General features: G+C 67.2%; 202 protein-coding genes, 5 tRNA genes and 4 pseudogenes (2 of these 211 only partly in view). 136 read left to right on the plus strand and 75 right to left on the minus strand.

Translation table 11 applies throughout. The features are described 5' to 3' along the window. On the minus strand, positions 1 to 1437 hold the 5' portion of the coding sequence (locus tag ACZ5IQ_RS07725) for a penicillin-binding transpeptidase domain-containing protein (RefSeq protein ID WP_406775979.1). It extends 345 nt beyond the left edge of the window; only the first 1437 of its 1782 coding nucleotides appear in the window; its start codon is at positions 1435 to 1437; its stop codon lies beyond the left edge, outside the window. 126 nt (positions 1438 to 1563) lie between these two features. Here ACZ5IQ_RS07725 and ACZ5IQ_RS07730 point away from each other — a divergent pair, with 126 nt between their 5' ends. The 3 genes from ACZ5IQ_RS07730 (at position 1564) to ACZ5IQ_RS07740 (ending at position 3644) form a co-directional block, all read left to right on the plus strand. Then, positions 1564 to 2301, plus strand: a complete 738-nt coding sequence (locus ACZ5IQ_RS07730; protein ID WP_346415384.1) for an SDR family NAD(P)-dependent oxidoreductase — start codon at positions 1564 to 1566, stop codon at positions 2299 to 2301. A 168-nt stretch (positions 2302 to 2469) separates the two neighbouring features. Beyond that, positions 2470 to 2700, plus strand: coding sequence for an ATP-binding cassette domain-containing protein (locus ACZ5IQ_RS07735; protein ID WP_406775977.1), 231 nt, complete (start codon positions 2470 to 2472; stop codon positions 2698 to 2700). A gap of 61 nt (positions 2701 to 2761) precedes the next feature. Continuing rightward, a protein-coding gene (locus ACZ5IQ_RS07740) for an IS5 family transposase (protein WP_464481443.1) occupies positions 2762 to 3644 on the plus strand; the annotation gives its coding sequence in 2 pieces (ribosomal slippage) (positions 2762 to 3093 and positions 3092 to 3644; 885 coding nt in all). A 170-nt stretch (positions 3645 to 3814) separates the two neighbouring features. On the opposite strand, the gene ACZ5IQ_RS07745 is transcribed toward ACZ5IQ_RS07740, so the two are convergent. After that, positions 3815 to 5221 (minus strand): IS1380 family transposase, encoded by a 1407-nt coding sequence (locus ACZ5IQ_RS07745; RefSeq protein ID WP_016341434.1) that lies wholly within the window; start codon positions 5219 to 5221, stop codon positions 3815 to 3817. On the opposite strand from ACZ5IQ_RS07745, the gene ACZ5IQ_RS07750 reads away from it, so the two are divergent. Together ACZ5IQ_RS07750 and ACZ5IQ_RS07755 are read left to right on the plus strand one after the other, a co-directional pair. After that, complete coding sequence (locus ACZ5IQ_RS07750) at positions 5171 to 7060, plus strand: solute carrier family 23 protein (RefSeq protein WP_464481444.1); 1890 nt, start codon at positions 5171 to 5173, stop codon at positions 7058 to 7060. The two genes, ACZ5IQ_RS07745 and ACZ5IQ_RS07750, sit on opposite strands and share 51 nt — an antisense overlap. Before the next feature lie 210 nt (positions 7061 to 7270). Then, positions 7271 to 7403: pseudogene (locus ACZ5IQ_RS07755) on the plus strand (IS256 family transposase); the annotation flags it as partial. A 98-nt stretch (positions 7404 to 7501) separates the two neighbouring features. Here ACZ5IQ_RS07755 and ACZ5IQ_RS07760 read toward each other — a convergent pair. Then, on the minus strand, positions 7502 to 8017 hold the full coding sequence (locus ACZ5IQ_RS07760; RefSeq protein WP_406775975.1) for a hypothetical protein: 516 nt from the start codon (positions 8015 to 8017) through the stop codon (positions 7502 to 7504). A gap of 638 nt (positions 8018 to 8655) precedes the next feature. Between ACZ5IQ_RS07760 and ACZ5IQ_RS07765 the strand changes: the two genes are divergently transcribed. The 3 genes from ACZ5IQ_RS07765 to ACZ5IQ_RS07775 all read left to right on the plus strand — a co-directional run bounded on the left by ACZ5IQ_RS07765 (position 8656) and on the right by ACZ5IQ_RS07775 (position 10989). Further along, positions 8656 to 9135 (plus strand): MspA family porin, encoded by a 480-nt coding sequence (locus tag ACZ5IQ_RS07765; protein ID WP_371824528.1) that lies wholly within the window; start codon positions 8656 to 8658, stop codon positions 9133 to 9135. A 428-nt stretch (positions 9136 to 9563) separates the two neighbouring features. After that, positions 9564 to 10247 carry an MspA family porin gene (locus tag ACZ5IQ_RS07770; protein WP_061004163.1) on the plus strand — a complete coding sequence of 228 codons (684 nt, stop codon included), beginning with the start codon at positions 9564 to 9566 and terminating at the stop codon, positions 10245 to 10247. Positions 10248 to 10293: 46 nt separating this feature from the next. Further along, positions 10294 to 10989: a hypothetical protein gene (locus ACZ5IQ_RS07775; protein ID WP_084377652.1), complete on the plus strand. Its 696-nt coding sequence runs from the start codon at positions 10294 to 10296 to the stop codon at positions 10987 to 10989. Between the two features lie 229 nt (positions 10990 to 11218). Here ACZ5IQ_RS07775 and ACZ5IQ_RS07780 read toward each other — a convergent pair whose 3' ends face one another. Continuing rightward, on the minus strand, positions 11219 to 12625 hold the full coding sequence (locus ACZ5IQ_RS07780; RefSeq protein ID WP_464481089.1) for an IS1380 family transposase: 1407 nt from the start codon (positions 12623 to 12625) through the stop codon (positions 11219 to 11221). Positions 12626 to 13092: 467 nt separating this feature from the next. After that, positions 13093 to 13434: a hypothetical protein gene (locus ACZ5IQ_RS07785; protein ID WP_244872621.1), complete on the minus strand. Its 342-nt coding sequence runs from the start codon at positions 13432 to 13434 to the stop codon at positions 13093 to 13095. A gap of 325 nt (positions 13435 to 13759) precedes the next feature. On the opposite strand from ACZ5IQ_RS07785, the gene ACZ5IQ_RS07790 reads away from it, so the two are divergent. The 10 genes from ACZ5IQ_RS07790 to ACZ5IQ_RS07835 all read left to right on the plus strand — a co-directional run bounded on the left by ACZ5IQ_RS07790 (position 13760) and on the right by ACZ5IQ_RS07835 (position 23356). Beyond that, on the plus strand, positions 13760 to 15364 hold the full coding sequence (locus tag ACZ5IQ_RS07790) for an FMN-binding glutamate synthase family protein (protein WP_464481445.1): 1605 nt from the start codon (positions 13760 to 13762) through the stop codon (positions 15362 to 15364). Positions 15365 to 15487: 123 nt separating this feature from the next. After that, positions 15488 to 15760 (plus strand): DUF4235 domain-containing protein, encoded by a 273-nt coding sequence (locus ACZ5IQ_RS07795; protein ID WP_318985614.1) that lies wholly within the window; start codon positions 15488 to 15490, stop codon positions 15758 to 15760. Positions 15761 to 15875: 115 nt separating this feature from the next. After that, entirely contained in the window at positions 15876 to 17957 is a 2082-nt protein-coding gene (locus ACZ5IQ_RS07800; protein WP_464481090.1) for a catalase, read from the plus strand. 160 nt (positions 17958 to 18117) lie between these two features. Further along, a complete protein-coding gene (locus tag ACZ5IQ_RS07805) occupies positions 18118 to 18687 on the plus strand; it encodes a CsbD family protein (RefSeq protein WP_346415377.1) in 570 nt (189 codons plus the stop codon). Positions 18688 to 18713: 26 nt separating this feature from the next. Beyond that, the gene (locus ACZ5IQ_RS07810) at positions 18714 to 19382 is read left to right on the plus strand and encodes an IF2 family translation initiation factor (RefSeq protein WP_346415376.1); all 669 of its coding nucleotides are present in this window, start codon (positions 18714 to 18716) and stop codon (positions 19380 to 19382) included. Positions 19383 to 19494: 112 nt separating this feature from the next. Beyond that, entirely contained in the window at positions 19495 to 19713 is a 219-nt protein-coding gene (locus ACZ5IQ_RS07815) for a hypothetical protein (RefSeq protein WP_346415375.1), read from the plus strand. Positions 19714 to 19781: 68 nt separating this feature from the next. Beyond that, positions 19782 to 20285 carry an SRPBCC family protein gene (locus tag ACZ5IQ_RS07820; protein WP_346415374.1) on the plus strand — a complete coding sequence of 168 codons (504 nt, stop codon included), beginning with the start codon at positions 19782 to 19784 and terminating at the stop codon, positions 20283 to 20285. Positions 20286 to 20295: 10 nt separating this feature from the next. Next, positions 20296 to 20916 carry a hypothetical protein gene (locus ACZ5IQ_RS07825; RefSeq protein WP_346415373.1) on the plus strand — a complete coding sequence of 207 codons (621 nt, stop codon included), beginning with the start codon at positions 20296 to 20298 and terminating at the stop codon, positions 20914 to 20916. A 63-nt stretch (positions 20917 to 20979) separates the two neighbouring features. Beyond that, complete coding sequence (locus tag ACZ5IQ_RS07830) at positions 20980 to 22215, plus strand: CaiB/BaiF CoA transferase family protein (protein WP_346415372.1); 1236 nt, start codon at positions 20980 to 20982, stop codon at positions 22213 to 22215. Then, entirely contained in the window at positions 22208 to 23356 is a 1149-nt protein-coding gene (locus ACZ5IQ_RS07835; protein ID WP_346415371.1) for a thiolase family protein, read from the plus strand. Before ACZ5IQ_RS07830 ends, ACZ5IQ_RS07835 begins: the two co-directional genes overlap by 8 nt. On the opposite strand, the gene dmpG is transcribed toward ACZ5IQ_RS07835, so the two are convergent. From dmpG to ACZ5IQ_RS07850, 3 genes are read right to left on the minus strand one after another with little or no spacing between them, the layout of a single operon-like run. Beyond that, entirely contained in the window at positions 23353 to 24360 is a 1008-nt protein-coding gene (gene dmpG, locus ACZ5IQ_RS07840; protein WP_346415370.1) for a 4-hydroxy-2-oxovalerate aldolase, read from the minus strand. The two genes, ACZ5IQ_RS07835 and dmpG, sit on opposite strands and share 4 nt — an antisense overlap. Beyond that, positions 24357 to 24812: a hypothetical protein gene (locus ACZ5IQ_RS07845; RefSeq protein ID WP_346415369.1), complete on the minus strand. Its 456-nt coding sequence runs from the start codon at positions 24810 to 24812 to the stop codon at positions 24357 to 24359. Before ACZ5IQ_RS07845 ends, dmpG begins: the two co-directional genes overlap by 4 nt. Next, a complete protein-coding gene (locus tag ACZ5IQ_RS07850; RefSeq protein WP_346415368.1) occupies positions 24809 to 25435 on the minus strand; it encodes a TetR/AcrR family transcriptional regulator in 627 nt (208 codons plus the stop codon). Before ACZ5IQ_RS07850 ends, ACZ5IQ_RS07845 begins: the two co-directional genes overlap by 4 nt. A gap of 79 nt (positions 25436 to 25514) precedes the next feature. Here ACZ5IQ_RS07850 and ACZ5IQ_RS07855 point away from each other — a divergent pair, with 79 nt between their 5' ends. From ACZ5IQ_RS07855 to ACZ5IQ_RS07870, 4 genes are all read left to right on the plus strand, one after another. Continuing rightward, complete coding sequence (locus ACZ5IQ_RS07855; RefSeq protein ID WP_346415367.1) at positions 25515 to 27029, plus strand: bifunctional 3-(3-hydroxy-phenyl)propionate/3-hydroxycinnamic acid hydroxylase; 1515 nt, start codon at positions 25515 to 25517, stop codon at positions 27027 to 27029. After that, complete coding sequence (locus ACZ5IQ_RS07860) at positions 27026 to 27895, plus strand: alpha/beta fold hydrolase (RefSeq protein WP_346415366.1); 870 nt, start codon at positions 27026 to 27028, stop codon at positions 27893 to 27895. Before ACZ5IQ_RS07855 ends, ACZ5IQ_RS07860 begins: the two co-directional genes overlap by 4 nt. Continuing rightward, positions 27892 to 28875: a VOC family protein gene (locus ACZ5IQ_RS07865; protein ID WP_346415365.1), complete on the plus strand. Its 984-nt coding sequence runs from the start codon at positions 27892 to 27894 to the stop codon at positions 28873 to 28875. Before ACZ5IQ_RS07860 ends, ACZ5IQ_RS07865 begins: the two co-directional genes overlap by 4 nt. 73 nt (positions 28876 to 28948) lie before the next feature. Next, positions 28949 to 29977, plus strand: a complete 1029-nt coding sequence (locus ACZ5IQ_RS07870) for an amidohydrolase family protein (RefSeq protein ID WP_346415364.1) — start codon at positions 28949 to 28951, stop codon at positions 29975 to 29977. Between the two features lie 220 nt (positions 29978 to 30197). On the opposite strand, the gene ACZ5IQ_RS07875 is transcribed toward ACZ5IQ_RS07870, so the two are convergent. Next, complete coding sequence (locus ACZ5IQ_RS07875) at positions 30198 to 31499, minus strand: acyl-CoA dehydrogenase family protein (RefSeq protein WP_346415363.1); 1302 nt, start codon at positions 31497 to 31499, stop codon at positions 30198 to 30200. An 86-nt stretch (positions 31500 to 31585) separates the two neighbouring features. Further along, positions 31586 to 32203, minus strand: coding sequence for a hypothetical protein (locus tag ACZ5IQ_RS07880; RefSeq protein WP_464481091.1), 618 nt, complete (start codon positions 32201 to 32203; stop codon positions 31586 to 31588). 194 nt (positions 32204 to 32397) lie between these two features. Between ACZ5IQ_RS07880 and ACZ5IQ_RS07885 the strand changes: the two genes are divergently transcribed. Then, entirely contained in the window at positions 32398 to 35250 is a 2853-nt protein-coding gene (locus ACZ5IQ_RS07885; RefSeq protein WP_464481092.1) for an MMPL/RND family transporter, read from the plus strand. On the opposite strand, the gene ACZ5IQ_RS07890 is transcribed toward ACZ5IQ_RS07885, so the two are convergent. Then, entirely contained in the window at positions 35226 to 35837 is a 612-nt protein-coding gene (locus tag ACZ5IQ_RS07890; RefSeq protein ID WP_464481093.1) for a TetR/AcrR family transcriptional regulator, read from the minus strand. The genes ACZ5IQ_RS07885 and ACZ5IQ_RS07890 overlap by 25 nt on opposite strands. Positions 35838 to 35930: 93 nt before the next feature. Between ACZ5IQ_RS07890 and ACZ5IQ_RS07895 the strand changes: the two genes are divergently transcribed. The 6 genes from ACZ5IQ_RS07895 to ACZ5IQ_RS07920 are packed head-to-tail and all read left to right on the plus strand — an operon-like array spanning position 35931 to position 40729. After that, the gene (locus ACZ5IQ_RS07895; RefSeq protein ID WP_464481446.1) at positions 35931 to 36455 is read left to right on the plus strand and encodes a DUF4242 domain-containing protein; all 525 of its coding nucleotides are present in this window, start codon (positions 35931 to 35933) and stop codon (positions 36453 to 36455) included. Then, complete coding sequence (locus tag ACZ5IQ_RS07900; protein WP_464481094.1) at positions 36452 to 37474, plus strand: acyl-CoA dehydrogenase family protein; 1023 nt, start codon at positions 36452 to 36454, stop codon at positions 37472 to 37474. Before ACZ5IQ_RS07895 ends, ACZ5IQ_RS07900 begins: the two co-directional genes overlap by 4 nt. After that, a complete protein-coding gene (locus tag ACZ5IQ_RS07905) occupies positions 37450 to 38169 on the plus strand; it encodes an ABC transporter ATP-binding protein (RefSeq protein ID WP_406801932.1) in 720 nt (239 codons plus the stop codon). The genes ACZ5IQ_RS07900 and ACZ5IQ_RS07905 overlap by 25 nt, the downstream gene beginning before the upstream one ends. Continuing rightward, entirely contained in the window at positions 38166 to 39320 is a 1155-nt protein-coding gene (locus ACZ5IQ_RS07910) for an ABC transporter substrate-binding protein (RefSeq protein WP_406801933.1), read from the plus strand. Before ACZ5IQ_RS07905 ends, ACZ5IQ_RS07910 begins: the two co-directional genes overlap by 4 nt. Next, positions 39317 to 40117, plus strand: a complete 801-nt coding sequence (locus tag ACZ5IQ_RS07915) for an ABC transporter permease (protein WP_406801934.1) — start codon at positions 39317 to 39319, stop codon at positions 40115 to 40117. Before ACZ5IQ_RS07910 ends, ACZ5IQ_RS07915 begins: the two co-directional genes overlap by 4 nt. Before the next feature lie 18 nt (positions 40118 to 40135). Then, positions 40136 to 40729, plus strand: coding sequence for an IspD/TarI family cytidylyltransferase (locus ACZ5IQ_RS07920; protein ID WP_406801935.1), 594 nt, complete (start codon positions 40136 to 40138; stop codon positions 40727 to 40729). On the opposite strand, the gene ACZ5IQ_RS07925 is transcribed toward ACZ5IQ_RS07920, so the two are convergent. Next, positions 40716 to 41417, minus strand: a complete 702-nt coding sequence (locus tag ACZ5IQ_RS07925; RefSeq protein WP_406801936.1) for an IspD/TarI family cytidylyltransferase — start codon at positions 41415 to 41417, stop codon at positions 40716 to 40718. The genes ACZ5IQ_RS07920 and ACZ5IQ_RS07925 overlap by 14 nt on opposite strands. A 157-nt stretch (positions 41418 to 41574) precedes the next feature. On the opposite strand from ACZ5IQ_RS07925, the gene ACZ5IQ_RS07930 reads away from it, so the two are divergent. The 4 genes from ACZ5IQ_RS07930 to acpS all read left to right on the plus strand — a co-directional run bounded on the left by ACZ5IQ_RS07930 (position 41575) and on the right by acpS (position 53836). Then, a complete protein-coding gene (locus tag ACZ5IQ_RS07930) occupies positions 41575 to 42777 on the plus strand; it encodes a low temperature requirement protein A (protein WP_464481447.1) in 1203 nt (400 codons plus the stop codon). Positions 42778 to 42916: 139 nt separating this feature from the next. After that, positions 42917 to 43642, plus strand: coding sequence for a DUF1906 domain-containing protein (locus ACZ5IQ_RS07935; RefSeq protein ID WP_406801937.1), 726 nt, complete (start codon positions 42917 to 42919; stop codon positions 43640 to 43642). A 536-nt stretch (positions 43643 to 44178) separates the two neighbouring features. Further along, positions 44179 to 53400 (plus strand): fatty acid synthase subunit beta domain-containing protein, encoded by a 9222-nt coding sequence (locus tag ACZ5IQ_RS07940; protein WP_464481095.1) that lies wholly within the window; start codon positions 44179 to 44181, stop codon positions 53398 to 53400. A 43-nt stretch (positions 53401 to 53443) separates the two neighbouring features. Then, a complete protein-coding gene (gene acpS, locus ACZ5IQ_RS07945; protein WP_020102278.1) occupies positions 53444 to 53836 on the plus strand; it encodes a holo-ACP synthase AcpS in 393 nt (130 codons plus the stop codon). A gap of 89 nt (positions 53837 to 53925) precedes the next feature. On the opposite strand, the gene ACZ5IQ_RS07950 is transcribed toward acpS, so the two are convergent. Then, on the minus strand, positions 53926 to 54564 hold the full coding sequence (locus ACZ5IQ_RS07950; protein ID WP_212812387.1) for a LysE family translocator: 639 nt from the start codon (positions 54562 to 54564) through the stop codon (positions 53926 to 53928). A 48-nt stretch (positions 54565 to 54612) separates the two neighbouring features. Between ACZ5IQ_RS07950 and ACZ5IQ_RS07955 the strand changes: the two genes are divergently transcribed. Next, a complete protein-coding gene (locus ACZ5IQ_RS07955) occupies positions 54613 to 55941 on the plus strand; it encodes a M20/M25/M40 family metallo-hydrolase (RefSeq protein WP_464481096.1) in 1329 nt (442 codons plus the stop codon). Between the two features lie 72 nt (positions 55942 to 56013). Here ACZ5IQ_RS07955 and ACZ5IQ_RS07960 read toward each other — a convergent pair whose 3' ends face one another. The 6 genes from ACZ5IQ_RS07960 to bcp form a co-directional block, all read right to left on the minus strand. Further along, positions 56014 to 57282, minus strand: a complete 1269-nt coding sequence (locus ACZ5IQ_RS07960; RefSeq protein ID WP_464481097.1) for an amidohydrolase family protein — start codon at positions 57280 to 57282, stop codon at positions 56014 to 56016. A gap of 15 nt (positions 57283 to 57297) precedes the next feature. Further along, the gene (locus ACZ5IQ_RS07965) at positions 57298 to 58074 is read right to left on the minus strand and encodes a class II aldolase/adducin family protein (protein WP_464481098.1); all 777 of its coding nucleotides are present in this window, start codon (positions 58072 to 58074) and stop codon (positions 57298 to 57300) included. After that, positions 58061 to 59680 carry a class I adenylate-forming enzyme family protein gene (locus ACZ5IQ_RS07970; protein WP_464481099.1) on the minus strand — a complete coding sequence of 540 codons (1620 nt, stop codon included), beginning with the start codon at positions 59678 to 59680 and terminating at the stop codon, positions 58061 to 58063. Before ACZ5IQ_RS07970 ends, ACZ5IQ_RS07965 begins: the two co-directional genes overlap by 14 nt. A gap of 41 nt (positions 59681 to 59721) precedes the next feature. Beyond that, entirely contained in the window at positions 59722 to 60492 is a 771-nt protein-coding gene (locus tag ACZ5IQ_RS07975; protein ID WP_318985582.1) for a FadR/GntR family transcriptional regulator, read from the minus strand. Positions 60493 to 60593: 101 nt separating this feature from the next. Further along, positions 60594 to 60833, minus strand: coding sequence for a hypothetical protein (locus tag ACZ5IQ_RS07980; RefSeq protein WP_406804275.1), 240 nt, complete (start codon positions 60831 to 60833; stop codon positions 60594 to 60596). Between the two features lie 159 nt (positions 60834 to 60992). Beyond that, on the minus strand, positions 60993 to 61466 hold the full coding sequence (gene bcp, locus ACZ5IQ_RS07985; RefSeq protein ID WP_029119327.1) for a thioredoxin-dependent thiol peroxidase: 474 nt from the start codon (positions 61464 to 61466) through the stop codon (positions 60993 to 60995). A gap of 91 nt (positions 61467 to 61557) precedes the next feature. Here bcp and ACZ5IQ_RS07990 point away from each other — a divergent pair, with 91 nt between their 5' ends. Beyond that, the gene (locus ACZ5IQ_RS07990; RefSeq protein ID WP_020102269.1) at positions 61558 to 61782 is read left to right on the plus strand and encodes a DUF3618 domain-containing protein; all 225 of its coding nucleotides are present in this window, start codon (positions 61558 to 61560) and stop codon (positions 61780 to 61782) included. A 10-nt stretch (positions 61783 to 61792) separates the two neighbouring features. On the opposite strand, the gene ACZ5IQ_RS07995 is transcribed toward ACZ5IQ_RS07990, so the two are convergent. Further along, positions 61793 to 61957, minus strand: coding sequence for a hypothetical protein (locus ACZ5IQ_RS07995; protein ID WP_318985580.1), 165 nt, complete (start codon positions 61955 to 61957; stop codon positions 61793 to 61795). A gap of 409 nt (positions 61958 to 62366) precedes the next feature. Between ACZ5IQ_RS07995 and ACZ5IQ_RS08000 the strand changes: the two genes are divergently transcribed. Both ACZ5IQ_RS08000 and ACZ5IQ_RS08005 read left to right on the plus strand, forming a co-directional pair. After that, positions 62367 to 62439 (plus strand) — tRNA-Lys (locus ACZ5IQ_RS08000). Positions 62440 to 62655: 216 nt separating this feature from the next. Then, positions 62656 to 63009: a nuclear transport factor 2 family protein gene (locus ACZ5IQ_RS08005; protein ID WP_406804276.1), complete on the plus strand. Its 354-nt coding sequence runs from the start codon at positions 62656 to 62658 to the stop codon at positions 63007 to 63009. Between the two features lie 2 nt (positions 63010 to 63011). On the opposite strand, the gene ACZ5IQ_RS08010 is transcribed toward ACZ5IQ_RS08005, so the two are convergent. From ACZ5IQ_RS08010 to orn, 3 genes are all read right to left on the minus strand, one after another. Then, the gene (locus ACZ5IQ_RS08010; protein ID WP_406804277.1) at positions 63012 to 63605 is read right to left on the minus strand and encodes a GNAT family N-acetyltransferase; all 594 of its coding nucleotides are present in this window, start codon (positions 63603 to 63605) and stop codon (positions 63012 to 63014) included. Positions 63606 to 63686: 81 nt separating this feature from the next. After that, positions 63687 to 63759 (minus strand) — tRNA-His (locus ACZ5IQ_RS08015). A 50-nt stretch (positions 63760 to 63809) separates the two neighbouring features. Further along, positions 63810 to 64439, minus strand: coding sequence for an oligoribonuclease (gene orn / locus ACZ5IQ_RS08020; RefSeq protein ID WP_020102265.1), 630 nt, complete (start codon positions 64437 to 64439; stop codon positions 63810 to 63812). Positions 64440 to 64519: 80 nt separating this feature from the next. Here orn and ACZ5IQ_RS08025 point away from each other — a divergent pair, with 80 nt between their 5' ends. After that, the gene (locus tag ACZ5IQ_RS08025) at positions 64520 to 66103 is read left to right on the plus strand and encodes a helicase HerA-like domain-containing protein (RefSeq protein WP_406804278.1); all 1584 of its coding nucleotides are present in this window, start codon (positions 64520 to 64522) and stop codon (positions 66101 to 66103) included. Positions 66104 to 66187: 84 nt separating this feature from the next. Here the strand turns inward: ACZ5IQ_RS08025 and cmrA are convergent, their stop codons facing one another. Then, a complete protein-coding gene (gene cmrA, locus ACZ5IQ_RS08030; RefSeq protein ID WP_406804279.1) occupies positions 66188 to 66994 on the minus strand; it encodes a mycolate reductase in 807 nt (268 codons plus the stop codon). A gap of 33 nt (positions 66995 to 67027) precedes the next feature. Here cmrA and ACZ5IQ_RS08035 point away from each other — a divergent pair, with 33 nt between their 5' ends. Then, entirely contained in the window at positions 67028 to 68353 is a 1326-nt protein-coding gene (locus ACZ5IQ_RS08035) for an MFS transporter (protein ID WP_406804280.1), read from the plus strand. On the opposite strand, the gene ACZ5IQ_RS08040 is transcribed toward ACZ5IQ_RS08035, so the two are convergent. Both ACZ5IQ_RS08040 and ACZ5IQ_RS08045 read right to left on the minus strand, forming a co-directional pair. Beyond that, the gene (locus tag ACZ5IQ_RS08040; protein ID WP_212812374.1) at positions 68350 to 69012 is read right to left on the minus strand and encodes an MmpS family transport accessory protein; all 663 of its coding nucleotides are present in this window, start codon (positions 69010 to 69012) and stop codon (positions 68350 to 68352) included. The genes ACZ5IQ_RS08035 and ACZ5IQ_RS08040 overlap by 4 nt on opposite strands. A 67-nt stretch (positions 69013 to 69079) precedes the next feature. Continuing rightward, entirely contained in the window at positions 69080 to 69694 is a 615-nt protein-coding gene (locus ACZ5IQ_RS08045; RefSeq protein ID WP_464481100.1) for an SACE_7040 family transcriptional regulator, read from the minus strand. A gap of 92 nt (positions 69695 to 69786) precedes the next feature. Here ACZ5IQ_RS08045 and ACZ5IQ_RS08050 point away from each other — a divergent pair, with 92 nt between their 5' ends. From ACZ5IQ_RS08050 to ACZ5IQ_RS08070, 5 genes are read left to right on the plus strand one after another with little or no spacing between them, the layout of a single operon-like run. Next, the gene (locus tag ACZ5IQ_RS08050) at positions 69787 to 71349 is read left to right on the plus strand and encodes a carboxyl transferase domain-containing protein (protein ID WP_464481101.1); all 1563 of its coding nucleotides are present in this window, start codon (positions 69787 to 69789) and stop codon (positions 71347 to 71349) included. A gap of 1 nt (position 71350) precedes the next feature. Next, on the plus strand, positions 71351 to 73333 hold the full coding sequence (locus tag ACZ5IQ_RS08055) for an acetyl/propionyl/methylcrotonyl-CoA carboxylase subunit alpha (RefSeq protein WP_464481102.1): 1983 nt from the start codon (positions 71351 to 71353) through the stop codon (positions 73331 to 73333). Next, a complete protein-coding gene (locus ACZ5IQ_RS08060) occupies positions 73330 to 74493 on the plus strand; it encodes an acyl-CoA dehydrogenase family protein (protein ID WP_073696761.1) in 1164 nt (387 codons plus the stop codon). The genes ACZ5IQ_RS08055 and ACZ5IQ_RS08060 overlap by 4 nt, the downstream gene beginning before the upstream one ends. Continuing rightward, positions 74490 to 74981: a MaoC family dehydratase gene (locus ACZ5IQ_RS08065; RefSeq protein ID WP_073696760.1), complete on the plus strand. Its 492-nt coding sequence runs from the start codon at positions 74490 to 74492 to the stop codon at positions 74979 to 74981. Before ACZ5IQ_RS08060 ends, ACZ5IQ_RS08065 begins: the two co-directional genes overlap by 4 nt. Next, positions 74978 to 75784 (plus strand): HpcH/HpaI aldolase/citrate lyase family protein, encoded by an 807-nt coding sequence (locus ACZ5IQ_RS08070; protein WP_073696759.1) that lies wholly within the window; start codon positions 74978 to 74980, stop codon positions 75782 to 75784. The genes ACZ5IQ_RS08065 and ACZ5IQ_RS08070 overlap by 4 nt, the downstream gene beginning before the upstream one ends. Positions 75785 to 75787: 3 nt before the next feature. Here ACZ5IQ_RS08070 and ACZ5IQ_RS08075 read toward each other — a convergent pair whose 3' ends face one another. Beyond that, entirely contained in the window at positions 75788 to 76465 is a 678-nt protein-coding gene (locus tag ACZ5IQ_RS08075; RefSeq protein ID WP_212812369.1) for a LuxR C-terminal-related transcriptional regulator, read from the minus strand. Next, positions 76440 to 78686 carry a sensor histidine kinase gene (locus tag ACZ5IQ_RS08080; RefSeq protein WP_464481103.1) on the minus strand — a complete coding sequence of 749 codons (2247 nt, stop codon included), beginning with the start codon at positions 78684 to 78686 and terminating at the stop codon, positions 76440 to 76442. The genes ACZ5IQ_RS08075 and ACZ5IQ_RS08080 overlap by 26 nt, the downstream gene beginning before the upstream one ends. Before the next feature lie 486 nt (positions 78687 to 79172). Between ACZ5IQ_RS08080 and pdhA the strand changes: the two genes are divergently transcribed. The 3 genes from pdhA to ACZ5IQ_RS08095 are packed head-to-tail and all read left to right on the plus strand — an operon-like array spanning position 79173 to position 82541. Beyond that, positions 79173 to 80270: a pyruvate dehydrogenase (acetyl-transferring) E1 component subunit alpha gene (gene pdhA / locus ACZ5IQ_RS08085; protein ID WP_346414309.1), complete on the plus strand. Its 1098-nt coding sequence runs from the start codon at positions 79173 to 79175 to the stop codon at positions 80268 to 80270. Position 80271: 1 nt separating this feature from the next. Next, entirely contained in the window at positions 80272 to 81327 is a 1056-nt protein-coding gene (locus ACZ5IQ_RS08090) for an alpha-ketoacid dehydrogenase subunit beta (RefSeq protein ID WP_406784730.1), read from the plus strand. Next, positions 81324 to 82541: a dihydrolipoamide acetyltransferase family protein gene (locus ACZ5IQ_RS08095; RefSeq protein WP_406784731.1), complete on the plus strand. Its 1218-nt coding sequence runs from the start codon at positions 81324 to 81326 to the stop codon at positions 82539 to 82541. Before ACZ5IQ_RS08090 ends, ACZ5IQ_RS08095 begins: the two co-directional genes overlap by 4 nt. A 6-nt stretch (positions 82542 to 82547) precedes the next feature. Here the strand turns inward: ACZ5IQ_RS08095 and ACZ5IQ_RS08100 are convergent, their stop codons facing one another. Then, entirely contained in the window at positions 82548 to 83300 is a 753-nt protein-coding gene (locus tag ACZ5IQ_RS08100; protein WP_212812363.1) for an enoyl-CoA hydratase, read from the minus strand. A gap of 119 nt (positions 83301 to 83419) precedes the next feature. Here ACZ5IQ_RS08100 and ACZ5IQ_RS08105 point away from each other — a divergent pair, with 119 nt between their 5' ends. Together ACZ5IQ_RS08105 and ACZ5IQ_RS08110 are read left to right on the plus strand one after the other, a co-directional pair. Beyond that, complete coding sequence (locus ACZ5IQ_RS08105) at positions 83420 to 84085, plus strand: MspA family porin (protein WP_212812362.1); 666 nt, start codon at positions 83420 to 83422, stop codon at positions 84083 to 84085. A 75-nt stretch (positions 84086 to 84160) separates the two neighbouring features. Then, positions 84161 to 85063 carry a hypothetical protein gene (locus tag ACZ5IQ_RS08110; protein ID WP_212812361.1) on the plus strand — a complete coding sequence of 301 codons (903 nt, stop codon included), beginning with the start codon at positions 84161 to 84163 and terminating at the stop codon, positions 85061 to 85063. A gap of 40 nt (positions 85064 to 85103) precedes the next feature. Here ACZ5IQ_RS08110 and ACZ5IQ_RS08115 read toward each other — a convergent pair whose 3' ends face one another. Together ACZ5IQ_RS08115 and ACZ5IQ_RS08120 are read right to left on the minus strand one after the other, a co-directional pair. Beyond that, a complete protein-coding gene (locus ACZ5IQ_RS08115) occupies positions 85104 to 86294 on the minus strand; it encodes an IS481 family transposase (protein WP_212813116.1) in 1191 nt (396 codons plus the stop codon). Positions 86295 to 86407: 113 nt separating this feature from the next. Then, positions 86408 to 86480 (minus strand) — tRNA-Arg (locus ACZ5IQ_RS08120). Positions 86481 to 86646: 166 nt separating this feature from the next. Between ACZ5IQ_RS08120 and ACZ5IQ_RS08125 the strand changes: the two genes are divergently transcribed. From ACZ5IQ_RS08125 to ACZ5IQ_RS08160, 8 genes are all read left to right on the plus strand, one after another. Continuing rightward, positions 86647 to 88128, plus strand: coding sequence for a wax ester/triacylglycerol synthase family O-acyltransferase (locus ACZ5IQ_RS08125; RefSeq protein WP_212812360.1), 1482 nt, complete (start codon positions 86647 to 86649; stop codon positions 88126 to 88128). After that, a complete protein-coding gene (locus ACZ5IQ_RS08130; protein ID WP_212812359.1) occupies positions 88125 to 89702 on the plus strand; it encodes an HAD-IB family hydrolase/lysophospholipid acyltransferase family protein in 1578 nt (525 codons plus the stop codon). Before ACZ5IQ_RS08125 ends, ACZ5IQ_RS08130 begins: the two co-directional genes overlap by 4 nt. Beyond that, on the plus strand, positions 89699 to 92065 hold the full coding sequence (locus ACZ5IQ_RS08135) for a glycerol-3-phosphate 1-O-acyltransferase (protein ID WP_212812358.1): 2367 nt from the start codon (positions 89699 to 89701) through the stop codon (positions 92063 to 92065). Before ACZ5IQ_RS08130 ends, ACZ5IQ_RS08135 begins: the two co-directional genes overlap by 4 nt. Before the next feature lie 148 nt (positions 92066 to 92213). Further along, positions 92214 to 92663 carry a single-stranded DNA-binding protein gene (gene ssb / locus ACZ5IQ_RS08140; protein WP_212812357.1) on the plus strand — a complete coding sequence of 150 codons (450 nt, stop codon included), beginning with the start codon at positions 92214 to 92216 and terminating at the stop codon, positions 92661 to 92663. Between the two features lie 181 nt (positions 92664 to 92844). Beyond that, positions 92845 to 94518 carry an energy-dependent translational throttle protein EttA gene (gene ettA, locus ACZ5IQ_RS08145; protein ID WP_212812356.1) on the plus strand — a complete coding sequence of 558 codons (1674 nt, stop codon included), beginning with the start codon at positions 92845 to 92847 and terminating at the stop codon, positions 94516 to 94518. A 55-nt stretch (positions 94519 to 94573) separates the two neighbouring features. Continuing rightward, positions 94574 to 99433 (plus strand): NAD-glutamate dehydrogenase, encoded by a 4860-nt coding sequence (locus ACZ5IQ_RS08150; RefSeq protein ID WP_464481104.1) that lies wholly within the window; start codon positions 94574 to 94576, stop codon positions 99431 to 99433. A gap of 7 nt (positions 99434 to 99440) precedes the next feature. Then, positions 99441 to 99854, plus strand: coding sequence for an acyl-CoA thioesterase (locus tag ACZ5IQ_RS08155; RefSeq protein WP_020102240.1), 414 nt, complete (start codon positions 99441 to 99443; stop codon positions 99852 to 99854). A gap of 13 nt (positions 99855 to 99867) precedes the next feature. Beyond that, positions 99868 to 100503: a DUF8010 domain-containing protein gene (locus ACZ5IQ_RS08160; protein WP_464481105.1), complete on the plus strand. Its 636-nt coding sequence runs from the start codon at positions 99868 to 99870 to the stop codon at positions 100501 to 100503. 27 nt (positions 100504 to 100530) lie between these two features. Here the strand turns inward: ACZ5IQ_RS08160 and ACZ5IQ_RS08165 are convergent, their stop codons facing one another. Together ACZ5IQ_RS08165 and ACZ5IQ_RS08170 are read right to left on the minus strand one after the other, a co-directional pair. After that, on the minus strand, positions 100531 to 101022 hold the full coding sequence (locus ACZ5IQ_RS08165) for a pyridoxamine 5'-phosphate oxidase family protein (protein WP_346414340.1): 492 nt from the start codon (positions 101020 to 101022) through the stop codon (positions 100531 to 100533). A gap of 63 nt (positions 101023 to 101085) precedes the next feature. Beyond that, on the minus strand, positions 101086 to 101487 hold the full coding sequence (locus tag ACZ5IQ_RS08170; protein WP_346414341.1) for a nuclear transport factor 2 family protein: 402 nt from the start codon (positions 101485 to 101487) through the stop codon (positions 101086 to 101088). A gap of 87 nt (positions 101488 to 101574) precedes the next feature. Here ACZ5IQ_RS08170 and ACZ5IQ_RS08175 point away from each other — a divergent pair, with 87 nt between their 5' ends. After that, positions 101575 to 102165 carry a TetR/AcrR family transcriptional regulator gene (locus tag ACZ5IQ_RS08175; protein WP_346414342.1) on the plus strand — a complete coding sequence of 197 codons (591 nt, stop codon included), beginning with the start codon at positions 101575 to 101577 and terminating at the stop codon, positions 102163 to 102165. Between the two features lie 50 nt (positions 102166 to 102215). Here the strand turns inward: ACZ5IQ_RS08175 and ACZ5IQ_RS08180 are convergent, their stop codons facing one another. The 8 genes from ACZ5IQ_RS08180 to ACZ5IQ_RS08215 form a co-directional block, all read right to left on the minus strand. Beyond that, positions 102216 to 102881: a cyclase family protein gene (locus ACZ5IQ_RS08180; protein WP_212812350.1), complete on the minus strand. Its 666-nt coding sequence runs from the start codon at positions 102879 to 102881 to the stop codon at positions 102216 to 102218. Positions 102882 to 102914: 33 nt separating this feature from the next. Continuing rightward, positions 102915 to 103838 (minus strand): SDR family NAD(P)-dependent oxidoreductase, encoded by a 924-nt coding sequence (locus ACZ5IQ_RS08185; protein ID WP_212812349.1) that lies wholly within the window; start codon positions 103836 to 103838, stop codon positions 102915 to 102917. Then, entirely contained in the window at positions 103835 to 105412 is a 1578-nt protein-coding gene (locus tag ACZ5IQ_RS08190) for a flavin-containing monooxygenase (protein WP_212812348.1), read from the minus strand. Before ACZ5IQ_RS08190 ends, ACZ5IQ_RS08185 begins: the two co-directional genes overlap by 4 nt. 11 nt (positions 105413 to 105423) lie before the next feature. Beyond that, positions 105424 to 106305, minus strand: coding sequence for a metal-dependent hydrolase (locus tag ACZ5IQ_RS08195; protein WP_212812347.1), 882 nt, complete (start codon positions 106303 to 106305; stop codon positions 105424 to 105426). Positions 106306 to 106329: 24 nt separating this feature from the next. After that, a complete protein-coding gene (locus tag ACZ5IQ_RS08200; protein ID WP_212812346.1) occupies positions 106330 to 107211 on the minus strand; it encodes a metal-dependent hydrolase in 882 nt (293 codons plus the stop codon). A gap of 146 nt (positions 107212 to 107357) precedes the next feature. Then, positions 107358 to 108065, minus strand: a complete 708-nt coding sequence (locus tag ACZ5IQ_RS08205) for a TetR/AcrR family transcriptional regulator (RefSeq protein WP_212812345.1) — start codon at positions 108063 to 108065, stop codon at positions 107358 to 107360. Positions 108066 to 108068: 3 nt separating this feature from the next. Next, positions 108069 to 109637: a glycoside hydrolase family 13 protein gene (locus ACZ5IQ_RS08210; RefSeq protein ID WP_212812344.1), complete on the minus strand. Its 1569-nt coding sequence runs from the start codon at positions 109635 to 109637 to the stop codon at positions 108069 to 108071. Further along, positions 109637 to 110041, minus strand: coding sequence for a globin (locus tag ACZ5IQ_RS08215; protein WP_212814902.1), 405 nt, complete (start codon positions 110039 to 110041; stop codon positions 109637 to 109639). Before ACZ5IQ_RS08215 ends, ACZ5IQ_RS08210 begins: the two co-directional genes overlap by 1 nt. A gap of 132 nt (positions 110042 to 110173) precedes the next feature. On the opposite strand from ACZ5IQ_RS08215, the gene ACZ5IQ_RS08220 reads away from it, so the two are divergent. The 3 genes from ACZ5IQ_RS08220 to ACZ5IQ_RS08230 all read left to right on the plus strand — a co-directional run bounded on the left by ACZ5IQ_RS08220 (position 110174) and on the right by ACZ5IQ_RS08230 (position 111572). Beyond that, on the plus strand, positions 110174 to 110815 hold the full coding sequence (locus ACZ5IQ_RS08220) for an HNH endonuclease (RefSeq protein ID WP_212812343.1): 642 nt from the start codon (positions 110174 to 110176) through the stop codon (positions 110813 to 110815). 63 nt (positions 110816 to 110878) lie between these two features. Beyond that, positions 110879 to 111109, plus strand: a complete 231-nt coding sequence (gene ctaJ / locus ACZ5IQ_RS08225) for an aa3-type cytochrome oxidase subunit CtaJ (RefSeq protein WP_029105398.1) — start codon at positions 110879 to 110881, stop codon at positions 111107 to 111109. Beyond that, positions 111096 to 111572, plus strand: a complete 477-nt coding sequence (locus ACZ5IQ_RS08230; protein WP_020102225.1) for a DUF5130 domain-containing protein — start codon at positions 111096 to 111098, stop codon at positions 111570 to 111572. Before ctaJ ends, ACZ5IQ_RS08230 begins: the two co-directional genes overlap by 14 nt. A gap of 138 nt (positions 111573 to 111710) precedes the next feature. On the opposite strand, the gene ACZ5IQ_RS08235 is transcribed toward ACZ5IQ_RS08230, so the two are convergent. Further along, the gene (locus ACZ5IQ_RS08235; protein WP_464481106.1) at positions 111711 to 112949 is read right to left on the minus strand and encodes an alkane 1-monooxygenase; all 1239 of its coding nucleotides are present in this window, start codon (positions 112947 to 112949) and stop codon (positions 111711 to 111713) included. A gap of 459 nt (positions 112950 to 113408) precedes the next feature. On the opposite strand from ACZ5IQ_RS08235, the gene ACZ5IQ_RS08240 reads away from it, so the two are divergent. After that, positions 113409 to 115031, plus strand: a complete 1623-nt coding sequence (locus ACZ5IQ_RS08240) for a GMC oxidoreductase (RefSeq protein WP_464481107.1) — start codon at positions 113409 to 113411, stop codon at positions 115029 to 115031. 31 nt (positions 115032 to 115062) lie between these two features. On the opposite strand, the gene pepN is transcribed toward ACZ5IQ_RS08240, so the two are convergent. Continuing rightward, positions 115063 to 117663, minus strand: a complete 2601-nt coding sequence (pepN, locus tag ACZ5IQ_RS08245; protein WP_464481108.1) for an aminopeptidase N — start codon at positions 117661 to 117663, stop codon at positions 115063 to 115065. A gap of 102 nt (positions 117664 to 117765) precedes the next feature. Between pepN and ACZ5IQ_RS08250 the strand changes: the two are divergent. From ACZ5IQ_RS08250 to ACZ5IQ_RS08265, 4 genes and pseudogenes are all read left to right on the plus strand, one after another. Then, a pseudogene (locus ACZ5IQ_RS08250) lies at positions 117766 to 118408 on the plus strand (mycothiol-dependent nitroreductase Rv2466c family protein). Positions 118409 to 118601: 193 nt separating this feature from the next. Further along, positions 118602 to 120797, plus strand: a complete 2196-nt coding sequence (locus ACZ5IQ_RS08255; protein WP_212812338.1) for an LpqN/LpqT family lipoprotein — start codon at positions 118602 to 118604, stop codon at positions 120795 to 120797. Between the two features lie 71 nt (positions 120798 to 120868). Continuing rightward, positions 120869 to 121348, plus strand: coding sequence for a ribose-5-phosphate isomerase (locus tag ACZ5IQ_RS08260; RefSeq protein ID WP_036420840.1), 480 nt, complete (start codon positions 120869 to 120871; stop codon positions 121346 to 121348). Between the two features lie 17 nt (positions 121349 to 121365). Next, positions 121366 to 122160 (plus strand): Fpg/Nei family DNA glycosylase, encoded by a 795-nt coding sequence (locus tag ACZ5IQ_RS08265; RefSeq protein WP_212812337.1) that lies wholly within the window; start codon positions 121366 to 121368, stop codon positions 122158 to 122160. 3 nt (positions 122161 to 122163) lie between these two features. Here the strand turns inward: ACZ5IQ_RS08265 and ACZ5IQ_RS08270 are convergent, their stop codons facing one another. Further along, positions 122164 to 123018, minus strand: a complete 855-nt coding sequence (locus tag ACZ5IQ_RS08270) for a DUF1542 domain-containing protein (RefSeq protein WP_212812336.1) — start codon at positions 123016 to 123018, stop codon at positions 122164 to 122166. Positions 123019 to 123090: 72 nt separating this feature from the next. On the opposite strand from ACZ5IQ_RS08270, the gene ACZ5IQ_RS08275 reads away from it, so the two are divergent. The 5 genes from ACZ5IQ_RS08275 (at position 123091) to ACZ5IQ_RS08295 (ending at position 127317) form a co-directional block, all read left to right on the plus strand. Continuing rightward, positions 123091 to 123939, plus strand: a complete 849-nt coding sequence (locus tag ACZ5IQ_RS08275) for a phosphoribosyltransferase family protein (RefSeq protein ID WP_212812335.1) — start codon at positions 123091 to 123093, stop codon at positions 123937 to 123939. A gap of 11 nt (positions 123940 to 123950) precedes the next feature. Further along, complete coding sequence (locus ACZ5IQ_RS08280) at positions 123951 to 125489, plus strand: nicotinate phosphoribosyltransferase (RefSeq protein WP_212812334.1); 1539 nt, start codon at positions 123951 to 123953, stop codon at positions 125487 to 125489. Then, positions 125482 to 126120 carry an NUDIX hydrolase gene (locus ACZ5IQ_RS08285; RefSeq protein WP_464481109.1) on the plus strand — a complete coding sequence of 213 codons (639 nt, stop codon included), beginning with the start codon at positions 125482 to 125484 and terminating at the stop codon, positions 126118 to 126120. Before ACZ5IQ_RS08280 ends, ACZ5IQ_RS08285 begins: the two co-directional genes overlap by 8 nt. A gap of 177 nt (positions 126121 to 126297) precedes the next feature. Then, entirely contained in the window at positions 126298 to 126852 is a 555-nt protein-coding gene (locus ACZ5IQ_RS08290) for a hypothetical protein (protein WP_464481110.1), read from the plus strand. 57 nt (positions 126853 to 126909) lie between these two features. Further along, the gene (locus ACZ5IQ_RS08295) at positions 126910 to 127317 is read left to right on the plus strand and encodes a DUF2628 domain-containing protein (protein ID WP_244872616.1); all 408 of its coding nucleotides are present in this window, start codon (positions 126910 to 126912) and stop codon (positions 127315 to 127317) included. Here the strand turns inward: ACZ5IQ_RS08295 and ACZ5IQ_RS08300 are convergent. The 6 genes from ACZ5IQ_RS08300 to ACZ5IQ_RS08325 all read right to left on the minus strand — a co-directional run bounded on the left by ACZ5IQ_RS08300 (position 127314) and on the right by ACZ5IQ_RS08325 (position 135046). Further along, positions 127314 to 128525, minus strand: coding sequence for an alkane 1-monooxygenase (locus ACZ5IQ_RS08300; RefSeq protein WP_464481111.1), 1212 nt, complete (start codon positions 128523 to 128525; stop codon positions 127314 to 127316). The two genes, ACZ5IQ_RS08295 and ACZ5IQ_RS08300, sit on opposite strands and share 4 nt — an antisense overlap. 393 nt (positions 128526 to 128918) lie before the next feature. Beyond that, positions 128919 to 129794: a cellulase family glycosylhydrolase gene (locus ACZ5IQ_RS08305; protein ID WP_464481112.1), complete on the minus strand. Its 876-nt coding sequence runs from the start codon at positions 129792 to 129794 to the stop codon at positions 128919 to 128921. Between the two features lie 853 nt (positions 129795 to 130647). Beyond that, positions 130648 to 131883, minus strand: a complete 1236-nt coding sequence (locus ACZ5IQ_RS08310; protein ID WP_213020305.1) for an IS256 family transposase — start codon at positions 131881 to 131883, stop codon at positions 130648 to 130650. Positions 131884 to 132273: 390 nt separating this feature from the next. Next, positions 132274 to 133248: a DUF4333 domain-containing protein gene (locus ACZ5IQ_RS08315; protein WP_464481113.1), complete on the minus strand. Its 975-nt coding sequence runs from the start codon at positions 133246 to 133248 to the stop codon at positions 132274 to 132276. Between the two features lie 353 nt (positions 133249 to 133601). Continuing rightward, the gene (locus ACZ5IQ_RS08320) at positions 133602 to 133895 is read right to left on the minus strand and encodes a hypothetical protein (protein WP_464481114.1); all 294 of its coding nucleotides are present in this window, start codon (positions 133893 to 133895) and stop codon (positions 133602 to 133604) included. 5 nt (positions 133896 to 133900) lie between these two features. Continuing rightward, positions 133901 to 135046 carry a hypothetical protein gene (locus ACZ5IQ_RS08325; protein WP_464481115.1) on the minus strand — a complete coding sequence of 382 codons (1146 nt, stop codon included), beginning with the start codon at positions 135044 to 135046 and terminating at the stop codon, positions 133901 to 133903. A 198-nt stretch (positions 135047 to 135244) separates the two neighbouring features. Here ACZ5IQ_RS08325 and ACZ5IQ_RS08330 point away from each other — a divergent pair, with 198 nt between their 5' ends. The 11 genes from ACZ5IQ_RS08330 (at position 135245) to ACZ5IQ_RS08380 (ending at position 144156) form a co-directional block, all read left to right on the plus strand. Continuing rightward, positions 135245 to 135526, plus strand: coding sequence for a hypothetical protein (locus tag ACZ5IQ_RS08330; RefSeq protein ID WP_464481116.1), 282 nt, complete (start codon positions 135245 to 135247; stop codon positions 135524 to 135526). A 10-nt stretch (positions 135527 to 135536) separates the two neighbouring features. Continuing rightward, a complete protein-coding gene (locus tag ACZ5IQ_RS08335; protein WP_464481117.1) occupies positions 135537 to 136262 on the plus strand; it encodes a hypothetical protein in 726 nt (241 codons plus the stop codon). A gap of 233 nt (positions 136263 to 136495) precedes the next feature. Beyond that, complete coding sequence (locus ACZ5IQ_RS08340; protein ID WP_464481118.1) at positions 136496 to 136738, plus strand: hypothetical protein; 243 nt, start codon at positions 136496 to 136498, stop codon at positions 136736 to 136738. Positions 136739 to 136820: 82 nt separating this feature from the next. After that, complete coding sequence (locus ACZ5IQ_RS08345) at positions 136821 to 137966, plus strand: hypothetical protein (protein WP_464481119.1); 1146 nt, start codon at positions 136821 to 136823, stop codon at positions 137964 to 137966. After that, positions 137884 to 139109 (plus strand): IS3 family transposase gene (locus ACZ5IQ_RS08350; protein ID WP_464481431.1). Its coding sequence is split into 2 segments (ribosomal slippage): positions 137884 to 138112 and positions 138112 to 139109, totalling 1227 coding nucleotides; the frame shifts between segments, so codons are not numbered across the junction. Before ACZ5IQ_RS08345 ends, ACZ5IQ_RS08350 begins: the two co-directional genes overlap by 83 nt. Positions 139110 to 139446: 337 nt before the next feature. After that, on the plus strand, positions 139447 to 140649 hold the full coding sequence (locus ACZ5IQ_RS08355) for an AAA family ATPase (RefSeq protein ID WP_464481120.1): 1203 nt from the start codon (positions 139447 to 139449) through the stop codon (positions 140647 to 140649). A 97-nt stretch (positions 140650 to 140746) separates the two neighbouring features. Continuing rightward, complete coding sequence (locus ACZ5IQ_RS08360) at positions 140747 to 141454, plus strand: hypothetical protein (RefSeq protein WP_464481121.1); 708 nt, start codon at positions 140747 to 140749, stop codon at positions 141452 to 141454. A gap of 129 nt (positions 141455 to 141583) precedes the next feature. Next, complete coding sequence (locus ACZ5IQ_RS08365) at positions 141584 to 142252, plus strand: recombinase family protein (protein WP_464481122.1); 669 nt, start codon at positions 141584 to 141586, stop codon at positions 142250 to 142252. Next, entirely contained in the window at positions 142252 to 142506 is a 255-nt protein-coding gene (locus tag ACZ5IQ_RS08370) for a hypothetical protein (protein WP_464481123.1), read from the plus strand. The genes ACZ5IQ_RS08365 and ACZ5IQ_RS08370 overlap by 1 nt, the downstream gene beginning before the upstream one ends. After that, on the plus strand, positions 142503 to 142862 hold the full coding sequence (locus tag ACZ5IQ_RS08375; RefSeq protein WP_464481124.1) for a hypothetical protein: 360 nt from the start codon (positions 142503 to 142505) through the stop codon (positions 142860 to 142862). The genes ACZ5IQ_RS08370 and ACZ5IQ_RS08375 overlap by 4 nt, the downstream gene beginning before the upstream one ends. Next, entirely contained in the window at positions 142750 to 144156 is a 1407-nt protein-coding gene (locus ACZ5IQ_RS08380; RefSeq protein WP_464481125.1) for a tyrosine-type recombinase/integrase, read from the plus strand. Before ACZ5IQ_RS08375 ends, ACZ5IQ_RS08380 begins: the two co-directional genes overlap by 113 nt. Here the strand turns inward: ACZ5IQ_RS08380 and ACZ5IQ_RS08385 are convergent. The 3 genes from ACZ5IQ_RS08385 to ACZ5IQ_RS08395 form a co-directional block, all read right to left on the minus strand. Continuing rightward, positions 144153 to 144326 carry a hypothetical protein gene (locus ACZ5IQ_RS08385; RefSeq protein WP_464481126.1) on the minus strand — a complete coding sequence of 58 codons (174 nt, stop codon included), beginning with the start codon at positions 144324 to 144326 and terminating at the stop codon, positions 144153 to 144155. The genes ACZ5IQ_RS08380 and ACZ5IQ_RS08385 overlap by 4 nt on opposite strands. A 246-nt stretch (positions 144327 to 144572) precedes the next feature. Next, the gene (locus ACZ5IQ_RS08390) at positions 144573 to 145679 is read right to left on the minus strand and encodes a hypothetical protein (protein ID WP_464481127.1); all 1107 of its coding nucleotides are present in this window, start codon (positions 145677 to 145679) and stop codon (positions 144573 to 144575) included. A gap of 142 nt (positions 145680 to 145821) precedes the next feature. After that, a tRNA-Gly gene (locus ACZ5IQ_RS08395) sits at positions 145822 to 145895 on the minus strand. Positions 145896 to 146017: 122 nt separating this feature from the next. On the opposite strand from ACZ5IQ_RS08395, the gene ACZ5IQ_RS08400 reads away from it, so the two are divergent. The 4 genes from ACZ5IQ_RS08400 to ACZ5IQ_RS08415 all read left to right on the plus strand — a co-directional run bounded on the left by ACZ5IQ_RS08400 (position 146018) and on the right by ACZ5IQ_RS08415 (position 149059). Continuing rightward, a tRNA-Pro gene (locus tag ACZ5IQ_RS08400) sits at positions 146018 to 146094 on the plus strand. Between the two features lie 39 nt (positions 146095 to 146133). Then, positions 146134 to 147633: a trigger factor gene (gene tig, locus ACZ5IQ_RS08405; protein ID WP_212812330.1), complete on the plus strand. Its 1500-nt coding sequence runs from the start codon at positions 146134 to 146136 to the stop codon at positions 147631 to 147633. Positions 147634 to 147818: 185 nt separating this feature from the next. Then, a complete protein-coding gene (locus ACZ5IQ_RS08410; protein WP_212814900.1) occupies positions 147819 to 148412 on the plus strand; it encodes an ATP-dependent Clp protease proteolytic subunit in 594 nt (197 codons plus the stop codon). 11 nt (positions 148413 to 148423) lie between these two features. Then, positions 148424 to 149059, plus strand: a complete 636-nt coding sequence (locus ACZ5IQ_RS08415) for an ATP-dependent Clp protease proteolytic subunit (protein ID WP_318985673.1) — start codon at positions 148424 to 148426, stop codon at positions 149057 to 149059. A gap of 57 nt (positions 149060 to 149116) precedes the next feature. On the opposite strand, the gene ACZ5IQ_RS08420 is transcribed toward ACZ5IQ_RS08415, so the two are convergent. Beyond that, entirely contained in the window at positions 149117 to 150280 is a 1164-nt protein-coding gene (locus tag ACZ5IQ_RS08420; RefSeq protein WP_406801257.1) for a prolipoprotein diacylglyceryl transferase, read from the minus strand. A gap of 392 nt (positions 150281 to 150672) precedes the next feature. Here ACZ5IQ_RS08420 and ACZ5IQ_RS08425 point away from each other — a divergent pair, with 392 nt between their 5' ends. The 5 genes from ACZ5IQ_RS08425 to clpX all read left to right on the plus strand — a co-directional run bounded on the left by ACZ5IQ_RS08425 (position 150673) and on the right by clpX (position 155839). Beyond that, the gene (locus ACZ5IQ_RS08425; RefSeq protein WP_346414367.1) at positions 150673 to 151887 is read left to right on the plus strand and encodes a hypothetical protein; all 1215 of its coding nucleotides are present in this window, start codon (positions 150673 to 150675) and stop codon (positions 151885 to 151887) included. Next, entirely contained in the window at positions 151884 to 152378 is a 495-nt protein-coding gene (locus ACZ5IQ_RS08430; RefSeq protein ID WP_406784478.1) for a hypothetical protein, read from the plus strand. Before ACZ5IQ_RS08425 ends, ACZ5IQ_RS08430 begins: the two co-directional genes overlap by 4 nt. Positions 152379 to 152397: 19 nt before the next feature. Next, on the plus strand, positions 152398 to 153519 hold the full coding sequence (locus ACZ5IQ_RS08435) for a BTAD domain-containing putative transcriptional regulator (protein ID WP_406801258.1): 1122 nt from the start codon (positions 152398 to 152400) through the stop codon (positions 153517 to 153519). Positions 153520 to 153563: 44 nt separating this feature from the next. Next, positions 153564 to 154217, plus strand: coding sequence for an RsiV family protein (locus ACZ5IQ_RS08440; RefSeq protein WP_406801259.1), 654 nt, complete (start codon positions 153564 to 153566; stop codon positions 154215 to 154217). A 341-nt stretch (positions 154218 to 154558) separates the two neighbouring features. Further along, positions 154559 to 155839: an ATP-dependent Clp protease ATP-binding subunit ClpX gene (clpX, locus tag ACZ5IQ_RS08445; RefSeq protein ID WP_020102203.1), complete on the plus strand. Its 1281-nt coding sequence runs from the start codon at positions 154559 to 154561 to the stop codon at positions 155837 to 155839. Between the two features lie 52 nt (positions 155840 to 155891). On the opposite strand, the gene fdhD is transcribed toward clpX, so the two are convergent. Together fdhD and ACZ5IQ_RS08455 are read right to left on the minus strand one after the other, a co-directional pair. After that, a complete protein-coding gene (fdhD, locus tag ACZ5IQ_RS08450) occupies positions 155892 to 156716 on the minus strand; it encodes a formate dehydrogenase accessory sulfurtransferase FdhD (protein WP_406801260.1) in 825 nt (274 codons plus the stop codon). Continuing rightward, the gene (locus ACZ5IQ_RS08455) at positions 156704 to 159007 is read right to left on the minus strand and encodes an FdhF/YdeP family oxidoreductase (protein WP_406801261.1); all 2304 of its coding nucleotides are present in this window, start codon (positions 159005 to 159007) and stop codon (positions 156704 to 156706) included. The genes fdhD and ACZ5IQ_RS08455 overlap by 13 nt, the downstream gene beginning before the upstream one ends. A gap of 330 nt (positions 159008 to 159337) precedes the next feature. Between ACZ5IQ_RS08455 and ACZ5IQ_RS08460 the strand changes: the two genes are divergently transcribed. The 24 genes and pseudogenes from ACZ5IQ_RS08460 to ACZ5IQ_RS08575 all read left to right on the plus strand — a co-directional run bounded on the left by ACZ5IQ_RS08460 (position 159338) and on the right by ACZ5IQ_RS08575 (position 187393). Then, positions 159338 to 160717: an MBL fold metallo-hydrolase gene (locus ACZ5IQ_RS08460; RefSeq protein ID WP_406801262.1), complete on the plus strand. Its 1380-nt coding sequence runs from the start codon at positions 159338 to 159340 to the stop codon at positions 160715 to 160717. A 20-nt stretch (positions 160718 to 160737) separates the two neighbouring features. Continuing rightward, positions 160738 to 161940 carry an NAD(P)/FAD-dependent oxidoreductase gene (locus ACZ5IQ_RS08465; RefSeq protein WP_212812323.1) on the plus strand — a complete coding sequence of 401 codons (1203 nt, stop codon included), beginning with the start codon at positions 160738 to 160740 and terminating at the stop codon, positions 161938 to 161940. Positions 161941 to 161974: 34 nt separating this feature from the next. Further along, on the plus strand, positions 161975 to 162337 hold the full coding sequence (gene trxA / locus ACZ5IQ_RS08470; protein ID WP_212812322.1) for a thioredoxin: 363 nt from the start codon (positions 161975 to 161977) through the stop codon (positions 162335 to 162337). Between the two features lie 67 nt (positions 162338 to 162404). Then, complete coding sequence (locus ACZ5IQ_RS08475) at positions 162405 to 163184, plus strand: sulfite exporter TauE/SafE family protein (RefSeq protein WP_464481128.1); 780 nt, start codon at positions 162405 to 162407, stop codon at positions 163182 to 163184. Positions 163185 to 163279: 95 nt separating this feature from the next. Next, the gene (locus tag ACZ5IQ_RS08480) at positions 163280 to 163432 is read left to right on the plus strand and encodes a hypothetical protein (protein ID WP_020102196.1); all 153 of its coding nucleotides are present in this window, start codon (positions 163280 to 163282) and stop codon (positions 163430 to 163432) included. Positions 163433 to 163783: 351 nt separating this feature from the next. After that, positions 163784 to 165739, plus strand: coding sequence for a 2-oxoacid:acceptor oxidoreductase subunit alpha (locus ACZ5IQ_RS08485; RefSeq protein WP_464481129.1), 1956 nt, complete (start codon positions 163784 to 163786; stop codon positions 165737 to 165739). Further along, positions 165736 to 166818 (plus strand): 2-oxoacid:ferredoxin oxidoreductase subunit beta, encoded by a 1083-nt coding sequence (locus ACZ5IQ_RS08490; protein WP_212812319.1) that lies wholly within the window; start codon positions 165736 to 165738, stop codon positions 166816 to 166818. The genes ACZ5IQ_RS08485 and ACZ5IQ_RS08490 overlap by 4 nt, the downstream gene beginning before the upstream one ends. Positions 166819 to 166825: 7 nt before the next feature. After that, the gene (gene mobA / locus ACZ5IQ_RS08495; protein ID WP_464481130.1) at positions 166826 to 167404 is read left to right on the plus strand and encodes a molybdenum cofactor guanylyltransferase; all 579 of its coding nucleotides are present in this window, start codon (positions 166826 to 166828) and stop codon (positions 167402 to 167404) included. 966 nt (positions 167405 to 168370) lie between these two features. Further along, positions 168371 to 168592: pseudogene (locus ACZ5IQ_RS08500) on the plus strand (transglycosylase family protein); the annotation flags it as partial. A gap of 143 nt (positions 168593 to 168735) precedes the next feature. Continuing rightward, positions 168736 to 169545: an alpha/beta fold hydrolase gene (locus tag ACZ5IQ_RS08505; RefSeq protein ID WP_406775705.1), complete on the plus strand. Its 810-nt coding sequence runs from the start codon at positions 168736 to 168738 to the stop codon at positions 169543 to 169545. A gap of 43 nt (positions 169546 to 169588) precedes the next feature. Then, positions 169589 to 171568: a S9 family peptidase gene (locus tag ACZ5IQ_RS08510; RefSeq protein WP_464481131.1), complete on the plus strand. Its 1980-nt coding sequence runs from the start codon at positions 169589 to 169591 to the stop codon at positions 171566 to 171568. Positions 171569 to 171577: 9 nt separating this feature from the next. Continuing rightward, positions 171578 to 172837, plus strand: a complete 1260-nt coding sequence (locus ACZ5IQ_RS08515) for a saccharopine dehydrogenase family protein (protein ID WP_406775707.1) — start codon at positions 171578 to 171580, stop codon at positions 172835 to 172837. Positions 172838 to 172935: 98 nt separating this feature from the next. Next, positions 172936 to 173568 carry a DUF937 domain-containing protein gene (locus ACZ5IQ_RS08520; RefSeq protein ID WP_406775708.1) on the plus strand — a complete coding sequence of 211 codons (633 nt, stop codon included), beginning with the start codon at positions 172936 to 172938 and terminating at the stop codon, positions 173566 to 173568. Positions 173569 to 173620: 52 nt separating this feature from the next. Continuing rightward, positions 173621 to 176290, plus strand: a complete 2670-nt coding sequence (locus ACZ5IQ_RS08525; RefSeq protein WP_464481132.1) for a valine--tRNA ligase — start codon at positions 173621 to 173623, stop codon at positions 176288 to 176290. Then, positions 176287 to 177723, plus strand: a complete 1437-nt coding sequence (folC, locus tag ACZ5IQ_RS08530; RefSeq protein WP_406775709.1) for a bifunctional tetrahydrofolate synthase/dihydrofolate synthase — start codon at positions 176287 to 176289, stop codon at positions 177721 to 177723. Before ACZ5IQ_RS08525 ends, folC begins: the two co-directional genes overlap by 4 nt. Beyond that, entirely contained in the window at positions 177720 to 178094 is a 375-nt protein-coding gene (locus ACZ5IQ_RS08535; RefSeq protein WP_212812310.1) for a DUF4233 domain-containing protein, read from the plus strand. The genes folC and ACZ5IQ_RS08535 overlap by 4 nt, the downstream gene beginning before the upstream one ends. A gap of 49 nt (positions 178095 to 178143) precedes the next feature. Next, positions 178144 to 178554 (plus strand): nucleoside-diphosphate kinase, encoded by a 411-nt coding sequence (gene ndk, locus ACZ5IQ_RS08540; RefSeq protein ID WP_406775710.1) that lies wholly within the window; start codon positions 178144 to 178146, stop codon positions 178552 to 178554. A 315-nt stretch (positions 178555 to 178869) separates the two neighbouring features. Next, positions 178870 to 181875 carry a ribonuclease E gene (gene rne / locus ACZ5IQ_RS08545; protein WP_406775711.1) on the plus strand — a complete coding sequence of 1002 codons (3006 nt, stop codon included), beginning with the start codon at positions 178870 to 178872 and terminating at the stop codon, positions 181873 to 181875. Positions 181876 to 182067: 192 nt separating this feature from the next. Further along, on the plus strand, positions 182068 to 182391 hold the full coding sequence (gene rplU, locus ACZ5IQ_RS08550; protein WP_020102181.1) for a 50S ribosomal protein L21: 324 nt from the start codon (positions 182068 to 182070) through the stop codon (positions 182389 to 182391). A gap of 18 nt (positions 182392 to 182409) precedes the next feature. Beyond that, positions 182410 to 182667, plus strand: a complete 258-nt coding sequence (gene rpmA, locus ACZ5IQ_RS08555; RefSeq protein ID WP_020102180.1) for a 50S ribosomal protein L27 — start codon at positions 182410 to 182412, stop codon at positions 182665 to 182667. A gap of 80 nt (positions 182668 to 182747) precedes the next feature. Next, the gene (obgE, locus tag ACZ5IQ_RS08560) at positions 182748 to 184208 is read left to right on the plus strand and encodes a GTPase ObgE (RefSeq protein ID WP_406775712.1); all 1461 of its coding nucleotides are present in this window, start codon (positions 182748 to 182750) and stop codon (positions 184206 to 184208) included. Next, positions 184205 to 185326 carry a glutamate 5-kinase gene (gene proB / locus ACZ5IQ_RS08565; protein ID WP_212812306.1) on the plus strand — a complete coding sequence of 374 codons (1122 nt, stop codon included), beginning with the start codon at positions 184205 to 184207 and terminating at the stop codon, positions 185324 to 185326. The genes obgE and proB overlap by 4 nt, the downstream gene beginning before the upstream one ends. A gap of 131 nt (positions 185327 to 185457) precedes the next feature. After that, the gene (locus ACZ5IQ_RS08570) at positions 185458 to 186081 is read left to right on the plus strand and encodes a PIG-L deacetylase family protein (RefSeq protein WP_020102177.1); all 624 of its coding nucleotides are present in this window, start codon (positions 185458 to 185460) and stop codon (positions 186079 to 186081) included. A gap of 4 nt (positions 186082 to 186085) precedes the next feature. Beyond that, a complete protein-coding gene (locus tag ACZ5IQ_RS08575) occupies positions 186086 to 187393 on the plus strand; it encodes a protoporphyrinogen/coproporphyrinogen oxidase (protein ID WP_406775713.1) in 1308 nt (435 codons plus the stop codon). On the opposite strand, the gene ACZ5IQ_RS08580 is transcribed toward ACZ5IQ_RS08575, so the two are convergent. After that, the gene (locus ACZ5IQ_RS08580; protein ID WP_406775714.1) at positions 187369 to 188208 is read right to left on the minus strand and encodes an NAD-dependent protein deacetylase; all 840 of its coding nucleotides are present in this window, start codon (positions 188206 to 188208) and stop codon (positions 187369 to 187371) included. The two genes, ACZ5IQ_RS08575 and ACZ5IQ_RS08580, sit on opposite strands and share 25 nt — an antisense overlap. A 58-nt stretch (positions 188209 to 188266) precedes the next feature. Here ACZ5IQ_RS08580 and ACZ5IQ_RS08585 point away from each other — a divergent pair, with 58 nt between their 5' ends. Then, the gene (locus ACZ5IQ_RS08585) at positions 188267 to 190309 is read left to right on the plus strand and encodes an NAD(+) synthase (RefSeq protein WP_464481133.1); all 2043 of its coding nucleotides are present in this window, start codon (positions 188267 to 188269) and stop codon (positions 190307 to 190309) included. Between the two features lie 306 nt (positions 190310 to 190615). Here ACZ5IQ_RS08585 and ACZ5IQ_RS08590 read toward each other — a convergent pair whose 3' ends face one another. The 4 genes from ACZ5IQ_RS08590 to ACZ5IQ_RS08605 all read right to left on the minus strand — a co-directional run bounded on the left by ACZ5IQ_RS08590 (position 190616) and on the right by ACZ5IQ_RS08605 (position 195785). Next, complete coding sequence (locus ACZ5IQ_RS08590; protein ID WP_406801266.1) at positions 190616 to 192223, minus strand: HNH endonuclease signature motif containing protein; 1608 nt, start codon at positions 192221 to 192223, stop codon at positions 190616 to 190618. 92 nt (positions 192224 to 192315) lie between these two features. Then, the gene (locus ACZ5IQ_RS08595) at positions 192316 to 193494 is read right to left on the minus strand and encodes a DUF2306 domain-containing protein (protein ID WP_213020308.1); all 1179 of its coding nucleotides are present in this window, start codon (positions 193492 to 193494) and stop codon (positions 192316 to 192318) included. Between the two features lie 113 nt (positions 193495 to 193607). After that, complete coding sequence (locus ACZ5IQ_RS08600; protein WP_212812299.1) at positions 193608 to 194858, minus strand: cytochrome P450; 1251 nt, start codon at positions 194856 to 194858, stop codon at positions 193608 to 193610. A gap of 60 nt (positions 194859 to 194918) precedes the next feature. Then, a complete protein-coding gene (locus ACZ5IQ_RS08605) occupies positions 194919 to 195785 on the minus strand; it encodes a ribokinase (RefSeq protein WP_212812298.1) in 867 nt (288 codons plus the stop codon). A gap of 56 nt (positions 195786 to 195841) precedes the next feature. Between ACZ5IQ_RS08605 and ACZ5IQ_RS08610 the strand changes: the two genes are divergently transcribed. From ACZ5IQ_RS08610 to ACZ5IQ_RS08650, 9 genes are all read left to right on the plus strand, one after another. After that, the gene (locus tag ACZ5IQ_RS08610; RefSeq protein ID WP_212812297.1) at positions 195842 to 197089 is read left to right on the plus strand and encodes a glutamate-5-semialdehyde dehydrogenase; all 1248 of its coding nucleotides are present in this window, start codon (positions 195842 to 195844) and stop codon (positions 197087 to 197089) included. Between the two features lie 12 nt (positions 197090 to 197101). Further along, positions 197102 to 197992: an AAA family ATPase gene (locus ACZ5IQ_RS08615; protein WP_346414381.1), complete on the plus strand. Its 891-nt coding sequence runs from the start codon at positions 197102 to 197104 to the stop codon at positions 197990 to 197992. Positions 197993 to 198002: 10 nt separating this feature from the next. Further along, entirely contained in the window at positions 198003 to 199448 is a 1446-nt protein-coding gene (locus tag ACZ5IQ_RS08620) for a vWA domain-containing protein (protein ID WP_318985520.1), read from the plus strand. Between the two features lie 70 nt (positions 199449 to 199518). Beyond that, positions 199519 to 200133 carry a nicotinate-nucleotide adenylyltransferase gene (gene nadD, locus ACZ5IQ_RS08625; protein ID WP_346414476.1) on the plus strand — a complete coding sequence of 205 codons (615 nt, stop codon included), beginning with the start codon at positions 199519 to 199521 and terminating at the stop codon, positions 200131 to 200133. Next, entirely contained in the window at positions 200130 to 200552 is a 423-nt protein-coding gene (rsfS, locus tag ACZ5IQ_RS08630) for a ribosome silencing factor (protein WP_064979345.1), read from the plus strand. Before nadD ends, rsfS begins: the two co-directional genes overlap by 4 nt. Further along, complete coding sequence (gene gpgP, locus ACZ5IQ_RS08635) at positions 200549 to 201217, plus strand: glucosyl-3-phosphoglycerate phosphatase (protein WP_346414382.1); 669 nt, start codon at positions 200549 to 200551, stop codon at positions 201215 to 201217. Before rsfS ends, gpgP begins: the two co-directional genes overlap by 4 nt. Further along, entirely contained in the window at positions 201207 to 201959 is a 753-nt protein-coding gene (gene octT / locus ACZ5IQ_RS08640; protein WP_346414383.1) for a diglucosylglycerate octanoyltransferase, read from the plus strand. Before gpgP ends, octT begins: the two co-directional genes overlap by 11 nt. 2 nt (positions 201960 to 201961) lie before the next feature. Beyond that, positions 201962 to 202798, plus strand: coding sequence for a DegV family protein (locus ACZ5IQ_RS08645; protein ID WP_212812291.1), 837 nt, complete (start codon positions 201962 to 201964; stop codon positions 202796 to 202798). A gap of 175 nt (positions 202799 to 202973) precedes the next feature. After that, positions 202974 to 203180, plus strand: coding sequence for a hypothetical protein (locus ACZ5IQ_RS08650; RefSeq protein WP_318985516.1), 207 nt, complete (start codon positions 202974 to 202976; stop codon positions 203178 to 203180). Positions 203181 to 203191: 11 nt separating this feature from the next. Here ACZ5IQ_RS08650 and ACZ5IQ_RS08655 read toward each other — a convergent pair whose 3' ends face one another. From ACZ5IQ_RS08655 to ACZ5IQ_RS08670, 4 genes are all read right to left on the minus strand, one after another. Then, positions 203192 to 204241: an NAD(P)H-dependent amine dehydrogenase family protein gene (locus ACZ5IQ_RS08655; RefSeq protein WP_064979341.1), complete on the minus strand. Its 1050-nt coding sequence runs from the start codon at positions 204239 to 204241 to the stop codon at positions 203192 to 203194. Between the two features lie 102 nt (positions 204242 to 204343). Then, positions 204344 to 204898, minus strand: coding sequence for a DUF4865 family protein (locus tag ACZ5IQ_RS08660; RefSeq protein WP_346414384.1), 555 nt, complete (start codon positions 204896 to 204898; stop codon positions 204344 to 204346). A gap of 130 nt (positions 204899 to 205028) precedes the next feature. Beyond that, positions 205029 to 205601, minus strand: a complete 573-nt coding sequence (locus ACZ5IQ_RS08665) for a TetR/AcrR family transcriptional regulator (RefSeq protein WP_346414385.1) — start codon at positions 205599 to 205601, stop codon at positions 205029 to 205031. A gap of 162 nt (positions 205602 to 205763) precedes the next feature. Beyond that, the gene (locus ACZ5IQ_RS08670) at positions 205764 to 207080 is read right to left on the minus strand and encodes a hypothetical protein (RefSeq protein WP_464481134.1); all 1317 of its coding nucleotides are present in this window, start codon (positions 207078 to 207080) and stop codon (positions 205764 to 205766) included. Between the two features lie 197 nt (positions 207081 to 207277). Between ACZ5IQ_RS08670 and ACZ5IQ_RS08675 the strand changes: the two genes are divergently transcribed. The 4 genes from ACZ5IQ_RS08675 (at position 207278) to holA (ending at position 211954) form a co-directional block, all read left to right on the plus strand. Beyond that, a complete protein-coding gene (locus ACZ5IQ_RS08675; RefSeq protein WP_212812285.1) occupies positions 207278 to 208096 on the plus strand; it encodes a ComEA family DNA-binding protein in 819 nt (272 codons plus the stop codon). After that, positions 208093 to 209562 carry a ComEC/Rec2 family competence protein gene (locus tag ACZ5IQ_RS08680; protein ID WP_212812284.1) on the plus strand — a complete coding sequence of 490 codons (1470 nt, stop codon included), beginning with the start codon at positions 208093 to 208095 and terminating at the stop codon, positions 209560 to 209562. The genes ACZ5IQ_RS08675 and ACZ5IQ_RS08680 overlap by 4 nt, the downstream gene beginning before the upstream one ends. A gap of 30 nt (positions 209563 to 209592) precedes the next feature. After that, positions 209593 to 210948, plus strand: coding sequence for a type I glutamate--ammonia ligase (locus ACZ5IQ_RS08685; protein WP_212812283.1), 1356 nt, complete (start codon positions 209593 to 209595; stop codon positions 210946 to 210948). Between the two features lie 64 nt (positions 210949 to 211012). Continuing rightward, on the plus strand, positions 211013 to 211954 hold the full coding sequence (holA, locus tag ACZ5IQ_RS08690; protein ID WP_464481448.1) for a DNA polymerase III subunit delta: 942 nt from the start codon (positions 211013 to 211015) through the stop codon (positions 211952 to 211954). 78 nt (positions 211955 to 212032) lie between these two features. Here the strand turns inward: holA and rpsT are convergent, their stop codons facing one another. After that, positions 212033 to 212293, minus strand: a complete 261-nt coding sequence (rpsT, locus tag ACZ5IQ_RS08695; RefSeq protein WP_064860034.1) for a 30S ribosomal protein S20 — start codon at positions 212291 to 212293, stop codon at positions 212033 to 212035. Between the two features lie 227 nt (positions 212294 to 212520). Here rpsT and ACZ5IQ_RS08700 point away from each other — a divergent pair. The 5 genes and pseudogenes from ACZ5IQ_RS08700 (at position 212521) to ACZ5IQ_RS08720 (ending at position 217259) form a co-directional block, all read left to right on the plus strand. After that, a pseudogene (locus ACZ5IQ_RS08700) lies at positions 212521 to 214177 on the plus strand (circularly permuted type 2 ATP-grasp protein). Next, complete coding sequence (locus tag ACZ5IQ_RS08705) at positions 214177 to 215205, plus strand: alpha-E domain-containing protein (RefSeq protein WP_464481135.1); 1029 nt, start codon at positions 214177 to 214179, stop codon at positions 215203 to 215205. The pseudogene ACZ5IQ_RS08700 and the gene ACZ5IQ_RS08705 overlap by 1 nt, the downstream one beginning before the upstream one ends. Beyond that, positions 215151 to 215990: a transglutaminase family protein gene (locus ACZ5IQ_RS08710; RefSeq protein ID WP_061009367.1), complete on the plus strand. Its 840-nt coding sequence runs from the start codon at positions 215151 to 215153 to the stop codon at positions 215988 to 215990. Before ACZ5IQ_RS08705 ends, ACZ5IQ_RS08710 begins: the two co-directional genes overlap by 55 nt. 67 nt (positions 215991 to 216057) lie before the next feature. Further along, positions 216058 to 216489, plus strand: a complete 432-nt coding sequence (locus ACZ5IQ_RS08715) for a CBS domain-containing protein (protein ID WP_064860038.1) — start codon at positions 216058 to 216060, stop codon at positions 216487 to 216489. 161 nt (positions 216490 to 216650) lie between these two features. Beyond that, on the plus strand, positions 216651 to 217259 hold the full coding sequence (locus ACZ5IQ_RS08720) for a GNAT family N-acetyltransferase (protein WP_212812279.1): 609 nt from the start codon (positions 216651 to 216653) through the stop codon (positions 217257 to 217259). Positions 217260 to 217357: 98 nt separating this feature from the next. On the opposite strand, the gene ACZ5IQ_RS08725 is transcribed toward ACZ5IQ_RS08720, so the two are convergent. Beyond that, a complete protein-coding gene (locus tag ACZ5IQ_RS08725; RefSeq protein WP_212812278.1) occupies positions 217358 to 217972 on the minus strand; it encodes a type II toxin-antitoxin system PemK/MazF family toxin in 615 nt (204 codons plus the stop codon). 94 nt (positions 217973 to 218066) lie between these two features. On the opposite strand from ACZ5IQ_RS08725, the gene lepA reads away from it, so the two are divergent. Continuing rightward, positions 218067 to 219914 (plus strand): translation elongation factor 4, encoded by a 1848-nt coding sequence (gene lepA, locus ACZ5IQ_RS08730; protein WP_464481449.1) that lies wholly within the window; start codon positions 218067 to 218069, stop codon positions 219912 to 219914. Positions 219915 to 219970: 56 nt separating this feature from the next. Here lepA and mddA read toward each other — a convergent pair whose 3' ends face one another. The 3 genes from mddA to ACZ5IQ_RS08745 all read right to left on the minus strand — a co-directional run bounded on the left by mddA (position 219971) and on the right by ACZ5IQ_RS08745 (position 223736). Continuing rightward, on the minus strand, positions 219971 to 220735 hold the full coding sequence (gene mddA, locus ACZ5IQ_RS08735) for a methanethiol S-methyltransferase (protein ID WP_464481136.1): 765 nt from the start codon (positions 220733 to 220735) through the stop codon (positions 219971 to 219973). Positions 220736 to 221002: 267 nt separating this feature from the next. After that, a complete protein-coding gene (locus ACZ5IQ_RS08740) occupies positions 221003 to 222826 on the minus strand; it encodes a family 2A encapsulin nanocompartment cargo protein cysteine desulfurase (RefSeq protein ID WP_464481137.1) in 1824 nt (607 codons plus the stop codon). Next, a complete protein-coding gene (locus tag ACZ5IQ_RS08745) occupies positions 222813 to 223736 on the minus strand; it encodes a family 2A encapsulin nanocompartment shell protein (RefSeq protein WP_064860926.1) in 924 nt (307 codons plus the stop codon). The genes ACZ5IQ_RS08740 and ACZ5IQ_RS08745 overlap by 14 nt, the downstream gene beginning before the upstream one ends. Before the next feature lie 316 nt (positions 223737 to 224052). Between ACZ5IQ_RS08745 and ACZ5IQ_RS08750 the strand changes: the two genes are divergently transcribed. Then, on the plus strand, positions 224053 to 225294 hold the full coding sequence (locus ACZ5IQ_RS08750; protein WP_464481138.1) for a thioester domain-containing protein: 1242 nt from the start codon (positions 224053 to 224055) through the stop codon (positions 225292 to 225294). Positions 225295 to 225476: 182 nt separating this feature from the next. Here ACZ5IQ_RS08750 and ACZ5IQ_RS08755 read toward each other — a convergent pair. The 5 genes from ACZ5IQ_RS08755 to ACZ5IQ_RS08775 form a co-directional block, all read right to left on the minus strand. After that, a protein-coding gene (locus ACZ5IQ_RS08755) for an IS3 family transposase (protein WP_109557065.1) occupies positions 225477 to 226705 on the minus strand; the annotation gives its coding sequence in 2 pieces (ribosomal slippage) (positions 225477 to 226393 and positions 226393 to 226705; 1230 coding nt in all). 41 nt (positions 226706 to 226746) lie between these two features. After that, positions 226747 to 226971, minus strand: coding sequence for a hypothetical protein (locus ACZ5IQ_RS08760; RefSeq protein ID WP_464481139.1), 225 nt, complete (start codon positions 226969 to 226971; stop codon positions 226747 to 226749). Positions 226972 to 227104: 133 nt separating this feature from the next. Then, positions 227105 to 228196, minus strand: coding sequence for an IS630 family transposase (locus ACZ5IQ_RS08765; protein ID WP_036429724.1), 1092 nt, complete (start codon positions 228194 to 228196; stop codon positions 227105 to 227107). Between the two features lie 23 nt (positions 228197 to 228219). Beyond that, positions 228220 to 229035 carry a helix-turn-helix domain-containing protein gene (locus ACZ5IQ_RS08770; protein ID WP_234789629.1) on the minus strand — a complete coding sequence of 272 codons (816 nt, stop codon included), beginning with the start codon at positions 229033 to 229035 and terminating at the stop codon, positions 228220 to 228222. A gap of 142 nt (positions 229036 to 229177) precedes the next feature. Continuing rightward, positions 229178 to 230686 carry the 3' portion of a glycoside hydrolase family 15 protein gene (locus ACZ5IQ_RS08775; protein ID WP_110767782.1) on the minus strand. The gene runs 528 nt beyond the window's last position, so 1509 of the gene's 2037 nt are visible here — the last part of the coding sequence; its start codon lies beyond the right edge, outside the window; the stop codon is at positions 229178 to 229180.

A 230686-nucleotide genomic window follows, 5' to 3' on the forward strand; every position in this document is an offset into this window, starting at 1 on the left:
GGCGACCGCCAATCCAAACGGGCTGACGGTGACGGTGCCCTGGCCGATGCCGTTCTCGACGCGCTGCGCCGGGGTGTCGGCGTTGGGCACCTTGCCCGTCACGGTCGTGATGCCGGGGATGACGAAGTCGACGCCGATGCCGAGGTTCTTGGCGGTGTTGGGCAGCGCGTCGGCGGGCAGCTTGTCGGCGAGCGCGCCCATGGTGGTGTTGCAGGAATGCGCGAAGGCCTGCTCGAGCGGGACGGTGCCGAGGTCGAACTTGTCCTCGTTGGGGATGGTGCGGTTCTCGATCGTCACCGTGCCGGGGCAGGGCTCGGGGGAGTCGGCCTTGGCGAGCCCCTTCTCGAGGGCGGCCGCGGTGGTGACGGTCTTGAACGTCGACCCTGGCGGGTAGAGGCCGGTGAAGGCGATGGGTCCCTGCGCGTTGGCCGCGTCGTTCTGGGCTGCCGCGAGGATGGCGCCGGTGCTGGGGGCGATGGCGACGAGCACGGTCGGGTGGGGATCGGTGGCCACCGCGTGCTGCGCGAGGAGCTGCAGGCGCGGGTCCAGGGTGGTGCGGACGGGTTTGGTGTCCGCCGGGGCGTTGTTCGCGAGCTCGTCGGTAGGCTGCCCTTGCTCGTCGACCAGATCCACGGACCAGCCGGCGGTCGCGTCGATGGCCTTCTGCCAGACCTCGGGCAGTCCGCTGATGGCCGGCGAGTGCAGGTTCGGGTCGACGGTCAGCAGTGCGCCCTGCTTGGTGACGGTGACGCCGGGAATCTGGGTGAGCTCGTCGGCGACCTGGGCGAGGTCCGTCTCCCGGAGCTTGACGACGGTGACACGGTCGTCCTGATTTCCGTTGAACTCATTGGTGATCGAGTCGCCGGTGATCGTCTCGTCGAACCGGGCAACCACCGGGGCCAGTGCCGCGGCGGAGTCGAGGTGGTCGCGGCTGAGGGTGATGACGCCGACGGTCTGCCAGTTCAGCAGGGGTTGGCCGTTGCGGTCGACGACAGGCGTCAGCAGCGCTTTGTCTTCGCTGAACTGGAACGTCCCGCCCTGCCGGAGCTTGGCATGCAAAAGCGCCGGGGCCCAGCGGATTTTCCAGTCGTCGCCGACCTTGGTGGCGATTGCTGTTGTGTCGTAACTGAATTCGCGTCCGGGTCCGAACGACCAGGTGTAGGCGAGCTTGGCGGTCGACTTGTTGTCGCCGTCGCCGGGCGTGGCCTTGACGTCGAGCGTGGCGTTTTTGCCCATGCCGTCGAACATGGACTTGATGGCCGGCTCCGACGCGCCGGCATCGGTGGTGTCTTTGGCGGCGGCGCCGGAGTCCTTGCGGTGCAACGCATCAGCAAACGCGTTGAAGGCATCCTCGGGTTCCGGGCCGCCGAAGATCGAGCATCCCGTGGAGCCGAGGAGCAGCGTGCAGGTCAGCAGCAGCGCAGTACGTTTCGTCATGACCCTTCGAGCCAACCATGAGTGGCTATGAATTCCGGCGTTGAAACGCTGGGGCGGGCCGGTATCGCGTAGTGTCCGAGCCGTTCGGTATTCCGCTACGTAGCGGAGCGTATTGAAAGGTCTGGCATGAGTGGTGTGGTGGTGACCGGTGGTGCATCCGGTATCGGCCTGGCGTCGGCCAAGGCGTTGATCGCCGACGGTCGCGCGGTGTCGCTGTTCGACATCTCGCCGCAAGTGGTCGCCGTCGCGGAGTCACTCGGGGCGCACGGCGTCGTCGTCGACGTGAGTGACACCGACTCGATGGCCGCCGCCGTCGAGCAGGCCGCCGTAGCCGTGGACGGCATCGACGGGCTGGTGCATGCCGCGGGCCGGGTGCTGCCAGAGCCGGTCGGGATGTTCACTGTTGAATCGTGGGATGCCGTCGTCGATGTGAACCTGCGTGCGCAAGCGCTGCTGTCCCAACTGCTGCTGCCACATTTCGAGAACGCGCTGGCTGCCGGAGCCGCTCCGGCGATCGTGGGGATCTCGAGTATCGAAGGGCTGGTTGGCAATCCGTTCATCCCGGCGTACTGCGCGTCGAAGGCCGGGCTGCTCGGGCTGACCCGGTCGATGGCAGGTCAGTTGGGGCCGTTGGGAATTCGCGTCAACGCGGTGTGCCCGGGCTTCATCGAAACCCCGATGCTCGCCGACGCGTTGGCTGTTCCTGAGGTGAAGAACGCGTTCCTGTCGGCGGCGCCGCTGGGCCGGCTGGGGCAGCCCGAGGAGATCGGCGCGGCCGTCGCGTTCCTCTTGTCGCCGAAGGCGTCGTTCATCACCGGGACGCAGATCGTCGTCGACGGGGGAGTGACGTCGCGGCACGCTTAGGGGCTTGCGATGAAAAGTGAACCGGTGCAGTCGAATTGGCGTCGTGTTACCGATCTTCCCAAACATGATCGGGGCGAAGGACTTTCAGGTCGGCTGGAAGTCCAACAATGAACGTCGACGCGCTCAGCGCCGCGAAAAACCTTTTGCGATGGCTCATAGGGTTGGTGTGTGGCTCATCTCGATCTGTCAAGGATCAGCTACGGCCTACCTGGCCGTCCGCTTCTCAACAATGTCTCGTTGTGGGTCGGCGAAGGGGAACGTGTCGCACTGATCGGCGCCAACGGTGCGGGCAAGTCGGCACTACTGAAAATCGCGCTTGGGGAGGTCGAGCCCGAGGAGGGCTCGATCGCCCGATCCAGGGGCGTCGGGGTGATGCGGCAGTTCATCGAAGGTGACTAGGGCGTGTCTGACAAAAATTTCAGGCGTGGTACCTGAGACTCGTAGGGTGTCGCGGTTCCAGTTGCTTTCCGATGCCCAGTGGTCGTTGATCGAAGATTTGCTTCCGGTCCGGACGGGTAAGCGGGGCAGGCCTTTTCAGGATGCTCGGTCGATGGTTGAGGGCATCATCTACCGATACCGATGTGGCATTGCCTGGCGTGACGTGCCGGAGGTGTTCGGTCCGTGGCAGAGCATCTGGACGTGGCATCGTCGGATGAGCGCTGACGGTACGTGGGATGTGGTGTTGGCCCGGTTGCTGGCAGCCGCTGATGAGGCCGGGATGATCGATTGGGCGGTGGCAGTTGATTCCACGATCGCCCGAGCACACCAGCACGCCACGAACCTCACCCGTGACACAGGGGGCTGGGTCGAATTACACGAATCTGGCGATCGAGCCGCCTGACCACGGCATTGGCCGCTCCCGCGGCGGGTTGACCAGCAAGATCCACCATCTCGTCGACGGCCGAGGACGGCCCTTGGTGGTGCTCGTGGGCGCAGGCCAATCCCACGACGGCCCGGTGTTCGAGCATTTGCTCGCCCACCTGAAAGTTGACCGCCCCGGCGGCGGACGGCCCCGCACCCGCCCCGATCGCGTCCGCGCAGATAAGGCCTATTCGAGTCGCGCCACCCGCGCGCTGTTGCGGCGACGCGGCATCGGTGCAGTGATCCCGGAACCGTCCGATCAGATCGCCAACCGCAAACGCCGGGGCTCGGCCGGCGGTCGGCCACCGGCCTTCGATGCCGAGGATTACAAGGGCCGCAACGTGGTTGAACGCAACTTCAACGACGTCAAGCAATGGCGCGCACTGGCCACCCGCTACGACAAGCTGGCCATCGTCTACCGTGCCGCGGCAGTCCTACGAGCGGTCACACTCTGGCTGCCCCATTTATCGGACACGCCCTAGCCCGGATTTTGCGTGGTAATTGGTGTGGGTTCGGTGTGATGCCGAGTTGTGTTGTTGGGTAGTGGTTTTCGTGTGGTGGCGTAGAGGTGCTGTCCCGTGTCGCCGGGTGGGGCGGGCTTTCCTGGGGCCTGTGGGTCCTTCATCGTTGATGGGTCCGATGGGGTGGGGTGTTATCCGAAGGCGGTGCGGACGCGGTGCCAGGCGGCGGCGATCGCCGCCGCCCAGCGCCAGGTGGCATCGATGCGTAGCCGCAGTTGGCGGGCGCCGCGGGTGATACGGGCGGCCACGTGCAGGACCCGGTAGCGGAACGTGGTGATCTCGACGCGGGCCAGAGCGCGATCGCTGGCGAACCCGATGAGGCGGGTCCAGGTGACCAGGTCAGCGGCGGCCAGGACGATTTCGAGCCAGGCAGCATTGGCCCAGAAGGAGTGGCAGGGCAGGTTACGCAGCCCGGTGGCTTTGAGTTCGCGGATACGGTCCTCGACGCGGGCGTGCTGGCGGTGCCGTAGTTCCAGACCGGCGACCTGACCGGGTACGACACCCGGTGGTGTGTCGGTGATGAACGCGGTGACCCGCATGCCGTCGGCGTCGGTGAACCGCAACTGCGCGCCGGGGTGGGGGCGTTCTTTACGCAGGATCAGCCGGGTCCCTTCGGGCCAGGAGGCCAGGTTGACCAGGTCGGTGGCTTCAGCGACCCACGCGCCGTCGCGGATCCCGCCGTCGGTGTCGATCGCTGGATACCAGCAATCGCCGAGGTTGAGGGTGTCCACGGCGTCCTGGACGCGGGTATCGACGGGGTACCCGAAGGAGAACCCGGCCCCGGCGGCCCGGCACGCTGCGGCGAATTTGTGGGTGGATCCGGCGGTATCGCAGCGCACCAACACCTTCGGGGCCTCGGGGTTGTCGGGATCGTCGGGGTTGGGCCGCCACGCCGCTGGCAGCGATGCCAAAGCCTGGTGCAGGACGATGATGTGGTCGGAGGCGGTGTTGGAGCCGGCGTTACCGTTGCGCAGCAACCCGGCCAGGGCTTCGCCGCCGGCGATGTCGGGGCGGTCCAGAAACGCCAGCAGCGGGTGCAGCCCGAACGTTTTCTTCCAGGTCGGCGCAGCCCCGGCCTTGTTGTCGGAGTGATCGATCACCAGCGTGGCATCGATGTCGATATGCAGCCAGCCGCCGGTGGTGGGGGCGGCTCCGACAGCCCAGGCCGCTGCCCGCGCCGCGGCTCGGGCTGCGCGCACCCCGGGTAGATGCGCGGCATCGATCCGCTCATCGATCAGCCGCCACATGGTGGTCGTTGAGGCCTTGGCCCCCAGGACGTGCTCCCGGTCACCGCACAGCTGACCGACCGCGTCGATGCAGTCCGCGCCGTCGGCGACCGCGGCCGCCAGATCAGCGAACACCTCCCCAGGCGCATACACCCACGGGCCGCGGTAGGTGTCGGCCAACGCGGCCGTGACCTGCGCCGATAAGCCGGTCCGGTCGGCAAGCTCACGCAGCATGCCCATCCCGGCATGCGACACAACGCCATGGCCGTCGGCGGAAACTTTCACCGGCGATGCCGCCGCGATATTCTTCACCTGCGAAGTGCCTTCCCGTCAGGGTTTTTGAACCGTAGAGAAGTCCAATTATTCCTTGCAGGACAGGCACTTTCGCTTATCTACACACCCCCACAGTCAACATTCCACGAAAAATCCGGGCTAAGCGACATCGTTGTAGGGCTCATTGTCGTCGCGATCATGCTGAGCTGGAAACGAAGCCCGGCTCGGCTACAAATACTTCCCGGGCCGCTAGTCGCAATCGTCGCCGCGACGGCGATATCGTTCGTGCCGCCGCTGAACGCCGACAGAATCGAACTCAACGGTTCGATCCTCGACGCGATCGGCTTGCCGACTCTGCCGCACGGCACCTGGGTGCCGTTTGTACTGGCTGTGTTGACCATCGCGTTGATCGCCAGCGTGGAAAGCTTACTTTCGGCAGTTGCGGTCGACAAGATGCACAACGGCCCGAAAGCCGATCTGAACCGCGAGCTCATCGGTCAGGGCGCGGCCAATATGGTGTCGGGGATGCTCGGCGGGCTGCCGGTAACCGGCGTGATCGTCCGCAGCGCAACCAACGTGGCGGCCGGTGCACGCACGCAGGCTTCGTCGATTTTGCACGGCGTGTGGGTGCTGCTGTTTTCCGTGTTGCTGGCCGGTCTGGTGCAACAAATTCCGAAGGCCGCCCTGGCCGGGTTGCTGATCGTGATCGGTATCCAGTTGGTCAAGTTGGCACACATCCGGCTGGCCTGGCGTACCGGCGACCTGGCTGTTTATGCGATCACAGTCACCGGAGTTCTGTTCCTGAACCTGCTGGAAGGCGTCGCCATCGGCGTCGCCGTCACCCTCGTCGTGGTGTTGTGGCGGGTGGTGCGCGCCTCAGTACATGCCGAACCGATCGACGAGGAGCATCACGAATGGCGTCTCACACTCGAAGGAGCCCTCAGTTTCCTTTCCTTGCCGCGGCTATCGCGCGTGCTGGCCTCAATTCCGCGTGGCAGCCGGGTCACCGTGGAGATCACAGTCGACTTCCTTGATCACGCCGCATACGAGGCCATCGAGGAGTGGGCTCGTATGCGGCACCGCCTAGCTGGCGGCTCGGTTTGCATCGACGAAATCGGCGAGAGCGCGATGGCAGCGGCCACCGTAGGGCCGCCGATTCGCCGGTCGCACAGCGCGATAGCCCGCGGCCTATCGCCCTGGCGCTCTCACGGCCACCACCCAGGGGACACCGGTTCGATGCTCACCCCGGTGTTGGACGGCGTCGCGCGTTACCATCGCCGACACGCCCCGCTGCTTCGCGAACATTTCAACGAGCTGCGCGGCGGGCAGCGACCGCGCGCTCTGTTCCTGACCTGCGCAGACGCTCGCTTGGTGCCCAATGTCATCACCGCCAGCGGGCCCGGTGACCTTTTCACCGTGCGCAACCTCGGCAACCTCGTTCAGCCGAACGCCGCTGACATGTCGATGGAAGCCGCATTGGCGTACGGAATCATCGAGTTGAACGTCAACACCATGATCATCTGCGGCCACTCCAGATGCGGAGCGATGACGGCATTGCTCTCCGAGGCTGGCCATCGTGACGGCATTCCCCCCGCTGTCGCGGCATGGATCGAACAGGCGCTGCCAAGCCTCGACGCGTTCCGCGCCGGTCACCCCGTCGGCCGGGCGGCGGCCAGGCAGGGGTATGACGCCTGCGATCAGTTGGCAATGGTCAACGTCGCTTGGCAAATTCAGAACTTGAAAGTCCATCCCGTGGTGGGTCCCGCTCTGGAAGAGCAGCGATTGGATACATTGGGGCTCTTCTTCGATATCGCCTCGGGCCGGGTACTGCGTATTACAGAGAGCGACGTCGAAAACCTCGGCGCGCCGAACGACTGACTCTTCCAACAGGGTAAGTCCCTCGGGCCTCGACAGCGGGGTCTCCAATCGGTCTCACGAATCTGCGCCGGCCCGGATGATTGATCGCCGGGATGCGGTTGCGGGCCGGCGGGCCAACTCGGGCGAGGGTGCGGGGCGCATGGTCGCCGGAGCGATCGCGTGATTCGTCGAGGGACCGACCAAAGTCACTCGAGCAAAGGAATCGACGCGATGACCACTGGCCACAATATTGACAGGCCGGCTGTGCTGGCTGATCGACTCACCGCCTGCCGCCCCGATGTGCTGCGCGAGCTGCTGGCAACTTTCATCCACGCCCTGATGGGTCGAAGCCGACGCTCTATGCTTCTCGAAGAGGCAGCCTCGGCGAGGTGCTCTTCACCCCAAACATGAACGGACGCAGTCGTTCTTGTTCAAGCTCCTCTGACGACGACGGGGCTAACCTCAGGCGTGCGTTCCTGCGGCGGCACATGCCGTTTGGGCGTTGTAGGCGTCGTTGTTGAGCTCGGTGGCCACATTGTCAAGGGTGTCACCGCCGCGGCGGAGTCCCATGATCAACAGGAGCTTCGTCGCGTCCACTGACCATGCCCGCATCGGCGCGGCGATCTCGGGCTGCAGACCCGGTGTCGCCGCCGCGGTCATGGCCGCGGCCGCCGCTTCCCGCAGCGCGGTCCGAGCGGTCACGTTACTGTTCCTGACAGTCGGATCTCTGTAGTCGGGAAGGTCCGTACCTTCGGTGGCGTCGGCGAAACCCGAGTAATTGGTCGCGGCGAAATTCAGCGTTGTGGCGAACTGCTTGCAGGCCACCGCCGCCGCGGGATTGACGTTGTCCGAGGTCGGCGCGGGGACCGTTACCATACCCGGAGCCGGCGTGTCCGTCTGTTCTGCGTCGTTGGGGTCGGCGGATGCGGTTGGGACGACCGCTAGCCCGATGCCAAACGCGATGAGAGACGCGGCCAACCCGCGCTCGCAAACATGTGATGACCTCAACAATTCCTCCTGCCGTGTCGGCCTGATCGCGGGCGATGCCGCGCCACCGGACCAGCTGATCTTGCCCTCACCGCCATTGAGCGGCTCTCCGTGCGAGACCACAGCAGAGTCAGGCGAATACGAGGCCGCGGTGATCGACAGAGAGCTCTCATGATCAGGTTCAAGGCATGGTTGTATATATCGAATGGTCGAGTCTACAGCTCACCAAATGATGAACCGCCGCTCAACGCTGGGTGCCCGTGCGGCGTCCATTCGATGCTGTGGACAGCCAGAGGCGCTCTCGATGGGTATGTGGCATGAACTGTTTTCGGTCCGTTTACCGTTTGGACACTCGGCCACTCAATCATACGACGCGACAGTTCCCTTGAATTCGGACCACGAGAGGCGTCACCGCGACCATGCCGAATCGTTTTGCCACCTTGACCGCCGTCTGCATGCTGATCCCGGTTGGGGTTGCGCCACTCGCGTCGGCCGAACCGCCCCCGGATCCCGCGGTGGAGCCGGCGGGAAACGCCGCACCTCCACCCCCGCCGAACAACGGCGCCGTCCCGCCCGCGGCACCGGGGGTCTTGGATACCCCGGACGGTTGGCATTTGACGGTGTCCGCGGTGGCCGAGACCCAGCTGCCGGTGGCGCCGCTGACTACCTCGCTGGCGTCGCGCGAATACCTCGTGGGCGGCACGTTCGCCGGGGCGATCACGGGCTCGGGTAAAACAAAGCTGAACGGCGGAAAACTGGAGGCAGGCTATCAGATCGGCTGCGGCATTACGCAAAATGCTATCGAAACTCTTGTCGGGGCCGGTATTACCCCTTCGATCCGCATACCGTTTGCTGGCAACGATCCGTCCTTCGCTCCGAACCTCACATACCGGGGAAGAATAGACCTCCGTCCCGGCACCGTGTCCACGGTTGCGGTCGACGAGAAAGAGTTCGAGGGGAAAGAAACGCGGGTCACGATCACCGGTTTCCGCATTGGCGTCGACCAATGTGCCGGTCAGTCGTTCATCCGGTCGTACGCGACGTTGACCAGCTCGACCGAGAACACCGAGGACGTCATCACCTATCTCGGTGTCACCAAGGCCGTGTGATGCGGTTTCGCAAGCGCGGCTGTGCCGGCGTCGATTTGGTGCCGCCGCGAAAGCCGCTCATGCAGCGAGACCTCGTGGGTTCAGGGATCGAGGCGCCGGTTCGCCTCCCGCCGACACCGGCGTATCCGTCACCGTGGTCACGCCCTGAACTGTCCGCCGACGTGATCAATCGCGCAGTGACCGAAGCGGTCCCGCGGGTCACGGTGCGTCGCCGGCTGGCCGCGGCGCGATCAAGCCGCGCCAATGGTTCACGTGTGCCGTTATCCGGCGAATCCATTTCAGAAATGGCTTACCAGCTTGAGAGACGCGCACTCGATAGTTTCGGGTGGCAAGTGTTGTTCATCCGTTCACCGTTTAGATACCTGGTCCATCGATCATTCGGCGGAACAGTTGCTTTGGATTACGACGACGAGAGGCGCCCCCGCACAATGTTTTATCGTTTAGCCACTCTGGCCGCTGTTTGCATGCTGGTCTCGACCGGGACAGCTCCGCTCGCCGCGGCGGAGCCGGATCCCAACCCGCCGCCGGTACCCGTCGCAAACGCCGGTCCCCCGCCGGACACCGGCGCCGTCCCGTCGGAGCAGCCGGGAATCGTCACGACCCCGGACGGCTGGCAGTTGACGGTGGCTGCGCTGAACGAGACCCAGCTGCCGGTGGCGCCGCTGACTACCGCGCTGTCGTCGCGCGAATACCTCGTGGGCGCCACGTTTACCGGGTCGATCACGGGCTCGGGTGACACCACGTTGGACGGCGGAAAGCTGGAGGTCGGCTATCAGATCGGCTGCGGCATCGAACTGGACAGGGTCAGGCTGGCTGGCCAGATCGGCATTGGCACGTCGGGGTCGACGCTCGCGGGTCTCGTACCTACCGGCGCCTCGCTCCCGATCAGCGGTACGTTTGAAGTCCAGCCCAAGCCGGGCGAGGTGACCACCGTTTCGGTGACCAAGAAGAAGTTCAAGGCCCAGGATGCCCGGGTCACCGTCAAGGATGTTCACATCAAGATCGACGGCTGCGTCGGTCAGTCGTTCCTGCGGTCATTCGCGGTATTGACGAGTTCGACCGCGGACACCAACGACATCGTCGCTTACTACGGCGTCACCAAGACCGTCTGACATCAGAGGTGGAGCGTGGGTATCCGAGCCGAAGGAGACGCCAGCCATGAGTAGCCGAGATCGCGGGGCGGTCGCCAAGGACGTGATCGCGAGCATTGTGGTGGCCGGTGCGCTCGCCGTCGGTGCGGCGGTCGCCCACGCGGCGCCCGCCGCTGCGGACCCTCCCGCGCCGCCCGCTGATCCGGCGATTCCGGTCCCGCCGCCGCAAGGGCCGACGATACCGATCATCGGCGCGCCTTTAGGGCCTAGTGGGCTTTCGGGATTGGCGCAAATTGGGGCTCCTGCCGCCGGCCCTCTTGGCCTACCCGAGATGCCCGACCCGACCGTCGGCAACGACTTGATGCTGGGCCAGAACCCAATTCCCTCGCCACCGGGCGGCCCCCCAGGCACGCCGCCGAACCTCAACGCGTTCAACAACGCCTACCTGCTCCCGCAGAACGTCGATCCCGCAGCGCCCGGCCAGGGAACGATGTTCGGGGTGGCGCCGGGCGACGAGAATGCGGACATCTCCGGCTTGGACTACCTCAGGCGCCTGCGTGCGATGTATAGCGACGACCGTCTGAAAGGCGGGCTTCTCGGCCAGATGCCACTGGATCAGCTCGGTGAGCCGCTGCCTGGTACCGCGCCCCCGCCCGGTACTGCGATTCCGGCCGGGCTGGGACAGGTCTTGCCGGATCAACCGCCGATCGTTTCACCCGGGCCGCCGCCGGTAAGTCCACCGGGGCCGCCGCCGGCCGGTTAACCTCCGCCGGTCCGTGGTACGCGGACCGCGTCGACGGTCGCTTCGATCAGCCGGTCTAGCCCGGATTTTGCGTGGTAATTGGTGTGGGTTCGGTGTGATGCCGAGTTGTGTTGTTGGGTAGTGGTTTTCGTGTGGTGGCGTAGAGGTGCTGTCCCGTGTCGCCGGGTGGGGCGGGCTTTCCTGGGGCCTGTGGGTCCTTCATCGTTGATGGGTCCGATGGGGTGGGGTGTTATCCGAAGGCGGTGCGGACGCGGTGCCAGGCGGCGGCGATCGCCGCCGCCCAGCGCCAGGTGGCATCGATGCGTAGCCGCAGTTGGCGGGCGCCGCGGGTGATACGGGCGGCCACGTGCAGGACCCGGTAGCGGAACGTGGTGATCTCGACGCGGGCCAGAGCGCGATCGCTGGCGAACCCGATGAGGCGGGTCCAGGTGACCAGGTCAGCGGCGGCCAGGACGATTTCGAGCCAGGCAGCATTGGCCCAGAAGGAGTGGCAGGGCAGGTTACGCAGCCCGGTGGCTTTGAGTTCGCGGATACGGTCCTCGACGCGGGCGTGCTGGCGGTGCCGTAGTTCCAGACCGGCGACCTGACCGGGTACGACACCCGGTGGTGTGTCGGTGATGAACGCGGTGACCCGCATGCGGTCGGCGTCGGTGAACCGCAACTGCGCGCCGGGGTGGGGGCGTTCTTTACGCAGGATCAGCCGGGTCCCTTCGGGCCAGGAGGCCAGGTTGACCAGGTCGGTGGCTTCAGCGACCCACGCGCCGTCGCGGATCCCGCCGTCGGTGTCGATCGCTGGATACCAGCAATCGCCGAGGTTGAGGGTGTCCACGGCGTCCTGGACGCGGGTATCGACGGGGTACCCGAAGGAGAACCCGGCCCCGGCGGCCCGGCACGCTGCGGCGAATTTGTGGGTGGATCCGGCGGTATCGCAGCGCACCAACACCTTCGGGGCCTCGGGGTTGTCGGGATCGTCGGGGTTGGGCCGCCACGCCGCTGGCAGCGATGCCAAAGCCTGGTGCAGGACGATGATGTGGTCGGAGGCGGTGTTGGAGCCGGCGTTACCGTTGCGCAGCAACCCGGCCAGGGCTTCGCCGCCGGCGATGTCGGGGCGGTCCAGAAACGCCAGCAGCGGGTGCAGCCCGAACGTTTTCTTCCAGGTCGGCGCAGCCCCGGCCTTGTTGTCGGAGTGATCGATCACCAGCGTGGCATCGATGTCGATATGCAGCCAGCCGCCGGTGGTGGGGGCGGCTCCGACAGCCCAGGCCGCTGCCCGCGCCGCGGCTCGGGCTGCGCGCACCCCGGGTAGATGCGCGGCATCGATCCGCTCATCGATCAGCCGCCACATGGTGGTCGTTGAGGCCTTGGCCCCCAGGACGTGCTCCCGGTCACCGCACAGCTGACCGACCGCGTCGATGCAGTCCGCGCCGTCGGCGACCGCGGCCGCCAGATCAGCGAACACCTCCCCAGGCGCATACACCCACGGGCCGCGGTAGGTGTCGGCCAACGCGGCCGTGACCTGCGCCGATAAGCCGGTCCGGTCGGCAAGCTCACGCAGCATGCCCATCCCGGCATGCGACACAACGCCATGGCCGTCGGCGGAAACTTTCACCGGCGATGCCGCCGCGATATTCTTCACCTGCGAAGTGCCTTCCCGTCAGGGTTTTTGAACCGTAGAGAAGTCCAATTATTCCTTGCAGGACAGGCACTTTCGCTTATCTACACACCCCCACAGTCAACATTCCACGAAAAATCCGGGCTAGGTCCACGACCTGCTCCTGAGTGTCGCCCCACCGCAGGTGGTCGAAGCTGCTGGGAGAGTCGACCGTGCCGAGTGCAGCATGCGTGAGTCCGCTACCGAAGCGTCGCAGACGAGGTATGCGAACGCGCTGACGGCATGGGGAGCGGCCGGCGGCTACGAGATCGAAGTGTTCTGGGACGTCTGTACCGACGCCGCGCTCGGGACGAAGGGCGCGTCGTACGTTCCAGGCGGCGGAGTCTGTTGCGTTGAGCCGAATCGACACAATTGCTACCGGTTTTGTCGGCAGCAATCGACAGTTGCTGCAGCCGCCTACGAATTGCGGTTCGAATACCCGCCGGCATCATTCATCGATTGCACATGAGATCAACGTACGCAGTCTTGTACCGAACGAGATTGCCGACGTTCCCGGTAGGTCCTCGCTGTATCCAGGAGTGCTTGACGGCAGTGCCGTCGCGCACCGCGATGACCGTACATTGCTCGATGGGTGCGTTACCGACCTTGTTGAGTATCGGTCGAAGTCCCTGTGCTTCTAGCTCGCTGATCGTGGCCTGGGCCGATTTCTGCACCTCGGGCGCAGCCAGCGCCGGCGCCGCCGAGCCCAAGCTCAACACGATGGCTCCGCACGCAACCACGACGCCCTTGGTAATACCGCCGCCCAACAATTCAATTTCCTTTCCAGAATCCAAATACGTTTATCTGCGTATTCTCAAATTCAATTCTAGTCAGGTTCGAACGTGCGTCGAGGTATTCATATGCGACACATAATGATCGACATGCCAATTTCATGATCGATTCATAGCCATTTCAGACATTGCCAGCTCATGGCGTCCGGATGAGAGGGCCGCTGAGCGAAGCGACGCCCCTCGCGCGGTTGGGGTTGCCCGTCCCGAACGAAGGCACTCCGTGGGGCGCACAGCTATGTTTGTGCCGGCGATCTGGAGGCGCCGATGCCTGAACGGACCGATTCTGGGTATTCCGCCGACAGTGGACCGCCAGATGAAGAGGGTTGATGTGATTCGGTTCGGAATCGTCGCGGCGTTGGTCGCCGTTGCGGCAGGCCTTGCCGTTACTGCGCTTTTCGGTAGTTGGGTGTGGTGGATTGCGGCGGCGGCAGTAGGTGGGCTGGCCGCGGTAGGCGTCTTCGATGTGACGCAACGACGCCATTCTGTGCTGCGCAACTACCCGGTGATCGGACACATCCGATACCTGCTTGAAGCGGTGCGCCCGGAACTGCAGCAGTACTTCATCGAACGCAATTTTGACGGCCGACCGTTCGACCGCGACATCCGCTCACTCATCTATGAGCGGGCCAAAGGGACCGCGGCCGAGCTGTCGTACGGCACTGAACGGGATGTCGACGAGCCCGGGTACGAGTACCTGGTGCACTCGACCGCACCGGTGGAACCGCCGCCGCAGCCCTACCGGGTTCGTATCGGGGGCCCAGACTGCACCCGGCCCTATGACATGGCACTGCTGAACGTTTCATCGATGAGTTTCGGAGCGCTCTCGGCCAACGCGTTGAAAGCCCTGAATGCCGGGGCGCGACGGGGAGGCTTCGCACACGATACGGGCGAAGGCGGCCTGACGCCCTACCATCTCGGGGGCGCAGATGTGGTGTGGGAGATCGGGTCCGGCTATTTCGGCGCCCGCACCGCCGACGGACACTTCGACCCTGACCAGTTCGCCGACAAGGCCGCACACGACGCGGTCAAATGCGTGTCGCTCAAGCTGAGCCAGGGCGCCAAACCTGGGGTGGGCGGTGTGCTGCCCGCGTCGAAGGTGAGCAAGGAGATCGCCGAGTATCGCGGCGTGCCCGCGGGGGAGAAGTGCGTGAGTCCCGCTGCGCACTCGGCGTTTTCAACTCCACGCGAGCTTGTGCAGTTTGTGGGTCGGCTTCGCGAACTGTGCGGCGGCAAGCCGGTGGGATTCAAACTGTGCGTGGGATCGCGGGTGGACTTCTTGGCGATCTGCAAAGCGATGCGCGCCGAGGGGGTGACTCCCGATTTCATCATCGTCGACGGTGCGGAGGGCGGAACAGCCGCTGCGCCACTGGAATACGAGGACCACGTCGGGCTTCCGCTGACCGACGGATTGATGACGGTGCACAACGCACTGGTCGGTACCGGCCTGCGCGACGTCATACGCATCGGCGCCAGCGGCAAGGTTGCCGCGGGCAACGACATCATCAAACGACTCATTCAGGGCGCCGACTACACCAACGCTGCGCGCGCCATGATGATGGCCATCGGCTGTATCCAATCGCAGCGCTGCCACACCAATCACTGCCCGGTCGGGGTCGCCACACAGGACCCGCGACGGGCCCGAGCTCTGGACGTCGACGACAAGAGCGCGCGCGTGTATCGCTACCAGAAGGCCACTGTCGAGCAGGCAATGAAAATCATGGGATCGATGGGCATCGCCGATCCGGCGCTGCTATCACCGCATCTGCTGCGCAAGAAAGTCTCGGCCACCCAGCAGGTCTCGTACGCGGAACTCTACGAATGGTTGGCGCCCGGTGAACTCATCGAGCAGGCCCCGGAAAGTTGGGCCTTCGACTGGGCGGCCGCCGATGCCGATTCGTTCCGGCCCATCGTGCGATCTCGGCGAGTGTGCTGACGCCTCCACGCCTTTGGCGTTGGGCTGCCGCCGAGCCGTGTGGCGATTGACGTGGTCGTACTCGGGGTAACTCTCAGCCACGGCTCGGATCAGTCGGGGCCGTCAGACATGCCAAGGAGAACGATGAGCAAGTTATCGAAGTCGCTGTATCTGCCGCTGTCGGCTGCGTTCAGCGTGGTGGGCGGCCTGGTGGCAGGCAAGGTCTTCAGTGTGTTGTGGGAGCGGATCGACGATTCGGGCGAGGGGCCTCCAGACCCCAAGGATCTGAACCGCTCGGGCAGCCAGGCGTTGTTGGCCGCGGGTGTTCAGGGCCTGGTCTTCGGCCTTGTCAGAGCGGCCGTGGATCGAGCAGGGGCACGCAGCTACCGCGCTGTGGCGCACGAGAATCCGGTGTAAGGGCGACGCGCAACGAAGACGTTTGCATCGCAGCGGGTTTGGGTATGGGGTTCTGAGGCTCGGGGCAGTCCCGTGCGCTTGGTTGTAGCGTTTCTCGTTCCGTCAGGAGACACCCATGCCCCCTCGCCGCAAGCGTGACCAGTCCGCCCCCGCCGGTGTCGGCCCTGCGGGAACGCAGGGCGACGAACCGGCGCGCGCCCAGTCGGGGCAGTTCCTGACGACGAGTCAGGGACTGCGCCTGACCGACACCGACCATTCCTTGAAGGCAGGTCCCCGCGGCCCGTCGCTGTTGGAGGACTTCCATCTTCGCGAGAAGATCACCCACTTCGACCACGAGCGCATACCCGAGCGCGTGGTGCATGCCCGCGGCGCTGCGGCGCACGGGGTCTTCGAGTCGTACGGCACCGCTTCGTCGTTCACGAGAGCAGCGTTCCTGGGACGCAAGGGGACGACCACCGATGTCTTCGTGCGCTTCTCCACCGTTCTGGGATCGCGCGGTTCTGCCGACACGGTGCGTGATACCCGCGGCTTTGCGGTCAAGTTCTACACCGACGAAGGCACATTCGATCTGGTGGGCAACAACATCCCGGTCTTCTTCATCCAAGATGGCATCAAGTTTCCCGATGTCGTGCACGCGGCCAAACCGCACCCGGATTGCGAAATCCCCCAAGCGCAGTCGGCACACGACACGTTCTGGGACTTCGTCTCCCTGCACACCGAGGCCACCCACCACGTCTTCTGGAACATGAGCGATCGCGGCATTCCGCGCTCGTTCCGAACCATGGAAGGTTTTGGTGTACATACCTTCCGGCTGACGAACGCGGCCGGCAAGACCAGCCTGGCCAAGTTTCACTGGAAGCCGGCCGCCGGCGTGCATTCCCTGGTGTGGGAGGAAGCGCAGATCGCCGCCGGTGTGGACCCGGACTTCCACCGCCGCGATCTGGCCGACGGGATCGAAGCGGGCGCCTTCTTCGAATACGAACTGGGACTGCAGATTCTGCCCGATGACGGCACCGACACATTCGAGGGCATCGACCTGCTGGATCCGACCAAACTCGTGCCGGAAGAACTGGCGCCGGTCCAACTGGTCGGCAAGCTCACGCTCAACCGCAACCCCACGAACTACTTCGCTGAGACCGAACAGGTCGCTTTTCACGTCGGTAATCTGGTGCCCGGCATCGAGCCCACCAATGACCCACTGCTGCAGGCCCGCCTGTTCTCCTACGTCGACACCCAGCTCACGCGCCTGGGTGGCCCGAACTTCACCCAGCTGCCCATCAACCGGCCCCATTGCCCGGTCAACGACATGTTGCGCGACGGGATGCATCAGACGGCGATCCACACCGGCCTGGCGCCGTATCGCCCGAACAGCATCGACGGTGACGAGCCTCGCCCAGCGGAAGCGAAAGATGGTGCCTACGTCCACTTTCCGCGACGGATCGAGGGAGAAGCGGTCCGCGCACAGCCGGCCTCGTTCGACGACCACTTCAGCCAGGCGACCCTCTTCTATCGCAGTTTGAGTGCGGTGGAACAGTCACACCTCGCCGACGCCTTCATTTTCGAATTGGGCAAGGTCTACGAACAAGGCATCAAAGAACGCGAACTGCAGGTGCTCGCCAACGTCGATTCCGCGCTCTGCGAAAAGGTCGCGGCTGCGCTCGGGCTGCCGGCACCGAAAGGCCGGCCCGCCGAAGATGTTCCGTTGTCACCGGCGTTGGCGCAGGTGACAACGGAACCAGGACCGATCGTCGGCCGGAAGATCGGCGTTCTCGCCGATGCGGGTTCAGACCTCGCGGGCGTGGCCAAACTCGTGAAGGCCGCGACCGCCGCAGGCGCGGCCGCCTTGGTCATCGCCCCGACCGGTGGGGTGTTGAAGGCCGGCCGTCGCCAGGTGACCGTGGACCGAACTCTGGCCACGGTCCGTTCGATCGAAGTCGACGCCCTCGTCGTCGCCGCGGGGACAGAACCGCTGCGCGACGCCAGGCTGGTCGTTCTGTTGCAGGAAACCTTCCGGCACTTCAAAGTTCTCGCGGCGTGGAGTGATGGCGACGCGGTACTCAAAGCGGCGAAGCTCCCGCTGAAGGCTCCGGGCGTCGAGCTCGGCGAGGATGTCGACAAGGACTTCATCGCGCGCCTGACGGCGGCACTCGGGCTGCACCGGGCATGGGACCGGGACACGAGTAACGCTCTCCGGTGATGCCGTCGCCGCCGCTCGCCGGAATGCCCGGGTTGATTCAAATCACACGTGCCCGATCGCGAGCCTCGATCGATGGTCCGTGCCTGTTCAGCGCGCTGTTCGCGCGCCAGGGGCGACCCTGACTCGCCGGAACGGTGTTTGAAGAACGCGCAAAACGAGCATGGCACAGGTCATGGGCGAACATGAGAAAGCTGATGAGGCACGTAAAGGCCTGATCGATTCGATCAAAGGCAAAACAAAAGAGATCGCCGGCGCAGTGACCGGCAACGATTCATTGACCGCGGAAGGGCAACTGGAGCAGGCCCAGGCGCGGGCCCGCAAAGAGGCCAACGCCATCGAGGCCGTCGCGGACGCCGAGGCCGACTCCGCCACCGGTCTGTTGTCTTCGGCGCACCATCAGGCAGCCGGTGCCCGAGGCGTGGTGCGGTCCGGTACCGAGGCCGCAGAGCAGGCAGCACGGGAGCAGCAGGTGTCCCAGGTCCAGCAGACAGCGCAGACGGCGCGTCATCGCGCTGCCGAAGAGCAGGTTCGCGCGAGCGTCGAGGAGCAGCGCGAGGAACGGCAGGCGGAGATCCGGGAAACGGTCGACACCGCGGCAGCCGGCCGGGAGGCGGGTGACGCGCTCGCCGAACATCGCGCCGCGCAGAAAGAAGCGGACGAAGAGCAAGCCGAGGCCCGTCGCCTTCGCGAACGCGCCGAGACCCTCACCGACCGAACCAACCTGCCCTGAAAGACTTTGACAACCAAGGAGATATCGTGAGCATCACCGAATTGCCGTTACAGGTTTTGCGAATGCAATACCGCCTGGCCCGGTTTCCGCTGCAGTTCATCGAGGATCGATGGATCGCCCGCTTGGACGCCGAAGCACCCGCTCGGCTGATCTATGAGCGATCACTTGGCGGGCTCGATGCTGCCGTCGGCGGAGTGCTCGGCGATTCCACGTTGCGCAGGCGGGGTGCGGCCCTGGCCCGGCGAAGCGAGGTCCGTGCCGAAGCGGTGGTGCGGAGCATGGATGCTGCCCAACGGCGTAAAGAGGCGGGCGCTCAGCTGGAGGACTCGCTGGCAGAGGTCGCGGACGACCGCGACGAAGCCGTGGCCGCCAAGCAGGACGCGGTGTCCGATGCCCGGGAGCGCGCGCAGCAGCGTAAGCGGCAGGCGGCGGAAGCGGCCGACAAGCGCATTGCCGAGGCCGCCAAGGCTAGCCGGGCCGAGGCCGATCGGAAGAAGGAAGCCGTCGAAGCCGCTGAACGGCAACGGCTGCAACGGATCAACAAAGCCGAAGAGAAGGCGGCGGCTGCGGCCGAAGCCGCACTTGAGGATGCCCGCGACAAGCGCGCCGCCGCGGCAGCCAAGCGCGAGCAGGCTGAGCAGGTCGAGGTGCTTGCCGACGCCGAGAAGCAGAACCGGCGGGCGGGTCGGGTCTGACGCGGAATCCCGACACTGGTTCCGGGCGCCGGACATGGGCGACTACGCCGCTGTCCGGCGCCCGGTCGTGCACTCCTGTTTGTCAACGGGGTCCCACGGGTAAATCCGCCCCATGAGCCACGATCCATTTTCCGCACCCGACGACGCCCGGACCCCGAATGCCGTCGTCCCGTCGAACCCGTCTGCGGCGGGTGAATGGGGTGTCGCGCCCCAAGGATCGCCTCAACCCGACGACGAGACGGAGCACACCATCAAGGTCGGCGTGGTCGTCTGGCTTCTACTGGCAACGGCACTGATCGTCTTCCTCGCGTACTTCGCCGTCCGTTCGTAGGGCCATAACGACAGTGGCTTCGTCGGCGGCACAGCGAAACGGGTCTTCAGGCTCTGAAAGGAAATCGCATGGCTGACAACGTGCTTGACAGCGGCCTGGCCGTGCGGCGGCACAGCACCGCGACCCGCCAGGAGGTCTGGAACGTCATCGCCGACGGCTGGACGTACTCCCAGTGGGTGGTGGGCAACAGTCGGATGCGCGCCGTCGACGCCGACTGGCCCGCCGTCGGCAGCCGCATCCAGCACTCGATCGGGGTGTGGCCGTTCCTCGTCAACGACGTCACTGAAGTGGAGGACTGCCGCCCACTGGAGGAGCTGGTGTTGCTCGCCAGTGCCGGCGTCTTCGGCCGGGCGCGCATCTTCCTTCGGTTGTCCGATACGCCGACCGGCGGCTGCCTCATCGAGATGGCCGAGGTGCCGGTTGGACTACCGATGCGTTGGATACCGGACAAGGTGGCCCTGGCGGCGGTCATGCCGCGCAACCGGGAGTGCACGCTGCGGCTCGCCGCCATCGCCGAACGCCGAACCACAACGAGCGACGATGCGGTGCGATCGGTGGGCGAGTCCGTGTGAGAATCGGGCCATGGGGCGTAGCGGGGGAAAGAGCCCGATCGGCAGAGTGATCGGGACGCTGTTCGGGTTCGGGATGTTGGCGCTGGCGGTCGTGATCTTCCTTGGTGCCAAGGACGACCCGGCCGAACTGATCCGATCGGGCGACGTGGTGACGCCCACCGAGCGTGTCCACGTCGTGTATCTCGACCGATCGCAGTCGAACATTCGTTGCACGGCAACGACATCTCGCGGCCAGACCGAGCCGTTGGAGCCGTTCACCGGGGCGCACGACGAGAAGCGATTCGGTGGCAAGCGGATTTTCCTGATCCCCAGGGGCAAGTACTACCGGGCCGTCGGCGAGTTGCCGCTCGACCGCGGGCCGGTGACCGTGCGGTGTCCCGGAGCGAGCCGGATCTGGGTGAGCGCGCCGCCCAGCGGCTGGTCGTGGCCCATCGTCGTCTTCGTCGCGCTCGGGGTGGCGTGCCTCGTGGTGTTCATTGTCGTGATGCTGCGCCGCCGGGGCGGGCAGAGCGGCGGACCGTCGTATCCCGCGCCGCCGCAACAGGGTTATCCCGGCTACCCGCCGCAGGGGTACCCGGGCTACCCGCCGTCCGGCTATCCCGATCCGGGCTATCCGCCGAACCCGAGGTAGCCGCTGCAGCCTCTGAATGGGCCCGCAGGCCGACCGCCGGCGGCGACATGGTTATGTGAGGACGTGACCGAAGCGCAGTCGCTGCCGCTGGCCGGGATCACCGTCGTCGCGATGGAGCAGGCGGTGTCCGCGCCGATGTGCACGCGTGTGCTGGCCGACTTCGGCGCCCGGGTGATCAAAGTCGAGAATCCCCGAGGCGGTGACTTCGCCCGCGACTACGACGACGTGGTGCTCGGCCAGGCGGCGCATTTCGTCTGGGCCAACCGAGGCAAGCAGTCCATCACCCTGAACCTCAAGTCCGACAAGGGCATTGCGGTGCTGCACCAGTTACTGGACCGGGCGGACGCCTTCGTCTCCAATCTGGCGCCGGGAGCCACCGCGCGACTGGGATTGTCACCGGAGGAGCTCGGCAAGCGGCACCCGCAGGTGATTCCCGTCGAGATCGACGGCTACGGGCCGGGCGGCCCGCTGTCCCAGAAGCGCGCCTACGACCTGCTGGTGCAGGCGGAATCGGGGTCGTGCGCGGCCACCGGCTTTCCGGGGATGCCGGCCAAGCCGGGCCCGCCCGTCGCCGATATCTCCACCGGTCTGTACTCGGCGCTGTCCATCATGGCGCTGCTGTTGGGCCGGGCCCGCGGGGTGTCGGTCGGTGCGGCGCCGGCGGTCGCGGTCAGCCTGTTCGACACGATGACCGACATCATGGGCTACCCGCTGACGTATACCCAGCATTCCGGCGTGAACCAGCAGCCGCTCGGGATGGCATCACCGGCCGTCGCGCCGTACGGCGCCTTCGCCACCCGCGATGGCCAGACGGTGGTACTGGGCACGACCAACGACCGGGAATGGCAGCGCCTGGCCAGGGAGATCATCGACCGGCCCGACCTCGCCGAGGACCCCCGATTCGCGAGCAATTCGGACCGCTGCGCGCATCGCGACGAGCTGCATGCGGCGATCGGGTCCTGGTGCGCCGAGCGCGATCTCGCGGATATCCAGCGGATCGCGGACGCCGCCGGTATCGGCAATTCTCGGTACAACCTGCCGAGCGAAGTGATCGCGCATCCGCACCTCAAGTCGCGCGACCGGTGGCGTCAGGTCGGCACCCCGAACGGCCCGATCGAGGCGCTGTTGCCGCCGCCGGTGATCAGCGGCCTCGAACTGAACATGGGGGCAATCCCGGGACTGGGCGAGCACACAGATGTGATACTCGGCGAATTGGGTTACCGCGCTGAAGATATCGCCGGCCTGCGGGCCGCCGGTGCCATCGGCGAGGTCTACGGATCAGGGAGCGACCATGCGTGAAGTCGTCATTGTCGAGGCCGTGCGAACCGCCGTCGGCAAGCGCAACGGGGGACTGGCCGGCCAGCATGCCGCCGACCTGTCCGCCGTGGTCCTGAACGAACTGATGGAACGGTCCGGGGTCGCTCCCGAGTTGGTCGACGATGTGGTGTGGGGCTGCGTCTCGCAGGTCGGCGACCAGTCCAGCAATATCGCCCGCTGGTCGGTGCTCGCCGCCGGCTGGCCCGAGTCGATCCCGGGCACCACAGTCAACCGGGCCTGCGGATCATCGCAGCAGGCATTGGATTTCGCCGTGCAGGCCGTGATGTCGGGCCAGCAGGACATCGTGGTGGCCGGCGGCGTCGAGGTGATGAGCCGGGTGCCGCTCGGTGCGGCCCGTCAGACCGGGCAGCCGTACGGGCCGAAAGCGCTTGCCCGGTATGACGGTTTCGGATTCAATCAGGGCATCTCGGCCGAGATGATCGCGAGCAAGTGGGGCCTGTCGCGAGCTCGGCTGGACGAGTACTCGGCACGGTCGCACGAACTCGCCGCGGCCGCACAGGATTCGGGCGCGTTCGTCACCCAGATCGTGCCGGTGTTCACCGAGGACGGTGGGGTGGTGCACGAGGACGAGGGCATCCGCCGCGGGACGACGGTCGAGAAGCTGGGCGGCCTCAAGCCGGCGTTCCAGGAGGACGGCGTCATCCACGCCGGCAACTCCTCCCAGATTTCCGACGGCGCGGCAGCACTTTTGGTGATGACGCTCGAGAACGCGCTGCAGCTCGGCCTCACCCCGCTGGTGCGGTATGTCGGCGGCGCGGTCACCGGTGCCGACCCGGTGCTGATGCTGACGGGTCCGATCCCGGCCACCGAGAAGGTGCTGCGCAAGACCGGCGTGCGGATCGGCGACATCGGCGTCTTCGAGGTGAACGAGGCGTTCGCCCCGGTGCCGCTGGCCTGGCTCGCCGATACCGGCGCCGACGAGGCGGCGCTCAACCCACTGGGCGGCGCGATCGCGCTGGGCCATCCGCTCGGGGCGTCCGGCGCGGTGCTGATGACCCGGATGATCAATCACATGCGCGACAACGGAATTCGGTACGGACTGCAGACCATGTGCGAGGGTGGCGGCACCGCCAACGCGACGCTGGTGGAGCTGGTCGCCTAGGCGCTTTCGGCGCGCGTGAGGTCCAGCGCAATGTCGACCAGCATGTCCTCTTGCCCACCGACGAGTCCGCGTCGGCCCGCTTCCTCCAACAGTGTTCGGGCGTCGAGATCGAAACGTGCAGCAGTGATCTCGGCGTGCCTCAGGAAACTCGAGTACACGCCCGCGTAGCCGAGCGTCAGGGTTTCGCGATCGACGCGGACCGGCCGCTCCTGCAGCGGTCGCACCAGGTCGTCAGCGGCGTCCTGCAGCGCATGCAGATCGCACCCGTGCTGCCAGCCCAGCTTGGTGGCCGCGGCGATGAAGACTTCCAGCGGTGCGTTGCCGGCGCCGGCCCCCATCCCGGTCAACGACGCGTCGACGCGGTTGGCGCCGTGTTCTACAGCGGCGATCGAATTGGCCACTCCCAGTGACAGATTGTGGTGGGCGTGGATGCCGATCTCTGTTGCGACGTCGAGGGTGTGGCGCAGTGCGTCAACCCGGTCGGCGATGTCGCGCATGGTCATCGCGCCACCGGAGTCGACGACGTAGACGCAGGTGGCTCCGTAGCCTTCCATGAGTTTGGCTTGATCCGCGAGCGACTGCGGGTCGGTCATGTGGCTCATCATCAGAAAGCCGACGGGGTCCATTCCCAGCTCGCGTGCGGCGGCGAGATGGCGTGCGGAGAGCTCGGCCTCGGTGCAATGGGTACCGACACGGACGACGGTGACGCCGGCGCGGTACGCCTCGCGCAGCCGGCGCACGGTACCGATCCCGGGCAGGATCAACGTCGCGATGCGCGCGCGGGACACCGCGGCCGCGACGGCGGATATCCACTCCAGGTCGGTGTGCGCGCCGAAGCCGTACACACAACTGGATCCACCCAGCCCGTCGCCGTGCGCGACCTCGATGGAGGCGACACCCGCGGCGTCGAGGGCAGTCGCGATCGCTACTGCCTGCGCGATGGTGTATTGGTGACGGACGGCGTGCATGCCGTCGCGCAGGGTGACGTCGCTGACGTAGATCATGTTGGTGCTCCGGCATTCTCATTGGCGACCTCGACCAGCGCGGTCACCTTGGTGCCCGTGAAGCTGCCGATTTCCGGGATGTGGATCGGGCCGATGCTCTCGAATTGCACGGCCTGTTTGAGCCGGAAGCCGGCTACCTCAGCGCTGATCCGGGCCACCGCGCTGTGGATGTCCCGTTCGATGGCGCCGTGGTCGGCGCCGCCGTCGACCAGGCAGTAGACGGTGTTCCGCGCCGACGCGGCGGGGCTGAGCAGTGAAATGGCCTTCGCATGCCGGGCGCCCGCGATCTGGACTGCGGCACAGGTGGTTTCGATGAGATCGTCGACGCCGGCCCGGATATCGGGGCCGGCGGAGCCTGCCGGAATCGATGACACGACCTCGGCGTAGGCCACGTTTGCCGATCTTGCGACGGCAGCGACGATCGGCGCGGTAACCCCGGCGCTCGCGGTCATTGCGCGTTCTCCGCGAGCATCCGGATCGCCGTGTCGTAGATGGCGTTGGCATGCATCTCGAACAACTCGAGCAGGTCCACCGAGTCGCCGCCCAGTTCCCGGACGATGAACAGACCGTCGGCACCCGCGATGGAGTAGTTCACCAACAGCCGGACCTGAGCGTCGGTGAGGCCGGGAGCCAGCTCGCTGAGTGCTTCCGTGAGCGATGTGGCGGCGTGCATTCGTGCCTGAAGGAATTGTGCACGGGCGCGCGGTTCCACCGGCCGGCGCTCCAGTGCGAGCATCAGCCCGAGGCGCAGGAAGTCCGGATGGTCGAGCAGGCCTTTCGCGAGCTGCCTGGCGAGGCCGATGACGCGTTCGCGCGGCTCGCCGTCGGCGGGGAGTTCCCAGACGCGCAGCCAGGTCTCGAAGCTGCGGTCGATGACCGCCGCCAGCAGGTCGTCCTTGTCTTTGAAGTGCCAGTAGATGGAACTGGCGGGGAGTCCGCACTTCTTGCTGACGAGCCCGATGCTGGTGCCCTCGTAACCGCGTTCAGAGGCAATCTCGTTGGCGGCGTCCAGGATTCGCTCACGGGACTGCTCGCCGTCGGCCCGTTTGCGACGGGCCTTGGGTGCTTCGGTCATCTTCGCTCCCGACTCTTGACTCTGTAGCGATCACTACATTACCGTAGCGATCACTACAGAACAAGTCCCGGAGGCCCCAATGAGCAGTGAAGACACCTACGACGTCGCCGTCATCGGGTATGGCCCCACCGGCGCCACCGCCGCCAACCTGCTGGGGCAGCTCGGCTTGAAGGTCCTGGTGATCGAGCGTGACCCGGACATCTACAGCCGGGCGCGGGCGATCTCCACCGACGAAGAGGTGCTGCGGGTCTGGCAGTCGGTCGGGCTGGCGGAACGACTTCAGCGCGACATGCTGCCGGGCCGCCCCGTTGCCTTTGTCGACGCCGACGGCCGCCCGTTCATCGAAACAGTCATCTACGGCCGCGGGTGCGGCCATCCGTCGCAGCAGTTCCTGTACCAGCCGGCAGTCGACTCGGTCCTCCGCGAAGGCGTGGCGCGGTTCGCCAACGTCGAGGTCCTCCTGGAACACGAATGCCTGCGGGTGGCCAACCGGACCGACGATGTCGAACTGCTGCTGGCCGACCTGCGTACCGACACGTTCAAGCGGGTGACCGCCCGCTACGTCATCGCCTCGGACGGTGGCTCGTCGGCGACGCGCGGCGTGCTCGGCATCGGGTACAGCGGACGCACCTACGGCGAGCGCTGGGTCGTCATCGACACCAAGGTGATCAAGGAATGGGATGCCCACGACCGCTTGCGGTTTCACTGCAATCCCGCGCGGCCGACCGTCGACTGTCCGACCCCGCTGGGGCATCACCGGTGGGAGTACCCCGCCAGGGCGGGGGAGGACGAGAAGTACCTCACCAGCGACGAGGCCGTATGGAAGGTGCTGGGCGAGCAGGGCATCACGCCCGACAACGTCGAGATCCTGCGTGCGGTCGTCTACAGCCACCACGTGCGGGTAGCGGACCGTTGGCGCGTGGGCCGCGTGTTCCTGGCCGGCGACGCCGCGCACGCCATGCCGCCGTGGATCGGCCAGGGGATGTCCGCGGGCGTGCGCGACGCCGCCAACCTGTGCTGGAAGCTCGCTGCGGTCCTACGGGGCCAGGCACCCGATGCACTGCTGGATTCCTATGCCGCAGAACGCAAGCCGCACGTCACCGAGGTCACCCGACGCGCGGTTCTGGTCGGCCGCATCATCACCGAGCGGAGGCCCTGGCTGGCCGCCATCCGCAACCACGTCGTGCGGGCGCTGACCGGGATTCCCGGCGCCAACGCCGTGGGGCAGAAATTCTGGTGGATTCCCGACGCTCACTACGACGACGGCTTCTTCGTGGCCGGGCACCCGGCGGTGGGCCGGCAGATTCCGCAGCCGACCGTTGACGGTGTGCCGCTCGACGATCTGCTGAGCGGCCGCTGGACGCTGCTGCACACCGGGGCCGTGCCGGCCGGGGCGACCGCCTGGGCCGCGGCAGGGGCCGCGACTCTGCAGACAACCGAACCGAGCCTCGTGCGGTGGCTGGCCGACCACAAAGCCGAATCCGTCGTGCTGCGACCCGACGGATTCGTCTACGCCGCAACCTCATCCGGCGGGTGGCTCCCGGGGCCGCCGGCCGGACTGAACCTCACCACCCTGACAGGAGCGCCCGCATGACCACCACCCGCACCGAACACACCGTCACCGTCGGCAACCGGAAGATCTTTGTCGCCGAAGCCGGTTCCGGCCCCGCGGTGATGCTGCTGCACGGCGGCGGCCCCGGCGCCTCCGGCGTCAGCAACTACTCTCGCAACATCGACGCGCTCGCCGAGCGCTACCGCGTCCTCGTCCCTGACATGCCCGGCTACGGGCGCTCATCGAAGCGCATCGACAAGTCTGATCCCTTCGGCTCGCTGGCCGACGCGATGCGGGGGCTGCTCGACGAATTGAGCATCAGCACAGCACATCTGATCGGCAACTCCTACGGCGGCGCCGCGGCACTGCGCTTGGCGCTGGACACCCCGGGCCGCGTCGGCAAGCTGGTGCTGATGGGTCCCGGTGGCATCGGCACCACCCGCGGCCTGCCGACCGCCGGCTTGAACAGCCTGCTGGCGTATTACGGCGGCACCGGTCCCAGCCGCGAGAAGCTGGCCGAGTTCATCCGTAATTACCTGGTTTACGAAGGTGATTCGGTACCCGCCGAACTGATCGATCTGCGCTACGCCGCATCGATCGACCCGGAGGTGGTGGCCGACCCGCCGCTGAGCCGGCCGTCCGGACCGTTCGCCCTACGGACGCTGTGGCGCATGGACCTGACCCGCGACTCGCGGCTGGCATCGCTGCAGACACCGACGCTGATCCTGTGGGGCCGCGACGACAAGGTGAACAAGCCCTCGGGCGGACCGCTGCTGCAGAACATCATGCCCAACGCCGAACTGGTGATGACCAGCCGCACCGGGCACTGGATGCAGTGGGAGCGTGCGGACCTGTTCAATCAGATCGTCGACGAATTCCTCTCGGACAACACGGTGTTCCGGCCATGAGTGTGTTCGGTCATGTCTCGCTCGGCTACCTGGTGGTCGAGACGGAGCGGTTCGCCGACTGGCGGCGGTTCGGCCGCGACGCGATCGGCATGCATCTCGATGACCTCGACTCGGACGCCACCCGCTTCCGGCTCGACGAACAACAATGCCGGTTCCTGCTGCGACGCGGACCGGCCGAGGACGTCACCACATTGGGCTGGCAGGTCGACGATCACGAGACCTTCGACGAGATCCTTCGCCGCGTGCACCGCTGCGGTGTGCCGGTCACTGTCGGGAGCGACGAGGAAGCCGCGCTGCGTGGCGTCGAAAGGCTGGTGCGGATACCCGGACCCAACGGGCTGGCGCAGGAGCTGTACACGCGGGCGCACATCGGCGGCCACCTGTCCGTCGCCGGAAAAGGTTTCGTCACCGATGAATTCGGACTGGGCCACGTGGCCGTCACCAGCACCAGGCCGCATCAGGTGCGCGGCTACTACAACGCGCTGCTCGACGCGCGGCTCAGTGACTTCATCGACGAGACGATGAGCGGGGTGAAGGTGAAGATCCGGTTCCTCCGGGTCAACCGGCGTCACCACTCCGTGGCCATCGCGGCGGTGAATCGGCTGCCGGTCAACCCGATTCGGACCCGTGTGCAACACCTCAACATTCAGGTCGGCGAGCTCGACGATCTGACGGACAGCTACCAGCGCGTGCGGGCCCTGGGATTCGACATGGCCCTGGGCATCGGTCAGCACACCAACGACCGCGAGCTGTCGTTCTATGCCGTCACGCCATCGGGTTTCGAATGGGAGGTCGGTTGGAACCCGCTGATCGTCGACGAATCGACGTGGAAGCCGATGACGCACCAGGGCATCAGCATCTGGGGCCACGAGATGCAGGCCAGCGTCGACAAGCTCGGGCAGTTCTCGACCGCAGTCAGGTCATTGCTGCACCGCGAAGACACCGTCCCGGCGCTCGCCGGGGTGGGGATCCCCGACTAGTCCCGGGATTTGTGCACGATTTTCCGCGGTGAGCGCGGAATATCGTGCACGAATCGCCGGAGGAGGAAACATCATGAACCGTATTGATACCCACCACCACATGGTGCCGCCCGACTACCGAAAGGCGTTGGACCAGGCGGGCATCGCCGACGCCGGCGGCCGGGCGATGCCGGACTGGTCCCCGGAAGCGTCCTTGGACACGATGGCCAAGCTCGGTGTCGCGACCGCCATCCTGTCCGTGTCCGCACCGGGCACCACGATGCTGCCGGCCGCGGCGGACGCGGCCGCATTGGCCCGCGATGTGAACGACTACAGCGCCGAACTCGTTGCCGCCCAGCCGGATCGGTTCGGGTTCTTCGCCACCTTGCCGATGCCACACCTGGATGCCTCCGTCGCCGAAGCCGTGCGCGCACTCGACGAATTGCATGCCGACGGAGTGTTCCTGCTCGCCAACAGTGTGGGGACCTACGTCGGCGCGCAGGGCCAGGACGCGTTGTTCGCGGAGCTCGACAAGCGTTCGGCCGTCGTCTTCATCCACCCCGCCGAGCTGCCCGGCCCCACGATCGACGGCGTGCTGCCGTTCGCCGCCGACTTCCTGCTCGACACCAGTCGAGCGGCGTACCTGCTCGTGCGCAACGGCATTCGCCGCCGCTACCCGAACATCCGGTTCATCCTGAGCCATGCCGGCGGCTTTGTCCCGTATGCGTCCTACCGCTTGGCCATGGGCATCACGAGTGATGTCGGCGGCAGCCCGGCCGATCACCTCGACGACTTCGCGAGCTTCTACTTCGATACCGCGCTGTCGTCCACGGCGGCCGCGCTGCCGTCGCTGCTGGCGTTCGCCAAGCCTGGTCACGTGACGTTCGGATCGGACTTCCCGTTCGCGCCGGTCGAGGTCAGCCAGCTGTACGCGGCGGGCCTGGAGTCGTACGGGGGATTGGACGACGCCGGGCGGCGCGCGATCGGCCGCACCAACGCGCTGGCACTGTTCCCGCGGCTGGGCAGTGCCCCGGCGCCGGCGGCTCCGTCGTTGGTTGCGCAGGCACAGCACGCCGCGAGCCGCGTGGTGATGCGGGGCGTCACTCGGCTATTGGCGCGGTAGGTCGTCGCCTCGCGCCAGCGGACCTGGCTGTGCATGTACTTCGGGCTGGGGTCGTCATCATGTGCTGACATCGTCTACGCATGATGACAATGTCAGCCGAAGATGACGGCTCTGGATCGCAAGTGCTGCAGGAGAGCTCGACACGCCGAAGCGATGCGGTCAGGCAGCAGTCAGTGTGTCGGTGAACAGCTCGGCGAGCACGACCGCGGCGGCCGGCCGGCTAGAGATTTCCGACTTCCAGCTCCAGGTACTGCGCGTACTTCGCCTGTGCCGCTTCGCGTTTGCCCGGCAGCCATTCCGTCGGCCACAGCTCGTCGGTGCCGGTGTAGTCCCGCAGCACCTGCTTCGCGACGGTGACCTTGTGGACCTCGGTCGGTCCGTCGGCGAGCCCCATAACGGCGGCGCCGGCGACCATACCGAGGAACGGCACCTCGTTGGTGACCCCGAGCGCGCCGTGGATTTGCATTGCGCGCCAGGCGATGTCGTGCAGCACCGTCGGCATCACGACCTTGACGGCGGCGATGTCCTTGCGCACCTTCTTGTAGTCGTTGTACTTGTCGATCTTCCACGCCGTGTGCAGCACGAACAGCCGGAACTGTTGCAGCTGCGCCCACGAGTCGGCGATGTAGCCCTGCACGGCCTGCTTGTCGGCCAGCAGGCTGCCGGCGGTGTGCCGCGACAGCGCGCGCTCACACATCATGTCGAGGGCCTTTTGCGCCAGCCCGATGGTGCGCATCGCGTGGTGGATCCGTCCGCCACCCAGGCGGGTCTGCGCGATGACGAAGGCCTGGCCCTCGCCGCCGAGGACGGCCGAATTCGGTACGCGCACATTGTCGTAGTGGATCAGGGCGTGCGAGCCGTGGCCGTCGGATTCCCCGTAGATGGCCGAGTTGCGGATGATGTGGACGCCTGGCGTGTCGGTCGGCACGAGGAACATCGACATGCCCTGGTAGGGACTGACGTCGGGGTTGGTCACCACCATGACGATCAGGAACGTGGACGTCGAGGCGTTGGACGAGAAGAACTTGTACCCGTTGATGACCCAGTCGTCGCCGTCGCGGACCGCGGAGGTCGTGAACTGGGTGGGGTCGGCGCCGCCTTGCGGCTCCGTCATCGAGTAGCAGGAGAAGACCTCGCCGTTCAGCAACGGCCGTAGGTACTGCTCCTTCTGCTCCGGGGTGCCGTAGTGCGCGATGATCTCGGCGTTGCCGGTGTCGGGCGCCTGACAGCCGAAGATGATGGGCGCCCACTGCGACCGGCCCAGAATCTCGTTGAGCAGCGCCAGCTTCAGCTGCCCGTAGCCCTGCCCGCCGAGTTCAGGGCCAAGGTGTGTGGCCCACAAGCCTTTTCGGCGCACCTGCTCTTTGAGTGGGTCGACGACCCGGCGCCGGGTCTCGTCGAGCGCGGTGTACTGCAGGTGCGGCCAGATGAGGTCGAGCGGCTCGACTTCGTCGCACACGAAGGCGTCGGCCCAGTCGAGGAGTTCCTGGAACTCCGGATCGGTTTCGAAATCCCAAGCCATCCGGCCTCCTTCAGTTCAGCCACGCGGCAGAAACGCACCCGTCTCTGTTTAACGCACAGGGACGGGTTTGGGAACGGCCGCGAGGATTATGCGCTCGCCAACGAATAGGTGTTGGCGAGGTTGTCCTGTGTGACGTGCGCGGCCTCAGTCGTGGTGTCGATGCGCAGTGGGCTGGTCAGCGTCGACGTCCGGTAGTTCCAGTCGTCCGGCAGCTGCAGCCGCGCGCCGAGCCCCGGCAGGTCCGCCAGCGACAGTGCCGGGTCGACCGTCTGGCTCCACGACTGCATGACCCACCGCTGCCCCTGTGGGTCGAGTAGCTCGAAGACCGGCCGCCCGGCGCCGAACACGAACACCGTGCGGCGGCTGACCTTGTTCACGCTGTAGGGCGCCGGGTTCATCGACGACAATTCGACCGTCGCCTGCTGCCGCATGTCGATGCCGCCGAACGTCTTCACCTCTCCGACGTCCTCGCGGGTTTTCACGATCTCGCTCATCAGCCAGTAGCGCGGCCCGTTGAGCAAAGCGGCCGCCACGTCGTTCTCCGCGGCGAGGGCCTGCGGGTTGAGCGCGGACCAGGCGTCGGGTGGGCAGTCGTTCAGCGGGAAGGTGTTGAACACCGCAACCTGCGGCCCCGTCGGCGTCTGGGAGACCAGCAGAACTTCGCCGTAGCGCTTGCCGAAGGTGTCGGCCGGGGAATTTTCCACAGCGTCAACGCTACGGTCCGAAGCCGGCGAAAAGATGCCGATTCATCCCATTTCGCGGGAGGTAGAGGGCTTTTTGTGCGGTTGGTATGGCTAAAAGTTTGGTGGGCTAGGTATATTTCGCGCGACAGTGAATGTGTAACGCCGCCGAGCTCCATCTCCATGGACCTACCGGGCCTGATGGAAGGGTGCCCCGAGTGAGTGCCACCAACACCGAGCGATCCAAGATCGGTCACCTGATCTGGGTCCTCGCGGTGCCCATCGTGATCGGCTGGTTTGCCGTCAACGTCGCCACGAACACGCTGGTCCCGCCGCTGGAGAAGGTCGGTGAGGCGCACACCGTCGGGCTGAGCGCCAAGGACGGCCCGGCGATGGTCTCGATGAAGCAGATCGGTGCGAACTTCCAGGAGTTCGACTCCGACAGCAACGCGATGATCGTTCTCGAGAGCGACCAACCGCTCGGCGCCGAGGCACACCACTACTACGACGGTCTCGTCGCCAAGCTGACGGCCAACACCGCGCACGTCGAGCATGTCGCGGACTTCTGGAGTGACCCGCTCACGGCCGTGGGCTCACAGAGCGCCGACGGCAAGGCCGCGTACGTCCAGGTCTACCTCCGCGGCAACCAGGGGGAGACCAAGGCCAACGACTCGGTCGCCTCGGTCCGGCAGATCGTCGCCGACTCCAAGCCGCCGGCCGGCCTCCACGTATACGTCACGGGTGGCGCCCCGCTGGTGTCAGATCAGCACCACGCCGGCGACAAGAGCGTCACCAAGGTCACGATCATCACCCTGGTGGTGATCGCCGTGATGCTGCTGTTCGTCTACCGGTCGATCATGACGATGATCCTGACCCTGCTGATGGTGTTCCTCGAACTCGGCGCCGCCCGCGGCGTCGTCGCGTTTCTGGCCGACACCAACGTCATCGGGCTCTCGACGTTCGCGGTGAACCTGCTGACCCTGATGGTCATCGCGGCGGGCACCGACTACGCCATCTTCGCCATCGGGCGCTATCAGGAAGCGCGCGGCGACGGAGAAGACCGCGTGCTGGCCTACGACACGATGTTCCGCGGGACGGCGCACGTCGTGCTGGGATCGGGTTTGACGATCGCCGGCGCCATGCTCTGCCTGAGCTTCACCCGGCTGCCGTACTTCCAGACCATGGGCGTGCCGTGTGCGATCGGCACCCTCGTCGCGGTCATCGCGGCGCTGACGCTCGGGCCGGCCGTCATCAAGATCGGCAGCCGATTCGGGCGCTTCGAGCCCAAGCGCGCCATCCAGTCCCGCGGGTGGCGTCGCGTCGGCGTGCTGGTGGTGCGTTGGCCGGGACCGGTGCTCGTCGCCACACTCGCGCTCGCCCTCGTCGGACTGGTGACGCTGCCCGGCTACAAGACGAATTACGACGCCCGCCGCTATGTGCCGGCCGAGCTGACCGCCAACGTCGGATACGCCGCTGCCGAACGGCATTTCAGCGCATCGCGGATGAACCCCGAGCTGCTGATGGTGCAGAGCGACCACGACCTTCGGAACTCGGCCGACTTCCTGGTGATCAACAAGATCGCCCGGGCCATCGTGCACACCCCGGGTGTTGCGCGGGTGCAGACGATCACCCGGCCCGACGGAAAACCCATCAAGCACACGACGATTCCGTTCATCATGGGCATGCAGGCCGTCACGTCGAAGATGACGGAGAAGTACCAGCTGGACTCGATGGCCAACATGCTGCAGCAGGCCAACGACATGCAGGTCAGCATCGACACGATGACCAAGATGCAGTCCATCACCACGCAGATGGCCGCCACGACGCACGACATGTCGATGAAGACCGCCAACATGGCGCTCGACGTCGCCGACCTGCGGGACCACATCTCCGATTTCGATGACTTCCTGCGGCCCATCCGCAATTACCTCTACTGGGAACCGCACTGCTACGACATCCCGATGTGCTGGTCCACGCGGGCGTTGTTCGACACCCTCGACGGCATCGACGTCATGACCGACGACATCCAGACGCTGGTCCCGGATCTGATGAAAATGGACAAGCTGACGGCCGAGATGGTCACGGTGATGCCGCCTCAGATCGAGGTCATGAAGGACATGAAGCAGTACATGCTGTCCATGTACCAGACCCAGAAGGGTCAAGTGGATCAGCGTGCGGCGTCGTCGGACAACGCGGCGGCGATGGGCGAGGCGTTCGACAACTCGCTGAACGACGATTCCTTCTACCTGCCACCGGAAGCTTTCGACAACAAGGACTTCAAGCGCGGCATGAAGAACTTCATCTCGCCGGACGGCAAGTCGGTCCGCTTCATCATCCAGCACGAAGGCGACCCGGCGACGCCCGAGGGCATCGCCCACGTCGACCCGATCAAGCAGGCCGCCAAGGAAGCCATCAAGGGCACTCCGCTGGAGGGCTCCAAGATCTACATGACCGGCACCGCGGCGACGTACAAGGACATGCACGACGGCGCGCAGTACGACCTGATGATCGCCGGAATCGCCGCGGTGTCACTGATTTTCATCATCATGCTGCTCATCACCCGAAGCATGGTCGCGGCCGCCGTCATCGTCGGTACCGTGCTGCTGTCGCTGGGCGCGTCATTCGGTATGTCAGTTCTGTTGTGGCAGCACCTGCTCGGCCTCGAGCTGCACTGGATGGTGCTCCCGATGTCGGTAATCCTGCTGCTCGCCGTGGGTTCCGACTACAACCTGCTGCTGGTGTCGCGGTTCAAGGAAGAACTACCGGGCGGCCTGAAGACCGGCATCATCCGCTCGATGGCGGGCACCGGATCGGTGGTCACCTCAGCGGGTCTGGTGTTCGCGGCCACCATGGCGTCCTTCGCCTTCAGCGACCTGAAGGTCATGGCACAGGTCGGTACCACCATCGCGCTGGGTCTGCTGTTCGACACCCTGATCGTCCGGTCGTTCATGACACCGGCCATCGCGGCGCTGCTGGGCAAGTGGTTCTGGTGGCCCAAGCGCGTCCGCCACGAGGCCTCCGAGCGGCGACTGGCGGCCATCGGGATTCAGCCGGCGGCTGCAGGTAAGTAGCTCGTGATGAGCTCCGCGGCCATCTGACGGGCCAGCACGATGGGCGCCGCCGACCGCTCGAGTTTCGACGCGGTGAGGGCGCCGTCGTAGATCAGCTGGATGCGCTGGGCGACCGCCGCGGCGTCGGTCACCTCGGCGTCCCGTAGCAGCTCGATCAGCAGCCCGTGCATCCACAACCGGTGTGCCCGTACCGGTTCCAGGGTGTCGCCGGGGAATTCGGTGGCCGCGTTGGCGTAGAGACAGCCCCGGAACTGGCGCTTGCGTGCCGCGGCGGCCGCGAGGTCGAAGAACGCCAGCAGCTTTTCCACGGGGTCGGCGATGCCGGAAGTCTTCGATTCCCAGCGGTTGCGATCAGCCTGATCCAATCGGTTCAGGTACGCGATCACCAACGCGTCCTTCGACCCGTACGAGCTGTAGAGGCTGGCCTTGGCGACCCCCGCCTCACGCAGGATCGTGTCGATGCCGACGGCGCGAATTCCTTGTGCGGCAAAGAGATTAGACGCGGTGTCGAGCAGCCGCTGGGCCGGCCCGGCGGTGTCGGTGCGGGGCGCCGGCCGGTCCGGGCGGCGGGTGCGGGTCGCGCTCATGTCTGCACCATAGCGGAGAACAGTCGATAGACAGACCGGTCTGTTCATGCGAGCGTCGTGATGTCATCGACGCCCGACGAACAGGAACACACCGTGACGCTGTACCTCTACGAAATCGCAGGACTGCCCGGCCGGGCCGAGGTCGACCAGGCCATCAAGACGCTCGACGCCGAAGTGCACCGGGCCGGCGGCGAACTCATCGAGGCACAGGTCACCGCTCAGCACCGGCTGTTCGTGGTGGCGGAGCTCGCCGGCGGTCCGCTGCCGATCGCCGCGTCGTCGGTCGGTGCCACCGAACTGACCGGTCCGCACGAAGTGCGACTGGTCGGTGCGGAACTGGACCAGCTGAAAGCCGTCCGTCCGACGGCCGGGTACCTGGTCGAGTGGGACCTGCCCGCCGACCTGGACATGGAGAGCTACCTGAGCCGCAAGAAGGCCAACGCGCCGAAATACGCGGAGGTGCCCGAGGTCAGCTTCCTGCGCACCTACGTGCGCGTCGACATGGACAAGTGCCTGTGTTTCTACGACGCGCCGGACGAGGACGCGGTACGGCGGGCGCGCGTGGCGGTGCAGACACCGATTGATCGGTTGTACGGACTGGAAAGTGGTGGGCAATGACGACTCTGGTGTCCGACGACGTCGCGACCAGACTGGCGGAAGTCACGGCCGGGGTGGACGCCCGGGCCGGTGACCTGGACGCCGGGCGCACCGACGTCCGTGACGATCTGCGCGCCCTCGGCGCTGCCGGATTGTTCGGGCTGCCGGACCTGCCCGACACCGTGCGGGTGATCGAGCAGGTGTCGGCGGTGAGCCTCGCCGCGGGGTTCTCCGCCTGGGCACACCAGATGGCGATTCACTACCTCGCCGACCGGCCGGACCTGTCGGAGGCGTTGCTCACCGCACACCGCCCGGGTGTGACGGCCATGGCAGCCGGTCTCAAGCACGTCGCGGGCCTCGGACAGCTCCCGATCTTCGCCGGCGAGACGCGTCGTGGTCTGCGGCTCAACGGACCAATCCGCTGGGCGTCCAACGTCTTTGACGATGCGTTGATCGTCCTGCCGGCGCGGACCGTCACGGGCCGCCTGTACGTCGTGGCCGTCGACGTGCGCGCGGTCGGCGTGGTGGTCGACCCGGCGCCCACGCTGATGGCCCTGGGGAGTACCCGGTCGACGTCGCTGCGCCTGGAAGAGGTCGAGGTGAACGCGGACCGCATCATCAGCGCCGACCTCACCGCGTTCGTCCGCGGGATCAAGCCGACGTTCCTGCTGCTGCAGACCGCGTTCTGCGTCGGCGTCACCGGGGCGGCGCTGACCGCGGCCGGCCGGGCGACCGATGCACTGGCCGCCCAATTCGACGGCGACCTCGCCGACCTGGTGGCGCACGCCGAGGACAACCGCCGGCGGCTCTACGAATTCGCCTCGGCGCCAGGGGAAGCCAACCTGGCCGACGTGATCCGGCTACGACTGGACGCCGCCAAAGTCGCGGTGGGGGCGACCCGCCTGGAATCGGCGCTGGCCGGTGGCCAGGGCTATCGCGCGGGGACGGCCGCCAACCGCCGGTTCCGCGAAGCAGCCTTTCTGCCCGTGCAATCACCATCGGAAGGACAACTCAGGTGGGAACTGAAGCAGTTCGGATAACCGCGGGCACCAAGACATTTGGCGACAGCGTCGTCCTCGACGGCATCGATCTCGCCATCGAGTCAGGGGAGTTCGTCGCGGTGCTCGGGCGTAGCGGCAGCGGGAAATCGACCCTGCTGCGGGTGCTGGCCGGGCTGGAATCGCTGAGCTCGGGAACCGTCAGCTGGCCCGCCGGCGGCGAGCGTCCGCACATCGGAGTCGTTTTCCAGGACGCGCTGCTGTTGCCGTGGCTCACGGTGCAGGGCAACGTGTCCTACGCGCGGCGATTCGCACACCGGCGCAAGGGATTCGACGCGGACTATGCGGCAGAGCTGATGCGGCGTTTCGGCGTCGACGGGCTGGCCGAGCGCTATCCCGACCAGCTGTCCGGCGGTCAGGCCCAGCGGGTGGCCATCCTGCGCGCCGTGGCGACCCGGCCCCAGTTGCTCCTGCTGGACGAACCGTTCAGCGCGCTGGACCCCGCGACACGTGCCGACCTGCAGCAGTGGCTGACCACGCTCACCACCGAACTGGGTGTGACGGTGCTGCTGGTAACGCATGACGTCGAAGAAGCGCTGAGCCTGGCGCAGCGCGTCGTACTGCTGGCCGACGGCGGACGGATTCAGCGTCAATGGCACCTGGGGGAGGCGGACCAGTCGGGTCTGCGTGACGAAATCCTCAGTCATTACCGGGTTTCCGAACTGTGGGTGGCATGAGCCGGCTGCTGATCTCACGGCGGCACGCACTGATCGCCGCGGCAGCGGCGGCCGGTGGCGCCTTCGGCCTGGCCGACCTGGCGCACAGTGCCACGACCGATTCGGCCGCCGGCGGGCCGCTGCGCGTGGGCTATCTGCCGATCACGGACGCCGCACCGCTGTTGATGGCGCACTCCGCCGGTCTGTATCCGGCCGGTGTGGGCAAGCCCGTGCTGTTCCGGAGTTGGGCGGCGCTGGGCGAGGCATTCCTGAACCGTCAACTCGACGTCGTGCACCTGCTGATGCCCATGGCGGTGCAGCTGCGCTACGCGCTCGGTGGCGGTGTCCGGGTACTCGGATGGAACCACACCAACGGCTCGGCACTGACGGTCGCACCGCACATCCGGGAGCTGCCGGACCTTGCGGGTTCGCAGCTGGCGATCCCGTTCTGGTGGTCGATCCACAACATCGTGCTGCAGAAGCTGTTGCGGGCCAACGGATTGCAACCGGTGATCCGCCGCTCGGCGTCGCGGGCCGACCGCACCGTGGAACTCGTCGTGATGAGCCCATCGGACATGGTGCCGGCACTGGCCACCGGCACCATCGGCGGCTACGTGGTGGCCGACCCGTTCAACGCGATGGCCCAGACGAAGAAGATCGGGCGCATCCACACCTTCCTCGGCGACGTGTGGCGCGACCATGCCTGCTGCGCCCTGGTGACCCGAGACGACGTCATCGCCAGTCGACCGGCGGCCGTGCAACAGCTCACGGACGCGGTGGTGACGGCACAACTCGCGCTGTCGAACGATCGGAAGGCGGCCGCGGCGAAACTCGGCGGCGGGCGGTACCTGCCCCAGCCGGTACCGGCGATCACGCTCGCGATGACGTATCCCACCGCGCCCTACCCGCTGCGGCACCCGGAGTGGCAACCCCAGCGGCTCGGCTTTCAGCCGTTCCCGTTCCCGAGCTTCACCGATGAACTCGTTACGGCCATGCGCGACACCGTCATCGACGGCGACCGGCGATTCCTGGAGCGGCTGGACCCCGCCACCGTGCACAGCGACCTGGTCGACGACACCTTCGTCCGTAATGCCATTCAGGCCCATGGCGGTCCGGCCGCCTTCGGCCTCAGCGGCGATTACACCCGAACCGAGCAATTGGAGCTGTCATGACCACCACCACACCCGCCCGCTCGGCGATCGATCCGCCGGTGGCAGTGCGCCGTTGGGCCCCGCCGGTCGGCGCCGTCGTCGTCGCGATCGGCCTCTGGTGGCTGACGACCACCGTCGTGTCCGCCCCGCATTCCCTGCTGCGGCAGGCCGCACCACAGCGCGTCGCGCCCGCCGTCGTCGACCTGTTCTCCCGCGGCGTGCTGCTGCCCGATATCGGGATCAGCCTGTGGCGCTTGGTGATCGGCCTGGCGGTGGCGGTCGTCGTCGGCATTCCCGCCGGCCTGCTGCTCGGACTCAGCGGCACGGCCGAGCGCGCGGCGGCGCCGCTCGTCCAGTTCGTCCGGATGATCTCGCCACTGTCGTGGGCCCCGATCGCCGTGGCGGTGTTCGGCATCGGCAACGAGCCCGTGATCTTCCTGATCGCGGTGGCGGCCGTGTGGCCCGTGCTGATCAACACCGTGGCCGGCGTGCGCGCTGTCGACCCGGGCTTCCTGGACGTGGCGCGGTCGTTCCATGCCACGCGGTGGGAACTGGTCACTGCCGTGGTGCTGCCGGCGATCCGGGGACAGCTGCAGACCGGCGTGCGGGTGGCGCTGGGCATCGCCTGGGTGGTGCTGGTCCCGGCGGAAATGCTCGGCGTGCGTTCGGGTCTGGGCTACCAGGTGCTCAACGCCCGCGACCAGCTGGCCTACGACCAGGTCGTGGCAGTGATCGTGGTGATCGGTGCGCTGGGTTTCCTGCTGGATGTCGTCGCCCGGCGGCTGACTTCCCCGGAGCGGCCAGGAGTCGCGCGCTGACGGCGCTAAGGTGGCGCGGTGACTCTCTCGGCGATCGTGACCGTGCCCGCGGCCCTGGCGCCGGCCGACTTCACCGCGCCGATCGCCGGTGCACCGGCACTGGTGCGGGCCGTGTGTGCAGTGCGTGACGTGGCGCCGGTAACGGTGGTGGCCGCCGAAGGATTGGTCGCCGCAGCAACGGAATGCCTTGCGGCTCATGGCCTCGGTGAGGTGCCCGTGCGTACCGGACCCGTGCCTCTGGCCGAGGCGGATGCGATCCTGATGCACGATGTCCGTTACCCGCTCGCTCCCGCCGATCTCGCGGCACGCGTGGCGGCGGGGCTGACCGAACACGACGTCGTCCTGCCGGTCCTGCCGATGACCGACAGTGTGAAAAGCGTTGCCGCAGAGGGCATCGTGCTGGGCAACGTGGACCGTTCGGAGCTCGTCACCGCGCAGTACCCGCGGGCCTTCTCGGCGGCGGCGCTGGCTCTGGGCGCAGATCCCGATGACCTCGCGGCGCTGACGGCCGCCGGCCTGAAGGTCGGCACGGTCGACGGCGATCCCAACGGCTTCGTCGCCGACCTAACGCACGATCGGGAACTGCTTGATGCGATCGTCAGCGCCGGCTGAGCAGGCGCTCGGCGACCTGCACATCGTGTGCGAAGGTCACCTTGAAGTTCTGGGCCGATCCGGCGATCGCGTGGACCTCGAGGTCGGTGAAGCGCTCCACGCACGACGAGGTGTCGGTGCCCTCGAAACCGGCGGCGGCCGCGTCCTGATACGCCTGCCACAGCGGCGCGGCGCGGAAGGCCTGCGGCGTCTGCACCCGGACGAGCGACTGCTCGATGGCGCCGAGGCCGTCCCCGGTCAGGCGCAACACGTCACCGGCCGGCAACACCGGAATGGCCCCGCCCCGCTCCCGTGCCGTGGCGACGGCGGTGTCCATCAGCTCGGCACCGGCCAGCGGGCGGGCGGCGTCGTGGATCAGCACCACGTCGACGGCGCCGGCATCGATGTCCGCCGCGAGGTAGCTCAGCACGTTGTGTTCGGAGCCGTGCCGGGTGTCGCCGCCCTCGACGAATTCGACTGGGGTGTCGGGGAGTTCGTCGGCCATGAGCGCCGCCACCTGGTCGCGTTCACCCCGCCGGAACACCAGGATGGTGCGGGCGACCTCGGGGCTGGCAGCCACGGCGGCCACCGACCACGCCACCATGCTGCGGCCGGCCAACTGCAGGTAGGCCTTGTTGCCGTCGGCCCCGACGCGCGATCCGATGCCGGCGGCAAGGACGACGCCGACGGCGATCGGGGGAGCGGACACGTCTTCACGGTAGTGGGACGGGAACGGGGATCTGCGGCAGGCTTACCGTGATGCGGCCCGGACGGGGCCCGGATCGTTGAAGGGACACGGCATGGATGGGACGCACCAGGACGCTCCCGACCCACACAGCAAGGTGCGCGCGCATCGATTGACCCCGATGCGGGGCCGCGATCCGCGCGAAAGGCACCGCGTCGCCACTCCGCTGGAGCTGCTGTTCGACCTGACCTTCGTCGTCGCGTTCGGGGTCGCGGCGTCGGAACTGTCGCACATGCTGGCCGCGGGCCACGTCGGCGCCGGCATCACGGGCTTCGTCTTCTCCACCTTCGCGATCTGCCTTGCGTGGATCAACTTCACCTGGTTCGCCTCGGCGTACGACACCGACGACTGGGTGTTCCGCCTGATGACCATGATCGAGATGGTCGGCGTACTGGTCCTGGCACTCGGCCTGCCTGCGTTCTACGCCTCGATCGAGCACGGCCACCATGTCGACAACGCGGTGTTGGTGGCCGGTTACGTCGTGATGCGAATTGCGTTGGTGGGCCAGTGGTTACGGGCTGCGAAGCAGGACCCGTCGCGGCGTGCGGCGGCGATGACGTACGTCTGGATCGTGGCGGTGGTCCAGGTGGGCTGGGTCGGCACCGTGTTCCTGCCGACGAGTGTGCCGGTGACGCTGGGTTGCTGGGTGCTGCTGGCGCTCATCGAGCTGGGCGGTCCGATGATCGCCGAGACCAAGTGCGGCGGCACCCCGTGGCACGCGCACCACATCGCCGAGCGCTACGGACTGCTGGCGATCATCGCCCTCGGCGAGGGTGTCGTCGGGACGGTCGCCTCGCTGTCGGCTGTCGTCGGCGAGCACGGCTGGTCGTGGGACGCGGTGCTGCTGGCGATCGCGGGCACGGCGCTGACCTTCGGCATGTGGTGGGTGTACTTCATGGTGCCGTCGGCCGACGCCCTGCACGCGCACCGCGAGCGGGGCTTCTGGTTCGGTTACCTGCACATGCCGGTGTACGGCGCCATCGTCGCGACCGGTGCCGGCCTGCACACCGCCGCGTACTACATCCAGCACCACTCGGCGCTGGGATCGGTGGCCACGGTGCTCAGCGTGGTGATCCCGGTCGGCGTCTACATCGCGTTGGTCTACGTGCTGTACGCGCTGATGCTGCGCTCGGTGGACGCCCTGCACCTGCTGCTGGTGGTGCTGACCGCGGTGGTCCTGATCGTGACGGTGGTCCTCGCGGCCGTCGGGGTGCCGATGGCGCTCTGCCTCCTGGTGGCCAGCCTGGCGCCGGCGGTGAGCGTGGCCGGGTTCGAGATCATCGGGCACCGGCACGTGGCCGAGGCGGTCGCGCGCCAAACGTGAGCGCCAAACGTGAGCGCCGAGCGTGAAGACGATGGCGAGAAATCGCGAAACTTTGACGATCTTCTTCACATCGGGTGGGTCAGGATTGCACTGGTGTGGCTAACGGGCCGGAAGTGGTAGCTGTCATATCCTGAGACGCGTGGCAATTTCGCGTCGTGACCTGCTGAAATACGCTGCAGCTGCGCCGGCCGCTGTCGGCCTCGGCGCCGGATTGCAATCGGTACTTGGCGCGACCACCGCCTCGGCGGCCCCCTACGGAGTGTTGCTGGACTACGCGGCAGGGGTGATCAGCGCGTCCGATATCCGGTCGGCCGGGGCGCTGGGCGCCATCCGGTATGTGTCGGACCGCCGGCCGGGCGGGGCGTGGATGCTCGGCAAGCCCATCGAGCTGCCGGAGGCGCGCGATCTCTACAAGGGTGGCCTGAAGATCGTCTCCTGTTACCAGTACGGCAAGGAGTCGACGGCCGACTGGCTGGGTGGGCACGCCGCCGGCGTGCAGCATGCCCAGCGCGGGTTCGCATTGCACACCGCGGCGGGCGGCCCGGTCGGGGCGCCGATCTACGCGTCGATCGACGACGATCCGACTCCGGAGCAGTACAAAGCACAAGTTGCGCCCTACCTGCGCGGCTGGGAATCAGTGCTGGGGCACCAGCGGGTCGGCGTGTATGCCAACTCCAAGACCATCGAGTGGGCCGTGCAGGACGGCTTGGGGTCGTACTTCTGGCAGCACAACTGGGGCTCGCCCGGTGGGACCGCGCATCCGGCGGCCGCACTGCATCAGGTCGAGATCGACAAACGCCATGTCGGGGGAGTCGGCGTCGACATCAACCACATCCTCAAGCCGCGCTTCGGGCAGTGGGACTGACGGGCGCGCAGATTACCGCTCAGTAGTTAGCTGGCGGCCAGCTCTAAGAAAACGAGATGAAACCGCAGCAAATGGCGGCGCGGTAACTTACCGCCTGTATAGACACACAGACCGTCATTGTCGAGTGTTTTCTGGAACGGGTCTTTTCCTACTCATTAGTAAGGTCCAGCACCGTCACAAGCATGGTCACGATTTGATAACAATACCGCTTTGATCAGCGATGTTGTTACTACTCGACCGTAACCAGCCGCCAACAGGACGTTTGTCCTGTTGGGTACGGGCAGTCCCACGACGCGGTGTTACCCGCGTAGGTGGTTACCGATCCGTAGAACTCGTTGGTAACCATTTCCGGCAGAAAAACGCCGCGAATCTTATGACACTCTTAGTGCAGTCGGCCCGGCTCTCAGGCACCCGAAAAATCGGGCGCCAGACGTAGCACGGGCCTCACGTGATCCGACGTCGCATCGCGTTGCCCCAGGGCCGACTACCAAGACCAAGCACCTGACCGGTTCGCGCGGCAAAGACGAGAGGGACGCATGACGATCAACGAGCACCGCAATGTGACCAGTGGCAACACCGAGGCGGTGGCGGCGAGCGCCCATGCTCTCGTGGACCTGCTGAACGCCGGCGAGCCGTATGCCGTCGCGTTCGGTGGTCAGGGTGCCTCGTGGCTGGAGAACCTCGAAGAGCTCGTCAGCTCGGCCGGCATCGAATCCGAGCTCAGCGAGATCGTCGGCGAAGCGGCCCTGCTGCTGGAGCCCGTCGCGCGCGAGCTCGTCGTCGTGCGGCCCATCGGCTTCGAGCCCATGCAGTGGGTGCGCGCCCTCGCAGCCGACGAGCCGCTGCCGTCGGCCAAGCAGCTGACCACCGCCGCCATCTCCGGCCCCGGCATCCTGCTGGCCCAGATGGCCGCCATCCGCGCCGTGCAGCGTCAGGGCCTGGACCTCGCCGGCACCCCGCCGGTCGCCGTCGCCGGCCACTCGCAGGGCATCATCGCCGCCGAGGCACTCAAGGCCAACGGCACCCGCGACGCCGAGCTTCTCGCGCTGCTCCAGCTCATCGGTGCCGCCGGCTCGCTCGTGTCGCGCCGCCGCGGCATGGTTGGTCGCGGTGACAAGTCGCCGATGGTGTCGGTCACCAACGTCGACCCCGAGCGCATCGCCGAACTGCTCGAAGACTTCTCCAAGGACGTCCGCACCGTCCTGCCGCCGGTCCTGTCGATCCGCAACGGCCGTCGCAGCGTCGTCATCACCGGAACCCCGGAGCAGCTGGCCCGCTTCGAGCTGTACTGCAGCAAGATCACCGAGAAGGACGAGGCCGAGCGCAAGAACAAGCTGCGCGGCGGCGCCGTCTTCAGCCCGGTTTTCCAGGGCGTGCAGGTCGAGGTCGGCTTCCACACCCCGCGCCTGGCCGACGGCATCGAGGTCGTCGACCGCTGGGCCGCCAAGTGCGGTATCGACACCGAGCTGGCCCACGCGATGACCGAGGCCATCTTCGTCAAGCCCATCGACTGGGTCGCCGAAGTCGAGCGCATGCACGACGCCGGTGCCCGCTGGATCATCGACCTCGGCCCGAGCGACACCGTCACCCGCCTGACCTCGCCGATCATCCGCGGCCTCGGCATCGGCATCGTGCCCGCCGCGACCCGCGCCGGCCAGCGTTCGCTGTTCACCGTCGGCGCCGCCCCGGTCGTGCAGCCCGCGTGGTCGAGCTTCGCGCCGACCGCCGTCGAGCTGCCCAACGGTGACGTCAAGCTGTCGACCAAGTTCACCCGCCTGACCGGCCGTTCGCCGATCCTGCTGGCCGGTATGACCCCGACGACCGTCGACGCCAAGATCGTCGCCGCGGCCGCCAACGCCGGCCACTGGGCCGAGCTGGCCGGTGGCGGTCAGGTCACCGAAGAGATCTTCGAGAACCGCGTCGCCGAGCTGACCCAGCTCCTCGAGCCGGGCCGTGCCATCCAGTTCAACTCGCTGTTCCTGGACCCGTACCTGTGGAAGCTGCAGCTGGGCGGCAAGCGCATCGTGCAGAAGGCGCGCCAGTCGGGCGCCCCGATCGACGGCGTCATCGTCACCGCCGGCATCCCCGAGCTCGACGAGGCCGTCGCGCTGATCGATGAGCTGCACGAGATCGGCATCACCAACGTGGTGTTCAAGCCGGGCACCGTGGACCAGATCAAGTCGGTCATCAAGATCGCCGAAGAGGTCCCGGACAAGGAGATCATCGTCCACGTCGAGGGCGGCCGCGCCGGTGGCCACCACTCGTGGGAGGACCTCGACGACCTGCTCGTCAGCACCTACTCGGACCTGCGCAAGCAGGCCAACCTGACCATCTGCGTCGGTGGTGGCATCGGCACGCCCGAGCGCGCCGCCGAGTACCTGTCCGGCCGCTGGGCCGAGACCTACGGCTTCCCGCTGATGCCGGTCGACGGCATCCTGGTCGGCACCGCCGCCATGGCCACCCTCGAGGCCACCACCTCGCCTCAGGTCAAGCAGCTCCTGGTCGACACCAAGGGCACCGATCAGTGGGTCGGCGCCGGTAAGGCCCAGGGCGGCATGGCTTCCGGCCGCAGCCAGCTGGGTGCGGACATCCACGAGATCGACAACACCGCGTCGCGGTGCGGCCGCCTGCTCGACGAGGTCGCCGGTGACGCCGACGCCGTCGCCGAGCGCCGCGACGAGATCATCGCCGCCATGGCCAACACCGCCAAGCCGTACTTCGGTGACGTCGCGGACATGACCTACCAGCAGTGGCTGCAGCGCTACGTCGAGCTCGCGATCGGCGACGGCAGCAGCACCGCCGACACCAAGCGCGACCACTCGCCGTGGCTCGACATCACCTGGCGCGACCGCTTCGAGGAGATGCTGCAGCGCGCCGAGGCCCGCCTGAACCCGGCCGACGCCGGTCGCATCGAGACGCTGTTCCCGGCCACCGCGGAAGGTGAAGCGCTGCTGGAGGATCCGCAGCGCGCCATCGCCGAGCTGCTGGCCCGGTACCCCGAGGCCGAGACCCTGCGCCTGCACCCGGCGGACGTCCCGTTCTTCATCACGCTGTGCAAGACGCTGGGCAAGCCCGTCAACTTCGTGCCGGTCATCGACAAGGACGTGCGCCGCTGGTGGCGCAGCGACTCGCTGTGGCAGGCCCACGACGCCCGCTACGACGCCGACCAGGTCTGCATCATCCCCGGCACCGCAGCCGTCGCCGGCATCACGCGCGTCGACGAGCCCGTCGGTGAGCTGCTGGACCGCTTCGAGCAGGCCGCCATCGACGAGGTGCTGGCAGCCGGTGTCAAGCCCGTTCCGGTCGTGTCGCGTCGCCAGGCCCGTGCCGACGTCACCGGCCCGCTGGCCGTCGTCCTCGACTCGCCCGACGTGCTGTGGGCCGGCCGCACCGCCATCAACCCGGTGCACCGCATCGGCGCGCCCAGCGAGTGGCAGGTCAACGAAAACCGTTCGGCGACACACCCTTCCACCGGCTCCCGGCTGGAGCTCGACGGTGACGGCGTCGTCCTGAACGTGCCGCTGTCGGACATCTGGATCGCGATCCGCTTCACGCTGCCGGCCGCCACCGTCAACGGCGGCATGCCCGTCGTCACCACCGAGGACGCCTCGGCCGCCATGCGCGCCGTGCTCGCCATCGCCGCGGGTGCCGACGGCGTCGACGCGCTGCCGACCGTCACCGACAACGTCGCCACCGTCACCGCCGACTGGGACCCCGAAGAGGTCGCCGACCACACCGGCGTCACCGCCACCTTCGGCGCCCCGCTGGCGCCGGGCCTGACCCTGGTGCCCGACGCCCTCGTCGGCCGCTGCTGGCCGGCCGTGTTCTCGGTCATCGGCGCGGCCGTCACCGCCGACGGCATCCCGGTCGTCGAAGGTCTGCTGAGCCTGGTCCACCTGGACCACGCCGCGCACCTGCTGGCCCCGATGCCGGCTGAGAAGGCCGAATTGACCGTCACCGCAACGGCTTCCGCCGCGGTCGACACCGAGGTCGGCCGCGTGGTCCCGGTCTCGGTCAGCATCACCGACGCCGAGGGCACCGAGCTGGCGCGCCTCGAAGAGCGCTTCGCGATCCGTGGCCGCAGCGGTGCCGCCGAGCTGACCGACCCGGTCCGCGCCGGCGGTGCCATCACCGACAACGCCACCGAGACGCCGCGCCGCCGTCGCCGCGACGTCACCGTCACCGCGCCGGTCGACATGAGCGCCTTCGCCGTGGTGTCGGGTGACCACAACCCGATCCACACCGACCGCGCCGCCGCACTGCTGGCCGGCCTGAAATCGCCCATCGTGCACGGCATGTGGCTGTCCGCCGCCGCCCAGCACGTGGTCACCGCCACCGACGGCCGCGCCACCCCGCCGGCCCGCCTGGTCGGCTGGACCTCGCGCTTCCTGGGCATGGTGCTGCCGGGCGACGAGATCGAGTTCCGCGTCGACCGCGTCGGCATCGACCGCGGCGCCGAGATCATCGAGGTCACCGCGAAGGTCGGCGGCGAACTGGTGATGGCCGCGTCGGCTCAGCTGGCCGCGCCCAAGACCGTCTACGCCTTCCCGGGCCAGGGCATCCAGCACAAGGGCATGGGCATGGAGGTCCGCGCCCGCTCCAAGGCCGCCCGCAAGATCTGGGACTCCGCGGACAAGTTCACCCGCGAAACCCTGGGCTTCTCGGTGCTGCACGTGGTCCGGGACAACCCGACCAGCATCATCGCCAGCGGCGTGCACTACCACCACCCGGACGGCGTGCTGTTCCTGACGCAGTTCACCCAGGTGGCCATGGCCACCGTCGCGGCCGCCCAGGTGGCCGAGATGCGCGAGCAGGGTGCGTTCGTCGAGGGCGCCATCGCCTGCGGCCACTCCGTCGGTGAGTACACGGCGCTGGCGTGCGTGTCCGGCGTGTACGAGCTCGAGGCGCTGCTCGAGGTCGTGTTCCACCGCGGCAGCAAGATGCACGACATCGTCCCGCGTGACGCCAAGGGCCGCTCGGACTACCGCCTGGCCGCCATCCGGCCGTCGCAGATCGACCTCGACGACAACGACGTCACCGACTTCGTCGCGGGTATCGCCGAGGAGACCGGTGAGTTCCTGCAGATCGTGAACTTCAACCTGCGTGGTTCGCAGTACGCGATCGCCGGTACCGTCCGCGGCCTCGAGGCCCTGGAGGCCGAGATCGAGCGTCGTCGCGAAATCACCGGTGGCAAGCGCTCGTTCATCCTTGTCCCCGGTATCGACGTGCCGTTCCACTCCGAGGTGCTGCGGGTCGGCGTCGCCGACTTCCGCCGCGCGCTGGACCGCGTCATGCCGCACGGGCAGGACCCGGAGCTGCTGGTCGGCAAGTACATCCCGAACCTGGTGCCGCGGCCCTTCACGCTGGACAAGGACTTCATCCAGGAGATCCGCGACCTGGTCCCGGCCGAGCCTCTCGACGAGATCCTCGCCGACTACGACACCTGGCGTAACGAGAAGCCGTCCGAGCTGATGCGCAAGGTCGTCATGGAGCTCCTGGCCTGGCAGTTCGCCAGCCCGGTGCGCTGGATCGAGACGCAGGACCTGCTGTTCATCGAGGAAGCCGCCGGCGGCCTCGGGGTCGAGCGGTTCGTCGAGGTCGGTGTGAAGACCATGCCGACGGTTGCCGGCCTGGCCACCAACACGCTGAAGCTCCCGGAGTACTCGCACAACACCACCGAGATCCTCAACGTCGAGCGCGACGCCGCGGTGCTGTTCGCGACGGACACCGACCCGGAGCCCGAGGACGAGGCTCCTGCCGCTCCTGCTGCAGCTGCGGAGGCTCCCGCGGAAGCTGTTGCGGCAGCACCGGTTCCGGCCGCCGCTCCGGCGGCGCCCGCTGGTGGCCCCCGTCCGGACGACATCACCTACGACGCGGCCGACGCCACCATGGCGCTCATCGCGCTGTCGGCCAAGATGCGCATCGACCAGATCGAGCCGCTGGACTCAATCGAGTCCATCACCGACGGTGCGTCGTCGCGACGCAACCAGCTGCTCGTCGACCTCGGTTCGGAGCTGAACCTCGGCGCCATCGACGGTGCCGCGGAAGCCGACCTGGCCGGCCTGAAGGGGCAGGTCACCAAGCTGGCCCGGACCTACAAGCCGTTCGGTCCCGTCCTCTCCGACGCGATCAACGACCAGCTGCGTACGGTGCTCGGCCCCTCGGGCAAGCGTCCGGCGTACATCACCGAGCGCGTGAGCAAGGCGTGGGAGCTGGGCCCGGGCTGGGCCAAGCACGTCACCGCCGAGGTGGCGCTGGGCACCCGTGAGGGCAGCAGCGTGCGTGGCGGCGATATGGGCGGCCTGCACGCCGGTGCGCTGGCTGACGCGGGCGCCGTCGACAAGGTCATCGACGCGGCCGTCACCGCGGTCGGCGCTCGCAAGGGCATCGCCGTGTCGCTGCCGTCCGCCGGCGGTGCCGGTGGCGGTGTGGTCGACTCCGCCGCGCTCAACGAGTTCGCCGAGAAGGTCACCGGCCCCAACGGTGTGCTGGCCGGCGCCGCCCGGTTGATCCTGGGTGAGCTGGGTCTGCAGGCCCCGGTCTCGGTGCCGGACGCCACCGACTCCGAGCTGATCGACCTCGTGACCGCCGAATTGGGTTCGGACTGGCCGCGTTTGGTGGCTCCGTCGTTCGACGGCCGCAAGGCCGTGCTGTTCGACGACCGCTGGGCCAGCGCCCGTGAGGACCTGGCGCGCATCTGGCTGCTCGACGAGGACGACGTCAACGCCGACTGGGCCAAGCTCTCCGAGAGCTTCGAAGGCGCCGGACATGTCGTGGCCACGCAGGCCAGCTGGTGGCAGGGCAAGGCGCTCGCCTCCGGCCGCACCCTCCACGCCGCGCTGTACGGCCGCGCCGCCGCCGGTGCGGAGAACCCGGAGAAGGGCCGCTACGCCAACGAGGTCGCGGTCGTCACGGGTGCCTCCAAGGGCTCGATCGCGTCGGCCGTGGTGGGCCAGCTGCTCGCCGGTGGCGCGTCGGTCATCGCGACCACGTCCAAGCTGGACGACGACCGGTTGGCGTTCTACCGGACGCTGTACCGCGACAACGCCCGCTTCGGCGCCCAGCTGTGGGTCGTGCCCGCAAACATGGCCTCCTACAGCGACATTGACGCGCTGGTCGAGTGGGTCGGCAACGAGCAGGTCGAGAACCTGGGCCCCAAGGCCATCCACCTCAAGGACGCGCAGACCCCGACGCTGCTGTTCCCGTTCGCCGCACCGCGCGTCGCCGGGGACCTGTCCGAGGCCGGCGCCCGCGCCGAGATGGAGATGAAGGTCCTGCTGTGGGCCGTGCAGCGGCTCATCGGTGGGCTCTCGCACATCGGCTCCGAGCGTGACATCGCGTCGCGACTGCACGTCGTGCTGCCCGGTTCCCCGAACCGCGGCATGTTCGGTGGCGACGGCGCCTACGGCGAGTCGAAGGCCGCGCTCGACGCGGTCGTCGCCCGCTGGAAGGCGGAAACCTCGTGGTCGCAACGAGTTTCGCTGGCGCACGCGCTGATCGGCTGGACCAAGGGCACCGGCCTGATGGGTCACAACGACGCCATCGTGGGTGCCGTCGAGGAAGCCGGTGTCATCACGTACACCACCGACGAGATGGCCGCCATGCTGCTGAACCTGTGCAGCATCGACGCCAAGGTGTCGGCCGCCCGTGAGCCCATCCAGGTCGACCTGACCGGTGGCCTCGGCGACATCGAGCTCGACATGGCCGAGCTGGCCGCCAAGGCCCGCGAGGAGATGGTGGCCGAGGCTGCTGTCGACGAGGAAGACCTCGAAGGCACCATCTCGGCGCTGCCGTCGCCGCCGCGGGGCTACCAGGCCGCGCCGGCTCCGGAGTGGGCCGACCTGGACATCGACCCGGCCGACATGGTCGTGCTGGTATCCGGTGCCGAACTCGGCCCGTACGGCTCGTCGCGCACCCGCTTCGAGATGGAGGTTTCCGGCGAGCTGTCGGCCGCGGGCGTCCTCGAGCTGGCCTGGACCACCGGTCTGGTCAAGTGGGAAGACGACCCGAAGCCGGGCTGGTACGACACCAACACCGGTGAACTGGTCGACGAGTCTGAGCTGGTCGAGCGCTACCACGAGACGGTGCTCGAGCGCGTCGGCATCCGCGAGTGGGTGGACGACGGCGCGATCGACCCCGATCACGCTGCGCCGCTGCTGGTTTCGGTGTTCCTCGACAAGGACTTCTCCTTCGTCGTGTCCGCCGAGGCCGACGCCCGGGCGTTCCTCCAGTTCGATCCGGAGCACACCGTCATCGCGCCGGTGCCGGACAGCAGCGACTGGCAGGTCACCCGCAAGGCCGGTACCGAGATTCGCGTGCCGCGCAAGGTCAAGCTGTCGCGGACCGTCGGCGCCCAGGTGCCGACCGGCTTCGACCCGCAGGTCTACGGCGTCACGCCGGACATGGCCAGCTCGATCGACCGCCTGGCGCTGTGGAACCTGGTCACCACCGTGGACGCGTTCCTGTCGGCCGGCTTCTCGCCGGAAGAGCTGATGCGCTGGGTGCACCCGAGCCTCGTGGCCTCCACGCAGGGCACCGGCATGGGCGGCATGACCTCGATGCAGACCATGTACCACGGCAACCTGCTGGGCCGGAACAAGCCGAACGACATCCTGCAGGAAGTCCTGCCGAACGTCTTCGCCGGTCACGTCGTGCAGTCGTACATCGGTAGCTACGGCGCGATGATCCACCCGGTCGGCGCGTGCGCCACCGCGGCGGTGTCGGTCGAAGAAGGTGTCGACAAGATCCGTTTGGGCAAGGCCGAATTCGTGGTCGCCGGTGGCTACGACGACCTGACGCTGGAAGCCATCATCGGCTTCGGCGACATGTCGGCCACCGCCGAGACCGCGATGATGCGGGCCCGCGGCATCAGCGACTCGAAGTTCTCGCGCGCCAACGACCGTCGTCGTCTCGGCTTCGTCGAAGGCCAGGGCGGTGGCACCGTCCTGCTGGCCCGCGGTGACCTCGCGGTGAAGATGGGCCTGCCCATCCAGGCCGTCGTCGCCTACGTGTCGTCGTTCGCCGACGGTGTGCACACCTCGATCCCGGCCCCGGGCCTGGGTGCCCTCGGTGCCGGCCGCGGTGGACGTCAGTCGCAGCTGGTGCGCGACCTGGCCAAGCTGGGCGTCACCCCGGACGACATCGCGGTGATCTCCAAGCACGACACCTCGACGCTGGCCAACGACCCCAACGAGACCGAGCTGCACGAGCGGCTCGCCGCCTCGATGGGCCGGTCCCCGGGCAACCCGCTGTTCATCGTCAGCCAGAAGAGCCTGACCGGACACAGCAAGGGTGGCGCTGCGGCGTTCCAGATGCTGGGTCTGTGCCAGATTCTGCGCGACGGCGTCATCCCGCCGAACCGCAGCCTGGACTGCGTCGACGACGAGCTGTCCAACGCACAGCACTTCGTGTGGGTCCGCGAGACGCTGAAGTTCGGCGACCGCCTGCCGATCAAGGCCGGTCTGGTGACCAGCCTCGGCTTCGGTCACGTGTCGGGCCTCATCGCCCTGGTGCACCCGCAGGCGCTGGTGGCGGCTCTCGATCCGGCCGAGCGCGAGGACTACCTCCGCCGTGCCGGTGAGCGGGTCCTGGCCGGTCAGCACCGGTTGGCGTCGGCGATCGCCGGTGGGCGCCCGCTGTACGAGAAGCCGGCCGACCGTCGCTTCAACCACGATGCGCCGGAGAAGCGTCAGGAAGCCGACATGCTGCTCGACGCCGATGCGCGCCTGGGCGAGGACGGGTGGTACGCCCGCTCGTGAGGCCTTCTGAGGTATCGGGATTGGGTCCGCTAGGTTGTTGCCCATGAGCATCCTGGGTGTGGGCATCGACCTGGTCTCGATTCCGGATTTCGCCGAGCAGGTCGACCAGCCGGGCACCGTCTTCGCGGAGACGTTCACCCCAGGGGAGCGCCGTGACGCCGCCGACAAGAGTTCGTCGGCGGCACGGCACCTGGCGGCCCGCTGGGCGGCCAAGGAGGCCGTGATCAAGGCGTGGTCGGGCTCGCGGTTCTCGAAGCGCCCGGTGCTGCCCGAGGGCATCCACCGCGACATCGAGGTCGTCACCGACATGTGGGGCCGGCCCAAGGTGCGGCTGTCCGGCGAGATCGCCGAGCACCTCAAGGGCGTGGCCATCCACGTGTCGCTGACCCACGAAGGCGACACCGCGGCGGCGGTCGCGGTCCTCGAGCAGGACTAGTTTTTCTTCTGCTTGCGTGAATACCCCAAAATCAGCTGATTTTGGGGTATTCACATTTCCAGAGCCGGAGGCGACAGCCGGTTTGCCGTTCAGTCTTTGCGGCCGGTGACAGCAAGGCTGACACCCAGGCCGACCATGGCCAGCCCGCCGGCGCCCCCGATGGCGGCGAAGCGGCGCGGGGACTGCGCGAACCAGTCGCGGGCCAGGCCGGCGGCCAGCGCCCAGATGCTGTCGGAGATCACCGCGATGGACAGGAACACGACGCCCAACACGAGCATCTGGGCCGTCACACGTCCGGCCGCAGGATCCACCACCTGCGGCAGCGCCGCGACAAAGAACACGATGGTCTTGGGATTGGTCATCCCGACGACGAAACCGTCGGCCAGGACCCGGCTCGGCCGCTTGGCGGACGCACCGCCGGTGAGCACCTCGCCGAGGCCATGTCGATGCCGGATGGCTTGGACGCCAAGGTAGATCAGGTAGGCCGCGCCGACGAACTTGATGACGCTGAACGCGAGCGACGAGGCCAGGATGAGGGCACCGGCACCCAGGGCCACCGCAAGGATCTGGACGTAGGCGCCCATCGCGTTACCCGCCACGGTCAACAACGCCTGGCGACGGCCGACGGTCAGCGCCCGGCCGACGGTGAACAGAACACTCGGCCCGGGGATCACGATGACCAGCAGCGAGATCAACCCGAACGCCAGCAGATGTCCCATCGACGGCATGCGGTGACGATACGCCGGGCAGACGGCCGGCGCACTACGCTCGATGGCATGGCTGATCTTGTCGAACGTGTGCGGGACGTCCTGCCGTCGGTGCGTGCCGACCTGGAGGACCTGGTCCGTATCCAGTCCGTCTGGGCCGACCCGGCCCGGCACGCCGAGGTGCACCGCAGCGCCGCGCTGACCGCAAAGCTGTTGTCCGAGGCGGGCTTCGGTGAGGTGCACATCGTCCACGAGGGCGGGGCGCCGGCCGTCATCGCACGTCATCCGGCGCCAGAAGGAGCCCCGACCGTGCTGCTCTACGCGCACCACGACGTGCAGCCCGAGGGCGACGCCGCACAGTGGGACTCCGATCCTTTCGAACCCACCGAGCGCGACGGCCGGCTCTACGGCCGGGGCAGCGCCGACGACAAGGCCGGTATCGCCGTCCACCTGGCCGCCATGCGGGCCCACGGCGGCAACCCGCCCGTCGGCGTGACGGTTTTCGTTGAGGGCGAAGAGGAATCGGGCTCGCCGTCGCTCGGCGCCCTACTGGCCGCGCATCGCGACCTGCTGGCCGCCGACGTCATCGTCATCGCCGACTCGGACAACTGGAGCACCGAGATGCCGGCGCTGACGGTGTCATTGCGCGGCCTGGTCGACTGCGTCGTCGAGGTGGCGACGCTGGATCATGGGCTGCACTCGGGCATCTGGGGCGGCGTGGTGCCCGACGCGCTGAGTGCCCTCGTGCGGTTGTTGGCCACCTTGCACGACGACGACGGCAACGTCGCGGTCGAAGGTCTCTACGAGGGCACCGCCGCCGACGTCGACCGGGGCCCGGACTGGGTCGCGGCCGAGACCGGCATGCTCGACGGAGTGCAACAGATCGGTTCCGGCTCTGTGGTGCAACGACTTTGGGCCAAGCCGGCCATCACCGTCATCGGCATCGACACCACATCGATCGCCAAGGCGTCGAACACGCTGATACCGCGGGCGCGGGCCAAGGTCAGCATGCGCGTCGCTCCAGGTGGGGACGCGCTGGCGCATCTTGCCGCGCTGACCCGGCACCTGGAGAGCCACGCGCCGTGGGGCGCCAAGGTCACCGTCACGCCGGGTGATGTCGGCCAGCCGTATGCCATCGACGCCAGCGGCCCGGTGTACGACGCGGCGCGGTCGGCCTTCACGCAGGCGTGGGGTGTCGCGCCGGTGGATATGGGGATGGGCGGGTCGATCCCGTTCATCGCCGAGTTCGCCGAGACCTTCCCCGAGGCAACGATTCTGGTGACCGGCGTGGAAGATCCCGGCACGCAGGCGCACAGCATCAACGAGAGCCTGCACCTGGGCGTGCTGGAGAAGGCCGCGATCTCCGAGGCGCTGTTGTTGGGTGCGCTGGGGCGTTAGTGCATCGAGCGTGGGGGTTTACGTGGAAAATCCGTCAGATCTCCGCGTAAACCCCCACGCTCGGCATCGGCGCTAGAACGACTCGGGGTCTCTTTGTACCGACTCCGGCACCGGGTGCTGGTACAGCCGAGAGGCGTTCTCCCAGGTGATCTTTCGGATGACGTCTGCGGGCAGGTCGCCGATCTCCTCGTGGATGGTCGCCTGCGTGTGCGGCCAGGTCGAGTCACAATGCGGGTAGTCGGCTTCGAGCATGATGTTGTCGACGCCGATGCGGTCGCGCTGCACGAACGACGACTGGTCCTCCACCGCGCAGAACCAGAAGTTGCGGGTGAAAACCTCGGCGGGGGTGAGCTTTTCACCGAGCCGTTCCCAGGTGCCGTACATCGAGTGGTAGCTGAGCATGTGGTCGAGCCGGTCCAGCAGCCCGGCGACCCAGCCGATACCGCCCTCGGACAGGCAGATCTTGAGATCCGGGAACCGGCTGGGCAGACCGGAATACAGCCAGTCGACGGCCGCCGAGATGGCGTAGGCGAAGAACAGCACGCCCTGCACGTCCGGCGGCGCGTCCGGCGTGGTCGAGGGGGAGGAGCCCGACGACCCGATGTGCAGGTTGACGACCGTGCCGGTCTCGGCGCAGGCCGCCATCATGGGGTCCCAGTAGCCCGAGTGGATCGTCGGCAGGCCCAGCATCGCCGGGTTCTCGCTGAAAGTCATGGCGTGGAAGCCGCGTTCAGCGTTCTCGTAGATCATCTTGGCGCCGACTTCGGGGTCCAGCAGCCAGGGCAACTGACAGGGGATGATCCGGTCGGGGTACGAGCCGGCCCACACGTCGAAGTGCCAGTCGTTCCAGGCCCGCACCGAGGCCATCGCCAGGTCGCGATCGGTGGTGACCTGCTGCAGGCGCTGGCCGGCGAATCCCGGCAGGAACGACGGGAAGTTCAGCGAGGCGTACACCCCGTTGAGGTCCATGTCGCGCACGCGTTCGTGGATATCCCATGCGCCCCGGCGCATCTCGTCGAACCGGACCGGCTCGAAGCCGTACTCGGATACCGGACGGCCGACCACGGCGTTGAACCCGACGTTGGGTAGTTCCTGGCCGTCGTACACCCAGGTCTGGCCGCCGCCCGCGGTGTCGACGACCCGCGGAGCCCGGTCGGCGAACTTGCTCGGCAGTCGCCCGGTGAAGGTGTCGGGCGGCTCGACGATGTGGTCGTCGACCGAGATCACCGTGTAGCGGCGCGGAGCACGCGGCGGGTCGGGCAGCAGTGTGACGGTACGGTCCGCGCCCGTCTTGGCGACGGTGAAATCGAGGTTGGCGGCCAGATCGTCAATGGATTTCATGTGGTACCAACGCCTTTACTGGAGAACGGACGGATCGGATTTGATGGTCAGGCGGGCAGCGCCGGCCCAGTACACGTCAGCCGCGCGCTCGATCAGGGAGGACTTCATGCCGACCATGTCGGACCACTTCATCTCACTCGGCTTCAGGCCCGTCAGCAGGACGTCGTAGGCCAGCTTGCAGACCCGCTCGATCGAGGCCGCGCGGTACACCGCCTCGGCGAGGTTGCGGCCGGTGGCGATGACGCCGTGGTTGGCCAGGATGGTCGTGTTCGCCGAGCCGATCCGGGCCGCCAATTCGGCTGCGCGGGAAGGACTGTCGACCTCGCCGTCGTATTCGCCGACGAGGCAGAGGTCGTCCAGGAACAGCGATCCGGTCTGGTGGACCAGCTCCGGCAGCCGGCCCAATGCCGCCAGCACGCACACGTAGTAGGGGTGGTTGTGGATCACGACGCGCGCGTCGGGGCGGGCGCGGTGCAGCTCGGTGTGGATGTGGATCGCGGGGGTGACGTCCCAGCGGCCCCGCTGTACGCGCGCGTCCTCGTCGACGACGCAGATGTCGGAGGCGGTGACCTCCTGCCACCACAGGCCCCACGGGTTGACGTACATGTCGGTCCGACCGTCGGGCTGCCAGGTGATGTGCCCCGCCAGATTCTCGGCGAAGCCGATGGTCGCGAGGTGCCGGAACGCGATGGCCATGGCCTGTTCGTCGGTGAGGTCGGCGCCGATCGGTGGTGTCACCGACGGCGCCCAGACTTCGAGCCCGCCGCGGCGGGGCTTTTCAGCTGCGGTCATGACCGTCTCCCATCCGGGCGCGGATATCTTCGCGGAGTTGGCCTTTGGCGACCTTGCCGCCCGAGGATCGGGGGAGTTCGTCGACCACGATCAGCCGCTCGGGCAGCAGTTCCTTCGAAACGTCCTGGGCGAGCAGGTGCGTGCACAACTCGGCGAGCTCCAGTGTCGACGAGCCGATCAGTTCGACGTAGACACAGACCTTTTCGCCGAACACCGGATCAGGCATGGCGACCGCGGCGGCCAGACCGACCGCGGGGTGCGTCATCACGACGTCCTCGACCTGGGCCGCACTGATGTTCTTGCCGCCGCGCACGATGAAGTCGGACGTGCGGCCCGTCACCCGCAGGTAGCCGTCGGCGTCGATTTCGCAGATGTCTCCCATCCGCATCCAGCCGTCGGCGGTGAAGAGTTTGTCGTGGTCGGTGCCGCCCAGGTAGCCGAGACTGGTGGCCGGGCCGCGGCAGGCGGGCTGGCCCCGGCCGGTGTCGGTGACGTCGGTGTCCCCGTCGAAGAGGCGGACGGCCATATCGGCGACGATCCGGCCGCCGGTGCGTAGCCGGTGCTCGAGCGAGTCGTGCACCGTGGTGCCGCTGAGCAGGCCCGTCTCGTTGGAGCCGTAGAACTGCAGAATCGTTGCGCCGGTAAGCTTTTCGAACTCGTGTGCGGGCCGGTACGGCAGGGCCTCGCCGCCGGTGAACACCACCCGCAGCGAGCTCAGGTCGTACTCGCGGGCCACCGGGTCGGCCATGATCATGGTCAATTGGGTACTGACACAACACAACACGGTGACCTTGTGCTGTTCGATGGCCGCGCACGCCGCGGCGACGGTGAACCGGTCCAGCAGGACGTTGTTGGTGCCCAACAGAATCGGGGTGATGTGGGTGGTCCACAGCCCGAAGCCGAACGGGGTCGGGATGGCGGGGAGGAACACGTCGTCGGACGTCAGCAGGCCGTTGGCGACCGCTTGCTGATGGAAGTAATACCAACGGTTCTGGGTGTGCACGACGCATTTCGGTAGCCCAGTGGTGCCCGACGTCGAGTTGATGAGGAAGACGTCGTCGGCGCCCAGTTGGGCCTCGGGGCTCAGGTCCGTGGAGTCCGTACCGACGGACAGTTCATCGAGCGTCAGTAGCGGACATCCGATGGCGCCGGCCACGGTGTTCGCCTGCGCCTGCCGCGGGGGGTCGGTGACCAGCAGTCGGGGTTCGGCGCTCTGCAGGATGGCTGTCACTTCGCGGATTCCGGCGCGTGCTCCGACGCCGACGACCACCGCACCACAGCGCTCGATGGCGACGAACAGCACGTGGATCGCCGTCGTGTCGCCATGCCACACCGCGATCCGGTCCCCGGGGCGCACGCCCGCGCCGGCCAGCTGACCGGCCAAAGTGGTTGCCGCGGTATCAAATTCACGCCAGCTCAGCGACCGGTCCGGGTGATCAACATATGCGACGCGATCCGGGGTGCGAGCGGCGTTGGCGCGTACGGCATCCGAGATCGTGGAGTCGGTCCACCAGCCATTGGCATGGAAGCGCGCGACGTCCTCGGCGGTGAATGCCGGCGAACTCGTGACCGCCATGTCCATCGTGGTCGCCTCCGCAGGCCGCATCTTCAAATCATATGAAAATAAGCGCGCACATTGTCAAGGATTCACGAAGATCGCGTGCGGGTGCGCACCATCGCCGGGTCGACCACCCCCGCCGAACCGGGGTAATGCTGGGCATCGAGCAGATGCGTCGCGGCCAATTCCCTCGCACGTTCGGCGTCGCCGGCTTCGATGGCATCGATCAGCGTGCGGTGATCCTCCAGCGCGGCCCGGCGCTCGTCGACCGGAATGCCGGCATGGTCGGTGAACTGCCGTGACCAGTTCAGCTCGTGCGACGACCACAGCTTCTCCAGGGCACCGGCAAGGATGATCATGGTCTCGTTCCCGCAGTGCTGCACCAGCGCCTCGTGAAAGCGCCGGCTCGCGGAGGTCACTGCCACCAGATCCTCGACAGACTCGACCGACTCGGCGTGGATCTGCCGAAGGACCGGCACCACCGCGGTCTTGCGGTCGGAACGCTGCGCGCACAACGCCGCGCAGGCCGGCTCCACCTGCTGCAAGGCGGAGCCGACGTCGCCGAGGCTCACCTGGTTCGCGCCGAGAACCAAACCCATGGTGTAGGCCACGTTGCTCGCGCTGGGCCGGTGCACCACCGAGCCGCCGAGCTTGCCGCGTCGCACGCTGAGCAGGCCCTCGGCATCCAGGATTCGGATCGCCTCGCGCAGCGACGGCTTGCTGATCGGAAACTCGGTGAGCAGTTCATCCTCCGTGGGCAACACGCTGCCGTCGGGGAGGTCACCGCTGAGGATGCGCCGGCGCAACTCGTCGGCCACCTGCTCGGCGAGGCGGCGGAAACGGACGTCGGGCGCGGCCACGGGTCGAGTGTGCCAGAGCGGGACGCCGGGATGGTCGAAGCCGGCGCCCGGTCTATCCGGTGCGGCCGGGGTACGAAACGCCGTACCCCGGCGCCGAGGTTCTACTCGTCGTCGTCCTCGTCGTCTTCGTCGTCCTCGTCGAAGTCCAGATCGAGCGGGTCTTCACTGTGCGGGTCGACGGAGTACTGCTGCCAGTAGGACGGGCTGAAGTAGATGGTGTCCGAATGGTCGGCGTCTTCGCCGATCTGGACCCAGAGAATCTGGTCCTTCTCGCCATAGCTCAGCGCGTGCGGGTAGCGGATGCTGCTGTCGACGGTGCGGATGTGGATGTTGTGCGTCACGCCAAAAGTCTTGCACCTGAACGTATCTGCGGCTGATTGCAGAACGCCGGTGGAGACAACGATTGGCCGAATGGCCACACAGCTGTCACACGTGGTTGGGCGGGCCGCCATGCGGTGCCCGGCTCGGCTCGTTCAGCCGGGCACCGCATGGCGCGGCTGTCAGACCGACAGGTCCCGTCGCAACTTGGCCACGTGGCCCGTGGCCTTGACGTTGTACTGCGCGACCTCGATGTTGCCCTTCTCGTCCACGAGGAACGTCGAGCGGATGACGCCCTGCACGGTCTTGCCGTACATCGTCTTCTCGCCGAAGGCGCCGTAGGCGGTGAGCACCTTGCGATCGGGATCCGACAGCAGCGGGAACGTCAGACCCTCGTTGTCGCGGAACTTGGCGAGCTTCTCGGGCTTGTCGGGCGAGATGCCGATGACGTCGAGCCCCGCCTCGTTGAGTTCGGCCAGGCTGTCGCGGAAATCGCACGCCTGCTTGGTGCAACCCGGCGTCGAGGCCGCGGGGTAGAAGTACACGATGACCTTGCGGCCCTTGTAGTCCGACAGCTTCACGGTGTTGCCGTCGGCGTCGGGCAGGCTGAATGCGGGGGCTTTGTCGCCCACTTCGAGTCGCGGGGTCGGTGCCACCGGGAGGTCCCTTCTGTCGGCCAGGCGTTGCTGTTGCGGCAAGCTGCTCTAGGGTAGAGCGCCAAGGAGCAACGCGAGCTGGAGGGCTGAAGTGGCTGACCGGAATCCTGACGAGATCAAGCAGGAAATCGATCGTGCACGCGATCAGTTGGCGTTGACGGTGGACGCCCTCGCGGAGCGGGCGAACCCCCAGCGACTGGCCGACGACGCAAAGGCCAAGGCCATCGCGATCGCGTCCAAGCCCGCGGTCATCGCAACGTTCGCCGGACTCGGCGTCGTGGTGCTGGTGGTGGTTATCCGCAAGATTCGCGGATAACGCGACTTTTCTAGTTCCCGCGCCGCGGCGTCAGCCAGCCTGGCAGCCAGCTGCGCGGGGGATTCGCGACCCGGCCCAGCCGGGTGCAGTTATGGACGATGACCGGGGTGCCGTCGGCCGCTGCCGCCACGTCGGCGCTCGGCGCCGCGTAGGTCGCACCGGCGATGGGTGTCATCAGCTAACTCCCTTCAGTCATCGTCACTTACATTTCTACACCATCATACGTGGTTTCAGCTAACTTTGTTTTTCGGTGGTTCGTCACAAAATTGCAGGTCTATGTGATTTCTGGCGGAGTTTTGGCATCGGTCCGCTATTGACGATCGTGTGTGGATACAGGATCTTGACAGGTGTGCAGTGGCTACTGTTCGGCCGGGATTCGCTGTGGTGGTGCGGGTTTCGGCCGGGTCCGGTGGTGCGCAGGCGGGCGGCGAGTCCATCGCGTGTGATGTTGGACACCTCCAGGGCTGCGTGGAGGGTCCATCGGGCCGTCCGACCCGGTGCGGATACCCGCGATCGGGGCCCGGAAACCCCGCTGACCATACGATTTCACCCTGCGGCCATCGGGCTGTTAAGGTCTCTCTCGCGCGCCGTTAGCTCAGTTGGTAGAGCAGCTGACTCTTAATCAGCGGGTCCGGGGTTCGAAACCCTGACGGCGCACAGATACGAAAGCCCCCTCCTTCGGGAGGGGGCTTTCGTCGTTTTCGGGCCGGCTCTACGCCATCGCCGCAGCGTCAACGCCGGCCTGGTGGCGCCCGTGGTGGCGGTGTCGACGAAAACCCAAGCGGCACAACATCATTACCTGCAAAGTAATCGACTTGCCTCGACTCGGCCGCCAAGCTTTGAGCTGACCACCCCGACACGAAAGAGGTCAGCATGAACGACATCGTCACCGCCTACCTGAAGACGTGGAACGCCACCGATCCGATTGAACGGAAGGCGCTGCTCGACGACCACTGGGCATCCGAGGCGTCGTACACCGATCCGATGGCGGACGTCGCGGGTCACGACGCCATCTCCGAGGTGATCGGCGCGGTCCACACCCAATTCCCCGGTTTCGTCTTCTCGCTCGTCAGCGGCCCGGACAGCCACCACAATCAGGCCCGCTTCCAGTGGGGCCTGGGGCCTGCGGGGGAGCAGCCGCCGATCATCGGGTTCGACGTGCTCGCGACCGACGCCGACGGACGCATCCGGACGGTGCACGGCTTCCTGGACCAGGTGCCCGGCTGACCCTAGGAGTCGACGCGAAGGGCTTCGGTGCGAAGGAACGCGGCCAGCCGAGCGGTCGCCAGCGCCTGTTCGGCGTCGTACTGCTCGAACGTCGCGACGACATTGAACCCGAGGCGCTCGGCCAGCCGGAGCGAGGCGCGGTTGGCGGTCTGGGTGATGACCAGGACAGGTTGATCGTCCAGCTCGCCGGCCGCGTACTCCAGCAGTAGCCGCGTAGCTTCGCTCGCATAGCCCTGACCCCACGCGTGCGGCCGGAAGACGTAGCTCAGCTCGAGTTCGTCGCCATCGGGGTCCAGGTGGCCGGGAACGTCGTTGCGACGGCGGCTCAACGTCACCGTGCCCAGCATGTCGTCGGAATCCCTGGCGGTTGCGATGTAGCAGCCGGGGGCTGCCAATAGCGTTGCCGCGCCGACCCCTTCGAGCACGGCGCGCACTTCGCCGACAGGTCGCGGTCCGCCCAGATACCGGCGCACCCGCTCGTCGGTCTGCGTTTCGATCAGGCCCTCGGCGTCGTCGTCGCGTGCTTTGCGCAGGCGAACTCGAGGCCCTTCGAGGCAGGACGCATGCAACTCGATCGCATCACCCACGCCCACCACTGTGCCAGCCGAGCGCACAACCCCCGGAAAACAAACATCGCCTCACCCGCTACGTGCAGGTGAGGCGATGTTCTACCTCGGGGTGGCTGACGGGACTCGAACCCGCGACACCCAGGATCACAACCTGGTGCTCTACCAGCTGAACTACAGCCACCATTGCCGCTTCTCAGAAGCAGCGTCGTAGATACTAACCGCTTAGGCCCGCTAAGCCGAATCGGTCTCCACGGCGTCGTTCGTCGGCGGGCCCAGCTCGCCGGCGACGGCCGCGATTTCGCTGGTAGACGGGCCGGGAGCGGGTACGAACGCGGTGCCGCGGTAGTACTTCAACTCGCGGATGGATTCGTGGATGTCGGCGAGGGCGCGGTGCGCCAGCCCCTTGTCGGGCTGCCCGAAATAGATGCGCGGGTACCAGCGGCGGCACAGCTCCTTGATCGAGCTGACGTCGATCATCCGGTAGTGCAGGAAGTCGTCGAGACGCGGCATGTCGCGGGCGATGAAGCCACGGTCGGTGGCGATCGAATTACCGGCCAGGGGAGCGGTTTTCGCCTGCCCGATGTGGCCGCGGATGTAGTCCAGCACCATCTGCTCGGCCTCTTCGAGGGTGACCGTGGAGGTCCGCACCTCGTTGATCAGGCCCGAGCGGGTGTGCATCTTCATCACCACATCGGCCATGCCGTCGAGTGCGGCGTCGTCGGTGTGGATCACCACGTCGACGCCCTCGCCGAGCACGTTCAGGTCGCTGTCGGTGACCAATGCCGCGATCTCGATGAGTCGGTCGGACTTGAGATCCAGCCCCGTCATCTCGCAGTCGATCCATACCAGTTCGTCACGCACGGTGTTCCAGACTATTCCCAGGCGCTCAACGGGGTGTCCATACCCGGCCACCAGTGACCTGACGAAGTAGGGTCAGGCGCATGACGACTGACTCGAGTGCATCCCCCGCGCAGCAGATCGCCGCTGGTTACGCCGTCACCGGCCAAGCGCTGAACCTGGGCGCGGTCGTCGTCGACGGGACCGTCGACGCCGGTGCTCAGGTCAAGATTCCGCTGGCCACCATCAACCGGCACGGCCTCATCGCCGGCGCGACCGGTACCGGCAAGACCAAGACGCTGCAGGTCATCGCCGAGCAGTTGTCGACCGCCGGGGTCCCGGTCGTGATGGCCGACGTGAAGGGCGACCTGTCGGGGCTCGCGCAGCCGGGCGCCGCCAATGACAAGACCGCCCAGCGTGCGAAAGACACCGGCGACGACTGGACGCCCACGGCCTTCCCGGTCGAGTTCCTGTCGCTGGGGACGACGGGCACCGGCGTCCCGGTGCGTGCCACCGTCACCAGCTTCGGGCCCATTCTGCTGTCGAAGGTGTTGGGGCTCAACCAGACTCAGGAGTCGACACTCGGGCTGATCTTCCACTGGGCCGACCAGAAGGGTCTGCTCCTCGATGACCTGAAGGATCTGCGTGGTGTCATCCAGTTCCTGACCAGTGATGAGGGCAAAGAGGAACTCAAGGCGCTCGGTGCGGTGTCGCCGGCCACCGCGGGCGTGATCCTGCGTGCGCTGATCAACCTGGAGGCCGAGGGCGGCGACACGTTCTTCGGTTTGCCCGAGCTCAAGCCCGAGGACCTGATGCGTGTGGACCCACAGGGCCGCGGCATCATCACGCTGCTGGAGCTGGGCAGCCAGGCCGCGCGTCCGGTGTTGTTCTCGACGTTCCTGATGTGGGTGCTGGCCGACCTGTTCTCGACGCTGCCGGAGATCGGTGACGCGGACAAGCCGAAGCTGGTCTTCTTCTTCGACGAGGCGCATCTGCTGTTCGCCGACGCGTCCAAGGCATTCCTGGATCAGGTCGAGCAGACCGTCAAGCTGATCCGCTCCAAGGGCGTCGGCGTCTTCTTCTGCACCCAGCTGCCCACCGACATTCCCAACGACGTCCTCAGCCAGCTGGGTGCGCGCGTGCAGCACGCGATCCGGGCCTTCACCCCGGACGACCAGAAGGCCCTGACGAAGACGGTCCGGACCTACCCGAAGACAACCGTCTACGACCTGGAGTCGGCGCTGACGTCGCTCGGGATCGGTGAGGCCGTCGTCACGGTGCTGTCCGAGGTGGGTGCGCCGACCCCGGTGGCGTGGACCCGGCTGCGCGCGCCACGGTCGCTGATGGGCACCATCGGCCCCGACGCCATTGCTGCCGCCGCCAAGGCCAGCCCGCTGCAAGCGACCTACGGGGCGACGGTCGACCGCGACTCCGCGCACGAGCGGCTGTCCGCGCAGCCGGCGCCGGCAGACGCGCCGCCTGCGGCCCCGGACGCGGCGCCCGCTCCCGCCCCGGCCGAAGAGCCCGACCTCACCGCATCCGGCCGCGTCGAGGTGGAGGCCGAAGGATCCGGCATGGTGTCGGAGGTCCTGCAGAGCTCGGCGTTCAAGAGCTTCCTGCGCTCGGCGGCGACCGTGGCCGGCCGCGAGATCACCCGCAGCCTGTTCGGCACGTCCCGCCGCAGGTAAATCGGGGCGCGGCGAGAAGGACCAAACGGTCGTTGGCGGCCGCCAAAAGCAGCCATTTGGTCCCTCTCGGCGCGGCCGCCGGCTTTACGACCCGCCGAGCTTCTTGTAGACGGCGCCGACGATCGGCGCGACGATCGCGCGCGGGGCGTAGCCGCTGGCGGCCGACATGGCCTTCGAGGTCAGGCCCGGGACGACGCGCATCTTGTTCTTCTCGAGGCCGTCCAGCGAAATCCGGGCGGTGTACTCGGTGTCGATCCACAGGAAGTCGGGGATCAGTCGCTCGACCAGTGACTGCTCGGACGGGTCGGGCAGCTCGGTGCGCACGGGTCCGGGTGCCAGCAGCGTGACGTTGACGCCGTGCGGCTTGAGCTCACCGCGCAGCGACTCACTGAAGGTGTTGGCGAAAGCTTTGGACGCGGCGTAGGTCGCGTTGTTCGGAATCGGGGAGTTGCCGGCGGCCGAACCGGAGATCAGGATGCCGCCGCCCTTGCGCGCGATCATGCCGGGCAGGACGGCGAGCACCAGGTCGTGCACGCCCTGGACGTTGAGCTGCACCTGGGCCTTCTCGCCCGCCGCGGGCAGGTCGGCGACGGCGCCGAACGTCGCGGTGCCGGCGTTGGCGCACAGGATCGAGATGTTGCGCTCCGCGAGTTCCGCACAGAGCTTGTCGCGGTCGGCGGGGTCGGTCAGGTCGCAGGCCCGGACCTCGACGGTGACGCCGTACTTGTCGGTGATGCGCTGGGCGACCTCGGCCAGCACCTCGCCGCGGCGGGCCGTGATGATCAGGTGGTGGCCGCGGGCGGCGAGTTCGGTGGCCAGCGCTTCACCGATGTTCTGCGAGGCGCCGGTGACGACGGCGCGGGCGTCGGGACTGGGAGCGGGTACGGGCATGGGTGCAATCGTAGGGACCAATAGAGTGGCGGCATGAGCGAGGCTTGCCGAGCGAATCGACGGGCCTTGAGCAGCCACGTCCCGCCCGTCGACCGGGGCCGCGTCGCCGCCTGGGCGCTGTGGGACTCCGGTGCCACGGGCGTGAACGCGATCGTGACGACCTTCGGTTTCAACATCTATCTCATCTCGGAAGTCGGCAAAGGCCTGCCGGGCCCGACGACGCCCGAGAGCTGGCTGGGGCGCGCGGTGCTGGTGGCGGGCATCGCGGTGGCGCTGTTGGCCCCGGTGACGGGCGTGATGGTCGACGCCGCGTACCGGCGACGGCGGGCGCTCGCGGCGCTCACGGGCGCCGTGGTGGTGCTGACGGCATCGATGACGTTCATCAGGCCCGACCACCACTATCTGTGGATCGGCCTGGCGTTGTTGGCCTGCACCGCGGCGTGCATGGATCTGGCGACCGTCCCGTACAACGCGATGCTGCGCCAGTTGTCGACGCCGCTGACGTCGGGTCGCGTCTCCGGATTCGGCTTGGCGGCAGGGTTTTTCGGCAGCGTCGTGCTGCTGCTCCTGGTCTTCGTGGGGCTCAAGTCCGGTAGTGGCGACACCTTGGGCCTACTCGGTGTGCCGAACTCGGACGGCAAACCGGACCGGTATGCGGTCCTGGCGGCCGCGGCGTGGTTCGCCATCTTCGCGCTGCCGTTGCTGCTGACGGTGAAGTCGCCGCTGCACGACGGCACGCCGGGCGTCGGATTCTTCGGCGCCTACCGCAGGTTGTGGACGGAGGTCGTCGGCGAGTGGCGCCGCGACCGCAACGTCGTCTACTACCTGCTCTCCAGCGCCGTCTTCCGCGACGGCCTGACGGGCATCTCGATCTTCGGTCCGGTGGTCGGGGTCAGCGTCTACGGGCTGGCGCCGACGAGCGTGCCGCTGTTCGGGGCCGGTGCGTTCACCATCGCGGCTCTGGGTGCGGCGCTCGGCGGCATGCTCGACGACCGGATCGGTTCCAAGCGCGTCATCGTCGGCTCACTGACCGCGATGGTCGCCGTGGGCATCACACTGATGTTCCTGTCCCGCCCGCTGGCGTTCTGGATCTGCGGCCTGACGCTGTGCCTGTTCGTCGGCCCCACGCAGTCGGCGTCGCGGAACCTGATGCTGCGCATCTCGGCGGACGGCAAGGAGGGCGTGGCCTTCGGGCTCTACACCACCACGGGCCGGGCGGCGCACGTGCTGTCGCCGTGGTTGTTCTCGATGTTCATCGACATCTTCGCGACGACGCGGGCGGGCCTGGGCGGCCTGTGCACGGTCCTGGGGATCGGGCTGGTCGGGATGCTGCTGGTGAAGGTGCCGGCCCGGCGTTAGTGCCCGTGCGTGCGGCCGCGTTTGCCGGACTGCCGGCACACCGTGAGGCCGGCGCCTTCCCGCTGCTGAATCTGGGTGCCGTCGACCGAGATGGTGCAGGCGATGCCGCGTCCGGCGTTGACGATGCTGACGCTGGCCGACCGTGCGGCGGGCCGGTTCAGCTGGACTTCCTTGGTCCACGGCAGCGGCACGTTGAACTCCGTCTGGAGCACCCCGCCGGTGTCGACATACGTGATGCTCACGGCCCGGCCGTTGCCGATCACGGCGTACAGCACGGCTTCGGTGTCACCGCTCTCGTCGTCCGGGGGCGCGGCCGCGGCGGGCGGGCTGACGGCTTCGCTGGGCTCGCTGCTCTCGGGCGTCGTGGTGGTCGTCACGGTCGTCGACGACGTCATCGGGTCCTGCGTCGGGACCGGCAGCGGCGGCGGTGCGACCAGGGTCTGTTGTTCGGAGCTGTTGACGATGACCAGTGCGATCACGGTGCAGAGGGCCAGGATCAGCACCGCGCCGGCCAGCGGGAACAGCCACTTGTGGCGGCGGGCCTTCGGCGGTGCGGTGACACCGTAGGGATCGGTGAAGGCGTCGGTCTGGTACCCGGCCGTCGGCATGGCCGGGAGTTTCTTGGTGGCGTCCAGCCCGTCGTCGCGCGATCCGGTCATGCCCACCTCATGTTTGCAGGGTACCTGCGGCGGGTGAGGGGACGCGGTGACGTTGCGGCGGGTGCGTTCAGCGGTGCGGGGCCAGTGCCGCGACTGTCATGGCGCGCAGCACGGCGCGTGAGGATTCCTCCTGCTTGCGGGCGCCGCCCGCGGTGACGCTGTGCGGCGTCGAGTTGAGGAGCCCGAAGGCGGCGTGCGCCATGGTCCGGGCGTCGGATTCGCTGCGGGACGGATCGAGCCGGCGCAGCACGTCCACCCAGATTTCGACGTACTGGCGCTGTGAGCGGCGCACCTGCCGTTTGGCGGCGTCGGGGAGGTTGTTGAGATCGCGGTCCTGGATGCGGATCAGGTCGGATTCGTTGAGCGCGAAGTCGAGGTGGAACTCGATGAGTCCGTCGAGTGCTTCGGCGGGGTCGTCGGTGCCGGCGACCACGGCGCGTCCTCCGGCGTGCAGCCGCGCGCTGACACTGACCAGCAGCTCCACCAGGAGTGCCTCTTTGTTGGGGAAGTGCCGGTAGATCGCCGGCCCGCTGATGCCGGCCGCGGAGCCGATGTCCTCGAGGCGGACGGCCAGGTAGCCACGCTCGGCGATGAGCCGTTCGGCGGCGGCGACCAGTTGGCTGCGCCGGTCGGATTTGGCTCGGCTGCGCGGTGTTTCGGTGTCTGACTCCGATGCCGTCATCGACACCTCCAACCCGGTCTGGACAACTCAGTTAATGAAGACTAACATCGCGTTCGGTTATTCGCCATTAACTCAAGTGAAATGGAGCGACGATGGCGTCCAGCGTTTCCCAACGGGTATCGCATCGCGAGCAGCACCTGGAGTTGGTGGCTGATCTCAAGGACAAGCTGGCAACCGCCGCGCTCGGTGGATCGGAGCGCTCCAGGGAGCGCCACGTCAGCCGGGGCAAGCTCCTGCCGCGTGACCGGGTCGACGGACTCCTCGATCCGGGCAGCCCGTTCCTGGAGATCGCCCCGCTGGCCGCCAACGGCATGTATGACGACGAATGCCCGGGCGCCGGAATGATCGCCGGTATCGGCCGGGTGTCGGGACGCGAATGCCTGATCATCGCCAACGACGCGACCGTGAAAGGTGGTACGTACTACCCGATCACGGTCAAGAAGCACCTGCGGGCGCAGGAGATCGCCAGCCAGAACCAGCTGCCATGCATCTATCTGGTGGACTCCGGCGGCGCGTTCCTGCCCCGCCAGGACGAGGTGTTCCCCGACCGCGAGCACTTCGGCCGCATCTTCTTCAACCAGGCCAACATGTCGGCACGCGGCATCCCGCAGATCGCCGCGGTGCTCGGCTCCTGCACCGCCGGTGGCGCCTACGTCCCCGCCATGAGCGACGAGGCCGTCATCGTCCGGAACCAGGGCACCATCTTCCTGGGCGGCCCGCCGCTGGTGAAAGCCGCGACCGGAGAGGTGGTTTCGGCCGAGGACCTCGGCGGTGGCGACCTGCACTCCAAGATCTCCGGTGTCACCGACCACCTGGCGCACGACGACCGGGATGCGCTGCGCATCGTGCGCCGCATCGCATCGACGTTCGGGCCGCGCTCGCAGACACCGTGGGACGTCGCCCCGACGGTGGACGCGGTGTGCGACCAGACCGAGCTTTACGACGTCGTGCCGATCGACTCGAAGGTGCCGTACGACGTGCACGAGGTGATCACCCGCATCGTCGACGGCGGTGAATTCACCGAATTCAAGGCCGAATACGGCACCACGCTGGTGACCGGCTTCGCCCGTATCCATGGCCACCCCGTGGGCATCATTGCCAACAACGGCGTGCTGTTCGGTGAATCAGCCCAGAAGGGCGCGCATTTCATCGAGCTGTGCGACAAACGGTCGGTGCCGCTGCTGTTCCTGCAGAACATCTCCGGCTTCATGGTCGGCCGCGACTACGAGGCCGGCGGCATCGCCAAGCACGGCGCCAAGATGGTCACCGCCGTGGCGTGTGCCCGGGTGCCGAAGCTGACGGTGGTCATCGGCGGCTCGTACGGCGCCGGCAACTACTCGATGTGCGGCCGCGCGTATTCCCCGCGGTTCCTGTGGATGTGGCCCAACGCGCGCATTTCGGTGATGGGCGGCGAGCAGGCGGCCTCGGTGCTGGCCACCGTGCGCGGTGACCTGACGCCGGAGGAGGAAGAGGCCATCAAGGCGCCGATCCGCCAGCAGTACGAGGATCAGGGCAACCCGTACTACTCGACGGCCCGGCTCTGGGACGACGGCGTCATCGACCCGGCAGACACCAGAACCGTGGTGGGACTGGCCCTTTCAGTTGTCGCGCAGGCTCCGCTCGAGCCTGTGTCCTACGGCGTATTCAGGATGTGAGATGACCAAAACTTTCGATACGGTCCTGGTCGCCAACCGCGGCGAGATCGCGGTCCGCGTCATCCGGACGTTGCGGGCCATGGGGATCCGTTCGGTCGCGGTATTCAGCGACGCCGACGCCGGTGCCCGGCACGTGCTCGAGGCCGACGTCGCGGTGAACATCGGGCCGGCACCGGCCCGGCAGAGCTACCTCAGCATCGAGGCCATCGTGAACGCGGCGCGGCGCACCGGCGCACAGGCCGTGCACCCGGGCTACGGATTCCTCTCGGAGAACGCCGAATTCGCCGCCGCTCTACACGACGCGGGCATCGTCTTCATCGGGCCGCCGGCCAAGGCCATCGGCACCATGGGCGACAAGATCACCGCCAAGGCAGCGGTGTCGGCGTTCGGGGTGCCGGTGGTTCCGGGCATCTCGCGTCCGGGTCTCACCGACGAGGATCTCATCGCCGGCGCCCCCGAGGTGGGGTTCCCGGTTCTGGTGAAGCCGTCCGCCGGTGGCGGCGGCAAGGGCATGCGCGTCGTGCATGCGGCGGCCGAGTTGCCGGCCGCGCTGGCCTCGGCCCGTCGCGAGGCCGCCTCGGCATTCGGCGACGACACCCTGTTCCTCGAACGATTCGTGTTGAACCCCAGGCACATCGAGGTGCAGGTCGTCGCGGACAGCCACGGCAACGTCGTGCATCTGGGCGAGCGTGAGTGCAGTCTGCAGCGCCGGCACCAGAAGGTCATCGAAGAGGCGCCGTCACCCGTTCTGGATGAGGCGACGAGGGCCCGCATCGGTGCGGCCGCGTGCGACACCGCCCGCAGCGTCGACTACCGCGGCGCCGGCACCGTCGAGTTCATCGTCTCCGCCGACCGGCCCGACGAGTTCTTCTTCATGGAGATGAACACCCGCCTTCAGGTGGAACACCCGGTGACAGAACTGGTCACGGGCATCGACCTCGTCGAACTGCAGGTGCGGGTGGCGGCCGGAGAGGCCCTGCCGATGGCGCAGGACGACATCACGCTGACAGGCCACGCCATCGAGGCCCGCGTGTACGCCGAAGACCCGGCGCACGACTTCCTGCCCACGGGTGGCACCGTGTTGGCACTGGCCGAGCCCGCCGAAGCGCGGGTGGATTCCGGTATCCGGGCCGGTTCGGTGATCGGCAGCGACTACGACCCGATGCTGTCGAAAATCATTGCCTACGGGCCGGATCGGGAGTCGGCGCGGCGTGGCCTGGACCGGGTGCTGGCCGATACCGCCGTGCTGGGTGTCGGTACCAACATCGACTTCCTGCGCTTCCTGCTGGCCGACGAGGACGTCATCGCCGGGCGCCTCGACACCGGACTGCTGGACCGCCGCACGGGCGACTACGTCGCCGCGCAGGCCTGCGACGACGAGTTCATCGCCGCAGCCGCGTACCGCTGGCTACACAGCTGGGCCGACGCCGGCGAGCTGTGGGCCACCCCGACGGGCTGGCGGGTCGGCGAGCACGCACCGACCACCATCCGGCTGCGGGCCGGCGACCGGACCGACCACGTCCACCTCACCGGTACTCCCGCAGCCGCCACGGCACGCATCGAAGACGGCGAACCCCGCAGCGTCACAGCATCGTTGGACGGTGACCGGCTGATCGTCACCGTCGACGGCCTACGCACCGAATACCTGACCGCCGTCGAGGACCACCGGCTGTGGCTGGCCGGAGCCGGCCGCACGACCGTCATCGAGGACGTGCGTGAGGCGCCCGTCCGGGCCGACGACGAACACAGCGGCGACGCCGAGATCGTCAGTCCCATGCCCGGATCCGTCGTGGCCGTGGGCATAACGGACGGGTCGACGGTGAGTAGCGGTGACGTCGTCGTCACCGTCGAGGCCATGAAGATGGAACACGCGCTGTCGTCGCCGGTCGACGGCACCGTGGAATTACTTGTCGCCGTGGGCGATCAGGTCAAAGTGGGCCAGCCGCTGGCCCGGATTACCGCAGCAACCGAGGAGACCAAATGAGCGACTTCATTTCGACCGGCACCCTGCCGGACCACTATGCCGAACTGGCCAAGACGGTCCGGGAATTCGCGCAGACGGTCGTCGCGCCGGTGGCCGCGCAGCACGACAAGGACCACACCTTCCCGTACAAGGTCATCGACGGGATGGCCGAGATGGGCCTGTTCGGCCTGCCGTTCCCCGAGGAGTACGGCGGCATGGGCGGCGACTACTTCGCCCTCTGCCTGGCGCTGGAAGAACTCGGCAAGGTGGACCAGAGCGTCGCCATCACGCTGGAGGCCGGTGTCGGCCTGGGCGCGATGCCGGTGTACCGCTTCGGCACCGAGGCGCAGAAGCAGGAATGGCTGCCGCAGCTGGCCAGCGGAAAGGCCCTGGGCGCCTTCGGTTTGACCGAGGCCGGTGGCGGCAGTGACGCCGGTGCCACCAAGACCACCGCCAAGCTGGACGGCGACAGCTGGGTGATCAACGGCTCCAAGCAGTTCATCACCAACTCCGGCACCGACATCACGAAGCTGGTGACCGTCACGGCCGTGACCGGCGAACTGCCCGGTGGGCACAAGGAGATTTCGTCGATCCTGGTGCCGGTGCCGACGCCGGGCTTCACCGCCGAGCCCGCCTACGACAAGGTCGGCTGGAACGCCTCGGACACCCATCCGCTGAGCTTCGACGACGTGCGGGTGCCGGTCGAGAACCTGCTCGGCGAGCGCGGCCGCGGCTACGCCAACTTCCTGCGCATCCTCGACGAGGGCCGCATCGCGATCGCCGCGCTGTCCGTCGGTGTGGCGCAGGGCTGCGTCGACGAGTGCGTCAAGTACTCGAAGGAGCGGGAAGCGTTCGGCCGCAAGATCGGTGGCTACCAGGCCATCGCCTTCAAGATCGCCCGGATGGAGGCCCGCGCCCACGTGGCCCGCACCGCCTACTACGACGCCGCGGCGCTGATGCTGGCGGGCAAGCCGTTCAAGAAGGCAGCCTGCATCGCCAAGATGATCGCCAGCGAGGCCGCGATGGACAACGCCCGCGACGCCACCCAGGTGTTCGGTGGCTACGGCTTCATGAACGAGTACCCGGTCGCCCGGCACTACCGCGATTCGAAGATCCTCGAAATCGGTGAGGGCACAACTGAGGTTCAGCTCATGCTGATCGCGCGTGAGGCCGGGCTGTGACCGAGAAGCGGGTCATCGAGCAGCGCGGGCTCTGGTACGAGGAGTTCCAGCCGGGCGTCATCTACCAGCACCGGCCCGGCCGCACCATCACCGAGGCCGACAACGTCCTGTTCACCACGCTGACCATGAACACGCAGGCGCTGCACCTGGACGCCGCGTTCTCCGATGCGCTGCCGCCGTTCCATGCACGGCTGGTGAATTCGATGTTCACGCTGTCGACGCTCGTCGGCCTGTCGGTCGCCCAGCTGACCCAGGGCACGATCGTCGGCAACCTCGGTTTCTCCGACATCGCGTTCCCCAGGCCGCTCTTCCACGGTGACACGCTGTACGCCGAGTCCGAGGTGATCGAGAAGCGCGAGTCCAAGAGCCGGCCGGGGGAGGGCATCGTCACGTTCGCCCATACCGGTCGCAACCAGCACGGCGACATCGTCGCCACGGCGACACGCAAGACCATGGTCCGTAAGCGCCCCGCGGAGCAGCCGTCATGAGCTTGACCGCGCCGGGACCCGGCTGGCTGTTCTGCCCCGCGGACCGTCCTGAGCGGTTCCAAAAGGCCGCCGCCGCAGCAGATGTGGTGATCCTCGACCTGGAAGACGGCTGCGCCGCGAAGGACCGGCCGGCGGCTCGCCAGGCGCTCATCGACACCCCGCTGGACCCGGCGCGGACGGTGGTGCGTTTGAATCCGTCGGACACCGCCGATCACCCGCTCGATCTGGAGGCTTTGGCCAAGACGCCGTACACCACGGTGATGCTCGCCAAAACCGAGTCGGCCGAACAGGTTCGGGCGCTCGCGCCGCTCGACGTCGTGGTGCTGGTGGAGACGCCGCGCGGTGCGCTCGCCGTCACCGAGACCGCCCGCGTCGAGAACACCTACGCCGTCATGTGGGGCGCCGAGGACCTGTTCGCGGTGCTGGGCGGCACCGCGAACCGCCGGCCCGACGACAGCTACCGCGATGTGGCCAAGCACGTCCGGTCGCAATCGCTGTTGGCCGCCAAGGCTTTCGGCAAGCTCGCGCTGGACTCGGTGTACCTCGACATCAAGAACCTGGACGGCCTGCGGGCCGAGGTCGACGACGCCGTGGCCGTCGGTTTCGACGCCAAGGTGGCCATCCACCCGACACAGGTCGCGGTCATCCGGAACGGCTACGCGCCGACCGAGAAGGAGATCGCCTGGGCGCGTGCGGTACTCGATGCCGCGACCCGCGAGCGCGGCGTGTTCCAGTACGACGGTCTGATGGTCGACATGCCGGTGCTCCGCCGCGCCGAACGCATCGTCGCCCTGGCGCCGTAGGAGCTACAGGTCCTCGACGCTGAGGATGCCGTCTTGCACGGCACGGGCGACCAGTTGGGCCTTGGTGGCCGCCGGGCGCCCCGCGGCGGCGTACTTGGCGCGAACGCGTTGCAGGTGGGTCCGGACGGTGGTCGGCGCGAGGTGCAGGCGCTTGGCGACGATGTCCTTGCTCTCGGTCTGAAACCAGGCCTTGAGCACTTCACGTTCGCGCTTGGTGAGCCCGGGCCGGCCGGAGTCGGTGTCCGAGCAGATGGCCGCGGCCATGCGGGGACCGACGTACGGCTCGTGGGTGCTGGCCGCGCGGATGGCCTCGATGAGGTGGCCCTGGCCTTCGCTCTTGGCCAGATAGGTGACCACCCCGATGGCCAGGCAACGCAGGATCACCTCGGAGTTCTCGAGGTGCGAGTAGACGATCACCGCGTGTCCCGCGTCCACGATGGCGGCGACCGCATCGAAATCGGGCTGGCGACTGCGCAGTTCGAGATCCAGGATGACCGCGGCCAGCTGGTGGTCGGCCTTGGGGTAGACCGCCAGGAACGACTCGGCGTCGAGATGGTCGGATGCGACGCGGATGGGTGGGTCGGCCTGGGCGCACCATGCCGAGACGCCGGTGTGGATGACGTCGTGGTCATCGACAACGGCGATGGCCAGAGGCTCAGATGGGTTGGCCGGCGCGGACATGATCGGTCGGTCTTTCTGGGAGTGGGTGGCGCACGGTGATCCACACCGTGTCATCGAGGGTGGTCAGGTCGAATTCATCTTCGTCGTCGACACTGGATTTCGTCGGCAAATCGGCGTGCTCAGCCCGCTGACACATGACGCTGAGTTCGACTGCCGCCGTTTCGGCGGCGACGGTGATGCGGGCCGGCGAGGCGGCTGCGTGGAGAATTTGGTCGATGAGCCGGGCCAACCGCCGGGCAGTGGGGACATCCATGGCCGGCGGTGTGCCCTGGACGTCCACGGAAACGGCCAGGCCGCGATTCTGGGCGGCGTCGATGCGTGGGCGCAGTTCGCGAAGCAGTACGTGCTCGAAGCTCGAGGACTGGTCGAAAAGGGTACGCAGCCGCTGGTATTCGAGTTGTGCGCGGCGCCGTGTCTCGGCATCGACCGGTTCTCCGTCGGCAAGGGTCGACAGCAGCGGCTGGATGGTGGCGGCGAGGTCCGCGTAGCGGCGGTCGTATTCCTCCTGCACGGCGTCGGCGATGTGTGCTGCCGCAGTCAGGCGCATGTGACTTTCGGTCTCGGCGGAAGCGGCTGCGGCAGAACGCCGGATCATGTCGGCGACGACCAGAGCACACAGTTGGGCGACGAGGACACTCGCCGTGTCGTATCCGAGGTCGACGACGGTGTGGACCGACGGATTCCGAATGATCGCGTAGACGGCGGGGACGACCCAGCACCACACCAGGACACCAACGGCGTAGCGCAGCTGGACACTGAGCAGCAGCGGCAGCACACACCAGCCGATCGCGCCTTGTGCCCACTGCAGCCGGGGGTCGAGGTCTTTGATCGGCATCGAGATCGACTGCACCAGCGCAACAACGACGAGGATCATGATGCCGAAACGTGCCCGCGGATAGGCCCGGCCCATGACCCGGGGGATCGCGGACAGCGTCGCCGCCGTCGTCACGACGATGAGGGACCACTGCAGATACGGGTATGCCGCGAACTTCAGGGATGAGGGCACGGTCACCAGCAGGTTGGACAGGCCGTAGGCAACCAGTGCCAGTCCGTAGCCCATGTGTGCCCGCTCGATGAGCCGCTCCGGGTCCGGCGCTGGGTCGGCACTGGCCGGTATTGATGTGGGCCAACGCAATTCGACCGTGGTGCCCTGCCCGGGCTGCGTGATGATCTCCGCGACACCGCCGAGCTGCTGCATGCGGGCGATGATCGAGTCTGCGATGCCGTGCCCCCGCGTCGGCCGGGTCAGATCGAATCCATGCCCGTCGTCGGCGATCTGGATCCGGCCGAGATGCACGGTGATGGTGACCGCCGTGGCGCCGGAATGCCGGTCGATGTTGGTCAGAGCTTCGCGCGCGGCGGCCGCGATGGTCGCCGCCGTCGCGCCGTCCACCCACATCGCGGTCACCCCGGCATAACTCACGGGCGTCGTGGTGTGGGTAGCGTGATCACGCAGGGCGGCAACGAGATCGGCCGGCGGCGCGGGCGTGTGCGATGTCTCGGTGAACACGCGGAGGTCGCGCTGTGCCTGGGCGGCGACGCGCTCGGGTGACAAGGCGGTGCCGGTACCCACCATCAGCAGGGTCGAGGCGACGGTGTCATGGAGCAGCCGCATCTGCTCGCGGTCGTAGTCGCGCACGGCGGCGTTGACCTTCTGGCGGAGCTCGACAGCCAGCCGCTCGGCGCGGGCGACGTCGACCCTTTCGGCCACGTGCACCGTCAAGAAGCGGATCAGCGTCGATGCCACCCACAGCAAGGCGAAGTAGTAGACGTTGACCCATTGGTCGCTGTCGTGGACCCCGCCGACCGACGCCGCGCCGGCGGCGAGCGCGGCAACGACGCCTGCGGTCATCGCCGTGTTCAGCAGCGGTTCGAACACCGTGAAGCTCGCGATGGCCGTACCGGCGATCGCGATCGGCGCGCAGGTCGACGGGCACGCCCGGTCGTCGGCAGCCGCGACAGGCAGGACCAGGCAGGCGGCGAGCGTGACGGCGTAGTCGATCGCGAGAATGCGGGGCGTTGCGGAGCGGGTCAGCAACCGGTACAGCGACCAGGCGCCGGCCAGACCGGCGAACGCGACGCCGGCCAGGCTGATGCGCGGCGCCGAGACCAGCACCACGACGTACACCACCAATGCCCCGCCGTGCCGCATGAACAGGCTGACCCGCATCGCGTGCTGGAGGAAGTTGCGGCGTGCCGCGCCTGTGCCGGTGTCAAACATGATGGGACTGCCGTACGTGTGCGGTCAGGGTGCGGGCGCGGCTAAAGCTCGGGCGACGTTGGGGCCGGCGCGGTTCGGACGTCTCATCGGTTTCTCGCTTCCGGCACTGCCACGTTGATGATGCGATGGTTGTAGCACGCGGCAACGACAGACTTCGGGCCGATTCGCGTGTCACCAGCGCAAATAACAACGAATTCATACGTTCGGGCTACAAGTTGGCCGTATTGCCACCGGCCCGCACCGGCCCGACCGGCGACTGCGACACGTCTTCAGTCTGTTACCTGCGATAACCGCGGCCGGCCGGTCTTCGGGCGCATAATGGCGGTGATGCCCCAGCACTGCGGCGAGCAGAGCGGATCATCCGACTGGTGCCACACCCCGGCATCGGCCGGCGACCCTCACCACCTGAGGGGTTGCCCTGGTCGCCACCGCGCTGAGCTTCTCGCGGACTGACGGCCGAACATGCCGTCACCGAAAGGAGGCGGTATGGCTGACGTGACGGTCCCTGGCCTGGACAACCGGGTGGACCTCGAGCCCGTGCAACTCGTCGCGCCCGACGGCGCGCCCACCTCCGACGCGCGATATCGCCGCGACCTGCCGCCCGAGACGCTGGGCTGGCTGTACGAAGAGATGGTCGTCACCCGTGACCTCGACGTCGAATTCGTCAATCTGCAGCGCCAGGGTGAACTGGCGCTGTTCGCCTCGTGCCGCGGTCAGGAAGCCGCGCAGGTGGGTGCGGCAGCCTGTCTGCGCAAGACCGACTGGCTGTTCCCGCAGTACCGGGAACTCGGCGCCCTGCTGGTCCGCGGCATCACGCCGGCCCAGATCAGTGCGGTGTGGCGGGGCCGCTGGCACGGCGGCCTGGGCTTCACCGAAAAGCACTGCGCGCCACTGTCGATCGACATCGGCTCGCACGGCCTGCACGCGGTCGGCGCGGCGATGGCGGCGCAGCGGCTCGGTGAGGACTCGGTGACCGTGGCGTTCATCGGCGACGGCGGCACGTCCGAAGGCGACATGCACGAAGCGCTCAACTTCGCGGCCGTCACGTCGGCGCCGTGCGTGTTCTTCGTGCAGAACAATCAGTGGGCCATCTCGGTGCCGGTGCGCCGGCAGCAGGCGGGACCGTCGATCGCGCACCGCGCCATCGGCTACGGCATGCCCGGCATCCGGGTGGACGGCAACGACGTGCTGGCCTGCTACGCGGTGATGTCCGAGGCGGCGCAGCGCGCCCGCGCGGGTGACGGGCCGACGCTGATCGAGGCCGTCACGTACCGGATGGGGCCGCACACCACCTCCGATGATCCGACCCGCTACCGCGACCCCGACGAGCTGAAGCACTGGGAGGCACGCGATCCCATCACGCGCTACAGGACGTACCTGGAGCGCGTCGGGGTGTGGACGCCCCGGCTGCAGCAGCACGTCGAGAACCGCTCCCGGCGGCTACGCGCCGAACTGCGCGAGGCGGTGCTGACGGCACCGGACTTCGACGTCGCGGACATGTTCGACAGCGTCTACGCCGACATCACACCCGAACTGGCCCGGCAGCGCGACGCGTTGCTGGCCGAATTGGATTGGGAGGGTTGACATGACGCAGCTCATCGAGCGGCCGTCGTGGTCCGGTGACGCCGAGCCCGACGAGCCGGGGCGGCCGGCGGGGGAAATCGCCACGATCACCACATTGTCGATGGTGCAGGCCATCAACCGCGCGCTCCGTGACGCCATGGCCGCTGACGATCGCGTGCTGGTGTTCGGTGAGGACGTTGCACAGTTGGGTGGGGTGTTCCGCGTCACCGACGGGCTGCACGAAACCTTCGGCGAAACAAGGTGTTTCGACACGCCGCTGGCGGAGTCCGCCATCGTCGGCATCGCGATCGGCATGGCGATCCGGGGCCTGGTGCCGGTACCGGAGATCCAGTTCGACGGGTTCGCGGCCCCGGCGTTCGACCAGATCGTCAGCCACCTTGCGAAGTACCGGATGCGTACCCATGGCGATGTCGACATGCCGGTGACCATCCGCATCCCGTCGTTCGGCGGTATCGGTGCGGTGGAACACCATTCGGAGTCGACCGAGTCGTACTGGCTGCACACCGCCGGGCTGAAGGTCGTCATCCCGTCGACGCCGTCGGACGCCTACTGGCTGCTGCGCGAGGCCATCTCGTCCCGCGACCCGGTGATCTTCCTGGAGCCCAAACGCCGGTACTGGACCAAGGGTGAGCTGGACACCAGTCGGCCGGCGCCACCCATCGGGCAGGCCGCGGTGCGGCGCACCGGGCGCGACGTCACCGTCATCACCTACGGTTCGCTCGTCGACACCGCATTGGCCGCAGCGGATCTCGCCGACGGCCATGACCTGGAGGTCATCGACCTGCGGTCGCTGAACCCGCTCGACTTCGACACCATCGCGGCATCGATCCGCAAGACCGGACGCGCGGTGATCATGCACGAGGGGCCGCGCACCCTGGGGTTCGGCGCCGAACTGGCTGCCCGGATCTCCGAAGAACTCTTCTATGACCTGGAGGCACCCGTGTTGCGCGCCACCGGATTCGACACGCCGTATCCGCCGGCCCGGCTGGAGAAACTGTGGCTGCCCGGTGTCGACCGGCTGCTGGACTGCGTGCACAAGGCGATGAGCCAGCCATGACCGCGACACACGACTTCCTGGTCCCCGACCTGGGTGAGGGATTGGAAGACGCCACCATCACGTCGTGGGCCGTGGCGGTGGGGGACACCGTCGAACTCAATCAGGTGTTGTGCACCGTCGAGACCAACAAGGCGGCGGTGGAGATCCCCAGCCCGTACGCCGGCGTGGTGACCGAACTCGGTGGGGCCGAAGGGCAGACGCTCGCGGTGGGCGCCGTGCTGGTCCGCATCGCCACCGACGCGCCGGCGGCCGCAGAGCCCGCCGAGCCGAAAGCCGAGCAGCCGAAAACCGAAGTGCCGAAGGCCGAGGAGCCGAAAGCTACTTCGCCACAACGCAAACCCGTGCTCGTGGGCTACGGCGCGGACGCCGATCTCGATACCACCCGCCGCCGGCCCCGGGCCAAGCCGCGGGTGCGCAAGCTGGCGGCCGACCTGAACGTCGACCTGACCGGGGTGGCGCCGTCGGGCCCGAACGGCATCGTCACGCGCCAGGACGTGCTGGCCTCGGCGCACCAGACCGGCGACACCGACTTCGTTCCCGTCAGCGGCGTGCAGGCCGAGATGGCGCGCCGGATGGCGATGTCACGCAAGGAGATACCGGACGCGCACGCATCGGTTCAGGTCGACTGCACCGAGTTGCTGCGGGTTCGCGACACCCTGGCCGGTGCCGATGCCACCGTCACACCGTTCGTGCTGACGCTGCGGCTGCTGACCATCGCGCTGCGGCACCACCGCGAGTTCAACGCCACCTGGGTGCCGGCCGAACACGGCGCGAGCGTGCACCTTCACGAGTCGGTGCACCTCGGCATCGGTGTTGCGACATCGCGTGGGCTGCTGGTGCCGGTGGTCCGGGACGCCGAGCGACTCTCCACCCGCGACCTGGCCTGGGCGGTGGACGGACTGATCCGTTCCGCTCGCGACGGCACGCTGAAACCCGTTGAACTGCATGGCTCGACGTTCACCGTGTCGAACTTCGGCGCGCTGGGTCTGGACGAAGGCGTCCCCGTCATCAACTATCCGGAGGCGGCGATCCTCGGCATGGGGACACTCAAACCGCGGGCCGTCGTGCGCGACGGCGAGGTGGTGGCGCGACCGACCATGACGCTCACGTGCGCCTTCGACCATCGGATCGCCGACGGCGCCGGGGCGGCCGCCTTGCTCGGCGAATTGCGGGCGCTCATCGAGGCGCCCGAACTCGCGCTCCTCGACGCCTAGAGCTGATCAGCGCTGCTTGGCGGCAGCCAGGCGGGCGGCGAATTCCGGTGACTCGATCGACGCCGCCTGCGGGACGATCTCGATGTCGACCGCCTTCGCGTGCTGCTCGTGGTCCAGGACGCCGGGATGGTCCGTCGCGCGCATCGAGGCCTTGGTCGCCAGCACCACCTCACGCGGCGCCGCCGCCGGACCGGCGGCCAACGCCAACGCCGCGGCGACGGGATCGTCGGCGACCTCGAGCGCCAGGCCGTGCCGCAATGCGGCGTCGGCGTCGAACTTCATGCCGAACAACAGCGCCGCCCGCGCCGCCTGCGGACCGATGGCCCGCTGCAGCATCCAGGTCGCGCCGCCGCCCGGGTGAATCCCGAGCTTCTGGAACCGTGGGTCGAAGACCGCCCCGGGCCCGGCGATCCGGACATCGGCGGCGAGCGCGAGGTTGAGCCCGGCACCGACGGCCGGGCCGTTCACCGCGGCGATGGTCGGCAGCGTGCAGTCGGCCACCGCGAGGAAGCCGTCGTAGATGACCCGCAGGCCGTTGACCGTCGCGGCGCCGAGCGCGGTCAGGTCGGCGCCGGCGCAGAACGCCTTCCCGGCGCCGGTCACGACCACGGCGTGCACGCCATGGTCGGCCTCAGCGGCGTTGATCGCGGCCCGCAGGCCGGCGGACATCTCCGCGGTCACCGCATTGCGGCGGTCGGGATCGTTGACCGTGATGAGCGCGACGCGGTCGATGACCTGCGTCAGTACGAGATCGGACACCGCCTCAGCCTATGGCTTGTGTTTCGACTCACGTGAGTCAAAACCTTTACCCACGGCTGTATCTGCGAAACAACTGTGTGATTCCTTTGGCTATGCAGGTTGAGAGGCGTACGGAGTTCATGTTGAAGCGTTTTGCTGTGGTTGCTGCTGTGGGCATGGTGCTCCCGTTCGGGGCAGCGACCGCTGCGTACGCCGACCCTGCGCCTGTCGGTGACGAGGGCCCGCCGCCGGACACCGGTGTGGTGGCGTCGGAAGAACCGGCGACGGTCACGACGCCCGACGGCTGGGTGCTCACCGTCGTTGCCAAGAACGAGACCGAACTGCCCGTCGCACCGCTCACCACCGCGGTCAGCTCGCGTGAATACCTGGTGGGCGGCACATTCACCGGGACCGTGACCGGCAAGGGCAAGACCACCCTCAACGGTGGCACGCTGGAGGCCGGCTACCAGATCGGTTGCGGTATCGAGCTGGGCCAGGTGCGTCTGGTCGGGTCGATCGGTATCGCCACCTCCGGGTCGACGCTGGCCGGCCTGCTGCCCACCGGCGTGAGCGTCCCGATGTCGGGCACCGTGGAGATCCACCCGAAGCCGGGCACCGTGACCCAGGTGCCGGTCGACAAGAAGTCCTTCAAGTCGGCGCCGGTGCGCATCACGCTCAAGGACACCCACGTCAAGGTCGACGGTTGCGTCGGTCAGTCGTTCCTGCGGTCGTACGCGGTGCTGACCAGCTCCACCTCGGACACCGACGACATCGTCGCCTACTACGGCGTCACGAAGTCCGTCTGACCCGAGCCGCACGCCGTTCCGGCGCGCAGAGCACCCCCGACCGGGCACAATGCCCGGGTCCGTAGAAGGGGGAGCATGAGCGACGACGCCGAATCGCCGGCCATGCGGCAGCGCGTCGAAGACCGCTACCGGCAGCTGGCCGAGCTGCGTCAGCTGCGGCCCATCGTCGCCGTCGTGAACCGCTTCACCGAGATCGACGGCGGCACGCTGGGCACCGTGGTGTCGGTGCAGCTGTTCACCACGGTCATCCCGCTGGCGATCATCGGCTTCAGCTATCTCACCGGGTTCGCCGACAGCGCCAGCCCCGGCGTCGTGGTGAGTCGGCAGCTCGGTCTGGCGTCGCCGCTGACCGACCATGTCCGCGCCGCCTTCGGCCGCGCGTCGGGTCTGCGGTCCAACTGGACGTTCTTCGGTGTCGCGAGCTTCCTGGTGTGGGGCATCCCGATGTCGATGACCATTGCCGGCATCTTTGCCAAGGCCTGGCGCCGCGAACCGTTCGGCTGGGGCGGCAAGCTGTGGCGCGGCGTGACGTGGTTCGTCCTGTATCTGACGATGATCGGGGTCCGGGAGCGGATCGCGTTCGGTGCCGAGCACCACGGGTGGAGTCAGATTCTGCTCTTCGCGGTGTCGCTGATCCCGGTCTGGATCTTCTGGACGATCACGCCGGCGCTCCTGGTGCGCGATGGCGGCCGCGCCTGGCGTGCGCTGCTGCTCGCGGGCTTGGCGGGCGTCGTCATCGAGGGCACCATCCTCCCGCTGGCCGCCCGGATGATCTTCCCGCCGCTGCTGCGCGGGTGGGACGACTTCGGACCGATCGGTGTGGCGATGGCGCTGCTCACGTGGTGCGGCATCAGCGGCGCCGGCTGGGTCGTCACGGCGTGCGTCGGCGCGGTGCTGTGGGAGCGGACGGCGCCGTCGCGCACGGTCATCGAGGCCGAGACGGATGAGCGCCCCTGTCGGACTTCGGTTGATGGGTGACGGATCTGTTTCGGTTGATCCTTGACACTCGTGTTGGTGGTCAGGCCTGTTCGCGGGTGCGGCAGGCCTTCTTGTTTCGTACCGCCCCGGTGCTGTTGCGGGCTGCGGTTTTGACCAATTGCTCACCGACCCAGAACCTCAGCAGGTCCCCGTCGACATGAACGTCGCAGCGTTGCCCGGCCCAGTGCCTGCCGATACTGACCTGCTGCCACGACACGCACACCACCCCGTTGGTGGTGACCCGCCGCGAGACCCAATCTGAGCCCTGGCGCTGGTGCTCGCGCGCAGCCGTGGAGTTCGAGGGCGCCGCCGCCGGCGCTGATGCGGTGAACCGCTGAGCTGGGGTGTCCATCTTCAGGGACTGGTGCGGCCGGGCGGTGTTGTACTCGATCACCCACTCATCGAGCGCCTGCTGCGCCGCCTTCAAATTGGGGAAAGGTGCTGCGGTAGAAAGGAATTCCGCGCGCAGACTCCGGTGAAACCGCTCGATCTTGCCTGTAGTGGTCGGCGAGCGCGGCTGGGTCAACAAGTGCTCGATGCCGTGCTCGCGGCAGATCGCATCAAAGAGCACCTCCACCGGTGGATGGTTGAACCGGCCGGTGAACACCTTGCCGTTGTCGGTCAGGATCTGTTCTGGTGAGCCGTAGGTCGCCAACGCACCGCGCAGTCCATCGCACACCGCGCGGGTGCGCTCGCGAGTCATCAGCCGGGCGCACACGCACATCCGGGAGTGGTCGTCGATCCCGGTCAAGGCCTTGGCGCTGGTCCCGTCGGCCAGCGGGAACCCACCGACGACATCCATCTGCCACAACTCCATCGGCGCGCCCCGCTCCCAGCGTTTCCACTTGCGGGCCCGCCGGTCGCGCAACCGCGGATCGATCAACCCCGACCGCACCAACGCCCGGTACACCGCCGACTCCGAGGGCACCGGTGACACCTTGCGTTTGGTCAGCTCGAACACCAACCGCCGCGGCCCCCAATACGGACGTGAGCGCCGCAACTCCAGCACCGCCGCTTCAACCTCGGCTGACATCTGATGCGGACACGACACCGGCCGATGCGACCGATCAACCAACCCGTCCAAACCCTCGGCCTCATACCGGGCCAACCAGGCATGCACCGTCTGACGCGACACCCCCGCCTTCTCGGCCGCCTGCGTCACCGACAACCCATCACTGATCACTGCCAGCACCGTCTGATACCGCTGCTCAGCCACGCTCAACTCCCTCATTCAGGGAGTGTCAAGGATCAACCGAAGCAGGAGTAAAGCATCAGCCGAAACACTGTCAGGCATCACCCGACAGAGAAATGTCAGCCATCAACCGACGTAATACAACGGATGAGCGCCCCCGACAGGACTCGAACCTGCAACCTACGGAGTAGAAATCCGCTGCGCTATCCATTGCGCCACGGGGGCACGTAAACGATACGCAACCGCGCAGATGTGAAGGCAACGCACTCGCCATAGCCCGATGACGCCGCTGCACAGTGGCCATGGCAACAGCCGTATTGCCCGCGCTGTGTCCGGCGGCGGACTAGCGTTAGGGTCCAGCGCTGGGCAACGACGGAGGAGAGCGACAGCCATGAGCGACGTGCCGGACTTTGACACGGCCGGGTTGCCCGAAGAGTTGAGTGCGGTTGATCAGTTGATGCATCGCGGGGAGGCCAATCCGCGCACCCGGTCCGGCATCATGGGCGTGGAACTGCTGGACGTCACCCCGGATTGGGAGCGGTACCGCGCGGGGTTCGAGCAGGCGTCCCGCAAGGCCATCCGTCTGCGGCAGAAGGTCGTGATGCCGAGTCTGCCGACGGCGGCGGCGCGCTGGGTCGTCGACCCCGACTTCAATCTGGATTTCCACGTGCGGCGCGTGCGGGCCCCCGGCGCGGGAACGTTGCGTGAGGTCTTCGACTTCGCCGAGCTGGCGCTGCAGTCGCCGCTCGACATCTCGCGTCCGCTGTGGACGGCCACGTTGGTCGAAGGGCTGGCCGGCGGTGGCGCCGCGAACATCGTGCACATGAGCCACGCCGTCACCGACGGTGTGGGCAGCATGGAGATGTTCGCGAACCTCTACGACCTCGAGCGCGATCCCGCGCCGCGGCCGTCGGCGCCGTTGCCGATCCCCGAAGACCTGTCGCCGAACGACCTTGCGCGCCAGGGCATCAACGCGTTGCCGAAGGGCATCGCCAACAACGTGCTCGATGTGACGCGCGGTGCGGCCGGGCTGCTCGGGCGCATGATGCGCGACCCGGCCGACGCGGTCGGCGGGGTGGTCGACTACGTCCGGTCGAGCCGACGGGTGATGACGCCCGCGGCGCCACCGTCGCCGGTGCTGCGGCGGCGTGGTCTGGCGTCGCGCAGCGAGGCGATCGACATCAAGTTCGGCGATCTGCACAGGGCGTCCAAGGCCGCCGAGGGCTCCATCAACGATGCCTATCTCGCCGCGCTGTGCGGCGCGCTGCGCCGCTACCACGAGGCCAAGGGCATCCCGGTGGCGACGCTGCCGATGGCGGTGCCGGTGAACGTGCGCTCCGACTCGGACCCCGCGGGTGGCAACAGGTTTGCGGGGGTGAACATCGCCGCGCCCATCGGCGTCGTCGACCCGCGCAAGCGCATCCAGAAGGTGCGCGCCCAGATGACCCGCAAGCGCGAGGAGCGCGCCATCGAGGTGGTGGGTGTCGTCGCGCCGTTGCTGAACCTGGTGCCGGACCCGCTGCTCGAGTCCATGGCCGGCTCGGTGGTCAATTCGGATGTGCAGGCCAGCAACGTGCCCGGCCCGCCGATGGACACCTACATCGCCGGCGCAAAGGTGCTGCGGCACTACGGAATCGGGCCCCTGCCCGGTGTCGCGATGATGGCGGTACTCATCTCGCGCAGCGGCTGGGTCACCATCAGTACCCGCTACGACCGGGCGTCGATCAACGATCCCGAGCTGTGGGCCCGCTGCCTGCTCGACGGATTCAACGAGGTGCTGGCCCTGGGCGGGGACGGCCGGGCCATTCCGGCGTCGTTCGCGCTGTCGGACGAACAGGCCGAGCCGGCAGTGAACGGGGGTGCCGCACAATGAGTTCGGACGACGACTACGCGGGCGAGTTCCGCAACGCCCGGCTGCCGGGCTCGGTGGCAGAGATTCTGGCCAGCCCCGAGGGGCCGGAGGTCGGCGCGTTCTTCGACATGGACGGCACCCTGGTCGCCGGGTTCACCGGCGTGATCATGACGCAGGACCGGTTGCGCCGCCGCCAGATGGGCGTCGGTGAGTTCATCGGCATGGTGCAGGCCGCGGTGAACCATCAGCTGGGACGCGCCGAGTTCGAGGACCTGATCGGCCGGGGCGCACGGATGCTGAACGGCAATTCGCTCAGTGACCTCGACGAGCTGGGGGAGCGGCTGTTCATCCAGCACATCAAGAAGCGGATCTATCCCGAGATGCGCGAGCTCGTCCGCGCGCACCAGGCGCGCGGGCACACCGTCGTGCTGAGCTCGTCGGCGCTGACGGTCCAGGTGGAACCGGTGGCGAACTTCCTGGGCATCAAGAACGTGCTGTGCAACAAGTTCGAGACGAACGAGGACGGACTCATCACCGGTGAGGTGGTCCGGCCGGTGCTGTGGGGGCCCGGAAAGGCCAACGCCGCACAGCATTTCGCGGCGAACAACGGTGTCGACCTGGCGAAGAGCTACTTCTATGCCGACGGCGACGAAGACGTCGCCCTGATGTACCTGGTCGGCAATCCGCGGCCCACCAATCCGGCGGCGAAACTGGAATCGGTTGCGGCCAAGCGTGGTTGGCCGGTGCTGAAGTTCTCCAGTCGCAGTGGGAGCAGCCCCATCGCACAGCTGCGGACCTTCGCCGGTATCGCGTCGCTGGCGCCGGTCGCCGCCGGTGCGCTCGGGCTCGGGCTGTTGACCGGCAGTCGGCGCACGGGCGTCAACTTCTTCACGTCGGCGTGGAGCAAGGCGTTGATGGCGACCCTGGGCATCGACCTGAACGTGCTCGGCGCGGAGAACCTGCGGGCGCAACGGCCCGCGGTGTTCATCTTCAACCACCGCAACCAGGCGGACCCGATGATCGCCGGCGCACTGGTGAGCGACAACTTCACCTCGGTGGGCAAGAAAGAGCTGGAGAGTAACCCGATCATGGGCACCATCGGCAAGGTGATGGACGCCGCGTTCATCGACCGCGATGATCCCGCCTCGGCCATCGAGAGCCTGCACAAGATGGAAGAGCTTGCCCGCAAGGGCCTTTCGATCCTGATCGCACCGGAGGGCACGCGCCTCGACACCACCGAGGTCGGTGAGTTCAAGAAGGGCCCGTTCCGGATGGCCATGGCCGCGGGTATCCCCGTCGTGCCGATCGTGATCCGCAACGCGGAGGTGATCGCCGCGCGCGATTCGTCGACCTTCCACGCGGGCAAGGTCGATGTCGTCGTGTACCCGCCGATCTCGGTCGAGGACTGGACCCTGGACGACCTGTCGGAGCGCATCGCGGAGGTGCGTCAGCTCTATCTCGACACCCTCCGAAAATGGCCGCACGACAAGGTGCCCGACGCCGCGCTGTACCACCGGACCGCGGCGCCGGCCGAACCTGATGAGTCGCCCGACGACAGCGGTGATGCGCCGCGCAGCGCCAAGGGCCGACGGTGAAGCACACCGCGGACGACCTCGCCAGCTTCGACCCGACGGACGACGCGCTGGTGCTGACCGCGGTCGGCTCGGCTGCCGAATGGGACCTGCTCAACGACTGGCTGGCGCACCAGCGTAAGCAGCACCCGGATACCCGCCTCGAGGTGCTCCGGTTGCCGACCGAGGGGGAGCCCTCGCCCGGCACGCTGGCCCGCCTGGTGGAGCTGCTCGGCGCCGACGAAAGCCGGTCGGTGGTACCCGTCCGGGTGTTCTGGGTGCCCGCCGGGCTGCCGACGCGCTCCAAGATCGTGGGGTTGATCTCGGGCCGCGACCGGTACCGGCCACCGGAGCTGCTGCAGCGCCGCATCCTGCGCAAGGACCCGCTGCGGGCCCGGGTGGTGGCCGGTGAGCCCGCCACGGTTGCGCAGTTGCGGCAGCAGTGGAAAGACACCACGACCGCCGAAAACCCCAGGGAATTCGCCCGTTTCGTGCTGCGCCGGGCCCAGCTCGCCATCGAGCGGGTGGAGCTGCGGCTGCTGGGGCCCGAGTACAAGTCACCGCGGCTGGTCAAGCCCGAGGTGCTGGCGTCGGCGCGGTTCCGGGAGGGCCTGGAGAAAATCCCCGGCGCGACGGTCGAGAAGGCCGGCGAGATGCTCGACGAGCTCTCGACGGGCTGGAGCCGGTTCTCCGTCGACTTCATCCCGAAGATCGGGCGCGCCATCTTCAGTCGCGGTTTCGACCCCAACGTGGACTACGACCGCGAGCAGGTCGAGGCCATGCGGCACGCGCTGGAGCTGCACCCCGCCGTCCTGCTGTTCTCGCACCGGTCCTACCTCGACGGCGTGATCGTGCCGGTGGCGATGCAGGAGAACCGCCTGCCACCGGTGCACACGTTCGCCGGCATCAACCTGGCCTTCGGCCTGATGGGGCCGATCTTCCGGCACTCCGGCGTCATCTTCATCCGGCGCAACATCGCCGGCGACCCGCTCTACAAGTACGTGCTCAAGGAGTACGTCGGGTACATCGTGGAGAAGCGCTTCAACCTCAACTGGTCCATCGAGGGCACCCGCTCCCGGACCGGAAAGATGTTGCCGCCCAAGCTCGGTCTGCTCGCCTACGTCGCCGACGCGTACTTCGACGGCCGCAGCGAGGACATCCTGCTGCAGCCCGTCTCCATCAGCTTCGACCAGCTGCACGAGACGGCCGAGTACGCCGCGTACGCCCGCGGCGGCGAGAAGACCCCCGAAGGCCTGAGCTGGCTCTACCACTACATCAAGGCACAGGGCGACCGGAACTTCGGCAAGATCTACGTGCGGTTCCCCAAAGCGGTGTCGATGCGCGAACAGCTGGGGCCACCGGACGGTGAGATCGCCAACGACCCGGCAGCCAAACGCCTTGCGCTGCAGAAGATGGCGTTCGAGGTGGCCTGGCGCATCCTGCGGGCCACCCCGATCAACGCCACGGCGCTGGTGTCGGCGCTGCTGCTGACCACCCGCGGTCTGGCACTGACGCTGGATCAGCTGCACCACACCCTGCAGGACGCGCTGGACTACCTTGAGCGCAAACAGATTCCGATGACCAACTCGGTCCTGCGGCTGCGCACGCCGGAGGGAGTCCGGGCCGCGCTCGATGCGATGTCCGGCGGGCATCCGGTGACGGCGGTCGACAGTGGCCGGCAGCCCGTCTGGTACATCGCGCCGCAGGACGAACACGAGGCCGCGTTCTACCGCAACACGACCATCGACGCGTTCCTGGAGACCGCCATCGTCGAGTTGGCCATGGCACACGCGGCCAAGGCGGAATCCGATCCGGTGGAGGCCTTCTGGTCGCAGGTGATGCGGTTGCGCGACCTGCTCAAGTTCGAGTTCTACTTCGCCGACTCGGCATCCTTCCGCGAGCACATCGTGGAGGAGATGTCGTGGCAGGCCAATTGCGAGCAGCAGTTGGCCGAGGGCGGCGAAGCCATCTACGCGATGCTGCGGGCCAAGCGCCCGATCATCGCCGGCGCGATGCTGCGGCCGTTCCTGGAGGCCTACGAACTGGTTGCCGACGTCTTGCGGGGTACGCCGCCCGACATCAGTGAGAAGGACCTGACGAAGCGGGCCCTCGGCGTCGGCCGGCAGTACGTTGCACAGGGCCGGATTCGCAGCAACGAGTCGGTGTCGGCGCTGCTGTTCACGACGGCACGGCAGGTGGTCGCCGACCAGAAGCTGCTCGAGGCGGCGCCTGATCTGGAAGAGCGGCGCACGGCGTTCCTCGCCGAGCTGCGGGCGATCCTCGCGGACCTGGCGACCGTCGACTCGATCGGCTGGATCAAGTTCGACGTCCGGGAGCTGCAGCGGCGCAAGGCCAAGAAGGCCATCGACGTCATCGAGGCCGAGTAACCCCATCCCGGGTTATCCACAGTTCGCGATTCATCCACAACCGGCGCCGCTCTGGGAGCGGCGCCGGTTCTTTTGTCGGTGCCTGACGGGTCAATGGACGCACAGGCCGACGAGAACGCCGGCAACACCGAATTGGATGGAGAAGCACATGTTCGAGACACCGATCACCGTGGTCGGCAACGTCGTCACCGACGTGGTCGCGCGCCGGGCCGGGGAGAGCAACGTCGCCACGTTCCGGATGGCGAGCAATTCCCGGAAGAAGACCGAGGACGGCTGGGAGCCGGGCAACTCGCTGTACGTCACCGTCAACTGCTGGGGCCGGGTGGCCGACGGGGTGGCGGGCCGGCTGTTCAAGGGCGACCCGGTGGTGGTCGTCGGTCACATCTTCACCAACGAGTACCTGGACAAAGAGGGCAACCGGCGGTCGTCGATGGAGGTCAAGGCGACGTCTGTCGGTCCGGACATGGGCCGGTGCCAGGTCAAGATCGATCCCCGGCGGCCGAACCCGGTCGAGCAGGAGCCATCGCAGGCGGAGCCCGAGGCCGGCCCCGAGTCACCCGAACCCGAGAATTCCGGCGCGCTGGTGCTGTCGGCATAGGGGAAATGCCGGGGCGCCTCACGAGGCCCATCGCGGGGCGCCCCGACCGCGCCATCGGGCGATTTGGCGGCTTGCCTAGGATGGTCAGCGAGTTTTCGCAGGGCCGCGCCACTTCCAGTGAGCCGGGGCTCGCGCTACGAGAACGCTTCGACGAACAGCCAACGAAAGGCATGACGACGGCATGGCCGAATTCATCTACACGATGCGCAAGGTCCGCAAGGCGCACGGCGACAAGGTCATCCTCGACGACGTCACCCTGAACTTCCTGCCCGGCGCGAAGATCGGTGTCGTCGGCCCCAACGGCGCCGGTAAGTCCAGCGTCCTGAAGATCATGGCCGGCATCGACAAGCCCAACAACGGCGACGCCTTCCTGGCGCCGGGGGCCACCGTCGGCATCCTCATGCAGGAGCCCGAACTCGACGAGACCAAGACGGTGCGGGAGAACGTCGAGGCCGGTGTCGCGGTCAAGGCCAAGCTCAACCGGTACAACGAGGTCGCCGAGCTGATGGCCACCGACTACACCGACGAGCTCATGGAAGAGATGGGCAAGCTCCAGGAGGAGCTCGACGCCGCCGACGCGTGGGACATCGACTCGCAGCTGGAGCAGGCCATGGACGCGCTGCGCTGCCCGCCGCCGGACGAGCCCGTCACCCACCTGTCCGGTGGTGAGCGCCGCCGTGTCGCGCTGTGCAAGTTGCTGCTGAGCAAGCCCGACCTGCTGCTGCTCGACGAGCCCACCAACCACCTGGACGCCGAGAGCGTGCTGTGGCTGGAGCAGCACCTCGCCGACTACAAGGGCGCCATCCTCGCCGTCACCCACGACCGGTACTTCCTGGACAACGTCGCCGAGTGGATTCTCGAGCTCGACCGCGGCCGCGCCTACCCGTACGAGGGCAACTACTCGACGTACCTGGAGAAGAAGGCCGAGCGTCTCGAGGTTCAGGGCAAGAAGGACCAGAAGCTGCAGAAGCGCCTCAAGGACGAGCTGGCCTGGGTGCGTTCGGGCGCCAAGGCCCGGCAGGCAAAGAACAAGGCGCGCCTCGGACGCTACGAGGAGATGGTCGCCGAGGCCGAGAAGACGCGGAAGCTCGATTTCGAGGAAATCCAGATTCCGACGCCGCCGCGTCTGGGCAATGTCGTGGTGGAGGTCGACAACCTGAAGAAGGGTTTCGACGATCGCGTCCTGATCGAGAACCTGTCCTTCACCCTGCCGCGTAACGGCATCGTCGGCGTCATCGGCCCGAACGGTGTCGGCAAGTCGACGCTCTTCAAGACCATCGTCGGTCTGGAGCAGCCGGACGCCGGTACCGTGAAGGTCGGCGAGACGGTCAAGCTGTCGTACGTCGACCAGAGCCGCGCGGGCATCGACCCGAAGAAGACGGTGTGGGAGGTCGTCTCCGACAAGCTCGACTACATCGAGGTCGGCCAGAACGAGATTCCGTCGCGGGCCTACGTGTCGGCGTTCGGCTTCAAGGGACCCGATCAGCAGAAGCCGGCCGGTGTGCTCTCCGGTGGTGAGCGCAACCGCCTGAACCTGGCGCTGACCCTCAAAGAGGGCGGCAACCTGATCCTGCTCGACGAGCCGACCAACGACCTGGACGTGGAAACGCTGTCTTCGCTGGAGAACGCGCTCGAGCAGTTCCCCGGTTGCGCCGTGGTCATCAGCCACGACCGCTGGTTCCTCGACCGCACCTGCACCCACATCCTCGCGTGGGAAGGTGACGACGAGGACGAGGCCAAATGGTTCTGGTTCGAGGGCAACTTCGGTGCCTATGAAGAGAACAAAGTGGAACGACTTGGAATCGAAGCGGCGCGTCCGCACAGAGTGACCCACCGCAAGCTGACTCGCGACTAACGTCGCACGTACGTGCCGATTGGGGCACGACGGCGCGACGTCAGGAGCAAGTCGGATGACGGAAAATCGGGGCGGACTCAGCGGCACGACGCGGTCCGCCGGTGCGGACGGCAACGCTGGTCTCGCACGGGCATATCTGCTGACCTACCGCGGCCCCAGCGATGGTTCGCCGGCCGACGGTGGGGTCACCGCCCCGATCGACGTCGCGATGGCGACCCGCGTGTCGCCGGAGTTGCTGGCGGCGCACTATCGCCTCGGTCATCGCCGGTCGACGGGGGAGACGCTCGTCGCGATCTACTCCGCCGACGATCCCGGTCGCTTCGGCCCGGCGCTGCAGATCGTCACCGATCACAGCGCGCTGCTGATGGATTCGGTGATGGTGCTGCTGCATCGCATCGGTGTCGCCTACACCGCGATCATGAGTCCCGAGTTCCGGGTGCGGCGTGATGCGGCGGGCGAGGTCGTGGCGATGGGTCCGGCGGGTGACCCCAGCGCCCCGGCCGACGGCGTCGACGAGACCTGGATCCATGTGCAGCTGGCGACCATGGGTGACGGCAAGGCCGTCGCCGAGGCCGCCGCTGTGCTGCCGCACGCCCTGACCGACACGCGGGCCGTGGAACTCGATACGCCGGCGATGAACGCCGCGCTCGTCGGGTTGGCCAATGCGCTCGACGCCGACCACAACGGCCGGTTCCCCGGCTACGACCGGCGTGACGTGGCGGCCCTGCTGCGCTGGCTGGCCGACGGGCACTTCGTCCTGCTGGGCTACCAGCAGTGCACCGTAGAGGACGGGCAGGCCCAGGTGGACCCGGCGACCCGGCTCGGCGTGGCCAAGCTGCGTACCGACGTGCTGCCGCCGCTCGCGGGCGACGACGAACTGCTGGCGGTGGCCCAGGCCACCATGCCGAGCTACCTGCGCTACGGCGCCTACCCGTACATCGTGGTGGTCCGCGAGAGCGCGGGGCCGAACGGGCCGGCGCGTGAGCACCGCTTCATCGGTCAGTTCACCGTGACCGCGGGTAACGCCAATGTGCTTGAGATTCCCTTGATCTCACGTCGGGTCAACGAGGCATTGGCCTTGTCCCAGGGGGATCCGAGCCGGCCCGGGCAGCTGATGCTCGACATCATCCAGACCATTCCGCGCTCGGAGCTGTTCTCCCTGACCGCGCGCGACCTCGTCGCGATGGGCAAGTCCGTCATCGACCTGGGGTCGCGGCGGCGCGCGCTGCTGTTCCTGCGCGCCGACAAGCTGGCCCACTTCGTGTCGTGCCTGGTGTACCTGCCGCGCGACCGCTACACCACCGACGTCCGGCTGGCCATGCAGGACATCCTGGTGCGCGAACTCGGCGGCGAGAGCATCGAGTACACCGCCCGGGTCAGTGAATCGCCCTGGGCCGTCGTACATTTCACCGTCCGGCTGGGCGAGTCCGCCAGCCCCACGACCATCGACACGTCGGCCGCCAACGAAACCCGTATCCAGGGTCTGCTGACCGAGGCCGCCCGTACCTGGGGCGACCGCCTGATCGGTGCGGTCACGCCCGGCACCATCACCCGCGCCGAGGCCGAGCACTACGCGGTGGCGTTCCCCGAGGTCTACAAGCAGGCGTTCACGCCGGCCGGTGCCATCGAGGGCATCAGCATCATCGATCAGCTGCAGGACGACAGCGTCAAACTGGTGCTGGACTATCCCGAAGCCGGGCCCGACGACGACGGCACCGCCCAACTCACGTGGTATCTGGCCGGCCGATCGGCCTCGCTGAGCGAGCTGCTGCCGATGCTGCAGTCGATGGGCGTGGTGGTGCTGGAGGAGCAGCCGTTCAACGTCGTGCGCGCCGACGGCATGCCGGTGTGGATCTACCAGTTCAAGATTTCCCGGCACCACTCCACCGTCGACGCCCCGGAAGCCGAACGCGAAGTCATCGCCACCCGCTTCGCCGACGCGGTCACCGCCATCTGGCAGGGCAAGGTGGAGATCGACCGGTTCAACGAACTGGTGCTGAGCGCGGGACTGACCTGGCAGCAGGTGACGATCCTGCGGGCCTACGCGAAATACCTGCGGCAGGCGGGTTTTCCGTACAGCCAGTCCCACATCGAGACGGTGCTGCGTGACAACCCGGCCACCGCGAAGTCGCTCGTCGAGCTCTTCGAGGCGGTGTTCGACCCGACCGGGGCCGACGCGGCGGATCGCGCCCAAACGGCCGCGGCCGCCGTTGCCGCGGACATCGACGCCCTCGTGAGCCTCGACACCGACCGCGTGCTGCGGGCGTTCGCGGCGCTCGTGCAGGCCACCCTCCGCACCAACTACTACGTGACGGCGCCGGGCTCGGCGCGGCAGCGAAACGCGTTGTCGTTCAAGCTCAACCCGCAGCTCATCGACGAATTGCCGCTGCCCAGGCCCAAATACGAGATCTTCGTCTACTCACCGCGGGTCGAAGGCGTGCACCTGCGGTTCGGCAATGTGGCCCGCGGCGGCCTGCGCTGGTCGGACCGGCGGGAGGACTTCCGCACCGAAATCCTGGGCCTGGTCAAGGCACAGGCGGTGAAGAACGCCGTCATCGTGCCCGTCGGCGCCAAGGGCGGCTTCGTGCTGAAGTCACCGCCCGCTCCCACCGGTGACGCGGCTGCCGATCGCGATGCCCTGCGCAACGAAGGCGTCGCCTGCTACCGGCTGTTCATCGCCGGCCTGCTCGACGTCACCGACAACGTCGAGACGGCCACCGGCGCTGTCGTGCCGCCGCCGCAGGTGGTGCGCCGCGACGGCGACGACGCCTACCTGGTGGTCGCCGCCGACAAGGGCACCGCGACGTTCTCGGACATCGCCAACGATGTCGCCAAGTCATACGGCTTCTGGCTCGGCGACGCGTTCGCCTCCGGTGGTTCGGTGGGTTACGACCACAAGGCGATGGGCATCACCGCCAAGGGCGCGTGGGAGTCGGTCAAACGGCACTTCCGCGAGATCGGGCACGACACCCAGACCCAGGACTTCACGGTCGTCGGTGTCGGCGACATGAGCGGCGACGTGTTCGGCAATGGCATGTTGCTGTCCAAGCACATTCGCCTCGTGGCGGCCTTCGACCACCGGCACATCTTCCTGGACCCGAACCCCGATGCGGCCCGTTCGTGGATCGAACGTGACCGGATGTTCAAGCTGCCCCGGTCGAGTTGGGACGACTACGACAAATCGCTCATCAGCGAGGGCGGTGGCGTCTACAGCCGTGACCAGAAGTCGATCCCGATCAGCCCGCAGGTGCGCGCGGCGCTGGGTCTGGCCGCCGACGTCACCGAGCTGACCCCGCCGGCGCTGATGAAGTCGATCCTGCTGGCGCCGGTCGACCTGTTCTGGAACGGCGGTATCGGCACCTACATCAAGGCCGAGACCGAGTCGGACGCCGACGTCGGTGACCGCGCCAACGACGCCATCCGGGTCAACGGAAATCAGGTGCGTGCCAAGGTGGTCGGCGAGGGCGGCAACCTCGGTGTGACGCAGCGCGGCCGCATCGAGTTCGATCTGGCCGGCGGCCACATCAACACCGACGCCATGGACAACTCGGCGGGCGTGGACTGCTCCGACCACGAGGTCAACATCAAGATTCTGGTCGACGCACTGGTGACCTCGGGCAAGGTCGCGGCCGCCGAGCGCACCGACCTGCTGATGTCGATGACCGACGAGGTGGGCCGGCTTGTGCTGGCCGACAACATCTCTCAGAACGACCTGATGGGCACCAGCCGCGCCAACGCCGCCAGCCTGCTGCCGGTGCACGCCGCCCAGATTCGCAATCTGGCCGCCGAACGCGGCCTGAATCGCGAGCTGGAGGCGCTGCCGTCGGACAAGGAGATCCGCCGGCGGATGGAGACCGGGCTGGGGCTGACCTCGCCGGAGCTGGCCACCCTGATGGCGCACGTGAAGCTGGCGCTCAAAGAGGACGTGCTGAACAGTGATCTGCCCGACCAGGAAGTGTTCGCCGGACGACTGCCGGACTACTTCCCGGAGGAGCTGCGGGACCGGTTCGCCGCGGATATCCGGTCGCACCAGCTGCGCCGGGAGATCATCACCACGATGCTGTTGAACGACCTCGTCGACACCGCGGGCATCACCTACGCGTACCGCGTCGCCGAAGACGTCGGCGTGGGGCCGGTCGACGCGGTCCGCAGCTATGTCGCGGTGGACAAGATCTTCCGGGTCGGCGAGGTGTGGCGGAACATCCGGGCGGCCGGCCTGGCAGGTGTCCCGGTGGATGTCACCGACCGCATGACGCTGGACCTGCGTCGCCTCATCGACCGGGCCGGGCGCTGGCTGCTGAACTACCGGCCCCAGCCGCTGGCGGTGGGCGCCGAGGCCAACCGGTTCGCGGCGAAGGTGACCGAGCTCACCCCGCAGATGGCGCAGTGGCTGCGTGGCGACGACAAGGCCATCGCCGAGACCGATGCGGCGCAGTTCGTGGCCGCCGGTGTCTCGCCGGACCTGGCGTACATGGTGGCCACCGGTCTGTACCAGTACAGCCTGCTGGACGTCATCGACATCGCCGACATCGCCGAGCGTGAGCCCGCCGAGGTCGCGGACACGTACTTCGCGCTGACGGACAACCTGGGCATCGACAACCTGCTCACCGCGGTCTCCGAACTCAGTCGCAATGACCGCTGGCATTCGTTGGCGCGCTTGGCGATTCGGGACGACATCTACGGGTCCATCCGGTCGTTGTGCATCGACGTGATGGCGGTCGGCGAGGTCGACGAGACCGGCGAGCAGAAGATCCACGAGTGGGCGTCGACCAACAGTTCCCGGGTGATGCGGGCCCGGCGGACGCTGACCGAGATCCTGGGTGACGAGGTGCGTGACCTGGCGACCCTGTCGGTGGCCGCGCGGCAACTGCGGAGCATGACCACGAGAACGACGGGAACGGGCAATCAGGGATGATGGGCGGGTGACTGAACGCTTCACGACGCCGGTGCCGGTGCGCTGGTCGGACATCGACATGTATCAGCATGTCAACCACGCCACCATGGTGACCATCCTCGAGGAGGCGCGGGTGCCGTTCCTCACCGAGCCCTTCGCCGAGGACGTCGCCACCACCGGCCTGCTGATCGCCGAGGTCAACGTGAAGTACAAGGACCAACTGCGCCTTGTCGATTCACCACTGCAGGTGACCATCTGGACCAACCGGCTGCGTGCCTGCGACTTCACGCTGGGCTATGAGGTGCGGTCGGCGCAGGCCGATCCGGATTCCAAGCCGGCCGTGATCGGGGAGACCCAACTGGCCACCTTCAACATCGAGCGACAGATGCTGGTGCGCATCGCCCCGCATCAGCGGGAGTACCTGCAGCGTTTCGCGCGATGAGCAGGGTGCACCGATGAGCGAGCGGGGTATCTGGCTTGCCGACGCCGCCCAGGCGCAGAACCTGGCCACCTTCGTCGAGCGCGTGCTGCGTCTCGACGAGGCAGCCGTGGTGCGGTTGCGGGCGCGCGGCGAGGGCGTCGTCGTTGCCTGGGCGGCAACAGGTTTCGAGGTGCTGGCCGCGCGTGTGGTGAACGGGCGGGTGTCGCCGTCCGACCTCAGCGCCGGGGCCGACGCGTTGAGTCGCGAGCTGCCCGGCTCGGGCCGGATCGATCCGGGATTCGCGATGGACTCGGCGTGGCGTGGCGCGTTGCCGCCCGACGACGGCTTCAGCCACCTCGATGATGTGCCGGCGGCCGCGGTGCTCGAGCTGTTCCAGCGCGGCGTCGAATTGGCCAAGGAACACAGCGGGCCGCAAGGTCCGCCGCCGTCACTGCTGGACCAGGACGTCCTCACCGTCAGCGCCGGTGACACCGAGGTGGGCATCCCCATGCGGTGTGTATTCGCCTTGACCGCCATGGGTTTCGTACCCGATCCGCTGCCCGAGAACGAGGTGGTCCGGGTCCGGGTGCATCCGACGTGGCCGCGCATCGACGCGCGGTTCGGATCGGTGTACCGCCGCCGTGGTGGCCCGATCCTGCTGTCGCCCTAGGGCTGGGCTGGATCGGGCAAGCGCGAATCAGTGCTTGCGGACGACGTGCTCGGCTTTACCGGGCTTCCACACCGTGATGTCGAGGTGTCCGTCTGCCACTTCGACCGCGGACGCCCCGACCAGGTTGGCGCGATAGCAGTGCTCGAACTCCTGGCCGCGGATGTCGAAGCCGGTCTGTTCGTACAGTGCCTCGGCGAACCGCCGGTGCAGGGCCTTGTCCTGCACGTCCTCCACGACACCCCACAACTTCGCATCGCCATCACCGACGTGGGTGTCGACCGTCGCGGTGTGCAGGCAGAAGCGCGGATCACGGGCGAGGTCGTCGAACTTCGTGGTGTGCGGCATGCCCGAGATCCACAGTTCGTCTTCGAAGAACCGTGGCTCCATGGGGCTGATGCGCGGAAATCCGTCCGAGCGCAGCGTGCCCAGCATGCACAGGTTCCCGGTGGCGGTATGTCGGCGGACGAAGGTGGTTGCGATTCGCGGCGCGACGTCCGCGAACTCTTTCCAACTGGTCATGTTCGCGACGGTAGTCCGCGGCGCGCGGCCTGAAAACCCTCCAGAGGACTCAGTCCAGATCCGTCAGCTCGCAACGAGAGCGTCGTGCCAGCGTTGGGTATCGGTGATCTGGACCAGTCCGACGACCTTGCCGTCCCGGATGGTGATGTCGTGGACGAACGCCGCTGAATACTGCTTCCCGGTGGCGCGGCTGCTGCCTCGGTAATAACCGAACGCGATGATGCGTTCGTCGTCGATGACGACGAATTCGTCTGGCTGGGGCGTAATTTCGAAGTGGGTGGCCGCCTCGCCCCAGACCTTCGACAACATCGTCTCGGGGCTGTCGACGTCGCCGCCCAATCCGAACGGCATGCCCGCGCTGACCCGGCCGGTGAAGTCGGGGTGTAGCAACGCCGCGAGGCCGGCGGGGTCATGCGCGGCGAATGCCGCGTACAGGTTCGTCGCTATGTCGCTGGGTGTGCTCATGGTGATCTCCCTCGGGACGAAACCAGCGCGTCGGACTGGTTTTAGAGTGATTGCTCTAAAACCGTATTAGAGCATATCCTCTAATACATGGGAAGACCGCCGCGGCATTCTGCGGACGACTTCGTGGATGCCGCGATCCGGCTATTTGCCGAAGGCGGCGTGCGGGCGCTCACGATGAATGCGGTGGCCCGCGAAATCTCTGCCCCGAGTGGGTCGATCTACCACCGGTTTCCCGACCGGGCAGCACTGTTGGCTGCCGTCTGGTTTCGTACCACCGGCGACTTCCAGCGTGGCTATCTCGATGTCCTCGGGAATCCCGTCACGCCCGCCGGCGCCGTCGACGCCGCGGTCTGGATCGTCGACTGGTGTCGCACACACCTAGCGGAAGCTGTTGTGCTGCAGGCCGGGGTGCGTGCGTTCGATCCGGACGAGTGGGCGGAGGCAGCCCGAACGGATTTGGCGGTGCGGGACGAGAACAGCAAGCGCGACATCGACAAGGCAATTCGACTACTGGCCAAAACATCTGGCCGTCCTGTCGATCAGATCGCGTTCGCATTGCTCGATCTGCCGCTGGCCGCCGTCCGGCGCCATCTGCTCGCCGGCGAAGTACCGCCCAAGCGGACCGGCAAGCTGGTGCGGGACATGGTCGGGCTGCTGCTCGGCGTTGCCGGCGACTAGCCGGCCAGACTCGTCAGCGCGACGTCAAGGTTAGGCCGGCCGGTCCGCCGTCAGTCAGGGATGGTCGCGTATGCCCGGACCGGGAAGGTGCCGAACCCTTCGATCCGCGGTGGGACGGCGGTGAAGCGGGCGCCGCGGGCCGGTACCGACGCCAGGTTGGTCAGGTGCTCGACGACGTGAATCCCGTTGCCCAGCAGCGCGGTATGGATGGGCCGTCGGCCTTCGGCCCCCGGGCCGGCGTCGTCGATGTTGACGGAGTCGATACCGACGAGCGCGACCCCGCGGCTCACCAGGAGCTCGGTCGCGCCCTCGGAGAGAAACGGCGCGTCGACGGCGTAGGCCGGGGTGCCGAAATATCGATCCCACCCGGTGTCGATCAGCACCGCACAGCCGGCTTCGATGTCATCGGGCAGCTCGGCGGCGGCGACCGCGCGTGCCGTGACGTCCCGACGGTGCACGACGATCGTCGGCAGGTCCACCAAGGTGTTCAGGTCGAGGCCGGCCAGGTCGGCGCCGTTCTCGTAACGGTGAAACGGGGAGTCGAGGTAGGTGCCGGTGTTGCCGACCATCGTGATCGCGCCGATCGCGAATTCGGTGCCGGCGGCATAGACGTCGCGGGATGCCTCGCGGGTCAGGTGGTCGCTGATCGACGGTGCCGGCAGCCCCGGATAGGTCACCAGCCCCGCACGAATGGTGTGAGACAGATCGACGAGCATGGTGGGCCTTTCCCGCGCGGTTGACGACCAACCTTAGCGAGCCGGGACGGCCTCCTTCGCGGCGGTCGACGGCGTCACCCGGTCGAGCAACGGCCCGGCCAGCTTCCCGAGCAGATCGAACGAGAAGGGCTGTGTCATGCGGCGATTGACGCCCGGTGCGAGGCGGTGCATGACATACCCGAGCCAGGCCTCGGCCCGCACGGGCACCACCGCCAGGTCATAGCTGACGGCCCGCACCACGGCCCGCGCCACGAGGTCGGGGCTCATCGGTGAGAACGGCAGCTTTTCGGCGAACTCCTGCAGTTGCCTGGTGAGACGTTGGGCCTGTGCGACGAGCGCGGGGTCCACGCCGACGGTCACCGCGCGGTCGCCGATGTTCGTGTTGATGACGCCGGGGCAGATGGCGCTGACCCCGATGCCGTACGGCCTGAGCTCCAGGCGCAGGCACTCACTGAGCATCTTGACCCCCGCCTTGGACACCGAGTACGGCGCCATGACCGGTGTCGGCGTGAACGCCGCCGCCGATGCGATGTTGACGATGTGACCACCCCGGCGGCGCTCGGCCATCTGCGCGCCGAACACCCGGCAGCCGTGCACCACGCCCATCAGGTTGACGCTGAGCTGCTTGTCCCAGTCCGCCGCGGACAGTTCGAGGAACGGCCCGCCGACGACGATGCCGGCGTTGTTGACGACGACGTCGGGCACCCCGTGCTCGGTGCGAACGTCAGATGCGAAGGCCTCCCAGTCCTCCGGATCGGTGACGTCCAGCCGGGCTGCCGACGCGCGGCGGCCGGCGCCTTTGATCATGGCGGCGGTCGCTTGTGCCGAGTCGAGGTCGATGTCGGAGACGACCACGTGCGCACCGCCTTTGGCGAAGCGGATCGCGGTGGCGCGCCCGATGCCGTTGCCGGCACCGGTGACGACCACGAGCCGTGGGTCCAGGCTGTTGATCTTCATCCGGCGTCCTTCGCGGTGGCTGCTACTTGGTGGGCATCGGCGGTGCCGGTCCCGTACCGATACACGTCGAGGTCGTAATGGCGGTTCTGCCAGTACATCTCGCCGTGCGTCGTCGGCCGGAACGGGGAATCACCGTGATAGTCGATGTAATACGTGTTGGACCCTGCGCAGGTGGGCGTGAACAGGACATTGCGCGCCTGTCGGCGGAGGCAGTACCGGAAATAGGCGTCATGGACTTCGCGCCGGATCTCGACCTCCCGGGCGCCGCGACGCTTGGCTTCGGCGATCGCGCGACTCAGGTGTGCCGCGGTGGCCTCGATCATCCACAGGTACGACCCGAGCACGAAGCCGTAGGGCCCGGTGATCATGAACATGTTCGGGAAGCCGGGTACGGACACGCCCTGATAGGCCTGAAAACGATTGACCGCCCAGAACTCCGCGGCATCGAGCCCGTCGCGGCCGACGACGGGGAAGGGCGGCACCGAATCCCGTTCCCACAGTTTGAATCCGGTCGCGCAGATGAGGACGTCCACCTGGTGCTCGACACCGTCGGCCGTCACCACGCCGGTCTCGGTGATGCGCTCGATGGCGTCGGTCACCAGGCTGACGTCACTGCGGTTGAACGTCTTGAGGTAGTCGTTGGACATCGACGGGCGCTTGCAGCCCAGGCCGTAGCGGGGGATCAGTTTCTCCCGGGTCTCCGGATCGCTGACCTGGCTGCGCATCCACGCCCGCACGGGTGCTTCGGCGAGCTTGCGCGTGGCCTCGACCAGCCAACCCGGCCCGGTGAGCATTCCGCCCATCCCGATCTCGGTCGCGACGGTACCGACGGCGCGCAGCGCGGACCGCACCTGGCCGATCTCCAGCACTGCGCGGGAGATGCCGTGAATCGTGCTGTCGGGCTTGGGAAACACCCAGATCGGCGTGCGCTGGAAGACCGTGAGGTGCGCCACCTCGTCCACGATCGCCGGCACCAGTTGCAGCGACGTCGCGCCGGTGCCGATGACCGCGACCCGCTTACCGGCCAACTCGACGTCGTGATCCCACAGCGCGGTGTGCATGAGCACCCCGCCGAAATCCTGCAGACCGGGAATGCCCGGAAGTTTGGGCCGCTCGAGTCCGCCGACCGCCATCACCACGTGGCGGCCCGTGATTTCTGCGCCGCCGTCGAACGTCAACCGCCACATGCTGTTCTGCTCGTCGAACGCCGCTGCGGTCACGGTTGTGTTGAGGCGCAGCTTGTCGCGCAGGCCGTACTTGTCCACCATGTCGTCGGCGTAGTCCCGCAGCTCGTTGCCGGGCGCGAAGACGCGTGACCAGCCGCCGCGCTGCTCATACGAGAAGCTGTAGATGACGGATGGGATGTCCACTGCCACACCCGGATAGGTGTTGGCGTGCCAGGTGCCGCCGACGTGATCCCACTTGTCGACGATGACGAAGTCGTGTATTCCCTTGCGCTGGAGCGCGATCCCGGCGCCGATGCCGCCGAACCCGGCACCGACGATCACCACCTCATGATCGGGCTCGTGTCGCTCCGCCGTGGCCGACCGTGCGGCCTTCGTGCTTGTGGTCATGTCCGGCCCGGCTACCGGACGTAGCCGACGAGCTCGCCGTCGGCGCCGAACAAGTCGTGCTGCCACCGGGCGAGGAGCTCGTCGGTGGGCACGTCGTCGGGGTGGAAGCCGGGCCGCAGGTACTCGGCGATCTCTCCCAGGAAGCCGCGCAGCAGGGGTCCGCGGAAGACGTCGTAGGTCTGGCGCAGCACCGTGATCGGTCGCGGCCATGCCGTCGGGTCCAACAGGATCGACAACGCCACCGCGGCGGTGACCACGGGGATGGTCAGGAAGTACATGAACCACATGACCGCGATGCGCGTGCGCTCGGAACCGCCCACCGACCGGTAGACGTCGAAGGCGACGGACTTGTGCTCGAGTTCCTCCATGGCGTGCCAGTTCAACAGGCGCCAGACCTCGGGATCGCCTGGGATCGCCTGGATTTCGTCGTTCGACAGCACCCGCGCGCCCAGGACCGCGGTGTAGTGCTCGGCGGCGGCCGTCATCGCCAGATGCACCTTCGCCGGGATCAACTTCTCGATGCGCAGCACCACCTTCTGGCGCACGCTCGTCGGGGCGAACAGCAGGAACCGCACGAGGGGATAGCCCATCTCGGCGAGCTGGGTGTTCAACTTGCGGTGCTCCTGGCCGTGCACGGACTCCTGGCCGATGAACCCTGCGACGCGCTTCTTCAGTACCGGGTCGGTGATCTGGTCGGAGAAGCGGCGAACGGACCGGATGAACGACTCCTCGCCGGGCGGGAAGGAACCGGACAGCACCGCCACCAGGTGGCTGAACACGATGTCGCCCTCGACGAAATGCCGGTGCAGCGGTTCGGGTTCGCCGAACCGGAACCGCATCCGCCGCACCTTGGGAAAAGCGACCGCGTGCGCGGTGATCGGGTCAGCACTCATGATCGATTCCTTCCGTTGTGCCGGCTATCTGAGGTGGTCAACGAGGACGCCGTCGGTGCCGAAGAGGGTGTCGCGCCACTGCTGGGCCAGTTCGGTCGTGTCGACGTCGTCGGGGTGGAAGCCAGGGCGTAGGTAGACCGCGAGGTCGGGCAGCAGACCCTTGAATATCGGGCCGGTGAACAGCTCGTACGTCTCGCGCACCAGGCGGTCGGGCCGGCGCCGCGCGACCGGGTCGGACCCGACCGAGACGGCAAGAGAAACGAGCGTCACCGGGAGCAGCAGTGCGCACGCCGCCACCATGACCGCGATGCGGGTGCGCTCGGTGCCACCGACGGCGCGGTACACGTCGAAGGCCACCGACTTGTGCTCGAGTTCTTCCAGCGCATGCCAATTCAGCAGATGCCACACTTCCGGATCGGCCGGGATCGATTGCAACTCGTCACTCGACAACACCCGTTCGGCCAGCACCGCGGTGTAGTGCTCCGCGGCGGCCGTCAATGCCAGATGCACATGAGCGGGCAACCGGTCTTCGAGCCGAATCCGCCTGTCTTTGAAGGATTCTGAATCCCACCACGCGAGGGGGTAGCCCATCGCGATGAGCTTCTCGTTGAGGTGCCGATGTTCCTGTCCATGCATCGACTCCTGGCCGATGAAGCCGGCGACCCGTTTCTTGAGCTCGGGATCGGTGATGCGGTCGGCGAATCGGCGGACCGATCGGATGAAGCCTTCCTCGCCGGGCGGAAATGCGCCCGAGAGACCGGCGACGAAATGGCTGAACACCATGTCGCCGGCGACGAAGTACTTCCGGCTCGCTTCCTCGTTGAAGCGGAAGCGGATTCGCCGGGTCCGGGGATACACCGCCCCGGCGTTCCGCGCTGACCTGGGTTGCGCACTGCGTACGGCCATGCCGCCCGCCTTTCCTCGAACATTCAGTAACTAGTACCGCGAGTTCTAGTAGTTCGAAGTTACGACGGCGTGCGCCATTGCGCAAGGGTTTTGGATAATGACGTTTTCTGAGCGAGCGCGGCGGCCCGGGTGGGCCGGGGACCGGTTCAGTCGGTGGTGCCGAACAACGCCATCTGTTCGTCGGGTGCGATGACGACGCCGCGGGCAGCAGCCGCCGCCGACACCGCACCCCAGATCACGGGCGTCAGTTGCGCGATGAGTTCGTCTTTACCGATCGTCGGCTCGTTGAGCCAGCGCAGCACGCCGAGTGCCACGGCGCCGAGGATCGCGTCGGCCGTGTATTCGAGGTGGTCGCCGTCGCCGCCATGGGCGCGCACCATCGCCGCGAGCACCTCGGTCATCGCGCTCGACAGATTGCGGCCGTTCTCGAGCAGCTTGGTCCGGGAATGGTCGTCGCTGAAATGGGAGCCGACGACGAAGCGAAAGAGGTTGGGCCGCTCGGCCACCAGATCGACGTAGGCGGTCAGTGCGGAACTCACGAGCTCCAATGCCGTCGCCGTGACGTGGAAGCAGGGCATGACGCGCTGCACGATCAGTTCCTGCATGCGCTCGCCGACCGCGGCGAACAACGTCTCCTTGTCGGTGAAGAAGCGGTACAACTTCGGCCGCGGGACGCCGGCGGTTTTCACCACGTCGTCGATAGACAGGTCGGGACCGTACTCGTCGATGGCGCGCAAGGTGGCCTCGATCAGGTCGGCCTTCACCGTCGCGCGATGCGCCCGCCAGCGGTCGGCCCGCGCGTCACCGGTCGGTGCGGACATCCGCACCGCGACACGGGTGACGTCCACGGGCATGGGCTAATCGTAAGTCAGCCAGAGGGCCGTGTCGGGTGGGATTCGCCCGTCGGGCAATGGTCCACTCGCGAGCACCACCCGGCCGCCGGGCATGTCGACCGTTGTGCTGCCCGCGTTCAGCAGGCACACCAGGCCGTCCTCGCACTGGAATGCCAGCAGGTCGTCCGCGGTCGGCAGCCACCGCACCGACCGTCCCAAAACTGTTCGGCCCCGGCGCAATTCGATGGCACGCCGGAAGAGCGACAGTGTCGAATCCGGGTCCGCGGACTGCGCGGCGACCGTCAACGGCCCCCAGCCGTCGGGCATCGGGAGCCACGTCCGCGCGGTCGACGAGAACCCGTACGGGGCGCTGTCGCCGGACCAGGGCAGCGGCACCCGGCAGCCGTCGCGGCCCCGCTCGGTGTGGCCGGAACGCTCCCACACGGGGTCCTGCAGCACGTCGTCGGGCAGCTCGACGTTGGGCAGCCCGAGTTCTTCGCCGTTGTAGACGAACACCGCGCCCGGCAGTGCCAGCATCACCAGCGCCATCGCCCGGGCTCGCGAAAGCCCCTGTGCGCCATCGCCGTAACGGGTCACCTCGCGTTCGACGTCGTGGTTGGACAGCGTCCACGTGGGCGGTGAGTCGGCCAGTTCGGCGGCGGCCAGCGAATTCTCGATCGCCTCGCGGACGGCCGCTGCGGTGAAATCGGCTCGTACCAAACGGAAATTGAAGCCCAGATGCAGTTCGTCGGGCCGGAGGTACTTGGCGAAATCCTCGTTGTCGAACACCCAGACCTCGCCGACGGTGGCGGCGTCGGGATAGTCGTCGAGCACCGTCCGGATGCCGCGGTGAATGGCGTGCACGCCGTCGTTGTTGAACCGCGGATCGTCGACCCGGGTGGTGAGCATGACCCCTTCGGGATCGGCCATGTCCGGCAGGTCGGCCGGTTTCGCCATCCCGTGCGCCACGTCGATCCGGAATCCGGCGACGCCGCGGTCCAGCCAGAACCGCAGCGTCCGTTCCAGATCCGCAGGGACCGCCGGGTTGTCCCAGTTCAGGTCCGGCTGTGCGGCGTCGAACAGGTGCAGGTACCACTGGCCGGGGCTGCCGTCGGGTTCGGTGACCCGGGTCCAAGCGGGCCCGCCGAACACCGACCGCCAATTGTTCGGCGGCAGACCGCCGTCCGGCCCGCGCCCATCACGGAAGAGGTAGCGGTCGCGTTCGGGGCTGCCCGCGCCCGCGGCGAGCGCCGCCCGGAACCACGGGTGCGCCGAGCTGGTGTGGTTGGGGACCAGATCCATGGTGACCTTGATGCCCGCCGCACCGGCGGCGGCGAGCAGCCGGTCGAGCGCCGCCATTCCGCCGAACAGCGGATCGACGTCACGCGGGTCGGCGACGTCATACCCGTGATCGACCATGGGGGAGACCATCACGGGGTTGAGCCACAGCGCGTCGACGCCGAGTGCGCGCAGATGGTCCAGGTGCGCGGTGACGCCGTCGAGATCGCCGACGCCGTCACCGTCGCTGTCGGCGAACGAGCGCGGGTAGAGCTGATAGAAGACCGCGCGGGACCACCACCGCGGATCCGTCATCAGAACGCCGAGTTGACCATGTGCTGGGCGGCCATGTCGAAGTAGTCGAGCAGCGCCTGCCGGTGCGCGTCGTCGATGGTCTCCGGGCCGATCGAGGCGAGCGCGCTGTGCATGCACCGCAGCCAGGCGTCACGCTCGAGGAAGCCGATCCGGAACGGGGCGTGCCGCATCCGCAGCCGGGGATGGCCGCGTTCCTGGCCGTAGGTGCGGGGGCCGCCCCAGTACTGCTCGAGGAACATCCGCAGCCGGTGCTCGGCGCCGTCGAGGTCGTCCTCGGGATACAGCGGGCGCAGGATTTCGTCGTCGCGGACCAGTTGGTAGAACCGCGACACCAGGAGATGGAAGGTCTCCGCTCCACCGACTTCGTCGTAGAACGACCGCTGCGCCTCTGTCACGGTCGCCATTGTCCACGAGGACGTGATGACGCGTTCCATGCGGGACTCGTCACGCGAAGTTCATCGAATGGTCCAGCTAAGACGCCAGAATTCTCGTGCGTTGGCTGTCGATCCGTGGTGAACTGTCAGCACGGAGGACGTATGTCGCAACGGAGGAAGGTCCGCGGCCACAGACTTCACGGCGCCGCGGCGGGTTCGCCTGTGTCGAGCCCGGCACTGTCATCACCCCTGCACGCAGTCGAATCAAGTCCCACCGACGGCTCGCTCTGGGGCCGCCGCCGCGTCCTGCTGCTGAATTCGACCTACGAACCGCTGACCGCGCTGCCCATGCGGCGCGCCGTGATCATGGTGCTGTGCGGCAAAGCCGATGTGGTCCACGCCGATCCGTCCGGTCCCGTCATACACTCGGCGACCCGCGCGGTCGCCGTCCCGTCGGTCATCCGGCTGCGTAGCTATGTGCGGGTCCCATATCGGGCCCGCATTCCCATGACCCGGGCCGCTCTGATGCACCGGGACCGGTTCCGCTGCGCGTACTGCGGCGGCAAGGCCGACACCGTCGACCACGTCGTGCCGCGCAGCCGCGGCGGCGAGCACTCCTGGGAGAACTGCGTCGCGGCGTGTGGCCCGTGCAATCACCGCAAGGCCGACCGGCTACTGAGCGAACTCGGCTGGACCCTGCACGCGGTGCCGTTGCCACCCAAAGGGCAGCACTGGCGACTGCTCTCCGCGGTCAAGGAGCTCGATCCGGCCTGGGTGCGGTATCTCGGCGAAGGCGCCGCCTGACATCCGCACGCGGATTGCCCCTGTCCTCAGCGTGAGCGGTGGGCGTACTGATACGGTTTGCGCGTGAGCATTGCACTTACTCATTCGCTGCTCGGTGGGGTGCCGCTGGCGCTGCTGCTGGTGCTTGGCGCGCTGTTCTTGCTGCGCAAGAGTCCGCATCCGGACACCTACAAGATGACCGACAAGTGGACCCACGCGCCGATCCTGTGGGCGGCCGAGGAACCGGCGGATCACGGCCACGGTGGCCATGACTCGCACCTGACTGTGGGAGGTGGCGCAAGTGGCAAGTGGTAGCCAGACCGAGGTCGCAAACATCGATCCGGCCAACCTGCCGTACGGCTACGCCGTCACGTACAGCGGCCGCATCTCCGGCGTCACCGAGCCCGGTGAGCTGTCGGTGCACTACCCGTTCCCGGTCAAGGACCTGGTGTTCCTCGACGACGCCCTGAAGTACGGCTCGCGCGCCGCGGGCGCCCGCTTCGCCGTCTACATCGGCGACCTGGGTGCGGACACCGCCGCCACCGCGCGTGAGGTGCTGGCCACCGTGCCGACGCCGAACAACGCTGTGCTGCTGGCCGTCTCGCCGAACCAGAAGGCCATCGAGGTCGTCTACGGCGCCGAGGTCCGCGGTCGCGGTATCGAAGAGGCTGCCCCGCTGGGTGTGTCCGCGGCTGCGGCATCGTTCAAGCAGGGCAACCTGATGGACGGCCTGATCAGCGCGGTCCGCGTGCTGAGCGCCGGCGTTTCGCCCGCCTGATTTCATTCACCCTGCCGGGTGCGGACCACTGGTTCGCACCCGGCAGAGTGCTATCCAGGGGCGGCCGACCTGGCGCTGAGGGGTCGTTCACTCACGCGAATGTGCCGTGTCGGCAGGGGCGGCGTGGCGCGCAGCGGGTCAGTGCGCGGCGGGGTAGCGCTTGCGCAGGCGGGCCTCATAGCCCGGCTGCAACGCGGTGCGGCTGATGTCGCCGTCGTAGTGCGCCAGCACGCGGGGATCCATCACCCGGCGCCACAGCGGCGGGCAGATGGCCAGCAGCAGCATCGTGCCGTAACCGCCCGGCAGCTGCGGCGCCTCATCGGCATGGCACAGCGCCTGGTACCGGCGCATCGGGTTGGCGTGGTGGTCGGAGTGCCGCTGCAGGTGGAACAGGAAGACGTTGGCGATCACGGTGTTGCTGTTCCAGCTGTGCCCGGCGCGCACCCGCTCGTACCGGCCATTGGGCAGTTTCTGCCGCCGCAGGCCGTAGTGCTCCAGGTAGTTGACCGTCTCCAGCAGGAAGATGCCGATCACGGCCTGACCGAAAAGCCACGGCAGCACAATGGGTCCGAACCACACCGCCAGGATGGTGAACAGCACGACGCTCAGCAGCCAGGCGTTGAGGACCTCGTTGTGCAGCGACCACTTGGACTTGTGCACGCGGGCGAGTCGCTCGGATTCCAGCTTCCAGGCCGACCGCAGACTGCCGATGACCGAACGGCCGATGAAGGCATACAGGCTCTCGCCGAGCCGCGAGCTGGCCGGATCCTCCGGTGTCGCCACCCGCACGTGGTGGCCACGGTTGTGTTCGACGAAGAAGTGGCCGTAGCAGGTCTGGGCCAGGGCGATCTTGGAGAGCCGGCGCTCGGACATGCCGCGCTTGTGGCCGAGTTCGTGGGCGGCGTTGATCGCGATACCGCCGACCGTCCCGACCGCGGCCATGAGGCCCAGCTTGTCGGCCAGCGACATGCTCACCCAGCCGCCGCCGGCCCACAGCCAGCACGCGAAGATCAGCGACAGATACTGCGCCGGCAGGAAGAGGTGCGTGGCGATCCGGTAGAACGGGTCGTCCTCCAGGCTGCGCAGGTCGCCGGGAGCCTTCTCGGCCTCGGGGCCGACGATGTGGTCGAGCAGCGGGACCAGCCCGAACGTCAGCACCGACCCCGTCCACCAGAACGCGTCCATGCCGGTGAGCCAGACCAGCAGCCACGACAGGCCGACCATTCCGGGGGTGATGGGACCCAGCAGCCACACGTAGCGCTTGCCGTCGCGCCATTTCGACTTGGCAGCGGGGGCGGGCTGGGCGGCGGGAGTGTCGGGCGCCTCGGGCGCGTGGGGTTGCGACGCCTCCTGGCTCGCGCGCAATGCCGACAACACCCCGTATTCGTACCCGTATTCGGCCGTTTGCGCAAATACAAGTCGGTTGCCAGAGCCACTTCCTGTCCGTTTTCTCATCGTTATCCAGCAAATTGTTTGAGCCGTCAGCGCGCGGGGGTATTCGGGATGGTCGCCCGGCCTCGGTCCCGGCGGTTGGGCAGCTGTGGTCCGGTCGCCGCCGTCGCCACCAAACTTGCAGGTAGAGTGCCATACACCGATATGGGTGACGTACGACATACCGGGCGTCGGGCGGGGCGGACGACGCGCTGGCGGCCGGATCCCGCACGGCGGCGGAAACTCCGCGCCATCGTGTAATTTTTGAGATGAATCCGTTATTCGGAGGCCGGCAGGCGACTGGCTTCGGGTTAGCTGGCGGTCAGGCGGAAGGACGATCTTGGCAGTGATGCACGGCCGGCATCGACACATCCGGTGCTGGGGCGCGGCCGCGGCAGGTCACCGATGAGCCCCATCAGCCGGCGCCAGTTCCTCGGCGGTGCGGCGGTGGTGGGCGTCGCCGGGGCGGCGGGTATCGGGGCCCTCGTCGAACGATCACGCGACCGTACGGAGTCCCGCAAGTATTTTTCGGCCATCGTCATCGGCAGTGGCTACGGCGGGGGAGTCTCCGCGCTGCGCCTGGGACAGGCCGGTATCGAGACACTGGTCATCGAACAGGGCCGGCTCTGGGACAAGCCCGACGACGACGGCAAGCGGTTCTCCAAGATGCTGCCCGCCGACACCCGCGCCGGCTGGTTCACGAAGATTCCGCCGAGCCTGGTCACGTCCTTCGGCGGCTTCACCGTCGAGCAGGTGGCCGAGCACGCGCCGTCGCCCCAGCCGATCCAGGCCGGCATCTGTCAGAAGGTGACGCACGGTGCCCACGACGTCTTCCGGGGCCTGGCCGTCGGCGGCGGTTCGATGGTCAACGCGGGCATCGCCGCCATCCCGACGCCGCGCCAGATCGACAAGGCATTCCCCGACATCGGCGCCGACGAGTTCCTGCGCACCTATGTCGAACGCGCCAAGACGTCGCTGAAGATCAGTTACCGCGACATGGCCTGGTTCGAGCAGACCCCCTGCTTCCAGTACGCCCGCGCGGGCCGCAAGTACGCGGCGGCGGCCGGCTACAAGGTCGACTACAACGGCAGCTCGTACTCGTTCGACTACCTGGTCAAAGAGGCGGCCGGCCAGGTGCCGCAATCGTCGCTGGCGTTCGAGCAGCAGTTCGGCAACAACTACGGCCGGTTCGGCAGCGTCGATCAGACCTACCTTGCCGACGCGCTCAAGACCGGCCACGTCACGCTGCGCCCGCTGACCGAGGTCATCTCGATCCGTCAGGAGCGTTCGGGTGAGTTCGTGGTGTCCACCCGCGAGATCGACCGCTGGGGCAAAGAGCTGGCGAAGACCGAATTCGGTTGTGACCAGCTGTATCTGGCGGCCGGTGTGCTCGGTACCACCAAGCTTCTGCTGAAGGCGCGCGAGACCGGGGACCTGGCCCACCTCAATGATCAGATCGGCAAGGGCTACGGCAACAACGGTGACGTGATGGTCGGGCACAACCTGGCCAAGAGCGATCCGGCCGGCACCACCCAGTCCCTGATGGGCATGATCAACATCGACGGCCGCGACGACCCGGACAATCCGGTGTACGCCAGCATGTTCTCCATGCCGCTGCCGGTGGAGACCTACCTGCTCGGGTACTACGTCATGGTCGACACCGGGGACCGGGCCGACATCACCTACGACCGCCAGTCCGACACCGCGACGATCCAGTGGACCGACGCCTTCGCGGCGAACAACGAGGCCAGGGCCAAACAGGTCTTCGACAAGATCCTCAAGGCCAACAAGGTCGACTACCGCAACGATCTCTTCAGCGGAAAAATCTTCGCGCCCAACACCGTTCACCCACTGGGTGGATGCGTGCGGGGCAAGGCCACGGACGCGTTCGGCCGGGTGAACGGCCACCGCAACCTGTTCGTCAACGATGCGTCGCTGATGCCCGGGCACCTCGGCTGCAACCCGTACATGACCATCACCGCGCTCGCCGAGCGCAACATCGAAGGCATCCTGCAGGGCCGCACCTAGCTGGTGGCCAGGTGCGGCCCATGCAGTCGCGTCAGCTCACGTCGAAGGCGCGGGCGCGCAGCGAACGCTCCACTCCCGCACGGCCTTCCAGCACCAGGCGGCGCAGGGCCGGCGGAATCTCCGGATCGGACAGGTACCGGTCGGCGGCGTCGAGGCCGGCCTGGCTGATGTCCCACGACGGGTACAGGCCGATGACCACGGTCTGGGCCACCTCACTCGAACGCCGCTCCCACACCCCGGAGATCGCCGCGAAGTAGCGGTCCCGGAACGGGGCCAGCAGTTCGGTCTGGCCCGGCTGGACCAGACCGCCGACGATGGCGCGCGTGGTGATGTTCGCCAGGGTGTCGTCCTCGATGACCTGTTGCCACGCAGCCTCTTTCACCGCGGCCTGCCGGCGCGCGGCGGCGGCGGCAGCGGCACTGCGCCGGCCGGCGGCCGTCGGATCCTGCTCGGCCTCGGCGTCGATGAACGGCGTCTGCGTGCCGTCCGCGTCGATGACGCCGGCACGCGCCAGCGCCGTCACGATGCGCCAGCGCAGATCGGTGTCGATCACCAGCCCCGGCATGTTGACCGCGGCGGGCTCGTTGTCCAACAGCGTCGACAGCACGGCGATGTGGTTCGGCGCCAGCACCGACGTGCACAGCGCGTTGATGTACGCCAGCTGATGGTCCGATCCCGGCGACGAATCGCGCGCCAGGTCCAGCAGGGCGTCACCGAAAGCGGGCCAACCGATTTCGGCCGCCCACGCCGGATCGGCGTAGGAGGTCAGCGCCGTCTGTGCCTGCAGCACCAGCCGCTGGGCGACGCCCACCTCGGACTCGGCGTGCAGCCCGCTCATCACGAGGGCGACGAACTCGCGGGCCTTCATCTCGGCCTCGCGCGTCATCTCCCACGCCGCCGACCATGCCAGGGTCCGGGGGAGCGGGTCGTCGATGTCGGCGATCCGGCTCAGCACCGTCTGCAACGACGCGGGATCGAGCCGCATCGAGCAGTAGGTCAGGTCGTCGTCGTTGACCAGGACCAGCTTGCCGCGCGAAACCCCCACCAGGGCAGGAACATCCGTCACCGGGCCCTCGACGTCGAGCTCCTCGCGGTGCACCCGGACCAGCTTGCCGGAGCCGTCGTCGTCGTAGATGCCCACCGCGAGCCGGTGCACGCGCGTCTCGCCGGCACCGGGCGCCGCGCCGCTCTGGGTGATGGCGAACCGCGTGAACGCCCCGGCACCGTCGACGTCGAAATCGGCCCGCAGCGTGTTCAGACCCGTGGTCTTGAGCCACTGCTGGCCCCAGTCCGACAGGTCCCGGCCCGACGACTTCTCCAGGGCGCCGAGCAGATCGGCGAACGTGGCGTTGTCGTACGCATGGTCGCGGAAGTAGTCGCGCAGGCCCGACAGGAACGGCTCCAGCCCGACATAGGCCACCAGCTGCTTGAGCACGCTGGCGCCCTTGGCGTAGGTGATGCCGTCGAAGTTCACCTCGACCGCGGCCAGGTCGGGGATGTCCGCGGCCACCGGGTGGGTCGACGGCAGCTGGTCCTGTCGGTAGGCCCAGGACTTCTCCACATTTGCGAAGGTGGTCCAGGCCTGCTTGTACTCGGTGGCCTCGGCCTGGCACAGCACCGAGGCGAAGGTGGCGAAGGACTCGTTGAGCCACAGGTCATCCCACCACCGCATGGTGACCAGGTCGCCGAACCACATGTGGGCCATCTCGTGCAGCACGGTCTCGGCACGCCGCTCGTAGGAGTAGCGCGTGACCTTGGAGCGGAAGACGTAGTCCTCGAGGAACGTCACCGCGCCGGCGTTCTCCATGGCGCCCGCGTTGAACTCCGGCACGAACAGCTGGTCGTACTTGCCGAACGCGTACGGCGTCCCGAAGTTGTTGTGGTAGAAGGAGAATCCCTGCTTGGTCTCGGTGAACAGCCGCTCGGCGTCCATGAACTCGGCGAGCGAGGCGCGGCAGAAGATGCCCAGCGGAATGTCCCCGTGTTCGTCGCTGTAGACGTCGTCCCACCGGGCGTACGGGCCGGCGATGAGGGCCGCCAGGTACGTGCTCATCTTCGGGGTGGTGGCGAATCGATGGACCGTCCCCGTATCTGATGTCGCCGCCGGGGCGGCTCCGGCCGACGTGCCGGCCCCGTTGGAGATCACCTGCCAGTGCGCCGGCGCGGTCACCGACACGTCGAAGGTGGCCTTGAGGTCCGGCTGGTCGAAGCAGGCGAACATCCGCTTGGCGTCAGCGGTTTCGAACTGCGAGTAGAGGTAGACCTCACCGTCGACCGGGTCGACGAAGCGGTGCAGTCCCTCACCGGTGTTGGAGTAACGGCAGTCCGCGTCGACCACGACGACGTTCTGCTCGGCGAGCCCGGCCAACGGCACGCCCGTCGATTCGTCGTAGGCGGACACGTCGATGGGTTGCCCGTTGAGGGTCGCGCTGCGGATGGAGTCGGCCGCGATGTCGATGACGGTGTTGGCGCCGGGCAGGGCGCTGAACGTCACCGTGGTGACGGAGCGGAACGTGCGCTCGCTCGGTGCGCCGGCTCCGTCGGTGAGGTCGAGATCGATGCGGTAGTTGTCAACGGTCACCAGCGCGGCGCGCTCGGCGGCCTGGTCGCGGGTCAGGTTCGGAAGTGCCACGTCACCAACTTAGGGGACAACCGGTTGCCGTGACCGGGAACATAGGGACGCCGGGCATAGTTGTTGGCAACGGGATCTGTACCGACTCAGTAAGGACGAGCAATGGCCGACGCCGCCGCCACGAAAGACCCAGCCGTCAAGAAGGATGTCGCGGGGTTCTGGTTCGACCCGCTGTGCCCGTGGGCCTGGATCACCTCCCGTTGGATTCTCGAGGTCCAAAAGGTCCGCGACATCGACATCGAGTTCCACGTCATGAGCCTGGCGGTGCTGAACGAGGGCCGCGATCTGCCCGAGCAGTACCAGGAGATGATGAAGAAGGCCTGGGGCCCGGTGCGCGTCGCCATCGCGGCGGAGGAAGCCGTCGGCTCCGAGGTGCTGGCGCCCCTGTACACCGCGATGGGCACCCGGATTCACAACCAGGGCAACAAGGATTTCGACGTGGTCATCGCCGAGTCGCTCGAAGAACTCGGCCTGCCCGCCCGCCGAGCTCGCGGAGGCAGCCACCGGCGACAAGTACGACGAGGCGCTGCGCAAGAGCCACCACGCCGGCATGGACGCCGTCGGCCCCGATGTCGGCACCCCGACCATCCACGTCAATGGCGTCGCTTTCTTCGGTCCGGTGCTGTCGCGCATCCCGCGGGGCGAAGAGGCCGGCAAGCTGTGGGACGCGTCCGTGATTTTCGCCGCCTACCCGCACTTCTGGGAGCTCAAGCGCTCCCGCAACGAGGCGCCCGAATTCGACTGACCGCAATCACCCGCTAGTCACGCTCACCAGGGTCGGCCCGGGTAATCTCGTCGGCGTTCCGCAAGGAACGTCTGGCGCGGTTACCGTGGCCAGACACATCCGAAACATGAGCCACAACGATGCAACTGGTGGGGAGCGACGTGCCGACGGACAGTTTCGTCCTTCGACGTGCGGGTTTGAGTAGGATGCGCTGATGTCGCTGGAGACGGGCGCAACCTTCGCCGGGTACACCGTGCGCCGGTTGCTGGGCTCAGGGGGAATGGGCGATGTGTACCTCGTCCAGCACCCCCGGCTGCCCCGCCTCGACGCCATGAAGGTGCTCCGGGAAACCGCCTCCACCAACGACGAATTCCGCATCCGGTTCGAGCGCGAAGCGAACATCGCCGCGGGTCTGTGGCACCCGCACATCGTCGGCCTGCACGACCGCGGCGAGTTCGAGAGCCGGCTGTGGATCACCATGGACTATGTCGACGGCACCGATGCCGCCCAGCTGGTCAAGTACGAGTACCCGAACGGCCTGCCGCTGGAGCTCGTCGTCGACATCGTCAAGGCCATGAGCTCGGCCCTGGACTACGCGCACCAGCGCGGCCTGCTGCACCGCGACATCAAGCCGGCCAACATCCTGCTCAGCAACATCGACACCGACGAGCGGCGAATCCTGCTGAGCGACTTCGGCATCGCCCGCCAGATCGGTGAGGTGACGGGCCTGACGTCGGCCAACCTGGCGATCGGCACCGTCTCCTATTCGGCGCCCGAGCAGCTGATGGGCGGCGAGATCGACGGCCGCGCCGACCAGTACGCGCTGGCCGCGACGGCCTACCGGTTGCTCACCGGACAGACGCCGTACCAGGACACCAACCAGATCGCGGTGATCAGCCAGCACCTCAGCGCGCCACCGCCCAAGGCCAGTGACCTCAAGCCGTGGCTGGAGCCGCTGAACGAGGTGCTGATCAAGGCCATGGGCAAGTCGCCCGAGGACCGCTTCGACTCCTGCACCAAGTTCGCCCGGGCCTTCGAGCGGCAGGCCGAACTGGTCACCGAGTCACCCACGCTGAACCTGCGCACCGCGGAACTGAAGCTGCCGACCGTCACTCCCGTGGTGACCCCGGAGCCGGCCGCCGAGCCGCCGTCCGCGCCGGAGGTGACGCCGCCGCCGGTCGCCCCGCCGCCGGTGCCGCCGGTGGTGTCGGCCGAACCCGCGCCCGAGCCGGAACCGGCGCCCGCCCCCGAGCCGGAACCCGAACCGGTCGCGCCAGAGCCCGTCGCGCCGCCGCCGGCTCCGGAACCGCCCGTGCCGCCCGTGCCGCCGGTGTCGCCACCGTCGGTCGACCCGGTCTCGGAGCCGACGCCGCCGCCGGTGCCGCAGCGCGGCCCTGTCGGTCCGCCGCCCGACCCGAAACCGTTTCGGCCGGAACCTGATTCGTCGCCGTCGGCCCCGCCGTACCGGCAGCCGGTGCCTGGGCCACCGCCCATACCGCCGCAGCGGCCCGTCCGGCCGACGCACGAGACGGTGTCGCCGACGGTGGTCCTGCCGGTCATCCCCGCAGACCCGGCGGCGCACGCCGCACCCGGAGTCGGCCGTCCCACCGCACCGCCCCCGCCGTCGTACTCGCAACTCGCGGCCGACATCGGCAAGACGCCACCGGGCCGTGGCCAGTCCTCGGGTGGCAAGACCAAGATCTGGGTGATCGGTGGCGCCATCGCCGCCGTGATCGTGGTGCTGATCGGTGTCGTCCTGCTGAATTCCGGTGACGATTCGAGTGGGCCCTCGGACGCCTCGGGAACCAGCACCCAGAGCTCCGGGGCGAACACGCCATCGTCGTCGCACAAGCCCGCACCGCCGGTGCTCGTGGGTACGCCCGGCAACTACCAGACGATCGCGACCTACCTGAAGAGCAACAACATTCAGGAATCACTGGTGCACCGCAACGAACCCGGCGCACCGGTGGTGACCATGCCCATGCCGCCGGGCTGGGCTGACGCCGGACCGCAGACGCCGGCCTTCGCCTACCAGTCGATCGTCTACAACGGCCCGAGTGCCGGCAACTACCGGCCCAGCGCCACGGCGTTGATCTCGCGCCTCGGCCCGAACGCCGATGCGCAGAAGATCCTCGACTTCGCGCCGGGTGAACTGAACAACCTGCCGGGATTCACCCCGACCGACACCGGCACGCCCGGGACCGTCGACGGCCACAAGTCGTTCCAGATCGCCGGTTCCTGGAACTCCAACGGGGTGACCAAGCTCATCACCCAGAACACCGTCGTCATCCAGGACGGCACCGGGCTCTACGTCATGCAGATCAACATCGACGGCGTCGCCGATCAGGCCGAGATCATCAAGCAGATCACCGAGGCCATCGACCGCGACACCAAGATCGCCGCGGGCTGAGCCGGCGAGGGTGCCGGCCCCGCTGAGCCACTGATTCTGTCCCGGGCCGCTGTTCTGCCAGAATGTGCGCCATGCGCGTATATCTCGGAGCCGACCACGCCGGATACGAACTCAAGCAGGCCCTGCTCGACCATCTGACCGCGGCCGGCCACCAGGCCGTCGACTGCGGTGCCTTCGCCTACGACGCGGAGGACGACTACCCGGCATTCTGCATCGACGCCGCCAAGCGCACCGTCGAGGACCCGGGCAGCCTGGGCATCGTCATCGGCGGCTCGGGTAACGGCGAGCAGATCGCGGCCAACAAGGTGCCGGGCGTGCGCTGTGCGCTGGCGTGGAGTGTCGAGACCGCGCAGCTGGCCCGCGAGCACAACAACGCGCAGGTAATGGGCATCGGTGGCCGCATGCACAGCACCGAAGAGGCCTTCGCCATCGTCGACGCCTTCCTGGCCGCCGAGTGGTCGCAGGCCGAGCGGCACCAGCGCCGCATCGACATCCTGGCCGAGTACGAGAAGACGCACGTGGCTCCCGAGGTTCCGGGCGCTCCCGCCTGATTCCCGAGGCCTGACTCGTGCCGGAGGGGCATACCCTCCACCGGCTGGCCCGCCTGCACCAGCAGCGTTTCGGGCGGGCGCCGGTGGTCGTCAGCAGTCCGCAGGGCCGGTTCGCCGATGCCGCGGCCGCCGTCAGCGGCCGGGTGCTGCGTAAGGCGGACGCCTGGGGCAAGCATCTGTTCCACCACTACGACGGTGGTGCGGTGGTGCACATTCACCTCGGGCTGTACGGCACGTTCACCGAGCAGCCACTGCCGATGACGGCGCCTGTCGGGCAGGTGCGCATGCGCATGGTCGGGGCCGAATTCGGGACCGACCTGCGCGGCCCGACGGTGTGTGAGCTGATCGACGAGGGCGGCGTCGACGATGTCGTGGCCCGGCTCGGTGCCGATCCGCTGCGCCGCGACGCCGACCCGGGATTGGCCTGGGCGCGAATCAGCAAGTCCCGCAGGTCAATCGGATCGATGCTGATGGACCAGACGGTGATCGCCGGCGTCGGCAACGTCTACCGCAGCGAGGTGCTGTACCGGCACCGGATCGACCCGCACCGTCCGGGCACCCAGTTGACCGAGGCCGAATTCGCCGAGCTGTGGACCGATCTGGTCGCTCTCATGAAGGTCGGGGTGCGGCGCGGCAAGATCGTCGTCGTGCGCCCGGAAGACGATCACGGCGCGCCGTCGTACGCCGCCGACCGGCCGCGCACGTACGTCTACCGACGGGCGGGGGAGGCGTGCCGCGTGTGCGGCGCTACCGTCCGCACCGAGGTCATGGAGGGGCGAAACCTGTTCTGGTGCCCCAACTGTCAGGTGTGACGGCTAGTCGCCGCCACCGCCGCAGCCGCCACCGCAACCACCGCCGCAGCTGCTGCCGCCACCACCGCAGCTGCTACCCGAGTCGCTGCTCCCGGAGTCCCAGCTACCGCTGCCGGCATCCCAGCCGCCGTTGTTGTCGTTCCAGCTGACGTCCTGGCCCTGGCCGGAGTCCGCGAACTGGCTCTGATCGAGGCCCTGCTGGTAGCCCTGGTCGAATCCCGAGCCGTATCCGGACTCGAAACCCGATGCGCCGTAACTGACTCCGTGCATGCCGTCGAACAGGGCGTCGAACAACAGCACCGAACCCACACCCCACGCCCCGGCGACCAGCGCCGGCTTCCACCACGGCTCGGAGTACCAGCCCTCGGGCACCGGGCGCCCGGCGACCCGGCCGCCGGGGTAGTAATTCGGTGTGGCGGCCGTCGGGCCCGGTGAGGCCTGAATCTGCCTGCCGCCGAACTGGATTCGGCGGTCCTCGGTGACCGAACCCGCGCCGCGCTGGCCGGCCAGCTCCTGCAGCGGGGGACCGGGGTCGATGCCCATGGCGGTCCGGGCGGCCCGCACGTAGTACAGCCCTTCCATCGCGCTCTGTTTCGCAAAGGCCGCCTGCTGGGCGGTGGTGGCCTGCTCGATCTGCGACGCGGCGGCGTTGTAGCGCTCGGACGCGTCGGCCAGGGCCTGGCGTGAGGCGTCATCGGTGCCGGTCAGGTTGAACACCTGGCCGCCGAGCATCTCGATGACGCGCCGGGCGTCGGCTTTCGCGTTGGCCAGCGCGGCAGCCTTGTTGGCCTTGTTCTGCCTGCTGAACAGGAAGAACCCAATGGCCGCGATGACGATCAGGATGAGCACGAACTCCATGGAGGCAGCTTACCGATGACCACCGTCACATAGATATGGACATTTGCGTCCATATCTATTACGGTCGTCGTCATGAACCTGACATTCCACGTCTTCGACACCGAACGCGGTGCGCTGGCGACCGCACCCGGAATCGTCACCAGCTATCCCGGTGGCGACACCGCGGTCCGTGAACTGGAACCGCTCGGCCCGGGATTGCGCCCCGTCGCCTGGAACCGTTGCGGTGCAATCGATTACGCCGCGGTCGGGCAGTGGGCGGCCTTCCACCGCAACCGGTCGGCCGATGCTCCGGTGCTGGTGGCGCCGTACCTGCCGTCGGCCCGCGGTGATCACGACCCGACCGACGACGCCCGCGTCGCCGCCCGGCTCACCGCCGCGACGGGCGTCGCGCACATCGTGACGGTGGACCCGCACTCACCGGTCTGGGCCGACGAGGCCCGGCGCGGGGGAGCGGCCGTCACCGTCATCGAGGCCGTGGACCTGGTGGGCTGCGCCGCGCACCACCCGGGTTGGGCGGGCGTCGTCGCACCCGACAAGGGGGCCCGCGACCGCGCCGGCCGGGTGGCGTCCCGATTGGGTGTGCCGCTGTATGTCGCTGGGAAACAACGCAATCCGGCCAACGGCAAGTTGTCGGGGTTCGTCGCCCCCGAGGGTCTGCCGGACCGCGGCCGACTGCTGGTGATCGACGACATCTTTGACGGCGGCGGCACCTTCGCCGGGCTGGCCGATGCCATCCGGGCAAGCCGGCCCGAGCTGGCCCTGCATCTGTGGGTCAGTCACGGTTGCTTCACCGGCCGCTGGCGCGAGAACCTCGCCGGCTACGCCTCCGTCACCAGCACCGACTCCCGCGCCACGCCCGACGGTGTGCACGTCCAGCCGCTGGAACCGTTCATCGTCCGCGCACTGACCACCTTGACCTGAGGACTTTCCCAATGACCATCGAAGCAACCACCACGTACCGGCCGGAAACCATTGCGGCCCTGGACGTCCTGATGGACACCGACGCCTACAAGCTGGACCACCGGCGCCAGTACCCGGCCGGCACCGAGTACGTCTACTCCAACCTGACGGCCCGCGGAAGCCGCATCCCCGGCGTGAGCTGGACGGCGTTCTTCGGCCTGCAGGCGTACCTGCGCGACCTGAATCAGCGGTGGAACGCATTCTTCGCCGCCGACATCGACGAGGTGTGCCGAGCCTACGTGGAGCGGGTCACCCAGGTGTTGGGGCCCAACGACGTTGGCGCCGAACACATCCGGCAGCTGCACGCGTACGGCAGACTGCCGCTGCGGGTGCGCGCGCTGCCGGAGGGCACCATCGTCCCGGTCGGCGTCCCGTACCTGACCGTCGAGAACACCGCGCCCGAATTCTTCTGGCTGACCAACTACATCGAGACCGAGATGTCGGCCGCGCTGTGGCAGCCCATCACGTCGGCGACCACCGCGTGGCGCAACCGGACGCTGCTGGACGCCCGCGCGCGCGACACCGGCGCCGACCCGGCCGTCGTCGACTGGCAGGGGCACGACTTCTCCTTCCGGGGCATGGCCGGCAGCGCGGCCGCCGCCGCCTCGGGTGCCGCGCACCTGTTGGCGTTCACCGGCACCGACTGCCTGCCCGCACTGGGCTGGATCGACCGGAACTACCCGGGCTCGCCCGAGGGCACCGTGATCGGCGGCAGCGTGCCGGCCACCGAGCACAGCGTCATGTGCGCGGGCACCCGGGACGACGAGGTCGCCACGTTCGCACGGCTGCTGGACCTGTACCCGACCGGCATCGTGTCCATCGTCAGCGACACCTGGGACCTGTGGCACGTCTGCACCGGAATCCTGCCCGCGCTGAAAGACACGATCATCGCGCGCGACGGCAAGGTGGTGATCCGCCCGGACAGCGGTGACCCCGAACGCATCCTGTGCGGCGACCCACAGGCCCCGGTCGGCAGCCCTGCCAACAAGGGCGTGGTGAACCTGCTGTGGGAGGTGTTCGGCGGCACCGTCAATGCGGCCGGCTACCGGGAACTGGATCCGCACATCGGCGTCATCTACGGCGACTCGATCACCCACGACCGGGCCGACGCCATCACCGCCAACCTGGCGGCCCAGTGCTACGTGTCCACCACGCCGGTGCTCGGATTCGGTTCGTACACATACCAATACGTCACGCGCGACACGTTCTCCATCGCGATGAAGGCCACCTGGGTGCAGATCGACGGTCGCGGCCGGGACATCGCCAAGGCGCCGGTCACCGACCCGGGCAAGCGCAGCGCACGGGGCCGGTTGGCGGTCATCCGCGACGAGCGGGGGCGCCTGACGTTGGTGCAGGGCGCGGCCGGTGTCGTCGAGACGACGGCCGCCATGCGGACGGTGTTCGAGGACGGCGTCGTCGTCAACCCGGTGACCTTCGCGGAGGTGCGCGCTACCGTGCGACGTGAGTGGGCGGCGTACGCCGCCGGCGAGGAGGACGCCCGTCATGGCTGAGTCGCCGGCCACCTGGCTGAGCGTCGACGTTTTCGCGGTGAGCCCCGGCGACGAGCCGGGGCTCATCCTCGCGCGTCGGCAGCGTCAACCTCATCAGGGTGACTGGGCGCTACCCGGTGTGGTGCTCGATGCGGCCAACGGCGAGACGGTCGCGGCGGCGGCGCACCGCGCGCTGCGGGACCGGGCCGGCGCCGAGCCGATCGAGGGACCGCCGACGGTGGCCCTCGTCGTGTCCGACCCGCAGCGCGACGAGCGTGGCCACACCGTGTCACTGGTGAACGTGATGCGCGCGCAACCCGGCGACGACGACGTTCTCGTGGTGCGCAAGGGCAAACCCGTGCCACCGCTGCCCTTCGGACACAACGCGATGATCAGGGACACCGCGGCGACGGTGTCGCAGCGACTGTTGTCGGACCCCGCGACCGTCGCGGCGATGTTCGGCGCCGGCTGCACGGCCGGTGAGGTCTGCGAGCTGACCGAGCTGCTGTTCCACCTGTCCGGCGGCACGGGAGCCGAGCCGATTCCGTTGGCGGCGATGCGGCGCCGGCTGGAACGGGCGCCGCTGTTCACCCCGGACGGCAGCCGGCCCGCGCACACCCGGCCGGTGACGGTGTACCGGGTCGCCGGATAAACGTCGACTGCGTAAACGCTGGCAAATTGCTGGGGCATATGGGTGGGCGCGGTGCGCGGCGCGCACGTTACGTTCCTGTGAACACGCCACCGACCTGGGAAAATGGCTTCACTATGAGTCGCGACCTGCTGATTTACGGGATACGCTCCCGGCACCCTGCTGGGAGGAGATCGACTTATGGCAGACGCAGAGACCGAACCGGTGGCAAACGCTCACACCGCATCGGCACCGACGGGCTGGTTCACCACCGACACCGGCAAGGTGCTGATAATCGGGGGCGGTGCTGTCCTCATCTTGTTGATCCTGCTGGGGATCGGATCGCTCGCCGGATTCAAGATCCCGCCGCCCGCGCCTGAGCCCCCGGCCACCCCCACCAGCTCGACCACGTCGGCTCCCGCCGCCACGTCGTCGGCCTCGACGACCACTACACCGGCCCCGGCACCTGCCCCGGCCCCCACGCCGACGACGACCGCGCCCCCGAGCCCCGCGCCCGCGCCACCGACCCGTCCCTCGACGGCGACGACCCAGGCTCCGACGACCTACACGCCGCCCGCCCGGCAGTACACGCCGCCGGCCGGCGCACCGGCCCCGGCGCCTCCGCCCGCCGCGTCACCGTCGGCCACCGCGACCGCAACGGCGAGCTCGGAAGCTCCCGCCCCGGCCAATCCGCCGCAGTTCAACGTCATTCGTACGACCAACGGCGTGGCGCGGCCGATTCCGGGCAGCAGCTAGGCGTGCGGGGAGACCCGAGCGCACAAACAAAACTGCACGGCCGTTAATGTTGGTGAAGTGTCACAGCAACTTCCCAGCATTACGGTGTCCCCGTCGTGGCAGAAGCGGTTCGACTTCTTCAACGCCTACGGTCTGCCGAACTCGACGCCGGAGTCCAAGGCCGCCTACAAGGCCCTGACGTTCCTGGAGCGGGTGAAGCTCACCTCGAACATCCTGGCTTTCCTGTTCGGCCCCATCTACTTCTTCGTCAAGGGCATGTGGCGCAAGGGGCTGACGCTGCTCGGGATATTCGTGGCGGTGGAGGTGGTGCTCGTCGTCCTCAACGTGTCGGATTCCCTCGCCCGTGCCATCGGATTCGGTCTTGCCGCCATCGGTATGTCGACCGCGAACTACGCGTACTACCTGCACGTGGTGCGGGGGAGCCAGTCCTGGAACCTGTTCGAGGGGCACGGCCGGCAGCGCTAGCTGCCGTCGAGCGCCAACCGCTGCAGCTGCCGCGGGCTCAGCGCGGTGAGGCTTAGGTCTCCGTCGTAGAGGGCGAGGACGCGCGGATCCATCACGCGGCGCCACAACGGCGGGACGAGGCTGAGGACCAGCATCGCGGTGTAGTTGCTCGGCAGCTGCGGCGCATCTTCGGCGTGCCGAATCCCTTGGTAGCGATGCGACGGGTCGATGTGGTGGTCGGAGTGCCGCTGCAGATGCAGCAGGAACACGTTCATGATGACGGTGTTGCTGTTCCAGCTGTGCCACGGGCGCAGTCGCTCGTAGCGGCCCGACGGCAATTTTTGCCGGCGGAGCCCGTAGTGGGACAGGTAGTTCATGGCCTCCAGCAGGAAGATGCCGATGAGCGCCTGGCCGAACAGCCACGGCAGCACCACGGGCCGGAACCACAGTGCCAGCCCGGCGAACAGGATGACGCTCAACAACCATGCGTTGAGCACGTCGTTGTGCACGCTCCAACGTGAACGGCCTTGGCGGTCAAGGCGTTTCGTCTCGATTTGCCAGGCCGATCGGGTGCTGCCGACGGCCGACCGCACGACGAAGAAGTACACGTTCTCGCCGAAGCGGGCACTGGCCGGGTCCTCCGGCGTCGCGACGCGGACGTGGTGTCCGCGGTTGTGTTCGACGTAGAACTGGCCGTACCAACTCTGGGCGAGCGCCAGCTTGCTCAGCCACCGTTCGGCGCGGTCGCGCCGGTGGCCCAATTCGTGGGCCGCGTTGTTGGCGATGCCGCCGGAGAGGCCGACCGCCACCATCAGCCCCAGCTTGTCGCTGAACGTCAACGTGACCCACCCGCCGCCGGCCCATACCCAGCAGCCGAAAGCCAGGGCGAGGTACTGCGTGGGCAGGAACATGTGTGTGGCGAACCGGTAGAACTTGTCCTGCTGTAGCTCGGCCAGGATGCGGTCGGGCGCACGATCGCCCTTCTCCCGTCCCAGCAGATGATCGGCGGCGGGCCCCGCCACCATGATCACGAAGACCGCGGTCCACCAGAAGACGTGCAGCCGTGTGGTCCACACCAGGAGCCAGGACAGCGTCACCGCGCCGGGGGCGGACGGAACCAGCAGCCACAGGTACCTCTTCGGGTCCCGCCACGTGCTCTCAGCAACCTCTGCACCCACGTCGACGGGCCGCCTGTTCCGGCGGTACGAAGAGATGATCGACGCGGTCATCGGGCATTTATACCGCCACCGAGTTGGAGTCTCGACTTGGATGGCAAAAATATTTGCCAGTGTTTCCTGAATTTCTCCATGAATCGTCGTTGAGCTGCTGATTCTAGGTTAAATGCATACGGCATTCGACATTGCGGTAATTTGCATCGAATTGGCAGGAAACTCCCAGAATTAGTGGTGGTCAATATGGCGGTAAGTGGAATTTACCGACCGCCACGCCAGGGATGAACTTCGGTTGATGAGGCAAAGTTGCTATAGACGGAAACCGTCCGCGCTCGCGCTCGCTGGTGCTTCGGTTCGGAGGCTCCCCGTGTCATGCGACGCCACACCGGAACCGTTGGCACGGCGCAAGCGGCGGGTCTTCACTCGAAGGCCCACCGCTTGGCCTAGGCATTACACCAGGGCAGCGACTGTGTCGTAGTACGTCTGCTTGTGTATACCTGAGGAGTCCAGAATCCCGTAGCCACCACCGTCGCCCGCGGTGTCCTGGTAGCAGAAGAACCACGTCAACGGGAAGGACGGATCCTGGTTTGCCAGTTGCCATGTCAACCAGTCGGATGCGTCAGCCAGGCTTACTTTGTCGGGCGTGATGTATCCGACTTCGGTGAATGCCATCGGCCGAGTGTCACCCTTGGCGGCCTGCGCCGCCTTGAGTGCGTTGATCTGGGCAATGCCGAATGGTGTCGTACGCGGATCCACGAACGTGGCGTTCTGGTCGTCTTTGATGCTGTACGGGTGGTAGCCCAACAGGTCGTAGTCACCGTTTTCGCCGGCGGCGTACATGCCGTTCAGCCAGTCGACCGGTGACTTGTTCGACCCGAACGTCGGGTACGCCGCCATGCCGCCTGAGATCACCTGTGAGCCAACAGCTCTGATCTTCGGCGCGGCAGCCTTGAGGTAGGACAGGTAGGTGGCTGGACTGCCGATGCTGAACGCGATCAGGTTCGGTTCGTTCCACACTTCGTAGTAGGGAATGCTGCCGAAGATCTGAACGCACTTGCCCACGAAGTTGCCGAACGCGGAGGCGCTGTGGTTGAACGGGTAGTGGATGCCCAGGCACGGCATGGGGGTCAGGCCCCGGGCGACCAATGCGTTGTTCACCGCGGTGACGGGAGCGTAGTTGGTCGAGCCGAAAGCGTTGCTCAAATAGCCCCAGTCGACCGCGAATCGGACTGTCTTGAAGCCCATTTGGGCAATACCGTCCAGAGCTTTCGCCAGGTCGGCGGCCGACAGCTGGCACAGATTGCTCTGATTGATTCCGATGGTCAATTCAAATCCCCTTCATGCGTAGGCATCACTTTGAGAGTTGGGCGATCCCCTAGCGGCACTCATGTCGTTGGGCCCCCCTCTTTTACTATCAGCGGGGGCCGACAAGCTCTCTGGCGTGCGGGCTTCGGTTTGGGTCCCGGGCGGTGAAATATGTTGCGCGCAAGGAATTTATGGACTTTCCGGCGCCCCCTCGGAGGTCGACGTCGGCCGGACCCGCCGCAAGCGGTGCGGCCGCTTGCCGGATGAGGCTGCCGCACGACTCACGCTCAATCGGGACGCGCCGATCGGCCTCGACGCCTGCCCTCGGCAGGCGTGGACTCGGCGGTGTGGCGGGCGGATCGCATTGGCACCGAGGCCCGACAGGCTGTCGCGGATCGGCCACGCGGCGGGGACGACGATGAATGTCTACGCGTGCCTGGACCGAGAATCTGGCACCGACATCGCCGCCCTCAGTTCCGTGGCGGTGTCAGCTGCGCCAACTACCACGAAGCGATTGAGTCGTCGCACAGCGTGGGTCGGCAGCTCGCCGGGGCGGGCGGGAGCTCTGATGGGTCGGGCAGGTTGAACACCGTAGTCAAGTGTTGCCGCTGGAACTCCAACGCCGACCAGTCGGTTCGTCTTCTTGCTGTTCCTGCTCACCGTGACACTGGTCGATGACGATTGCCTTGACGCAAGACAGCCGGGTGCCTCGCAGCACGGCCGAACCAGCGGCACAGGGCCGGACCAGAGGGGTGTTCCGAATGGGTGGTAGACCTGCGATAACAGGCCTACCAGCCACTTCGATGGAGCGGGCGACGGTCAAGTCCACCCACGTGGTGTACGACGTCGTCGTGTGATTCTTCGATGTGATGGTTTAGGCGGTCAGGGCCGCGGTGGTGGCCTCCTGTTCTGCCGGGGTGTCGTTGACGGTGCGTGATTTGCTCAGGACGTCGAGGCCGAGGTAGCGGCGGGACTCGGCCCATTCGTCGTGTTGTTCGGCCAGCACGGCCCCGACGAGTCGGATGAGGGCGTCGCGGTTGGGGAAGATGCCGACGACGTCGGTGCGTCGTCGGATCTCCTTGTTGAGCCGTTCCTGGGGGTTGTTCGACCAGATCTGGCGCCAGATCTGTTTGGGGAACGCAGTGAACGCCAGCAGGTCCGGTCGGGCGGCCTCCAGGTGGTCGGCCACCTTGGGAAGTTTGTCGGCCAGGGCGTCGATGATCCGGTCATATTGGGCTGCAACCGATTCTGCGTCGGGTTGGTCGAATACCGAATGCAGCAGGGTGCGTACCCAAGGCCAGGATGCTTTCGGGGTGAGGGCCATCAGATTGGTCGTGTAATGCGTTCTGCAGCGCTGCCACGTGGCGCCGGGCAGGGTGGCGCCGATCGCGGCCACCAGGCCCGCGTGGGCGTCGGAGGTCACCAGCTTCACACCTGAGAGTCCGCGGGCGGTCAGCGACCGCCAGAAGGTCAGCCAGCCGGCGCCGTCCTCGGCGGTGGTGACGTCGATACCCAGGATCTCGCGGTAGCCCTCGGCATTGACTCCGACGGCGATCAGGGCGTGCACGTTGACCACGCGGCCACCCTCGCGGACCTTGAGTACCAGGGCGTCGGCGGCCACGAACGTGTAGGGGCCGGCATCCAGAGGGCGGGTGCGGAACGCCTCCACAGCGGTGTCGAGTTCCTTGGCCATCACGCTGACCTGAGACTTCGACAGCGCCGTGATGCCCAACGTTTCGACGAGCTTGTCCATCCGCCGTGTCGAGACCCCGAGCAGATAACAGGTCGCAACCACGGTCGTCAGGGCCCGCTCGGCGCGTTTGCGGCGTTCCAGTAGCCAGTCCGGGAAGTACGAACCCTGCCGTAGCTTGGGAATTGCGAGATCTAATGTTCCTGCACGGGTGTCGAATTCGCGGCGACGGTAGCCGTTGCGCTGGTTGGTCCGATCGGTGCTGCGTTCGCCGTATCCGGCGCCGCACAGGGCGTCGGCCTCGGCACCCATCAGGGTGTGGATGAACGTGGCGAGCAGCTCGCGCAGCACGTCGGGATGTGTGGTGGTGAGTCGTTCGGCCAGCACAGTCGGCAGGTCGATATTCTGGGCAACGGTCATCGCGTGGTTCCTTTGCTCGAGTGACTTTGACGGGTCCCTCGAAGAATCACGCGATGACCTTCAATCAGTCGGCTACGACACGCCGGTACCGCTAATCAGGTCCGACTCATACACCACTCTGCTGGACGCAACCCGGGCGACGGGAATCGAACCCGCGTAGCTAGTTTGGAAGCCTTTTTCGACCCGCGACCCGCTAGTCGAATCGACCGAGGTAGAAGCCCTGCCGCGCTGTTGCAAAGTTGCTATCTACCAGCGCTGATGCTTGCCTTCAGCCCGCCTTCAGTCCGCTATCGGGTCGGCGTAGTACCGGCATAGATTCGGCATCCTACGAGGGACGAATAAGGGCGGAACCGAGGTAATCGAACGGCCGTGCGGGCTTGACCGCGCCGCTTAGGGGCAGCTCTCGATGCCAGGCTGTCGATGCACCCGCAACGCGATCCCGACGATTGCGTCGGCCTCAGCGGGAGTGAAGCGCATGCCGATGAGACGCTCCTTCGCATCATTGACTGCGGCGTCGCTTGCTCCAGGTGCACCGCCGAATAACGAGCAGGTCCGGTCCCAGGCCTCAATAACCGACGAGTAGTCCAAGTACCCATAGCCTTGCTTGCGCAAGCCCCCGAGAATCGGCCGTTCGCTCGCTTCAGGTGTGTTCGATAGAAACTGATCAACCGTCTGTGTGGCGGCTGGAGTAGCACTCGGTCCCGCGATTGGGCGGCTTGGAGCTGCCGCGTTGTTCGGTTTTTCGTCGACCTTGAACCCGTAGTTCACATCTGAACCTTGAACGCTGTTGACCGTGACGGTGACACCGTACGTCTGCCCGCTGTCCTTGAGCTCGCAACGAAGGGTTGCCCAGGGTGTGCCCTTCAAGTCCTCCGGGCACGTCACGGAATCGGGTCGGGACCCAAACTGTCTGAACAGGTCATCGGTGATCTGGCGGGCCACCTGGGCCTTATCGACTGTTGGGACCGTCGGGCTCGGAGCCGTGCTGGTAGTTGGCATGATCTTCGAAGAATCGGGACCGCCGCAGTGACCTTCGGCGCGCCTCTTCGCAATGATCTGGTCCACGGGTTTTCCCAGTTCTGCGGCGAAGTCGTCCGATGGCTCCATGCGCCATTGGCCAACCTCATAGATGACGGGTAACTCAACCGCGAAGCCGAGTGGCTTGAACAGGACAAGGGCACGACTATCGCCGTCCATGCGTCCGCCAGTTGCCGTGGAGGGGATCTTATAAATCGCGGAAGCACACGTTTGAGTCAGTGAGACGTAGTCGGATTGGCTGATTCCGCTTTGTGTCCGACCGTCGAATAGCTGCCAGGCTCCCGCATAATCGCCCGCGGCTCGCCGGTCTACGAACTCCTGGGCCACCTTGGTAGCTGCTTCGAACGTCCGAGGTTGTCCTGCCACACTCATTGACTCCAACTTGTCGCAAGAGACCAGCAGCGTGGCTAGCAGCAAGGCGGTCGTGGCAAACAATATGCGAGGCATAGTCAAGGACTCTAACTGCGAGGTAGCTGTGAATCCCGGTGCTTCTGCAACTTCGCTTTTGGACTCAACCGGGGCAGGCGTCTGAAAGGAACCCGAGGGCGCGGGCGGGCGACAACCCGCCCCGGTTGAGGTCTAGGGGCCGCCGTCCGATACCCCTGCGCAGCCGCCGCCATGTTGCGGCGCGCTACGCGGGGTTCGGGTCGGTCGGCGGCTCGGCATCGGCGTAGGCGGCGCTAGCGGACCCGGTAGCCGGGGTGGCCCGGTGCGTCATAGTCGCGGGCACTTGGCCGGCCACGCCGTGGGGTGGTGCCCCGATACATCCCGCCGTCGCGAGGTAGCGCGCGTTCCTTGCCGGGAGGCACGAGCCCTGGCCCGAAACTGAACTCGGTGTCCTCGCGGCCCGTGCGTTCGCACGCCAACCCCATCGGATCAACGTCGCCAGGGCGCAGGAGCGGGTTGTACGACTGGCGCCGGTTGGGTGCCGCGAAACTCTGCGGTTCGTCGGCGAAGTCGCGTTCGGTGCTCATGGCGACTACTTCGTGAAGACGAACGTGGGTTCGGTGTAGGTCGCGCTGTTGACGATCTGGCAGACGACCGCCGCGCCCCGGTGGCGAACGCCGACGCCGATAGACCGCGCAAACTGGCTCTGTACCAACGGGTACGGGCCGCTGCCAGGAATCAAACGCAGGCCGCGGTAGTCCGGGTCGGCATGCTCGCGCAAGGCGACAGGGTTGTCGCTGCTGTTGACGCCGCCCGAGGCCGCCAAGGCAACGTAGTGGAGCGGGATGAAGTGCGACGTGATGACGAGTGCCCCGCCATACGAACCAAGCACAGGCAGCCCCGCGTAGTCCGGCGGAGGCGGGGTTCCCTGGACGCGTTCGGTGGTCAAAAACGCAGGCGCGCTTGAAGACACGATGAAGTCGTACTTCGGCGTGCTGCCACCAGCCGTTACACCCGCGCGCCAGGAAGTCATGCCCGAAGTCTCGACATCGTCGGGGTGCATGAACAAAATCAGCTGCGCCGCTTGAGTGGTCCCGTAGCCGTGATGCCGAGTATGCGCCAGCATTCCCTCGACGTGTGATGCGAGTAGCGCGGTCCCGTTCGTGGTGAGGTAGTGGGTGTGCGTACCGTCGAAGGTCTTCCCCATCTCAGTCGGCGGCACCATACCGTCGCCATTCCATAGGCCGTAGCAGGTCAGCCCCGACTCCATCGTGGTAGATTCGACCGGGGAGAAGAGGCGTTGCAGCACAAGGCTGTTGACTAGTAGATTGTCCGCCTCGTAGATGCGGCGCACGCGGTCCTGAACTTGCTCAGAGGTCGCATCTCGGAGGTACCGCCAGGTCGACCGGAGACCGAGGTCGTAGTCCTTGAGGTTGTAGCCCAGCTTGAGGTAGTTCGGTTCGGATGTGCCTGTGGGCACGCCGAATTCCGTTGCCTCTTCAAACAACTCGCCCCTGACGCTCTGAAGTACGGCGTCACCGGGCCGGGTGGTGTGGTAGCTCAGGAGGCCTGCGATAGCTGACCGCTGCTTGTTGTAGACGTCGGTCGCATCGATGAGTTCACCCCACATCTTGTTGAGGTCAACACCATCCGCTGTCTTGTTGACGAGAACGTCGCCGCGCGTTGAGTACCCGCCTCGGTTACCGTCGCCGCCGCGAATGAGCATCGTACTGGCCACCTGTTCGGCCCTCCTGAAAGTTCGTGAATCCCGATAGTCGAAGACTCTAGGCGCGAAAATGGCTGCGCGAGAGACGATTACCTCTATAGGTCCTATTTCTACCGCTTCCGGTTCTAATCGAGGCGCTTCCGGTCCGGTTCGACGCTACCGTCGTAGCCGAATCAAAAGTGAACCGTTGCAACGACTTCGGAGGTACCCGTGACAATCGACATCGACAACCCGGCCGAAAGGCTTGAGTTGTCTCCTATACCGAACATCAAGCAACCCGCTGGTGCGGCGCGATGGATCGCCGAGAATCTGGGTATCGAGGTCACTGAGCGGTATATCCACAAGAAGACTGTTCAGCGCAAAATTGCGTACTCGTTGATCGGCGGTCGCCGCCACTACAGCACCCTTGCGTTGTACGAATTCATCATGTCCTGCAACAAAACTGACGAGAAGTCGACCACCAAGCCCACCCCTGACCCGTGGGCAGTCTGAAAGGAAAGCCATGAACGCCAACAGTATTGACCCGAAACGCAATGCGGCTCTGCGCCGTAAGTACCAGATGGATGCCCCGCCGCAGGCCAACAATCCCGTCGTGGGACGGGTACTTGCGGCTGAACGCGTTCACGACAACCTGTTCGTCCGCGACGTGAGTGAGTACTGGGACGCCACTCGGTCACCGCAGATGTACGCGGTCGCCCAGGGCGCACTGCGAGAACTCCATGCGCGCATGGGTGAACCCCCAGAGTTCGATGACGAGGAAGGCCATGTGGTGTTCGGGCTGGTGCCCAAGAAACACAGCCCCGTAAGAGCGCACCACCAGGATGACCCTGACGACGCCTTCACGGCACTGAACCCCGACGACCCGGCGACGTTCGTACACTTTGTCGGCGACGACATCGTTCACGTGATTCGCGGGCCGAAGCCTGTTGGTGCGTTTGACAGGGCGACGATTGGGGCCGGCCAACCGAGACGGGGCGACAGCTACTTCACCGGCATGTTCCAGACGATGATGGAGATGCACGACGAGTTCTGGGACCGCCCGTGCAACGTGGGGCTGACCGCGCCATGCGATGGCCCGACCCGGCTCATGCCGTACAGGGCCGGGGTGGTGTTGTTGATCTTCGAGGTCTGCGGGGACTGCCTGCGGTACGCCGAAGCGTCGATGGCTGTCGGGCGCGACGTGAGCGAGATGGAAGCGCGCTTTCGTCGCGGCCTCCCGTTCGACTAGGCAGCGGATGCGGCTCTTATTTTTCTCAGTGACCGAACTTTTGACCATCAAATCACCCCGGAAAATTTCGGCGATTGCTTAGGGCGGCTCTCAGGGCCAAAGATGCTGTAGCGCTGCGGCATCCGCAAGAAATTGAGCCGGAGCTACGGCGAAGGTTCGGGGTAAGTTAGTCGCTAGCCGGAATGAAAGCTCCTCGGCGGGTGTGAAAAGCGTTATTGAACAAGGAGACAACTGTGCCCAGCATAATTGACGACCTCGACAAACCCAACCTGTCGATAAAGGAACTGTGGGAGTTCCTTTACTACGACGAGGACTTGCCCGTGACCTTGCGTCAGCTCGAACGTGCGGTCTGGGCTGGCGAGATCGAACCCACCAAGCTGTCGAACAACAACTACTTCAGCAAGCGCGATGGCATGAATTGGGTTGCGGCGCAGAAGGGCAAGCGTCGATCAACATTCAAAAGCGCTGCCCAATAGAGAAAATGCCCACGGTCGGTTTGGCGGGCGACCGTGGGCGATGTCCTATGCCAGGCGACAACTGACAAAACAAGGAACGACGATGACTATACTCGCCAAATCGGCTGCACACGAAGATATTTCGGATCACCAGCGGCTCTACACGATTCTCTGTGCGCTCGGTTTTGCTGCCCGGGAAAGGGTTTCAATCAACACGCGAGCGCCGGGTGGTCGATTCGCATCGGAGCTGTACGAAGCCAGAGAGCTAGTCCGTTGGGTGCCGCCGCAGGACCGCGACGTCTGGTTTGGCGTCAATCCTGTTGGGCGGCATGTGACGCGTGGCCGTGGGGCCGAAGCTGACATTGCCCGCGTGCGGACGCTGTTTGCTGACCTGGACATCAAGCCGGGCAAGCAATTCGACTCGATGGCGCAGTGCGAGGAGGCGGCGCGACGACTTGCCGTCCGTCTCGGCGCGGTACCTGTGGCGCTGATCCAGAGCGGCCATGGCCTGCAACCGTTGTGGCGGATTGCGTCTCCGCCCCGTGATAGCAACGTGATTGACCGGGACCGGTCGCGCGACGACTGGAAGTTGGCCTATGCGCGGTGGGGCTCGCTGGTCCAGGACGCCGCACGCGACGTGATGTGGTCGCCGGATGGTTCGCAGACCATGCGGACCGTCGACAACATCTACGAGCTGTCGCGGGTGTTGCGGTGCCCCGGCTCGGTGAACTGGAAGAACCCCGATGCCCCGGTGCCCGTGCGGACCGAGTTGTTGTCTTGCTGGGGACGGGTAGACGGCAATGGTTTGGTGGCGGTCTTGGATCGCGCGAACGTGGGCCCGCTGGCTGCTGTGCGGTCGGTCGGGGCTCGTGTGGCGACGAGCCTTGCTGAAGCTGACTCGTGGCTCATGGAGCAGGTTGGCGCTGACCTGGATGCTGCCGAACTCCGTGAGCTTCCGCGCAGCAAGACCTTGTGGCAGTACCTCAACCCCGCCGCACTGGTCGACGTGCTGGATGACCCCAACGGCGCGCACCAGGCGATGAACGCAAAAGTGCTGCACGCGGTGCTGAACCACCCCGGGTTTGATGCACACCTTCTTTCGAGGGAAGGTCGTTTGCATCATGCCAAGGAAGTACGACGACGAGTTCAAGGCCCGAGCGGTCCGGTTGGTCACCGACCATGCCGAGGAGTACGACACCCGCACGGCCTGCATCACCGCGGTCGCCAAGCGGTTGGGGGTGTCGTATGAATCACTGCGCCGCTGGGTCAACCAGACCGAGGTCGACACCGGCCAACGTGACGGGGTGCCCACCGACGTCGCCCGTGAGAATAGAGAGCTGAAGCGCAAGAACCGCGAGCTTGAGGAAACCATCGAAATCCTCAAGGCGGCAACAAGTTTCTTCGTGCGGGAGAGCGACCCGCGACACCGTTGATTTGTGCGTTCATCGCCGAGCATCGTGCTCGGTTCGGGGTCGCTCCGATCTGCCGCGTGCTCACTGAGCACGGCTGCCAGATCGCCCCGAGAACCTTCTACGCCTGGCTGACCCGCCCCCCATCCGCTCGGGCGCTGTGGGACACCGTCATCACCGAGGTGCTCGCCGGCTTCTACGAGCCAGACGAGCACGGCCGACGCAAACCGGAGTCACTGTACGGGGCTACCAAGATGTGGGCTCACCTGCACCGACAAGGCATTGTGGTGGCCCGCTGCACCGTGGAGCGCCTCATGCGGGCCAACGGCTGGCGCGGGGTTACCCGCCGCAAGAAGGTCCGCACCACGATCGCCGATCCCGCCGCGGCGCGGGCGGCCGATCTGGTCAAACGCCGGTTCCGGGTGCCCGCGCCCAACGTGCTGCTGGTCGCGGACTTCACCTACGTACGGCTGACCAACGGAACGTTCGTCTACACCGCATTCGCCATCGACGCCTACGCGGGCCGGATAGTGGGATGGACCTGCTCGGCCAGCAAGGAGGACCGGTTCGTGCGTCAGGCGATCCGCCACGCCGCCCAACTTCGTATCGACGAGGGTAATCCATTGTTGGGCAACACTATTCACCATAGCGATGCGGGCTCTCAATATACGTCTGTGCGGTTCGGCGAGACCCTGGCGCTGTCTGGACTGGTGGCCTCAATCGGGACAGTCGGCGATGCCTTCGATAACGCTCTGGCGGAGACGACCATAGGGCTCTACAAGACTGAAGCCGTCCGCGATGACTCGCCGTTTCGGCGCGGCCCTCTGAGCCGTCTGACCGACGTGGAGCTGCTCACCGCCGAGTGGGTGCACTGGTACAACGCCGACCGGCTCATGCACCGCCTCGGTCGCATCCCACCCCTGGAGTACGAAGCCGTCCACTACGCTACAAACGCGGCCAACTCAGAGGCTGCACACCAGTAACCGGTGTGCATCAAACCCGGGGCGATTCAGTGCTGTCTGCCCAGGAGGGCAAGGCGGGCTTGGTCCTGGCGCTGAACAACATCGGCGCGGCCTATTTGGCGCTGATGGAGGCCCGCGAGCGCGGCGACCGGCTCGGTGAGGCGCGGCCCGGAGCGGTTGCCGAGGACGACGTAAGGCGAGCGGTCGTCGGAGCCGTCGCACGCGCCCGAGCGCGTGGCAAGCCGGTCGTACCGAACGTTGACGCGTGGGGGCCGGGTAGCTCCGCGAGCGAGCCGGTATGTGATGGCCGGCGAGCTTGGCCGAGACGACCGCGCCAACCGCGAAAGGCGCGAATCGCATGAACGACGAATGGAACCCCAGGGAGGACAAGGAGTACGGCGGGTACCTGCGGGGTGAGCGTCTAGCCCAGGCGGCGCAGGCCGACGCGAGGCGGCTGGAGGCTGCCCAGGCGTGGACGCCGCCGCCATACCCGGCGACCGCTTACGACCAGCTGGCCGAGGAACCACCGGAAGTCGACTGGATCATCCGCGACCTGTGGACGGGCAACGCTCAGGTCAACGCGCAGAAGAAGTCTGGCAAGACCACCTTGTTGCTCAACGCAACGGCGGCGCTGCTGACGGGTGATCCGTTCCTTGGACGATTTGAAGTCAACGTCGAATCAGACTGTCGCGTTGGGTTTTTGAATATGGAGCTGACCCGCGGGCAGTTCAATCGGTGGCTGTCGGACATGGAGCTGGCCGATGACGCGCTCAAACGCCTCAGCGTCTACCACGCCCGCGACCACGGGCGGCTGGATCTGGCGAACGGGGCCGTCGCCGACTGGGTTGTTCGATGGCTGCGCGATACGGGCGTGAGCGTGCTCTTGATGGACCCGCTGGGGTCGTTCTACGACCAACCGAGCGGAGGCGACCCGAACGCTGCCTACCTGCGGTGGTGGGCGTGCTTCGAGCGCGTCGTGTTGGAGGCCGAACTTCGCGGAGTGTTGATTGCCCACCACTCGGGCTACTCCGAGGACGGCGGCAACCGAGCGCGTGGGGCGAGCGCCATGATGGACAAGCCCGACGTGAACATGAGCTACCGGTATGAGTCCGGTGACGGCAGCTACACCGACGCACCTATCGACAACAAGCGATACCTCCGTGCTCATGGTCGTGATGTTGATGTGGCCGAGTTCGAGATTGACTGGGACCTGCGCACGCGACGGCTCGTGGTTACGGGCGGTGGTGGTCGTGCTGAGAACGCCGCAGAACGCTACGCGCTTAAGGCATATGACGTCATGGCTGTCTATGACCGACAGCAGCGTGAGAAGGGCATCGAAGGCGACGCGGAGCTGAACGCCGACGAACTGATCACCAAGGCCGGAATCAACCAGACCGGAAAGTCCAGCGGGGTTTTCCGGCAGGGGCGCGATCTTGCGGTGCAGCGAGATTGGTTGAAGGAAAGGAAGTCTGGTAACAGCAAGAAGTATTCGCTTGGTGAGGTAGTCCCGGCGCATCGGCGAAAGATCAAGGTAGACAACGAGTTAGTTAACCCTTCTTAACCCTTGTTATTCGGGTGGGGTTAGTTATTAACCCTCCTCTATAGAGGGTTAAGAACTAATAAGCGCCGACCAGGCCGTATGTAGGTAACCCGGCGGGGTGTCACTGGAACCGCCGAATGCAAACAACTTGGAACAAAAGGAGATTGAAGTGAGCGAAGACCTATCGAACGATGCAGCTATCGAACGGTTTGATCGCGGTGATCCGTCTCGCCGCTGCCTCGCCCATCGCAAGAACGGCGATCAGTGTCGGAACTGGGCCATCCGCGGCCACCACGTGTGTCGGTACCACGGCGGCGCTGCACCGCAAACAAAAGCTGCCGCAAGGGAATACCTTGAGCTCCAAGCACTCCATAACGTCCGCAACAACTTGCAGGACTTGGCTGACAACGCTGAAAGCGAGCAGGTTCGGCTATCGGCGACCAACAGCGCCCTCGACCGCGCGGGCGTGAGCGCAAAGACTGCCGTCGCAGTCGAAGTCGACAACGCGCCCTGGAAAGAACTCATGGGTGGTGACATCGTCGGCGTAGCCCAGATCACCCGCGCGGAGTCTCGCGAACGTCGCGGGCTACCCGCCCTGGACGCCCCGGACCCCGCCGCGCCGATAGACGCCGAAGTCGTAGAGGTACCCGAAACGGCTCCTGGCGGCTCCGCTCACGGGCGAACGCCCGACGATAGGTCCGACGACCTGCCTATGCGCCCGGCATTCGCTACGGACTACGACGGCCCGCGACCCGGTAACGCCCTGATGACCCAGGAGCAGGCCATGGCAGAGATACGCGAGGCGAGATTGCGACGGCGCTACTGAGTAGTTTGCTGATTATGGCAACGCTGCTGCACAGCGTGTGTAGCGCGGTTCGCTGGAGCTGGCGTAGGGTCGGCCGAGGTAGCCGACGAGGAACGGCTACCCCGCTAACCCGCTGATAGGAGCGTCGAAATGGCAGGGAATGGCTTAACAAAAGCAATCGGATACATACGCGTGAGCACAAAAGCCCAGGGACAGAAGGGCTATGGCTTGGACGCCCAGCGTGAGCAGATCGAAATGTACTGCGTGGCACACGATCTAGAGCTAGTGGCGCTGATCCCAGACGTCATGAGTGGCAAGAAGACGGACAAGCTGTACGGGCGCATCGCCGCCGTCTCGGCCATTCAGGCAGGTATCGCCAACGTGCTTGTGATCAACGCCCTGGACCGTTCGTCGCGGTCGATGGCGGATGGCGCGAAGCTGGTTGCTGACGCGAAGGTGGAAGGCTGGCGCATCGTTGGCCTGGACGGAACGGACTCCGACCAACTGAGCCAGTTGACCGCGCACGCAAGGCTTCTGGTCGCCGAGGAGGAACGCGACCTGATCAGCAAGCGCACGAAGCAGGGCCTGATCAAGGCCCGCCAGGGCGGGGTGCCACTTGGGACGCCCAGCGAGATACCGCGCCAGACCATCAATCGCATAGTCGAGTTGCGCATGCGAGAAGGATTGCCCGCCAAGCAAATTGCTAGCCGACTGGATGCCGAGGGCGTGCCCACCCCGACCCAGCGGGGCAAGCGTCGCAGCACCAAGTGGTCCTACAGCACCGTGCGCGGTGTGCTCGCTCGGGAAGGAGTTATGTGATGTACGAGGCCCGACCTATGGCCCCAGATGTGCGATTCGACAACAGCGCTGACATCGACGCCGACGCAATGCTTGGCGCAATCGCGCAGAGCCCCAACGCCCGCGAGGTATTGGCCGGCGCGTTCTTGGAGTTCGCGCGCTGGTTCGCGGGCTGGTCGCCCGACCCGAACAAGCAGCCGGCCAAACGGTCGGCGCACGCAACCCCCGGCACTAACGCATGGCGCCGCAAGCACTTCCGTGGGTCAGGCGCGTGATGTCATCTACCGACGAGGCCGCGCAGGAACCGGCGCGCGGGGGCTACGTCGCGAGCCACGGCGAGGTCTATCGCCCCGGCTTACAAGTGCTGGTGCGGATACCGCGAGACCCACGCAACGGCGAAGCAGGCACGGTGCAGAGGACTTACAACGACGGCGGCGAAATGGTCCACGTGCTCCTGTTCGAGGACGGCACCACCGACGAATACATCTACAGCGAATTGATCGCAAGGGAGTACTGGCATGGCACAAAACCGACTCGACCGACCCGGCTACACAGCCCGTTGGTACGACAAGTACGGCAAGCAACGGTCGAAGAGCGGGTTCAAGACAAAGAAGGCTGCCAAGGCTTTTGAGGAAGACCAGAAGGCCGCCATCCGCAAGGGCATTGGCTTCGACCCCCACGCGGGCAAGATCTTGTTTCGCGATGTTGCGGCTACCTGGCTCGCGGGCCGCGCTGATCTGAAGGCGACCACTCGCGCCGCGTATGCGGAAGCTCTGGCCCCGACACCGACGGATGGCCCTGTGGCGAAGCGGCATAAGCGCCTGGAGAAATTGCGAATTGATGACGTATTCGGCGGCTTGCCATTGCACGCGATCAAGCGCGAGGACATCACCGACTGGGTGGCGCGGATGGGTGAGGCACAAAAGAAGCCATCCACAATCCGCAACGCCTACTTCCTGGTTCGGATGGTCCTGGCGGACGCGGTTGCGGATGGCCGGCTGCCGATGAACCCGGCCGACTACGTGAAGCTGCCGACCGACCACAACACCGGAGCTGGTGCGGTCGTTGACGATCCGACGTTGTTCCTATCTGTCGCTCAGGTGCGCAGCCTCGTCGCCCACACGCCTTGGCCGTACAACGCACTAGTTCACCTGGCTGCTTGGTCGGGTCTGCGCGCGGCGGAACTCGCGGGGCTACAGGTCGCCGACGTGTTGATGCCGCCAAAGCCGCTGAATCCGAATGCGCCGGCCAAGACCGCAACGTTGAGGGTTGAGCGGACGATCGCGTGGGTCAGCGGGGAACTGACGACGGTCGCGCCGAAGACCAAGGGGAGCCGTCGCCGCGTGCCCCAGACCGCCGAGACGACCGGGCTACTTCGGACCTATCTCGCGCTCCACCCGCGCCGGGACGAGCCGACCGCCCCGCTGTTCCCCGGCTTTGCGTTGGCGCCGCCTCGGCCCACCGGTGTTCGCGCGGAACAGGACCCGGGAATTGAACCCGGCAGTCGGTCAGCAGCCGCCCGGCAAGCGACCGCCTTGGCCAACCTGACCGCGCAGGAAGCGGGGGAGCGGATCGTGCTCGACTGGAGCCAGCCCTACCGGCACGCGACGTTGTACAAGGCCGTGTACCGGCCCGCCGTCCTGCGGGCGAACCGGGTTGCCGCGGCGACGGGTGACGAAGCTGCCGAGCTACCGGCGCAGCTGAAGTTCCACGCGCTCCGGCACACCTACGCGAGCCTGATGATCGCGGCGGGCCGACCGATGTTCGAGATTGCGCGGTTCATGGGCCACGCCAAGCCGTCCACCACCGAGACCGTCTATGCGCACCTGATCGCGGACGACCACTCCGACGCGATGGACGCCCTTGGGGCGCTGGCCGGAACGCCACCTCCCGAGGGCGCCAACGTGATCCCGTTGTGCGGCTAGCGCTTACGCAGCGGGAAATGTGCTCCCATAGCTGCGATGATATTGGCTGCGTTCGTGGAGTCGATCATCGTGATGATGATTGCCGCGGCCGACCAAATGACCAGGTAGGCCAAGCGAGCGACCGCATAGGCAAGAGCGGTTGCAGTCACAAGGGGGAAGTAAATGGACATGACAGGACACCGATCACTCGGTTTGCCTGTGTCCCCGTGTCCACAGTGCTGCACTTTAGGTCGTGCATCCGACCGCCTGTCAGGTTTCGCAGCGCCACGGGAAGCGCTCCGCCCTGCCACGCCTTAGTCACGTGGGTGTCAGCCCGAGCGCAAGGTAGCGCTTCGAGGCGTGTTTCGGCAATGGCCAGAATACCAGCGCGGGCGCTGTGCCGCTGCGCTGCTGCAGTTCGCCGGAGCGTTGTTCAGCTACGCGTCATGCGGCGGGTTGACGTGGTAGTGGAACAGAACGGCGTCATCCCAGTTTTCATGGCGACGGTATCTGCCGGCGCTTGCAAGCGCGATCACAATCTGTCGATATTCGCCGACGTCGCCGTCTGTTACCGTCCAAGTGATGGTGGCCCGGTCGCCAGTGACGTCCGCGATTTTTGCGAAATCCCTGAACTGGGAAGGGGCCGTCCGACCGGGTAGTGAGCAGGCCCTCCACCACAAGTCTCGACCTCGCGGATCCGTCGCCTCTAACTCGAACGTGATGGTTTCCCCGACGTCCAGTCTCGGAATGTTCTGCAGTGCGGCATTGGAGGCGGAAACCAGCTCTGGTGACCTCAACCCGTCGCGACCACCACTATCCCGCGCCGAGTCGATGGACGGATAGTGGGCCGAAGGGCCGTCCGCCTTCGACCTGTAGACAGCGAGTTGATTGCGAATCTGGCCGGCTGCCCCGGCTAGCAGCAGTCGTTCGGCAGCAAAGATCGGACGCGAGTGGCTGATCGAATTACGGACATCGAAGATGACACTGAAGTAGACATCCGTCCGTTTTTTGTCGTCAAGGATCGGCTTAACCGCTTCCCAGTGGTTGTTGACGATCTGCTGAAGTTGATACAGCTCGGTGTAGTCGAGGAGGTCCTGGCTGACAGCTATGCCGTCGCGGCGGGTCTCCTCTTCCGACTGTTTGGCCATCAATTTCGCGATTGAGTCGCCATCGAGGTCGGCCGACCAGTTGGGTACTGCCGTTCGGACGACCGCGCGGAGAGCGGTTTCTGCGGAAACTAGTTCTTCATAGGCATCGATCGTGGTGGCACTCGGGTCTACTGATTCCTCAGAACTCGTCCCCTCGGTGAGGGCGTCGGGGAGGGGCACATCAAGGTACTTCGCAAGTTCAATGACGTTTGCGATATCCGCGGCCAGCAAGTCGTCTATCCACTCCCGATCCGGGTGGAGTGGGATTCCGAACGTTGTCGCTAGGGCCTCTCGATCGGCACTCTTGACTTTCCGATAATCGTTGATCGCGTCTCGAACCGCTCCCACCAGTTCGAAACGATCAGCGGGGCGGATGCCTGACGGGTCGACTGTCACGGATGCAGATTCTGGCACTGACTTCGATCAAAGGCACTCGGGCTCGCCGACGGACGCACAGGCGGAAGGGGCCAGATCAAGGGACGAATAAGGGCGGTTTAACCCCGATCACCTGGCAGAACGCCGTCTACCAGGTGCTTCGTGGAGCGGGCGACGGGAATCGAACCCGCGTAGCTAGTTTGGAAGACTAGGGCTCTACCATTGAGCTACGCCCGCGTGCACTGCTGCGATCACAGTACCGGCAGACAGTACCGGGACAGCGGCCGCCAATCCAATTGATGGTGTCGCGTGTCTAGGACGTAGTATCTCGACCGCGGTAATGCGACCGCGACGAGGCACGGGGTGTAGCGCAGCTTGGTAGCGCATCCGCTTTGGGAGCGGAAGGCCGCAGGTTCAAATCCTGTCACCCCGACCACCGACTGATGGCAAGTATCAAAAAACAAGGAGTAACGCTGTGAAGAGCACCGTGGAGCAGTTGAGCCCCACCCGGGTTCGCATCAACGTGGAGGTGCCCTTCACCGAGCTTCAACCCGAGTTCGACCAGGCCTACAAGGAGCTGGCCAAGCAGGTCCGCCTGCCCGGCTTCCGTCCCGGCAAGGCCCCGGCCAAGCTGCTCGAGGCCCGCATCGGCCGCGGCGCGGTGCTGGAGCAGGTCGTCAACAGCGCCATCCCGGCCCGCTACGGCGAGGCCGTCACCGCCCAGGACGTCAAGCCGCTGGGCCAGCCCGAGATCGACATCACCAAGCTCGAGGACAACGACGAGCTCGTCTTCACCGCCGAGGTCGACGTCCGCCCGGAGATCACCCTCCCGGACCTGAAGGCCCTCACGATCACCGTCGACCCGATCGTCATCAACGACGACGAGGTCGACGCCGAACTGCAGAACCTGCGCGCCCGCTTCGGCACCCTGACCGGGGTCGACCGCGCGGCCGCCGACGGCGACTTCGTCTCGCTCGACCTGTCGGCCACCGTCGACGGTGAGGACGTGCCGGAGGCCAAGACCGAGGGCCTGTCGCACCAGATCGGCTCCGGTCAGCTGATCGAGGGTCTCGACGAGGCCATCATCGGCCTGAAGGCCGGCGAGTCCAAGGAATTCCCGACCACGCTGGCCGCCGGCGAGCACGCCGGTAAGGAAGCCCAGGTCACCGTCACCGTCAAGTCGGTCAAGGAGCGCGAGCTGCCGGAGCCCGACGACGACTTCGCCCAGCTGGCCAGCGAGTTCGACACCATCGAAGAGCTCAAGGAGAGCCTGGTCGCCCAGGTGCGCCGGGTGAAGCAGATCGGCCAGGCCGAGCAGATCCGCGACAAGGCCGTCGAGACCCTGCTGGAGCAGATCGAGGTGCCGCTGCCCGAGGCCATCGTCCAGGCGACCGTCGACGAGACCGTCCACAACGCGATCCACGGACTCGACCACGACGAGGCCAAGTTCGAGGAGCAGCTCAAGGAGCAGGGCAGCAGCCGCGAAGAGTTCGACGCGGACACCCGCACCAACGCCGAGAAGGCCGTCAAGACCCAGCTGCTGATGGACGCCATCGCCGACGAGCTGGACGTCAAGGTCGGCCAGGGCGACCTGATGGAGCGCATCGCCCTGATGGCCCGCCAGTACGGCATCGAGCCGCAGCAGCTGATCCAGATCCTGCAGCAGAACAACCAGCTGCCGTCCATGTTCGCCGACATCCGTCGCGGCATGACGATTGCCGCTGTGGTCTCCGGTGCGACCGTCACCGACACCGACGGCAACACCGTCGACACCGCGGAGTTCTTCGGCCCGGCCGGCGACGCCGCCGAGGCCGAGGTCGCCGAGGCTGCCGACGAGGCCGAGGCTCTCGCCGCCGACGAGCCCGAGGCCGTCGAGGACGAGAAGCCCGCCAAGGCCAAGAAGGCGAAGGCCGAGGCCAAGGACGAGAAGCCGGCCAAAGAGAAGAAGGCCAAGAAGGCGAAGGACGAGGACTGAGTCCTCGAACTCTGATCGTGGTACGGGTGCCGCAGGTGTCTTCACTGATGCCTGCGGCACCGTCCGCTCTCCGGCGACTGTGACGCTGTGAGCGAACTAGACCGCGTCGGGGACTCGCGGCCGTCGGCCGTTGGTTAATGTCGTGTGGACGAACTCGAGAAAGCAGGTATCCAGTCGTGACTGACATGCGTTCAAGCGCACCGGGGCTCAACCTCACGGACTCGGTCTATGAGCGTTTGCTTGCCGAGCGCATCATCTTCCTGGGGTCGCAGGTCGACGACGACATCGCCAACCGGCTGTGCGCGCAGATTCTGCTGCTGACGGCCGAGGATCCGTCCAAAGACATCCACATGTACATCAACTCGCCGGGTGGCTCGATCAGCGCCGGCATGGCGATCTTCGACACCATGGAGTTGTCGGAGTGCGACATCGCCACCTACGCGATGGGTATGGCGGCGTCGATGGGCGAGTTCCTGCTGGCCGCCGGCACCAAGGGCAAGCGTCACGCCCTGCCGCACGCCCGCATCCTGATGCACCAGCCGCTCGGTGGCGTCACCGGCAGCGCAGCGGACATCGCCATCCAGGCCGAGCAGTTCCACGTCATCAAGAAGGAGATGTTCCGGCTGAACGCTGAGTTCACCGGCAAGAGCATCGAGCAGATCGAGGCCGACTCCGACCGCGACCGCTGGTTCACCGCGCAGGAAGCGCTGGAATACGGCTTCGTCGACCACATCATCACCCGTGCAAACCTCAACGGCGGCAAGGGAGCCTCGAAGTGATCTCCAAGCATCTGAACCCGGAGCTGGCTCCGCAGGCCCGCTACATCCTGCCGCAGTTCAGCGAGCGCACCCACCTCGGTGAGCGCATCGTCGACCCCTACGCCAAGCTGTTCGACGAGCGCATCATCTTCCTGGGTGCCCAGGTCGACGACGTGTCCGCCAACGACGTGATGGCCCAGCTGCTGGTGCTCGAGTCGCAGGACCCCGATCGCGACATCACGATGTACATCAACTCGCCGGGTGGCTCGTTCACCTCGCTGATGGCGATCTACGACACCATGCAGTACGTCCGCGCCGACATCCAGACGGTCTGCCTCGGTCAGGCCGCCTCGGCCGCTGCGGTGCTGCTGGCCGCCGGTACGCCGGGCAAGCGCATGGCCCTGCCGAACGCTCGGGTGCTGATCCACCAGCCGTCGCTCGGTGGCGTCATCCAGGGGCAGTTCTCCGACCTGGAAATCCAGGCCGCCGAGATCGAGCGCATGCGCACCCTCATGGAGGAGACGCTGGCGCGGCACACCGGCAAGGATGCCGCGACCATCCGCAAGGACACCGACCGCGACAAGATCCTCACCGCGACCGGCGCCAAGGACTACGGGATCATCGACACGGTCCTGGAGTACCGCAAGCTCTCGGCCCAGAAGGCCTGAGTCCCACAACGTACAGCGGCCGCCAGCCTGTTCAGGCTGGCGGCCGCTGACGTTTGTTCAGCCCTTGGCCGCGGCGGTCTTCGCGCCGCCGGACGACGCGCCGCCCTTGGCGGCCTTCTTGTCCTTGGCCTTCTTGTCGGTCGCGTTCTTGCCCTTCGTCGAATCGTGTTGCGCTGCCGACGAATTGTCGGTGCCGGACTTCTCGGGCTTCTCCGGCTTGGTGTCGGGCTTGGTGTCGGGCTTTTCCGGCTTGGTGGCCGGCGCCGGATCGCCACCGGGCTTGGTGGACGAATCGTCGGTCCCGTCCGTCGTCTTGGCCGGCGTCGACGGGGTGCTTGCGGTCGGCGTCGGAGAAGTCCGCTTGGTACGCGACTTGCTGACGGACTTGGTGGGCTTCTTCTCGGTCTGGGTGGACGGCTTCTCGGCGGCGGCGGCGTCGTTCGTGCCGGCGTTACCGGTCGCGGGGGAGTCCGGCTCCGACGACTTGTCCGTCGCGGCGGTCGCGCGCGGCGTGGTCGACGCCACCGACACGGTGGACGGCAGCTCCGGCTTCACCACTTTGAACGGCAGCGCCTTGCCCGTCACCAGGACCGAGATGAAGTTCGCGACGGCGATGGCCGGTGACAGCGCCGCGAACGCCGCGCCGGCGATGGGCGCGAGCGGAGCGAGTGCCGACGGCAGCTGCAGTCCGGATGTCAGCGCAGACGGCACTGCCGCCAACGTCGAGCCGGCGGCACCGGCCGCATCGGTCACCCGCGTCTTGACGGTTTCGATGGCCTGCTGGACCGGGTTGGCCGCGGTCGGGGACGGGGTCGCGGCGGCGGACTCCGGGCTCGCGGTTGCCGCTGCGGGGGCGGCGGCAGCCGGGACCAGCGCCGTCACCACCTGAGTCAGGTTCGCGACCAAGTCGTATGCGAACGTTCCCACCACCTGGAACGGGAGGGTGAACGCATACGACACCAACGCGATCGGTAACCACGGGAGGTAGAAGGGATCGGTGGCCGCGCGATTCAGCATCACCAGCGGTATGGAGATCACGGATACCGCGGTGCTCTTGGCCGCCTCGACCACGGCCACCCCGAGGGCTTTGATCACGTCGACGACGAGACCGCCGGCAGTGGCCAGAGGGTCGGTGGCGGCCAGGGGCACCGGCCCCGCGAACGTGTCCGTCGCCGCGGCGGCCGTGATCTGCTCGCGCAACTCCTCCTCGCGGGTTGTCATCTCCTGGACGAACGCCGCGAACTGGACCGCGCGACTATCCAGGCGCGGGGCGCTGATGGGCGCGGCGTGCGACTGGATGGCGAGCTGCCCGTTCGGTGTCAGGACGCAGGCGGCCGCGACGACGCCCGCCAGCGGCAGGCATTGGAGCCGTCGGCGCGCGGTGGCGGTCGTGGCGGGGCGGGGTGATTCATCGCGCGGTGGCCTTCCCGTATTCGATTGCGTGCGTTGATCGCCGGGGAGTGGTCCTCCCCGGCAAGAAGACTAATTGACGCAGCTGGAACATTATGTCGAATGTCGAAGGCCGCCGCTCGGCGCGCGCCAAGAATTCACCAAGACGACCACCGCACCCTGTGACACGACCACGAATTCCGGCCATTCGAACAGGACCTGCCATGAGTCGACACCCACACCGCACCGCCGCCGCTCTGGCCTCGGCCGCCCTGGCCGTGTCCCTGACGGTCGGATTGCCAGTGGCCCAGGCGAATCCGACTCCCGATGCCGCGATGCAGGTGCCGTGGAACCAGGTCGGTGACGGCTGGACCCTGGCCACCTGGAATCCGGTCGCCGCACGCCGTCCGGGTGAGCGGCCCGCGCCCGACGAGGCGCCGCCCGAGAAGGCCGCCGACACCCTGTACCTGATCGATCCGGCGGGGCACCGGTACGCCATCACGACGTTCGCGCCCAACGACAAGGGGTGGAAGCCGCATCTGCTGGACTGGTCGGGTGACGGCGGTCGGGCGCTGTTCTCGATGGGTGACGACACCGTCATCGTGGTCGATCTGCACACCGGCCACCAGACGTCCTTCCCGACGCGCGCCTCCGCCCGTTTCAGCCGCCCGAACGGCCAGGCGATCGTGCTGTCGAGCAGCAGCCAGGACCAGCCGAGCACCTTGCAGCGCGTCGACCTCGCCGGCAACGTGCAACTGACCTACCCGACCGAGAACCTCGCCGGCGCCGGCCGATTCGGCGGCGACTACCTGGAAACCCCCGACGGCACGACGCTCGTGCTGTCGACGGCCAACCGGCGCAACGACGCGGCCCCGCGAACGGACAACAGCTTCGTGCTCATGGGCAATGACGGCACCGTCGGGCGGGTGCTGCCGGTACCGATGCCCGGCGCCGTCTGCCGGACGACGCGGTGGCTGGCACCAACGGATTTCGTCGCCAGTTGCACGGCGCAGAAGTCCGCCGGAAGCCAGCTGTGGAAGGTGCCGATCGACGGCTCGGCGCCGACCGCGCTCACCGCCGTCAACAACGCGAAGAACGAACCGGGATTCGACGGCGACTACGGCGATATCGACGCCTGGCAGTTGCCCAGCGGCACCTTCGTGCAGTCGCTCGGTGCTTGTGGCGTCATCTTCCTCTCCCGCGTGACCGCCGACGGGCATACCGAACGGGTCCGGGTGCCGGGCGCGGGCAACAACATCGACGTCGTCGGGGCGTCCGGCGACTCGTTGATCCTGAAGTCGACGAGCGGCTGCAGCCCGTCGACGGCGCTGATGGCCTACGACCCAGCCGTCAACGCCACCAAGGTGCTGCTCGGCCCCACCGTGAACGACGGCCGCGTCGTCGACGCCATGACATTCGCGGAGGGCTACCGGTCATGAGGCGGTTCGCGTCCGCGCTGGTGGCCGTCGCTGCCGCGGCCACCCTGTCGCCGGCCGCGCACGCCGACGACCAGCTGACCGCCGAGGCCTGCGGCTGGGTGCACCCCGACGAAGCCGCGGTCTTTCTCGAAGGTCCGGCGACGGCCGAACCGATCCGGACCCAACTGCCCGAATTGTCTTGTGTCTACCGGGCTTTCGACGAGCCACTGGGGCGGCGGAGCCTGGAATCCGACGTCCGGTTCGCCGATGCGTTCCCGTGGGACGCCGCGACGACATTCCGCCAGGTGGCCGAGTGGCCCAGGGCCACCGCGGTCGACGGCGTGGGCCTCAAGGCGGTCTGCACGTACGAACCGAATGTCACGCCGCCGTCGACGACGCTCACGGTGCTGTTGACGGGCGAACGGATCTATCGCGTCACGGGCAGTTACGTGTGGCGGTGCGAAACGCTGAAGACGTTCGCGGAACTGGCAATAGCCCGCATCGGCCGATAGCACCCGATACCCTCGGCCCATGCGGCCGACCGGAATCGATTTCGGTGTTCTGGGCACGCTGCGGATGGCCGTCGACGACCGCGTCGTCTCGCTGGGCGCACCCAAGCAGCGCGCGGTGTTCGCGATGCTGCTGCTGAGCCGCGGCCGCCCGGTGTCGGTGGACGCGTTGATCGACGCGGTATGGGAGCAGTCACCGGCCGCGGCCGCCCGCACCGCGCTGCACTCCTACATCTCCAATCTCCGAAAGATCCTGGCGGAGTCCGGAATGCCGCGGGAGACCCTGGCCGCCGCCCCGCCCGGATATCGACTCGACGTGCCGGAGGACGCGACCGACCTGGGGCGCTTCGAGAAGGAGAAGGTCGCCGGGGTACGGGCGGCGGCCGCCGGTCAGTTCCCGTCCGCGGCGGTACACCTGTCGGCGGCTCTGGCGCAGTGGCGGGGTCCGGTCCTCGGCGACCTGTCCGACTTCGCCTTCGTCGATGCCGTCGCGGCCGCGCTGGTCGACGAGCGCATTTCCGTGGAGACCGCCCGTGCGGAAGCCGAAATCGCCTGTGGCCAGGCTGCTCTGGTGATCGGCCCACTGGAGACCCTCGTCGCCGAACACCCGTACCGCGAACCCCTGTGGGCGCAGTTGATCACCGCGTACTACAGCTGCGGACGACAGGCGGACGCGCTCGACGCGTTCCGCCGCGTGAAGTCCATCCTGGCCGAGGACCTCGGTATCGATCCCGGCTCGGCGATAAGTGCCCTGCAGCAACGCATTCTGCGTCAGGAACCACTCGACGTTCAGGGCGCCGCGCAGGCGACGGCGGTGCACACCATCGGCCGGCTCCGCTCGGGCTCCACCCGGTCGACGGCGTCCAGGGCGGGGCTGCGCGACGCGTCCGGGCAGTGGTTTGCCTTGCGCGCGATGGCGACCCGCATCGGTCGCCTGGCCGACAACGACATCGTGCTCGACGCGGCAGACGTCAGCCGGCACCACGCCGTCATCGTCGACGCGGGCACCGGACCGGTGATGGTGGACCTGCGCTCGGCCAACGGCGTGTACGTGCAGGGCACGCGCATCGAGGCCAACACAAACCTGTTCGACGGCGACCGTATCCGCATCGGCGCGCATGAATTCACCCTCGAACTCGGGTAGGGCACGCCAAGAATCTGCCAAGGGCTGCGGCGAACCATGTGGGCATGAGGATTTCGGTTCTTGCCCTGGCCGCGGTGGTGACGTTCCTGAGCGTCGCGCCGGCGGCGTCGGCGCAGCAGGCGTGTGGTGCCCTGGGCGGGACACCCGACGCCACCGGCATGTGCCGGATCCATGAGGTCGGTACCGGATACGAACGGACCGTCGCTTTCCCGGTCGACTATCCGGACCAGCGGGCGGTCGCGGATTTTCTGGCCCAGGACCGCGACGGTTTCGTCGGCTGGGTCGGCGACTTCGGCGGCGGCCGGGTGTACACGGAGACCGTGACGCCGACGGTGTACCGCTCGGCGCGGAGCCAGAGCCTGGTGCTCAAGGTCGTCGACCCGACGGGCCTGGCCCACGAAGGACATCCCGACATCCGGTACCGGACCTTCACGTACGGCGCCGGCGGACCGGTCACCATCGACTCGCTGTTTGGCCCGGGCTCCGATCCGGCGGCGATCCTGACGCCGGTGGTGCAGCGCGCGTTGAAGGCGCGCAACGCGGCGTTGATCGAACCGGACCGCGCCTCGTACCGGAACTTCGCGCTCACCGACGACGCCGTCACCTTCTTTTTCGGCGAGAGCCAGCTTGCGGGCAACGGTGGCCCGCTCACGGTGGCGGTGCCGGTCGACGAGCTGGGCGGTCGGCTCCAGGGATAGGCCGCAGGGGCCGGGTGCTTGCGCTGGCCGCGAAATGCGTCGGCAGCTTCGATGTGCACACGGTAGGGTTGCGGATAGGTGAACAGCCCTGATCAGAGGCCTGCCGAGCCAACGCCACCCGGCGCCGGAAAGACACGCCAGAATCACGGTCAGCGCGCCGAGGGGTGGCAAGCCACCGATCGGGCTATGTTCTCCTGCACACGGATAAATACCACCGGAGCGATTCGACCCTTTCGGTCGCACCGCAACGGAGCGAACGGGTAGCGTCGGGATCACACCCGCAGTAACCCACTATCTGGTGTAACGACTGACGGCGACCGGAGAAAGTAGGGCCTCACCCCATGGCGCGCATCGGAGACGGCGGTGACCTGCTGAAGTGCTCGTTCTGTGGAAAGAGCCAGAAGCAGGTCAAGAAGCTGATTGCTGGACCTGGCGTCTACATCTGCGACGAGTGCATCGACCTCTGCAACGAGATCATCGAGGAGGAGCTGGCCGACGCCGACGACGTCAAGCTCGACGAGCTGCCCAAGCCCCAGGAGATCCGGGACTTCCTCGAGGGCTACGTCATCGGTCAGGACAACGCCAAGAAGACGCTGGCCGTGGCCGTCTACAACCACTACAAGCGCATCCAGGCGCAGGAGAAGTCGCGCGACTCCCGGGGTGAGCCGGTCGAGCTCGCGAAGTCGAACATCCTGATGCTCGGGCCGACCGGTTGCGGCAAGACCTACCTGGCGCAGACCCTCGCCAAGATGCTCAATGTGCCGTTCGCGATCGCCGACGCGACCGCGCTGACCGAGGCCGGCTACGTCGGTGAGGACGTCGAGAACATCCTGCTGAAGCTGATCCAGGCCGCCGATTACGACGTCAAGCGCGCCGAGACCGGCATCATCTACATCGACGAGGTCGACAAGATCGCCCGCAAGAGCGAGAACCCGTCGATCACCCGCGACGTGTCCGGCGAGGGCGTGCAGCAGGCCCTGCTGAAAATCCTCGAGGGGACGCAGGCGTCGGTACCGCCGCAGGGCGGTCGCAAGCACCCGCACCAGGAATTCATCCAGATCGACACCACCAACGTGCTGTTCATCGTGGCGGGTGCGTTCGCGGGCCTCGAGAAGATCGTGTCCGACCGGGTCGGCAAGCGCGGTCTGGGCTTCGGCGCCGAGGTGCACTCCAAGGCCGAGATCGACACCCAGGACCACTTCGCCGAGGTGCTGCCCGAGGACCTGATCAAGTTCGGCCTGATCCCCGAGTTCATCGGCCGTCTCCCGGTCGTGGCGTCGGTGACCAACCTGGACAAGGAATCGCTGGTGTCGATCCTGTCCAAGCCGAAGAACGCCCTGGTCAAGCAGTACGTCCGGCTCTTCGAGATGGACGGGGTGGAGTTGGAATTCACCGACGACGCCCTCGACGCCATCGCCGACCAGGCCATTCACCGCGGCACCGGTGCCCGTGGCCTGCGCGCCATCATGGAAGAGGTCCTGCAGCCCGTGATGTTCGACATCCCGAGCCGCGACGACGTCGCCAAGGTGGTCGTCACCAAGGAGACCGTGCAGGACAACGTGCTGCCGACCATCGTGCCGCGCAAGGCGCCGCGTTCGGAGCGTCGCGACAAGAGCGCATAGTTCTCTCCAATGGAAAAGCCCCCGCTCCGGCGGGGGCTTTTTCGTTTCACCGCTATCGGGCGATGCGGTCCGGCCGGGTGTAGACGTTCATCGACTCGCCGCGGAGGAACGCCACCAGGGTGAGCCCGGCCTGGCTGGCCAGGTCGACCGCCAACGAGGACGGTGCGGACACCGCGGCGAGCACCGGGATGCCGGCCATGACGGCCTTCTGTGTCAGTTCGAATGAGGCCCGGCCGCTGACCAGCAGGACGGTGCCGGTCAGCGGAACGCGGCCCTGCTCGAGCGCCCACCCGATCACCTTGTCGACCGCGTTGTGGCGGCCGATGTCCTCGCGGGCGACGAACATCTCACCGCCGGCGCTGAACAGCGCGGCGGCGTGCAGCCCACCGGTGCTGTTGAACACCTTCTGGGCCTGCCGCAGTTGCTGGGGCAGTGCCGACAGGGTGGCGTTGGTGACCGTGGTCGGGTCGTCGCCGGGGGAGTAGTGGCTGACGGTCCGGACGGCGTCGATCGACGCCTTGCCGCACACGCCGCACGAGGAGGTGGTGTAGAAGTTGCGCGTCACATCGACCGAGGGCGGCGGGACGTGCGGTGCCAACATCACGTCGAGCACGTTGTAGGTGTTGGTGCCGTCTTCGGTCGCGCCGCGGCAGTAGGCGACGCGAGCGATGTCATCGCGGCGTGCGATGACGCCCTCGGTGAGCAGAAACCCTTGGGCCAGTTCGACATCCGAGCCCGGCGTCCGCATGGTGACGGTGAGGGGAGTGCCGTTGACGCGGATTTCCAGGGGTTCTTCGACAGCCAGGGTCTCCGGGCGGGAGACCGCGCCGCCGGCGGTGACGTGTTCGGCTCGGCGCCGTGCGGTTACCCGACCCACGGTTCCAGCCTGATCACCACGGCTTTGGACACCGGCGTATTGGATTTCCGGGCAGTGTGGTCCAACGGGATCAACGGGTTGGTCTCCGGGTAGTAGGCCGCGGCGTTGCCCGCGGGCGTCGAATAGGGCACCACCAGAAAGTCTTTCGCACGGCGCTCCTGGCCGTCGAACTCGGAGACGAGGTCGACACGGCTGCCCTCGGCCAGGCCGAGCGCCGCGATGTCGGCCGGGTTGACGAACACCACGCGCCGGCCGCCCTTGACGCCGCGGTAGCGGTCGTCCAGTCCGTAGATGGTGGTGTTGTACTGGTCGTGGCTGCGCAGGGTCTGCAGCACCAGCCGGCCCTCGGGCACGGGCACCCATTCGAGGGGCTCGATCGAGAAGTTGGCTTTGCCTGTGTGCGTGGGGAATTCGCGGGAATCCCGGGGCGGGTGGGGCAGCTGGAAGCCGTCCGGCCGGCGGACCCGGGTGTTGTAGTCGGCGCAGCCGGGGACCACGTCGGCGATGGCGTCGCGGATGCCGTCGTAGTCGGCGTTGAAGGATTCCCACGGCACCGGGTGCGCCGGCCCGAGCAGGGTCCGGGCCAGCTGGCAGACGATCGCGACCTCGCTGCGCACCTGGTCGCTGGGCGGGTTCAGACCACCGCGCGACAGGTGCACCATCGACATCGAATCCTCTACCGACACCACCTGTTTACCGCCGGCCTGGAAGTCCTTGTCGGTGCGGCCGAGGGTCGGCAGGATCAGTGCGGTGCGGCCGTGGATGACGTGGCTGCGGTTGAGCTTCGTCGAAATCTGTACCGTCAGCGCGCAATTGCGCATCGCCGCGGCGGTGACGTCGGTGTCGGGCGTGGCCGAGACGAAGTTGCCGCCCATGCCGATGAAGACCTTGGCATGCCCGTCACGCATGGCCCGGATTCCGTCGACGGTGTCGTGACCGTGCTTGCGCGGGGAGGTGATGCCGAACCGGGCGTCCAACGCGGCCAGGAACTCTTCGGGCATCTTCTCCCAGATGCCCATGGTCCGGTCGCCCTGCACGTTGGAGTGGCCGCGCACGGGACACACGCCCGCCCCGGGCTTTCCGATCATGCCGCGCATGAGCAGCAGATTGGTGGCCTCACCGATGGTGGCCACGGCGTGCTTCTGCTGGGTCAGGCCCATCGCCCAGCAGATGATGGTGCGCTCCGAGCGGACCAACGCGTCGGCGACCCGCTGCAACTGATCCCGGCTGATGCCGCTGGCCGCGGTGACGGTGTCCAGATCGACTGCACGGGTTCGGGATTCGTAGTCGTCGAAGCCGGCGCAATGCCGGTCGACGAAGTCGCGGTCCACCACGGTTCCGGGCGCCCGATCCTCTGCCTCCAGCAGGAGCCGGCCCAGGCCGGCGAACAGCGCCATGTCGCCGCCGATGCGGATCTGCACGAACTCGTCGGCGATGGGCACCCCGTGGCCGACGACGCCGTGCACCTTCTGCGGGTCCTTGAACCGCATCAGTCCGGCCTCGGGCAGCGGGTTGATCGCAATGATCTTGGCGCCGCGCGCTTTTGCCTTCTCCAGCACCGACAGCATGCGCGGGTGGTTGGTGCCCGGGTTCTGTCCGGCGATGACGATGCAGTCGGCGTGGATGACGTCGTCGACGGTGACCGAGCCCTTGCCGATGCCGATCGATTCGACCAGTGCGGTGCCCGACGACTCGTGGCACATGTTGGAACAGTCGGGCAGGTTGTTGGTGCCGAAACTGCGCGCGAGCAGTTGGTACAGGAAGGCGGCCTCGTTGCTGGTGCGGCCTGAGGTGTAGAACAGCGCTTCGTCGGGGCTGGCGAGGGCGTTCAGCTCGTCGGCGATCAGTCGGTAGGCGTCGGCCCAGTCGATCGGACGGTAATGGCTGTCGCCGGGCGCCAGCACCATCGGATGCGTGAGGCGGCCCTGTTGGGACAGCCAGTATTCGGGCTTCTCGGCAAGTTCGGCGACCGAATGCCGGGCGAAGAATTCCGGGGTGACGCGGCGCCGCGTCGCCTCCTCGGCGACGGCTTTGGCGCCGTTCTCGCAGAACTCGGCCAGCTTGCGTCCGCCGTGTTCCTCCGGCCACGCGCAGCCCGGGCAGTCGAAGCCGTGCCGCTGGTTGATCTTGGTCAGCGTTTCCGCCGTGCGCAGCGGCCCCATCTGCTCGATGGTGCGGCGCATGCTGACCATCACGGCCTTGACGCCGGCGGCCTCGTGCTTCGCCCCCGTGACCGCTACGTCGTGTTCGTCGTAGGTGGCATCGACGTCGTTGTCGCTGGCAGTGGTCATTCTCCCAATCTAATCCTCACAATCGGCCGGATCAGGCCGAGAGACGGCGTTGGTGATCGGCATTTCAGATGCACCGATAGGCGGCACCTATCACTGGTCGGTACAGCGCCGGTGACCCGCAACGCTGAGGTAGCGCGGGCAGCAGGCAGCGGTGCGGGACCTAAGTCTCTAGGCCGGGCATATGGGTCGGGGTAGCTTTCAGGAGAGCGCGAAAAATACCCCCACCCGTATTTTCGTAAGTTGGAATAAGATACCCCCGGGGGTATATTGAATACCCGTGAGGGTATAGCTCAGAGTGGTGCTACCCAATGAGAAGAAAGAAGATCGACGATGATCCTGCAGCAGTACTACCTGGACTGTCTGTCGCACGCGTCCTACCTGATCGGTGACGAAACCACCGGCCGCGCAGTCGTTGTGGACCCGCAGCGCGATGTGGCCGGGTACCTTGCCGATGCCAAGGAGCTTGGGCTGACCATCGAATTGGTCATCGAGACCCACTTTCACGCAGACTTCCTCTCCGGTCACCTCGAGCTCGCCGAGGCCACCGGCGCGAAGATCGTCTACTCGGCTGTCGCCGAGACCGAGTTCGAGTCGGTCGGTGTCGCCGACGGTGAGCGGTACTCGCTGGGCGACGTGACGCTCGAGTTCCGGCACACGCCCGGGCATACCCCGGAGTCGATGAGCGTGGTGGTGTACGAGCACGCCGACGACCAGACGCCCTACGGCGTCATGACCGGGGACACTCTGTTCATCGGTGATGTCGGTCGCCCCGACCTGCTGGCCTCGATCGGTTTCACGCGAGAAGAACTGGCGGACAAGCTGTATGAGTCGCTGCACAACAAACTGATGACGCTGCCCGATGCGACGCGGGTGTATCCGGCGCATGGCGCGGGCTCGGCTTGCGGCAAGAATCTGTCGACCGATCTGTGGTCGACGATCGGCGACCAGAAGGCGACGAACTACGCACTCCGTGCCGCCGATAAGGCGACGTTCATGAACCTCGTCACCGAAGGGCAGCCGCCCGCGCCGGGTTACTTCGTCTACGACGCGATCCTCAACCGCAAGGATCGCGAGCTGCTGGACGAGACCAAGATGCCGTCGGCCCTGACCTATGAGCAGGCTCGCGCGGCGATCGACGCCGGCGCTGTCCTCGTGGACGGCCGTGGCCCCGAAGAATTCGCGCAGGGTCACCTGCGCGGCGCGGTCAACATCGGCCTGCAAGGTCGTTACGCCGAGTTCGCCGGCTCAGTCCTGCCGTCCGACGTCGATATCGTGCTGTTCACCGAGCCCGGCGAGGAGCTCGAGGGTAAGAACCGGCTCGCCCGGATCGGCTTCGACCGGGTGATCGGCTACGTGGCAGAGCCGTACGCGGCGCTGGTCGCGCACCAGAATGACGTGCAGGTGGCATCGAGGTTGACCGCCAAGGCATTTGGCGAAAGGGCCGCCGAGCTGCCGAACCTGCAGATCGTCGATGTCCGCAACCCCGGCGAGGTCGCGGCCGGCACCATCCCGAACGCCGTCGCCATCCCGGTGGGCCAGTTGCCCGCCCGGATCGGCGAGCTCGACCCCGCCAAACCGACCGTGGTCTATTGCGCCGGCGGCTACCGCTCGTCGGTCGCGGCAAGTCTGTTGCGGCGGAACGGATTCGACGACGTCAGCGACATCTTGGGCGGGTATGGCGCCTGGGCACAAGCCGTCGAGAACGCCTGAAGACAGGAGACATCACAGCTATGACCATCACTGCCAAACACCAGATCGTGATCGTTGGCGGCGGCACCGCCGGCATCACGGTCGCGGCCCGGCTGCAGCGTAAGGGCTACACCGGCGTCGCGGTCATCGAACCCTCGGACAAGCATTACTACCAACCGCTGTGGACCCTTGTCGGCGGCGGACAAGCCCGGGCTGCCGCCACCGAACGCGCCGAGTCCTCGGTGATGCCCAAGGGAGTGACGTGGATCCGGAAGGCCGCGAGCGCTTTTGATCCCGATGCCAACACGGTCACCTGTACCGACGGCACCACCTACGAGTACGACGCGCTCGTCGTCTGTCCAGGCATCCAACTCGATTGGGATCGCACCGAGGGACTGGCGGAGACCCTGGGACGTGACGGAGTCTCCTCGAACTATCGCTTCGACCTCGCACCCCGGACCTGGGATTTCATCCGGAACCTGCGTTCGGGCACCGCGGTGTTCACCATGCCTTCCGGAGCCATCAAGTGCGCCGGCGCTCCGCAGAAGATCGCGTATCTGGCCTCCGACTACTGGCGGTCACAGGGCGTGCTCAAGGACATTGACGTCCACCTGGTCATGCCGGGCGCGCGGCCGTTCGGGATTCCCGCGATCGCGGACAGTCTCGACAAGGTGATCGCCGACTACGACATCACCCTGCACACCAACTCCGAGGTGACCCTGGTCGACGCGGCGTCGCACAAGGTCGGCGTCACCAGTGTGGGGGAGGGCGGAACCGACGCCATGCTGCCGTACGACGTCCTGCACGCCGTGCCGCGGCAGTCCGCACCGGACTGGATCAAACGCAGCGCGCTGTCGACGGGTGACGCCATGGGCTACGTCGACATCGACAAGCACACCATGCAGCACGTGCGGTACCCCAACGTCTTCAGCCTCGGTGACGCCGGTTCGTCGCCGAACTCGAAGACCGGCGCCGCGATCCGCAAGCAGGCCCCGGTGGTGGTCGAGAACATCGACTCCTTCTTGACCGGCCGTCCGCTGGGGGCGTCGTACGACGGCTACTCGTCGTGCCCGATCGTCACGTCGTCGGACGCGATGCTGCTCGCCGAATTCGACTACGACTTCAACCTGAAGCCGTCGTTCCCGCTGCTCGATCCGGTCATCCCGCACCGGGCGTACTGGTACCTGAAGAAGTACGGACTGCCGTTCATGTACTGGAATCTGATGTTGAAAGGCCTTGCCTAGCAAGGTAATTGCTCGACCATGAAAGGAATTCGTCATGACCACCAAAACCCTGACCGCCGCCGACTTCGAGGCGACCATCACCGGCAATCCCATTGTTCTCATCGATTTCTGGGCGTCGTGGTGCGGTCCGTGTCGTGCGTTCGCTCCGGTTTTCGACCGATCGGCGCAGTCGCACCCTGATGTGGTGCACGCCAAGGTCGACACCGAAGCGCAGCAGCAGCTTGCCGCGGCGCTCGAAATCCAGGCGGTCCCAACGATCATGGCGTTCCGCGACGGCATCCTCGTGTACCGCCAGCCCGGTGCGATGCCGGCCGCGGCGCTCGAGGATCTGATCACCCGGGTCAAGGCGCTCGACATGGCCGATGTGCGTGCCCAGATCGCAGCCAAGACGCACTGACCGAGATGTCGTCGCGCGCATGCGCGCGACGCGTCCCGCCGTTTCCGTTTGAGGAGAGTGACGTTCCGTGAATATCGTTCTCGGCCTTGGCCTGGGCGCCGTCATCGGCGTCCTGCTCGGCCTGCTCGGCGGCGGAGGTTCCATTCTGGCGGTACCGGCGTTGGTCTATGTGCTGGGGCTCGGCATCGAGCAGGCGATTCCGATGTCGCTATTGGTCGTCGGCATCGCCTCGGCGGTGGGCGCGCTGCCGAAGATTCGGGCCGGCCACGTCCAATGGCGGTTGGCCGCAGTCTTCTCGGCGGCCGGTATCCCGGCGACCTTCATCGGCAGCGCCATCGGCCGCCACCTGCCGCAGCCGGTGCTCCTTGTCGGCTTCGCCGCGGTCATGGTGCTCGCCGGAATCCGGATGCTGCAGGACAACGGCGGCACCGGTACCGCCTGCAGAGTCGGTGATTCCGGCATCGACTGGCGCCGCTGTGCCTCCAGATCGATTCCTGCGGGTTTCCTCGTCGGGCTGCTCACCGGACTCTTCGGCGTCGGCGGCGGCTTTCTGATCATTCCGGCGCTCGTGTTGATGCTCGGGGTGGAGATGCCCATCGCGATCGGTACCTCGCTGCTCATCATCGTCGCGAACTCGTTGGCGGGCCTGCTGTCCCACCTCAGCGGCACCAGCATCGATTGGACGGTCACCGCGGCGTTCGTCGGTACCGCGATCGTCGGTTCGCTGGTCGCCGGCCACCTGGGCACCCGGCTCGACACCGGGCGACTGCAGCGCTGGTTCGCCTACCTGGTCTTCGCGATCGCCGCGTATGTGCTCATGGACACCGTCGCCGTGAGCTTCTTGTGACGTGACCAGCGGTGTCCGCAAATCTTCACCGGACCGACATGTCGGCGTCCCGTCGCGTGACGTGCGCGGTTGCCCAGCTTCTGGACAATGGCCGTATGGATACCGATACCGGACGTGGTACGCCGGGTCGCCGCGCCTGGGCCGACCCGCTGGCGTTGGGGTTCCAGGCACACCGGCAGCTGATGTTGCTCCGCTTGCGGTGGCACGGCCGCCGTCTGGACACCCGTCCAGACGGGCAACCGGACTGACGCCTAATCGCTTGTGCCGCCGGATGTTTCCGATGCGGCCGAGTGCTAGCGCGGACCGCTACCGATCGGTAACCGCGTTCTTAGGAATTCCACCTGCCGGAACGTGATGAAAGCCACATTTTGACAGGTGTCAAGCGGCCGCAATCGATTTGACGTGCGCATTTGTGGGGCCGCCACACCGCCTTCAATGGCGCGTCCTGGCGAGTGCACCCTAAGAGAAGTGCAATAATCGGTACTAGCAGTGACATCAAAATTTTGGCGGGCGCCGGGCTGGCGATCGTGAGCACCGTTCTGCGGCGTCTCCGAAACAGTGCGACGGACGGTCGAAACAGAGTGTGAAAGGCAGGCGTCGTGGGTCTCAACGACGACGACAACGGCACCGGCGCCGGGAGTGGCGCAGCCTCGCGGCAGAAGCTCGAGAAGGTCGTCATCCGCTTCGCCGGTGACTCCGGCGACGGTATGCAGCTGACCGGTGACCGGTTCACTTCGGAAGCCGCGCTCTTCGGCAATGACCTTGCGACGCAGCCGAATTACCCCGCCGAGATCCGCGCACCACAGGGCACCCTGCCCGGTGTGTCGTCGTTCCAGATCCAGATCGCGGATTACGACATCCTCACCGCCGGTGACCGTCCCGACGTGCTGGTCGCCATGAACCCGGCCGCACTCAAGGCCAACGTCGCCGACCTGCCGCGCGGCGGCATGATCATCGCCAACTCCGACGAGTTCACCAAGCGCAACCTGGCCAAGGTCGGGTACGAGGAGAACCCGCTCGAGAACGACGAGCTGTCCGAGTTCGTCGTCATCCCGGTGGCGATGACCACGCTGACCCTGGCCGCCGTCGAGGCCATCGGCGCGACCAAGAAGGACGGTCAGCGCGCCAAGAACATGTTCGGGCTCGGCCTGCTGTCCTGGATGTACGGCCGCGAGCTGGAGCACAGCGAGGCCTTCATCCGTGAGAAGTTCGCCCGTAAGCCCGAGATCGCCGAGGCCAACGTGCTGGCGCTCAAGGCCGGCTGGAACTACGGCGAGACCACCGAGGCCTTCGGCACCACCTACGAGGTGGCCCCGGCCAAGCTCAAGTCCGGTGAATACCGCCAGATCTCCGGCAACACGGCCATGGCGTACGGCATCGTCGCCGCCGGTCAGCTGGGTGACATCCAGGTGGTGCTCGGCACCTACCCGATCACCCCGGCCAGCGACATCCTGCACGAGCTGTCCAAGCACAAGAACTTCAATGTCCTGACCTTCCAGGCCGAGGACGAGATCGCCGGTATCGGCGCGGCCATCGGTGCCTCGTACGGCGGCGCGCTCGGCGTGACCAGCACGTCGGGCCCCGGTGTCTCGCTGAAGTCGGAGGCCATCGGCCTCGCGGTGATGACCGAGCTGCCGCTCATCGTCATCGACGTGCAGCGCGGTGGCCCGTCCACCGGTCTGCCGACCAAGACCGAACAGGCCGACCTGCTGCAGGCGCTGTACGGCCGCAACGGCGAATCGCCCGTCGCGGTGCTGGCGCCCGCCTCCCCGTCGGACTGCTTCGACGTCGCGGTCGAGGCCGCGCGGATCGCCATCACCTACCACACGCCGGTGATCATCCTGTCCGACGGCGCCATCGCCAACGGTTCGGAGCCGTGGCGGATCCCGGACATCGCCGGCTACCCGGCCATCGAGCACACGTTCGCCAAGGCGGGCGAGCCGTTCCAGCCGTACGCGCGTGACCCCGAGACGCTGGGCCGCCAGTTCGCCATCCCGGGTACCGCGGGTCTGGAGCACCGCATCGGTGGTCTCGAGGCGGCCAACGGCTCGGGCAACATCTCCTACGAGCCCAAGAACCACGACCTCATGGTCCGGTTGCGCCAGCTCAAGATCGACGGCATCAAGGTGCCCGACCTCGAGGTCGACGACCCGAGCGGCGAAGCCGAGCTGCTGATGCTCGGTTGGGGCAGCTCGTACGGCCCCATCGGCGAAGCCTGCCGCCGCGCCCGGCGCAACGGCGTCAAGGTTGCCCACGCGCAGCTGCGCCACCTCAACCCGTTCCCGGCGAACCTCGAAGAGGTGCTGCGCAAGTACGACAAGGTCGTCGTGCCGGAGATGAACCTCGGCCAGCTGGCGCTCCTGCTGCGCGGCAAGTACCTGGTCGACGTCCAGTCGGTGACCAAGGTCGAGGGCATGGCGTTCCTGGCCGACGAGGTCGAGGGCATCATCAGCGCGGCGCTGGACGGATCGCTGCGCGAGAAGGAAACTGACAAGGCCAAGTTCGCACGGCTGGCAGCCGCCACCGTGGAAACCGGTGTGGGAGCAAACGCATGACGGATCTGATCGGTGCTGATCTGGGCCTGACCGAAGCCCTCAGCAAGACTGCCCTGGTTCCGACCACGGACCAGCCGCAGAAGGGCAAGGACTTCACCAGCGACCAGGAGGTGCGCTGGTGCCCGGGTTGCGGTGACTACGTCATCCTCAACACCATCCGCAACTTCCTGCCGGAGCTGGGCCTGCGCCGCGAGAACATCGCGTTCGTCAGCGGCATCGGCTGCTCGAGCCGGTTCCCGTATTACCTGGAGACCTACGGCTTCCACTCGATCCACGGTCGTGCCCCGACCATCGCCACCGGTCTGGCGCTGGCGCGCCCGGACCTGTCGGTGTGGGTCGTCACCGGTGACGGTGACTCGCTGTCGATCGGTGGTAACCACCTGATCCACGCGCTGCGCCGCAACATCAACATCACGATCCTGCTGTTCAACAACCGGATCTACGGTCTGACCAAGGGTCAGTACTCGCCGACCTCCGAGGTCGGCAAGGTCACCAAGTCGACCCCGATGGGCTCGCTGGATCAGCCGTTCAACCCGGTGTCGCTGGCCCTGGGTGCCGAGGCGACGTTCGTCGGCCGCGCGCTGGACTCCGACCGCAAGGGTCTGACCGAGGTGCTCAAGGCCGCGGCCCAGCACCGCGGTGCCGCCATCGTCGAGATCCTGCAGGACTGCCCGATCTTCAACGACGGTTCGTTCGACGCGCTGCGCAAGGAAGGCGCCGAGGAGCGCCTGATCAACCTGCAGCACGGCCAGCCGATCACCTTCGGCGCGGAGAACGAGTACTGCGTGACCAAGTCCGGCTACGGACTGGAGATCGGCAAGACCGCCGACGTCGATCCGTCGGACATCGTGGTGCACAACGCTCACCTCGACGACCCGGCCTACGCCTTCGCGCTGTCGCGCCTGTCGGAGCAGAACCTCGAGCACACCGTGATGGGCATCTTCCGTCAGGTGAACCGGCCGACCTATGACGACGAAGCGCGGGCTCAGATCGCCTCGGCGCGGGAATCCAAGGCGCACGACACCGCGGCTCTGCAATCCTTGCTGCGTGGCAAGGACACCTGGACCGTCGAAGAGTAACGACACCTTGAACGAAGACGCCCCGCTGGCCGCAGTTGTATTGGCCGGCGGGGCGTCTCGTCGTATGGGGCGCGACAAGGCCACCGTGCGGTTCCGCGGACCGGCGGGGGAGACCACGTTCGTGGAGCAGACGGTGGCGACCCTGCGTTCCCGCTGCCAGGCGGTGTTCGTCATCGCCGCCCGCGGTCAGGCGCTGCCTGACCTGGACGCGGAAGTGTTGCGGGACGCGACGCCCGGGGTCGGACCGCTGCTGGCCACCGCCCGCGGCCTGCGCGCGGCGGCCGACGCCGGATATGCGCGGGCCTTCGTGTGTGCCGTGGACATGCCGTATCTGACGACGGAGCTGATCGACGAGCTCGCCGGGCACGCGGCCCGCGTCGACGCCGACGTCGTGCTGCCCTGGGACGGGCGGGACCACTACCTGGCGGGCATCTACCGGACCGCACTGGCCACTCGGGCCGACGAGCTGGTGGCCCACGGGCGGCGCAGCATGCGGGCCCTGGTCGACACCTCCGACACCCAGCGCGTGGTGATGGACCGGCAGCGGGCGCTGGTCAACGTCAACAGCCCGGACGATTTCGTCTGACCCCTCAGCAAAGGTCCATCGCCCGGCTGTGAATCCCTGAATTCCTCGCTGTTCCACGAATTCGAATAACTGCTATTTCCGCGCTCTGCGCCCAATTCGGAAATTCATCGTCGCAATTCCGAACAATTCGTCAACTGTGACATTCGCGAATTCGTAACCTGTTGCAGTGCAACAGGTTTGGTTGTTCACCAGCGTAGGTGGTCGGTTAACGCTGCTCGAACAGCGCGCATCGGACGCATGAAAAGTGCTGATTGGCGGCGGTGTCGAGCGGCGCTGGCGAGTCCCGCGGGGATTGACGCGTCCGTCGGCAGCGAACTGCGGCGCCGGTGCAACTGGATTTCACCGGGCGACACGCCGGATGTTTAGCGGCGGCACTGCCAAAATGTGCCGCTGACCTGCGACAACTGTGACTCGTGTGAATTGAATTCTGTGTGCCACGCCACAATTTCATGGTGACCTCTATCACGAAATGTTGCCGAACCGTGATTTGTTAGGGGTGCTTTATACATCGCGTGACCTGCTTATGTTCCTCTCAGGTTCGGCTGTGATCTGCTTGTTATCTGGCTGGGACCGGTTCGACATTGCCGCGCGAATTCTTGCTACGGTCCTCGTGCTGCTCCAAGAGAGCAAACAACTGAAAAACCATGAACCTGCGTGTGAGCGGGATCGCGGTGGGACCAGAGCAGATGGCCTGTTGCCCGTGGCGTCCGCCGGCCTCGAGCCCGGACCGATCAAACCGCCCCCGCTGTCGTGTCCGACCGAGACGACACGATTCAGCCCCCTAACGCCTGCCCGGCAGGCAGCAGTTCGCACCGCCTATGCGCGGGCGATGTTTGGCGCGCGCTCGGCGAGAGGAACAACGTGAAGAACATCCGCACAACGCTTGGACTGGTTGCCGTTGCTGGGGCAGTTGCTGTGGCCCCGATGGTCATCGGAACCGGTACCGCGAATGCGGACGGCGGCCACAACTGGGACGCCGTTGCAGCCTGTGAGTCTGGTGGCAACTGGTCCATCAACACCGGCAACGGTTACTACGGCGGGCTGCAGTTCAACCTCGGCACCTGGCGTGCCAACGGTGGTTCGGGCATGCCCCACACCGCCAGCAAGGACGAGCAGATTCGAGTCGCCGAGAACGTCGCCGCCCGTCAGGGCATGGGCGCTTGGCCGGTCTGCGGCCGTCGGGGCTGATTCCCGAAGGCTCAGGGCGCCACAACCGCGCCGACGAGACAAGCAGAGGGCGCCGGACCACAAGGTCCGGCGCCCTTTGTCGTCGTCACCGCCGTTGCCCCGGCGTCCACGGATGATCCGTCACTTGATGAAACTATGGGGACATGGGCACGCATGACATCGCGACCGGCCTCGGCACCCTGCAGGTCCACGTCAGCGGCTCCGGTGCCCCGATTCTCCTGATGCCGAGCCTGCTGACCGATCACACGCTGTACGACGCTCAGGTGGCGCACCTCTCCGCCCGATACACCACGATCGCGGTCGACCCGCCGGGGCAGGGGCGCAGCGAGCCGCTGCGCAGCGCCTTCACCTTCGCGGACAGCGCCAGGGCGTATATCGACGTCCTGGACGCGCTGGGGCTGCCGTGGGCGCACCTCGTCGGCAATTCGTGGGGCGCCATGATCGGCGGCACGATGTCGGCGACGTTCCCCGACCGGGTCGGGTGTGCGGTCCTGCTCAACGGCACGGCGTCCGAGGGGCCTCGCTGGGACCGTCTGCAGCTCGCGCTCGCGGCCCGGATGACCCGGCTGGCCGGGCGCCCACTCCTCGTGCGGTCGACGGTCGTGCCGCGCTTCCTCGGGAAGACGACGCGGCGGCGGCGTCCGGATCTGGTCGCCGGGCTGGTGACGATGATCAAGCGCAACGATGCCCGGTCCGCCAGCTTCGCGGTGGAGAGCATCGTGGTCAGGCGTCCCGACCAGCACGCGCTGTTCGGCCACATCGCCGTCCCGACACTGGTGGTGGCCGGTCGCGAGGACGCAAGCTTCCCCGTCGCCGAGGTACGCCGGATGGCCGAGGCGATTCCGGGCTCGGAGTTGGTGGTCCTGGATCGGATCGGCCACCTGGCCGCCTATGAGGCGCCCGACACCGTCAATGCCCTCATCGACGACTTCCTCGACCGCCACCCCAGGTAATGATCGCGCGAGGCGGCGCCCCGTCATGTGCTAACAACGGAGCATGGCCCTGACACCGTTCGACGACCTGGATACGTACTTCTCACTGCCCCGGGTGTCCGGGCTCGCGGTCTCACCCGACGGCCGTCGCGTCGTCACGATGATCAGCGAGCTGAATTCCAAGGGCACCGAATTCGTCACCGCGGCTTGGGAACTCGACCCCGACGGTCAGCGCGAGGCGCGCCGGCTGACGTACGGAGCCAAGGGGGAGTCCCAGCCGGCCTTCACCGCGGCCGGTGACCTGCTGTTCGTCGCGGCCCGTCCCACCGACACCGACGACGACCCGCCGGCGGCGCTGTGGCAACTGCCCGCCAACGGCGGTGAGGCACAACGACTTCTGGAGCTGGCGGGCGGCGTCACGGGCGTGCACGCCGCCCGCGCAGCCGACGTCGTCGTGGTGACGGCGCCGATGCTCCCGTCGGCCGGCACGCCCGAGGACGACAAGCGGCTGCGCACCCTCCGCAAGGACAAGAAGGTGTCGGCAATCCTGCACACCGGGTACCCGGTGCGGCACTGGGACCACGACCTGGGTCCCGATCACGCGCACTTGCTCCGCGTCGAATCGGGTGCGGCCCATGACATCACGCAGCAGCCGGGGATGGCATTGAACGAGGCCGCAGTCGACGTCAGCGCCGACGGCAGCTTCGCCGTCGCGTCGTGGCAGGTCCCCGCTGCGGGGGCCGCACTGCGCAGCGTGCTGGTCCGCATCGACATCGCGACGGGGGAGCGCACCGTGATCGCCGACGACCCGGCTGCCGACCTGGGGCACCCGGCGATCTCGCCCGACGGCACCACCGTCGCGTACCTGCGGGAGACGCACTCGACACCCGAGCAGGCGCCGCGGATCACCCTGTGCCGCCAGGTCTTCGGTGCCGAGCCGGTGGAGCTCACCGCGCACTGGGACCGCTGGCCGGCCTCGGTGACCTGGTCGCACGACGGGTCGAACCTGCTGGTCACCGCGGACGACAACGGCCGGGCGCCGATCTTCTCCGTCGACCCGTCGAGCGGCGTCGTTACCCAGCTGACGCGCGACGACTTCGCGTACGGCGAGGTGCGGCCCGTCGCCGGTGGTGCGCTGTATGCGCTGCGCAGCAGCTACCTGACGCCGCCGCATCCGGTCCGCGTAGACGCCGACGGATCCGTCACCGTGCTGCCGTGCGTCGAATTTCCGGCACTGCCAGGCGAATTGGTCGAGCTGACGGCAACCGCGGACGACGGCACGCCCGTTCGTTCCTGGCTGACACTGCCGGCCGGCGACGCGCCCGCGCCGCTGCTGTTGTGGGTGCACGGCGGGCCGCTGGGCAGCTGGAACACCTGGCACTGGCGGTGGAATCCCTGGCTGCTCACCGCGCTCGGCTACGCGGTGCTGATGCCGGATCCAGCGCTGTCCACCGGCTACGGTCAGGACTTCGTCCAACGTGGCTGGGGTGCTTGGGGTTTCGCGCCGTATACCGACCTGATGGCGGCCGTCGACGCGGCCTGCGCGCACCCGCGCATCGACGCCGGCCGGATCGCCGCCATGGGCGGCTCGTTCGGTGGCTACATGGCCAACTGGATCGCCGGGCACACCGACCGGTTCGCCGCCATCGTCACGCACGCCAGCCTGTGGGCGCTCGACCAGTTCGGGCCGACGACCGACGGCGCCTACTGGTGGGCCCGTGAGATGACACCCGAGATGGCCGAACGCAATTCGCCGCACCGCCATGTCGAGAACATCAGGACGCCGATGCTGGTGATCCACGGCGACAAGGACTATCGCGTCCCCATCGGCGAAGGACTGCGGTTGTGGAACGACCTGCTGACCCGGTCGGGGCTACCGGCCGACGACACCGGTGAAACTGTGCACCGCTACCTCTATTACCCGTCCGAAGGTCATTGGATCGCCGCGCCGCAGCACGCCAAGATCTGGTATCAGGTGGTGACGGCGTTCCTGTCCGAGCACGTGCGCAAAGAACACGTCGACCTGCCGGAGACCCTCGGTTAGGTTGGCAGCATGACCGCACCGCAGCGCGAATTCGACATCGTCCTCTATGGCGCCACCGGCTTCGTCGGGAAGTTGACCGCCCAATACCTGGCCGAGAACGGAGGGCAGGCGCGGATAGCGCTGGCGGGCCGGTCGATGGACAAACTGGCCGCGGTCCGCGACTCGCTCGGCGCGGCCGGGCAGAACTGGGGCCTGATCCAGGCCGATGCCGCGTCGCAGCACACCCTCGATGCCATGGCCGAGCGGGCCCAGGTGGTCGTCACCACGGTCGGGCCGTACCTCAAATACGGCCTGCCACTCGTGGCAGCGTGTGCCGCCGCCGGCACCGACTACGCCGACCTCACCGGCGAGAGCCTCTTCATCCGCGAGAGCATCGACCTGTTCCACAAGCAGGCCGCCGACACCGGTGCGCGCATCGTGCACTCGTGCGGATTCGATTCCATCCCTTCGGATCTCACCGTCTACGCGCTGTACAAGGCGGCCGCGGCGGACGGCGCCGGCGAGCTCACCGACACCGACTACGTGCTCCGCGGATTCTCCGGTGGGGTATCCGGCGGCACCGTCGCCTCGATGCTCGAGCTGTTCACGCGGACGTCCGGTGACGAGGAACTGCGCCGGACCATGATGGACCCGTACACGCTGACAACCGATCGCGGTGCGGAGCCCGACCTCGGCCACCAGACCGACACCCCATGGCGCCGGGGCCGCGACATCGCCCCCGAACTCGCCGGCACGTGGACCGGTGCCTTCGTCATGGCGGTGGCCAACACCCGCATCGTGCGGCGCAGCAACGCACTGCTGGGCTGGGAGTACGGGCGCCGCTTGCGGTACGCGGAGCACATGAGCCTGGGGTCGTCGCCCATCGCGCCGGTGGCCTCCGCGCTGGGTACCGCGGCCAACGCGGCCGTCATGAACCTCGGCAGCCGATTCTTCAACAAGCTGCCCCGCGGCCTGATCGACCGTGTCGTGCCGAAGCCCGGGACCGGCCCCAGCGAGCAGGCGCGGGACAAGGGCTACTACCGCGTCGAGACCTACACCCGCACCACCAGCGGCGCCCGGTACCGCTCGGTCATGGCGCAGCAGGGTGACCCGGGCTACAAGGCGACCGCGGTGCTGCTGGGCGAGAGCGGGCTGGCGCTGGCCCTCGACCGCGACCGGCTGTCGGATCTGAAGGGCGTGCTGACGCCGGCCGCGGCGATGGGCGATGTGTTGCTGACGCGGCTGCCGGCCGCCGGCGTCACGTTCGAAACCGAGGCGCTGGGGCGCTGATTCGCGCAGCAAGCGCCGAAGTGCTGTGCCTCGCCGCCGACCCGGCTAGTGTCGGCGGCGAGGCGCTTCACACACATCGGTGACGAGGGGAACATGCCATGGCTGGTCTTGACGAACTGCTCAATCAGATTCCGACACAAGAGATTGCGGCCAAGCTCGGCGCTGATGAAGGGGAGGTGAACAGCGCCGTACAACAGCTGGTGCCGTTGCTGCTCGGCGGTGTACAGCAGACCGCGCAGGACCACCCCGACACCGCGGCCGGCCTCGAAAGCGAAGCCGCCGATCACGCGGCGAGCGGGCTGCTCGACGGTGGGGTGACGGTCGACCAGGTCAACCAGGACCAGGGCGCCGACGCCGTCGCGAAGATCTTCGGCGGCAACGACAGCGGCCAGGTGGCGTCGGCGCTGGCCGGCGGTGGCGCGGGTAACAGTGAGCTGATCCAGAAGCTGCTGCCGATCCTGGCGCCCATCGTGCTGGCGTACATCGGCAAGCAGCTCACCGGCGGCGGCGCAGCGTCCACTCCCGCGGCGTCCGGCGGCGGTGGTCTCGGCGACGTGCTGGGCAACATCCTCGGCGGCGCGCTGGGCGGTAACAACGCCGGCGGCAATACGAACTCCGGTGACAACCCGCTCGGCAGCATCCTGGGCAGCGTCCTCGGCGGTGGCGGCAACCAGGGCGCCGGCGGCGTGCTCGGCAGCGTCCTGGGCGGGCTGTTCGGCAACAAGAAGTAGGCCCCGAGGGGCAGTTTTACGTCCGGTCACCGGGTTTACCTAGAATTGGCCGGTGACTGCCAGCGATACGCCTGATCCCACGACCGTGAACGCGGCCGATGCCCTGCCCAAAACGTGGGATCCGAGCGCGGTAGAAGCTGACATGTACCAGGGCTGGGTCGACGCCGGGTACTTCACCGCCGACCCGACCAGCGACAAGCCGCCGTACTCCATCGTGCTGCCGCCGCCGAACGTCACCGGCAGCCTGCACATGGGCCACGCGCTCGACCACACCCTGATGGACGCGCTCACCCGGCGGAAGCGCATGCAGGGTTACGAGGTGCTGTGGCTGCCCGGCATGGACCACGCCGGTATCGCCACGCAGACCCTGGTCGAGAAGCAGCTCGCCGCCGACGGCAAGACCAAAGAGGACTTCGGCCGCGAGGGCTTCGTCGAGAAGGTCTGGGAGTGGAAGCGCGAGTCCGGCGGCACCATCGGCGGCCAGATGCGCCGCCTGGGCGACGGCGTCGACTGGAGCCGGGACCGCTTCACCATGGACGAGGGCCTGTCGCGCGCCGTCCGCACCATTTTCAAGCGGCTGTTCGACGCCGGCCTGATCTACCGCGCCGAGCGGCTGGTGAACTGGTCGCCGGTGCTGGAGACCGCGATCTCCGACCTCGAGGTGAAGTACGACGACGTCGAGGGCGAGTTGGTCTCGTTCCGCTACGGCTCGATGAACGACGCCGAGCCCCACCTGGTCGTGGCCACCACGCGACTCGAGACGATGCTCGGTGACACCGCCATCGCGGTGCATCCCGACGACGAGCGCTACCGCGCACTGGTCGGCAAGACCCTGCCGCACCCCTTCCTGGACCGCGACATCATCATCGTGGCCGACGAGCACGTCGACCCCGAATTCGGTACGGGCGCAGTCAAAGTCACGCCGGCCCACGATCCGAACGACTTCGAGATCGGACTGCGGCACAACCTGGCGATGCCGACCATCATGGACACCAAGGGCGCCATCGCCGGTACCGGAACCGAATTCGACGGCATGGATCGGTTCGAGGCCCGCGTCAAGGTGCGCGAGAAGCTGGCCGCCGAGGGGCGGATCGTCGCCGAGAAGCGGCCGTACCTGCACAGCGTCGGGCACTCGGAGCGCAGCGGCGAGGCCATCGAGCCGCGGCTGTCGATGCAGTGGTGGGTCAAGGTCGAATCGCTGGCCAAGGCCGCCGGTGACGCAGTCCGGAACGGCGACACCGTGATTCACCCGACCAGCCTGGAACCCCGCTGGTTCGCCTGGGTCGACGACATGCACGACTGGTGCATCTCCCGTCAGCTCTGGTGGGGACACCGCATCCCGATCTGGCACGGCCCGGACGGCGAGACCGTGTGCGTCGGCCCCGACGAGGAGCCGCCGGCCGGCTGGGAGCAGGACCCCGACGTGCTCGACACGTGGTTCTCCTCGGCGCTCTGGCCGTTCTCGACCATGGGCTGGCCCGACAAGACGCCGGAGCTCGAGAAGTTCTATCCGACAACGGTTCTGGTCACGGGCTACGACATCCTGTTCTTCTGGGTGGCCCGCATGATGATGTTCGGCACCTTCGTCGCCGACGATCCGGTGCTGGGCGGCGCGAAGGTGCCGTTCGAGAACGTCTTCCTGCACGGGCTGATCCGCGATCAGTTCGGGCAGAAGATGAGCAAGTCCAAGGGCAATGGCATCGACCCGCTGGACTGGGTCGAGACGTTCGGCGCCGATGCGCTGCGCTTCACCCTGGCCCGCGGTGCCAGCCCCGGTGGCGACCTGTCGATCGGTGAGGACCACGCCCGCGCGTCCCGCAACTTCGCGACCAAGCTGTTCAACGCAACGCGTTTCGCGATGATGAACGGTGCGGCGCCGGCTCCGCTGCCGGAAGCCGCTGAGCTCACCGACGCCGACCGCTGGATTCTGGGCCGTCTCGAAGAGGTCCGGGCCGAGGTGGACAACACGCTCGAGCGCTACGAATTCAGCCGGGCCTGCGTGGCGCTGTACCACTTCGCGTGGGACGAGTTCTGTGACTGGTACCTCGAGCTCGCGAAAGCCCAACTGTTCGAAGGTGGTTCGCGCGCCGAGCACACCAAGGCGGTCCTGGCCGCGGTGCTCGACGTGCTGCTCAAGCTGCTGCACCCGGTGATGCCGTTCGTCACCGAGGCGCTGTGGAAGTCGCTGACCGGTGGCGAGTCGCTGGTCATCGCGGAATGGCCGCAGGCCTCCGGTGTCGCGCTCGATCAGGATTCCGCGCAGCGGATCACCGACATGCAGAAGCTCATCACCGAGGTCCGCCGGTTCCGTAGTGACCAGGGCCTCAACGACCGGCAGAAGGTGCCCGCCCGCCTGGTGGGCATCAGCGAGGCCGACCTGGATGCCCAGGTGGCCGCGGTGACCTCCCTGGCCTGGCTGACCGAGCCGGCCGACGGCTTCAATCCCTCGGCGGCGGTGGAGGTCCGGCTGTCCAAGGGCACCGTCGTCGTCGAGGTGGACACCTCGGGCACCGTCGACGTCGCCGCCGAGCGGCGCCGGCTGGAGAAGGACCTGGCCGCCGCGCAGAAGGAACTCGCCCAGACCGCAGGCAAATTGGGTAACGAGGCGTTCCTCGCGAAGGCGCCGGAGGATGTGGTCGCCAAGATCCGGGCCCGCCAGCAGCTCGCCCAGGAAGAGGTCGACCGGATCAACACCCGGCTGGCCGGCCTGCCGTCCGCATGAGCACCCCCACACCCGACGAGATCGCCGAACTGCTGCAGGTCGAGTACCTGCTCGACCAGCGGTGGCCGGAGACCAAGATCGAGCCGAGCACCGTCCGGATCGAGGCACTGCTGGAGATGCTCGGTTCGCCGCAGCGCGGCTACCCGAGCATCCACGTGGCCGGCACCAACGGCAAGACCTCGGTCACCCGGATGATCGACGCGCTGCTGACGGCGTTCTCGCGGCGCACCGGCCGGACGACGAGCCCGCACCTGCAGGCCGCCACCGAACGCATCGCGATCGACGAAAAGCCCATCAGCCCAGCGCAATACGTCGCCACGTACACCGAGATCGAGCCGTTCGTCGAGATCGTCGACCGGCAGTCGGAAGCGGGTGAGCTGGGTGAGCCCGGCCCCAAGATGAGCAAGTTCGAGGTGCTCACCGCCATGGCGTTCGCCGCGTTCGCCGACGCACCCGTGGACGTCGCGGTCATCGAAACCGGCCTGGGCGGACGGTGGGATGCCACCAACGTCGTCGACGCGCCGGTCGCCGTCATCACGCCGATCGGCCTGGACCACACCGATTATCTCGGCGACACCATCGCCGCGATCGCGGGGGAGAAGGCCGGCATCATCGCCCGCCAGCAGCCCGACCTGGTGCCCGCCGGCACCGATCCCAGCACTGTCGCGGTGATCGCCCGCCAGGTCCCCGAGGCCATGGAAGTGCTGATGGCGCAGGCGGTTACGGCCGACGCCGCCGTGGCCCGTGAGGACTCCGAGTTCGCCGTGCGCGCCCGGCAGGTCGCCGTCGGTGGGCAGCTGCTGGAACTGCAGGGCCTCGGCGGTGTCTACACCGACATCTTCCTGCCGCTGCACGGCGAGCATCAGGCGCACAACGCCGTCCTGGCGCTGGCCGCTGTCGAGGCGTTCTTCGGCGCCGGTGCCGACCGTCAGCTCGACGTCGACACCGTCCGTCAGGGCTTCGCGTCGGTGACCACCCCCGGTCGCCTGGAGCGGATGCGCAGCGCCCCAACGGTGTTCATCGACGCCGCGCACAACCCGGCCGGCGCCGCGGCGCTCGCCGACGCGCTGCAGACCGAGTTCGAGTTCCGGTTCCTGGTCGGCGTCATCTCGGTGATGGCCGACAAGGACGTCACCGGCATCCTGGCCGCGCTCGAGCCGGCGTTCGACCTGGTGGTGGTGACGCACAACGGGTCGCCGCGCGCCATGGACACCGAGACGCTGGCGTCCCTGGCCGAGGAGACCTTCGGCCCCGAACGCGTCGTCACCGCACCGAACCTGCCCGACGCGATCGAGGCGGCGACGGCGCTGGTGGAGCAGTCGGGCAACGACTACGGCTCGTCCGACGGGTTCTCCGGCGCGGGCATGGTGATCACCGGTTCGGTCGTGACGGCCGGCGCGGCCCGCACCCTGTTCGGAAAGGACCCGGCATGACCGCCCCGAACCAGCCCGACCCCTGGAAGAGCTTCCGCGGCGTGATGGCCGGCACCCTGATCCTGGAAGTCATCGTGGTGCTGCTGGCGCTGCCGGTGGTGTCGGTGTTCCACGGTGGCCTGACGCCGCTCAGCAGCGGCTACCTCATCGGCATGGCGGTCGTGCTGGGCCTGTTGTCGGGCATGCAGGGCCGGTCGTGGGCGCTCTGGGTCAACATCGGGATGCAGTTCGTGCTGATCCTCGGCGCGTTCATCGACGTCACCATCGGCATCGTCGGCATCATCTTCCTGCTCGTCTGGGTCCTGATCGCGTACCTGCGGTCCGAGGTCAAGCGCCGCCAGGATCGCGGCCTGCTGCCCGGTCAGCAGTGAGCTGCGCCCGAATCGCTCGATTCGGTTACTGACTAGTACGCTGTCCGCCGTGACTGAGCAGACCCTTGTTTTGATCAAGCCCGACGGCGTCAAGCGCAACCTGATCGGCGAAATCATCAGCCGGATCGAGCGCAAGGGCCTGACCTTCGCTGCACTGGAGCTGAAGACCGTCAGCGTGGAGCTGGCGACCAAGCACTACGCCGAGCACGAGGGCAAGCCTTTCTTCGGTGACCTGCTGGAATTCATCACCTCCGGCCCGGTGGTGGCCGCCATCGTCGAGGGCCCGCGGGCCGTCGCCGCCTTCCGGCAGATCGCCGGCGGCACCGACCCGGTGGAGAAGGCCGCGACCGGCACCATCCGTGGTGACCTGGCCCTGATCACCCAGGACAACCTGGTGCACGGCTCGGATTCCCCGGAGTCCGCGGCCCGTGAAATCGCCCTGTGGTTTCCCGCTAACTGACACTGTGGTCCGCCGGTAGCTGAGCTACCGGCGGCACCTCGTCGGAGATTGGCCGACGATGTGGGATACTGGCCTACGGGTGACCTGCTTCATACCAGGAGCGGACGCCCGGATGAAGACTTAGACGACGCGACCACCCGGAGTAATCCGGGTGCGGCGCCGACCGTCCAGCCATCATTCAGCCAGGCACCGAGGGCTCCCCGTGGGCCGCTAGGTGCGAGACCACAACAATCTCGGGAGAAGTTCCCCGAGCCAATACAAGAAGCCCTCGCGTGGCCGCGTCGCACGACGCGCCCGGGGGCTTGAGGAGAATACGTGGCCGACGATGCCCAACTTGAAGCCCGATCCGAAGACGCCAGCAGCGCAGCGGAGCCGATAGAGCTCCCCGAGCGCCTGCGGATTTTCTCGCTCGCCCGGATCCTCGGGACGACCAGCAAGAAGATCACCGAGACCCTCGCCGGGGTCGACGGTAGGCCCCGCAACCCGGCGTCCACGGTGACGCGCGCCGAGGCCGAGCGGGTCCGTGACCTGCTGGGACTCGGTGGCGAGGCGACGCAGGACCCCGCACCGGCCGCGACCGTCGAGCCGGCGGCCGAAGTGCTGGTCGAGGTCGTCAGCGAAAGCACCGAAGTGACCGCCGAGGTCGCCGTCGAAGCCGTCGACGTCGCCGAAGCCGCCGTCGAGATCGCCCGCGAGGCGGCCGATGCCGGTGCCGCGGAGCCCGACGAAGACGAGCCCGAGTCCCGCCTGCTGCTCGAGACGGTCCCGGCGCCCGCTGCCGAGCCCGCCGACTACCTGCCGCTGTTCGTGGCGCCGCAGCCCGTGACATTCCGGCCGCCCGCCGAGCCCGACGACTTCGCCGACGACGACACCGCCGACGATGCGGCCGACGCCGCCGACGAGGGTGGCGAGGACGGCACCGACGAAGACGGCGAGCGGCCCGCCAACCGGCGCCGCCGTCGTGGCCGCCGGGGTCGTGGCCGCGGCCGGGGTGAACAGAGCAGCGACGACGCCACCGACGGTGACGCCGAAGGCGAGACGCAGGATGCGTCGGCCGAAGGTGACGAGGACACCGACGGCGAGGCCGACGAAGACGCCGGTGACGACGACGCGAACGCGTCCGACGGTGCCAGCCGCCGTCGCCGCCGTCGTCGCCGCCGCAAGTCGGGCGGTGCCGGCGGTGACGATGCCGACGGTGAGGCCGGTTCGCCCGACGACCCGCCCAACACCGTCGTCCACGAGCGCGCCCCGCGCACCAAGTCGGACAACAACGAAATCCAGGGCATCACCGGGTCCACCCGGCTCGAGGCCAAGCGTCAGCGCCGTCGTGACGGCCGGGACGCGGGCCGGCGCCGGCCGCCGATCCTGAGCGAGGCCGAGTTCCTGGCCCGCCGCGAAGCCGTCGAGCGCGTGATGGTGGTGCGCGACAAGATCCGCACCGAACCGCCGCACGAAGGTGCCCGGTACACCCAGATCGCCGTGCTGGAAGACGGCGTGGTGGTCGAGCACTTCGTGACGTCCGCCGCGTCGGCCAGCCTGGTCGGCAACATCTACCTCGGCATCGTGCAGAACGTGCTGCCCTCGATGGAGGCGGCGTTCGTCGACATCGGCCGGGGCCGCAACGGTGTGCTCTACGCCGGTGAGGTCAACTGGGAGGCTGCCGGCCTCGGCGGCAACAACCGCAAGATCGAGCAGGCGCTCAAGCCCGGCGACTACGTCGTCGTCCAGGTCAGCAAGGACCCGGTCGGGCACAAGGGCGCGCGCCTCACCACGCAGATTTCGCTGGCCGGTCGCTACCTGGTGTACGTGCCGGGGGCGTCGTCGACCGGCATCAGCCGCAAGCTGCCGGACACCGAGCGCCAGCGCCTGAAGGAAATCCTCAAGGAGGTCGTGCCCGCCGACGCCGGTGTGATCATCCGCACCGCGTCCGAGGGCGTGAAGGAAGAGGACATCCGCGCGGACGTCAACCGGTTGCAGGAACGCTGGACCGAGATCGAGACGACGGCTGCCGAGACCAAGGCCAAGGCCGCCGGCGCCGCGGTGGCGCTGTACGAAGAGCCCGACGTCCTGGTCAAGGTCATCCGCGACCTGTTCAACGAGGACTTCTCCAAGCTCGTGGTGTCGGGTGACGAGGCCTGGAACACCATCAACGGCTACGTGAACTCGGTTGCGCCCGAACTGCTTTCGCGCATCTCGCAGTACGAGCCCGCCGGCGGGCCCACGGGTCCGGACGTGTTCTCCGTGTACCGCATCGACGAGCAGCTGGCCAAGGCGATGGACCGCAAGGTCTGGCTGCCCTCGGGTGGCACCCTGGTGATCGACCGCACCGAGGCCATGACCGTCGTCGACGTCAACACCGGCAAGTTCACCGGTTCGGGCGGCAACCTGGAGCAGACGGTCACCCGCAACAACCTCGAAGCGGCCGAGGAGATCGTCCGTCAGCTGCGGCTGCGGGACATCGGCGGCATCATCGTCATCGACTTCATCGACATGGTGCTCGAATCCAACCGTGACCTGGTGCTGCGCCGTCTGACCGAGGCGCTGGCCCGGGACCGGACCCGCCACCAGGTGTCCGAGGTCACCTCCCTCGGACTGGTGCAGCTGACCCGCAAGCGGCTCGGCACCGGCCTGATCGAGGCGTTCTCCACGACGTGTCCGCACTGCGCGGGCCGCGGCATCATGCTGCACGGCGATCCGGTGGACACCGCGTCGGCGAACGGCCGGAAGGCCGAGGCCGCCGGCGGCGCCGGTGGTGGCGGCCGGCGCAGCAAGCGCGCCAAGAAGGCCGCGCCGCGCGCCGAGGAGACGCCGGTGGCCAAGGTGCCGTCGCATCCGCAGGGCGAGCACCCGATGTTCAAGGCCATGGCGGCCGCGAACGGCAAGCACGAGGACGAGCTCGACGACGAGGACGCCACCGAGGACACCGAGGGCCTGGCCGACGAAGCGGCCGACGGCGACGCCGTCGAGTCCGCCGAGGTGCTGACCGAGCTGGACGCCGACGAGGACGTCGAGGACGACGACGCGGACGAGTCGGAAGACGACGAGGACTCGGAAGACGATGAGCTCGAAGTCGAGCTCGACGAGGACTTCGAGGACGGCGACGACGACAGCGATGAGCTGGACCTCGACGACGACACCGACGAAGACGACGACTCGGACGAGGACGACTCGGATGAGGACGACGAAGACGACGAGGACGACGACGAGGACGAGGCTGATCAGCCCGCTGAACCGGTCGTCGCCCAGGTTCCCGTCGTCCGGCAGCGGCGCCGCGCTGCGGCCCGTCCCGCCGGTCCGCCGGTCGGAGGTGTCGATGGCTGATGCCGTGAGGGTCCACGCGGTTTGACCCTCGATTAACTGGTCACGTACCCTTGACCAGTTGTCGCCTGGCCGACACCGGCGACATGGAGAGCTGCGGACGCCCGCGCCGCTCCAACCTAAGACCCGCGCTCGCAGCCTTCGGGTGGCGCGCGCCCCGCAGTAGACGAAACGAAGAACAGAGGAACACCAACGATGGCAGCCGATAACGCCACGTACGCAATCGTCAAGACTGGTGGCAAGCAGTACAAGGTTGCCGTCGGTGACGTGGTCAAGATCGAGAAGCTCGACGCTGAGCAGGGCGCCTCGGTGTCGCTGCCCGTCGCTCTCGTGGTCGAGGGTGCGAAGGTCACCACCAGTGCCGACGCGCTGGCCAAGGTCGCTGTCACCGGTGAGGTGCTCGAGCACACCAAGGGCCCGAAGATCCGTATCCACAAGTTCAAGAACAAGACCGGCTACCACAAGCGCCAGGGCCACCGTCAGCAGCTGACGGTCGTCAAGGTCACCGGCATCAAGTAAGTAAGGGAGCGAACAGACATGGCACATAAAAAGGGCGCGTCCAGCTCTCGTAACGGTCGCGATTCAGCCGCCCAGCGACTGGGCGTCAAGCGTTTCGGCGGCCAGGTCGTCAAGGCCGGCGAGATCCTCGTCCGTCAGCGCGGCACTCACTTCCACCCGGGCGTGAACGTCGGTCGCGGTGGCGACGACACCCTGTTCGCCACGGCCGCCGGCTCGGTGCTCTTCGGCTCCAAGCGTGGTCGCAAGACGGTCAACATCGTCCCGGTCGAGGCTTAACCTTTTCCCACGAGGTGTGAAGCTGCCACGAGGTTTCGCCTCGTGGCAGCTTTTCTTTTTCTTGAGGGAGAGGACGTCAGATGGCACCCCGGTTCGTTGACCGTGTGGTGATCCACGCACGCGCCGGCAACGGCGGCAATGGCTGTGCATCGGTACACCGGGAGAAGTTCAAGCCGCTCGGTGGGCCGGACGGCGGTAACGGCGGCAAGGGCGGCAGCATCGTCCTGGTCGTCGACCCGCAGGTGCACACCTTGCTGGACTTCCACTTCCGCCCGCACGTCGACGCGCCGTCCGGTAAGCCCGGCGCCGGCAGCAACCGCGACGGCGCCGCGGGCGCCGATCTCGAGGTCCACGTGCCCGACGGCACCGTCGTGCTCGATGAGCAGGGCCGCATGCTGGCCGACCTGGTGGGCGCCGGTACCCGCTTCGAGGCCGCCGCGGGTGGCCGCGGTGGGCTGGGCAACGCCGCGCTGGCCTCGCGGGCCCGCAAGGCGCCCGGTTTCGCGCTGCTGGGGGAGAAGGGCGAGATCCGGGATCTCACCCTCGAACTCAAGACGGTCGCCGATGTGGGCCTGGTCGGTTTCCCGTCGGCCGGTAAATCCTCTCTGGTGTCGGCCATCTCGGCCGCCAAGCCGAAGATCGCGGACTACCCGTTCACCACACTCGTGCCCAACCTGGGAGTGGTGTCGGCGGGCGACAACACCTTCACCGTCGCCGACGTCCCGGGCCTCATCCCCGGTGCTTCGGAAGGCCGCGGCCTGGGCCTGGACTTCCTGCGGCACATCGAGCGCTGCGCCGTGCTGGTGCATGTGGTCGACTGCGCGACCCTCGAACCGGGCCGCGACCCGATCTCCGACATCGAGGCGCTCGAGGCCGAGCTGGCCGCGTATACGCCCACGCTGCAAGGGGATTCGACCCTGGGTGACCTGGCCGAGCGCCCCCGCGCGGTGCTGCTCAACAAGATCGATGTGCCCGACGCCCGCGAACTCGCCGACTTCGTGAAGGACGAGGTGGCGGCCAAGTACGGCTGGCCCGTCTACGAAATCTCGACCGTGAGCCGAGATGGTCTGCGCCCGTTGACCTTTGCCCTGTGGGACATCGTCGCGGCATACCGTGCCGCGCAGCCGGTCGTGGCCCCGCGCCGGCCGATCATCCGGCCCGTCGCGGTCAACGAGACCGGCTTCACCGTCGAATCGGACGGCTCGGGCGGCTTCATCGTGCGCGGCACCCGGCCGGAACGCTGGATCGCCCAGACGGCCTTCGACAACGACGAGGCCGTCGGCTATCTCGGTGACCGCCTGGCGCGCCTGGGCGTCGAGGACGAACTGCTCAAGATGGGCGCCCGCGCGGGCTGCGCGGTGACCATCGGCGACGTCACGTTCGACTGGGAGCCGCAGACGCCCGCGGGTGTCGACATGCAGATGTCCGGTCGCGGCACCGACATTCGCCTGGAACAGACCGATCGCGTCGGGGCCGCGGAACGCAAGGCGGCCCGTAAGGAGCGCCGTCGGTCAGCGGAGGATGCCGAGGAAGACCTGTGACGCAGGGCTCCGGCACGGTCTCGGCGCATCGCGAGGCCGTGCGCACCGCACGCAGCGTCGTCGTCAAGATCGGCACCACGGCCCTGACCGCGCCCAACGGCATGTTCGACGCCGGCCGGCTGGCTACGCTGGCCGACGCCATCGAGAAGCGGATGAAGGCCGGTTCGGACGTCGTGATCGTGTCGTCCGGCGCCATCGCCGCGGGCATTGAGCCGCTCGGTCTGAGCCGGCGCCCGACGGACCTGGCCACCAAGCAGGCCGCGGCCAGCGTGGGGCAGGTGGCCCTGGTCAACTCGTGGAGCGCGGCGTTCGGCCGGTATGACCGGACCGTCGGGCAGGTACTGCTCACCGCCCACGACATCGCCCAGCGCGCGCAGCACAACAACGCGCAGCGCACGCTGGACCGGCTCCGGGCGTTGCACGCGGTGGCGATCGTCAACGAGAACGACACCGTGGCCACCAACGAAATCCGGTTCGGCGACAACGACCGGCTGTCGGCACTGGTGGCGCAGCTGGTGGGGGCCGACGCGCTGATCCTGCTGAGCGACATCGACGGTCTGTATGACTGCGACCCCCGCAAGGGCAACGCGCGCTTCATTCCCGAGGTCGCCGCGTCGGGTGACCTCGACGGCGTATCGGCGACCGGGGGCAGTCACCTGGGCACGGGCGGTATGGCCTCCAAGCTGTCGTCTGCGCTGCTGGCCGCCGATGCCGGTGTGCCGGTCCTGCTGGCGGCCGCCAGCGACGCTGCCGCCGCGCTGACCGACGCGTCGGTGGGTACGGTCTTTGCGGCGCGTCCCGAGCGCATGTCGGCGCGGCGGTTCTGGGTGCGCTACGCGGCCGAGACGACGGGGACCCTGACGCTGGACGCCGGCGCGGTGCGGGCCGTCGTCGGGCAAAGAAAATCGTTGCTGCCCGCCGGGATCACCGCGGTTGCCGGGCGCTTCCACGGCGGCGATGTCGTCGAGCTGCACGGTCCCGACGGCACCGCGGTGGCGCGGGGCGTCGTGGCCTACGAAGATTCCGAGCTCGCGGGCATCATCGGCCGGTCCACGCCCGAACTGCCCGTCGAGCTGCGCCGACCCGCGGTGCATGCCGATGATCTGGTAGCAATTTGACGTCGACTTCGTGTGTATTTGGCTAGAATCGACGCCTCGTTCGGTGTTTTCCCTGCTGGAGAAGGCCTACCCATTAAATTAGGGTTATGCTGCCTTCGACACCTGACGCAGCAAACAGAATTGAGGGGGCGATGGCGAGACAGTCCGTGCTGGCGGTCGGCGCGCATCCCGATGACATCGAACTGGGCTGCGGGGGTGCGCTGGCAAAGCATGTCGCGGCCGGCGACCGGGTCACGATGTTGGTGGTGACCCGCGGCGAGGAGGGGCCCGGCGACTCGCAGGAGCGGGTGCGTGAACAGCTCCGCGCGGTGGAGGTGCTCGGCGTCCACGAACTGCTGTGGGGTCAGGGCTTCGGCGACTGCCGCGTTTCGCTGCAGGAGTTCGAGCTCGTCCACCTGATCGAAGACGCCATCGAAAAGTCTTCTGCCACAATCGTTTACACCCACACGGCCAACGACAGTCACCAGGATCACCGGGTGGTCTCGCGGTGTACTCTCGGTGCCGCGCGCTGGGTGTCGTCGATCATGACGTACGGCGGACCGTCGGCCATCGGTTTCAATCCGACGGCGTTCGTCGACATCTCCGACTCGCTGGACAAGAAGATCGAAGCCCTGATGTCGCACGTGTCGCAGGCCGAGGCCAGCGAGAAGGTCAGTGCCTCGTGGGTGCGCAGTTCCGCTGAGCACTACGGCTTCCTGTGCCGCCGGGCATTCGCCGAGGGCTTCGAACCGGCCCGACTGGTCGTCGATTTCTGACCCTGTGCCGACCTTTCTCATTGTCGGCGCCGGCCCGACGGGGTTGGGCGCTGCCGTCCGGCTGACCGAACTCGGGGTCGACCATCTGGTGGTGGATGCCGGCGATCAGGTCGGCGGCATGGCCACGTCGGTCCGCGACGAACACGGCTTCACCTGGGATCTTGGCGGCCACGTGCTGCACAGTCACTTCGCGGAGTTCGACCGCGCGGTCGACGCCTCGGGCGTGAAGATGAACGACGTCGCCCGTAACGGCTGGGTGTGGCTCGAGGGCAGCGGGCCGCAGAGTCTGGTGCCCACACCCATCCAGCAGCAACTCGCCGAGATGCCGACCGACCTGTACCCGGATGCCCCGCTGCACAACCTCGCCGACTATTACCGGAACAATTTCGGTGGCAAACTTTTTGACGAGTTTTTCGGCCCCTACAACTACAAGATGTGGACGGCCCCACTCGAGGACATCGACCACGAATGGACGTCGTTGCGCAGCGGCAGCGCCGCGCCGAACGTGCCGCGCCTCGGTTTGGCCGGTTCGGCGCCGGCAGCCGCGGGCAGTTTTCCCTATCCGATCGGCGGCACCGGTGCGCTGTGGCAGGGCGTGCACGATCAGCTGCTGGAGCCCGGGACGGTGCGGCTGCGCACCCGGGTGGTCGACGTCGACGTCGTGCGGCGGGTCGCCACCCTGGACGACGGCTCGACCGTCGGGTACGACCACTGTGTCAGCTCGGCGCCGTTGACGACGGCCTGGGGCTGGCTCGGTGGCGCCGGCGCCGAAGGGACGGCCGAGCGAAACAGCTTGTGCGCCAGTCGCATCTACGCGGTCGGATTGGGGTACCGCGGTGCGGCGCCGGAGGCGCTGGCCGACAAGACCTGGCTGTACTGCCCCGACCTGGGCGTGCCGTGGTACCGGGCCACGATGCTCAACAACTACGACCCAGCCAACGCCGGCGACGGCCGCTGGAACGTGCTGTGCGAGGTCCCGCTGCTGCCCGGGCAAACACTGACCGCCGACGACGCGGTGCGGCGCACCGAGGAGTCACTGCGGGCGCTGGGGGCCGAGTCGGCGTACGTGGTGAGCCGGTTCGTGCGGGAAGTGCCGATGGGCTATCCGGTGCCGACCCTGGGCCGTGACGACATCGTGCGGACCGTCGACGAGCGGCTGCGCGCGCACGGCATCCACAGCCGGGGCCGCTTCGGTGGCTGGCGCTACGAGTCGTCGAATCAGGATTACGGCTACATGCAGGGCCGCGAGGCCGTGGACAACGCGTTGTCCGGCACACCCGAGGACGTCTACTGGCACCCGGACAGGTTCTGAGCCGGCAGTTCACTGGCCAGCAGGGCGAGGATTTCCGAACAGCCACTGTCGATCTTGACCGTGGCCAGGTCGTCGCCCCGGGTGGGCCCGCGGTTGATGATCGCGACGGGTTTGCCGGCCGCCGCGGCGTGCCGGACGAACCGGTAGCCCGAGTACACCGTCAGCGACGAGCCCGCGACCACCAGCGCGTCGGCGTCGTCGACCAGGCCGTACGCCTGTTGCACCCGGTCTTTGGGCACGCTGTCGCCGAAGTACACGATGTCGGGCTTGAGGATGCCGCCACAGCGCGGACAGTCGAGGTACCGGAATGTCGCGGTGTCCTCGACCGTCGCGTCGGCGTCGGGCGCGACGCCGATACTGCCGACTTCGGCGCGTTCGGTGAACCCGGGATTGAGCCGTTCCAGCTCGACGGCCAGCGCGGCGCGGGTCATGGTGTGGCCGCAGCTCAGGCAGACGACCTGCGCGTACGTGCCGTGCAGGTTCACCACCGTCTGGGAACCGGCCTTGGTGTGCAGCAGGTCGACGTTCTGGGTGATGACGCCCGTCACCAGCCCGGCCCGTTCCAGGGCGGCCACGGCGCGGTGGCCGGCGTTGGGCCGGCGGGCAGCCATGTGCCGCCACCCGATGTGGTTGCGGGCCCAGTACCGCTGCCGGAATGCCGGACCGGACAGGAACTGCTGGATGGTCATCGGATTGCTCGGCGGCGAGTCCGGCCCGCGATAGTCCGGAATACCCGAATCGGTGGAGATGCCGGCGCCGGTCAGCACGGCGAGCCGCCGGTCGGCCAGAAGATTGACCAGTTCAGGAGCCTGCACCTCATCGAGGGTAGGCCGTCCACGGAGTTGCACCACGGGTCGGTGCAACAATCGAGACGTGGACTTCTACTCCGCCTACCGGCACGGATTCGTCCGCGTGGCTGCATGCACGCACCACACCGCGCTCGCGGACCCGGCGGCCAACGCCGAGTCGGTGCTGCGCCTGGCCCGGGAGTGCCATGACGACGCCGTCGCGCTGGCGGTGTTCCCCGAACTGACCCTGTCGGGGTACTCGATCGAGGACATCCTGCTGTCGGACACGCTGCTGGAGTCGACGACCGAGGCGCTGGCGACCATCGTCGAGGCGTCCGCCGAGCTACTGCCGGTGCTGGTGGTCGGTGCGCCGCTGCGGTACCGGCACCGGATCTACAACACCGCGGTGGTCATCCACCGCGGCGCGATCCTGGGCGTGGTGCCCAAGTCGTACCTGCCGACCTACCGCGAGTTCTACGAATCCCGTCAGATCGCGGCCGGTGATGATGTCGAGGGGACCATCCGGCTGAACGGGGTCGACGTGCCGTTCGGCCCCGACCTGTTGTTCGCCGCCGCCGATCTGCCGAATTTCGTGCTGCATGTGGAGATCTGCGAGGACATGTGGGTGCCGGTGCCGCCGAGCGCGACGGCCGCGCTGGCCGGTGCGACGGTGCTGGCCAACCTGTCGGGCAGCCCGATCACCATCGGCCGGGCCGACGACCGCAAGCTGCTGGCCCGGTCGGCGTCGTCGCGATGCCTGGCGGCGTACGTCTACGCGGCCGCGGGAGAGGGCGAGTCCACGACGGATCTGGCGTGGGACGGCCAGACCATGATCTACGAAAACGGTGTGCTGCTGGCCGAATCCGAGCGGTTTCCGCGCGGGGAGCGACGCTCGGTCGCCGACGTCGACACCGAGTTGCTGGCCTCAGAGCGGCTGCGGATGGGCACATTCGACGACAACCGGCGCACCTTCGCAGACCGGACGTCGGGCTTCCGCCGGATCGGATTCACGCTGGCGCCGCCGGCCGGCGATATCGGTCTGCTGCGCGAGGTCGAGCGGTTCCCGTTCGTGCCCGCGGATCCGGCTCGGCTGCAACAGGATTGCTACGAGGCGTACAACATCCAGGTGTCCGGTCTGGAACAGCGGCTGCGGGCGCTGAACTTCCCCACGGTGGTGATCGGGGTGTCCGGCGGGCTGGATTCCACGCATGCGCTGATCGTTGCGGCCAAGGCGATGGACCGTGAGGGCCGGCCGCGCAGCGACATCCTGGCCTTCACCATGCCGGGTTTCGCGACCGGCGACCACACCAAGAACAACGCGACCGCGCTGGCCAAGGCGCTCGGAGTCACGTTCTCCGAGTTGGACATTCGAGACACCGCGCGGCTGATGCTGGCCGAGATGGGGCACCCGTTCGCCCGCGGCGAGGCCGTATACGACGTCACGTTCGAGAACGTGCAGGCCGGTCTGCGCACCGACTTCCTGTTCCGGTTGGCCAACCAGCGTGGCGGCATCGTGCTGGGTACCGGCGACCTGTCCGAGCTCGGCCTGGGGTGGTCCACCTATGGCGTCGGCGACCAGATGTCGCACTACAACGTCAACGGCGGGGTGCCGAAAACCCTGATCCAGCATCTGATCCGGTGGGTGATCTCCTCGGGTCAGTTCAATGCCGACGTCAACGACGTGTTGCAGTCGGTGCTGGACACCGAGATCACCCCGGAACTGGTTCCGGCGACCGATGGTCAGGCAGTGCAGAGCAGCCAGGCCAAGGTGGGACCGTATGCGCTGCAGGACTTTTCGCTGTTCCAGGTGTTGCGGTACGGCTTCCGGCCATCGAAGATCGCGTTCCTGTCCTGGCATGCCTGGCGCGATGTCGATGCCGGTGACTGGCCGGCCGGCTTCCCCGACGACGAGCACGTGGCGTACTCCCTGGCCGACATCCGGCACTGGCTGAAAGTCTTCGTCCAGCGGTTCTACTCGTTCAGCCAGTTCAAGCGGTCGGCGTTGCCCAACGGCCCGAAGGTGTCGGCCGGTGGCGCGCTGTCCCCGCGCGGGGACTGGCGGGCGCCGTCGGACATGTCGGCGCGCATCTGGCTCGACGAGATCGACCGTAACGTGCCGGAGGCCTGAACGGGCCGGCGTTCCTGACCCCGCAGCAGAAAACCTACCCTGATCATCCACGGCACGGTCGACGACCTCATCACGCTCGATCCGGCGAGCCCCATCCAGAACCAGCTCCTGACGAGCGAGACCTCAACTGACTGGACCGCTTCCAATGGGTCGACCAGGATGGGCAGTTCTACACATCCGACGTGATGCCGACCGACCCGAGTTTCCACGGCACCCCGATCAACTCGCCTCGACCACGCCGTACCAGAGCTTCACGTCGGCCGGGGTCATCAACGTGTCCTCGGTGGCCGTGTAGCCGCACCGGCTTCAGAACGGTGGCGAGCTGTCGCCGTCGATGAGTTGTTGGGCGAGTTGGAGTTTGGCTTCGGCGGTCGACTCCGACGCCAAGAGCTCGGCCCAATTGAGTTTGCGCTCGTGCCGGGTACGTCGAGCGCGGTCGTCGATGCGGGTGCGCCGGCGGGTGGGCATCATGAGGTCGCGACCGGGTTGATCGCTGGTGGTCGCCGTAGCCGATGGTGGCGGCGCTGCCGATGGTGGCGGCGCTGTGGTAGGGAAGTGCCTGTCGGGAAACAGGATTCGGCTACCGGGCACGGTCGTGTATGTATGCCCGGTGGGTGCGGTCCACACGATGGTGCCGTCCGGGTTCTGCCGGGTGTGCCATCCGGTTGCGCCGCTGTAGAACGTTTTGACCAGGTGGTGCTTGCGGCACTTCGGGCTGAGATTGCCGGGATGCGTGGCTCCGGCCGGCCAGGGGATGGTGTGGTCGAGGTCGGCGTCCACGGCGGGGCGGTCGCAGCCGGGGTGCATGCAGGTGATGTCCCGCATCCGCACGTAGCGGTCGAGCGCGGTCGACGGCCGGTACCGCGGTTGCCCGTCGGCCGGAACCTGCGGCGTGGTAACCATTTTCACGCTCGCACCCCGGGCGGCCAGGTCTGCCATGACCACCGCGGGTATCACCGGCCCGCCGGACAGATAGCCGACCACGCTCTGGTCGACGACAGGCTCGGGCTCAGGCAGAGGCGCGAGTGCCTCGGCGACCGGAGTGTTTGCCGTCACCGGCGGTGCGGCCTCCGGCGCATCGAGCAGAGGATCGCTGATCGGTTGTGGCGCAGCGCCAGTCAAGACATTTATGACGACGGCTGCGGCGCGCGGATCGGCTCCGGCTGCCGGGCAGTCGGGTTTGCCGCAGTGACAGGGCAGCCGATCGCCACGGACGGCCAGGATGCCCAACGCGTCGGCGCGGCGCTGGGCGAGGCTGCGGGGATCGTCGTCGCAGACCTCGTAGGCCATGGCGGTGAGGGTGCGCTTGAGCAGTTCGGCGTCGGTGGTCAGTAACAGACCCCAGACAGACGTGACGCCTGCGGGGTCACCCGGCTTGCCGAACTCGACATCGCGACCGCGGACGGCGTTACGGCTACGACGCACCGCGGCCGGGTCGAACTTCTCGATCCAGCTGTCGATCTGCCGGATCGTGTCGGCCTTCGACAACGGTCCCCATTCGCGCGCGCTGCCGGCCATGGCGGTGTCGATGAGGGCGAGCGCTGCGGGGTCTTGCACGAACTCGGTGTGCCAGCAGATCAGGGTGACCAACGGAAGTGATAGGTCCCCGCGCGCCAGCAGGGCGCCGACGTGTGGGAGCCGGTCACGCAGTGCGAGCGCGAGGTGCATCTGACTGGCGGCTTGCCAGCGATTGATCGTCAGGGCCGCGCCGATCTCGCACGCCGCGGCGTCCCAGCCGTCGCACGCCCACAGGTCGCGGTCCTCGTGGTCGATGCAGCGGCGGTGGGTGAGTTCGGCGATGGCAGCCAGCCGGCGGGCGGCACTCTGGGCTTCGGCCCGTATTGCGCTGGTCATCGTGTCGACCAGGGAAGCGTCGTCGGCTTCCCTGGTTTCGATCACCAGTTCCTCGTACATATGTTCGATTTTAGCGATCTCGACCGCTTCAAACTACGTGGCAGGCGCAGATTGTGGATGAATCGCGTTCTGTGGATAACTTGCCGCCGCGCTCACGCGGCGGCGAGCACGTTCGGCTCATCAAGGTCGTCGTCGGTCCGACGCTGAGACCGCGCGGCCGCACGCACCACCAGCGCGAAGGCGACGGTGATCGGGATGACCGGGCCGTCCATGCCGCCGGCGAGAACGGCGTCGGCCGTCGTGAAGGCCGGCGGCACGATCTGCGCGTACAAGGCGGCCGCCGTCGGGGCCGCGGCGAAGCCCCACAACAGCCAGCGCCACTGCCGTTCGCGCGCCACATCTCCCGCGGCGCGGGCACGGAACACCCCACGTGCGGCGATTGCGATGCTGATCCAGGCCGGTACGAGATGAAAGAGCGCGAGGCCGTGCGGTATCGGCGCCGGCAGTCGCACCACGAGGCCGGCGTAGGCGAGTGAGCCGGCAATCGCCAATCCCACGGCAGCGCCGTACGTCCACCTTGGAGCCGAACACCTTGGAGCCGAACCGATTTGGGTGTCGGGTGACGATCGTTGCGTCAGCATGAACGCGAACACCGCGCTGCCGGGCGCGACGACGCCGAGGACGATGGAGCCCACGCCGATGTTGGTCAGCAGATCGTGTTGGGGGATCAGCGGCTGAATCCCGATCCAGATCACGCGCAGCAACGGCGCCGTCATCATCAGGGCGATGCCGTAGGTCATCCAGGCCCGGTGCGTGATCACGTCGCGGCGGCGGATCGCGTAGACCGCGTACCACGCGCTGCCGAGGGTGCCGATTGCCAAGGCGCGCAACTGGGTTTCGAATGCCGGGCCGATGAAGTGCTGGGCCGGCGGCGTGACGTACAGGAACACCAACGCGGTCAGCATGCTGATGGACATCAGTGCCAGATAGCTGCGGCCGATCCAGCGATGCACCGCCGGCCGGCGGTTGCGCAGCCGCGACGAGAACTGAAACAGCCCCAGAGTCAAGGCAAGTCCGGCCAACGTGGTGTGCACCATGAGAACCACGCGATGCTCGGCGTAGGCGCCGTGGCGTACCGACTCGACGGACCCGTCACCGATCGCGTAGTGATCACCGTTGATGACGGTGTTGACGGCGTCCTGCCAGCGCGCCAAGCCAGGGGCGAAAAGTGGCCAGGTGTAATTGAGTGCCAGCGGTACATAGAAGACGGCGATGGCGACCGTGAGCACGAAGAATCGCCGTGACACCGCGATTCCCTTGTGACCGTCCATTTGAACGTCAGATTCTAGGACCACCCACGGCAAACCCGCAGTATTTGCTGAATCGCAACGTCTGTGTGGTTTTGGGCGGTGGCACCCTCACTCGGCGCGCGCAGACAGCTCGCTCAGGAAGCCGCCCGCCATGACTGATCGACGGGGTCGAAGGCGATGGGCAGGGTGAGCGGTCCGCTCAGGCCCACCAACGGTTTCCACGGCACCGGCCCGGTCACGCGGGCGTTGGGCATGCGCTGGGTCATGAGGGCGAGCGCTTCGGCCAGCTCCATCTTGGCCAGGTGCACGCCGAGGCAGTAGTGCATCCCGGCGCCGAAGGTCTGCATCGCCGGGGCGCCCGCGCGGGTGATGTCGAGGCGGTCGGGATCGTCGTACACGGCGGGGTCGCGGTTGGCCGCGCCGGTGTTCACCTGCAGGAAAGTTCCTGCGGGAAACAGCATTCCGGCGAGTTCGACATCCTCGCGGGCCATCCGCAGCGAGCTGATCACGATGGGGGAGTGCCGCATGGTCTCTTCGACGGCACGGTCGGCCATATCCGGGTGCGCCCCCAGGAGCGCCCACTGGTCCGGGTGCTCACACAGGACCTGTACCGAAGCGGCCACCTGGTTGCGGGTGGTGTCGGTGCCGGCCGCCAGCAGGCCGGTGGACAGCATGCGCAGTTCGTCGGCACTGAGCCGGTCACCGTCCTCCTCGGCGCGGATGAGATCCGAGATCAGATCGTCGGTGAGATTGTCGCGCCGACGGGCAACCATGTCGTCGATGTAGTCATCAAGCGCGTCCCACGCGGTCAGGATCGCGGTCTCGTGTTCGGCGACGTGCCAGTCGAAGGCCTGCATGAAATCGTCCACCCAGGCCGACAATTGTGCCCAGTCCTCGGCGGGGGCGCCGAGCAGCGCACAGATGACCGGGGTCGGGTACTGGCGCGCGATATCGGTCACCACGTCGCAGTGCCCGCGGGCCACCTGGCGGTCGATCAGATCGCTGACGACGTCGACGACCGTGGTGCGCAGGCGTTCGATGGCGCGGCGGCTGAAGGCCGTCGCGATCAGTCGGCGCAGGCGGGTGTGTTCGGGACCGTCGATGCTGATGATCGATGCGCTGACGCGGTCCCACACCGGGCCCGACGTGATGCCCTGCGCCACGAGGAACATGCCCTGGGGTATCCGGAATCGCGGATCGCGCAGCACTTCGTGCGCGAGGTCGTAGGTCAGCACCTCCTGCCCGTGCGGCCCCATCGCGATCGGCGACTGCGCCCGCGCCGGCGCGAGGATCGCCTGCGCTTCGTCGGGGCTTTGCGCGCCCGAATAGTCGATCGCCGGAAGCGTGACGTCGAAGACGCTCGGAATACCGCTGGCAATGGTCATGCGTCGACTATCCGGCGTCGCGGCCGGCAGATCATCCGCCAAGTGGCGTATATCTGCGCGTCAGTTTGACGCGTCGTCTTCCAGCGCGTCCTCGATGACCTCGTCTCGCGGTGCGCAATCGCCGGCACCGGGTGTCAGGGTGGCGAGCGCGCCGGCTGTGACGGCCCGCCGGAGGGCATGCGCGGGGTCCGCGGTCCAACCCGCAGCCAGAACGCCGGCGAAGACATCACCCGCGCCGGTGGTGTCGACGGCTTCGACCCGGGGCGCCGGGACCTGTGTCTCACCGTCCGCCGTGCGGTGCTCCGCGCCGTCGGCGCCCCGCGTGATCACCAGGTGTGGGACGGGCCAATGCCATTGGGCGGCTTCGGTTTCGTTGACGATCACAACGTCGGTGACGGCGGCCAGCGCGGCGAGCACCTCCGGATCGGTGCCGGCAGGAGAGGCGTTCAGCACGACCGTCGCGCCGGCGTCCTTCGCCAGCCGCGCCGCCGCCAGCGCGGTGGCCGGCGGGATCTCCAGCTGCAGCAACAGCACGTCGCAATCGGCGACCACCGCGCGAACGTGTGCGGAGTCCAGGGTCAGGTGTCCGTTGGCGCCCGGCGCCACCACGATCATGTTTTCGGCGTTGTGGCCGACCATGATCGCCGCGGTACCACTCGGGACCGGCAGGCTGACGGTCGCGACCAGACCGACGCCGTTGTCCTGCAAGTGCTTTCGCAGCGCGCCGCCCGTGGCGTCGGCTCCGAGCGCGGCGACGAGCTGGACATCGGCACCCGCCCGGGCCGCCGCGACGGCCTGATTGCCGCCCTTGCCGCCGGGCTCCGAATGCAATGACGACGCCAGCACCGTCTGCCCCGGTCCCGGCAGGTCGGCCAAATCGAAGACCAGGTCCATGTTCACGCTGCCCACGACAGTGATGCGAGTCACCGGGCCACCGTAGCCCCGACCGGCCCGGACCGCCGATACCTCGTTACCCTGGGTTAATGAGTGTGCACGCAGCTACGGACACCGATCTGCGTCAGCAGGTGCATGACGCCGCCCGGCGGGCCCGCGTCGCGTCGCGCGTGCTGGCCACGCTGACCACCGAAGCCAAGAACCGCGCGCTGCACGCCGCGGCCGATGCCGTGCTCGCCGCCGCGGACCTGGTGCTCGCCGCCAACGCCGAGGACATCGACGCCGCACGCGCCGCCGGCACCGCCGAGGCGATGATCGACCGCCTGGCCCTGAACCCCCAGCGCCTCGACGGCATCGCCGCCGGATTGCGGCAGGTCGCCGGGCTGCCGGACCCCGTGGGTCAGGTGCTGCGCGGCAGCACGCTGCCCAATGGTCTGCAGATTCGTCAGCAGCGGGTGCCGCTCGGCGTGGTCGGCATGGTCTACGAGAGCCGGCCCAATGTGACGGTCGACGCCTTCGGGCTGGCGCTGAAGTCCGGCAACGCGGCGCTGCTGCGCGGCAGCTCGTCGGCAGCCCGGTCGAACGCGGCTCTGGTCACCGCACTGCGGGCGGCGCTGGCCGCCGAGGGCCTGCCCGAGGACGCGGTGCAGCTGCTGCCCAGCGAGGACCGCGCCAGCGTCACCCACCTGATCCAGGCTCGCGGGCTGGTCGACGTCGTGATCCCGCGCGGCGGCGCCGGCCTGATCGACGCCGTGGTGCGCGACGCCACCGTGCCGACCATCGAGACCGGTGTCGGCAACTGCCACGTCTACGTTCACGAGGCCGCCGATCTCGACATGGCCGAGAGCATCCTGCTGAACTCCAAGACCCGCCGTCCCAGCGTGTGCAACTCGGCCGAGACCCTCCTGGTGGACCGGGCCATCGCCGACACCGCGCTGCCGCGGCTGGTGACCGCGCTGCAGGACGCCGGGGTGACGGTGCATCTGGACCCGAGCGAAGACGAGCTGCGCGCCGAGTTCCTGTCGCTGGACATGGCGGTGGCCGTGGTGGACGGTGTCGACGGCGCCATCGCGCATGTCAACGAGTACGGCACCGGGCACACCGAGGCGATCGTCACGACCAATCTTGCTGCGGCCCAGCGGTTCTCCGAGCAGGTGGACGCTGCCGCCGTGATGGTCAACGCGTCGACGGCCTTCACCGACGGTGAGCAGTTCGGCTTCGGCGCCGAGATCGGCATCTCGACCCAGAAGCTGCACGCGCGCGGTCCGATGGGGCTGCCGGAACTGACCTCCACCAAATGGATCGTGTGGGGCGACGGCCAGACCCGGCCCGTGTAAGAGGAGAAGAACTTGAGTACACCCGCTCGTTCGGTGCCGCTGTTCGGCGAAAATGCCGCCATCGATGACGTCGCCAAGCGACTCACCGAAACCGGATACCTGCCCGACACCGCAACGGCCACAGCGGTTTTCCTGGCGGACCGGCTGGGCAAGCCGCTGCTGATCGAAGGACCGGCGGGTGTCGGCAAGACCGAACTGGCCCGGGCCATCGCCCAGTGCACGGGGTCGGAGCTGGTGCGGCTGCAGTGCTACGAGGGCGTCGACGAGGCCCGCGCGCTGTACGAGTGGAACCACGCCAAGCAGATCTTGCGCATCCAATCGGGTCAGCAGTCTGGTGACTGGGACCAGACCAAGATGGACGTGTTCAGCGAGGAGTTCCTGCTGAGCCGGCCGCTGCTGACGGCCATCCGCCGCACCGAGCCCACCGTGCTGCTGATCGACGAGACCGACAAGGCCGACATCGAGATCGAAGGCCTGCTGCTGGAGATCCTGTCCGACTTCGCCGTCACCGTGCCCGAACTCGGCACCATCACGGCGCAGCAGACACCGCTGGTCGTGCTGACGTCGAACGCCACCCGTGAACTGTCCGAGGCGCTCAAGCGTCGCTGCCTGTTCCTGCACATCGACTTCCCTGACCCCGATCTGGAACGGCGCATCCTGCTGTCCCGGGTGCCCGAGCTGCCGGAGAAGATCGCCGACGAGCTGGTCCGGATCATCGGTGTGCTGCGCGGCATGCAGCTCAAGAAGCTGCCGTCGGTCGCCGAGACCATCGACTGGGGCCGGACGGTGCTGGCGTTGGGCATGGACACCATCGATGACGAGATGATCGCCGCGACGCTGGGTGTGGTGCTCAAACACCAGTCAGATCAGCAGCGCGCCATCGGCGAGTTGAAGCTGAACTAGGGGAGTCCGCATGGCCGTCGCCCGCACGCCCGCGCAACCGCTTGCCCCGCATGGCATTCCGGGCCACCTCGTGGGGTTCGTGGAGGCCCTGCGCAAGGTGGGCATCAACGTCGGGCCGTCGGAGACCGTCGACGCCGGCCGGGTGATGGCCACCCTGGGACTGGGTGACCGCATGGTGCTGCGCGAGGGTCTGGCGTGTGCGGTGCTGCGCCGGCCCGACCACCGCGAGACGTACAACGCGCTGTTCGACCTGTGGTTCCCCGCGGCCATGGGGGATCGGGCGGTCTTGGAACTCGACGACGACGAGGATCCGGAGAACCGGCCCGACCGGATCCCGCCCGAGGACGTCGAGGGCATGCGCGCGGCGCTGATCGACCTGCTGTCCGACGCGGACATGGCGAACCTTGACGACCGCCTGATGGCGATGATCGCGCAGATCGTCGACGCCTACGGCAAGTACAACTCGAGTCGCGGCCCGTCGTACTCGTCGTATCAGGCGCTCAAGGCCATGGGGCTGGACCAGCTCGAAGGCAAGCTGCTGGCCGGACTGCTGGCGCCGTACGGCGACGAGCCCACGCCCACGCAGGAGCAGATCGCCAAAGCGATTGCCGCCAAGCGTATTTCGCAGCTGCGGCACATGGTCGAGTCGGAGACCAAGCGGCGCACCGCCGAGCAGATCGGCCGCGACCACGTGCAGACCTACGGTATTCCGCAGCTGGCCGAGAACGTCGAATTCCTCAGGGCGTCAGGCGATCAGCTGCGGCAGATGCGTAATGTCGTTGCGCCGCTGGCCCGTACGCTGGCCACCCGGCTCGCGGCGCGTCGGCGTCGTTCCCATGCCGGCCAGATCGACCTGCGCAAGACACTGCGCAAGTCGATGTCGACCGGCGGCGTGCCCATCGAGGTCGTCCTCAAGAAACCGCACCCGGCCCGTCCCGAGCTGGTGGTGCTGTGCGACGTGTCCGGCTCCGTCGCGGGCTTCAGCCACTTCACGCTGATGCTGGTGCATGCCCTGCGTCAGCAGTTCTCGCGGGTGCGGGTCTTCGCCTTCATCGACACCACCGACGAAGTCACCGAGCTGTTCGGCCCCGACGCCGACCTGGCCGTCGCGGTGCAGAAGATCACCCGCGAGGCCGCCGTCTACACGCGGGACGGGCACTCGGACTACGGCCACGCGTTCGTCTCGTTCATGGACAAGTGGCCCAATGCGCTCTCGCCCCGCACGGCCCTGCTGGTGCTCGGCGACGGCCGCAACAACTACCGCAACCCGCAGGCCGACCTGCTGGCACACATGGTGAACGCCAGCCGGCACGCGCACTGGCTCAACCCCGAGCCCAAGCACCTGTGGGGCAGCGGCGACTCGGCGACGGCCAAGTACCAGGACGTCATCACCATGCACGAATGCCGGTCCGCGAAGCAGCTCGCGTCGGTGATCGACAACCTGCTGCCCGTCTGATTCCCGCAAACACGCACGTTCGCGGGTATCAGGGGCTCCAGTAAGCTGGCCAATCGTGACTCGACGCAGGCTGGGCGTGATGGGTGGGACGTTCGACCCCATCCACCATGGACACCTCGTCGCGGCCAGCGAGGTGGCCGACCTGTTCGAACTCGACGAAGTGATCTTCGTGCCGACCGGGCAGCCCTGGCAGAAGCGCGATCGGCACGTCACCGCCGCCGAGGACCGGTACCTGATGACGGTCATCGCGACGGCCGCCAACCCGCGGTTCTCCGTGAGCCGGGTCGACATCGACCGCGGCGGCCCGACCTACACCAAGGACACTCTGCGCGACCTGGCCCGGCAGAACCCGGACACCGACCTGTTCTTCATCACCGGCGCCGACGCGCTGGCCTCGATCCTGTCGTGGCAGAACTGGGAGGAACTGTTCTCCACGGCCCGGTTCATCGGGGTCAGCCGGCCCGGCTACGAGCTGGACGGGAAACACATCGAGGCGGCACAGAAAGAACTGCCGCTCGACGCCCTGACCCTGGTCGAGGTGCCTGCGCTGGCCATCTCGTCGAGCGACTGCCGTCGCCGCGCCCAGGCCAACCGGCCCATCTGGTACCTGGTGCCCGACGGCGTCGTCCAATACGTGTCCAAACGTGGCCTCTATCAAGCCACGAACAAGCAGGAGAGTTCATGACCGCCACCCCCGAAGCCCTGAGCATGGCGACGGTCGCCGCCCGCGCGGCGTCCGCCAAGCTGGGCGAGAACATCAGCGTCATCGACGTCTCGGATCAGTTGGTCATCACCGACTACTTCGTCATCGCTTCCGCGTCCAACGACCGCCAGGTCAACGCCATCGTCGACGAGGTCGAGGAGAAGATGCGCTGGGCGGGCCACAAGCCGGCCCGTCGCGAGGGTGCCCGCGAGGGCCGCTGGGTGCTGCTCGACTACGTCGACATCGTGGTGCACATCCAGCACCAGGAGGAGCGCGAGTACTACGCGCTCGACCGGCTGTGGCGGGACTGTCCGGCCGTCGAGGTCGACCTCGACGGTGAGCTGCCGGTCAACCCCGACGGAGACGACGCATCCGACGAGTCCGCCGAGGGCCGAGAGTGAGGAACCGCCGCCTCCTGCTGCTGCGTCACGGTCAGACGGAGTACAACGCCACGAGCCGGATGCAGGGCCAGCTCGACACCGACCTCAGTGATCTGGGCCGGGCGCAGGCGGTGGCGGCGGCCGAGGTGCTGGCCAAGCGTCAGCCCCTGGTGATCGTGTCCTCCGATCTGCGCCGCGCCCTCGACACCGCGACGACGCTGGGGGAGCAGGCCGGGATGCCGGTGTCGATCGATGAGCGGCTACGCGAGACACACCTCGGGGACTGGCAGGGCCTGACCCATCACGAGGTCGACGACATTGCGCCCGGTGCGCGGCTGGCCTGGCGTGACGATGCCCGCTGGGCGCCGCACAACGGCGAGAGCCGGGTGGACGTGGCGAACCGCGCCCTTCCGGTGGTGCAGGAGCAGCTGCGCAATCTGCCCGAATGGGGTGTCGACGAGGTCGACCGCCCCGTGGTGCTCGTCGCGCACGGCGGGCTGATCGCCGCGCTGACCGCGGCCCTGCTGGAGCTGCCGGTCGACAACTGGCCGATCCTCGGCGGCATGGGCAACGCCAGCTGGGTGCAGCTGTCGGGGCACAGTGCCGGACTGGCCGACGACGATCCGGTGAAGTGGCGCCTGGATGTGTGGAACGCCTCGGCTCAGGTGGCCAACGATGTCCTCTGACACGCCGACTGCCTCGCAGAAGCCTGTCCTTCTCGTCTTCTGCGACTCGCTGTCCTACTACGGGCCGACCGGCGGGCTGCCGTCCGACGATCCACGCATCTGGCCCAACATCGTTGCGTCCCAACTCGGTTGGGACCTCGAGCTGATCGGCCGCATCGGCTGGACCTGCCGCGACGTGTGGTGGGCCGCGACGCAGGATCCGCGGTCGTGGGCGGCGTTGCCGAAGGCCGGCGCGGTGATCTTCGCGACGTGCGGCATGGACTCGCTGCCGTCGCCGTTGCCGACGGCACTGCGGGAACTGATCCGCTACGTGCGGCCGCCGTGGCTGCGCCGCATCGTGCGCGACGGTTACGGCTGGCTGCAGCCGCGGCTGTCACCGATCGCGCGGCCCGCGCTGCCGGCGCACCTGACGGTCGAATATCTCGAAGAGACCCGCGGGGCAATCGATTTCAACCGCCCGGGCATTCCGTTCGTCGCCACCATCCCGTCGGTGCACATCGCGGAGACCTACGGCAGCTCGCACCGCTGGCGCGACGCCACCGTCGCGGCGATCACCGATTGGGCTGAGGGGAAGCAGATTCCGGTCGTCGACCTCAAGGCCGCCGTCGGTGACGAGGTGATGTCGGGCCGCGCCAACCCGGACGGTATCCACTGGAACTTCGAGGCGCACCGTGCCGTCGCCGAACTGATGCTCAAGGGGCTGGCCGAGGCCGGTGTGGTGTCGCAGCGGACCGACGACTAGCCATGGCAGTGGTGGTGGTCACCGACTCGTCGGCTCGGCTTGACCCAGATGAGTTGAAGCGCTGGGACATCCGGGTCGTGCCGCTGCATGTGCTGCAGGACGGCACCGACTACCAGGACGGGATCGACCCGATTCCGCAGGACATCCAGGACCGGTCGCATGTGTCCACCTCGGGCGCGGCGCCCGCGGATCTGACCGACGTCTACAAGCAGGCGCTGGCCGACAGCGGCGGCGACGGCGTCGTGGCGGTGCATCTGTCGGCCGGTCTGTCGAGCACGTTCAGTTCCGCCGCGGCCGTGGGCCGTGAGCTGGGTTCGTCTGTGCGCGTGGTCAATTCGCGATCGGCGGCGATGGGGGTCGGCTTCGTCGCGCTGGCTGCAGCCCGCGCTGCAGCGGCCGGCGCGGATCTGGATGCCGTTGAGGCGCTGGCGCGTGCGGAATCCGGGCGGCAGCACGGGTTCATCGTCGTCCACCGTTTGGACAACCTGCGGCGTAGTGGCCGCATCGGCACCGCCGCGTCCTGGCTCGGCACCGCATTGTCGCTGAAGCCGTTGCTGCAGTTGGACATCGACGGCCGGCTGGTGCTCGATCAGCGAATCCGAACCGTGGCCAAGGCTCATGCCGCGATGATCGAACGGGTGGTCGCGCTGGTCGGTGAGCGGCCCGCAGCGATCGCCGTACACCACGTCGACAACCACGACGACGCCGCGCAGATCGGCGCCGCACTGACTTCCCGCCTGCCCCAGGTCGATTCACTTGTCGTGACCGACATGGGGCCGGTGCTGGCGGTGCATGTCGGCTCCGGCGCCGTCGGCGTCATCGTCAATACGCAGGACTAGCGGCCCCGGCAGCGGGGAGCTTTTCCGGCAGTCGGCCAACAACTACGCGGGTAAGCGCGCGGCGCTGGTCGGTTTTCGAGTACCCGTCTACTCGCGATCCGGCGCCGTCGTCGTCGCACTCTGAAATCCCGCGCGGCACTCCGTCGCCGCGAACCCCGATTGAAAGGTGACGACGATGAGCCACACACTGAACCTCGGCTGGACCCACGCCCTGCCGTTTCACGCACCCACGGTGCCCCAGTGGATCACCAACATGGAGCGCTCCGTCGGCCAGGCCATGCACCGGCTGGCCGACGAGCACCACCCGGAGAACCCGGTCTACGAGACACACTTCGACTTCATCGAAGACGCGCTCATGGCGCGCGAAATGTACCGGCTGTGAATGCTTTTGGACTAGCCGGCGAACCGGCCGGTGACCGGCGGCAGATCTTTTAGCGTCAGGATGCCCGGCGCTGCCGCCACCACCGCAGGTACTGCGTTGGTGGCCGGCAGCGCGGTGTAGATCATGCCGAGACCGTTGAGGCTCACCTCGCTCCAGTCCTTCGACGGCAGGCAGTACACGACTGTGCGCATGTTGGGCACGCCGAACACCTGGATCACGTGACCGTGCGCCACGGGCTTCGGCGGGGTGACGTGCTCGCCCATGATCCAGTTGAAGCCGACGCTGACGACGTTCTTGTCGCCGACCCAACCGCGGTGATAGCCGTAGACGCTGGCGACCGTGCCCTTGGGGATCTGCATGAACCCGAGGTCGGAATCCTCGGTCGCCGGGGTGAAGGTGACGTCGAAGGTGATCCGGTCCAGCTTGGCTCCGATGGCATCGGCCATCATCGCGGCTGACTCGGCGAACACCTCGCTCTCCAGGCGCACGCTCTCGGCCAGGCCCGGTGTCTCGGGGTCCTTGCCGAAACCCATCGCGGCCATGGTGCCGGCCGATTCGTAGACGCCGCAGTCGACCGACTCGGTGATACGGATTTCGTCGACGCTCTCGCACGCGCTGGACAGCACCATGCCCATCATGTTCGTCAGGCCGGGGTGTGCGCCGCTGCCGAAGATCGTGGAATTGCCTGCCTCGCAAGCCTTCTGGATGCGCGCGAGGTCCTCTGGGCTCTGCTTGCCGCCGGTGATCCAGGCTGCGGTCGAACACACATTGATGCCCGATTCGAGCAGGCGGACCAGCTCGTCGACGCTGGGCCAGATCGGGTTGTAGCAGCAGGCATCCGGCTTGAGCGCCACCAACTCTTCGATGTCGTTGGTGGCCTTGATTCCGGTGGGTTCGGGCCAACCGGCCAGTTCGGCGGCGTCCACCCCGACCTTCTCGGCGCCGTACGCGTAGACGCCGACCAATTCCATGTCGTCACGGGCGATGATGGCGTGCAGGGATCGCTTGCCGATGTTGCCGGTGGTCCACTGGATGACGCGGAGCGGGCGGTCGGTGGTCATGGAGGCCTCCTCGTTGGGGCTGTGCTTTCGCTAGACACTATGCCGCAGGTGTCTACCCGGTGGTCCCGGTGGTGGGCTGGAGCCGGCGGCGGTGCGAACCCGTCAGGCCGCGGAGACGTGCAGGACTTCGTAGGCGGCCATGTGGGTCAAGGTCTGATCGGGCTCCTCTGTCGAGAGTTCGACCTGGATGAGGGTCCAGCTGGTTATATCGACAGCGGTCACGAGGGCCACAGTGGTGTCTTCGACGTGCTCGAGAAACCGTTGGGTGATCGGATCCAGGCAATCGGACGGTGCGGCAGCGGAAGGCAGCGACGCAGACTTCACGGTGAGGCTGCGGGCTTGTGCGTAGGCGGCGGGGCCGTGGACGATCTTGTGAAGCGTCCAGTCTTGGATCGGTTGCCGGCCGAAGTCTCGAACGATGGCGGAATAGCCCGGCTCGCCCCAGCAAAAGTTGCGCATGCCGTCGATGTCGCGCCAGACATAGAACGGGGCGTACGCGTTTCGGGGAGCGCCTTGGGATTTCTCCTGGATCAAGTAGGCCTTGAACTCGAGGCTGGCGAAGCCGTCGAAGAGGTGGCCGGTCCTGCGCACCCGGTTCCGGATGATGCCCATGTCGTAGTCGGTGGGCAATGCGATCTGATATTGCATGGCGTACATCAGTGATGCCTCTTGGTCGCCTGGACGTGGGCCCGGTCAGCAACAGGCTCGTACCACGTTGTGGTGGTTCCGTCGGTTGCGGTCTCCTGATGGGCCACGTGGGTCATGGCGGCATGCCCAGCTACGGCGGTCATCGCAGATTCCGGCTCTGTAGGAGGCCTGCAGCTCCTTGTACCGCCGCCTCGAAAGCAGCTGGGTCCTGTTGCGCCCGCGCGAGGACGTAGCCTCCCTGGACGGTCGCGACCACCATGGATGCGAGCTGATGTGCGTCTGTGGCGGCGGGGAACTCGCGCTCGTCAATGCCCTGGCCAATGACCTGAGCGATGCGGTCGACCAACCAGCCGAGGGTCTCTGCAACCGGGCGGAGAAGATCTGGTGTCGCCAAAACATCGGCGTCGTAGGTCATGCGCCCCATGCGGCAGCCCCGCAACGAATCGCGCTGGCGTTCTAGGTAAGCGATCACCCGCTCGAGTGCCGTCCCGTCACCCGAGAGTAGAAGGTCAGCTTCGGCGCGCATCGTGGCTGCGCTCTCTGCCAAGGCTGTGGCCGCGAGCTCCTGTTTTCCGGCGAAGTGGTGGTACATGCTGCCCTGCCCTGCTTCCGCGCGGCTCAGGATGTCCTTTGGGCTGGTTGCCGCATAACCGCGTTCCCAGAGCAGCTCTTGAGTCGCGTTCACAAGACGGGCGCGTGTTTGCACAATCACGAAACATACGTACTAGTAGTTACAGTCGTCAAGTGAAAGGGTCCCGATTGCTGTGAGCCTGCGGGCGGACGGGCGCAGGGTGCGGAGGTTCAAGCGTCGCGGGAACGTCCAGCATCCGACATGGAGAGGCCTCGTCAGAACGGTCTGTGAGCTGGAGTCCGGTCACCCGTGCCAAATCCGGTCGTGCTCGGCGTGGGTCGACAGATACGCCCCGGGCTGGAAATGCGTGTCGTAGAACCCGAGGTCGATGTGTTGTGCCTGAAGGTAATTCATGATGTGCACGGTGGGTACGGTGCCGGGAAACTTGCCGAACGTATCGTCGATGTATTGCGCGGCGATGGTGAGCAAGGTGATGAACTGCTCGTCGTGCCCGGCGGCAGCCGAACGTACGGCCCGCGAATCCCGCCACGGCCCTGGGGTATCCGGGTGAAAAGGCCCGCCGGGGCCGAATTTTCGGTCGGCGAAGGCGCGCACCGCAGCCGCGATGTCCGGGTGGTGCGGGCGGCTGTACGTTTCGAAAACGCCGGGCAGCCCCGTCGGATTGGGCAGTGCCCACCGTTCGTCGGTTTGCACGTTGAATCCCAACCCGGGAACGTCCGGGTCGCCGGACGCGCCGAGGATGGTGAGCCGGTCGATACCGTCGAATGTCCAGCCGCCCAAGCCCAGCGCCCCGAGCAGCAGGTGCCCGTTGTAGACGCTCGTCATCAACTCGGCGGTGGCTTCCGTGAGCGAGTACTGCTCGACGAAGGTCAGCGGGAACGGGTCGTCGTCCCGGTGCGCCAGGCCCGCGGCGGCCTCCTTCAGTCCCGGGATCGGCCGGTTGTTGAAGTCGTCATAGATCAGGTAGCCGTTCTGCAGGAAGAACGCCAGATTGGCCAAGAGATGCTGTGCGATGTCGGCGACCGGGATGACCAGCAGCGAGCCGGGGTGATTGGCGATCCACGTGTTGTGGCCTTCGAGGTACGGCTCCGACCGTGGAATGTGGATGCGATCGGTGGAGAGCTGGCGATAGGACGACACCGTCGCGGCCAGCCAGTCGTCGATGTCCACCACGCCGTCGTTGACCGGCACTGTCGGTGCCGTGTCTCGGGACGACAGGAAGTAGGTGCCCGAGTCGTCGGTGAAGAAGAACTCGACGATCTCGAATCCCGCGGCTGACGGGAACGTGCGACCTGATGCCGACCCGCTGTAGTTCGGGAACGCCGGTGCATATCCGGGATGGTGACTGATCCCGAAATGCCAGCCGGTGACGCCGGTTACCGTCGCCAGGATCAGTGCGCGTTCGACCTCGTCGAGTGGTTCGACGTCCCGGGCACTGGTGTAGGCCAAGGGCCCCGACGGGATGGAGCCGCCCACGGGAAATCGCCGTGACCGCCTGCCCTGGATCGCGCTCAACAGCGGGAACCTCGCCGCCGCAGCCAGCGCTTCGCGTTGCTGCGCGGTCAAACTCAAACGTGGCGAAGGTGTTTCGGTCGTCATGGTTACCCAGACTCTAGGGTCCGCGGCGCTTGTCGGCCCACAGTTCGGCGCACCACGATGCCAATTTTGGTGGCGATCGACCGGCCGACGGCGCGAGCCGCCCACATCTATCCACAGAACGCGATTGATCCACAGGCGGCGGGTTCGACTGCCTCTTGCGGCGTTTCCGGTCGGTGCCGCCACCTAACGTCGCGGGCATGGTCACTCAGACACCGGTCGATCGGGCGCAGCGGCGGTTGGCCGCGCAGCCCGGAGACGCGACGGACCCCGACGCAGAGCCCGACTCGAACGACGACACCTCGCTGTCGCGGTGGTTGCCCGACGCGATGCCGGGCAGGTCCGGGTGGCTCGCGACGGTGCGGGCCGACCCTGGGCGTGCGGGCGTCATCGCGCTCGCGGTGGTCGGCGTGGTTGCGGTCCTGGTGACCATCATCGCCGTGCTCGGCGATGACAAGCCGCCGGTGACCGCGGCGAAACTGCCACCCGTCCAGATGGTTTCGTCCTCGGCGCCTGGGACGCCCGCGTCGGCGGCCAAGGCCGAGGACGTCGTGGTCAGCGTGGCAGGACTCGTTCACAAACCGGGGCTGGTGACACTTCCTGCCGGTGCCCGCATCGCCGACGCCGTCACCGCAGCTGGGGGAGCGCTGGCCGGCGCCGACATCGTCGGCCTGAACATGGCCCGCAAGGTGGCCGACGGCGAGCAGATTCTGGTCGGCATCACCGCGCCGTTGGGCGCGCCCACGGTGATGCGCAGTTCGGCCGGTGCGACGTCCGGGCCGCCGGAGAAGGGGCCGCCCGGCGACGGAAAAGGTGCTGGAGCACAGGGGCCCGTTGATCTGAACACCGCGACAAGGGAGCAACTCGACGGCCTGCCCGGCATCGGACCTGTGATGGCGAAAGCGATCGTGGCGTGGCGGGAGGCCAACGGCCGGTTCGCGAGCGTCGACCAGTTGGGCGAGGTCGACGGCATCGGGCCGAGCCGGCTGGAGAAGCTGCGTGCCCTGGTCAAAGTGTGACGGCCGGTCCCGCGCCGGACGTCCCCGGCATCGACGTGCGGCTGGTACCGGCCGCCGTGACGTGCTGGACGGTGACGGCGGTCGGCGTGTGGTGGGGGCCGTGGGCAGCGCTGACGGCGGTGGTGATCGCGGTGGCGGGCACCGTGGGAGTCGGGTTGTGGATGGGCTCGGTGCGTTGGCCCGCAGTGCTCGCCGTGGCGGCGGTGGGCGCGGCATTCGCGATCGTCGCGGCGGTGCGGGTGCACGCCGTCGATACCCACTCTTTGGCGGCGCGGTTCGGCTCGACGGTGACGGTGACCGTCACGCCGTCCGAGTCGCCGAAGACCATCCAGGGTGGCCGCCTCATGTTCGCGGCGTCGTTGCAGCGGCTGCAGGATGCCGAATCATCGGGGCGGGTCATGGTTTTCGCGCCGGCCCTGGGGTATTCGGAGGTCGGCGTGGGCCGCCCGATGGCATTCCGGGCCCGGGTCACCCGGCCCAAGCGGCGCGACCTGTCGGTGGCCGTCCTGGCCGCTGTGGGCACCCCCCGGTTCGGAACCGCCTCGACCGGGCAGCGCGCGGCCGCACACGTGCGGGCTGAATTCGGCGAGGCCGCTCGACTGGCGTTGCCGCCCGACCAGGCGGCGATGCTCCCGGGCTTGGTGCTGGGCGATGTGTCGGCGGTCGAGTCGGATACGACGGCCGCCTTCCGCCGGGCGGGGTTGACGCATCTGACGGCGGTGTCGGGCGCGAATGTGACCATCGTGTGCGGCGCGGTGCTCCTCAGCGCCGCGGTGGTGGGACGGCGGATCGCGGTGGCGCTGGCGGCGGTGACGCTGTTCGTGTTCGTCGTCATCGTGCAGCCCTCGCCGAGCGTATTGCGGGCCGCGGCAATGGGTTCGGTGATGTTGATGGGCATGCTGGTGCATCGGCGGCGGCAGGCGATTCCCGCGTTGTCGGCCAGCGTGCTGGTGCTCATGGTGCTCTCGCCGGCGCTCGCGGTCGACGCCGGCTTCGCGCTGTCGGTGGTGGCGACGGCGGGGCTCGTCGTGATCGCGCCGGGGTGGTCGCGCCGACTGGTCGGCCGGGGCTGGCCGAAACCGCTCGCCGACGCCGTGTGCGTCGCGGTTGCCGCTCAACTGGTGACGGCGCCGTTGGTGGCGGCGATCTCGGGCAGCCTCAGTCTGGTCGCGGTGGCAGCCAATCTCCTTGTTGCTCCGGTTATTCCACCCATCACGATCCTCGGCACCGCGGCTGCCGCGGTGGCGTGGTGCTGGCCGGCTGCGGCGCAGCTGTTGATCCGGTTCACCGGACCCGAACTGTGGTGGTTGTTGCATGTCGCGCGGTGGAGCGCCGCGGTTCCCGGAGCGGCGGTCCGCGTCCCGTCGGGCTGGGGCGGCGCGTTGCTGCTCGGCGGGGTGACGGTTGCAGGGGCGCTGCTGCTGGCCGTGTGGCGCCGGCGACGAGGAAATGCGATCCGGCCATGAACTCGCGCGCCGAGTTGCAGAATTATTGACGTGAATGACGAACCGGCCGGGTCCGCGGCGAAGGTGGCGGCGCTCGAAGCGGCCGGCGTCCGGACCCTGATCGGCACTGTCGTCAATGCCGCAGGCCTGACGCAGGTCAAAGTGGTATCGCTCGATCGGGTGGCGGTGTTCGCCGACCACGGGCTGGGTACCAGCCCGACGTGGCATGTCTTCGCCATCGATCAGGCGGGCATCGTGGTGAGCGATGAGATCGGTGTGGTCGGGGACCGGCGGGTGCGCGCCGACCTGGCGGGTGTGGCCCTACTCGGCGACGGGGTCGCCTGGGCGCCATGCTCGTTCTTCACTCAGGACGGTAACCCGGACCCGCACTGCGGTCGCGGTGTGCTGCAACGGGTTACGCAGCGATTGGCCGCCGCCGGCCTGACGGCCGTCGTCGGGCATGAGGTGGAGTTCGTGCTCGTCGGCCCGGACGGCGCGCGATTGCCGTCCGATCTGTGGGCGCAGTATGGCCTGGCCGGCGTGCTGGAATTCGAGGGGTTCGTCCGGGACGTGATGGAGGCGGCCGCAGCTGCAGGGGTGTCCATCGAACAGTTCCATCCCGAGTACGGGGCCAACCAATTCGAATTCTCGCTCATGCCCCGCGATCCGGTCACCGCCGCGGACCAGCTGGTGCTCGCGCGAATCATCATCAGCCGCGTCGCCCGCCGCCATGGGCTGCGCGTCAGCCTGTCTCCGGTGCCGTTCGCGGGCAGCGTGGGTTCCGGCGCGCATCAACACTTTTCACTGAGTCGCGACGGTGTGTCGTTGTTCTCGGGTGGTACGGGGGAGCGCGGCATGACGACAGCGGGCGAGTCCGCAGTGGCGGGCCTGCTGGCGGGACTGCCCGGCGCGCAAGGAGTCCTGTGCGGGTCGATCGTCTCCGGGCTGCGCATCCAGCCGGGAAGCTGGTCCGGCGCCAACGTCTGCTGGGGCACCGAGAACCGGGAGGCCGCCGTCCGCTTCGTCAGCGCGGCATCCGGAAATCCATACGGCGCCAACGTCGAGGTCAAGATCGTCGACCCGTCGGCCAACCCATACCTGGCGTCGGCGACCATTCTCGGCCTGGCACTTGACGGCATCAGCCGGGAACTGTCGCTGCCGCCCGAAGTCACCGTCGACCCGGGATCCCTGACGCTCGCCCAACGCGAGCATGCCGGAGTGGTGACACTGCCGTCGAAGCAAGCCGAGGTGCTCGACGCGTTACGCCACAGCGCTGTGGTCCGCGACATCCTCGGGGACGCGCCGGTCGACGCCGTGCTGGGTGTGCGCGGCTACGAACAGCAGAACTACGGCGGCCTGTCCGACACCGAACTGGCCGAGAAGTTCCGGCTGGCCTGGAGTATGTGAGTGCGTGCGAGGGCGTGTCTGCCCGCCATGAAACGATCAACAGGTGAGTGGATCGACCGAGGCGTTGCATCTGGTGCTGGGCGACGAGGAACTGCTGGTCGAGCGTGCCGTGGCCGATGTGTTGCGGAACGCGCGCAAGCTGGCCGGCAACGACAACGTCCCGGTCGACCGGCTCCGGGCCGGTGACGTGTCCACCAGCGAGCTCGCCGAGCTGCTGAGTCCGTCGCTGTTCGCCGAGGAACGCGTGGTGGTCCTCGAGTCTGCCGCCGAAGCCGGCAAGGACGCCGTCGCCCTCATCGCCGACGCGGCGGCCGACCTGCCGGGCGGCACCATGCTCGTCGTCGTGCACTCCGGTGGTGGCCGGGCGAAGGCACTGGCCGATCAGCTGAGAAAGCTTGGCGCCGAGGTGCATCCGTGCGCGAAGATCACCAAGGCAGCCGAGCGCGCCGACTTCGTGCGCAAGGAGTTCCGATCGCTGAAGGTGAAGGTCGGCGACGACGCCGTCAACGCCGTCCTCGATTCCGTCGGCTCTGATATCCGGGAACTGGCGGCGGCGTGCTCGCAGCTGGTGGCCGACACAGGCGGTCAGATCGATGCGGCGGCCGTGCGGCGCTACCACTCCGGCAAGGCCGAGGTGAACGGCTTCGACATCGCCGACAAGGCCGTCTCGGGTGACGTCAGTGGCGTCGCCGAAGCGCTGCGCTGGGCGATGGCCGGCGGTGTGCCGCACGTGGTGCTGGCCGATGCGCTGGCCGAGGCCGTGCACTCGATCGCGCGGGTCGGTGGTCAGTCGGGTGATCCGTACCGGTTGGCAGGGGAGTTGGGGATGCCGCCGTGGCGGGTCCAGAAAGCGCAGAAGCAGGCCCGGCGCTGGTCCCGGGACACCGTGGCCGAGGCGCTGCGGGTGGTCGCGGCGCTGAACGCCGACGTCAAGGGTGCCGCGGCCAACGCCGACTACGCGCTGGAGTCGGCCGTGCGTCGCGTGGCCGAGCTGGCCGACAGCTGAGCCGCCACCTATTCACAGACACAACAAAACCGCGGCCCGATCATCGGGCCGCGGTTTCGCGAAAACTACAGGCTCAGATCAGAGCTTGTTGAAGGCCAGGGTCAGCGCCGACTTCTTGTTGGCGGCCTGGTTCTTGTGGATGACACCCTTGGTGGCGGCCTTGTCCAGCTTGCGGTTGGTGGCGACGAGCAGCTCGCCGGCCTTGTCCTTCTCGCCCGCCTCGACGGCCTCACGGAAGCCGCGGATGGCCGTACGCAGCGCCGACTTCACCGACTGGTTGCGCAGACGCGCACGCTCGTTGGTGCGGATCCGCTTTTCCTGCGACTTGATGTTGGCCACGCGTGTCGTTCCTTCTAAATCTCAAATTGGGCACGTCCGGGAAGAACATGCTCGGTCTTAAGTCTGCGCTCTTCGCCCGTCAACGGGCAGCGACTGTTCAGGTTACCAGCGTCCATGCGAAATCCCCAAAGCGCGGCATACGCGCACTGGCCGGCGACGACCCCGAGCATATCCGTGAATGCCAAGTTGCCCTGCCGAAACCGCCAGGTTGATGCAGCATGTCTGCCATGAGCCCACGGACATCGCACAGTGGCCCCGCGCGGACGCGGCCGACCTCGCCAGGGAATCGCTACGACGGTGTTTTCAACGGCTACGACGACGTCGACAGTTATGCCGCCGCGTACGACGAGATGTTCGACGCCCAGGGCGCCGTGCGCGGTCTCTACAAGGGCGTCTTCGCCGAGTTGGCGCCGTCGGACACCGACGAGCTGGCGGCCCGGTCCGAAGCGCTCGGCCGCGCGTTCACCGATCAGGGCATCACGTTCTCGCTGTCGGGCCAGGAACGGCCGTTTCCGCTGGATTCTGGTGCCCCGGGTCATCTCGGCCGCCGAGTGGTCGAAGCTGGAAAAGGGCATCAAGCAGCGGGTCAAGGCGCTCGAGATGTACCTCGACGACGTCTACGGCGATCAGGAGATCCTGCGCGACGGGGTCATCCCGCGCCGGCTGGTGACCTCGTGCGAGCACTTCCACCGCGAGGCGGCCGGCATCGTCCCACCCAACGGCGTCCGCATCCACGTCGCGGGCATCGACCTGATCCGGGACGACAAGGGCGACTTCCGCGTGCTCGAGGACAACCTGCGCTCGCCGTCCGGGGTGTCCTACGTCATGGAGAACCGGCGCACCATGGCCCGCGTCTTCCCCAACCTCTTCGCGACGCACCGGGTGCGGGCGGTCGGTGACTACTCGTCGCACCTGCTGCGGGCACTGCGCAACGCCGCGGCATCGAACGAAGCGGACCCGACCGTGGTGGTGCTCACCCCGGGCGTCTACAACTCGGCCTACTTCGAGCACTCCCTGCTGGCCCGGCAGATGGGCGTCGAACTGGTCGAGGGCCGCGACCTGTTCTGTCGCGACAACGTCGTCTACATGCGGACCACCGAGGGCGAGCGCCAGGTGGACGTCATCTACCGCCGGATCGACGACATGTTTCTCGACCCCATGCAGTTCCGGCCCGACACCGTGCTGGGCGTCGCCGGCCTGCTCAACGCGGCCCGCGCGGGCAACGTCGTCATCTCCAGCGCGGTGGGCAACGGCGTCGGTGACGACAAGCTCGTCTACACCTACGTGCCGACCATCATCGAGTACTACCTCGGCGAGAAGCCGCTGCTGGCGAACGTCGACACCTACCGCTGTTGGCTCGAGGACGAATGCGAGGAAGTACTCGACCGCATCCGCGAGCTCGTCATCAAGCCGGTCGAGGGCTCGGGCGGCTACGGCATCGTCTTCGGGCCGGACGCCTCCGAGAAGGAGATCGTGGCGATCTCGAAGAAGGTGCGCGCCGACCCGCGCGGGTGGATCGCCCAACCGGTGGTGCAACTGTCGACGGTGCCGACGCGGATCGGCGACAAGCTGGCCCCGCGGCACGTCGATCTGCGGCCGTTCGCGGTCAACGACGGTGACGACGTGTGGGTGCTGCCCGGCGGCCTGACGCGCGTCGCGCTGCCGGAGGGCTCGCTGGTGGTGAACTCCAGCCAGGGCGGGGGATCGAAGGACACCTGGGTGCTGGCGTCGCGGGCCTCGACCGCCGACCACGAGCTGGCGGCCGCCGAAGTCGTGCGCTCGCTGCCGTCGGCCGGCCAGGCCGCCGACGAGGGGCCCCCACAGCAGGCCGTCCAAACTGCCCATCAACAGCAGCAGCAACAGCAACAGGCGGTGATGTACTGATGTTGGCGCGCAACGCGGAATCGCTGTACTGGATCGGCCGCTACGTCGAGCGGGCCGACGACACCGCCCGCATCCTGGACGTCACGGTGCACCAGCTGTTGGAGGACTCGAGCGTCGACCCCGACGTGGCGTCCCGAACGCTGCTGCGGGTCCTGGGGATCGAGCCGCCTGCGGCGCCGCTGGACATGTGGTCGTTGACCGACCTGGTCGCGTTCGGCCGCGGTGATGCGCAGAATTCGATTGTCGAGTCGATCTCGGCGGCTCGCGAGAATGCCCGTGGGGCACGGGAAGTCACGTCCACCGAGATGTGGGAGTGCCTCAACACGACCTACAACGCCCTCTCTGAGCGCGAGCGGGCCGCCAGAAGGCTTGGGCCGCACGAGTTCCTGAGCTTCGTGGAAGGCCGCGCCGCGATGTTCGCGGGCCTGGCCGACTCGACGCTGTCGCGCGACGACGGCTACCGCTTCATGATGCTGGGCCGGGCGATCGAGCGCGTCGACATGACGGTGCGCCTGCTGCTGGCCCGCGTCGGTGACAGTGCGTCGTCGCCGGCGTGGGTGACGGTGCTGCGCTCGGCCGGTGCCCACGACACCTACCTGCGCACCTACCGCGGGGTGCTCGACGCCGGGCGGGTCGTCGAATTCATGTTGCTGGACAGGCTGTTTCCGCGGTCGGTGTTCTATTCGCTGCGGCTGGCCGAGCGGCATCTCGACGAGCTGCACAACCGGCCGCACGACCGCATCGGCGCCACCGGTGAGGCCCAGCGACTCCTCGGCCGCGCGCGCAGTGAGCTGGAGTTCCTGCAGCCGGGCCTGCTGCTGGACTCGCTGGAGGATCGCCTGGCGGGCTTGCAGCGCAGCTGCCGGGAAATCGGAGAAGCGTTGGCGCTGGAGTACTTTCACGCGGCGCCGTGGGTCGCCTGGACGGACGCGGGCCACGCGGTGTCGGTTATCGAAGAAGGTGAGATTCTGATATGTGGCGGCTCAGAGTTGTCCATGCCACCGGGTATGCCTACAAGTCGGCGGTGACGGCGTCGTTCAACGAGGCCAGGTTGACGCCGCGCTCGGACTCGCGGCAGAACGTCGTCCTCAACCGTGTCGAGACGACGCCGGCCACCCGGTCGTACCGGTACATCGACTACTGGGGCACCGCGGTGACGGCCTTCGATCTGCATGCGCCGCACACCGAGTTGGAGGTGACGTCGTCCTCGGTCGTCGAGACCGACAAGGGCGAGATGCCCGCGGAACTGGTCACCTGGGACGACCTGGCGGGTGCCGGCGTGCGCGACCGGTTCGACGAACTGCTCGTCCCGACCGGCTACACGCCGGTCAGCAAGCGGCTGCAGCGCGTCGGCCAGCGGATCATGAAGTACTACGACCCGCAGGAAGCCGTGATCGCCGCGGCGAACTGGGTCAACACCGAACTCGACTACGTGCCCGGCACCACCGGGGTGCACTCGTCCGGGCTGGATGCGCTGCGCGAAGGCAAGGGCGTCTGTCAGGACTTCGCGCACCTGACGCTGATCTTGTTGCGCAGCATGGGGATTCCGGCCCGGTACGTGTCCGGCTATCTGCACCCGCAGCGCCGGGCCGAGGTCGGTGACACCATCGAAGGCCAGAGCCACGCCTGGGTGCAGGCCTGGACCGGTGGCTGGTGGGACTACGACCCGACCAACGACGTCGAGATCAACGAGCAGTACGTGACGGTCGCGGTGGGGCGGGACTATTCGGACGTCACCCCGCTGAAGGGCATCTACTCGGGCGAGGGCTCCACCGACCTGGATGTGGTGGTGGAAATCACCCGGCTCGCTTGACTTTCGCCGCGCACTCTCCGCCGCCGACTACCATGGATGTGAGGTGGATCACGATCGGAGGCGGGCGATGCGGATCGCGGACGTACTGAGCAACAAGGGTGCGGCGGTAGCGACCATCGCCCCCGAGACCACGGTGTCGCAACTACTGGCCAGCCTCGCCGCGCTGAACATCGGTGCCATGGTGGTCGTCGGGGACGACGGATTGGCCGGCATCGTGTCCGAGCGCGACGTCGTGCGCGAGCTGCACAAGCGCGGCGGTGGCCTACTGGGCCAGCCGGTTTCGGAGATCATGACGACGGTCCTGGCGACCTGCACGCCGCGGGACACCGTCGACCATCTCGTGGTGCTGATGACCCAGAACCGGGTGCGGCACGTGCCCGTCCTCGACGACGGCCGGCTGGCCGGCATCGTCAGCATCGGCGACGTGGTCAAGACCCGGATGGAAGAGCTCGAGACCGAGCAGCAGCACCTGCAGGACTACATCACCCAGGGCGGTTAATCTCCCGCGAGCCGGCCTGGGGGCACCTCCCGCTTGCGGGGGAGTTTGTACCGCGACACGCCGGTATCCGCGTGCAATTTTGGGCCGCTCGTCGGCTGCGAACGGGCGCAGACTGCACGGAGATCCGGGCGGGGCGTAGCAGTTCACGGCAAGCTGGCGGCATGCGTGAAATTCAGACCCGGCCGGCCACTCGTTCCGACATCGGTGGCTTGTCGCACACCCTTGCCCGCGCGTTCGCCGACGACCCGGTGATGAAGTGGATGCTGCCCGACGCTGGGCTGCGCCGGCGCCGGCTGCCGCGCCTGTTCACGGCGCTCACCAAGCACCACCATCTGGGCAACGGCGGGGTCGAGATCGCCTCGTCGGCCGACGGCATCGGAGGCGCGGCGTTGTGGGATCCCCCGGGCAAGTGGCAGCAGACGCGCGGCGCCGAGCTGCGGGCGGTGCCCATGATGCTGCTGACGTTCGGCACCGCGGTGCTGCGCGGCCAGGCAGCCGCGGAGTTGATGAAGAAGCACCACCCGGAGGAGCCGCATTGGTACCTCGCGGTGATCGGCAGCGACCCGACGGTGCGCGGTGGCGGGTTCGGACAAGCGCTGATGCGGTCGCGGCTGGATCGCGTCGACGCGGAACACGCCCCGGCCTATCTGGAGTCGAGCAACCCGGTGAACGTGCCCTACTACGAGCGGTTCGGTTTCGAGGTCACCGGTGAGATGGTGCTGCCGAACGGTGGACCGAGCCTGATTCCGATGTGGCGGCAGCCGCGGTAGGTGCGTTCAACGCCCGCTCGTCGGGCGTGAGTGGCCCCTGAATGCACGCAAAAAGCGGCGTGTCGCGGTACAAACACGGCCGCTCGCGGGAAGTGGGCCTAGCGCCAGGAGTAGCTGGCGCGGAGGCGGGCGGCGATGATCTCGAACTTCTCGCGCTCGAGGATCGCGCCTTCGCGGCGGATGCCTTCCTCCGGGACGTCGAGCACGCGGTCGAGGCGAACCCAGCTGGCGCGTCCCTCGTAGTCCCAGCTGCCCGATCCGATGCCCACCCAGTCGGGGTCGCCCTGGTGGCGGTCCTGGCTCGACAACATCAGCCCCAGCAAGGTGTTGCGATCGCGGCCGACGACCAGCACCGGGCGGTCCTGGCCGCGTGTCGGGTCGTCCTCGTAGACGACCCAGGTCCAGACGATCTCGCCCGGGTCGGCCTGGCCGTCCAGGTCAGGTGAGTAGACGATGCGACGGGCGCGGTGTGCGGTGGGGACGATGTTCTCGGTGACCGGGCGGCCGGCGGTGATGGCCGCCTGCTGCTCCGCCGGAACCGCGCCGAGCGCCGTCAGGCCCACTTCGATGCCGAACCGGATGCCCTGCTGAATGGTCCGGGACAGCCCGTCAGGCTGCTGCAAGGTGCGGATGAGCTTGGGCGCGTCGTTGAACACCAGTTGTTCCGCCAGACGCTGGAACGTCCTCCACTGCGACGCCATGCCATCGAGCATAGGGGAGTTTCCGGGCCGCGATTTAGTCGCCGGGGTCCTCGCTAGATACCCTGGTAGCCGCGCGTGATACGCGCAGACCCATCGTCACCAGGAGATTCCCATCAGCAGTTTCGCCGACAAGACGTTCACTGCGCCGGCGCAGATTCGGAACTTCTGCATCATCGCCCATATCGACCACGGCAAGTCCACCCTGGCCGACCGCATGCTGCAGCTCACCGGCGTCGTCGACGACCGGTCGATGCGCGCGCAGTACCTGGACCGCATGGACATCGAGCGTGAGCGCGGTATCACGATCAAGGCGCAGAACGTGCGCCTGCCGTGGAAAGTCGGCGACGAAGAGTTCGTCCTGCACCTGATCGACACCCCGGGCCACGTCGACTTCACCTACGAGGTGTCGCGCGCGCTGGAGGCCTGTGAGGGCGCCGTGCTGCTGGTCGACGCCGCGCAGGGCATCGAGGCGCAGACCCTGGCCAACCTGTACCTGGCGCTGGACCGCGGACTGACCATCATTCCGGTGCTCAACAAGATCGACCTGCCGGCCGCCGACCCGGACCGGTACGCGGGCGAGATCGCGCACATCATCGGCTGCGAGCCGACGGACGTGCTGCGGGTGTCGGGCAAGACCGGTGAGGGCGTGAAGGAACTGCTCGACGAGGTGGTCCGGCTGGTCCCCGCGCCGACCGGCGACCCGGATGCCCCCACCCGCGCGATGATCTTCGACTCGGTCTACGACATCTACCGCGGCGTGGTCACCTACGTCCGCGTGGTGGACGGCAAGATCGTCCCGCGCGAGAAGATCGCCATGATGTCCACCGGTGCCACCCACGAGCTGCTCGAGGTCGGCATCGTATCGCCGGAGCCCAAGGCGTCGGAGGGGCTGGGCGTCGGCGAGGTGGGTTACCTCATCACCGGTGTGAAGGACGTCCGCCAGTCCAAGGTCGGTGACACGGTGACGACGGCCCGCAAGGGCGCCACCGAGGCACTCACCGGGTACCGCGAACCGAAGCCGATGGTCTACTCGGGCCTGTACCCGGTGGACGGCTCGGACTATCCCAACCTGCGCGAGGCGCTCGACAAGCTTCAGCTCAACGACGCCGCGCTGACCTACGAGCCGGAAACCTCTGTGGCCCTTGGCTTCGGCTTCCGTTGTGGCTTCCTGGGTCTGCTCCACATGGAGATCACCCGCGAGCGCCTGGAGCGCGAGTTCAACCTCGATCTCATCTCGACCTCGCCCAACGTGGTGTACCGGGTGGAGAAGGAAGACAACACCGAGCTGATCGTCACCAACCCGTCGATCTGGCCCGAGGGCAAGGTCCGCGCCGTTCATGAGCCCATCGTGAAGACGACGGTGATCGCGCCCAGCGAGTTCATCGGCACCATCATGGAGCTGTGCCAGTCCCGCCGCGGCGAGCTGCAGGGCATGGATTATCTTTCGCCGGAACGTGTCGAATTGCGGTACATCATGCCGCTCGGCGAGATCATCTTCGACTTCTTCGACTCGCTGAAGTCACGCACCCGTGGCTACGCGTCGCTGGATTACGAAGAGGCCGGCGAGCAGGAAGCCGACCTGGTGAAGGTCGACATCCTGCTGCAGGGCGAGGCTGTCGACGCGTTCAGTGCCATCGTGCACAAGGACGGCGCGTCGGCCTACGGCAACAAGATGACGACCAAGCTCAAGGAGCTGATCCCGCGTCAGCAGTTCGAGGTGCCCGTGCAGGCTGCCATCGGCTCGAGAATCATTGCGCGCGAGAACATTCGGGCCATCCGCAAGGACGTGCTCTCCAAGTGCTACGGCGGTGACATCACCCGTAAGCGCAAGCTGCTCGAGAAGCAGAAGGAGGGCAAGAAGCGCATGAAAACCATTGGCCGGGTGGAGGTTCCGCAGGAAGCCTTCGTCGCCGCATTATCAACTGATGCTGCCGGAGACAAGCCCAAGAAGTAGGGATTTGTGCACGATTTTCCGCGCTGGCCGCGGAAAATCGTGCACAAATCGCTGAGCTACGCCGCGTGGTGCGGGCGCGCCGAGTGCTGGTGCGGGTGCAGCCCCGGAATCAGCATCGGCACCTCGGCGCGGTAGTTCCGGTACGAATCGCCGAGCCCGGCGACCAGATCGTGCTCCTCGAGCTGGATCGCGATCAGGATGTACCCGGTCGTGGCGAGCGCGAACATCAGGTGCCCCGCCGTCATCGTCGGGGTGGCCCAGAACGCCACGATGAAGCCGACCATGATCGGATGCCGGACCACGCGGTAGAACAGCGTGGTACGAAAAGCCAAGTCGCGGTAGGGCTCTCCGCGCCATGCCAGGTACACCTGCCGTAGCCCGAACAGATCGAAGTGGTTGATCATGAACGTCGACGTCAGCACGATCGCCCAGCCGGCCCAGAACAGCGTCAGCAGCACGTAGCGCCCGGCCGGCGCGGAGACGTGCCAGATGACCTGTGGCATGGTCCGCCACTGCCAGTAGAGCAGTCCCAGCAGCAGGCTCGACAGCAGGACGTAGGTGCTGCGTTCGACGGACGGCGGCACGATATGTGTCCACATCCGTTTGAACGCCGGCCGCGCCATCACACTGTGTTGCACCGCGAACAGGCCGAGCAGGATCAGGTTGACCACCACCACCGCCTCGCCGATCGATGCGGTGATGCCGTGGTCCACGGTGCGGGGCACCACGATGTTGCCCACGAAGCCGACGGCATAGAGGAACGAGGCCAGGAACACCGCGTAACACAGCGCGCCGTAACCAAATGTCAGATAGCGCTTCATTCTGTCCTCCGATTCTCGGAAATGTTCCGGTGACGCCGTCCGCACCGGTCGACTCGCACGCAGTGTCGGGGAAGCCCTAGGCGCGGCCTGGAGGTGGGAAACGATTGGGCTCAACGAGAGGGGAGGGGCCGGCAGACCGCCGGTCCGTGACGTCACACCCGGCGCCGCGGCCCCTGGTCACTCTTCCAATATATTCCTGGCCGGACATACGCGAAAACCCCCAGTTTTCCGCGGAAAACTGGGGGTTTTCGTGACTGCTCGTGCGGGTTAGGGCGAACCTTCCGCGATGCGGCGGACCGCGTCGATGAACACGTCGATCTCCTCGAACGTGTTGTAGAACGCGAACGACGGACGCACCGTCGCCTCGAGTCCCAGGCGCCGCAGGATGGGCTGGGCACAGTGATGCCCGGCCCGCACCGCGATGCCTTCGGCGTTGAGCGCCTTGCCCACCTCGAGTGGTTCGTGCCCGGCCAACACGAAGGACAGCACGCTGGCCTTCTCGTCGGCCGTGCCGACCAGCCGCACCCCCGGAACGGCCGCCAACCGCGGGGTGGCGTATTCCAGCAGAGCGTGCTCGTAGGCCGCAATCCGTTCGATGCCAATGCGTTCCACGTACCGGATGGCCTCACCGAGCCCGACGGCATCGGCGATGTTGCCGGTGCCGGCCTCGAACTTGTTCGGCGGCCCCTGGAACACCGAGCGCTCCAGCGTCACGTCGGCGATCATGTTGCCGCCACCCTGCCAGGGCGGGGTTTCGGCCAGCACGTCCTCGCGCCCGTACAACACCCCGATGCCCGTCGGCCCGAAGATCTTGTGCCCGGAGAACACGAAGAAATCCGCACCGAGTTCGGCGACGTCGATCGGGATGTGCGGGACGGACTGCGCACCGTCGATCAGCACCCGCGCCCCGTAACGGTGGCCCAGTTCGACGATCGTCTTGACCGGCGTCACCGTGCCCAGAGCATTCGAAACCTGCGTCGCCGCAACCAGTTTCGTCCGCGGACCGAGCAGGTCCTCGAACTCACCGAGCAGCAGGTTACCGGCATCGTCGACGGGTGCGACCTTGATGACCGCGCCCGTCTGCTTGGCGATCAGCTGCCACGGCACGATGTTGGCGTGGTGCTCCAGGTGGGTGATGACGATCTCGTCACCCGGGCCCAGGTGCTTGCCACCCCACGAGTGCGCCACCAGGTTGATGGCCTCGGTCGTGCCGCGAACGAAGATGATCTCTTCGGTCTTCGACGCGCCGAGGAACCGCCGGACCGCCTCGCGGGCATCCTCGTAGGCATCCGTGGCCCGCGCCGCCAGCTCATGCGCGGCCCGGTGGATGTTCGAGTTCTCGTGGGCGTAGAAGTACGCCAGCCGGTCGATGACCGACTGCGGCTTCTGCGTCGTCGCCGCGTTGTCGAACCAGATCAGCGGCTTGCCGTTGACCGTCTCCTTGAGGATCGGGAAATCGGCGCGGATCGCGTGGACGTCGAAGACCTCGTGGTCGTCCTGGATGGACGGCACCGGTTCGACAGGCTCGGGAGCAACGGCCGGAGACTGCAGGAAGTAGTAGTTCCCGGCATCCTCTGACGACGGCGCCGGCGCACCGCTCCAATTCAGCTGCGGCACCGTGGGGACGGCACCGGGCCACGTCGGAGCACTGCCGCGCGGAGCCGGGGGAGCCGACGGCGGAGCCGAAGCCAGTACCCCCGGCACCGTCGGGACCAGACCCGACGGCACCGCGAACGCCTCCAACCCGCCGAACGGTGCGACCGGGCTCACCGCGTTACCCCGCGGCGCGACCGGCGCCGTGCCCGGCGGAATCCCTTCCGGCCCAGGCGAAGTCGGGGCCGGCGCGAAAAGCTCCGGCACCGAGACGAACTCGCCCGGCGTGCCCGGGTGGGCCAGACCGGCCGCGGTGGCGGCCGCCGACGTCCCTGTGGTTGCATCCGGAGCCACCCCGCGCGGCGCCACCTGGGTGGTCACCGGCGGGCTGTCCGGACCGGGGCGAAGGCTGGTGGCGTAGATCTGGCTGGCCAGCGCCGAGAGTTGGGCTTCGCTCAGTGGCTGGTCTGGGCCTGGTCCCAAATCACTTGTACTCATGGAAGTGGTCCACTCCGACGTCCTCGAGGACCGCCAGCGCGTCGTCGGTGAGCACGGCCAGCGACGAGTACAGCGTGACCAGGTAGGACGCGATCGCCGACCGGTTGATGCCGGTGAAGCGCACCGACAGGCCCGGGGCCTGCTCGCCGACCAGGCCAGGCTGGAACAGGCCGACCACGCCCTGACGCTCCTCGCCCGTGCGGACCAGGATGAACTTGGTCTTCCCGTCCACGACCGGCACCTTGTCCGACGGGATGATCGGGATGCCACGCCAAGTGATGAACTGGGCGCCGAACAGGCTGACGACTGGTGGCGGCACGCCGCGACGGGTCGCTTCCCGGCCGAATGCCGCCACACCGAGCGGGTTGGTCAGGAAGAACGCGGGGGTCTTCCACACCTTGGTGATCAGCGAGTCGAGATCGTCGGGGGTCGGGGTGCCGCGCAGCGTCTGGATGGTCTGCTCGGGGGTGACCTGCGACAGCAACCCGTACTCCGGGTTGTTGATCAGCTCGGACTCCTGGCGTTCCTTGATGGTCTCGATGGTCAGCCGCAGCTGCTGGGCCACCTGGTCGTGCGGGCTGGAGTAGAGGTCCGACACCCGGGTGTGCACGTCGAGCAGCGTCGAGATGGAGCGCAGCGTGTACTCGCGCGGGCTGGTCTCGTAGTCGACGTAGGTCTCGGGCAGCGGATCCTCGGTGCCCGAACCCTGCTCGGCAGCGATGGCGACCTGTTCGGGGTTGACGACGCGGTTGACGCGGTAGATACCTGCCTCGACCGGCACCCAGCTCAGCAGATGCAGCAGGAATCGCGGCGTGATGGTCGACAGTTGCGGAACTGTCTTGGTGGCATTGGCTAGCTGCCTTGCGGCGAGATCGCCGAGGGCCTGCGATTCGTTCTGCGCAGACGTCATGGGGGCTACCTCCGACGGGTCGTGGTGGGGATGCGGCGGCCACGATACGGCTTTATGGGGGCCTCCACAGGGTTAGCGCGCAGCGTGGTTGAAAAGGATTTGCTGTGACGAATTCGGCCGTGGCTTTTCTGCGTGAGTGCCGTATGGTAGGCGGCGTGACCCACGACGGAGAACTGCGCATGCCCATGCGGCGCTGCTTCGTCGTGCCGTGTTGTTGTTGTTGATTTTCTGACGCCGGCCCTCTGCGTTCTGCCCGCCCATCTTCTGGCGGTGCACGTAAACGCGCTGTTCACAGCCTCCAGAAAGCAACACCGCAATGCCCTCCTCCTCTCTGCTCGCACCCACCCGCACTGCCGTCACGGTCCGCCGGACCGTGCGCCGGGACGCCGAGATCACCCGGATGACCCGCTACCGCGGCGGCACCTATTCGCCGACCGTCGACACCGTGGTGTTCACCGACGGGACGACGGCGCGCACCGACCTGATCCGGCTCAACCCGAACATCGATGCGTACTCGCTGGACTTCCTCGGCGTGGCCCCCACCCGGCCGTCGCAGTACCGGCCCGCGAACTGGTCGGCGGTCCCCAACGTGGCGGCGCGCGCCTTCGAGGCCGAGGTCGACTGGATCATCCGCAACTCGTACCCCACGCTGGGCACCGTCGAGTTGAGCCGCCGGGTACGTGGAGCGGGCCACCTGAGCGGTGACGCGCACCTGGCCGAGCACGAGGCCATCGCCGCGACGCAGGCTGCGATCTGGCATTTCACCAACGGCCTGCGCCTGGACAACCGTCCCCTCAACGTGCCGGTCGCGGTCACCACGGAACCAGGTGCCATCACCTTCGAGTTCGACGGCGAGCCCCAATTGGGCAGCTACACGGTCGAACTGACGAGTGACGCCGCCGTCTCGCTGGTGCTGCAGAAATCGGTCGACGGGACGTCGTGGCGCGATGTCGCCGCGTCGGGCCTCAACGTCGCGGCCGGTTACGGGCGCCACCGCCGGGGCATCAGCGTCGGGGCCACCGCGTCGGACAGCCGTCCGGGCCGCCAGCACCGCGGGTACCGCTTCTACCGGCTGCAGGTGATCGCCGACAGCGGGGCCTTCGTCGACATCGAAGGCGTGAGCTTCACCCTCGATGGATCCGGCAACTACCGCAACGCCGAACGTGTTGTCGCGCTGTACAACCACCTCGTCGCCGGTGCCGAGGCGGCGCGGAGCCTGACGGTGGTGCCGCGGCTCATCGCCGACCGCGCGGTGGTCGGTGACGTCGTCGGTCCGTTCCGGTTCGAGGCCACCGACGCGGCCGCGCTCACCGCAGTCGGCGGAACGCTCGTCGACGCGGCGGGGCAGCCGATCACCACCCCCGTGGTCCCGGGCAGCGACATCTACCTGCGTCCGCTGTCAGGTGCCCGTCGGGTGACCGTCACCGCGAGTGTGCCTGCGGCACAGAATGGTTTCGGCGGCCGCGTCATCACCGGGGTGGCGCACGACAGCAGCCTGACGCCCGTCGCCCTCGCGGTGCCGACGCCGACCGTGATCGACATCGAGCTCACCTTCTAGCCGCGGGATTTGTGCACGTTTTTCCGCGGCCACCGCGGTGTGGTGTCTCGGGACATCGCTGACACTTATGTCTCGGGACATCGCTGACAGTCATGATGGCGGTTTGGGTGCGCGGGTGCGGTAGGTTCGCGTGGATTTGTCGCCGGGGCCTTGCCCCCATGTAGTGGACACGGGATTTGTGGTTACGCGGCTACTGGCAGCGTAGCCGGTGTTAGGGTCCTTTCGTAGGTCGCAGGGCTGGAATAGCGGCACCGGGAGTGCCGTCGTTTGGTGTTGTAGCGAGCCAGCCAGCGGAACACTTCGCGGCGGCAGGTAGCAGCGTCGGGCCAGTGGCTGCGGTCCTGCAGGATCTCGCGTTTGAGGGCGGCGTTGAACGATTCGGCCAGCGCGTTATCGGCACTTGACCCGACGCCACCCATAGACTGGGTGACCTCCAAGTCACGGCAGAGGTTCGCGAAATCCCTTGAGGTGTACTGACTTCCGTGATCTGTGTGGAACACTGCACCGGTCAGGGAGCCGCGCAGCGCCGCAGCGGCTTTGAGGGCATCTTCGACCAGTTCGGTGCGCATGTGCTCGGCGATCGCCCACCCCGCCACCCGTCCGGAGAAGCAGTCGATCACGGTCGCCAGATACAGATTCGAACCGCTTGCCAATGGCAGGTAGGTGATGTCGCCGACGTACTTGACGTTGGGTGCCGCGGCGGTGAAGTCCCGGTTGAGCAGGTCCGGGACTTTCTGTTTGGCCGGATCCGGCGTGGTGGTCTTCACCCGTCGCCGGCGGCGGTAGCCGGCGATCCCGGCACTGCGCATGACCCGGGCCACCCGCTTGTGGTTGACCCGCTCACCGTCGGGTGCACCGTCGTTGAGTTCAGCGGTGATCCGCGGCGCCCCGTAGGTGTTGTCCTCATCGTGCACGGTGCGGATACGCGCGGCCAGCGCCTTGTCAGCGGCCTGGCGGGCGGCGCGTCCGTCGGCAGCGGCCAACCAGGCGTAGAACGATGAACGCGCAACCTCGACGACTGCGCACAGCCACTTCACCTCGAAGGTGTGCAGGTGGTCGGCGACGAACTGGAAGCGGCTCACCAGTTCGTCTCCCCGGCGAAATACTTGGCCGCCGACCGCAGAATGTCACGCTCGGTAGACAACCGAGCCTCCGTGGCGCGTAACGCCTTGTTCTCGGCCCGTAGCCGGGCCAGCTCCTGCTCTGGGGTCTCAACGCCGGGGCTCGGCTGTGCTGCTGCGGTGGGGTTGCGGTGCCTGATCGGCACCCCGGCGGCTTTGCACCACGCTGAGAGCGTCACACCGGAGATGCCGAGTTCGTCGGCGATCTGCGTGATCGTGGCGCCCTCGGTGTCTCGGTACAGCGCTACCGCGTCCCGTTTGAACTCGTCAGGGTAATTTTTCCTTGCCATCGTGGTGGATCATCTCGCTTCCCCCGCCAACCTTGCGGGATTCAGCGTGTCCAACACACGGGGTCAAGTCCCCCGGGCTGGTAGCGGCGGGTTGGGTCGGCGGTGAGTTCGCGGATCACGGTGGTGCCGCTGAAGATGGCGATGTGATCGCCGTCGCGGACGCAGTCGCATTGGTGCCCAGCCCAATACCGGCCGACGTTGACGACGTAGGGCGGCACGAACACCCTTCCCGTTGTGTCGTTGACGATGCCGGTGGTGACAAACACCGGGCCGGCAGCGGCCGGTCGACGGGGCGTGCCGGTGCTGTGGCAGCGAAAACCTCTGCGGGAGTGGCTCCACCGAGCGCACGGTGTGGTCGTTGGTGGTTGTAGAAGGCCCGGAACACCTCGAGCAGATCGCCTAGTGTCCTGCGCCGGGAATTCGTTGAAGATATGAACCGAGTCGTTCGAAGATCTCGTCGGCGGTCTTCGTCCAGTTGAACGGGCGGGGGTTGTCGTTCCAGTCTGCGATCCACTCGCGAATGTCCTTCTCGAGGGCCTGAATTGAGCGGTGAACGCCGCGGCGCAGTTTCTGGTCGGTGAGTAACCCGAACCACCGCTCGACCTGGTTGAGCCACGACGAGTAGGTCGGGGTGAAGTGCATGTGGAATCGGGGATGGGCGGCAAGCCATTTGGTTACTGTCGGCGATTTGTGCGTCGAGTAGTTGTCGCAGATCAGATGGACGTCCAGGTCAGCGGGCACGGTGTTGTCCAACTTGGTCAAGAACTTCTTGAACTCGATCGCGCGGTGCCGGCGGTGAATCGAGCCGTAGACCTCGCCGGTGGCCACATCCAGGGCGGCGAACAAGGTGGTGATTCCGTGCCGCACGTAGTCATGGGTGCGGCGCTCGGGCATGCCGGGCATCATCGGCAGCACCGGCGCGCTGCGATCCAAGGCCTGGATCTGCGATTTTTCATCGACGCAGAGCACCAGTGCCTTCTCCGGCGGGTCCAGATACAACCCCACGACGTCACGGACCTTGTCGACGAACTGCGGGTCGTTGCTGATCTTGAAGGTGTCCACCTGATGCGGCTTGAGGCCGAACGACTTCCAGATCCGTCCGACCGTTGACTTCGACAACCCGGTCTCAGCCGCCATCGAAGACCGCGACCAGTGCGTGGCGCCTTTGGGTTGACGCTCCAACGTGGCCACGATCAGCTGCTCGACCGCCTCGTCGGTGATCTTGCGCGGCGCACCAGGACGCGGCTCATCGGCCAGACCCTCCAGTCGCGCCTCCAGGAACCGTCCACGCCATTTGCCGACCGTTTGCGGCCACACACCTTCATCAGCGGCGACTTCCTTGTTGGATTTCCCTGCCGCGCAACCCAACACGATCCGACAACGTTGGGCCAACGCCTGCGAGGACTTCGATCGACGGGCCCACCGCTGCAACGTCTCACGTTCGTCGTCGGTCAACACCAACTCGACTACCGGCCTACCCCTGGTTCCCACCCGCCAATTCTACAATTAATCAACTAATTTACGGCGCAGGACACTAGATCAGCGACGCTGTCGGGGGCGGGATGGGCGCGGAGCCACTTTTTGAGGGTCTGCCAGAACCGCTCAATCTTGCCGCACGTCTGCGGGTGATAGGGGGCGGAGTTGATCGTTCTCACCCCCAGGGCACGCAGGTTCGCCTCGAATGCCGACTCGAATCCGCGCGACCGCCCGGTGTACATCAATCCGTTGTCGGTCAACGACATTGATGGAATGCCGCACTCGCCGATGCCGGCGAGCATCACCGACCACACCAACGCCCCGGTGCCCGAACCCGCTGCGGCGGCCAACCCGACCAGATAGCGGGAATGGTCATCAAGGCTGCCCGCGATCGCTACCGGTGTGCCGTCCGCTAATGCCCATTCGGTCCAGTCGGACTGCCAACACCCATTCGGGCGGTCGAAGACAAACCGTTTGGTCGCCGACTTGGGCCGTTTACGGGGCTGCGGGGTGATCGCACCGTGACGGGCCAGGATTCGCCAGATCGTGGCCGGTGCAGGCACATCAGGATGGCCGTCACGTTGTAGTGTCCAGTGGATCGACTGCGCGCCGTGATCACGGCCGGCCTCCAGCAGCTCTTTGCGGCGGCGCAGCACCAGCTCCTCGACCGCGGCCGCGGTCTGCCCGGGACACGAGACCGGTCGTCGTGACCGCTCTTCGAGCCCGGCTAGCCCACGCTGCCCGAACCGCTTGCGCCACTTGTAGAACGTCTGCCGACTGATCTGCTGATCCCGGCAGAACGCCGCCACATTCTCAACCTGCCCGGCCAACGCCGTCGCGGCACGAATATCCATCGCCGTCACCTTCTGGGCCATGAACCACGATGGGTCCACAACCTCACTCAGGTGTCAGCGATGTCCCGAGACATCCATGTGTCAGCGATGTCCCGAAACAGAACACCGCGGCCACCGCGGAAAAACGTGCACAAATCGCTCACTACATCGGCGCGTTGGCGGGCTGGAACACCCCGCTGCTGTCGGCTTCCTCTTCGGCGCGGATGACGTGCACGACGGCGTTGATCAACGCCAGGTGGGTGAACGCCTGCGGGAAGTTGCCCAGGTGCCGACCCGTGCGCGGCTCGATCTCCTCGGCGTACAGGTGCAGCGGGCTGGCGAACGACAGGAGTTTCTCGCACAGGTGCCGGGCCCGGCTCACCTCGCCGATCTCGACCAGTGCCGACACCAGCCAGAACGAGCAAATGGTGAAAGTGCCTTCCTCGCCGGACAATCCGTCGTCGGTCTCCTCGGTGCGGTAGCGCAGCACCAGGCCTTCCTCGGTGAGCTCCTCGGCGATGGCCATCACCGTCGCGCGCACCCGGGGGTCGTCGGCCGGCAGGAACCGGGTGAGGATCGCCAGTAGCAGTGAGGCATCGAGCGCGTCGTCGCCGTACCGCTGGGTCAGCACACCGCGCTTGTCGACACCGTGGGCCAGGACGTCGGCCTTGATCTCGTCGGCGATCGCACGCCACTGCTGCGCGTACGACTTTTCCCCTTGCAGCTCAGCGAGTTTCGAGCCGCGATCCAATGCCACCCAGCACATGATCTTGCTGGAGGTGAAGTGCTGCGGCTCGCCGCGCACCTCCCAGATGCCGCGGTCGGGTTCCTTCCAGTGCTTGATCGCTTCTTCCACTTGGTTTTTCAGCACCGGCCACAGCATCTCGGGAATCTGCTCACGGGATTTGGCGTGCAGGTACACCGAATCGAGCATGGTGCCCCAGATGTCGTGCTGCATCTGGTTGTAAGCGCCGTTGCCGATCCGGACCGGCCGCGAGTAGTCGTAGCCGGACAGGTGGTGCAGTTCTTCCTCGACAAGGCTGCGTTCGCCGCCGACGCCGTACATCACCTGAAGGGGATGTCGCTCACCGTTGTTGGCGCCGGACACGTCGGCGATGAACGAGAAGAAGTCGTCGGCCTCACGGTCCAGTCCCAGGGTGTACAGACCCCACAGTGCGAACGTGGAGTCCCGGATCCACGAGTACCGATAATCCCAATTCCGTTCGCCATGAGGGGTTTCCGGCAGCGACGTGGTGCTCGCGGCCAGCAGCGCACCGGTCGGGGAGTACGTCAGGCCCTTCAGCGTCAGCGCGCTGCGCTGCAGATACGACCGCCACGGGTGGTCCGGGAAGTCGCCGACGTTGATCCACTGCCGCCAGGCCTCGCTGGTCTTCCACATCTTGTCGGAGGCCTCGTCGAAGGTCTGCGGCGACGGGTGCTTGGACCACGACAGCGCGACGAAAACCTTGTCGCCCTCGGTCAGCCGCGTCCGGGCCCGCGCTTCGTGGCCCTCCAGGCCGATCCGCAGGTTCGTGGTCAGCCGCAGGGTCGGGTGCGCCTCCGGGTTCTTGCCGGCCCGCGCGATCGCCTCGCCGTAGGCCGCGGCCGAGTACTCCCACGTCGCGCTCTCGCGGTGGTAATCGAACGACGGCTCGCAGCTCATGACGAACTC

It is taken from the genome of Mycobacterium toneyamaense, from assembly GCF_055384815.1.

What these genes read in the sequence shown, in the direction of transcription:
- ACZ5IQ_RS08335 (WP_464481117.1), top strand. Translation starts at nt 135,537, where the DNA reads ATGAACGCCAACAGTATTGACCCGAAACGCAATGCGGCTCTGCGCCGT.
- ACZ5IQ_RS08480 (WP_020102196.1), top strand. Translation starts at nt 163,280, where the DNA reads ATGGATACCGATACCGGACGTGGTACGCCGGGTCGCCGCGCCTGGGCC.
- ACZ5IQ_RS08035 (WP_406804280.1), top strand. Translation starts at nt 67,028, where the DNA reads ATGAGCGAGGCTTGCCGAGCGAATCGACGGGCCTTGAGCAGCCACGTC.
- octT (WP_346414383.1), top strand. Translation starts at nt 201,207, where the DNA reads ATGTCCTCTGACACGCCGACTGCCTCGCAGAAGCCTGTCCTTCTCGTC.
- ACZ5IQ_RS07965 (WP_464481098.1), bottom strand. Translation starts at nt 58,074, where the DNA reads ATGACCGCAGCTGAAAAGCCCCGCCGCGGCGGGCTCGAAGTCTGGGCG.
- ACZ5IQ_RS07960 (WP_464481097.1), bottom strand. Translation starts at nt 57,282, where the DNA reads ATGAAATCCATTGACGATCTGGCCGCCAACCTCGATTTCACCGTCGCC.
- ACZ5IQ_RS08710 (WP_061009367.1), top strand. Translation starts at nt 215,151, where the DNA reads ATGTGGCGGCTCAGAGTTGTCCATGCCACCGGGTATGCCTACAAGTCG.
- ACZ5IQ_RS08260 (WP_036420840.1), top strand. Translation starts at nt 120,869, where the DNA reads ATGCGCGTATATCTCGGAGCCGACCACGCCGGATACGAACTCAAGCAG.
- obgE (WP_406775712.1), top strand. Translation starts at nt 182,748, where the DNA reads ATGGCACCCCGGTTCGTTGACCGTGTGGTGATCCACGCACGCGCCGGC.
- ACZ5IQ_RS08045 (WP_464481100.1), bottom strand. Translation starts at nt 69,694, where the DNA reads ATGACGGCATCGGAGTCAGACACCGAAACACCGCGCAGCCGAGCCAAA.
- ACZ5IQ_RS07995 (WP_318985580.1), bottom strand. Translation starts at nt 61,957, where the DNA reads ATGACACCCATCGCCGGTGCGACCTACGCGGCGCCGAGCGCCGACGTG.
- ACZ5IQ_RS08270 (WP_212812336.1), bottom strand. Translation starts at nt 123,018, where the DNA reads ATGGAGTTCGTGCTCATCCTGATCGTCATCGCGGCCATTGGGTTCTTC.
- ACZ5IQ_RS08380 (WP_464481125.1), top strand. Translation starts at nt 142,750, where the DNA reads ATGGCACAAAACCGACTCGACCGACCCGGCTACACAGCCCGTTGGTAC.
- ACZ5IQ_RS08745 (WP_064860926.1), bottom strand. Translation starts at nt 223,736, where the DNA reads ATGACGTCTGCGCAGAACGAATCGCAGGCCCTCGGCGATCTCGCCGCA.
- ACZ5IQ_RS08170 (WP_346414341.1), bottom strand. Translation starts at nt 101,487, where the DNA reads ATGAGCACACCCAGCGACATAGCGACGAACCTGTACGCGGCATTCGCC.
- ACZ5IQ_RS08070 (WP_073696759.1), top strand. Translation starts at nt 74,978, where the DNA reads ATGAGCTTGACCGCGCCGGGACCCGGCTGGCTGTTCTGCCCCGCGGAC.
- ACZ5IQ_RS07910 (WP_406801933.1), top strand. Translation starts at nt 38,166, where the DNA reads ATGAGCCGGCTGCTGATCTCACGGCGGCACGCACTGATCGCCGCGGCA.
- ACZ5IQ_RS08095 (WP_406784731.1), top strand. Translation starts at nt 81,324, where the DNA reads ATGACCGCGACACACGACTTCCTGGTCCCCGACCTGGGTGAGGGATTG.
- ACZ5IQ_RS08430 (WP_406784478.1), top strand. Translation starts at nt 151,884, where the DNA reads ATGAGGCGGTTCGCGTCCGCGCTGGTGGCCGTCGCTGCCGCGGCCACC.
- rsfS (WP_064979345.1), top strand. Translation starts at nt 200,130, where the DNA reads ATGACCGCCACCCCCGAAGCCCTGAGCATGGCGACGGTCGCCGCCCGC.
- ACZ5IQ_RS08160 (WP_464481105.1), top strand. Translation starts at nt 99,868, where the DNA reads ATGAGCGAGCGGGGTATCTGGCTTGCCGACGCCGCCCAGGCGCAGAAC.
- ACZ5IQ_RS07750 (WP_464481444.1), top strand. Translation starts at nt 5,171, where the DNA reads ATGGCCGTCGGCGGAAACTTTCACCGGCGATGCCGCCGCGATATTCTT.
- ACZ5IQ_RS08435 (WP_406801258.1), top strand. Translation starts at nt 152,398, where the DNA reads ATGCGGCCGACCGGAATCGATTTCGGTGTTCTGGGCACGCTGCGGATG.
- ACZ5IQ_RS08675 (WP_212812285.1), top strand. Translation starts at nt 207,278, where the DNA reads ATGGTCACTCAGACACCGGTCGATCGGGCGCAGCGGCGGTTGGCCGCG.
- ACZ5IQ_RS07815 (WP_346415375.1), top strand. Translation starts at nt 19,495, where the DNA reads ATGAGCCACGATCCATTTTCCGCACCCGACGACGCCCGGACCCCGAAT.
- ACZ5IQ_RS08610 (WP_212812297.1), top strand. Translation starts at nt 195,842, where the DNA reads ATGAGTGTGCACGCAGCTACGGACACCGATCTGCGTCAGCAGGTGCAT.
- ACZ5IQ_RS08365 (WP_464481122.1), top strand. Translation starts at nt 141,584, where the DNA reads ATGGCAGGGAATGGCTTAACAAAAGCAATCGGATACATACGCGTGAGC.
- ACZ5IQ_RS08725 (WP_212812278.1), bottom strand. Translation starts at nt 217,972, where the DNA reads ATGCTCGATGGCATGGCGTCGCAGTGGAGGACGTTCCAGCGTCTGGCG.
- ACZ5IQ_RS08460 (WP_406801262.1), top strand. Translation starts at nt 159,338, where the DNA reads ATGATCCTGCAGCAGTACTACCTGGACTGTCTGTCGCACGCGTCCTAC.
- ACZ5IQ_RS08050 (WP_464481101.1), top strand. Translation starts at nt 69,787, where the DNA reads ATGGCGTCCAGCGTTTCCCAACGGGTATCGCATCGCGAGCAGCACCTG.
- rpmA (WP_020102180.1), top strand. Translation starts at nt 182,410, where the DNA reads ATGGCACATAAAAAGGGCGCGTCCAGCTCTCGTAACGGTCGCGATTCA.
- ACZ5IQ_RS08650 (WP_318985516.1), top strand. Translation starts at nt 202,974, where the DNA reads ATGAGCCACACACTGAACCTCGGCTGGACCCACGCCCTGCCGTTTCAC.
- mddA (WP_464481136.1), bottom strand. Translation starts at nt 220,735, where the DNA reads ATGAAGCGCTATCTGACATTTGGTTACGGCGCGCTGTGTTACGCGGTG.
- ACZ5IQ_RS07875 (WP_346415363.1), bottom strand. Translation starts at nt 31,499, where the DNA reads ATGGCTTGGGATTTCGAAACCGATCCGGAGTTCCAGGAACTCCTCGAC.
- ACZ5IQ_RS08510 (WP_464481131.1), top strand. Translation starts at nt 169,589, where the DNA reads ATGGCCCTGACACCGTTCGACGACCTGGATACGTACTTCTCACTGCCC.
- ACZ5IQ_RS07770 (WP_061004163.1), top strand. Translation starts at nt 9,564, where the DNA reads ATGTTTTATCGTTTAGCCACTCTGGCCGCTGTTTGCATGCTGGTCTCG.
- ACZ5IQ_RS08410 (WP_212814900.1), top strand. Translation starts at nt 147,819, where the DNA reads ATGCGTTCAAGCGCACCGGGGCTCAACCTCACGGACTCGGTCTATGAG.
- ACZ5IQ_RS08720 (WP_212812279.1), top strand. Translation starts at nt 216,651, where the DNA reads ATGCGTGAAATTCAGACCCGGCCGGCCACTCGTTCCGACATCGGTGGC.
- ACZ5IQ_RS08425 (WP_346414367.1), top strand. Translation starts at nt 150,673, where the DNA reads ATGAGTCGACACCCACACCGCACCGCCGCCGCTCTGGCCTCGGCCGCC.
- ACZ5IQ_RS08595 (WP_213020308.1), bottom strand. Translation starts at nt 193,494, where the DNA reads ATGGACGGTCACAAGGGAATCGCGGTGTCACGGCGATTCTTCGTGCTC.
- ACZ5IQ_RS08190 (WP_212812348.1), bottom strand. Translation starts at nt 105,412, where the DNA reads ATGACCACAAGCACGAAGGCCGCACGGTCGGCCACGGCGGAGCGACAC.
- ACZ5IQ_RS08025 (WP_406804278.1), top strand. Translation starts at nt 64,520, where the DNA reads ATGACGACTGACTCGAGTGCATCCCCCGCGCAGCAGATCGCCGCTGGT.
- ACZ5IQ_RS08420 (WP_406801257.1), bottom strand. Translation starts at nt 150,280, where the DNA reads ATGACAACCCGCGAGGAGGAGTTGCGCGAGCAGATCACGGCCGCCGCG.
- ACZ5IQ_RS08215 (WP_212814902.1), bottom strand. Translation starts at nt 110,041, where the DNA reads ATGGCGACCGTGACAGAGGCGCAGCGGTCGTTCTACGACGAAGTCGGT.
- ACZ5IQ_RS08750 (WP_464481138.1), top strand. Translation starts at nt 224,053, where the DNA reads ATGCCCTCCTCCTCTCTGCTCGCACCCACCCGCACTGCCGTCACGGTC.
- ACZ5IQ_RS07825 (WP_346415373.1), top strand. Translation starts at nt 20,296, where the DNA reads ATGGGGCGTAGCGGGGGAAAGAGCCCGATCGGCAGAGTGATCGGGACG.
- ACZ5IQ_RS08520 (WP_406775708.1), top strand. Translation starts at nt 172,936, where the DNA reads ATGGCTGGTCTTGACGAACTGCTCAATCAGATTCCGACACAAGAGATT.
- ettA (WP_212812356.1), top strand. Translation starts at nt 92,845, where the DNA reads ATGGCCGAATTCATCTACACGATGCGCAAGGTCCGCAAGGCGCACGGC.
- ACZ5IQ_RS07820 (WP_346415374.1), top strand. Translation starts at nt 19,782, where the DNA reads ATGGCTGACAACGTGCTTGACAGCGGCCTGGCCGTGCGGCGGCACAGC.
- ACZ5IQ_RS07915 (WP_406801934.1), top strand. Translation starts at nt 39,317, where the DNA reads ATGACCACCACCACACCCGCCCGCTCGGCGATCGATCCGCCGGTGGCA.
- ACZ5IQ_RS08125 (WP_212812360.1), top strand. Translation starts at nt 86,647, where the DNA reads ATGAGCGACGTGCCGGACTTTGACACGGCCGGGTTGCCCGAAGAGTTG.
- trxA (WP_212812322.1), top strand. Translation starts at nt 161,975, where the DNA reads ATGACCACCAAAACCCTGACCGCCGCCGACTTCGAGGCGACCATCACC.
- ACZ5IQ_RS07855 (WP_346415367.1), top strand. Translation starts at nt 25,515, where the DNA reads ATGAGCAGTGAAGACACCTACGACGTCGCCGTCATCGGGTATGGCCCC.
- ACZ5IQ_RS07730 (WP_346415384.1), top strand. Translation starts at nt 1,564, where the DNA reads ATGAGTGGTGTGGTGGTGACCGGTGGTGCATCCGGTATCGGCCTGGCG.
- ACZ5IQ_RS07865 (WP_346415365.1), top strand. Translation starts at nt 27,892, where the DNA reads ATGAGTGTGTTCGGTCATGTCTCGCTCGGCTACCTGGTGGTCGAGACG.
- ACZ5IQ_RS08105 (WP_212812362.1), top strand. Translation starts at nt 83,420, where the DNA reads ATGTTGAAGCGTTTTGCTGTGGTTGCTGCTGTGGGCATGGTGCTCCCG.
- clpX (WP_020102203.1), top strand. Translation starts at nt 154,559, where the DNA reads ATGGCGCGCATCGGAGACGGCGGTGACCTGCTGAAGTGCTCGTTCTGT.
- ACZ5IQ_RS07805 (WP_346415377.1), top strand. Translation starts at nt 18,118, where the DNA reads ATGGCACAGGTCATGGGCGAACATGAGAAAGCTGATGAGGCACGTAAA.
- ACZ5IQ_RS08075 (WP_212812369.1), bottom strand. Translation starts at nt 76,465, where the DNA reads ATGTCCGCGCCGGCCAACCCATCTGAGCCTCTGGCCATCGCCGTTGTC.
- ssb (WP_212812357.1), top strand. Translation starts at nt 92,214, where the DNA reads ATGTTCGAGACACCGATCACCGTGGTCGGCAACGTCGTCACCGACGTG.
- ACZ5IQ_RS07870 (WP_346415364.1), top strand. Translation starts at nt 28,949, where the DNA reads ATGAACCGTATTGATACCCACCACCACATGGTGCCGCCCGACTACCGA.
- dmpG (WP_346415370.1), bottom strand. Translation starts at nt 24,360, where the DNA reads ATGATCTACGTCAGCGACGTCACCCTGCGCGACGGCATGCACGCCGTC.
- ACZ5IQ_RS08670 (WP_464481134.1), bottom strand. Translation starts at nt 207,080, where the DNA reads ATGACGACCGAAACACCTTCGCCACGTTTGAGTTTGACCGCGCAGCAA.
- rplU (WP_020102181.1), top strand. Translation starts at nt 182,068, where the DNA reads ATGGCAGCCGATAACGCCACGTACGCAATCGTCAAGACTGGTGGCAAG.
- ACZ5IQ_RS07940 (WP_464481095.1), top strand. Translation starts at nt 44,179, where the DNA reads ATGACGATCAACGAGCACCGCAATGTGACCAGTGGCAACACCGAGGCG.
- ACZ5IQ_RS08110 (WP_212812361.1), top strand. Translation starts at nt 84,161, where the DNA reads ATGAGCGACGACGCCGAATCGCCGGCCATGCGGCAGCGCGTCGAAGAC.
- ACZ5IQ_RS08440 (WP_406801259.1), top strand. Translation starts at nt 153,564, where the DNA reads ATGAGGATTTCGGTTCTTGCCCTGGCCGCGGTGGTGACGTTCCTGAGC.
- ACZ5IQ_RS08660 (WP_346414384.1), bottom strand. Translation starts at nt 204,898, where the DNA reads ATGTACGCCATGCAATATCAGATCGCATTGCCCACCGACTACGACATG.
- ACZ5IQ_RS07795 (WP_318985614.1), top strand. Translation starts at nt 15,488, where the DNA reads ATGAGCAAGTTATCGAAGTCGCTGTATCTGCCGCTGTCGGCTGCGTTC.
- ACZ5IQ_RS08310 (WP_213020305.1), bottom strand. Translation starts at nt 131,883, where the DNA reads ATGACCGTTGCCCAGAATATCGACCTGCCGACTGTGCTGGCCGAACGA.
- ACZ5IQ_RS08620 (WP_318985520.1), top strand. Translation starts at nt 198,003, where the DNA reads ATGGCCGTCGCCCGCACGCCCGCGCAACCGCTTGCCCCGCATGGCATT.
- ACZ5IQ_RS08205 (WP_212812345.1), bottom strand. Translation starts at nt 108,065, where the DNA reads ATGCCCGTGGACGTCACCCGTGTCGCGGTGCGGATGTCCGCACCGACC.
- ACZ5IQ_RS08180 (WP_212812350.1), bottom strand. Translation starts at nt 102,881, where the DNA reads ATGCTCGTCGATCTGTCTCACACCATTCGTGCGGGGCTGGTGACCTAT.
- ACZ5IQ_RS08385 (WP_464481126.1), bottom strand. Translation starts at nt 144,326, where the DNA reads ATGTCCATTTACTTCCCCCTTGTGACTGCAACCGCTCTTGCCTATGCG.
- acpS (WP_020102278.1), top strand. Translation starts at nt 53,444, where the DNA reads ATGAGCATCCTGGGTGTGGGCATCGACCTGGTCTCGATTCCGGATTTC.
- ACZ5IQ_RS08515 (WP_406775707.1), top strand. Translation starts at nt 171,578, where the DNA reads ATGACCGCACCGCAGCGCGAATTCGACATCGTCCTCTATGGCGCCACC.
- ACZ5IQ_RS08130 (WP_212812359.1), top strand. Translation starts at nt 88,125, where the DNA reads ATGAGTTCGGACGACGACTACGCGGGCGAGTTCCGCAACGCCCGGCTG.
- folC (WP_406775709.1), top strand. Translation starts at nt 176,287, where the DNA reads ATGAGCACCCCCACACCCGACGAGATCGCCGAACTGCTGCAGGTCGAG.
- ACZ5IQ_RS07775 (WP_084377652.1), top strand. Translation starts at nt 10,294, where the DNA reads ATGAGTAGCCGAGATCGCGGGGCGGTCGCCAAGGACGTGATCGCGAGC.
- ACZ5IQ_RS08275 (WP_212812335.1), top strand. Translation starts at nt 123,091, where the DNA reads ATGAACCTGACATTCCACGTCTTCGACACCGAACGCGGTGCGCTGGCG.
- ACZ5IQ_RS08345 (WP_464481119.1), top strand. Translation starts at nt 136,821, where the DNA reads ATGACTATACTCGCCAAATCGGCTGCACACGAAGATATTTCGGATCAC.
- ACZ5IQ_RS08255 (WP_212812338.1), top strand. Translation starts at nt 118,602, where the DNA reads ATGTCGCTGGAGACGGGCGCAACCTTCGCCGGGTACACCGTGCGCCGG.
- ACZ5IQ_RS08040 (WP_212812374.1), bottom strand. Translation starts at nt 69,012, where the DNA reads ATGACCGGATCGCGCGACGACGGGCTGGACGCCACCAAGAAACTCCCG.
- ACZ5IQ_RS07845 (WP_346415369.1), bottom strand. Translation starts at nt 24,812, where the DNA reads ATGACCGCGAGCGCCGGGGTTACCGCGCCGATCGTCGCTGCCGTCGCA.
- ACZ5IQ_RS08655 (WP_064979341.1), bottom strand. Translation starts at nt 204,241, where the DNA reads ATGACCACCGACCGCCCGCTCCGCGTCATCCAGTGGACCACCGGCAAC.
- ACZ5IQ_RS08645 (WP_212812291.1), top strand. Translation starts at nt 201,962, where the DNA reads ATGGCAGTGGTGGTGGTCACCGACTCGTCGGCTCGGCTTGACCCAGAT.
- ACZ5IQ_RS08005 (WP_406804276.1), top strand. Translation starts at nt 62,656, where the DNA reads ATGAACGACATCGTCACCGCCTACCTGAAGACGTGGAACGCCACCGAT.
- ACZ5IQ_RS07970 (WP_464481099.1), bottom strand. Translation starts at nt 59,680, where the DNA reads ATGCGGCCTGCGGAGGCGACCACGATGGACATGGCGGTCACGAGTTCG.
- ACZ5IQ_RS07800 (WP_464481090.1), top strand. Translation starts at nt 15,876, where the DNA reads ATGCCCCCTCGCCGCAAGCGTGACCAGTCCGCCCCCGCCGGTGTCGGC.
- ACZ5IQ_RS08185 (WP_212812349.1), bottom strand. Translation starts at nt 103,838, where the DNA reads ATGAAGATCAACAGCCTGGACCCACGGCTCGTGGTCGTCACCGGTGCC.
- ACZ5IQ_RS08175 (WP_346414342.1), top strand. Translation starts at nt 101,575, where the DNA reads ATGGGAAGACCGCCGCGGCATTCTGCGGACGACTTCGTGGATGCCGCG.
- ACZ5IQ_RS08535 (WP_212812310.1), top strand. Translation starts at nt 177,720, where the DNA reads ATGACCGCCCCGAACCAGCCCGACCCCTGGAAGAGCTTCCGCGGCGTG.
- ACZ5IQ_RS08285 (WP_464481109.1), top strand. Translation starts at nt 125,482, where the DNA reads ATGGCTGAGTCGCCGGCCACCTGGCTGAGCGTCGACGTTTTCGCGGTG.
- ACZ5IQ_RS08300 (WP_464481111.1), bottom strand. Translation starts at nt 128,525, where the DNA reads ATGACCGCGTCGATCATCTCTTCGTACCGCCGGAACAGGCGGCCCGTC.
- ACZ5IQ_RS08280 (WP_212812334.1), top strand. Translation starts at nt 123,951, where the DNA reads ATGACCATCGAAGCAACCACCACGTACCGGCCGGAAACCATTGCGGCC.
- ACZ5IQ_RS08715 (WP_064860038.1), top strand. Translation starts at nt 216,058, where the DNA reads ATGCGGATCGCGGACGTACTGAGCAACAAGGGTGCGGCGGTAGCGACC.
- ACZ5IQ_RS07835 (WP_346415371.1), top strand. Translation starts at nt 22,208, where the DNA reads ATGCGTGAAGTCGTCATTGTCGAGGCCGTGCGAACCGCCGTCGGCAAG.
- ACZ5IQ_RS08220 (WP_212812343.1), top strand. Translation starts at nt 110,174, where the DNA reads ATGTCGCAACGGAGGAAGGTCCGCGGCCACAGACTTCACGGCGCCGCG.
- ACZ5IQ_RS08370 (WP_464481123.1), top strand. Translation starts at nt 142,252, where the DNA reads ATGTACGAGGCCCGACCTATGGCCCCAGATGTGCGATTCGACAACAGC.
- ACZ5IQ_RS07850 (WP_346415368.1), bottom strand. Translation starts at nt 25,435, where the DNA reads ATGACCGAAGCACCCAAGGCCCGTCGCAAACGGGCCGACGGCGAGCAG.
- ACZ5IQ_RS08355 (WP_464481120.1), top strand. Translation starts at nt 139,447, where the DNA reads ATGAACGACGAATGGAACCCCAGGGAGGACAAGGAGTACGGCGGGTAC.
- ACZ5IQ_RS08115 (WP_212813116.1), bottom strand. Translation starts at nt 86,294, where the DNA reads ATGAGGGAGTTGAGCGTGGCTGAGCAGCGGTATCAGACGGTGCTGGCA.
- ACZ5IQ_RS08590 (WP_406801266.1), bottom strand. Translation starts at nt 192,223, where the DNA reads ATGTACGAGGAACTGGTGATCGAAACCAGGGAAGCCGACGACGCTTCC.
- ACZ5IQ_RS08240 (WP_464481107.1), top strand. Translation starts at nt 113,409, where the DNA reads ATGAGCCCCATCAGCCGGCGCCAGTTCCTCGGCGGTGCGGCGGTGGTG.
- ACZ5IQ_RS08165 (WP_346414340.1), bottom strand. Translation starts at nt 101,022, where the DNA reads ATGACCAGTTGGAAAGAGTTCGCGGACGTCGCGCCGCGAATCGCAACC.
- ACZ5IQ_RS08770 (WP_234789629.1), bottom strand. Translation starts at nt 229,035, where the DNA reads ATGGATATTCGTGCCGCGACGGCGTTGGCCGGGCAGGTTGAGAATGTG.
- ACZ5IQ_RS08090 (WP_406784730.1), top strand. Translation starts at nt 80,272, where the DNA reads ATGACGCAGCTCATCGAGCGGCCGTCGTGGTCCGGTGACGCCGAGCCC.
- ACZ5IQ_RS08570 (WP_020102177.1), top strand. Translation starts at nt 185,458, where the DNA reads ATGGCGAGACAGTCCGTGCTGGCGGTCGGCGCGCATCCCGATGACATC.
- ACZ5IQ_RS08195 (WP_212812347.1), bottom strand. Translation starts at nt 106,305, where the DNA reads ATGAGTGCTGACCCGATCACCGCGCACGCGGTCGCTTTTCCCAAGGTG.
- pdhA (WP_346414309.1), top strand. Translation starts at nt 79,173, where the DNA reads ATGGCTGACGTGACGGTCCCTGGCCTGGACAACCGGGTGGACCTCGAG.
- ACZ5IQ_RS07900 (WP_464481094.1), top strand. Translation starts at nt 36,452, where the DNA reads ATGACGACTCTGGTGTCCGACGACGTCGCGACCAGACTGGCGGAAGTC.
- ACZ5IQ_RS08290 (WP_464481110.1), top strand. Translation starts at nt 126,298, where the DNA reads ATGGCAGACGCAGAGACCGAACCGGTGGCAAACGCTCACACCGCATCG.
- ACZ5IQ_RS07950 (WP_212812387.1), bottom strand. Translation starts at nt 54,564, where the DNA reads ATGCCGTCGATGGGACATCTGCTGGCGTTCGGGTTGATCTCGCTGCTG.
- ACZ5IQ_RS08705 (WP_464481135.1), top strand. Translation starts at nt 214,177, where the DNA reads ATGTTGGCGCGCAACGCGGAATCGCTGTACTGGATCGGCCGCTACGTC.
- ACZ5IQ_RS08080 (WP_464481103.1), bottom strand. Translation starts at nt 78,686, where the DNA reads ATGTTTGACACCGGCACAGGCGCGGCACGCCGCAACTTCCTCCAGCAC.
- ACZ5IQ_RS08740 (WP_464481137.1), bottom strand. Translation starts at nt 222,826, where the DNA reads ATGAGTACAAGTGATTTGGGACCAGGCCCAGACCAGCCACTGAGCGAA.
- ACZ5IQ_RS08320 (WP_464481114.1), bottom strand. Translation starts at nt 133,895, where the DNA reads ATGAGCACCGAACGCGACTTCGCCGACGAACCGCAGAGTTTCGCGGCA.
- ACZ5IQ_RS08210 (WP_212812344.1), bottom strand. Translation starts at nt 109,637, where the DNA reads ATGACGGATCCGCGGTGGTGGTCCCGCGCGGTCTTCTATCAGCTCTAC.
- ACZ5IQ_RS07955 (WP_464481096.1), top strand. Translation starts at nt 54,613, where the DNA reads ATGGCTGATCTTGTCGAACGTGTGCGGGACGTCCTGCCGTCGGTGCGT.
- ACZ5IQ_RS08490 (WP_212812319.1), top strand. Translation starts at nt 165,736, where the DNA reads ATGACGGATCTGATCGGTGCTGATCTGGGCCTGACCGAAGCCCTCAGC.
- ACZ5IQ_RS08455 (WP_406801261.1), bottom strand. Translation starts at nt 159,007, where the DNA reads ATGACCACTGCCAGCGACAACGACGTCGATGCCACCTACGACGAACAC.
- ACZ5IQ_RS08200 (WP_212812346.1), bottom strand. Translation starts at nt 107,211, where the DNA reads ATGGCCGTACGCAGTGCGCAACCCAGGTCAGCGCGGAACGCCGGGGCG.
- ACZ5IQ_RS08505 (WP_406775705.1), top strand. Translation starts at nt 168,736, where the DNA reads ATGGGCACGCATGACATCGCGACCGGCCTCGGCACCCTGCAGGTCCAC.
- ACZ5IQ_RS07860 (WP_346415366.1), top strand. Translation starts at nt 27,026, where the DNA reads ATGACCACCACCCGCACCGAACACACCGTCACCGTCGGCAACCGGAAG.
- ACZ5IQ_RS08055 (WP_464481102.1), top strand. Translation starts at nt 71,351, where the DNA reads ATGACCAAAACTTTCGATACGGTCCTGGTCGCCAACCGCGGCGAGATC.
- ACZ5IQ_RS08060 (WP_073696761.1), top strand. Translation starts at nt 73,330, where the DNA reads ATGAGCGACTTCATTTCGACCGGCACCCTGCCGGACCACTATGCCGAA.
- ACZ5IQ_RS07890 (WP_464481093.1), bottom strand. Translation starts at nt 35,837, where the DNA reads ATGAGCGCGACCCGCACCCGCCGCCCGGACCGGCCGGCGCCCCGCACC.
- ACZ5IQ_RS08150 (WP_464481104.1), top strand. Translation starts at nt 94,574, where the DNA reads ATGACGGAAAATCGGGGCGGACTCAGCGGCACGACGCGGTCCGCCGGT.
- ACZ5IQ_RS07930 (WP_464481447.1), top strand. Translation starts at nt 41,575, where the DNA reads ATGCGGGGCCGCGATCCGCGCGAAAGGCACCGCGTCGCCACTCCGCTG.
- ACZ5IQ_RS08465 (WP_212812323.1), top strand. Translation starts at nt 160,738, where the DNA reads ATGACCATCACTGCCAAACACCAGATCGTGATCGTTGGCGGCGGCACC.
- cmrA (WP_406804279.1), bottom strand. Translation starts at nt 66,994, where the DNA reads ATGCCCGTACCCGCTCCCAGTCCCGACGCCCGCGCCGTCGTCACCGGC.
- ACZ5IQ_RS08600 (WP_212812299.1), bottom strand. Translation starts at nt 194,858, where the DNA reads ATGACCATTGCCAGCGGTATTCCGAGCGTCTTCGACGTCACGCTTCCG.